The sequence below is a fragment of the Bradyrhizobium sp. ISRA430 genome (genome assembly GCF_029909975.1).
GTDB lineage: Bacteria > Pseudomonadota > Alphaproteobacteria > Rhizobiales > Xanthobacteraceae > Bradyrhizobium.
The window spans coordinates 1,170,250-1,396,185 of sequence record NZ_CP094516.1; the positions used below are offsets into that span (position 1 = coordinate 1,170,250).

At 64.3% G+C, this 225,936-nt stretch carries 212 protein-coding genes, 5 tRNA genes and 2 pseudogenes (2 of these 219 cut by a window edge); 92 read left to right on the plus strand and 127 right to left on the minus strand.

The window, feature by feature from the left end:
- On the plus strand, positions 1-332 hold the end of the coding sequence (locus MTX21_RS06080; protein ID WP_280963909.1) for a septal ring lytic transglycosylase RlpA family protein. Its footprint begins 595 nt before the window's first position; the window shows 332 of its 927 coding nt (coding positions 596-927); its start codon lies off the left edge, out of view; the stop codon is at positions 330-332.
- Here MTX21_RS06080 and MTX21_RS06085 read toward each other — a convergent pair.
- On the minus strand, positions 326-1,282 hold the full coding sequence (locus MTX21_RS06085) for an alpha/beta hydrolase (RefSeq protein ID WP_280963910.1): 957 nt from the start codon (positions 1,280-1,282) through the stop codon (positions 326-328). The genes MTX21_RS06080 and MTX21_RS06085 overlap by 7 nt on opposite strands.
- A 153-nt stretch (positions 1,283-1,435) precedes the next feature.
- Between MTX21_RS06085 and MTX21_RS06090 the strand changes: the two genes are divergently transcribed.
- From MTX21_RS06090 to MTX21_RS06130, 9 genes are all read left to right on the plus strand, one after another.
- Positions 1,436-2,698, plus strand: coding sequence for a D-alanyl-D-alanine carboxypeptidase family protein (locus tag MTX21_RS06090; protein WP_280963911.1), 1,263 nt, complete (start codon positions 1,436-1,438; stop codon positions 2,696-2,698).
- Positions 2,699-2,700: 2 nt separating this feature from the next.
- On the plus strand, positions 2,701-3,387 hold the full coding sequence (gene tmk, locus MTX21_RS06095) for a dTMP kinase (RefSeq protein WP_280963912.1): 687 nt from the start codon (positions 2,701-2,703) through the stop codon (positions 3,385-3,387).
- Positions 3,384-4,430 (plus strand): DNA polymerase III subunit delta', encoded by a 1,047-nt coding sequence (locus MTX21_RS06100; protein ID WP_280963913.1) that lies wholly within the window; start codon positions 3,384-3,386, stop codon positions 4,428-4,430. Before tmk ends, MTX21_RS06100 begins: the two co-directional genes overlap by 4 nt.
- A gap of 47 nt (positions 4,431-4,477) precedes the next feature.
- Positions 4,478-6,439 carry a methionine--tRNA ligase gene (gene metG / locus MTX21_RS06105; protein WP_280963914.1) on the plus strand — a complete coding sequence of 654 codons (1,962 nt, stop codon included), beginning with the start codon at positions 4,478-4,480 and terminating at the stop codon, positions 6,437-6,439.
- 14 nt (positions 6,440-6,453) lie between these two features.
- Positions 6,454-7,230 carry a TatD family hydrolase gene (locus MTX21_RS06110; protein ID WP_280963915.1) on the plus strand — a complete coding sequence of 259 codons (777 nt, stop codon included), beginning with the start codon at positions 6,454-6,456 and terminating at the stop codon, positions 7,228-7,230.
- A gap of 13 nt (positions 7,231-7,243) precedes the next feature.
- On the plus strand, positions 7,244-8,041 hold the full coding sequence (locus MTX21_RS06115; protein WP_280963916.1) for an MBL fold metallo-hydrolase: 798 nt from the start codon (positions 7,244-7,246) through the stop codon (positions 8,039-8,041).
- Positions 8,042-8,210: 169 nt separating this feature from the next.
- A complete protein-coding gene (locus tag MTX21_RS06120; protein ID WP_280963917.1) occupies positions 8,211-8,807 on the plus strand; it encodes a TRAP transporter small permease in 597 nt (198 codons plus the stop codon).
- Positions 8,808-8,809: 2 nt separating this feature from the next.
- The gene (locus MTX21_RS06125) at positions 8,810-10,123 is read left to right on the plus strand and encodes a TRAP transporter large permease subunit (RefSeq protein ID WP_280963918.1); all 1,314 of its coding nucleotides are present in this window, start codon (positions 8,810-8,812) and stop codon (positions 10,121-10,123) included.
- 39 nt (positions 10,124-10,162) lie between these two features.
- The gene (locus MTX21_RS06130; protein ID WP_280963919.1) at positions 10,163-11,140 is read left to right on the plus strand and encodes a TRAP transporter substrate-binding protein; all 978 of its coding nucleotides are present in this window, start codon (positions 10,163-10,165) and stop codon (positions 11,138-11,140) included.
- A gap of 94 nt (positions 11,141-11,234) precedes the next feature.
- Here the strand turns inward: MTX21_RS06130 and MTX21_RS06135 are convergent, their stop codons facing one another.
- Genes MTX21_RS06135 through MTX21_RS06145 form a run of 3 tightly spaced genes read right to left on the minus strand, consistent with a single transcriptional unit; the run spans position 11,235 to position 15,831 of the window.
- On the minus strand, positions 11,235-12,884 hold the full coding sequence (locus tag MTX21_RS06135; protein WP_280963920.1) for an acyl-CoA synthetase: 1,650 nt from the start codon (positions 12,882-12,884) through the stop codon (positions 11,235-11,237).
- Positions 12,885-12,906: 22 nt separating this feature from the next.
- Entirely contained in the window at positions 12,907-14,796 is a 1,890-nt protein-coding gene (locus MTX21_RS06140) for a TRAP transporter large permease subunit (RefSeq protein WP_280963921.1), read from the minus strand.
- Positions 14,797-14,811: 15 nt separating this feature from the next.
- Positions 14,812-15,831, minus strand: a complete 1,020-nt coding sequence (locus MTX21_RS06145; RefSeq protein WP_280963923.1) for a TRAP transporter substrate-binding protein — start codon at positions 15,829-15,831, stop codon at positions 14,812-14,814.
- Positions 15,832-16,255: 424 nt separating this feature from the next.
- Here MTX21_RS06145 and MTX21_RS06150 point away from each other — a divergent pair, with 424 nt between their 5' ends.
- Entirely contained in the window at positions 16,256-17,461 is a 1,206-nt protein-coding gene (locus MTX21_RS06150; RefSeq protein ID WP_280963925.1) for a Xaa-Pro peptidase family protein, read from the plus strand.
- A 603-nt stretch (positions 17,462-18,064) separates the two neighbouring features.
- On the opposite strand, the gene MTX21_RS06155 is transcribed toward MTX21_RS06150, so the two are convergent.
- Positions 18,065-18,739, minus strand: a complete 675-nt coding sequence (locus tag MTX21_RS06155) for an HAD family hydrolase (protein WP_280963926.1) — start codon at positions 18,737-18,739, stop codon at positions 18,065-18,067.
- A gap of 137 nt (positions 18,740-18,876) precedes the next feature.
- The gene (locus MTX21_RS06160) at positions 18,877-19,704 is read right to left on the minus strand and encodes a hypothetical protein (RefSeq protein WP_280963927.1); all 828 of its coding nucleotides are present in this window, start codon (positions 19,702-19,704) and stop codon (positions 18,877-18,879) included.
- Positions 19,705-19,887: 183 nt separating this feature from the next.
- Between MTX21_RS06160 and MTX21_RS06165 the strand changes: the two genes are divergently transcribed.
- Positions 19,888-20,538, plus strand: a complete 651-nt coding sequence (locus MTX21_RS06165; RefSeq protein WP_280963928.1) for a glutathione S-transferase family protein — start codon at positions 19,888-19,890, stop codon at positions 20,536-20,538.
- Here MTX21_RS06165 and MTX21_RS06170 read toward each other — a convergent pair.
- Together MTX21_RS06170 and MTX21_RS06175 are read right to left on the minus strand one after the other, a co-directional pair.
- Entirely contained in the window at positions 20,535-22,532 is a 1,998-nt protein-coding gene (locus tag MTX21_RS06170; protein ID WP_280963929.1) for a primary-amine oxidase, read from the minus strand. The genes MTX21_RS06165 and MTX21_RS06170 overlap by 4 nt on opposite strands.
- Before the next feature lie 15 nt (positions 22,533-22,547).
- The gene (locus tag MTX21_RS06175; protein ID WP_280963930.1) at positions 22,548-23,744 is read right to left on the minus strand and encodes a serine hydrolase; all 1,197 of its coding nucleotides are present in this window, start codon (positions 23,742-23,744) and stop codon (positions 22,548-22,550) included.
- A 180-nt stretch (positions 23,745-23,924) separates the two neighbouring features.
- Here MTX21_RS06175 and MTX21_RS06180 point away from each other — a divergent pair, with 180 nt between their 5' ends.
- Complete coding sequence (locus tag MTX21_RS06180; RefSeq protein WP_280963931.1) at positions 23,925-24,914, plus strand: helix-turn-helix domain-containing protein; 990 nt, start codon at positions 23,925-23,927, stop codon at positions 24,912-24,914.
- 6 nt (positions 24,915-24,920) lie between these two features.
- On the opposite strand, the gene MTX21_RS06185 is transcribed toward MTX21_RS06180, so the two are convergent.
- The 4 genes from MTX21_RS06185 to MTX21_RS06200 form a co-directional block, all read right to left on the minus strand.
- Positions 24,921-25,586, minus strand: coding sequence for a methionine ABC transporter permease (locus MTX21_RS06185; RefSeq protein WP_280963932.1), 666 nt, complete (start codon positions 25,584-25,586; stop codon positions 24,921-24,923).
- Positions 25,576-26,712 (minus strand): methionine ABC transporter ATP-binding protein, encoded by a 1,137-nt coding sequence (locus MTX21_RS06190; RefSeq protein ID WP_280970983.1) that lies wholly within the window; start codon positions 26,710-26,712, stop codon positions 25,576-25,578. Before MTX21_RS06190 ends, MTX21_RS06185 begins: the two co-directional genes overlap by 11 nt.
- A gap of 237 nt (positions 26,713-26,949) precedes the next feature.
- Positions 26,950-28,425, minus strand: a complete 1,476-nt coding sequence (locus tag MTX21_RS06195; RefSeq protein WP_280963933.1) for a DASS family sodium-coupled anion symporter — start codon at positions 28,423-28,425, stop codon at positions 26,950-26,952.
- Positions 28,426-28,540: 115 nt separating this feature from the next.
- On the minus strand, positions 28,541-29,347 hold the full coding sequence (locus MTX21_RS06200) for an enoyl-CoA hydratase/isomerase family protein (protein ID WP_280963934.1): 807 nt from the start codon (positions 29,345-29,347) through the stop codon (positions 28,541-28,543).
- 123 nt (positions 29,348-29,470) lie between these two features.
- On the opposite strand from MTX21_RS06200, the gene nthA reads away from it, so the two are divergent.
- From nthA to MTX21_RS06215, 3 genes are read left to right on the plus strand one after another with little or no spacing between them, the layout of a single operon-like run.
- A complete protein-coding gene (gene nthA / locus MTX21_RS06205; protein WP_280963935.1) occupies positions 29,471-30,106 on the plus strand; it encodes a nitrile hydratase subunit alpha in 636 nt (211 codons plus the stop codon).
- Positions 30,103-30,762, plus strand: a complete 660-nt coding sequence (gene nthB / locus MTX21_RS06210) for a nitrile hydratase subunit beta (protein WP_280963936.1) — start codon at positions 30,103-30,105, stop codon at positions 30,760-30,762. The genes nthA and nthB overlap by 4 nt, the downstream gene beginning before the upstream one ends.
- On the plus strand, positions 30,762-31,142 hold the full coding sequence (locus tag MTX21_RS06215) for a nitrile hydratase accessory protein (RefSeq protein WP_280963937.1): 381 nt from the start codon (positions 30,762-30,764) through the stop codon (positions 31,140-31,142). The genes nthB and MTX21_RS06215 overlap by 1 nt, the downstream gene beginning before the upstream one ends.
- Positions 31,143-31,300: 158 nt before the next feature.
- Here MTX21_RS06215 and queC read toward each other — a convergent pair whose 3' ends face one another.
- On the minus strand, positions 31,301-32,014 hold the full coding sequence (gene queC / locus MTX21_RS06220; protein WP_280963938.1) for a 7-cyano-7-deazaguanine synthase QueC: 714 nt from the start codon (positions 32,012-32,014) through the stop codon (positions 31,301-31,303).
- A gap of 126 nt (positions 32,015-32,140) precedes the next feature.
- Between queC and mazG the strand changes: the two genes are divergently transcribed.
- Positions 32,141-32,998: a nucleoside triphosphate pyrophosphohydrolase gene (gene mazG, locus MTX21_RS06225; RefSeq protein ID WP_280963939.1), complete on the plus strand. Its 858-nt coding sequence runs from the start codon at positions 32,141-32,143 to the stop codon at positions 32,996-32,998.
- A 38-nt stretch (positions 32,999-33,036) separates the two neighbouring features.
- Here the strand turns inward: mazG and hflX are convergent, their stop codons facing one another.
- The 4 genes from hflX to MTX21_RS06245 all read right to left on the minus strand — a co-directional run bounded on the left by hflX (position 33,037) and on the right by MTX21_RS06245 (position 38,673).
- Positions 33,037-34,419: a GTPase HflX gene (gene hflX, locus MTX21_RS06230; protein ID WP_280963940.1), complete on the minus strand. Its 1,383-nt coding sequence runs from the start codon at positions 34,417-34,419 to the stop codon at positions 33,037-33,039.
- An 11-nt stretch (positions 34,420-34,430) separates the two neighbouring features.
- Positions 34,431-34,679 (minus strand): RNA chaperone Hfq, encoded by a 249-nt coding sequence (gene hfq / locus MTX21_RS06235; RefSeq protein ID WP_007591126.1) that lies wholly within the window; start codon positions 34,677-34,679, stop codon positions 34,431-34,433.
- Between the two features lie 248 nt (positions 34,680-34,927).
- Positions 34,928-36,298 (minus strand): sigma-54 dependent transcriptional regulator, encoded by a 1,371-nt coding sequence (locus tag MTX21_RS06240; protein WP_280963946.1) that lies wholly within the window; start codon positions 36,296-36,298, stop codon positions 34,928-34,930.
- Positions 36,299-36,315: 17 nt separating this feature from the next.
- Positions 36,316-38,673: a PAS domain-containing sensor histidine kinase gene (locus tag MTX21_RS06245; RefSeq protein WP_280963948.1), complete on the minus strand. Its 2,358-nt coding sequence runs from the start codon at positions 38,671-38,673 to the stop codon at positions 36,316-36,318.
- A gap of 208 nt (positions 38,674-38,881) precedes the next feature.
- Here MTX21_RS06245 and MTX21_RS06250 point away from each other — a divergent pair, with 208 nt between their 5' ends.
- On the plus strand, positions 38,882-39,028 hold the full coding sequence (locus tag MTX21_RS06250; protein ID WP_280963949.1) for a hypothetical protein: 147 nt from the start codon (positions 38,882-38,884) through the stop codon (positions 39,026-39,028).
- Positions 39,029-39,191: 163 nt separating this feature from the next.
- Here the strand turns inward: MTX21_RS06250 and ntrC are convergent, their stop codons facing one another.
- From ntrC to dusB, 3 genes are read right to left on the minus strand one after another with little or no spacing between them, the layout of a single operon-like run.
- On the minus strand, positions 39,192-40,634 hold the full coding sequence (gene ntrC, locus MTX21_RS06255; RefSeq protein ID WP_280963950.1) for a nitrogen regulation protein NR(I): 1,443 nt from the start codon (positions 40,632-40,634) through the stop codon (positions 39,192-39,194).
- Positions 40,635-40,643: 9 nt separating this feature from the next.
- Positions 40,644-41,819 (minus strand): nitrogen regulation protein NR(II), encoded by a 1,176-nt coding sequence (locus MTX21_RS06260; RefSeq protein WP_280963951.1) that lies wholly within the window; start codon positions 41,817-41,819, stop codon positions 40,644-40,646.
- Positions 41,816-42,817 (minus strand): tRNA dihydrouridine synthase DusB, encoded by a 1,002-nt coding sequence (gene dusB, locus MTX21_RS06265; RefSeq protein ID WP_280970984.1) that lies wholly within the window; start codon positions 42,815-42,817, stop codon positions 41,816-41,818. Before dusB ends, MTX21_RS06260 begins: the two co-directional genes overlap by 4 nt.
- Positions 42,818-43,098: 281 nt before the next feature.
- On the opposite strand from dusB, the gene MTX21_RS06270 reads away from it, so the two are divergent.
- Positions 43,099-44,280 carry a bifunctional 2-C-methyl-D-erythritol 4-phosphate cytidylyltransferase/2-C-methyl-D-erythritol 2,4-cyclodiphosphate synthase gene (locus MTX21_RS06270; RefSeq protein WP_280963952.1) on the plus strand — a complete coding sequence of 394 codons (1,182 nt, stop codon included), beginning with the start codon at positions 43,099-43,101 and terminating at the stop codon, positions 44,278-44,280.
- Between the two features lie 3 nt (positions 44,281-44,283).
- Positions 44,284-44,886: a CinA family protein gene (locus MTX21_RS06275; RefSeq protein WP_280963953.1), complete on the plus strand. Its 603-nt coding sequence runs from the start codon at positions 44,284-44,286 to the stop codon at positions 44,884-44,886.
- 8 nt (positions 44,887-44,894) lie between these two features.
- On the opposite strand, the gene MTX21_RS06280 is transcribed toward MTX21_RS06275, so the two are convergent.
- The 4 genes from MTX21_RS06280 to lipA all read right to left on the minus strand — a co-directional run bounded on the left by MTX21_RS06280 (position 44,895) and on the right by lipA (position 47,753).
- Entirely contained in the window at positions 44,895-45,674 is a 780-nt protein-coding gene (locus MTX21_RS06280; RefSeq protein ID WP_280963955.1) for a mechanosensitive ion channel domain-containing protein, read from the minus strand.
- 170 nt (positions 45,675-45,844) lie between these two features.
- Positions 45,845-46,024 (minus strand): hypothetical protein, encoded by a 180-nt coding sequence (locus tag MTX21_RS06285; protein ID WP_280963956.1) that lies wholly within the window; start codon positions 46,022-46,024, stop codon positions 45,845-45,847.
- A gap of 295 nt (positions 46,025-46,319) precedes the next feature.
- Complete coding sequence (locus MTX21_RS06290) at positions 46,320-46,790, minus strand: type II toxin-antitoxin system RatA family toxin (RefSeq protein WP_280963957.1); 471 nt, start codon at positions 46,788-46,790, stop codon at positions 46,320-46,322.
- Between the two features lie 6 nt (positions 46,791-46,796).
- Positions 46,797-47,753 carry a lipoyl synthase gene (gene lipA / locus MTX21_RS06295; RefSeq protein WP_280963958.1) on the minus strand — a complete coding sequence of 319 codons (957 nt, stop codon included), beginning with the start codon at positions 47,751-47,753 and terminating at the stop codon, positions 46,797-46,799.
- A gap of 130 nt (positions 47,754-47,883) precedes the next feature.
- Between lipA and MTX21_RS06300 the strand changes: the two genes are divergently transcribed.
- Positions 47,884-48,498, plus strand: coding sequence for a DNA-3-methyladenine glycosylase (locus tag MTX21_RS06300; RefSeq protein ID WP_280963959.1), 615 nt, complete (start codon positions 47,884-47,886; stop codon positions 48,496-48,498).
- A gap of 50 nt (positions 48,499-48,548) precedes the next feature.
- On the opposite strand, the gene MTX21_RS06305 is transcribed toward MTX21_RS06300, so the two are convergent.
- The 6 genes from MTX21_RS06305 to MTX21_RS06330 form a co-directional block, all read right to left on the minus strand.
- A complete protein-coding gene (locus MTX21_RS06305) occupies positions 48,549-51,425 on the minus strand; it encodes a valine--tRNA ligase (RefSeq protein WP_280963960.1) in 2,877 nt (958 codons plus the stop codon).
- A gap of 130 nt (positions 51,426-51,555) precedes the next feature.
- Positions 51,556-52,317 carry a DUF2497 domain-containing protein gene (locus tag MTX21_RS06310; protein WP_280963961.1) on the minus strand — a complete coding sequence of 254 codons (762 nt, stop codon included), beginning with the start codon at positions 52,315-52,317 and terminating at the stop codon, positions 51,556-51,558.
- Positions 52,318-52,619: 302 nt separating this feature from the next.
- Entirely contained in the window at positions 52,620-54,026 is a 1,407-nt protein-coding gene (locus MTX21_RS06315) for a TolC family outer membrane protein (RefSeq protein ID WP_280963962.1), read from the minus strand.
- A 205-nt stretch (positions 54,027-54,231) separates the two neighbouring features.
- Entirely contained in the window at positions 54,232-54,894 is a 663-nt protein-coding gene (locus tag MTX21_RS06320) for a protein-L-isoaspartate O-methyltransferase (RefSeq protein WP_280963963.1), read from the minus strand.
- A gap of 146 nt (positions 54,895-55,040) precedes the next feature.
- Positions 55,041-55,220 carry a hypothetical protein gene (locus MTX21_RS06325; protein WP_280963964.1) on the minus strand — a complete coding sequence of 60 codons (180 nt, stop codon included), beginning with the start codon at positions 55,218-55,220 and terminating at the stop codon, positions 55,041-55,043.
- A gap of 215 nt (positions 55,221-55,435) precedes the next feature.
- A tRNA-Asn gene (locus tag MTX21_RS06330) sits at positions 55,436-55,510 on the minus strand.
- 714 nt (positions 55,511-56,224) lie between these two features.
- Between MTX21_RS06330 and MTX21_RS06335 the strand changes: the two genes are divergently transcribed.
- On the plus strand, positions 56,225-56,404 hold the full coding sequence (locus tag MTX21_RS06335; protein ID WP_280963966.1) for a hypothetical protein: 180 nt from the start codon (positions 56,225-56,227) through the stop codon (positions 56,402-56,404).
- A gap of 103 nt (positions 56,405-56,507) precedes the next feature.
- On the opposite strand, the gene MTX21_RS06340 is transcribed toward MTX21_RS06335, so the two are convergent.
- Positions 56,508-59,819 carry a CHAT domain-containing protein gene (locus tag MTX21_RS06340; protein WP_280963967.1) on the minus strand — a complete coding sequence of 1,104 codons (3,312 nt, stop codon included), beginning with the start codon at positions 59,817-59,819 and terminating at the stop codon, positions 56,508-56,510.
- Positions 59,820-60,208: 389 nt separating this feature from the next.
- Between MTX21_RS06340 and MTX21_RS06345 the strand changes: the two genes are divergently transcribed.
- Positions 60,209-60,282, plus strand: a tRNA-Cys gene (locus MTX21_RS06345).
- A 53-nt stretch (positions 60,283-60,335) separates the two neighbouring features.
- On the opposite strand, the gene MTX21_RS06350 is transcribed toward MTX21_RS06345, so the two are convergent.
- Genes MTX21_RS06350 through MTX21_RS06370 form a run of 5 tightly spaced genes read right to left on the minus strand, consistent with a single transcriptional unit; the run spans position 60,336 to position 70,252 of the window.
- Positions 60,336-61,076, minus strand: a complete 741-nt coding sequence (locus tag MTX21_RS06350) for a tRNA-uridine aminocarboxypropyltransferase (protein ID WP_280963968.1) — start codon at positions 61,074-61,076, stop codon at positions 60,336-60,338.
- Between the two features lie 41 nt (positions 61,077-61,117).
- Complete coding sequence (locus MTX21_RS06355; protein ID WP_280963969.1) at positions 61,118-64,225, minus strand: efflux RND transporter permease subunit; 3,108 nt, start codon at positions 64,223-64,225, stop codon at positions 61,118-61,120.
- On the minus strand, positions 64,225-67,374 hold the full coding sequence (locus MTX21_RS06360) for an efflux RND transporter permease subunit (protein ID WP_280963970.1): 3,150 nt from the start codon (positions 67,372-67,374) through the stop codon (positions 64,225-64,227). The genes MTX21_RS06355 and MTX21_RS06360 overlap by 1 nt, the downstream gene beginning before the upstream one ends.
- 36 nt (positions 67,375-67,410) lie before the next feature.
- Positions 67,411-68,811, minus strand: coding sequence for an efflux RND transporter periplasmic adaptor subunit (locus MTX21_RS06365; protein WP_280963971.1), 1,401 nt, complete (start codon positions 68,809-68,811; stop codon positions 67,411-67,413).
- Positions 68,801-70,252, minus strand: a complete 1,452-nt coding sequence (locus MTX21_RS06370) for an efflux transporter outer membrane subunit (protein ID WP_280970985.1) — start codon at positions 70,250-70,252, stop codon at positions 68,801-68,803. Before MTX21_RS06370 ends, MTX21_RS06365 begins: the two co-directional genes overlap by 11 nt.
- Before the next feature lie 894 nt (positions 70,253-71,146).
- On the opposite strand from MTX21_RS06370, the gene MTX21_RS06375 reads away from it, so the two are divergent.
- Together MTX21_RS06375 and MTX21_RS06380 are read left to right on the plus strand one after the other, a co-directional pair.
- Entirely contained in the window at positions 71,147-72,376 is a 1,230-nt protein-coding gene (locus MTX21_RS06375) for a cyclopropane-fatty-acyl-phospholipid synthase family protein (protein ID WP_280963972.1), read from the plus strand.
- Positions 72,377-72,460: 84 nt separating this feature from the next.
- The gene (locus MTX21_RS06380) at positions 72,461-73,495 is read left to right on the plus strand and encodes a cysteine synthase A (RefSeq protein WP_280963974.1); all 1,035 of its coding nucleotides are present in this window, start codon (positions 72,461-72,463) and stop codon (positions 73,493-73,495) included.
- Between the two features lie 68 nt (positions 73,496-73,563).
- On the opposite strand, the gene MTX21_RS06385 is transcribed toward MTX21_RS06380, so the two are convergent.
- Genes MTX21_RS06385 through MTX21_RS06400 form a run of 4 tightly spaced genes read right to left on the minus strand, consistent with a single transcriptional unit; the run spans position 73,564 to position 78,080 of the window.
- Positions 73,564-74,304: an amino acid ABC transporter ATP-binding protein gene (locus tag MTX21_RS06385; protein WP_280963975.1), complete on the minus strand. Its 741-nt coding sequence runs from the start codon at positions 74,302-74,304 to the stop codon at positions 73,564-73,566.
- A gap of 11 nt (positions 74,305-74,315) precedes the next feature.
- Positions 74,316-75,836, minus strand: coding sequence for an amino acid ABC transporter permease (locus MTX21_RS06390; RefSeq protein ID WP_280963976.1), 1,521 nt, complete (start codon positions 75,834-75,836; stop codon positions 74,316-74,318).
- Positions 75,833-77,038 (minus strand): ABC transporter permease subunit, encoded by a 1,206-nt coding sequence (locus MTX21_RS06395; RefSeq protein ID WP_280963977.1) that lies wholly within the window; start codon positions 77,036-77,038, stop codon positions 75,833-75,835. Before MTX21_RS06395 ends, MTX21_RS06390 begins: the two co-directional genes overlap by 4 nt.
- Before the next feature lie 25 nt (positions 77,039-77,063).
- A complete protein-coding gene (locus tag MTX21_RS06400; protein ID WP_280963978.1) occupies positions 77,064-78,080 on the minus strand; it encodes an amino acid ABC transporter substrate-binding protein in 1,017 nt (338 codons plus the stop codon).
- Positions 78,081-78,459: 379 nt separating this feature from the next.
- Here MTX21_RS06400 and metC point away from each other — a divergent pair, with 379 nt between their 5' ends.
- Both metC and MTX21_RS06410 read left to right on the plus strand, forming a co-directional pair.
- Positions 78,460-79,653 (plus strand): cystathionine beta-lyase, encoded by a 1,194-nt coding sequence (gene metC, locus MTX21_RS06405; protein ID WP_280963979.1) that lies wholly within the window; start codon positions 78,460-78,462, stop codon positions 79,651-79,653.
- A gap of 133 nt (positions 79,654-79,786) precedes the next feature.
- Complete coding sequence (locus MTX21_RS06410; RefSeq protein ID WP_280963980.1) at positions 79,787-81,475, plus strand: Na/Pi cotransporter family protein; 1,689 nt, start codon at positions 79,787-79,789, stop codon at positions 81,473-81,475.
- 14 nt (positions 81,476-81,489) lie between these two features.
- Here the strand turns inward: MTX21_RS06410 and MTX21_RS06415 are convergent, their stop codons facing one another.
- From MTX21_RS06415 to MTX21_RS06440, 6 genes are all read right to left on the minus strand, one after another.
- Complete coding sequence (locus MTX21_RS06415; protein WP_280963981.1) at positions 81,490-81,828, minus strand: lipid-A-disaccharide synthase N-terminal domain-containing protein; 339 nt, start codon at positions 81,826-81,828, stop codon at positions 81,490-81,492.
- On the minus strand, positions 81,825-82,559 hold the full coding sequence (locus MTX21_RS06420; RefSeq protein WP_280963982.1) for a glycosyltransferase family 2 protein: 735 nt from the start codon (positions 82,557-82,559) through the stop codon (positions 81,825-81,827). Before MTX21_RS06420 ends, MTX21_RS06415 begins: the two co-directional genes overlap by 4 nt.
- Positions 82,560-82,623: 64 nt before the next feature.
- Positions 82,624-83,469, minus strand: a complete 846-nt coding sequence (locus MTX21_RS06425) for a phosphatase PAP2 family protein (protein WP_280963983.1) — start codon at positions 83,467-83,469, stop codon at positions 82,624-82,626.
- 1 nt (position 83,470) lies between these two features.
- A complete protein-coding gene (locus tag MTX21_RS06430) occupies positions 83,471-85,213 on the minus strand; it encodes a glycosyltransferase family 39 protein (protein ID WP_280963984.1) in 1,743 nt (580 codons plus the stop codon).
- 50 nt (positions 85,214-85,263) lie between these two features.
- Positions 85,264-87,372 (minus strand): penicillin-binding protein 1C, encoded by a 2,109-nt coding sequence (gene pbpC / locus MTX21_RS06435; RefSeq protein WP_280963985.1) that lies wholly within the window; start codon positions 87,370-87,372, stop codon positions 85,264-85,266.
- Between the two features lie 99 nt (positions 87,373-87,471).
- Complete coding sequence (locus tag MTX21_RS06440; protein ID WP_280963986.1) at positions 87,472-92,676, minus strand: alpha-2-macroglobulin; 5,205 nt, start codon at positions 92,674-92,676, stop codon at positions 87,472-87,474.
- A 356-nt stretch (positions 92,677-93,032) separates the two neighbouring features.
- Between MTX21_RS06440 and MTX21_RS06445 the strand changes: the two genes are divergently transcribed.
- The 3 genes from MTX21_RS06445 to MTX21_RS06455 all read left to right on the plus strand — a co-directional run bounded on the left by MTX21_RS06445 (position 93,033) and on the right by MTX21_RS06455 (position 94,316).
- Positions 93,033-93,109 (plus strand) — tRNA-Arg (locus tag MTX21_RS06445).
- Positions 93,110-93,562: 453 nt separating this feature from the next.
- Positions 93,563-93,817, plus strand: coding sequence for a DUF3551 domain-containing protein (locus MTX21_RS06450; protein WP_280963987.1), 255 nt, complete (start codon positions 93,563-93,565; stop codon positions 93,815-93,817).
- 250 nt (positions 93,818-94,067) lie between these two features.
- The gene (locus tag MTX21_RS06455) at positions 94,068-94,316 is read left to right on the plus strand and encodes a DUF3551 domain-containing protein (protein WP_280963989.1); all 249 of its coding nucleotides are present in this window, start codon (positions 94,068-94,070) and stop codon (positions 94,314-94,316) included.
- Between the two features lie 371 nt (positions 94,317-94,687).
- Here the strand turns inward: MTX21_RS06455 and MTX21_RS06460 are convergent, their stop codons facing one another.
- On the minus strand, positions 94,688-94,852 hold the full coding sequence (locus MTX21_RS06460) for a hypothetical protein (protein ID WP_280963990.1): 165 nt from the start codon (positions 94,850-94,852) through the stop codon (positions 94,688-94,690).
- 354 nt (positions 94,853-95,206) lie between these two features.
- On the opposite strand from MTX21_RS06460, the gene MTX21_RS06465 reads away from it, so the two are divergent.
- The 4 genes from MTX21_RS06465 (at position 95,207) to MTX21_RS06480 (ending at position 97,352) form a co-directional block, all read left to right on the plus strand.
- Positions 95,207-95,416 carry a hypothetical protein gene (locus tag MTX21_RS06465; RefSeq protein ID WP_280963991.1) on the plus strand — a complete coding sequence of 70 codons (210 nt, stop codon included), beginning with the start codon at positions 95,207-95,209 and terminating at the stop codon, positions 95,414-95,416.
- Positions 95,417-95,458: 42 nt separating this feature from the next.
- A complete protein-coding gene (locus tag MTX21_RS06470) occupies positions 95,459-95,620 on the plus strand; it encodes a hypothetical protein (protein ID WP_280963992.1) in 162 nt (53 codons plus the stop codon).
- A gap of 10 nt (positions 95,621-95,630) precedes the next feature.
- Positions 95,631-96,527 carry a 2-dehydropantoate 2-reductase gene (locus MTX21_RS06475; RefSeq protein WP_280963993.1) on the plus strand — a complete coding sequence of 299 codons (897 nt, stop codon included), beginning with the start codon at positions 95,631-95,633 and terminating at the stop codon, positions 96,525-96,527.
- Between the two features lie 525 nt (positions 96,528-97,052).
- Positions 97,053-97,352: a hypothetical protein gene (locus tag MTX21_RS06480; protein ID WP_280963995.1), complete on the plus strand. Its 300-nt coding sequence runs from the start codon at positions 97,053-97,055 to the stop codon at positions 97,350-97,352.
- Positions 97,353-97,724: 372 nt separating this feature from the next.
- Here the strand turns inward: MTX21_RS06480 and MTX21_RS06485 are convergent, their stop codons facing one another.
- A complete protein-coding gene (locus tag MTX21_RS06485) occupies positions 97,725-99,011 on the minus strand; it encodes a hypothetical protein (RefSeq protein ID WP_280970986.1) in 1,287 nt (428 codons plus the stop codon).
- 179 nt (positions 99,012-99,190) lie between these two features.
- Between MTX21_RS06485 and MTX21_RS06490 the strand changes: the two genes are divergently transcribed.
- The 4 genes from MTX21_RS06490 (at position 99,191) to MTX21_RS06505 (ending at position 100,921) form a co-directional block, all read left to right on the plus strand.
- On the plus strand, positions 99,191-99,418 hold the full coding sequence (locus MTX21_RS06490; RefSeq protein ID WP_280963996.1) for a hypothetical protein: 228 nt from the start codon (positions 99,191-99,193) through the stop codon (positions 99,416-99,418).
- 25 nt (positions 99,419-99,443) lie between these two features.
- Positions 99,444-99,605, plus strand: coding sequence for a hypothetical protein (locus MTX21_RS06495; RefSeq protein WP_280963998.1), 162 nt, complete (start codon positions 99,444-99,446; stop codon positions 99,603-99,605).
- Between the two features lie 702 nt (positions 99,606-100,307).
- Positions 100,308-100,589, plus strand: coding sequence for a hypothetical protein (locus MTX21_RS06500; protein WP_280963999.1), 282 nt, complete (start codon positions 100,308-100,310; stop codon positions 100,587-100,589).
- Positions 100,590-100,753: 164 nt separating this feature from the next.
- Complete coding sequence (locus MTX21_RS06505) at positions 100,754-100,921, plus strand: hypothetical protein (RefSeq protein ID WP_280964000.1); 168 nt, start codon at positions 100,754-100,756, stop codon at positions 100,919-100,921.
- Positions 100,922-101,029: 108 nt separating this feature from the next.
- Here MTX21_RS06505 and MTX21_RS06510 read toward each other — a convergent pair whose 3' ends face one another.
- The 3 genes from MTX21_RS06510 to MTX21_RS06520 form a co-directional block, all read right to left on the minus strand.
- Complete coding sequence (locus MTX21_RS06510; RefSeq protein ID WP_280964001.1) at positions 101,030-101,746, minus strand: hypothetical protein; 717 nt, start codon at positions 101,744-101,746, stop codon at positions 101,030-101,032.
- A gap of 172 nt (positions 101,747-101,918) precedes the next feature.
- A complete protein-coding gene (locus MTX21_RS06515) occupies positions 101,919-102,158 on the minus strand; it encodes a hypothetical protein (RefSeq protein ID WP_280964002.1) in 240 nt (79 codons plus the stop codon).
- 63 nt (positions 102,159-102,221) lie between these two features.
- A complete protein-coding gene (locus tag MTX21_RS06520) occupies positions 102,222-102,446 on the minus strand; it encodes a hypothetical protein (protein WP_280964003.1) in 225 nt (74 codons plus the stop codon).
- 268 nt (positions 102,447-102,714) lie between these two features.
- On the opposite strand from MTX21_RS06520, the gene MTX21_RS06525 reads away from it, so the two are divergent.
- On the plus strand, positions 102,715-103,068 hold the full coding sequence (locus MTX21_RS06525) for a DUF6481 family protein (RefSeq protein WP_280964004.1): 354 nt from the start codon (positions 102,715-102,717) through the stop codon (positions 103,066-103,068).
- 113 nt (positions 103,069-103,181) lie between these two features.
- On the opposite strand, the gene MTX21_RS06530 is transcribed toward MTX21_RS06525, so the two are convergent.
- The gene (locus MTX21_RS06530; protein ID WP_280964005.1) at positions 103,182-103,409 is read right to left on the minus strand and encodes a pentapeptide MXKDX repeat protein; all 228 of its coding nucleotides are present in this window, start codon (positions 103,407-103,409) and stop codon (positions 103,182-103,184) included.
- 338 nt (positions 103,410-103,747) lie between these two features.
- Here MTX21_RS06530 and dctP point away from each other — a divergent pair, with 338 nt between their 5' ends.
- Genes dctP through MTX21_RS06545 form a run of 3 tightly spaced genes read left to right on the plus strand, consistent with a single transcriptional unit; the run spans position 103,748 to position 106,676 of the window.
- Positions 103,748-104,770 carry a TRAP transporter substrate-binding protein DctP gene (gene dctP, locus MTX21_RS06535; protein ID WP_280964006.1) on the plus strand — a complete coding sequence of 341 codons (1,023 nt, stop codon included), beginning with the start codon at positions 103,748-103,750 and terminating at the stop codon, positions 104,768-104,770.
- Positions 104,767-105,321 carry a TRAP transporter small permease gene (locus MTX21_RS06540; protein WP_280964007.1) on the plus strand — a complete coding sequence of 185 codons (555 nt, stop codon included), beginning with the start codon at positions 104,767-104,769 and terminating at the stop codon, positions 105,319-105,321. The genes dctP and MTX21_RS06540 overlap by 4 nt, the downstream gene beginning before the upstream one ends.
- A complete protein-coding gene (locus MTX21_RS06545) occupies positions 105,318-106,676 on the plus strand; it encodes a TRAP transporter large permease (protein ID WP_280964008.1) in 1,359 nt (452 codons plus the stop codon). Before MTX21_RS06540 ends, MTX21_RS06545 begins: the two co-directional genes overlap by 4 nt.
- A 92-nt stretch (positions 106,677-106,768) precedes the next feature.
- On the opposite strand, the gene MTX21_RS06550 is transcribed toward MTX21_RS06545, so the two are convergent.
- From MTX21_RS06550 to MTX21_RS06565, 4 genes are all read right to left on the minus strand, one after another.
- The gene (locus MTX21_RS06550) at positions 106,769-107,677 is read right to left on the minus strand and encodes a hydroxymethylglutaryl-CoA lyase (protein ID WP_280964009.1); all 909 of its coding nucleotides are present in this window, start codon (positions 107,675-107,677) and stop codon (positions 106,769-106,771) included.
- Positions 107,677-109,686 (minus strand): acetyl/propionyl/methylcrotonyl-CoA carboxylase subunit alpha, encoded by a 2,010-nt coding sequence (locus MTX21_RS06555; protein WP_280964010.1) that lies wholly within the window; start codon positions 109,684-109,686, stop codon positions 107,677-107,679. The genes MTX21_RS06550 and MTX21_RS06555 overlap by 1 nt, the downstream gene beginning before the upstream one ends.
- Before the next feature lie 2 nt (positions 109,687-109,688).
- On the minus strand, positions 109,689-111,293 hold the full coding sequence (locus tag MTX21_RS06560) for a carboxyl transferase domain-containing protein (protein WP_280964011.1): 1,605 nt from the start codon (positions 111,291-111,293) through the stop codon (positions 109,689-109,691).
- Positions 111,294-111,372: 79 nt separating this feature from the next.
- Positions 111,373-112,545, minus strand: coding sequence for an isovaleryl-CoA dehydrogenase (locus MTX21_RS06565; protein WP_341510378.1), 1,173 nt, complete (start codon positions 112,543-112,545; stop codon positions 111,373-111,375).
- A gap of 101 nt (positions 112,546-112,646) precedes the next feature.
- On the opposite strand from MTX21_RS06565, the gene MTX21_RS06570 reads away from it, so the two are divergent.
- Positions 112,647-113,675, plus strand: coding sequence for an AraC family transcriptional regulator (locus MTX21_RS06570; RefSeq protein WP_280964012.1), 1,029 nt, complete (start codon positions 112,647-112,649; stop codon positions 113,673-113,675).
- A 128-nt stretch (positions 113,676-113,803) separates the two neighbouring features.
- Here the strand turns inward: MTX21_RS06570 and MTX21_RS06575 are convergent, their stop codons facing one another.
- The 3 genes from MTX21_RS06575 to MTX21_RS06585 form a co-directional block, all read right to left on the minus strand.
- Entirely contained in the window at positions 113,804-114,100 is a 297-nt protein-coding gene (locus MTX21_RS06575) for a DUF3551 domain-containing protein (RefSeq protein ID WP_280964013.1), read from the minus strand.
- Positions 114,101-114,323: 223 nt separating this feature from the next.
- On the minus strand, positions 114,324-114,818 hold the full coding sequence (locus MTX21_RS06580) for an Lrp/AsnC family transcriptional regulator (protein WP_280964014.1): 495 nt from the start codon (positions 114,816-114,818) through the stop codon (positions 114,324-114,326).
- 127 nt (positions 114,819-114,945) lie between these two features.
- Complete coding sequence (locus MTX21_RS06585; protein ID WP_280964015.1) at positions 114,946-115,251, minus strand: ETC complex I subunit; 306 nt, start codon at positions 115,249-115,251, stop codon at positions 114,946-114,948.
- Positions 115,252-115,501: 250 nt separating this feature from the next.
- Between MTX21_RS06585 and MTX21_RS06590 the strand changes: the two genes are divergently transcribed.
- Positions 115,502-116,671 carry an OpgC domain-containing protein gene (locus MTX21_RS06590; RefSeq protein ID WP_280964016.1) on the plus strand — a complete coding sequence of 390 codons (1,170 nt, stop codon included), beginning with the start codon at positions 115,502-115,504 and terminating at the stop codon, positions 116,669-116,671.
- A gap of 82 nt (positions 116,672-116,753) precedes the next feature.
- On the opposite strand, the gene MTX21_RS06595 is transcribed toward MTX21_RS06590, so the two are convergent.
- Positions 116,754-116,945, minus strand: a complete 192-nt coding sequence (locus tag MTX21_RS06595; RefSeq protein ID WP_280964017.1) for a hypothetical protein — start codon at positions 116,943-116,945, stop codon at positions 116,754-116,756.
- Between the two features lie 701 nt (positions 116,946-117,646).
- Between MTX21_RS06595 and MTX21_RS06600 the strand changes: the two genes are divergently transcribed.
- On the plus strand, positions 117,647-117,919 hold the full coding sequence (locus MTX21_RS06600) for a hypothetical protein (protein WP_280964018.1): 273 nt from the start codon (positions 117,647-117,649) through the stop codon (positions 117,917-117,919).
- A 6-nt stretch (positions 117,920-117,925) separates the two neighbouring features.
- Here the strand turns inward: MTX21_RS06600 and MTX21_RS06605 are convergent.
- The 4 genes from MTX21_RS06605 to MTX21_RS06620 all read right to left on the minus strand — a co-directional run bounded on the left by MTX21_RS06605 (position 117,926) and on the right by MTX21_RS06620 (position 120,337).
- Positions 117,926-118,002 (minus strand) — tRNA-Pro (locus tag MTX21_RS06605).
- A 74-nt stretch (positions 118,003-118,076) separates the two neighbouring features.
- Positions 118,077-118,562, minus strand: a complete 486-nt coding sequence (locus MTX21_RS06610; RefSeq protein WP_280964019.1) for a DUF192 domain-containing protein — start codon at positions 118,560-118,562, stop codon at positions 118,077-118,079.
- Positions 118,563-118,713: 151 nt separating this feature from the next.
- Entirely contained in the window at positions 118,714-119,379 is a 666-nt protein-coding gene (locus MTX21_RS06615) for a cold-shock protein (protein WP_280964020.1), read from the minus strand.
- A 196-nt stretch (positions 119,380-119,575) separates the two neighbouring features.
- Positions 119,576-120,337, minus strand: coding sequence for a Sir2 family NAD-dependent protein deacetylase (locus MTX21_RS06620; protein WP_280964021.1), 762 nt, complete (start codon positions 120,335-120,337; stop codon positions 119,576-119,578).
- A 472-nt stretch (positions 120,338-120,809) separates the two neighbouring features.
- Between MTX21_RS06620 and MTX21_RS06625 the strand changes: the two genes are divergently transcribed.
- Positions 120,810-120,974, plus strand: coding sequence for a hypothetical protein (locus MTX21_RS06625; RefSeq protein WP_162832225.1), 165 nt, complete (start codon positions 120,810-120,812; stop codon positions 120,972-120,974).
- Positions 120,975-121,034: 60 nt separating this feature from the next.
- Here MTX21_RS06625 and MTX21_RS06630 read toward each other — a convergent pair whose 3' ends face one another.
- A complete protein-coding gene (locus MTX21_RS06630; protein ID WP_280964022.1) occupies positions 121,035-121,319 on the minus strand; it encodes a hypothetical protein in 285 nt (94 codons plus the stop codon).
- 282 nt (positions 121,320-121,601) lie between these two features.
- Here MTX21_RS06630 and MTX21_RS06635 point away from each other — a divergent pair, with 282 nt between their 5' ends.
- Both MTX21_RS06635 and MTX21_RS06640 read left to right on the plus strand, forming a co-directional pair.
- Complete coding sequence (locus tag MTX21_RS06635; RefSeq protein ID WP_280964023.1) at positions 121,602-121,832, plus strand: hypothetical protein; 231 nt, start codon at positions 121,602-121,604, stop codon at positions 121,830-121,832.
- A gap of 80 nt (positions 121,833-121,912) precedes the next feature.
- Positions 121,913-122,038: a hypothetical protein gene (locus MTX21_RS06640; protein WP_280964024.1), complete on the plus strand. Its 126-nt coding sequence runs from the start codon at positions 121,913-121,915 to the stop codon at positions 122,036-122,038.
- On the opposite strand, the gene MTX21_RS06645 is transcribed toward MTX21_RS06640, so the two are convergent.
- The 3 genes from MTX21_RS06645 to MTX21_RS06655 form a co-directional block, all read right to left on the minus strand.
- Positions 122,035-122,235 carry a hypothetical protein gene (locus tag MTX21_RS06645; RefSeq protein WP_280964025.1) on the minus strand — a complete coding sequence of 67 codons (201 nt, stop codon included), beginning with the start codon at positions 122,233-122,235 and terminating at the stop codon, positions 122,035-122,037. The genes MTX21_RS06640 and MTX21_RS06645 overlap by 4 nt on opposite strands.
- Positions 122,236-122,392: 157 nt before the next feature.
- Positions 122,393-122,743 carry a GrlR family regulatory protein gene (locus tag MTX21_RS06650; protein WP_280964026.1) on the minus strand — a complete coding sequence of 117 codons (351 nt, stop codon included), beginning with the start codon at positions 122,741-122,743 and terminating at the stop codon, positions 122,393-122,395.
- A gap of 1,214 nt (positions 122,744-123,957) precedes the next feature.
- Positions 123,958-124,254 (minus strand): HU family DNA-binding protein, encoded by a 297-nt coding sequence (locus MTX21_RS06655; RefSeq protein ID WP_280964027.1) that lies wholly within the window; start codon positions 124,252-124,254, stop codon positions 123,958-123,960.
- A gap of 338 nt (positions 124,255-124,592) precedes the next feature.
- Between MTX21_RS06655 and MTX21_RS06660 the strand changes: the two genes are divergently transcribed.
- The gene (locus MTX21_RS06660) at positions 124,593-124,895 is read left to right on the plus strand and encodes a hypothetical protein (RefSeq protein ID WP_280964028.1); all 303 of its coding nucleotides are present in this window, start codon (positions 124,593-124,595) and stop codon (positions 124,893-124,895) included.
- 358 nt (positions 124,896-125,253) lie between these two features.
- On the opposite strand, the gene argC (MTX21_RS06665) is transcribed toward MTX21_RS06660, so the two are convergent.
- The 3 genes and pseudogenes from argC (MTX21_RS06665) to MTX21_RS06675 all read right to left on the minus strand — a co-directional run bounded on the left by argC (MTX21_RS06665) (position 125,254) and on the right by MTX21_RS06675 (position 126,999).
- A complete protein-coding gene (gene argC / locus MTX21_RS06665) occupies positions 125,254-126,231 on the minus strand; it encodes an N-acetyl-gamma-glutamyl-phosphate reductase (protein ID WP_280964029.1) in 978 nt (325 codons plus the stop codon).
- 128 nt (positions 126,232-126,359) lie between these two features.
- Positions 126,360-126,506, minus strand: a pseudogene (locus tag MTX21_RS06670) (transposase); the annotation flags it as partial.
- 100 nt (positions 126,507-126,606) lie between these two features.
- Positions 126,607-126,999 (minus strand): hypothetical protein, encoded by a 393-nt coding sequence (locus MTX21_RS06675; RefSeq protein WP_280964030.1) that lies wholly within the window; start codon positions 126,997-126,999, stop codon positions 126,607-126,609.
- Between the two features lie 157 nt (positions 127,000-127,156).
- Here MTX21_RS06675 and MTX21_RS06680 point away from each other — a divergent pair, with 157 nt between their 5' ends.
- Together MTX21_RS06680 and MTX21_RS06685 are read left to right on the plus strand one after the other, a co-directional pair.
- On the plus strand, positions 127,157-127,609 hold the full coding sequence (locus tag MTX21_RS06680; RefSeq protein ID WP_280964031.1) for a VOC family protein: 453 nt from the start codon (positions 127,157-127,159) through the stop codon (positions 127,607-127,609).
- Positions 127,610-127,925: 316 nt separating this feature from the next.
- Complete coding sequence (locus tag MTX21_RS06685; RefSeq protein WP_280964032.1) at positions 127,926-128,573, plus strand: glutathione S-transferase; 648 nt, start codon at positions 127,926-127,928, stop codon at positions 128,571-128,573.
- A 67-nt stretch (positions 128,574-128,640) separates the two neighbouring features.
- Here MTX21_RS06685 and MTX21_RS06690 read toward each other — a convergent pair whose 3' ends face one another.
- From MTX21_RS06690 to MTX21_RS06700, 3 genes are read right to left on the minus strand one after another with little or no spacing between them, the layout of a single operon-like run.
- The gene (locus MTX21_RS06690) at positions 128,641-128,862 is read right to left on the minus strand and encodes a hypothetical protein (RefSeq protein ID WP_280971182.1); all 222 of its coding nucleotides are present in this window, start codon (positions 128,860-128,862) and stop codon (positions 128,641-128,643) included.
- 3 nt (positions 128,863-128,865) lie between these two features.
- The gene (locus tag MTX21_RS06695) at positions 128,866-129,111 is read right to left on the minus strand and encodes a porin (RefSeq protein ID WP_280970988.1); all 246 of its coding nucleotides are present in this window, start codon (positions 129,109-129,111) and stop codon (positions 128,866-128,868) included.
- Positions 129,112-129,164: 53 nt separating this feature from the next.
- Entirely contained in the window at positions 129,165-129,419 is a 255-nt protein-coding gene (locus tag MTX21_RS06700) for a PilZ domain-containing protein (RefSeq protein ID WP_280964033.1), read from the minus strand.
- A gap of 198 nt (positions 129,420-129,617) precedes the next feature.
- Here MTX21_RS06700 and MTX21_RS06705 point away from each other — a divergent pair.
- Positions 129,618-129,692: transfer RNA gene (locus MTX21_RS06705), tRNA-Glu, on the plus strand.
- 102 nt (positions 129,693-129,794) lie between these two features.
- Here the strand turns inward: MTX21_RS06705 and MTX21_RS06710 are convergent.
- The 3 genes from MTX21_RS06710 to MTX21_RS06720 form a co-directional block, all read right to left on the minus strand.
- Positions 129,795-130,142, minus strand: a complete 348-nt coding sequence (locus tag MTX21_RS06710) for a hypothetical protein (RefSeq protein ID WP_280964034.1) — start codon at positions 130,140-130,142, stop codon at positions 129,795-129,797.
- 151 nt (positions 130,143-130,293) lie between these two features.
- Complete coding sequence (locus tag MTX21_RS06715) at positions 130,294-131,481, minus strand: 6-phosphofructokinase (RefSeq protein WP_280964035.1); 1,188 nt, start codon at positions 131,479-131,481, stop codon at positions 130,294-130,296.
- Positions 131,482-131,532: 51 nt separating this feature from the next.
- The gene (locus tag MTX21_RS06720; protein WP_280964036.1) at positions 131,533-132,675 is read right to left on the minus strand and encodes a fructose-1,6-bisphosphatase; all 1,143 of its coding nucleotides are present in this window, start codon (positions 132,673-132,675) and stop codon (positions 131,533-131,535) included.
- Between the two features lie 371 nt (positions 132,676-133,046).
- Between MTX21_RS06720 and MTX21_RS06725 the strand changes: the two genes are divergently transcribed.
- The 5 genes from MTX21_RS06725 to MTX21_RS06745 all read left to right on the plus strand — a co-directional run bounded on the left by MTX21_RS06725 (position 133,047) and on the right by MTX21_RS06745 (position 137,562).
- Positions 133,047-133,673 carry a PilZ domain-containing protein gene (locus MTX21_RS06725; RefSeq protein WP_280964037.1) on the plus strand — a complete coding sequence of 209 codons (627 nt, stop codon included), beginning with the start codon at positions 133,047-133,049 and terminating at the stop codon, positions 133,671-133,673.
- 238 nt (positions 133,674-133,911) lie between these two features.
- Positions 133,912-134,154, plus strand: coding sequence for a hypothetical protein (locus MTX21_RS06730; protein WP_280964038.1), 243 nt, complete (start codon positions 133,912-133,914; stop codon positions 134,152-134,154).
- A 406-nt stretch (positions 134,155-134,560) separates the two neighbouring features.
- Complete coding sequence (locus MTX21_RS06735; protein ID WP_280964039.1) at positions 134,561-135,601, plus strand: PrsW family glutamic-type intramembrane protease; 1,041 nt, start codon at positions 134,561-134,563, stop codon at positions 135,599-135,601.
- 73 nt (positions 135,602-135,674) lie between these two features.
- Positions 135,675-136,253 (plus strand): HdeD family acid-resistance protein, encoded by a 579-nt coding sequence (locus MTX21_RS06740; RefSeq protein WP_280964040.1) that lies wholly within the window; start codon positions 135,675-135,677, stop codon positions 136,251-136,253.
- Between the two features lie 223 nt (positions 136,254-136,476).
- The gene (locus MTX21_RS06745; protein WP_280964041.1) at positions 136,477-137,562 is read left to right on the plus strand and encodes a 3-deoxy-7-phosphoheptulonate synthase; all 1,086 of its coding nucleotides are present in this window, start codon (positions 136,477-136,479) and stop codon (positions 137,560-137,562) included.
- Positions 137,563-137,619: 57 nt separating this feature from the next.
- Here the strand turns inward: MTX21_RS06745 and MTX21_RS06750 are convergent, their stop codons facing one another.
- From MTX21_RS06750 to epmA, 3 genes are read right to left on the minus strand one after another with little or no spacing between them, the layout of a single operon-like run.
- The gene (locus tag MTX21_RS06750; RefSeq protein WP_280964042.1) at positions 137,620-137,880 is read right to left on the minus strand and encodes a hypothetical protein; all 261 of its coding nucleotides are present in this window, start codon (positions 137,878-137,880) and stop codon (positions 137,620-137,622) included.
- 47 nt (positions 137,881-137,927) lie between these two features.
- On the minus strand, positions 137,928-139,022 hold the full coding sequence (locus tag MTX21_RS06755) for a lysine-2,3-aminomutase-like protein (protein ID WP_280964043.1): 1,095 nt from the start codon (positions 139,020-139,022) through the stop codon (positions 137,928-137,930).
- Positions 139,019-140,071, minus strand: a complete 1,053-nt coding sequence (gene epmA / locus MTX21_RS06760) for an EF-P lysine aminoacylase EpmA (protein ID WP_280970989.1) — start codon at positions 140,069-140,071, stop codon at positions 139,019-139,021. Before epmA ends, MTX21_RS06755 begins: the two co-directional genes overlap by 4 nt.
- Before the next feature lie 162 nt (positions 140,072-140,233).
- On the opposite strand from epmA, the gene efp reads away from it, so the two are divergent.
- Both efp and MTX21_RS06770 read left to right on the plus strand, forming a co-directional pair.
- Positions 140,234-140,800 (plus strand): elongation factor P, encoded by a 567-nt coding sequence (gene efp / locus MTX21_RS06765; RefSeq protein ID WP_280964044.1) that lies wholly within the window; start codon positions 140,234-140,236, stop codon positions 140,798-140,800.
- Between the two features lie 34 nt (positions 140,801-140,834).
- Positions 140,835-142,436, plus strand: a complete 1,602-nt coding sequence (locus MTX21_RS06770; RefSeq protein ID WP_280964045.1) for a M23 family peptidase — start codon at positions 140,835-140,837, stop codon at positions 142,434-142,436.
- 105 nt (positions 142,437-142,541) lie between these two features.
- Here MTX21_RS06770 and MTX21_RS06775 read toward each other — a convergent pair whose 3' ends face one another.
- On the minus strand, positions 142,542-143,045 hold the full coding sequence (locus MTX21_RS06775) for a cupin domain-containing protein (RefSeq protein WP_280964046.1): 504 nt from the start codon (positions 143,043-143,045) through the stop codon (positions 142,542-142,544).
- A 21-nt stretch (positions 143,046-143,066) separates the two neighbouring features.
- Positions 143,067-143,546 carry a carboxymuconolactone decarboxylase family protein gene (locus tag MTX21_RS06780; protein WP_280964047.1) on the minus strand — a complete coding sequence of 160 codons (480 nt, stop codon included), beginning with the start codon at positions 143,544-143,546 and terminating at the stop codon, positions 143,067-143,069.
- 53 nt (positions 143,547-143,599) lie between these two features.
- Between MTX21_RS06780 and MTX21_RS06785 the strand changes: the two genes are divergently transcribed.
- Positions 143,600-144,145 (plus strand): MarR family winged helix-turn-helix transcriptional regulator, encoded by a 546-nt coding sequence (locus MTX21_RS06785; protein ID WP_280964048.1) that lies wholly within the window; start codon positions 143,600-143,602, stop codon positions 144,143-144,145.
- Between the two features lie 29 nt (positions 144,146-144,174).
- Here MTX21_RS06785 and MTX21_RS06790 read toward each other — a convergent pair whose 3' ends face one another.
- A complete protein-coding gene (locus tag MTX21_RS06790; protein WP_280964049.1) occupies positions 144,175-144,426 on the minus strand; it encodes a hypothetical protein in 252 nt (83 codons plus the stop codon).
- Between the two features lie 179 nt (positions 144,427-144,605).
- Between MTX21_RS06790 and MTX21_RS06795 the strand changes: the two genes are divergently transcribed.
- The gene (locus MTX21_RS06795; protein WP_280964050.1) at positions 144,606-145,838 is read left to right on the plus strand and encodes a lytic murein transglycosylase; all 1,233 of its coding nucleotides are present in this window, start codon (positions 144,606-144,608) and stop codon (positions 145,836-145,838) included.
- Positions 145,839-145,915: 77 nt separating this feature from the next.
- Here MTX21_RS06795 and MTX21_RS06800 read toward each other — a convergent pair whose 3' ends face one another.
- From MTX21_RS06800 to recJ, 3 genes are all read right to left on the minus strand, one after another.
- Positions 145,916-146,707 carry an aldolase gene (locus tag MTX21_RS06800; RefSeq protein WP_280964051.1) on the minus strand — a complete coding sequence of 264 codons (792 nt, stop codon included), beginning with the start codon at positions 146,705-146,707 and terminating at the stop codon, positions 145,916-145,918.
- Between the two features lie 95 nt (positions 146,708-146,802).
- Complete coding sequence (locus MTX21_RS06805) at positions 146,803-147,612, minus strand: glucose 1-dehydrogenase (RefSeq protein WP_280964052.1); 810 nt, start codon at positions 147,610-147,612, stop codon at positions 146,803-146,805.
- A gap of 31 nt (positions 147,613-147,643) precedes the next feature.
- Positions 147,644-149,485: a single-stranded-DNA-specific exonuclease RecJ gene (gene recJ / locus MTX21_RS06810; protein ID WP_280964053.1), complete on the minus strand. Its 1,842-nt coding sequence runs from the start codon at positions 149,483-149,485 to the stop codon at positions 147,644-147,646.
- A 279-nt stretch (positions 149,486-149,764) separates the two neighbouring features.
- Here recJ and MTX21_RS06815 point away from each other — a divergent pair, with 279 nt between their 5' ends.
- Positions 149,765-150,850, plus strand: a complete 1,086-nt coding sequence (locus MTX21_RS06815) for a methyl-accepting chemotaxis protein (protein ID WP_280964054.1) — start codon at positions 149,765-149,767, stop codon at positions 150,848-150,850.
- A gap of 323 nt (positions 150,851-151,173) precedes the next feature.
- Here MTX21_RS06815 and MTX21_RS06820 read toward each other — a convergent pair whose 3' ends face one another.
- The 3 genes from MTX21_RS06820 to MTX21_RS06830 form a co-directional block, all read right to left on the minus strand.
- Entirely contained in the window at positions 151,174-151,584 is a 411-nt protein-coding gene (locus tag MTX21_RS06820; protein ID WP_280964055.1) for an ASCH domain-containing protein, read from the minus strand.
- A gap of 81 nt (positions 151,585-151,665) precedes the next feature.
- Complete coding sequence (locus MTX21_RS06825) at positions 151,666-152,343, minus strand: cupin domain-containing protein (RefSeq protein ID WP_280964056.1); 678 nt, start codon at positions 152,341-152,343, stop codon at positions 151,666-151,668.
- Positions 152,330-152,539: a hypothetical protein gene (locus MTX21_RS06830; protein ID WP_280964057.1), complete on the minus strand. Its 210-nt coding sequence runs from the start codon at positions 152,537-152,539 to the stop codon at positions 152,330-152,332. The genes MTX21_RS06825 and MTX21_RS06830 overlap by 14 nt, the downstream gene beginning before the upstream one ends.
- Before the next feature lie 500 nt (positions 152,540-153,039).
- Here MTX21_RS06830 and ftsH point away from each other — a divergent pair, with 500 nt between their 5' ends.
- Positions 153,040-154,881, plus strand: coding sequence for an ATP-dependent zinc metalloprotease FtsH (gene ftsH, locus MTX21_RS06835; protein ID WP_280964058.1), 1,842 nt, complete (start codon positions 153,040-153,042; stop codon positions 154,879-154,881).
- Positions 154,882-154,923: 42 nt separating this feature from the next.
- Here ftsH and MTX21_RS06840 read toward each other — a convergent pair whose 3' ends face one another.
- From MTX21_RS06840 to MTX21_RS06850, 3 genes are all read right to left on the minus strand, one after another.
- Entirely contained in the window at positions 154,924-155,319 is a 396-nt protein-coding gene (locus MTX21_RS06840) for a cupin domain-containing protein (protein WP_280970990.1), read from the minus strand.
- A 118-nt stretch (positions 155,320-155,437) separates the two neighbouring features.
- Positions 155,438-156,223: a carboxymuconolactone decarboxylase family protein gene (locus MTX21_RS06845; RefSeq protein WP_280964059.1), complete on the minus strand. Its 786-nt coding sequence runs from the start codon at positions 156,221-156,223 to the stop codon at positions 155,438-155,440.
- Positions 156,220-157,428, minus strand: a complete 1,209-nt coding sequence (locus MTX21_RS06850) for an arabinose transporter (RefSeq protein ID WP_280964060.1) — start codon at positions 157,426-157,428, stop codon at positions 156,220-156,222. The genes MTX21_RS06845 and MTX21_RS06850 overlap by 4 nt, the downstream gene beginning before the upstream one ends.
- A 201-nt stretch (positions 157,429-157,629) precedes the next feature.
- Here MTX21_RS06850 and MTX21_RS06855 point away from each other — a divergent pair, with 201 nt between their 5' ends.
- From MTX21_RS06855 to MTX21_RS06865, 3 genes are all read left to right on the plus strand, one after another.
- Positions 157,630-158,529: a LysR family transcriptional regulator gene (locus MTX21_RS06855; RefSeq protein ID WP_280964061.1), complete on the plus strand. Its 900-nt coding sequence runs from the start codon at positions 157,630-157,632 to the stop codon at positions 158,527-158,529.
- 219 nt (positions 158,530-158,748) lie between these two features.
- Positions 158,749-159,492, plus strand: coding sequence for an SDR family oxidoreductase (locus MTX21_RS06860; protein ID WP_280964062.1), 744 nt, complete (start codon positions 158,749-158,751; stop codon positions 159,490-159,492).
- A gap of 50 nt (positions 159,493-159,542) precedes the next feature.
- Positions 159,543-159,965 carry a cupin domain-containing protein gene (locus MTX21_RS06865; protein ID WP_280964063.1) on the plus strand — a complete coding sequence of 141 codons (423 nt, stop codon included), beginning with the start codon at positions 159,543-159,545 and terminating at the stop codon, positions 159,963-159,965.
- A gap of 25 nt (positions 159,966-159,990) precedes the next feature.
- On the opposite strand, the gene MTX21_RS06870 is transcribed toward MTX21_RS06865, so the two are convergent.
- The 7 genes from MTX21_RS06870 to MTX21_RS06900 all read right to left on the minus strand — a co-directional run bounded on the left by MTX21_RS06870 (position 159,991) and on the right by MTX21_RS06900 (position 167,365).
- On the minus strand, positions 159,991-161,022 hold the full coding sequence (locus MTX21_RS06870; protein ID WP_280964064.1) for a L,D-transpeptidase family protein: 1,032 nt from the start codon (positions 161,020-161,022) through the stop codon (positions 159,991-159,993).
- A gap of 141 nt (positions 161,023-161,163) precedes the next feature.
- Entirely contained in the window at positions 161,164-162,168 is a 1,005-nt protein-coding gene (locus MTX21_RS06875) for a 4-hydroxythreonine-4-phosphate dehydrogenase PdxA (protein WP_280964065.1), read from the minus strand.
- Entirely contained in the window at positions 162,165-163,703 is a 1,539-nt protein-coding gene (locus MTX21_RS06880) for a tripartite tricarboxylate transporter permease (protein WP_280964066.1), read from the minus strand. Before MTX21_RS06880 ends, MTX21_RS06875 begins: the two co-directional genes overlap by 4 nt.
- A gap of 11 nt (positions 163,704-163,714) precedes the next feature.
- Positions 163,715-164,197 carry a tripartite tricarboxylate transporter TctB family protein gene (locus MTX21_RS06885; RefSeq protein ID WP_280964067.1) on the minus strand — a complete coding sequence of 161 codons (483 nt, stop codon included), beginning with the start codon at positions 164,195-164,197 and terminating at the stop codon, positions 163,715-163,717.
- 56 nt (positions 164,198-164,253) lie between these two features.
- Entirely contained in the window at positions 164,254-165,246 is a 993-nt protein-coding gene (locus MTX21_RS06890; RefSeq protein ID WP_280964068.1) for a tripartite tricarboxylate transporter substrate-binding protein, read from the minus strand.
- 52 nt (positions 165,247-165,298) lie between these two features.
- Positions 165,299-166,558 carry a CoA transferase gene (locus MTX21_RS06895; protein WP_280964069.1) on the minus strand — a complete coding sequence of 420 codons (1,260 nt, stop codon included), beginning with the start codon at positions 166,556-166,558 and terminating at the stop codon, positions 165,299-165,301.
- A 9-nt stretch (positions 166,559-166,567) separates the two neighbouring features.
- On the minus strand, positions 166,568-167,365 hold the full coding sequence (locus tag MTX21_RS06900; RefSeq protein ID WP_280964070.1) for an enoyl-CoA hydratase/isomerase family protein: 798 nt from the start codon (positions 167,363-167,365) through the stop codon (positions 166,568-166,570).
- Between the two features lie 115 nt (positions 167,366-167,480).
- On the opposite strand from MTX21_RS06900, the gene MTX21_RS06905 reads away from it, so the two are divergent.
- Both MTX21_RS06905 and MTX21_RS06910 read left to right on the plus strand, forming a co-directional pair.
- On the plus strand, positions 167,481-168,146 hold the full coding sequence (locus MTX21_RS06905; protein WP_280964071.1) for a GntR family transcriptional regulator: 666 nt from the start codon (positions 167,481-167,483) through the stop codon (positions 168,144-168,146).
- A gap of 85 nt (positions 168,147-168,231) precedes the next feature.
- A complete protein-coding gene (locus tag MTX21_RS06910) occupies positions 168,232-168,867 on the plus strand; it encodes a glutathione S-transferase family protein (RefSeq protein ID WP_280964072.1) in 636 nt (211 codons plus the stop codon).
- A gap of 65 nt (positions 168,868-168,932) precedes the next feature.
- On the opposite strand, the gene MTX21_RS06915 is transcribed toward MTX21_RS06910, so the two are convergent.
- Positions 168,933-169,421 carry a cupin domain-containing protein gene (locus MTX21_RS06915; RefSeq protein ID WP_280964073.1) on the minus strand — a complete coding sequence of 163 codons (489 nt, stop codon included), beginning with the start codon at positions 169,419-169,421 and terminating at the stop codon, positions 168,933-168,935.
- Between the two features lie 242 nt (positions 169,422-169,663).
- Between MTX21_RS06915 and MTX21_RS06920 the strand changes: the two genes are divergently transcribed.
- Complete coding sequence (locus MTX21_RS06920) at positions 169,664-170,953, plus strand: adenylate/guanylate cyclase domain-containing protein (RefSeq protein ID WP_280964074.1); 1,290 nt, start codon at positions 169,664-169,666, stop codon at positions 170,951-170,953.
- Between the two features lie 48 nt (positions 170,954-171,001).
- Here MTX21_RS06920 and MTX21_RS06925 read toward each other — a convergent pair whose 3' ends face one another.
- From MTX21_RS06925 to MTX21_RS06945, 5 genes are all read right to left on the minus strand, one after another.
- Positions 171,002-171,721, minus strand: a complete 720-nt coding sequence (locus tag MTX21_RS06925) for a haloacid dehalogenase type II (RefSeq protein ID WP_280964075.1) — start codon at positions 171,719-171,721, stop codon at positions 171,002-171,004.
- Between the two features lie 173 nt (positions 171,722-171,894).
- On the minus strand, positions 171,895-172,896 hold the full coding sequence (glpX, locus tag MTX21_RS06930) for a class II fructose-bisphosphatase (protein ID WP_280964076.1): 1,002 nt from the start codon (positions 172,894-172,896) through the stop codon (positions 171,895-171,897).
- Between the two features lie 142 nt (positions 172,897-173,038).
- Positions 173,039-174,355, minus strand: a complete 1,317-nt coding sequence (locus MTX21_RS06935) for a homoserine dehydrogenase (protein WP_280964077.1) — start codon at positions 174,353-174,355, stop codon at positions 173,039-173,041.
- 26 nt (positions 174,356-174,381) lie between these two features.
- A complete protein-coding gene (locus MTX21_RS06940; RefSeq protein WP_280964078.1) occupies positions 174,382-175,602 on the minus strand; it encodes an LL-diaminopimelate aminotransferase in 1,221 nt (406 codons plus the stop codon).
- A 240-nt stretch (positions 175,603-175,842) separates the two neighbouring features.
- Positions 175,843-176,118: a hypothetical protein gene (locus MTX21_RS06945; protein WP_280964079.1), complete on the minus strand. Its 276-nt coding sequence runs from the start codon at positions 176,116-176,118 to the stop codon at positions 175,843-175,845.
- Between the two features lie 254 nt (positions 176,119-176,372).
- Between MTX21_RS06945 and phaC the strand changes: the two genes are divergently transcribed.
- Together phaC and MTX21_RS06955 are read left to right on the plus strand one after the other, a co-directional pair.
- Positions 176,373-178,181, plus strand: coding sequence for a class I poly(R)-hydroxyalkanoic acid synthase (gene phaC / locus MTX21_RS06950; protein ID WP_280964080.1), 1,809 nt, complete (start codon positions 176,373-176,375; stop codon positions 178,179-178,181).
- Positions 178,182-178,244: 63 nt separating this feature from the next.
- Positions 178,245-178,643, plus strand: coding sequence for an MAPEG family protein (locus MTX21_RS06955; protein WP_280964081.1), 399 nt, complete (start codon positions 178,245-178,247; stop codon positions 178,641-178,643).
- 122 nt (positions 178,644-178,765) lie between these two features.
- Here the strand turns inward: MTX21_RS06955 and argC (MTX21_RS06960) are convergent, their stop codons facing one another.
- The 3 genes from argC (MTX21_RS06960) to MTX21_RS06970 form a co-directional block, all read right to left on the minus strand.
- A complete protein-coding gene (gene argC, locus MTX21_RS06960) occupies positions 178,766-179,749 on the minus strand; it encodes an N-acetyl-gamma-glutamyl-phosphate reductase (protein WP_280964082.1) in 984 nt (327 codons plus the stop codon).
- Positions 179,746-180,426 carry an FMN-binding negative transcriptional regulator gene (locus tag MTX21_RS06965; protein WP_280964083.1) on the minus strand — a complete coding sequence of 227 codons (681 nt, stop codon included), beginning with the start codon at positions 180,424-180,426 and terminating at the stop codon, positions 179,746-179,748. The genes argC (MTX21_RS06960) and MTX21_RS06965 overlap by 4 nt, the downstream gene beginning before the upstream one ends.
- A 227-nt stretch (positions 180,427-180,653) precedes the next feature.
- Positions 180,654-181,184 (minus strand): DedA family protein, encoded by a 531-nt coding sequence (locus MTX21_RS06970; RefSeq protein ID WP_280964084.1) that lies wholly within the window; start codon positions 181,182-181,184, stop codon positions 180,654-180,656.
- 271 nt (positions 181,185-181,455) lie between these two features.
- Here MTX21_RS06970 and parE point away from each other — a divergent pair, with 271 nt between their 5' ends.
- The 4 genes from parE to MTX21_RS06990 all read left to right on the plus strand — a co-directional run bounded on the left by parE (position 181,456) and on the right by MTX21_RS06990 (position 186,040).
- Positions 181,456-183,501, plus strand: a complete 2,046-nt coding sequence (gene parE / locus MTX21_RS06975; RefSeq protein ID WP_280964085.1) for a DNA topoisomerase IV subunit B — start codon at positions 181,456-181,458, stop codon at positions 183,499-183,501.
- 431 nt (positions 183,502-183,932) lie between these two features.
- Positions 183,933-184,718: a porin family protein gene (locus MTX21_RS06980; protein WP_280964086.1), complete on the plus strand. Its 786-nt coding sequence runs from the start codon at positions 183,933-183,935 to the stop codon at positions 184,716-184,718.
- A gap of 333 nt (positions 184,719-185,051) precedes the next feature.
- Positions 185,052-185,237, plus strand: coding sequence for a hypothetical protein (locus MTX21_RS06985; RefSeq protein WP_280964087.1), 186 nt, complete (start codon positions 185,052-185,054; stop codon positions 185,235-185,237).
- 32 nt (positions 185,238-185,269) lie between these two features.
- Positions 185,270-186,040, plus strand: a complete 771-nt coding sequence (locus MTX21_RS06990) for a glucose 1-dehydrogenase (protein WP_280964088.1) — start codon at positions 185,270-185,272, stop codon at positions 186,038-186,040.
- A 76-nt stretch (positions 186,041-186,116) separates the two neighbouring features.
- Here the strand turns inward: MTX21_RS06990 and MTX21_RS06995 are convergent, their stop codons facing one another.
- The 4 genes from MTX21_RS06995 to MTX21_RS07010 all read right to left on the minus strand — a co-directional run bounded on the left by MTX21_RS06995 (position 186,117) and on the right by MTX21_RS07010 (position 190,867).
- Positions 186,117-186,893, minus strand: coding sequence for an outer membrane beta-barrel protein (locus MTX21_RS06995; RefSeq protein ID WP_280964089.1), 777 nt, complete (start codon positions 186,891-186,893; stop codon positions 186,117-186,119).
- A 442-nt stretch (positions 186,894-187,335) separates the two neighbouring features.
- Positions 187,336-188,517 (minus strand): IS91 family transposase, encoded by a 1,182-nt coding sequence (locus MTX21_RS07000; protein ID WP_280970930.1) that lies wholly within the window; start codon positions 188,515-188,517, stop codon positions 187,336-187,338.
- 6 nt (positions 188,518-188,523) lie between these two features.
- Complete coding sequence (locus MTX21_RS07005) at positions 188,524-189,384, minus strand: site-specific integrase (protein ID WP_128943944.1); 861 nt, start codon at positions 189,382-189,384, stop codon at positions 188,524-188,526.
- Between the two features lie 220 nt (positions 189,385-189,604).
- Positions 189,605-190,867 (minus strand): FAD-dependent oxidoreductase, encoded by a 1,263-nt coding sequence (locus MTX21_RS07010; RefSeq protein WP_280964090.1) that lies wholly within the window; start codon positions 190,865-190,867, stop codon positions 189,605-189,607.
- A 111-nt stretch (positions 190,868-190,978) separates the two neighbouring features.
- Between MTX21_RS07010 and MTX21_RS07015 the strand changes: the two genes are divergently transcribed.
- Positions 190,979-191,257, plus strand: a complete 279-nt coding sequence (locus tag MTX21_RS07015; RefSeq protein ID WP_280964091.1) for a hypothetical protein — start codon at positions 190,979-190,981, stop codon at positions 191,255-191,257.
- A 29-nt stretch (positions 191,258-191,286) separates the two neighbouring features.
- Here MTX21_RS07015 and MTX21_RS07020 read toward each other — a convergent pair.
- Positions 191,287-192,810: pseudogene (locus tag MTX21_RS07020) on the minus strand (caspase family protein).
- A 206-nt stretch (positions 192,811-193,016) separates the two neighbouring features.
- Between MTX21_RS07020 and MTX21_RS07025 the strand changes: the two are divergent.
- From MTX21_RS07025 to MTX21_RS07035, 3 genes are all read left to right on the plus strand, one after another.
- Positions 193,017-193,979 (plus strand): helix-turn-helix domain-containing protein, encoded by a 963-nt coding sequence (locus tag MTX21_RS07025; RefSeq protein WP_280964092.1) that lies wholly within the window; start codon positions 193,017-193,019, stop codon positions 193,977-193,979.
- Positions 193,980-194,280: 301 nt separating this feature from the next.
- Positions 194,281-195,735, plus strand: coding sequence for a DEAD/DEAH box helicase (locus MTX21_RS07030; protein ID WP_280964093.1), 1,455 nt, complete (start codon positions 194,281-194,283; stop codon positions 195,733-195,735).
- 118 nt (positions 195,736-195,853) lie between these two features.
- Entirely contained in the window at positions 195,854-196,921 is a 1,068-nt protein-coding gene (locus MTX21_RS07035) for a GGDEF domain-containing protein (protein WP_280964094.1), read from the plus strand.
- A 64-nt stretch (positions 196,922-196,985) separates the two neighbouring features.
- Here the strand turns inward: MTX21_RS07035 and MTX21_RS07040 are convergent, their stop codons facing one another.
- The 8 genes from MTX21_RS07040 to MTX21_RS07075 form a co-directional block, all read right to left on the minus strand.
- Positions 196,986-197,438 (minus strand): TfoX/Sxy family protein, encoded by a 453-nt coding sequence (locus tag MTX21_RS07040; protein WP_280964095.1) that lies wholly within the window; start codon positions 197,436-197,438, stop codon positions 196,986-196,988.
- A 180-nt stretch (positions 197,439-197,618) separates the two neighbouring features.
- Entirely contained in the window at positions 197,619-198,038 is a 420-nt protein-coding gene (locus tag MTX21_RS07045) for an iron-sulfur cluster assembly accessory protein (protein WP_280964096.1), read from the minus strand.
- 39 nt (positions 198,039-198,077) lie between these two features.
- Positions 198,078-198,449, minus strand: a complete 372-nt coding sequence (locus MTX21_RS07050) for an SUF system Fe-S cluster assembly protein (RefSeq protein ID WP_280964097.1) — start codon at positions 198,447-198,449, stop codon at positions 198,078-198,080.
- A complete protein-coding gene (locus MTX21_RS07055; protein ID WP_280964098.1) occupies positions 198,446-199,693 on the minus strand; it encodes a cysteine desulfurase in 1,248 nt (415 codons plus the stop codon). Before MTX21_RS07055 ends, MTX21_RS07050 begins: the two co-directional genes overlap by 4 nt.
- Entirely contained in the window at positions 199,690-200,994 is a 1,305-nt protein-coding gene (sufD, locus tag MTX21_RS07060) for a Fe-S cluster assembly protein SufD (protein ID WP_280964099.1), read from the minus strand. The genes MTX21_RS07055 and sufD overlap by 4 nt, the downstream gene beginning before the upstream one ends.
- A 12-nt stretch (positions 200,995-201,006) precedes the next feature.
- Positions 201,007-201,759 carry a Fe-S cluster assembly ATPase SufC gene (sufC, locus tag MTX21_RS07065; protein WP_280964100.1) on the minus strand — a complete coding sequence of 251 codons (753 nt, stop codon included), beginning with the start codon at positions 201,757-201,759 and terminating at the stop codon, positions 201,007-201,009.
- 130 nt (positions 201,760-201,889) lie between these two features.
- Positions 201,890-203,386, minus strand: a complete 1,497-nt coding sequence (gene sufB, locus MTX21_RS07070; RefSeq protein ID WP_280964101.1) for a Fe-S cluster assembly protein SufB — start codon at positions 203,384-203,386, stop codon at positions 201,890-201,892.
- Positions 203,387-203,480: 94 nt separating this feature from the next.
- The gene (locus MTX21_RS07075; protein WP_280964102.1) at positions 203,481-204,638 is read right to left on the minus strand and encodes a cysteine desulfurase family protein; all 1,158 of its coding nucleotides are present in this window, start codon (positions 204,636-204,638) and stop codon (positions 203,481-203,483) included.
- Between the two features lie 348 nt (positions 204,639-204,986).
- On the opposite strand from MTX21_RS07075, the gene MTX21_RS07080 reads away from it, so the two are divergent.
- From MTX21_RS07080 to MTX21_RS07090, 3 genes are read left to right on the plus strand one after another with little or no spacing between them, the layout of a single operon-like run.
- Positions 204,987-205,634 (plus strand): alpha/beta hydrolase, encoded by a 648-nt coding sequence (locus MTX21_RS07080; RefSeq protein ID WP_027524593.1) that lies wholly within the window; start codon positions 204,987-204,989, stop codon positions 205,632-205,634.
- Between the two features lie 8 nt (positions 205,635-205,642).
- Complete coding sequence (locus MTX21_RS07085; RefSeq protein WP_280964103.1) at positions 205,643-206,161, plus strand: DUF1697 domain-containing protein; 519 nt, start codon at positions 205,643-205,645, stop codon at positions 206,159-206,161.
- Positions 206,158-206,448, plus strand: a complete 291-nt coding sequence (locus MTX21_RS07090) for a DUF1330 domain-containing protein (RefSeq protein ID WP_280964104.1) — start codon at positions 206,158-206,160, stop codon at positions 206,446-206,448. The genes MTX21_RS07085 and MTX21_RS07090 overlap by 4 nt, the downstream gene beginning before the upstream one ends.
- Before the next feature lie 12 nt (positions 206,449-206,460).
- Here the strand turns inward: MTX21_RS07090 and MTX21_RS07095 are convergent, their stop codons facing one another.
- The 3 genes from MTX21_RS07095 to MTX21_RS07105 all read right to left on the minus strand — a co-directional run bounded on the left by MTX21_RS07095 (position 206,461) and on the right by MTX21_RS07105 (position 208,673).
- Positions 206,461-206,784: a multidrug efflux SMR transporter gene (locus MTX21_RS07095; protein WP_280964105.1), complete on the minus strand. Its 324-nt coding sequence runs from the start codon at positions 206,782-206,784 to the stop codon at positions 206,461-206,463.
- 10 nt (positions 206,785-206,794) lie between these two features.
- Complete coding sequence (locus tag MTX21_RS07100; RefSeq protein WP_280964106.1) at positions 206,795-207,472, minus strand: glutathione S-transferase family protein; 678 nt, start codon at positions 207,470-207,472, stop codon at positions 206,795-206,797.
- A 97-nt stretch (positions 207,473-207,569) separates the two neighbouring features.
- Complete coding sequence (locus tag MTX21_RS07105; protein WP_280964107.1) at positions 207,570-208,673, minus strand: anhydro-N-acetylmuramic acid kinase; 1,104 nt, start codon at positions 208,671-208,673, stop codon at positions 207,570-207,572.
- Between the two features lie 161 nt (positions 208,674-208,834).
- Between MTX21_RS07105 and tyrS the strand changes: the two genes are divergently transcribed.
- The 4 genes from tyrS to MTX21_RS07125 all read left to right on the plus strand — a co-directional run bounded on the left by tyrS (position 208,835) and on the right by MTX21_RS07125 (position 214,114).
- Positions 208,835-210,088, plus strand: coding sequence for a tyrosine--tRNA ligase (gene tyrS / locus MTX21_RS07110; RefSeq protein WP_280964108.1), 1,254 nt, complete (start codon positions 208,835-208,837; stop codon positions 210,086-210,088).
- A 56-nt stretch (positions 210,089-210,144) separates the two neighbouring features.
- Positions 210,145-211,416 carry an MFS transporter gene (locus MTX21_RS07115; protein WP_280964109.1) on the plus strand — a complete coding sequence of 424 codons (1,272 nt, stop codon included), beginning with the start codon at positions 210,145-210,147 and terminating at the stop codon, positions 211,414-211,416.
- A gap of 220 nt (positions 211,417-211,636) precedes the next feature.
- Positions 211,637-212,074: a DoxX family protein gene (locus tag MTX21_RS07120; RefSeq protein WP_280964110.1), complete on the plus strand. Its 438-nt coding sequence runs from the start codon at positions 211,637-211,639 to the stop codon at positions 212,072-212,074.
- 345 nt (positions 212,075-212,419) lie between these two features.
- Complete coding sequence (locus tag MTX21_RS07125) at positions 212,420-214,114, plus strand: methyl-accepting chemotaxis protein (protein WP_280964111.1); 1,695 nt, start codon at positions 212,420-212,422, stop codon at positions 214,112-214,114.
- Positions 214,115-214,386: 272 nt separating this feature from the next.
- Here MTX21_RS07125 and MTX21_RS07130 read toward each other — a convergent pair whose 3' ends face one another.
- Positions 214,387-218,214, minus strand: a complete 3,828-nt coding sequence (locus MTX21_RS07130; RefSeq protein ID WP_280964112.1) for a DUF3971 domain-containing protein — start codon at positions 218,212-218,214, stop codon at positions 214,387-214,389.
- A 195-nt stretch (positions 218,215-218,409) separates the two neighbouring features.
- Between MTX21_RS07130 and MTX21_RS07135 the strand changes: the two genes are divergently transcribed.
- Together MTX21_RS07135 and MTX21_RS07140 are read left to right on the plus strand one after the other, a co-directional pair.
- On the plus strand, positions 218,410-219,102 hold the full coding sequence (locus MTX21_RS07135; RefSeq protein WP_280970991.1) for a peroxiredoxin: 693 nt from the start codon (positions 218,410-218,412) through the stop codon (positions 219,100-219,102).
- A 111-nt stretch (positions 219,103-219,213) separates the two neighbouring features.
- On the plus strand, positions 219,214-220,581 hold the full coding sequence (locus MTX21_RS07140; RefSeq protein WP_280964113.1) for a peptidoglycan DD-metalloendopeptidase family protein: 1,368 nt from the start codon (positions 219,214-219,216) through the stop codon (positions 220,579-220,581).
- A gap of 45 nt (positions 220,582-220,626) precedes the next feature.
- Here MTX21_RS07140 and MTX21_RS07145 read toward each other — a convergent pair whose 3' ends face one another.
- Together MTX21_RS07145 and MTX21_RS07150 are read right to left on the minus strand one after the other, a co-directional pair.
- A complete protein-coding gene (locus MTX21_RS07145) occupies positions 220,627-221,826 on the minus strand; it encodes a DUF5666 domain-containing protein (RefSeq protein ID WP_280964114.1) in 1,200 nt (399 codons plus the stop codon).
- Positions 221,823-222,689, minus strand: a complete 867-nt coding sequence (locus tag MTX21_RS07150) for a DUF6502 family protein (RefSeq protein WP_280964115.1) — start codon at positions 222,687-222,689, stop codon at positions 221,823-221,825. The genes MTX21_RS07145 and MTX21_RS07150 overlap by 4 nt, the downstream gene beginning before the upstream one ends.
- 125 nt (positions 222,690-222,814) lie before the next feature.
- On the opposite strand from MTX21_RS07150, the gene MTX21_RS07155 reads away from it, so the two are divergent.
- The 4 genes in view from MTX21_RS07155 to MTX21_RS07170 are tightly spaced (at most 8 nt apart) and all read left to right on the plus strand, a layout consistent with a single transcriptional unit that may run on beyond the window.
- Positions 222,815-222,979, plus strand: coding sequence for a hypothetical protein (locus tag MTX21_RS07155; RefSeq protein ID WP_280964116.1), 165 nt, complete (start codon positions 222,815-222,817; stop codon positions 222,977-222,979).
- A gap of 8 nt (positions 222,980-222,987) precedes the next feature.
- Entirely contained in the window at positions 222,988-224,895 is a 1,908-nt protein-coding gene (locus MTX21_RS07160; protein ID WP_280964117.1) for a glycosyltransferase, read from the plus strand.
- Between the two features lie 3 nt (positions 224,896-224,898).
- On the plus strand, positions 224,899-225,639 hold the full coding sequence (locus MTX21_RS07165) for an ABC transporter ATP-binding protein (protein WP_280964118.1): 741 nt from the start codon (positions 224,899-224,901) through the stop codon (positions 225,637-225,639).
- A protein-coding gene (locus MTX21_RS07170) for a glycosyltransferase family 1 protein (protein WP_280964119.1) crosses the window boundary here: on the plus strand, positions 225,636-225,936 show its 5' end (the start). The gene runs 1,079 nt beyond the window's last position; only the first 301 of its 1,380 coding nucleotides appear in the window; it begins with the start codon at positions 225,636-225,638; the stop codon falls past the right edge of the window. The genes MTX21_RS07165 and MTX21_RS07170 overlap by 4 nt, the downstream gene beginning before the upstream one ends.

The following is a 225,936-nucleotide window of genomic DNA, read 5'->3' on the forward strand; positions in this document are numbered from 1 at the left end:
GCGTTCCGGCGCCGTCGCCCTCGATGGTCCGGGTCGCTTCGGCGAAACCGTTCGTACCGGAACTGCCATCATCGACCCGCGGTGCTATCCGCGGCGAGGTTCCGATGCCCGAGGGGCGCCCCTACAGCCTCGGCAACACATCGGCCGATGTCGCCTCGATCAATGCGACCTCGGAAATGTCGGCCTCGAGCCGCAGCCGTGGCCGGGCGCTCCAGAACGTCCGTCAGGTGTCGTATGACGACGACGGCCGCTACGCCACCGACAGCGGTCCTGCCATCTCTGATGGCGCGGCGGAAGCTCGCAGCATCCTGAGCGGCCGCGGCCTCTACTGAGCCGCGCTCTCCTTCAGGAATTTCACCAGCGCAGCGTTGACCTCGTCGGGCCGCTCCTGCTGGACCCAGTGGCCGGCGCCTTCGATGATCAGCTTGCGCTTGAGGTTCGGCAGCACCCGATCGAGCTCGTTGACGCGCTTGGCGCCGATCAGACCGGTGATGACGGCGTCTCTCGAGCCTGCAATGAACAGGGACGGCTGATGGATCTGCGCGTCCTGCCAGGGCGCCGTCAGCTCCCAATTGCGATCGATGTTGCGATACCAGTTCAGCCCGCCACGAAAGCCGGACTTGCGGAAGGTCTCGGTGAAATAGGCGAGGTCGGTGTCGGTCAGCCAGGTGGGCAGCGGCTCGTCGCCGCTCGCATGGCCGAGAAAGCCCTTGTCCTCCTGGACGAACATGGCAGCGGTGGGATCGGAGAGGCCGCGTCCACCGAGCACGATGCGCATGGTGCGGGCGACGTCCCGCTCGAGCTCGGCCTCGGCGACGCCGGGCGTCTGGAAATACTGCCAATAGAAGTTAGTGACGCCGCCTTGGCGCAACAGGTCGAGCGGCTTGCCGCGGCCGCGGAACGGCGGCGGTACGCTCAGACCGGCGACCGCCGTGAAGATGTCGGGGCGGAACAGCGCGGCGTGCCAGGCGACCGGCGCGCCCCAGTCGTGACCGACCACCATGGCTTTGGTCTCGCCGAGCGCCTGCACCAGGCCGACCACGTCGCCGACCGTGTCGAAGATCGAATAGGTGGAGACCTCGGACGGCGCTGCGCTCTGGCCATAGCCGCGCATGTCGGGCGCGACGACGTGAAAGCCGGCGGCCGCCAGCGCCGGGATCTGGTGACGCCAGGAGTAGGACAGTTCCGGCCAGCCATGGCACAGCACCACCAGCGGCCCCTGGCCTTGCTCACGGATGAAGAGATCGATTCCGTTGGCGGTGATGACGCGGGTGGAAGACATCGCTTTTCCGCCTTGTTTCAGGGATTTGGTCGGAAATCATGAGACGTTACGATAGGGGTGCGGAAAGAATCGTGCAATGTCCGGCTTTTGCGCCCAACCCCGTGTTGTTCGCACTGGTTCCAACTGTTAGAACGCCGCTCTCAGGGCTTCGCCATGCCATTTCGCATTTCTTTGCCTCGTCCAAACCGCCTCACGGTCGGCACGCTGGCGCGCGGCCTGGTTGCGGCGCTTCTGGTTGTGAGCGTCGGCTGGGGTGGGGGGCTCTACGCCGCCAACCAGAGCGTCCAGGGCGCCAAGAAGGCTGAAGACGTCGGCTTCGACGGCGATGCGCCCACCGCGATTCTGATCGAGGCCTCCAGCGGCAGCGTGCTGTTCGAGAAGAATGCCGACGAATTGCGTGCGCCGTCCAGCATGATGAAGCTGATGACCGCGGAGGTCGTCTTCAATGCCGTCAAGAAGGGCGACATCAAGCTGACCGACGAATACCGGATCAGCGAGAATGCCTGGCGCAGGGGCGGCGCGCCCTCGGGCGGCTCGACGATGTTTGCCGCCATCAACAGCAAGGTGTCGGTGGATGATCTCCTGCACGGCGCGATCATCCAGAGCGGCAACGATGCCTGCATTGCGCTCGCCGAAGGGATCGCGGGCAACGAGCGCATTTTCGCCGCCGATTTCATGACCAAGCGCGCGCGGGAGCTCGGCCTGACCAAATCGACCTTCGCCAACTCCAATGGCTTGCCCGATCCGGGCAACAAGATGACGGTGCGCGAGCTCGGAATCCTCGCCCGTCACATCATCCTGGACTATCCCGAATTCTACAAACTGTTCGGCGAGAAGGAGTTCACCTGGAACAAGATCCGCCAGCCCAACCGCAATCCGCTGCTCAACACGCTCGAAGGCGCCGACGGCCTGAAGACCGGCTACACCAAGGAGGGCGGCTACGGCATGGTCGGCTCGGCCGTGCAAAACGGCACGCGGCTGATCGTCGTCGTCAACGGGCTGGAAGACTCCGAGGATCGCGCCACCGAAGCCAAGAAGATGCTGGAGTGGGGTTATCGCAATTTCGAGACCCGCACGCTGATCGCGGCCGACCAGCCGGTCGGCTACGCCAGGGTTTTTGGCGGCGAAAGCCGCTCGGTGAAGCTTGTTGCCAAGACGCCTGTGAAGGTGATGGTGCACAAGAACGGCAACGACAAGCTGATCGCGCGGATCGTCTATAGCGGCCCGGTGCGCGCGCCGATCCAGGAAGGTCAGCAGGTCGGTGTGGTGCGGGTCTGGCGCAGCGGCAACATCGCAGTGGAGACGCCGGTCTACGCCGCCGAGGCGATCGGCACCGGCTCGACCATGCGCCGCGCGATCGATGGCGCCAGCGAGCTCGTGATCGGAGCGTTCCGCGCGGGCGCCGAGAAGCTCTGATCATGACCGAGATCGCGGCACAGCGCCCGTCCGGACGCGGACGCTTCATCACCTTTGAAGGCGGCGAGGGGACGGGCAAGTCGACCCAGATCAAGAGGCTCGCCGATCGCTTGAGTGCGGCCAAGCTCCGCACCGTCGTCACGCGCGAGCCGGGCGGCTCGCCGGGGGCTGAGATCATGCGCCATCTCGTGCTCTCCGGCATGGGCAAGCTGCTCGGGCCCGAGGCCGAAACGCTGCTCTTTGCCGCCGCCCGCGACGACCATGTCCGCACCGTGATCGAGCCGGCGCTCAATCAGGGCACCTGGGTGCTGTGCGACCGCTTCGCCGATTCCACGCGGGCCTATCAGGGCAGCCTTGGCAGCGTGCCGGCCGGCTTGATCAACGCGATGGAGCGGGTCACGATCGGCGACCTCAAGCCGGACCTCACCTTCATCCTCGACCTGCCGGTCGAGATCGGCCTGCAGCGCGCCGCCGCGCGCCGCGGCAGCGGGACGGCGGACCGGTTCGAAGGCGAGAACCTCAGGTTCCATCAGGGCCTGCGCGACGCCTATCGCAGGATCGCGGCGGAAGAACCCGCGCGCTGTGTGCTGATCGACGCCAATGCCGATGTCGACACGGTGGCCGGACGCATCTGGACGGCGCTGCGCGAGCGCCTTCTCCCCACGCCAGCATCGGTGGTTTCAATATGAGCCCGCGCCAGGCCGAGCGCGAAGCCGCCATTCCGCATCCGCGCGAGACCTCTCGGTTGTTCGGCCATCGCGAGGCCGAGATGGCGCTGCTTGCAGCCTATCGGAGCGGGCGCATCCCGCATGCCTGGCTGATCGGCGGCCCGCAAGGGATAGGCAAGGCGACGCTGGCCTATAGGATGGCGCGCTTCGTGCTCGCTCACAGTCAGCCGCTTGCGCCGGCCGTGCAGCGCGCCGACAGCCTTGCGATCGATCCGGACGACGCCGTGGCGCGGCAGATCGCCGCCGGCTCGCATGGCGGCCTGTTGACGCTGGAGCGCACCGCCAACGATCGCGGTGTGATGCGCACCGTGATTACCGTGGACGAGACGCGCGAAACGATCGCGTTCTTCGGCTCGACCGCGGCGGCAGAAGGCTGGCGCGTCTGCATCGTCGACACTGTCGACGAGCTCAATCCGAACGCCGCGAATGCGCTTTTGAAGATCCTCGAGGAGCCGCCACAGCAATCGCTATTCCTGCTGGTGAGCCACGCGCCTGCGCGGGTGCTGGCCACGATCCAGTCGCGCTGCCGCAAGCTGCGTCTGCGGCCGCTCGCAACCGACGAGGTGATCGGCGCTGCGGCCGCAGCCGCCGACATCGAGCCGAGCGATCCGGCGCTAGGCGAAGCGGCGGAAGCCTCCGAGGGCAGCGTCGCGCGGGCGCTGACGCTGCTCGGCGGCGATGCGCTCAAGCTTCAGCAGCGCACGGCCGCGCTGCTGGCGCGGCTGCCGCAGGTTGATCCGCGCGAATTGCATACGCTCGGCGATTCCCTCGGCACCAGCGACCGTGTCGCGCTTGCGGCCTTCATCGACGGCATCGATCGCTGGATCGCCGAGCGCCTGCATGCGGACGACGCCAGCGCCAACGAAAACCTGCCGCGCCTTGCGCGCCTTGCGGAGGTATGGGAAAAGATCGTCCGCGCCGCGCGCGACACCGAAACCTACAATCTGGAGCGAAAGCCCTTGGTTTTCTCGGTGTTCGGCTGGCTGGCGGACGCAACGCGCTAGGCGCAGGTTCGTTTCCAAATTTTGAGAAGCCGGTAAAGGAATTCGTGGTGGCAACGCGAGCTAAGAAGACCGTCAAACGCAAGAGCGGCAAGAAGGCTGCGAAGAAAGCCGCCAAGCGGCCGGCCGAGACTCTTGGGAAGGCTCGCGCGCGCAAGGCCGCCGCCAAGAAGGCGAAGAAGGCTGCTGCCAAGAAGGGCGCGAAAAAGACAGCGGGCGCAAAGGCAGCGAAGAAGGCTGCGAGGAAGCAGGTCGTCGCCAAGAAGTCCGCGAAGAAAAAGGCCGTCAAGACGCCGGCCAAGCCTTCTGTAAAAGCTCCGGCGAAGAAAGCGGTCAAGAAGGCGAGGGTGGCGTCGCCGCCCGTGGCGCCTGCTCCCGTCGCTCCGCCGAAGGTGGTGAAAGCGAAGGTGCCGCGCGCGCCGAAGGGCGTTGCCGCATCGCAAGCTGCGGCGCCCGTTGCGGCACCTGCGCGCGACAACGTCTTCTACATCACGACCGCGATCGCCTATCCCAACGGCCAACCGCACATCGGCCACGCCTATGAGGCGATCGCCACCGACGTGCTGGCGCGCTTTGCGCGGCTCGACGGCAAGGACGTGTTCTTCCTGACCGGCACCGACGAGCACGGCCTGAAGATGATCCAGACCGCGCAGAACGAGGGTCTCACCCCATCCGCGCTCGCCACTCGCAACGCCGGCCGCTTCAAGGAGATGGACGAGCGCCTGAACGTGTCGTTCGATCGCTTCATCCGCACCACCGAAGCGCAGCACCATGACTCGAGCAAGGAGATCTGGCGGCGCATGGCCGCCAATGGCGACATCTATGCCGACACCTATTCTGGCTGGTACTCGGTGCGGGATGAGGCCTATTACGCCGAGGACGAGACGCGCCTGAACGATGACGGCGTGCGCCTTGGTCCGCAAGGCACGCCGGTCGAGTGGGTGGAGGAGAAGAGCTATTTCTTCCGCCTGTCGGCCTACCAGGACAAGCTGCTGAAGCTCTACGAGGAGCATCCCGAGTTCATCGGGCCGGACGCGCGCCGCAACGAGGTGATGAGCTTCGTCAGAAGCGGCCTGCGCGATCTTTCGATCTCGCGCACCACGTTCGACTGGGGCGTGAAGGTGCCTGACGACGAAGAGCACGTGATGTACGTCTGGGTCGACGCTCTCACCAACTACATCACCGGCGTCGGCTTCCCGGACGAGAAGGATGCGAACTGGCGCTACTGGCCGGCGGATGTGCACATCATCGGCAAGGACATCATCCGCTTCCATGCAGTCTACTGGCCGGCGTTCCTGATGTCGGCCGGCCTTGCGGTGCCGAAGCGCGTCTATGCGCACGGCTTCCTGTTCAACAGGGGCGAGAAGATGTCGAAGTCGGTCGGCAACGTCGTCGATCCCTTCAACCTCGCCGACCAGTATGGCGTCGACCAGATGCGCTATTTCTTCCTGCGTGAGGTGCCGTTCGGCCAGGACGGCAACTACAATCACGAGGCCATCGTCGCGCGCATCAATGCCGATCTCGCCAACGATCTCGGCAATCTCGCGCAGCGCTCGCTGTCGATGATCGCAAAGCAGCTCGGCGGCGTGCTGCCCGAGCCCGGCGAGTTCAGCGACAACGACAAGGCGATCCTCAGCCAGGCCGACGGCATGATCGCGGCCGCGCGCGAGGCGATGGCGAGCCAACAGGTCCATCATTGGCTGAACGCCGTGTGGGCCGTGGTTGCGGAAGCCAACCGCTACTTCGCGGGCGAGGCGCCCTGGGCGCTGGCCAAGACCGATCCGGCGCGGCAGAAGACGGTGCTCTATGTGACCGCGGAAGTCGTGCGCCAGATCGCGATCCTGGCCCAGCCGGCGATGCCGACCGCCTCGGGTAAGCTGCTCGACAGCCTCGGTATCCCCCAAGCAGAGCGCAACTTCGCCATGCTCGGCGGCGCAAAGCGTATCGCGCCCGGCTCGACGCTGCCGGCCCCGACTCCGGCGTTCCCGCGCTACATCGAGCCGGCGGCCTAAGGGCAATTTTCGCAATGCTGGTCGACAGCCACTGCCATCTCGATTTTCCGGACTTTTCAGAGGATCTCGACGGGATCGTGTCGCGTGCGCGTGCGGCCGGCATCAAGCGCATGGTCACGATCTCGACGCGGGTGCGGCGGCTGAACGACCTGCTTGCGATTGCCGGGCGCTACGACGACGTCTATTGCTCGGTCGGCACCCATCCGCACAACGCGGATGAGGAGGACGGCATCTCCCCGGACGAGCTTGTCGCGCTGACGCAGCATCCCAAGGTCGTCGCGCTCGGGGAGGCAGGGCTCGACTATTTCTACGACAACGGCTCGCCGGAGGCGCAGGCGAGGGGCTTTCGCGCCCATATCGCCGCAGCGCGCGCGACCGGGCTGCCTCTCGTGATCCATACCCGCGAGGCAGACGAGGATTGCGGCCGCATCCTGGAAGAGGAGGCAGCGAAGGGATCGTTTCGTGCCGTGCTGCATTGTTACACGGGCGGGCGCGAGCTTGCGATGAAGGCGGTCTCGCTGGGGCTGTATATCGGCTTCACGGGCATCCTGACCTTCAAGAAGTCGGAAGCCTTGCGCGCGCTCGCAGCCGAACTGCCGTCCGATCGTATTGTGGTTGAAACGGACTCTCCCTATCTTGCGCCCGGCAAGTTTCGGGGCAAACGCAACGAACCGGCCTATGTGGTCGAGGTCGCAAAGGTGCTCGCCGAAACGCGCAGCGTGTCGCTTGATGAGATCTCACACCAGACCACCGAAAATTTCTTCCGCCTGTTCTCCAAGGTGAAAGCTTAAGTCCAGGAGCCGCATGACACTCACGCTGACGATCCTGGGCTGCGGCTCCTCCGCCGGCGTGCCGCGCCCGGCCCTCGGCTGGGGCGCCTGCGATCCGAACAATCCCAAGAACCGCCGGCGGCGCTGTTCCCTGCTCGTCGAGCACGTCGCCGACCATGGCGCCACGCGCATCGTGATCGACACCTCGCCCGACCTGCGTGAGCAACTCATCGACGCCAATGTCGATCACATCGACGCGGTGTTCTTGACGCACGAGCATGCCGACCAGACCCACGGCATGGACGATCTGCGTTCGGTCGTCCTTCACATGCGCAAGCGCATTCCGGTCTATTTCAACCAGTCGACCGCCAAGGACATCATGGCGCGGTTCTCCTATTGCTTCATCTCGCCGGAGGGCAGTGACTATCCGCCGATCCTGACGCGACACTCGATCGAGGCGGGCGAGAGCCAGGCGATTCTGGGGAAGGGCGGCGCGGTGACACTGCGGGCCTTCCTGGTGCAGCACGGCAAGATCCCGGCGCTCGGCTATCGCATTGGCAATGCCGCCTACACGCCCGACCTCAACGACATCCCGCGCGAGAGCTGGGAGGCGCTGGAAAATCTCGATCTGTGGATCGTCGACGGGCTGCGCTACACCGGCCATTCCAGCCACTTCAGCATCAACGACGCGCTGTCCTGGATCGCGCGATTCAAGCCGAGGCGCGCCGTCATCACCAACATGACGGCCGATGTCGACTACGAGGTGATCCGGCAGTCGCTGCCCGCGGGCGTGGTGCCAGCCTATGATGGGCTGCGGCTGGAGACGCACTGAACCTCCAGTTGAGATCGCGGCCCAAGCCGGCATATTCCTTGCTTTCGCGGGCCGCATCATGTTGGTCTAACGTCTCAAAGACAGGTGTCGGACAGGGACGATAATCAAGAAGAGCCGGCGGCGCGTGACGCCCGATCGTCGGGTTCGTTTACACTAGCGTCATCTGAGAATGGGGAACGCGTTGGCGGGACATGACGACGTAGCGGCTGCGGGATTGATCCGACGCACTCTGGATCTTCTCTATCTTTGCGCAGGCTATGCGGCCGGAATCTTCCTGGTTGCGATTTTCGCGATCATGATGGTCATGTCGGTCGGACGGCAATTTGCCCTCAACATTCCGGCCGGCGACGACTTCGCCTCGTGGTGCATGGCGGCAATGGCATTTCTCGGTCTCGCCCACACCTTCAAGCGCGGCGAGATGATACGCGTCGGTCTCGTGCTGGAGCGCTTGCACGGGCGGAAGAAACAGCTCGCTGAGATCGTCGCGCTCGGCATTGCGGCTGCCTTCGTTCTCTACTTTACCCGACACGCCGTGCAGATGACTTACGACTCCTGGCGCTTCAACGACGTGGCACAAGGCGTCGTCGCGCTTCCGCTCTGGATTCCGCAGCTTGGTTTTGCCTCAGGTCTTGCAATTCTGTCGATCGCAGTGGCCGACGAGATGATCAACGTGCTCCGTGGCAATCGGCCGAGTTACGAGAAGGGTTCTCCAGACGAGAGCCCGGAAGAGTTCGTCGAACGCATATCGCAGGGCGGCGGGGGCTGACCATGGCCAATCTCGGCATGATCGAACTGTCGTTCATTCTGCTCGGTGTCATGATCCTGCTCCTGGCGAGCGGGGTCTGGATCGCCGTCGCGCTCGGCCTCGTCGGCTTTGTGGCGATGGCACTGACCACGAGCCTGCCGCTCGGCACGGTGCTTGCGACCACGACCTGGAGTGCAAGCGCCTCCTGGACGCTTGCGGCGCTGCCGTTGTTCATCTGGATGGGAGAAATCCTCTTTCGCACCAAATTGTCGGAGGAAATGTTCCGCGGCCTGTCGCCCTGGGTTCAGTGGCTCCCGGGACGGCTGACCCATGTGAACGTGATCGGATGCGGCATCTTTGCGGCGGTGTCGGGCTCCTCGGCCGCGACCTGCGCGACCATCGGCAAGATCGCACTACCCGAACTCGACAAGCGCGGCTACGACAAGGGCCTCAGCCTCGGCTCGCTTGCAGGCTCCGGCACGCTCGGACTGCTGATTCCGCCTTCGATTCCGATGGTGGTGTACGCGGTCACGGCGAACGTCTCGGTGCTGCAGGTGTTCCTCGGCGGCTTCCTGCCGGGGGCGCTCGTCATGGGCCTCTACTCCGGCTACATCGTTCTATGGTCGCTGCTCAATCCGAAGAAGATACCGCCGCGTGATCCGCCGATGCCGTTTCGCCGGAAGCTGCAGGAATCCGCCAAGCTGGTTCCCTGTCTGATTCTGATCCTCGCAGTCTTCTTTTCGCTCGTACTCGGCTTTGCCACTGCGACCGAATGCGCCGCATGGGGCGTTGCAGGCGCGCTCCTGCTTGCGTGGTGGAGCGGTACGCTCACGCGCAAGAACTTCTTCGAGAGCGTGATGAGCGCGACGCGGCTGACCTGCATGATCATGCTGATCCTGGCGGGTGCGGCCTATACCACAGCCGCGATGGCCTATACCGGCATTCCGGCGGCACTCGCCACCTGGGTCAAGGGGCAGGAGCTGACACCCAGCATGCTCGCGCTGTATCTGAGCGTCATGTACATCATTCTCGGCTGCCTGATCGACGGCATCTCGATGATTGTGCTGACCGCCGTGATTGTGCTGCCGATGGTGAAGCAGGCCGGGCTCGACCTCGTCTGGTTCGGGGTCTACCTCATCATTCACGTCGAGATGGCGCAGATCACGCCGCCGGTCGGTTTCAACCTGTTCGTGCTCCAGAACATGAGCGGGCGCGATACCCTGACCGTTGCGCGGGCGGCGTTCCCGTTCTTCGTCCTGTTGCTTGCCGCCGTGTTCATCATCACCGAATATCCGCAGATCGTGCTGTTCTTGCCTAAGCTCGCTTTTCCCGATTGATCGCGTCGGGCTTCCAAATTGACCGTGAGGAGACGTTCGATGAAGTTTCGCTTGTTCCGCCTGGGCCTGATGGCCGGAGTGCTTTTGGCCGCTACACCCGTGCTCGCCCAGACAAAGTGGAATCTGCCTGCGGCATATCCAGCCGACAATCCGCATTCGGAGAATCTCGTCGCCTTTGCCAAGGACGTCGAAGCCGCGACCTCAGGCAAGCTGCAAATCACCGTCCATCCGGGCGCGTCGCTGTTCAAGGCGCCGGACATCAAGCGCGCCGTGGCGACCGGGCAGGCGCAGATGGGCGAAGTGCTGCTATCGATCCACGAAAACGAGGATCCGGTATTCGGCATCGACGTGGTGCCGTTCCTGGCGACCAGCTTTCCGGAGGCGATGAAGCTGTATCAGGCTTCCAAGCCAGCGATCGCAAAGAAGCTGGACGCACAAGGCCTGAAGCTGCTGTTCGCCGTGCCGTGGGCGCCGCAGGGCGTTTATGTCAACAAGCCGCTCGCGACCATCGAGGACATGAAGGGCCTGAAGTGGCGCGCCTATAATGTCGGAACCGCGCGGATCGGCGAACTGGTCGGTGCCCAGGCGGTGACGATCCAGGCCGCCGAGCTGCCGCAGGCACTCGCTACCGGCGTGGTGAATTCATTCATGTCGTCGGGCGGTACCGGCTATGATTCCAAGGCATGGGAATCGCTGAAGTACTTCTACGACGTGCAGGCCTGGATTCCGAAGGACTACACCTTCGTCAACAAGGCGGCGTTCGACGCGCTCGACAAGCCGACCCAGGAGGCAATCCTCAAGGCGGCCGCAACGGCGGAGACACGCGGCTGGAAGGCCTGGGAAGAAAAGAGCAATTGGTACATTGCTCAGCTCAAGGCCAAGGGCATGACGGTGGAACCGCCAAGCCCGGCGCTGAAGGCCGGCTTTCAGAAGATCGGCGAACAGTTGACGGCCGACTGGCTCAAGAAGGCCGGGGCCAATGGCCAGGCCCTGATTGACGCCTACAAGAAGATGTAAGGACGAGGTTAGATCCTGCTCCTCGCCGTCGCGCGCGAGCAGGATCTTGCCCCGAGCAGGATCTTGCCCATTGGCCGCATAGGCGCCGGCTGGCTCAGGTCGAGATCGCCTTGGCCGATCCGACCTCGTTGCGCAGCAGGAATTTCTGAATCTTTCCGGTCGAGGTCTTCGGGATCGGTCCGAACACGACGGCCTTCGGCGTCTTGAAGCCCGATAGGTGGGTGCGGCAGAAGGCGATGATGTCGGCTTCGCTCGCGCTCGCGCCGTCCTTCAATTCGATGAAGGCGCAGGGCACCTCGCCCCATTTCGGATCGGGCTTTGCGACCACGGCCGCGAACAGCACGGCCGGATGCTTGTAGAGGATGTCCTCGACCTCGACGGAGGAGATGTTCTCGCCGCCGGAGATGATGATGTCCTTGGAACGGTCCTTGATGATGATGTAGCCGTGCTCGTCGAGCACGCCGAGATCGCCGGTGTGAAACCAGCCGCCTTCGAAGGCTTCCGTCGTCGCTTTCTCGTTCTTGAGGTAGCCCTTCATCACGATGTTGCCGCGGAACATGACCTCGCCGATGGTCTCGCCATCGCGCGGCACCTCCTGCATGGTCTGCGGATTGATGACGGTGACAGCTTCTTCCAGCGGGTAGGACACGCCTTGCCGGCGCTTCATGCGCGCGCGTTCGGGCGCGGGAAGCTCATCCCAGCCGGGCTGCTCGGCGCAGACGGAGGCGGGGCCATAGACCTCGGTCAGGCCGTAGACATGCGTGAGCTTGATGCCGATGCTCTCGGCGCCTTCGAGCACCGCGACCGGCGGGGCGGCACCGGCGATCAGGCCGACGACGCGGCGGGCCGCGTTGCCTTTGGGCGCATCGGGCGCGTTGATCAGCGTGTTGTAGACGATCGGCGCGCCGCACATGTGCGTGACGCCGTGCTGCTTGATCAGCGCGAAGATCTTGCTCGGCTCGACCTTGCGCAGGCAGACGTTGATGCCGGCGGCCGCCGCGATGGTCCACGGGAAGCACCAGCCGTTGCAATGAAACATCGGCAACGTCCAGAGATAGACCGGATGCTGGCCGAGATTGCCCGCGAGGATGTTGCTGACGGCGTTCAGATAGGCGCCGCGATGATGGGTGACGACGCCCTTGGGATTGCCCGTGGTGCCCGAGGTGTAGCTCAGCGCGATGGCGTCCCACTCGTCCGCCGGCAGGATCGCGGTGAAGTTCGGGTCGCCCTGGGCGACGGCGGTTTCGTACTCGATCTCGCCGATGCGCTTGCCGCCCTTGAACGCGGCGTCGTCGACGTCGACCACAAGAGGCTTTGGCCCGTTCATCTGCGCGAGCGCGTCGGTGATCACGCCGGCAAATTCGGGATCGACCAGGATGATCTTGGCCCCGCCATGATCGAGCTGGAAGGCGATCGAGGGTGCATCGAGCCGGATGTTGAGGGCATTGAGCACTGCGCCGGCCATCGGCACCGCAAAGTGCAGCTCGTTCATCGCCGGCACGTTCGGCAGCATGGCCGCGACCGTGTCGCCGACGCCGATGCCCTTGCCGGCCAGCCAGGACGCAAAGCGCCGGCAGCGCTCGTAAGTCTCAGCCCAGGTGAAGCTGCGGCCTTCATAGACCGTGCTGACGTGATCGGGAAAGACGGCGGCGCTGCGCGCGAGGAAGCTCAGCGGGCTCAAGGGCACGTAGTTGGCGGGTGTCTTGTCGAGGCCGATATTGTACTGGTTCTGCCGCTCACTCATCGACACCCTCCTGTACGCCGCGTCAAAGGAATCCGATCGAGATCCAGGGGAAGATCGCGACGATGATCAATCCCACGAGCAGCGCCAGCAGGTAGCCCCAGATCGGCCGGATGCCTTCGGCCGGATCGACGCGTCCGATGGCGCAGGCAGCATAATAGCCGACGCCGAAGGGCGGCGCGAATAGCCCGATACCCATCGCCAAAATGATCACCATGGCATAGTGCACCTCATGCACGCCGACGGCGCGGGCAATGGGAAACAGCAGCGGCCCGAACAGCACGATGGCGGGAATTCCCTCCAGCACGCTGCCGAGGATGGTGAAAGCCAGGATCGAGACCGCAATGAACGAGGCCGAGCCGCCGGGCAGGCCGGTCATGGCTGAAGCCAGCGAGCGCGAGAAGCCCGATTGCGTCAGGCCCCAGGCCATGCCGGTGGCGCTGCCGATGATCAGCAGGATGGCGCCGGAGAGCGAGGCGGTCTCGACCAGCATCGGAAACAGCCGCCGCCAGTCGAAGCGGCGGTAGATCAGGAGGCCGACCAGGACGCCGTAGACGATGCCGATCGTCGAGACTTCCGTGGCGGTCGCGATGCCCTCGACCACGGCGTAACGGATCACAAAAGGCAGCGCCAATGCGGGCAGGGCGATGATGAAGGTCTTGCCGATCTCACCAGTGGTGGCGCGGCGGACGTGGCTCATGTCCTCGTGGCGGTAGCGCCACCAGACCAGCATGCAGAGCGTCAGCGCCAGCACCACGCCTGGCAAGAGGCCGCCGGTGAACAGCGCCGCGATCGACACGCCGGTGACCGAGCCGATGGTGATCAGCACGAGGCTCGGCGGGATGGTTTCGGTCTGCGCGCCCGTTGCCGCGAGCAGCGCGACGAGATCGCCGGGGCGGGCGCCACGCTCTTTCATCTCGGGGAACAGCACCGGTGCGACCGCGGCCATGTCGGCGGCCTTGGCGCCGGAGATGCCGGAGACCAGGTACATGGCGCCGACCAGCACGTAATGCAGGCCGCCGCGGACGTGGCCGAGCAGGCTTGCCAGAAACGCCACCATGGCCCGCGCCATGCCGGTCATCTCGATCAGCAACCCTAAGAACACGAACAGCGGTACCGCGAGCAGGATCAGATGGCTCATGCCCTCGTCCATCCGGCCGACGAGCACCATCACGGGCGTACGCGTGGTCAGCGCCAGATAGCCGAAGATCGCGAGGCCAAAGCCGAACGCAATGGGAACGCCGGCAAAGACGCAGAAGCCGGCAACGCCGACAAAGAAGATGACGAGGTTGAGGTTGCCGAGCGGCCGCAGATAAGGCTCGGCGAGCCAGAACAAACCGACGACGATGGCGACGGACGCCACGGCCGCCAGCACCATGCGGTAATCCGCGGCCCGCAACAGCCGCAGCAGCGCGAATGCTGCCATCAGGCAGATGCCGACCGGCAGCGCCACGGCGCGCCACATGTTCGAAATCTGCAGCGCCGGCGTGGTGATGAAGCTTTCCTCATAGGCGTAGTCGTAGGACGGCCAGACGATCATCATGAGGAACGCCAGCGCGGCAGAGACCGCCACGAGATCAAGCCAGGCTCGCATCGCAGGTCCTGCGCTTGCGACGATCGCAGTCATGCGCATGTGCTCGGAGCGGCGGAATGCGACCGCCGCGCCCAGCATCGCCAGCCACAGGAACAGGATCGAGGCGAGCTCGTCCGACCAGATCAGCGGCCGGTGCAGCCCGTAGCGCGCGACCACGCCGGCAAACAGGATGACGATCTCGGCGACGACCAGGATCGCCGCCGGGATCTCGACGAGGAGGCCCAGCGCGCGCTCCAGCGAGGCAAGCACGGAAGATCGGCGAGGGGGCTGCACAGCCACCTCGCCCGCCATTTCGGTCACCGGTGCCTCGATATGAGCCATGACGGCTCCAACGCCTTACGACAGCTTGCCGACGGCTTTTTCCAAGAGGTCCCAGGCCTGCTCACCATACTTGCCCTTCCACTCGGCATAGAAGCCGGCGGTCCGCAGCTTGTCGCGGAACGGCGCGACAGTGGGCTGGTTGAAGGTCAGGCCCTTGCCGGCGAGCTCCTGCTGGAGATTGGCGTTCAGCTTGGCGGTGTCGGCGCGCTCGTTCACGGCAGCGGCGTTGATGTGCTTGGCGACGATGGTGCGCACGTCCGCCGGCAGCTTCTCCCACGCGCGGCGGTTGGCCAGGAACCAGAAGCCGTCCCACATGTGGTTGGTCAGCGAGCAGTATTTCTGCACCTCGTAGAGCTTGGCGGTCGAGATGATCGCCAGCGGGTTCTCCTGGCCTTCGACCACCTTGGTCTGGAGCGCCGAATAGACCTCGCTGAAATTGATCGAAGCGGGCGCGGCATCGAACGCCTTGAACATCGAGGTCCACAGCGGCGACACCGGCACGCGGATCTTGAAGCCCTTGAAATCGTCCGGCCCCGTGATCGGCTTGGTCGAGGACGTGGTCTGGCGGAACCCGTTGTCCCAGATCTTGTCCATGACCTCGAGGCCGGCCTTCTTGATCTCGCCGCGGACATAGGCGCCGAGGTCGCCGTCCATGGCCTTCCAGACCGTGTCGTAGTCCGGGAACGCGAAGCCGATGCCGTTGATGGAAGCTGCCGGAACCAGGGTCGCCAGGATCAGGCCGGACAGCGTGAAGAACTCGACGCCGCCGGACCGGATCTGGCTCAGCATGTCGGTGTCGGACCCGAGCTGGTTGTTCGGGAAGATCTGGAGGTCGAACTTGCCGTTGGTCTCGCTCTTGATCGCCGCGGCCATCTCCTTGGCGCGGGCGTTCATCGGATGTGAGTCAGGCAGGTTGTTGGCGTATTTGTAGGTGAACTCGGCGCTCTGGGCGCGGGCCACATGGGGCGCACCAATGCCGCCCAGGACCGCGGTCGCGGCGGAGGCCTTGAGAAGCGTGCGTCGGGAAAAGTTCATCGGGGTTTGCTCCCAAAAAAGGTTTGTTGTTGTTCTGAGACGCAAACCTATACGGACGGAAGGCCATGAGGTCATCTGCGATCTCGCGAGGCTTCGCTTATTGCAGCCACATCGAGCCGCGGCAATATCGGCTTTCAGACGATGCTGTTGACGCATGCTGCGGCGGATTGGCGCTCAGGGTCGTGGCGAGCGAAACGGTACTGGAGCGAAGGCGGCATCGCAGGATTTCTGCCTAAATATCTGATCTAATTCGATATAAATATATTCCATAATATACCTTATGCGAATTACGGCTGAGCATGCAGATCAGGCCGGACATTTCCGCAGCTAGCCAGAACCCTGCTCCCGGCTCACACTCGTCTTCCAGCAAAGCCCAGACCCACGACGCCGGCATTCAAGCTGCGCCAGCCATGGGAGGTTCGTCATGCAGGAGAACGTTGCGCGCGCGAACGGCTCTCGCGCGATTCCATTCGATGCCGCCAAGCTCGACGGTCTCATGGAGGCCTCCGGGCTCGACGTCCTGATCGCGACCTCCAAGCACAATGTGCAGTACCTGCTCGGTGCCGAGCGCGCGATCTTCTTCGACTACATGGATGCCATGGGCGTCAGCCGCTATCTGCCGGTGCTGGTCTATCCCAAGGGCGCTCCGGAGAAGGCCGTCTATGTCGGCCATCGGCTCGAGACCCATCAGCGCGCCGTGGCGCCGCCATGGGTACCGCAGGTCCGGACCGAGTCCAACGGATCGGTCGATGCGGTGATGCGGGCCGTGGGCCTGATCCGGGACGCCGGCGTGCCGCTGGAGCGGGTCGGGGTCGAGATGGCATTCCTGCCGATGGATGCGGGCCGGGCGCTTACTGAGGCCCTGCCCGGCGCCGAGCTCAAGGACGTGCTGTTGGTGCTGGAGCGGCTGCGCGCGGTCAAGTCGGCGGACGAGTTGGCAAAACTCAAGACCGCCTCCGAGCTCGTCATTGCGTCGATGCTGGAGGTGATTGCGCAGCACGGCCCGGGCACGACCAAGCAGCAATTGTCGGACGGATTGCGCGTTGCGGAAGTCAATCGCGGCCTCACCTTCGAGTATTGCCTGCTGGCCTGCGGCAAAAGCCACAACCGGGCGCCGTCGGCGCAGCGCTGGGAGCAAGGCGACGTGCTGTCGCTGGACTCCGGCGGCAATTATCACGGCTATATCGGCGACCTCGCACGGATGGCCGTGCTGGGCGATCCCGATGCCGAACTCAGGGATTATCTGGCCGAGATTGAGGCGGTGCAGCGTGCCGCCTTCGCCGCGGTCCGGCCCGGCGCCTTGGGTGGCGACATCTACGTCGCGGCCGAGCGGCAGCTTGCCCAGATCAGCCAGCGCGGCTGCACCGATTTCCTGGCCCATGGCATGGGCCTCGTCAGCCACGAGGCCCCTCGCCTGACCGCCACCGGTCCGGTTCCCTATGACGACGTCGATGCCCGCCAGCCGCTCGAAGCCGGCATGGTGGTGTCGATCGAAACCACGATGAAGCATCCCACGCGCGGTTTCATCAAGCTCGAGGATACGGTCGCGGTGACGCCGAGCGGCTACGAGATCTTCGGCGAGGGTGGCCGCGGCTGGAATCGCGGCGGCAGCGGGCTTACCGCGAGATAGCGTTGAGCATCTCGGCAGGCCCACGCGCAAATCGTGAGTTGTGGCGCGACGGGAGACTGTTCCTTTGGCGCACGACAAACGGTGAGCGCGATCCCATCAATAACTTCGGCCCGGGCCAGACGAGCCGCGCGAACCTCGCGCACCGCGGAAGTAACGGCACCACCCGTCCGGGCTGATAGGTCCGGCAACGATCTCGCAGCTACCGGGTGGCCGGAAGTGGGCACAAACGCCGCAGTGTTGGGCTCCGTTCGGTTGATACTGATAATGCGCGACCTCTTTCGGGATGGGCCTACGTGCGCGGGCATAGGCACCCGTGACATATCCTGCCGTGCCATGAGCCCACGCCGGAGCCACTGTCGCGCCGGCGAGCGCTGCGCCGCCGAGCGAGGTTTCGAAGAAGCCGCGGCGAGAGAGGCCTTTATCGGGCTTGTTGCTGGAGGAAGAGCTTGCACCTACCGGCTTGGATTGGTCACTCATCGGTCGCCTCCTGGCGGTACCGCCTTCGAAAAATCGGATTTCCCTGCAACTCACAAACCGTGCCGGAATATTCCTAGTTCCTAAATGCCCTCCGGTTATCGTAATCGCGCCCGCTGGACGCCTGCCTTAGCGCCGGCCGCCGACTTCATCGATCCGGCGCAACATGTCCGCGGGATCGTCATAGACGCGGAAGGCGCCGGATTGCCTGAGTTCGTCCGGTCCATAGCCGCCGCTCAGCAGGCCGACGCCAAGCGCGCGGCAGCGCACCGCCGCCATCATGTCCCAGACGCTGTCGCCAACCACGACCGCCGTCTCGATCGGTGCATTCAGCCGGGCCGCTGCGGCGAGAAACAGATCGGGGTCGGGCTTCGCGTATTTGACCTGGTCGCGCGTCACCACTGGCGTGCGCTGGGGATCGACGCCGAGTGAGGCCAGGTTGACGGCCGCGGTCTCCATCCGGCCGCTGGTCGCAATCGCCCAGGGAATCTTCGCGTCCGACAACCATCGCAGCAGTTCGCGCGCGCCTGGCAGCGGCCGGATCTGGCTGGCCTGCTGCTGGTACGACGCCGCGTGCGCCCGCCGCAGCCGGTCGATGCGTTCTTCGCTTATCTCCACGCCGATTTCGCGCAGGAGCTGGTTGGTGAAGAGCCCGCCGCTCATGCCGATCTTGCGATGAATGCGCCAGACCGACAGCTCGATGCCTTCGGCTTCGAGCGCGTGTTTCCAGGCCAGCACATGTTGATAGACGCTGTCGACCAGCGTGCCGTCGAGGTCAAACAGAAAGATTGGCTCGATGCGCATGTGATGTCTCCGTCGCCAGGCGTCGCCGACCGAGGCGCCCTCGCCTCGCTGGCCCGACGCTTGGCTTACGATCAACAGAGCCGCTGGTTCCCTCCCGTTGCATCACCAGGCCGCGATATACGTCCCCTTGAAGCGCTCTAGCGCAGCGGCAATTGGTCGAGCTGACTCTGCGCCTTCTTGACGGTGGTGGCGAACCAGCTCTGGCTCGGCGCCTGCTTGGCGAAGCACGCCGTGAATGCGGTCATCGCATTGTCTTCGCGGGTCATGTCGCCGCGCGGGTCTTTCTTGTCGACGGGTCTGGCCATCATCTGCTTCCAGACCTTCTCGCAAGCCGGGATCGGCGCCGTCTTTACCGCGTCCGACGTGGCGACAAAGAAAACCTTCTCGCCCTGGATCGCGACGACGTCGATTTCGTCAGGCGGTCCTTTCAGATCGCCATTGCCGCGCACGCCCAGCACGGCGACCGCTACGCTCGCCGTCGCGGGCTTTGCGATCGGCAGCTCTGCATATTTGGCGAAAGCGGAATCCTGGATCGCAGCGTAGTAGAAGCGGTCTGACCTGAACGCGGCGCTGATCTCCTGCGGCATGCCGTCCTCGCGATGCTCGGCAAGCCAGTGCTTGAGCAGCGTGCTGGTCGTCACCACGACTTGCGTCTTGTCGCCTTCGGAGGCGAAAGCGAGCCCATCGAGATGGCCGAAGCCCGAGTCGCCCTTATAGAGCGTGTCGACGTTCGACTTTGCCTCCGTCGGCAGCCCCTTGATCGTGATCGGCCCCATCAGGCCACGCAGCACCTCTGCCAACTCCTTAAGAGCCATATCGTGCTGCTTGTAAGTCTCGTCGTTCTCCGCCGCCTTCGAGAACTTTGCGATGTAGCGATCGCGTAGGTCGAGGTATGGCTGCTCGGGAGCGGCCGCATATGCGTTGGTGGCGAACACGAGCAGGCAGAGCAAGGCAAGCGGTCTCATGGCGATTCCCGCGGGGCGAAGTGATCTCCAGTCTTTGTGCCGGCGCTCGACGGGAGGTTCATCGGCCCCTCAGCCGTCAAAAAAATCTGCAGAATGATGTCGGTCTCCGAACGCCCCGTTCGTCGTGCCAATGCCGGGCCAATGACGCCGGCTCCACAGCTTTTGGCTAAGGAGAGCCTCACGATGACCATCACCATTACCGCCTTTGAACGGTCACCCGATGGCGGCATAGGACTGGCGCGTGATACGCGCGTTCGCTGGGCGTTTGAGGAAGTGGGTCAACCCTACAAGGTCCGCCTCGTTTCGTTTCATGCGATGAAGGAACCTGCGCATCTGGCTCTTCATCCTTTCGGTCAGATTCCGACCTATGAAGAAGGCGATCTCGTGCTGTTCGAGACGGGGGCGATCGTCTTCCACATCGCCCAGCGCCATGCCGGTCTTCTGCCGGATGACGCCAATGCCCGGGCGCGCGCGATCACTTGGATGTTTGCCGCGCTCAACACGGTGGAGCCGCCGATCCTTGAGCTTGGAACCGCCAGACTGTTAGAGGGCGACAAGCCCTGGAACAAGGAGCGCCTGCCTCTGGTCGAAGGTCGCATCCGCGACCGGCTGAACCAACTTTCCCGACGCCTCGGGGATACCGATTGGCTCGATGGTGCGTTCAGCGCGGGCGACCTGATGATGGTATCGGTGCTGCTCCGCCTGAAATCGTCGGGCATTCTGGACGAATATCCGAACCTGGCCGCCTATCTTGCCCGCGGTGAAGCGCGGCCCGCCTACAAGCGGGCTTTCGACGCTCAACTGGCGGTGAACACCGGCAAGCCGCTAATCTAGCTCCTTCGGCAGCACGATCCGCCGGCGCCGTTTTGGTCGGCGGCGAGCACGCTGCGGCTGTTGCGGTCCGGCGGGATGTCGCCGGCGGCATTGGCCGCAAAGAAGCCGGTCGGCTTCAGCATGAAGCCGGCATATTCGACCGGCATGATCGGGAAATCCTCGGGCTTGCAGATATGAGTGTGGCCAAAGGAGTGCCACACCACGAGGTCGGCATTCTCGATGTTGCGGTTCTGCGCGGCGTAGCGCGGCAGGCCGTCGCCGCCGGCATGGACGTTGGGATAGTCCCCGCTGGCGTATTTCTCGGCGGGATCGAACGCCGTGACCCAGACATGCTTGGTGGCGAAGCCGCCTCGTCTGCGCACGTAACTGCCCTCCTGCGCCAGCATCAGCGGGCTCGGATTGACCACGAGCTTGTAGGCCGGCGCGCCGCCGACCGAATTGGTCTCGTTGGGATTGCTGATCTTCCAGAACCGGCCGGTCCCGCCATTGGCGACCGAGGCCGCGTCGCGCTCGCGCGACAGAATGCGCGTTGTCGTGTCAAACACGTTGCCATGCGGATTGTCATCGCCCCAGGGCCGCGGCATGAACTCATGCTCGGTGACGGTGTTACCGCCGCCATCGAGATCCATGTGCAGGCGCACGTTGAAGAAGTGCTGGTGCGTCGGCCCGCCCAGATTGTCGTCGACCATGCCGCCCCAGCGATATTTATCGCCGGGCTTGACGGCCGCAGTCTGGATGATGCCGGTGAGCTTAGTCTCGAGTTGGATGGTGCCGTCCTGGTAGAGGTACCAATAGAAGCCGTAGTCGTAATTGCCGACGGTTGCGAAGAACGAGATGACGAGCCGCCGGGAGCGGCGGACCTCGAACAGGCCGTTGCGGAATTCGTAGTGTTTCCAGGCAATTCCGTAGTCTTCTTCATGCATGCAGATGGCGTTCTGCATGACGAACGGCTCGCCCTTGCTGTCGGCCGCCGGCACGTCGAAATAATGGATGTTGCCGAGGCAGTCGCAGCCGAGCTCGAGCGCATTGGCGAGCATGCCGAGCCCGTATTCGCCGGCGTCGAACGCCGACTTCCAGAAATGGTTGGCGGTCGGGTCGGCATAAGGCACCACCATCTCGGTGACGCTGGCGCGATGGATCAGCGAACGCTTGCGCCCGCCGTCCTGGTAGGCGAGCTGATGCAACACCAGCCCCTCGCGCGGCGTGAAGCCGACGCGAAAGCTCCATTTCTGCCATTCGACCAGCCAGCCATCGACGCGGAAGCTCGCGCCCTCCGGCTGCTCGATGTGCAGCGGCTTGATGTCGGTGCGAGCGTTCTTGACTTCGTGTGCGCCGTAGTTCCGCTTCTTGCGCGGGATCGGCACGATCGGATCCGCATCGGTGAGGTCGATGACCCTGCCCCCGATCAGGTCGACGACCGCGACGACGCCCTCGATCGGGTGGGCGTAGCCGTTGTCCTGGAGGTGCTCGCGAAAATAGCTGACGGCGCGCACGATACGTGCGCCGCGCTCGAACTCCTTGTCGAAGAAGCCCGAGGAGAACGGATCGACCTGGACCAGCTCGATATCCTTGTCGCTGAGGCCGCGCCGGTGCATCGCCGCGCGCCAACCGGGATCGGCCTTGACCACGGCCTCGCATTTGAAGAACTCCTCGAGCATCAGCGGGGGCTGCCCGTAGGGGGCCTCGCGGTTCGGCACGACCTTGCGGCCGACGATCTCGCCGCGGCTGAGATCGACGATGTGCTCGATCGCCTCGCCGGTCACGATGTCCAGCGTCAGCACGAAGGCGCGGCGCGGCAGCCCTGCCCCGCCTGCCGCCAGCTCCTGCTTGGTCGGCTCTTCCAGGCGCACGGCCGGGAAGCGGCAGCTCTCGGGCGATGTGGCTGCTGCGCGCACCAGCGCGCACGCCGCGGAGATTTCCGCGGTCGTCAGCGGATCGAGCGGATGCGGTGTGGCGGCCTGCGCCGGCGATGTGGCTGTGACGGTATCGAGCATGATGATGTCCGAGAGTCAGCGCGAGGCGAGATGCGCGGTGATGGCGCGAAACGCGGCGAGCCAGCGATGATCGAGCGGAACGTCCATCGCCTTCGGCTGAGTCGCGAGCTTGACGATCACGGTATCGGAGGCCGCGTCGACATAGAGCCACTGGCCATGGATGCCGATCGCGGCGAGATCGTTGCGCGAGGGATCGATCGTGTACCATTTGCTGCGGTAGCGCGCGCCCGGGAAGATGTCGGCGAGATCGCCGTCCGCCCACGCCTTGTGATCGCCGTTCTCGTGGATGTCGTCGATCCACCAGCCCGGCACCACCTGCCGCCCCTGAACAGTGCCGCGGCAGCGGATCATCTCGCCGAACCGGATCAGGTCGCGTGGAGTGACCGAGAGCCCGCCCGCGATGCGGCCCATGCCGTGGCTATCGAGAGTCATCGAGGCATCCTCCTCCGCACCCATCGGTTGCCAGAGATATTCAGAGAGGATGCGCGGGTACGACTGGGCGCAGGCGCGCTCATAGACCCAGCCGAGCACTTCCGTGTTCGGCGAGACGTAGTGGAACACCTTGCCGTGTGGTTTGCCTGTGGCCCGCAGCGTCGTGAGATAGGCCCGTTGGTGACCGGCCTCGACACCGGGCGGCGGCACGTCCCAGCCCGAGGAGAAGCGATAGCGCGCGACGTCGCCGGCAGGGTCCTCGTAGTCCTCCTCGAACTTGATCGCGACCGCCATGTCGAGGACGTTGCGGACGGTGCAGGTGCCGTAGGCCGAATTCTCGAGCTCCGGCACATAGCGGACCACCCTCGCCTCCGGATCGACCAGGCCGCGTGCGGCGAGCACGCCGCCGAGCGTGCCGGCGATCGATTTGCTGATGGAGCAGACCAGGTGCGGCGTGGTCGTGCTCATGCCGTCGTCATACCATTCGTGGATCAGCGAGCCCCGGTGCATGACGAGCAGCGCATCGGCGAAGGTCTCGCGCAGCGTGGCCTCGATGGTGGTGGGATTGCCGTCAGGCGCCGTGAAGCCTAGCTTGGTCAGCTCACGCGGCGCGCTTGCGATCGGTGTCGGCTGCGCTGAGCGGCGGATTTCCGCTGTCGGCAGCACCTCACGGACGTGGGTGAACCCCCAACGGATGGCGGGGAAGCTGCGCCAGTTGGCACGCGTTACTTGGGCCTCGGGCGCAGCCGGGCTGCCGCGCATGATCTCGGTCGGTCGCATCTCGATCCTCCGATAGGCCGTCCCGACCTCGATGGCGGGAACGGCAGGACGAAAGTCTGCATCCGGGCGCGGCCGGGCGTTATCGAGATCCGGCAATATTTCGCTGGACACCGCCCGCGGCCGTGCCAGTCTGGCGCGGTTCTTGCTGGTCGGAGGGCCTTGCAAATTTCGAGCGTTGTCATGGGCTTGGACGCGACTCTTCCGACGCCAGGTTCGGCCGTCAGCCTGCTTCAGGCCAGCAGCACGGATGTCGATGAGCATTGCGCCACGCTCGGCCGCTGGCGGCTGAGCTATGACCAGATCAGCGCCGGCACTTTCGCAGGCAGTTTCACGCAGCTCTCGCTGCCCCGCCTCGAGGCGTTCCGCGAAATCACCAGCCAACAGGTCCGCCAGTACGGCCAACTCGGCGCTGGTAGCTTTGGCATCGGCCTGCCCTGGCACGCTACGGACGAGGTCAATTGCAATGGTGCCAGCGTCGCAGGTGCCAAGGTCATCGCCTGCATCGACGCCGAGGTCGATATGTGCACGCCGAAGGCATTTGAGCTGCGCGGCGTCGTCACCAGCGCTGGCCTGATCGAGGAGCTCGCCGCGCGTCTCGACATCGCGCTGCCACGCGCCGTCTGGCACCAGCTCTCCGTGATCGAGATGGCGGAGGCGCCGGTGGCGCGACTGCGCCGGCATCTCGCCGTGATCCACGACATCATCACGGTCGCACCAGAGTCGTTCAACGATCCGGCGGCGCAACTGGCGCTCGAGGACGCCCTCCTCGTCGAGATCATGGACATGCTGCCGACCGCACGCCCAAGCGATCCCGGACGCAGCGCCACGGCCCGCAAGCGGACCGTCGATCGCGCCCGCGAACTGATGCACGGCAGCGGCGATCGCTCGCTCTCGCTCTTGGAGGTGTGCAAGGCGGTTGGCGCGAGCCCACGCAAGCTCGGCTATTGCTTCCAGGAGGTCTTGGGCACGAGCCCGATGCACTATTGGCGTGCGATGCGCCTGAACCGCGTGCGGCGCGATCTCAAGCGCGCCGATGGCGCCAACACGTCCGTCTACGACATCGCCGTGCAGCACGGCTTCTGGCACTTCAGCCAGTTTTCGCTCGACTATAAGCGCCACTTCTCCGAGCTGCCCTCGGAGACCCTGCGGCGCGCCAGGCTTGTGGCCTAACCCGTATCAGCGATGCCGCAGCCGGCGGTTGACCCGGCGCGCGAGATAGTCGCCTGCGCTCTGGACGAGCTGCACCAGCGCGATCAGCACCACCACGACGGCCAGCATCATCTCCGGCATGAAGCGCTGGTAGCCGTAGCGAATGCCGAGATCGCCGAGCCCGCCGCCGCCGACCGCGCCGACCATGGCGGAGTAGCCGAGCAGGCTGACGACCGCGAGCGTCAGCGCCAGGAGCAGCCCCGGCAGTGCCTCGGGGATCAGCACCTTGAGCACGATCTGGAGCGGCGACGCGCCGAACGAGGACGCGGTCTCGATCAGCCCTGCATCGACCTCGCGGATTGCGGCTTCGACCAGGCGCGCGATGAACGGCGTCGAGGCGATCGTCAGCGGCACGATCGCCGCCGTCGATCCGATCGAGGTTCCGGCGACGAGCCGCGTGAACGGGATGATCGCCACGACGAGGATGATGAAGGGCGTGGAGCGCGTCGCATTGACGATGATGCCGAGCACGGCATTGATGACGGGCGCCGCGAACAGCTCGCCTTTCCGACTGGTCGCGAGGAAGACGCCAATCGGCAGGCCGAAGGCGGTGCCGAGCAACGCCGCGACCCCGACCATGAACAGGCTCTCGCCGGTGGCCTGGATGATCAGGTTGATGAGTTCAGGCGACATAGCCGAGCCGCTCCGCTGCGAATTGATATTGAGATAACCAGGCGAGCGCCCGCCCCACCGCGGCCTCGCCGCCGGGAATGCCAAGGGGAATGCCAAGCGTCAGTGAGCCGACATGCTGGCCGCCGATCTCGTCGATGCGGGCCGACAGCAGCGAGACGTCAAGGCCGAGCTCGCGCGCGAGCCGCGCGACCAGCGTATCGCCGGTCCCTGCGCCGCGCACCTGGACGCGGATGACGACCTGCCCGCCTGAAAGCGGTTCAGACACAAGCCGGCTCGCCAACGACACCGGCAGGCTGTCGCCGATCACCTCGGCCAGGAAGGACTGCGTGATCGGGTGTTGTGGATGGGTGAAGATGTCGGCGACATGGCCCTTTTCGACGATGCGGCCGCTATCCAGCACGACGACTTCGTTCGCGAGCTGACGGACGACTGACATCTCGTGCGTGATCAGCACGATGGTCACCCCGAGCTCGCGGTTGATGCTCGCGAGCAGATCGAGGATCGCACGCGTGGTCTGCGGATCGAGCGCCGAGGTTGCCTCGTCCGACAACAGCACGCTCGGCCGGGTCGCAAGCGCCCGCGCGATGCCGACCCGCTGCTTCTGGCCGCCGGACAGCTCCGAGGGATAGCGGTCGTGCTTGTCGGCGATGCCGACCAGCGCGAGCAACTCGGCCACGCGCGCCTTGATCTCTGCTTTCGGCCATCCCGCGATCTCCAGCGGCAGCGCGATGTTGGCGGCCGCCGTCCGCGATGACAGCAGGTTGAAGTGCTGGAAAATCATCCCGATCGAACGCTGCGCCAGTCGCAGCTCATGGCCGGCGAGTGCGGAGATGTCGCGGCCGTCGACGACGACGCGGCCCGTCGTCGGTTTTTCCAGCCCGTTGATCAGGCGGACCAGGCTCGACTTGCCGGCGCCCGAGCGGCCGATCACGCCGGTGATCGATCCGCGCGCGATGGCGAAATCGATGCCTTGCAGCGCATTGACGCCGGGTTTGCCGCGATAGGCCGGATAGAGCTTCGAGATGCCCTCGAAGCGGACCATCGTATCCGCCGGGACTGGGGCTTGTGATACCGCCTCACGAGGATCGATCGGCCGTCCGATGGCCAGGGATTGGTGCGCGTTCATCTTTTTCACAACGGATCGCCGGCTCGCAACGCCATGCAGGGTGCGAGGGCAAGTCGCTTCAAGCGACGGGGAAACAGCGTGGCAGACGGTTCCATCGGAAGCGCTGCACTGCAGCACACACCATCGCGCGTTCATGGCCGTCTGGCAATTTCAGATATTTTCTCCGCGGAGGAGAAATTTTCCAGATCCCTCCCCGCCGAAGAAAATTCATCCGCGGCGGGCGACCGGCGAGTCCCCTTACCGGACCATCTGCAACCAGGGCAGCACGATGAGCAGCAGCCCTGCGAAATAGATCAGCCCGAAGATCAGGCCAAAACTCCAGAACCGGCCTTTGCCGATATAGCCGCTGCCGAAATACATCGGCGCAGGTCCCGTCGCGTAGGGCGAGATCACGCCCATCAGGCCGAGCGAATACATGCAGAGCATGGCGAGCGTTCCGACCGGCAGGTCGGCGATGCCCGAGCCGACCGCGAGCACCACAGGCAGCACTGCGGCCGCGTGCGAGGTGATGCTGGAGAAGAAATAGTGGATCCAGAAGAACAGCGCGACCAGCAGGAGCATGGCGGTGGCCGGCGACAGGCCGGCAAGCGGCTTGGCGTATTCGTTGGCGAACCACTTGATGAAGCCGATCTCGTTGAGGCCCGAGGCCAGCGTCAAGAGCGAGGTGAAGTAGAAGAACACCTCCCAGGCGCTCTTCTCGGCCACGATGTCGGCAAACTCGATCACGCCGGTGACCAGCATCAGCGAGATCACGATGAACACGACGGTGGTGGCGTTGACGAAGTTCGAGCCGAGCAGTGGCACGTGGATGTCCGGGCTCGAGCCCGCGATCCACAGGAACATCGCGAGCACGATCAGGCAGAGCATGATCCATTCGTTGCGCGACATCGGGCCCATGCCTGCGAGCTCTTTCGCCGCCCATTCGGAGATTTCGGGGCTGCGCTTCACCTCAGGCCGGCACACGAGATAGCTGAGCAACGGGACGAGCAGCATCAGGACGATGCCGAGCGGCGCGAAGCCGATGAACCACTGGCCCCAGCTCACCTCGACCCCGACCGTCTTCTTGGCGATCGCGAGTGCCGCCGCATTGGGCGCAAGCGCGGTGAAGAACAGCGAGCTCGTGACAGCGGTCGCAGCAAAAGCGGTCCACATCACATAGGTGCCGATCTTGCCGGCGGTCGGTCCAGGCTCGGAGCCGTAGATGCGCGGGATGTTGCTGATGATGGGATAGACGATGCCGCCGCTGCGCGCGGTGTTGGACGGTGTCGCCGGCGCGAGCAGGAAATCCGACATCGCCACGGCATAACCGAGGCCGAGCGTATTGCGGCCGAGGCGTTGCACCAATACGAGCGCGATGCGGCGGCCGAGCGCGCTCTTGCGATAGCCGATCGAGAACACGAAGGCGCCGACGATCAGCCACACCGTGCTTTCGGCAAATCCCGCCAGCATCCAGCGCAGCGACTTGGTCGGGTCCGCATCGATATAGCCACTGATGCCAGCGACGGTCAGCCCGATCAGGCCGACCGCGCCGACCGGCATCGATTCCAGGATCAGGCCGGTGATGACCGCCGCGAATACTGCAAAATAGTGCCACTGGTTGACGTTGAGTCCCGCGGGAACCGGCCACAGATAGATCGCGAGCCACACGACGAGCGGCGCGATCAGTTTCCAGCGAAATCCTTTCGCCTCAGGCGCCTGCGAGCTGGCGTTCATGGGCCCTCCCCGTCGATTTCGTCGTATCTTGCCGGCTCGTCGGCCGGCGCGCTCTTGTCCCTATCGCGGCGTATACGAACTGTCCGCGGCCCGATCAATGGCCTGACATAGCGTTCTACCGTCCCTTGAACCGCGGCTTGCGGCGGCTCAGGAACGCTTCAACGCCCTCCTTGTGGTCCTCGGTGAGGCTCGCGAGCGCGTACTGGTCGACGTCCATGTGGCTGGCGAGATCGTCCAGCGCATGCGCGAGCCTGTTGACGGTGAGTTTGGTCATGGCGACCGAGAGCGGCGGCTGAGCGGCCACCTTGCGACCAAGGTCCATGGCGGCATCGAATGCCTTGCCGGGATCGACCACCTGCTCCACCAGGTGCCATTCGTAGGCCTCGTCCGCCGAGATGCGCTGGTCGGCCAGGATCACCGCCTGCTTGGTGCGGGCCGGGCCGATCAGATGCAGCATGCGCGGGATGCTCTGCCAGCTCATGTTCATGCCGAGCCCGATCTCAGGCACGCGTAGATGCGCATCGCGCCCCATCACGCGGAAGTCGAGCGCGACTGCGAGTGCCACGCCGCCGCCGACGCAAAAGCCCTCGATGGCCGCGATCGTGATCTGCTCCATCCCCTGCCAAGCCTGGGTCAGGCGCGGCCCGAGCTTCAAGTGCCGACGCAGCGTGCCGAGGTCCATGTCTTTGCGCGATCGGCCCTCGGCATCCTTCAGGTCGAAGCCGGCGCTGAAGCAGTTCACACTTCCCGTCAGCACCACGACGGAGGTCGCTGCATCATCCTCGAAGCTGCGCGCAGCCGCGGTGAGCTGCCGCAGCGCCTCCGGCGACAGCGCATTGATGCCATCGCCGCGGTCGAACCGCACAATCGCGATTCGCCCTTCGGGTCCGTGGCCCTTCTCGATCTTCACGAAGTCGGTCACCAGGCGCCTCCAAAGCACAATTTAGGTCGATGCTAGCGCACAAACGGCGTCACGAATACGTGGCCGGATTGCACTGCAACGAACGCTCGACAGGCAGGGAAGATTGCGCCTATCTTCCGCCCCATGAGCAGCGATCATGACCACCACCATCATCACGATCACGACCATTCGGAACTGTCCGAGACCGAGCTGCGCGTGCGCGCGCTCGAGACGATCCTGACCGAAAAGGGCTATGTCGAGCCGGCTGCTCTCGACGCCATCATCCAGGCCTATGAGACCAAGATCGGTCCGCATAACGGTGCGCGCGTCGTCGCCAAGGCCTGGACCGATCCTGCGTTCAAGAAGGCGCTGCTGGAGGATGGCAGCAAGGCGGTCGGCACGCTCGGCCATGTCAGCCGCGTCGGCGATCATCTCGTGGTGGTCGAGAACACGCCGCAGCGTCACAACATGGTCGTGTGCACGTTGTGCTCCTGCTACCCCTGGGAAATGCTGGGCTTGCCGCCCGTCTGGTACAAGGCTGCGCCCTACCGCTCCCGCGCGGTGAAGGATCCCCGCGGCGTGCTCGCCGACTTCGGCGTGACGATGCCGAAGGACGTCGAAATCAGGGTGTGGGATTCGACCGCCGAGACGCGCTTTCTGGTGCTTCCGATGCGCCCGGAAGGCACGGAGGGCTGGAGCGAGGAGCAGCTCGCCGAGCTCGTCACCCGCGATTCCATGATCGGCACCGGCTTTCCCAAGAAGCCCGGAGCTCCGTCATGAACGGCGTACACGACATGGGCGGCATGGACGGCTTCGGCAAGGTCGAGCCCGAGCCCAACGAGCCGATGTTCCACGCAGATTGGGAAGCCCGCGTGCTGGCGATGGTGCGCGCGATGGGCGCCGCCGGCGCCTTCAACATCGACACCTCGCGCTTCTATCGCGAGACGCTGCCGCCACACGTGTACCTCGCGAGCTCCTACTACAAGAAGTGGTTCCTCGGCCTCGAGGAGATGCTGATCGAGAAGGGCTATCTCACCAGGGAGGATGTCGCCGCCGGTCACGCGGTGCAGCCGGCGAAGGCGCTCAAGCACGGTAAGTTCGATCTCGACGATATCGAGCGCGTGATGGTGCGCGGCAAGTTCGCCCGCCCTGCCCCGGCGCCGGCCAAATTCAACATCGGCGACCGCGTGCGCGCGAAGAACATTCATCCGACCACGCATACGAGGCTGCCGCGCTATGTCCGCGGGCATGTCGGCGTGATTGAGCTGAACCATGGCTGTCACGTGTTCCCGGACTCTGCGGCGATGGACCTCGGCGAGAATCCGCAGTGGCTCTACACGGTTGTGTTCGAGGGCCGCGATCTCTGGGGCACCGACGGTGATCCGACCTCGAAGGTCTCGATCGACGCCTTCGAGCCCTATCTGGACCCGGCGTGATGAGCAGCACGGCTGCGGCCGCCGCGACCGCGGCGATTCCGAGCATTCCGCGCGATGACGACGGCCCGGTGTTCCGCGCGCCATGGGAAGCGCACGCCTTCGCGATGGCGCTCACCCTGCACGACCGCGGCCTGTTCACCTGGCCCGAATGGGCCGCCGCGCTCGCCGACGAGATCAAGCGGGCGCAAGCCGCGGGCGATCCCGACACCGGCGAGACCTACTATCTGCACTGGCTCGCCACGCTGGAAAAGCTCGTCGCAAGCAAGGGCGTCACTTCCGCGGAGGCCTTGCATCGTTACCGCGACGCCTGGGACCACGCCGCCGACCGCACCCCGCACGGCAAGCCGATCGAGCTGACGCCGGAGGATTTTGCGCGGTAGTTTTCTGCGCGTAGCGTGGGAGCTGTTCGCCTTAACCCGCACTGTCATTCCCCGCGCAAGCGGGGAATCCAGTACGCCGCGGCTTCTCCGTATCTGACAAGCGCCTCTGGAATACTGGATCACCCGCTTTCGCGGGTGATGACACCAAGTATTTGGCGTCAGCGTGCCGCCACGTACTCCGCCCATCCCTTCGCCCGCAGGCTGCACGCGGGGCACTCCCCGCAGCCATAGCCCCAATCGTGCTGCGCGCCGCGTTCGCCGAGATAGCAGGTGTGGGACTGCTCGCGGATGAGGTCGACGAGCGCGTCGCCGCCGAGGTCATGCGCCAGCTTCCAGGTCGCGGCCTTGTCGATCCACATCAACGGCGTATGCAGCTCAAACGTTTTCGCCATGCCGAGCGAGAGCGCGGCCTGCATGGCACGGATGGTCTCGTCGCGGCAATCGGGATAGCCGGAATAATCGGTCTCGCACATGCCACCGACTATGTGAGTGATGCCGCGACGGTAGGCCAGCGCTGCGGCAAAAGTCAGGAACACCAGGTTGCGGCCGGGCACGAAAGTGTTCGGCAGGCCATCCGCCCCCATCGCGATTTCGACGTCGCGCGTCAGTGCGGTCTCGGACATGGCCGCGAGCGTCGGAATCGACAGCGTGTGGCTCTCGCCGAGCTTGTCCGCCCACTCCGCGCGCACCGCCTTGAGGCCGTCTATAAGCCGTTCCCGGCAGGCGAGCTCGATCGCGTGGCGCTGGCCGTATTCGAACCCCAGCGTTTCCACGCGCGCAAAGCGGCTCAGCGCCCAGGCAAGGCAGGTTGTGGAATCCTGGCCGCCCGAGAACAGCACCAGCGCGGTTTCGGATGAAAATGCGTCGCTCATGGCCCGCGCTTTAGCACTGCGGGCGCGGCCCGCCAATCGGTGGAAATCGGCCCGTTCCGCCGCGTTGTGCTGGGAACGGAGGGCTGGTTTTGGCATAAGGCCTAAGAGTTAGGAGAATGGCCTGCAATGACCCCTTCCCGCGACATTTCACGCCTGATCGAGATCATGGCGGCGCTGCGCACGCCGGTGACCGGCTGCCCCTGGGACCTCGAGCAGAATTTTGCGACGATCGCCCCCTACACGATCGAGGAGGCATATGAGGTCGCCGACGCGATCACGCGAGGCGATCTCGACGATCTGCGCGAGGAGCTTGGGGATCTCCTGTTGCAGGTCGTGTACCATGCCCGGATGGCCGAGGAGCAGAATGCGTTCGCGTTCGGTGACGTCGTCGAGGCCATCACCCGCAAGATGATCCGACGCCACCCTCATGTGTTCGCCGACATGGACGGCAACCTCGCGCCCGCCCACGTCACGGAAGTCTGGGATCGCATCAAGGCCGAGGAGAAAGCCGAGCGCGCCGCGCGGCGGCCGCCGGAGGAGACCTCGCACAAGTCGCTCTTGTCGAGCGTGAAGGCCGGCCAGCCGGCGCTGACGCGCGCCATGGAGCTGCAGCGCAAGGCCTCAACCGTCGGCTTCGACTGGAACGATCCGCGCGCCGTGCTGCAAAAGATCCGCGAGGAAGCCGACGAGATCGAGGCGGCGCTGGACCGCAACGACAAGCAGGAGCTGGCAGAAGAAACCGGCGATCTCCTGTTCGCGCTGGTCAACCTCGCCCGCCATATCGACGCCGATCCGGAAAGCGCGCTACGGACCACCAACGCGAAATTCGAACGCCGCTTTGCCTATATCGAGCGCGCCCTGCAAGCGCAGGGCCGAACGCTGGAGCAGGCGTCGTTGGCGGAGATGGACGCGCTGTGGAATACGGCGAAGGGCGAGGAGAAGAAGGCTCCAGCAGTCGAGAAAAGCAAACAAGCCCGTCGCTAACTCTGATGTCGTCCTGACGAACGCCAGGACGACAGACACTATGCCGCGTGATGCGGCACGGCATCGAACCGCGACACCACGAGGTCACGCTTGGTCTCGTCCACGCGCACGGTCATGTCGAAGCGGCCGTCGTGCAGCTCTTTCGCCAGCACCTCCGAATTGCGGTGCAACCAGGAGATTCCGGCACCGTCGGCGGCGTCGATCGACAGGTCGAGCGTGGTGCGCTTGGTCGCGAGCCGCTCCTCGATCGTGACGAGCAGCGCGTCGATCCCCTCGCCTGAGGTGGCCGAGACCAGCATCGCCGGATGATCGGCCGGCCGGCGCGCGGCGATGTTGAGCAACTCCTCGCGCTGCTCCGCATCGAAGCGATCGACCTTGTTCCAGACCTCGATGATGCGGCCGGAGTCGTCGGGGTTGATGCCGAGCTGGCGCAGCACCGCATCGACGTCGCTCTGCTGCGCCTCGGCGTCCTCATGCGAGATGTCGCGGACGTGCAGGATGACGTCGGCTTCCAGCACCTCCTCCAGCGTCGCGCGGAAGGCGGCCACGAGCTGCGTCGGCAGATTTGAAATGAAACCGACGGTGTCGGACAGCATCGCCTTGCCGCCATGCGGCAAGTTGAGCGCGCGCAGGGTCGGATCGAGCGTGGCGAACAGCATGTCGGCGGCCTGCACGTCCGCGCGCGTCAGGCGGTTGAACAGCGTCGACTTGCCGGCATTGGTGTAGCCGACCAGCGCCACGACGCGATACGGCACGCGCTGGCGGCCGGCGCGGTGCAGGCGGCGCGTCGCCTGCACTTTCCTCAATTCGTTCTCGAGCCTGGAAATGCGCTCGGAGATCAGACGGCGGTCGGCCTCGATCTGGGTCTCACCGGGGCCGCCCATGAAGCCGAAGCCGCCGCGCTGGCGTTCGAGATGGGTCCAGGATCGCACCAGGCGCGAGCGCTGATAGTTCAGATGCGCGAGCTCGACCTGGAGCGCGCCTTCCTTGGTCTTGGCGCGGCGGCCGAAGATCTCGAGGATCAGCCCGGTGCGGTCGAGCACCTTGGCGTTCCACGCCTTCTCGAGATTGCGCTGCTGGATGGGCGACAGCGCACAGTCCATCACGACGAGGTCGACCTCCAGGCTCTTGATCAGCCCGGTAATCTCTTCGACCTTGCCCTTGCCGATATAGGTCGCAGGCCGGATCTGGCTGATCGGCGCGATGATGGCATCCGCAATGACGAGATCAATCGCGCGCGCAAGGCCCGCGGCTTCGTCGAGCCGGGCTTCTGCATCGCGCAGGACATGACCGTCCGATTGCGCGTCGGCTCCGCCCGCGCGCACCCGCGTGTAGGGGCCGATGACCAGCACCCGCCCCGTCGGTTTAGCCCCTGCCGACCGCGGACGGTCGGCATCCCCGTCGAAATTCCGGGGTTCCAATCAGATCACTCTCAAGCCGGCTGGTCCTCGCCGCCTTCGAACAACTGGATCGGAGCTCCCGGCATGATGGTCGAGATCGCATGCTTGTAGACAAGCTGCGAGTGACCGTCGCGCCGGAGCAGCAAACAGAAATTGTCGAACCAGGTCACGATGCCCTGGAGCTTCACTCCGTTGACCAGAAAGATCGTCAGTGGCGTCTTGGTTTTGCGAACGTGATTAAGGAAGGTGTCCTGTAGGTTTTGTGCGCGGTCTGCCGCCATTGTTTTTATCTCGCTTTGAGTTTCTTTTTATTGCGCCGGTTGCGGCCCTCTTTTGAAATTCGAGGCCTCGTCCGGTTGCCGGCCCTCATGAGATCCCCCTCGGAGGGCCAGCGGTTCGATTAGAGGACAGGTGGACTTATTAGGCAAGCCGCTTCACGCGGCACAGCCCGTCCTACTGGACCGAAAAATTACGGAAATCGATGGTTTTCCTCGGATATTGTGAACGTGTGGCCGTGAGGTCGCGGCCCTCAACCGACGCCGAGGGCCTTCAACTTCCGGTGTAGGGCCGAGCGCTCCATGCCGACGAACTCAGCCGTGCGCGAGATATTGCCGGAAAAGCGGCTGATCTGCGCAATTAGATAGTCGCGTTCGAACACTTCCCGCGCCTCGCGCAGCGGCAGGCCCATGATGTGCTCGCCATTGTTGCTGGTCGGCATCGCCGGCACCATGGAGCCGACGTCCTGCGGCAGCATGTCGGCGGTGATGATCACCTCCGGACCGCCTGCGGCGAGAATCATGACTCTCTCAACGTTGTTGCGGAGCTGGCGCACATTGCCGGGCCAGACGTGCGATTGCAGCACCGCCATAGCGTCCTGCCCGATCTGGCGCTTGGGCAGGCCGCTGCCGGCCGAGATCTGCTCCATGAAATAATCGATCAATTCCGGAATATCCTCGCGCCGCTCCGACAGCGCAGGCACGCGGATCGGCACCACCGAGAGGCGATGATAGAGGTCCTCGCGGAAATGGCCGGCCGCGATCTCCTCCTCCAGGTTGCGCGCGGTTGAGGAGATGATGCGCACGTCGACCTGCACCTTGGCGGTGCCACCGACGCGCTGGAACGACTGCTCGACCAGCACGCGCAGGATCTTGTTCTGGGTCTCGCGCGGCATGTCCGCGATCTCGTCGATGAACAGCGTGCCGCCATGGGCCTCTTCGAGCGCGCCCGATTTGCGCGGCTGCTCGCCGTTGGTCTGCTCGATGCCGAACAGCTCGTGCTCCATGCGCTCGGGCGTGATCGCCGCCGCGTTGATCACCACGAACGGACCATCGGCGCGGCCGGAGGCCGCGTGCAGCGTGCGCGCGGTGAGCTCTTTGCCGGCGCCGGCGGGGCCGACGATCAGGATGCGGCTATTAGCCTTGGCCGCACGCTCGATGGTCTGGCGGAGTTGGTTCATGCTGGGCGAGCGGCCGACGAGCTGGCTTGCGCTCGGCGCGAGTTGCTTCAGCTCCTTGACCTCGCGCTTGAGCCGGGAGTTTTCCAGCGCGCGTGTCGCCACCAGGATCAGGCGGTCTGCCTTGAACGGCTTCTCGATGAAGTCGTAGGCGCCCCGCTTGATCGCGGCCACCGCGGTCTCGATGTTGCCGTGGCCCGAGATCATGACGACCGGCAGGTCGGCATTGTCCTTCTTGACCTGCTCGAGGAGCTGCAATCCGTCCAGCTTGGAGCCCTGCAGCCAGATGTCGAGAAACACCAGATGCGGTCTGCGGTTGGCGATTTCGGCGAGCGCCGTATCGCTGTCGCGCGCGGTCCGGGTCACGAACCCCTCGTCCTCGAGAATGCCCGCAACGAGATCCCGAATATCGGCCTCATCATCGACAATCAGAATTTCACTAGCCATGGGTCGCGCCTGTGTTGTCAGTTGCCTGTTGAGGCTTCGATTTTCGTTGAGTCATTAGTCTTTTCGGCCGGCTCTTTGGTTCCGCCTGCCGGTTCTTTTGTGTCCTGGGCCGTCGCGGCTGGTGCCGTCTCCGCGACCTCGATCTTCTTGGGATGGCCGGAGATCGCAAAGCGCATCCGCATCCAGGCACCGCGCTGGCCCTCGCGGAAGTCCGCGGCGTCCTTCAATTCGATGCGCCCGCCATGGTCCTCCAGCACGCGGCCGACGATCGCAAGCCCAAGGCCGGTGCCCTTGGCGCGAGTCGTCACATAGGGCTCCAAGAGCCGCGAGCGCGCGACCTTGGGCAGGCCGATACCGTTGTCGACGACGTCGATCAGGACGTCCTCGCCTTCGCGCGATACCACGACGTCAATGCGGCCGCGGCCCAGCTCCTCGGGCGGGACCTGCTCGATCGCTTCCGTGGCGTTCTTGACGATGTTGGTGACCGCCTGCGAGATCAGTCGCCGGTCGAACTGCGCGCGTAGCGGATCCTCCCTGAACTCGGTCTCGATGTCGAGCTCGGGATGCGCCACCTTCATCAGGAACACGGCCTGCCGCACGGTGTCGGCGACGTCCTCGCCCTCCATCACCGGCTTCGGCATGCGCGCGAAACGCGAGAACTCGTCGACCATGCGGCGGATGTCGTCGACCTGGCGCACGATGGTGTCGGTGCACTGGTCGAAGATTTGCTTATCCTTGTCCTCGGTGATGGTCTTGCCGAACTTGCGCCGGATGCGCTCGGCGGAGAGCTGGATCGGCGTCAGCGGGTTCTTGATCTCGTGGGCGATGCGGCGGGCCACGTCGCCCCACGCCGAGGTCCGCTGCGCCGAGACGAGCTCGGTGATGTCGTCGAGCGTGATGATGTAGCTGTCGCGCGGCTGGCTGGTCTTCTCGGCGCTGACGCGGACCGACAAATTGCGCTCCTGCCCATCGCGCGTGATGGTGATCTGGCCCTGCACCAGGCGCTGCGTCCCTTCCCGCGCCGTCTTCATCATCTCGTCGAGCTCGGGCAGCACGTCGGAGAGCGGATGGCCGAGCGTCTCGGATTCGGCGTGCCCGATCAGCTTCTCGGCCGAGCGGTTGAGGATGCCGACGCTGCCGGACGCATCGACGCCGATGATGCCGGCACTCGCCGAGGACAGCACCGCCTCGATGAAGCGGCGGCGGCTGTCGATGAGATCGCTGGCGTTAACGAGCTCGTCGCGCTGGCTGCGCAATTCCTGCGTCATCTTGTTGAAGGTCTCGCCTAGCTGCGCGAGATCGCCTTCGGATTTGTGCACGGGCACCTGGACATGCAGGTTACCGGTCGAAACCGTATGGGCCGCGTTCATCAGCCGCCGGATCGGCGCCACCAGCGAGTTGGCGAAGTTGAACCCGATCAGCACCGACGCCATCAGGATGGTGAGCGCGATCACCGCGAACATTAGCGCGAACGCGACCTGGATGCCGAGCCGGCGCGACTCGATCTGGGCGTATTCGGCGACGCTGAGCTCGGTCTGCTTGAGCTGGTCCACCACGCGCGGGTCGAGCTGGCGGGCGACATAGAGGAAGAAGGTGTCGTTGAAGGACCTCAGCCTGATCACGGCGGCGACCAGATTCTGGTCGGGCAGGACCGCGATCTCGGGCTCGTTCTCGTTGACGTTCTTCAAGAATTCAGGATTTGGCGGCGCGAAGGCGAGCGGGATGCCGCCGGTTTCCGCCGACAGGATCGGATTGGCGTCCTTGCCCATGATCATCGCGCCCGGCAGGTTTCTGGCCGCCGCCCCCGCCGTCAGGAGCTGCAGGAAGGACTGCCGATCGCGGTCGAACAGCAGCGAGGCGCGCGAGACGTCGTTGGCCATGCCGATGATGTCGCCGCGAATGAGCTGCGCGTGCTCCTGCATGTAGGCGCGCGCGATAATCAGCGAGTTCTGAATGACCTCCTTGGTCGGTCCCGAGAACAGGCGGTCGAGGCCGCGCTCGATGGTGACGTTGGCGACGACCGCAACCAGTACCGCCGGCAGCACCGCGACGATCGAGAACAGGCCGACGATCTGGACATGCAGCCGCGCCGCGGCCCTGCCCCGCCGGCGGGCCTGGATCATCTGCCAGACCTCGCGGATGATGATGCCGACCAGCAGCAGGATGGTCCCAGCGTTGATCAGCAGGAAGGATCTGACGACCTCGGGCGTGGGTTCGATGCTGGTCAGGCCGGTCAGGACGACGAAGGTCAGGAAGGCCGACAGCAGCGCCAGGCCGACCGCAAAAGGTGCCAGCCACCGGCTCAACGACCAGCGTCTGGGCTCTTCGGGTGGGGCCGTGTCAAAGGATGCGGCCGAGGTATCTGCGCTGGTCATTCCGGCAATGGCGATGCTGAAAAACGGGTCCGCGGCGGCGGATACTGATGCATTCGTACCACAATGTTGCCGAATTGCGACAATTCCGCGGCGCCTACGCCGCTGTGGACCGGTGCATCCACAGGGCTGCGGCTCGCTCGAGGGAGCGGGTATGTCGGGCCGACGGCCATCACGCGGAACGGATTGCCGGCTTCAGGGCTTGAAGGCGATGGATCGCTTCTTCCTCGCGATGATGGTTTCAGCCGTCCTGCTGCTGATCGTGGCCACGGACCTCCTGGTCAACGGCCCCGGAATGCAGGAGCCGGCCAATGTCGCCAACATCCTGCCCGCGGCACCAGCCCGGCTTGTGAGATAGGTGCGACGTCCCGCCCCGCCACCGAGCGACCAATTCACGCGAGAACGCGGAACATTTCCGTCATAGTCCGACTTCCGTTCACCGCGGGCCACCCAGTCAGCGCGATTCGGACAGGCTCAGCTCCCGCTTTGGTAGGGAGCTGAGCTACTGTTCGTCGTTGGAACTAGCCTCCGCTGCGGTAGACCTGGATATCCAGATCCCGAATCTTCTTGCGCAGCGTGTTGCGGTTGAGGCCGAGCAGGTCCGCGGCGCGGATTTGGTTGCCGCGGGTAGCGGCCAGAGCGGCCGTGAGCAGCGGCACCTCGATTTCCTTGAGAATGCGGTGATAGAGGCCCGGCGGCGGCATGCCGTTCGGAAACCCCTGGAAGTGCGAGGACAGATAGGCCTCCACGGCCCCGCCGAGATTGTCGACGCCCTGCTGGACCGCTGTGCCCGGGCTGACCGATGGCGGCGCCAGCTCGCCATCGATGACCGAGGACGTGATCACGTCCTGAGGGTAGAGCGCCGCAAGGCGCCGGGCGAGGTTCTCGAGCTCGCGCACATTGCCCGGCCAGCGGTGCTGCTTCAGCCGCTCCAGTGCCAGCGCATCCAGCTTCTTTGGCGGCAGGCCGTCCTTCTCGGCGAGCGCGAAGAAGTGACGCACGAGATCCGGCAGATCTTCGATGCGCTCGCGCAACGGCGGCAGCCGCAGCGGCACGACATTGAGGCGGAAGAACAGGTCTTCCCGGAACAGCCCCTGCTGGATCAGGACGCGCAGATCCTTGTTGGAGGCAGCGACGATGCGCACGTCTGTCTTGATCGGGGTGCGACCGCCGACCGTGGTGTACTCGCCCTGCTGGAGCACGCGCAGAAGACGCGTTTGCGCCTCCATCGGCATGTCGCCGATCTCGTCGAGGAACAGCGTGCCGCCCTCGGCCTGCTCGAAGCGGCCGGAGGCGCGGGTGTTGGCGCCGGTGAAGGCACCGCGCTCATGGCCGAACAATTCCGATTCGATGAGGTCGCGCGGGATCGCCGCCATGTTGACGGCAACGAACGGCCCGTTGCGGCGCTTGCCGTAGTCGTGCAGCGCGCGCGCCACCAGCTCCTTGCCGGTGCCAGATTCGCCCGTGATCATCACAGTCAGATCGGTCTGCATCAGGCGCGCGAGCACGCGGTAGATTTCCTGCATCGCCGGCGAGCGGCCGACCAGCGGGATCGCCTCCATCTCGGCGTCCTCGTCGGGACTGGGCGTGCGCTCCTTCGGCTCGGCGAGCGCGCGGCCGACGATGGCGATCAGCTCTTTCAGGTCGAAAGGCTTCGGCAGGTACTCGTACGCTCCGCGCTCGGAGGCGCGGATCGCCGTCATGAAGGTGTTTTGCGCGCTCATGACGATGACCGGCAGATTCGGCCGCATCTTCTTGATCCGCGGCAACAGGTCGAAGGCGTTCTCGTCCGGCATCACCACGTCGGTGATGACGAGATCGCCCTCCCCCTGGCTGACCCACCGCCACAGCGTGGCGGCATTGCCGGTCAGCCGCACTTCATAGCCGGCGCGGGAAAGTGCCTGATTGAGAACCGTGCGGATGGCGGTGTCGTCATCAGCAACGAGAATGCTACCTGCGGGCATCGTTATTCCTCATTTTGCCCCCTGTGACGCAGGCGACGACTTCCCGGCAGAGTCGGCGTGGCTGCTTTGATCGGCGTGTTTGAGAGACGTCGAGTACATCGGCATCAGCACGCGGAAGGTGGTCTTGCGCGGCTGAGACTCGCATTCGATGATGCCCCCGTGATCACCGATGATTTTCGCGACCAGCGCGAGGCCCAGACCCGAGCCGGTCTGCTTGGTGGTCACGAAGGGATCGAACAGGTTGGGCAGAAGATCGTCCGGCACGCCTGGTCCATTGTCCTTGACGCAGAATTCAAGCGGCAGCGATACCCGGGATTTTTGACCGGGCACTGACAGGCGGACGCCGGGACGGAACGCGGTGGTGAGCTGGATCTCGGCGTCGGGGACGTCGATCAGGGCTTCGGCGGCATTCTTCACCAGGTTGAGGAACACCTGGATGAGCTGGTCCTGGTTGGCCAGAACCGGCGGCAGCGAGGGATCGTAGTCCTCGATGAAGCGGATGTTGCGGGCAAAGCCGGACTGCGCCAGTCGCTTCACGTGATCGAGTACGGAATGGATGTTGACCGGGCCACGCACCACGGGCCGTTCGTCGCCGAACACCTCCATGCGGTCCACCAGCGTCACGATTCGGTCGGCCTCGTCGCAGATCAGCCGAGTCAGCATGCGGTCCTCGGACGAGGCCTGCTGCTCGAGAAGCTGCGCCGCGCCGCGGATGCCGGAGAGCGGATTCTTGATCTCATGCGCAAGCATCGCGGCCAGCGCGATCACCGAGCGCGCGGCACTGCGATGGGTGAGCTGGCGGTCCATCTTGTCGGCGATGGTACGCTCCTGGAGCATCACCACGATATGGCCGGGCCGTTCCGTCAGCGGTGCGACATGGAGGTCGACTTGACGGTCGCCGCCCATGCGCGGCGTGCCGAGGTCGACCTTGTATTCATTGACAGGCGAATTGGAGGAGCGGACCTGATCGATCAGCGCCAGCAAGGGGCTTCCGAACGGCACCAACTCCTTCAGCGACTGCCGCTTCAGGAATTGCGTCGAGATCTCGAAGAAGGCTTCAGTTGCGATGTTGGCGGCGACGATCTTGCCGTCAGGCCCGATCGTGAGCACGGGATTGGGCAAGGCATCGAGGATGGCGTCGCTCTCGGACGAAAGCGGCCGACGATGGTCAGCGGCTGAGCTCATGCGGCAGCGCTCCATGCGAAGTCGTCGAAGGCGTCCTGCAGCGACCGCTGGACAAGGCGCGGGTCCTCCGAGGTGAGGATCGTCTGGCGCCAGGCTCTCAGCTTTTCGGCCGGCGCGCGGCTCGCTTGCGCGGCCACCTCGAGGGCCCAGCCGAGATGTTTTCGTGCATGCTTCAGGCCGATGCGCAGGCCATAGAGCGCGCAGACGCCCTCATAGAGCGTGCGGACATAGTCGAGCTGCTGCTCGAGCGACGGTGCGGCCTCGGCTTCCCCGCCGTTGAGGCGGCGGCCGATCTGGCCGGGCAGCCAGGGCTGGCCTTGCGCGCCGCGTCCGATCATCACCGCATCAGCGCCGGAGGCATCGAGCGCCGCGATCGCCTTGTCGTAAGATGTAATGTCGCCATTGACGACGAGCGGGATGGAGATCGCCTCGCGCACCGCGCGAATTGCGTCCCAGTCGGCTTCGCCCTTGTAGAATTGGGCGCGGGTGCGGCCATGCACGGTCACGAGTTCCACGCCGGCAGCCTCCGCGCGCCGCGCCAGCTCCGGCGCATTGCGGGTGCGCTCGTCCCAGCCAAGTCGCATCTTCAGCGTCACCGGCACCTTCACCGCCGCGATTGTTGCCTCGATCAGGCTGACGGCGTGGTCGAGGTCGCGCATCAAGGCCGAGCCGGACTGGCCGCCGGTGACGTGACGGGCGGGACAGCCCATGTTGATGTCGATGATGTCGGCGCCGCCGGCCTCCGCGATCCGGGCGCCCTCGGCCATCCAGCGCGCCTCGCAGCCGGCAAGCTGTACGACATGAGGGCCGATCCCGGTCGCTTCGCAGCGCAAACGCGACATCGTATGGCCATTGGCGAGATCGTCGCTGGCGGTCATTTCGGACACGACAAGGCCGGCCCCAAGCTCGGCGGCCAGCCGCCGGAACGGCGAGTCGGTCACTCCCGACATCGGCGCCAGGAAAACCGGGGTGGCGACGTCAATATCGCCTATCTTCAACGGCTTAGCGCCGAATGCTTCCGAGCCGGTCACGAAGGTCTCGTTCACAAGACAGGGGCCTCATCGCACCTGTCATGATCTATCTTGCGCACAATTCTTGTGCAGTCAAGCGTCATGCCTACAGTTTAGACAGTTCTTCCAATCTTTCAAGTGCAGTGCAGCAAAATGCGATTTCCCACAACGCAGGGAAACCTCTTTTTTTGCGGCCCTGCCGTGCTAGAGGCATGCCGGCAATCACCCCACTCCCCGACTCTTCACCAGCAATTGAGTAATCGAGCCCTATGGCGAAATCAGAGCGCACTGGAGTCGTTCTCGTCGCAGCCGGTCGCGGACTGCGCGCAGGCGCCGGCGGGCCGAAGCAATACCGCACGATCGGCGGCCAGCCCGTGATCTTTCGAGCCATGGAAGCCTTCAGCCGCCATGCGGATGTGTTCGCGGTGCAGCCGGTGGTCAATCCCGACGACAGCGCGATGTTCACGGCCGCAGTCGCAGGGCTGCGGCACGAGCCGCCGACCAATGGCGGCGCGACCAGGCAGGCTTCCGTGCTCGCCGGTCTTGAGGCACTCGCCAGACACAAGCCGGATATCGTCCTTATCCACGACGCGGCGCGGCCCTTCGTCTCGCAGGCGCTGATCTCCCGTGCAATCGACGCGGCAAGCCGCACCGGTGCGGCGATCCCGGCAATTCCCGTCACCGATACCATCAAGCTCACCGGCGAGGCCGGCGACGTCGAAGGCACGCCGGACCGTACGCGCCTGAGAATCGCCCAGACGCCTCAATCCTTTCGTTTCGACGTCATCCTCGAGGCGCATCGTCGCGCGGCAAGAGAAGGACGCAGCGATTTCACCGACGATGCGGCGATTGCCGAATGGGCGGGATTGACGGTTGCAACCTTTGAAGGCGATGTTGCCAATATGAAGCTCACCACTCCCGAAGACTTCGTGCGCGAGGAAGCGCGCCTGGCCGCCCAGCTCGGCGATATCAGGACGGGCACGGGCTATGACGTGCATGCCTTTGGCGAAGGCGACCACGTCATGATCTGCGGCGTCCGTGTGCCGCACACCAGGGGGTTTCTGGCCCATTCCGACGGCGATGTCGGCCTGCATGCGCTGGTCGACGCGATCCTCGGAGCACTGGCCGACGGCGACATCGGCTCGCACTTCCCGCCGAGCGATCCGAAGTGGAAGGGCGCCTCCTCCGACCAGTTCCTGAAATACGCCATCGACCGCGTCTCGCAGCGCGGCGGCCGCGTCGCCAATCTCGAGGTGACGCTGATCTGCGAACGGCCGAAGATCGGCCCGTTGCGCGACACCATGCGGGCGCGCATCGCCGAGATCTCGGGCGTCGACATCTCCCGCATTGCCGTGAAAGCGACGACCAGCGAGCGGCTCGGCTTCACCGGCCGCGAGGAAGGCATCGCGGCGACCGCGAGCGCCACCATCCGCCTGCCCTGGAGCATCTAGGCCATGGGCGGCAGCGACGCACGCGCCCTCTCCCGCTCGCTGCTCGATCTGTGCCGGATGCGCAAGCTGACGATCGCGACCGCGGAATCCTGTACCGGCGGCCTCGTCGCCGGCGCCCTAACCGACATCCCCGGCTCTTCCGATGTGATCGACCGCGGCTTCGTTACCTATTCCAACGACGCCAAGCGCGCGATGCTCGGCGTCGAGGCGGGCACGCTGGCGAATTTCGGCGCGGTCAGCAAGGAGACCGCGACTGCGATGGCAGTCGGTGCGCTGGAGCGCGCTGGCGTCGATCTCGCGGTCGCCATCACCGGGATTGCCGGCCCCGGCGGCGCCACGCCCGGGAAGCCGGTCGGGCTCGTGCATTTCGCTGCCGCCGCGCGGGACGGCCGGATCATTCATCGCGAGCACCGCTTCGGCGCCATCGGCCGCAGCGCCGTGCGGCTGCGCTCGGTGGTCGAGGCACTGCGTATGCTGATGGATCTCGCGCGCGGCCCGCAGGCCCAGGTCAAGCCGCGCCGCGAAGCCGTAAGCCGGCTGCGCCCGCGCGTCGCCCGCTCGCCACGGCGGCATGCGGTGAAGCGCCGGCGACCGCCGCGCGGGTAAGGCACGGCTCACGCAGCCGCCAGCAGCGTGCTCGCGTGATCGAGCACGCGCTGCTTGACGGCATCGGTATCGGACGGGTTCACCGTCGCGCTGACGGTCAACTCCACGACGGGTGCGGTGGAGTTTGCGACATCGATCACCTTGGACACATGGACTGCCGGATTGACCCGCGTGTCGATGCGCGGATCTTCGCGCAACGCCTTCAGGATCTGGCCGGCCAATGTATTGGCCGTCCCGGCCCTGACCGGGAAGGTCACCTTGATCTCGCCTGTGCCGGGATAGGCGCTGTGGTTTATGATGGCTGCGCCCCAGACCTGTCCGTTCGGCAGCAGGATCTGCGTGTTGTCTGGCGCGACCAGCTCGGTCATGAACAGCGACAGCGATCTCACCTTCCCCGCCTTGCCGGCGACCTCGACGTCATCGCCGATGCGAAAGGGACGAAACAGCAGCAGCATCACGCCGGCGGCGAGATTGGAGAGTGTGCCCTGCAAGGCGAGGCCAATGGCGAGTGATGTCGCGCCCAGCACGGCGACGAGACTCGCGGTCTGGATGCCGAAGAGCTGAAGCACGGCAATGCCGACCACCGCGAGCACGCCGTAGCGCGCGACGCTGGCCACGAACAACGTCACCAGCGGATCGACCCGGTGCGTGACGCTCAGCATCCGGGTGAGGAAGCGTTGCAATGCGCCGGACAGATACCAGCCGATCGCAAGCAGCAGGATCGCATAAAGCACGTTCAGCCCGTACAGGACGAGCGACGCCTTCAACGTGTCGAAATTGATGGTCATGGCGGCTCCATCCGGAACAATCGGTTGAGAACTCGCAACGCCCTGAAATGATCCCCCCGGCAGCCTGCCAAAGCATCGAACGAAGAGACGCCGGACATCTATTCCGCGAGAAGCAGTATCGGGCTCGGAACGCAACCGGCTCGGATTCCACGCTCCCACAGCGGCGGCGATCATTGTCCCGTCTGTTTGATCCGATGCAGGACGGGAAGCTTTTGCTCGATCGCCTTCGCAAGCACCGTGCCCGTGGTGCGGCCAAGCTCCTTGGCGATGATCGCGACCGGTTTAGTGCCTGCGAGTGTCCTGAGCTTGCTCAGATCTTCCGCACTCCAGGACTGCTTCCAACGTCCCATGTCCCTTTGGTCCTGCCCATACATTCCCCCATCCACCGATTCGTATTTTAGTTGAACAGTCCATGAAATGCAGCTTCACCGGTGTGCCGCTCGCGGCAAGGGGTGTTCCGTCAGGACGCCGCGCTTTGGCACAAACTGCACTTGTCGCCGCCCATGGCGCACAGTTTGAATGTGGGGTTGCGCGCGGGAGGCGCCTTGGAAGCCACAATGTGTGCGGGAACGCGAACGCGCGTCTGCATCAACCTCGTAACCGCCGCTGTCGTCAACAAGACGAATTGACGTGGAGTTGTCTCGGTTAGGACGGTGCGAGCTTGGGCCGACCGTAGATCGCATCGGCCCGTTTTTCGAACGCGGCGGAAAAGCGCGCGAACGCGGTATCGAACATCGAGCCCATCAGCATCGCGAGCATGCGGCTCTTGAACTGATAGGACAGGAAAAAGCCGACGTCGCAGACGCCATCACCCTTCGGCTCGAACGTCCAGCGATTTTCGAGATTGCTGAACGGCCCTCGCAGATATTCGACGAGGATTTTCAGGTTGGCGCGGTCGAGCGTCACGCGGCTGGTGAAGGATTCCTTGACCAGCTTGAACGACACCGTCATGTCGGCGACCAGCACCTCCGTCCCGTCGGGCTTGGCCATCCGCTGGCGCACCTTCAGCGCGCTGCACAGCGGCACGAATTCCGGATAGCGCTCGACATCGGCGACCAGATCAAACATCTCGGACGCACTGTGGTTGACGCGGTGCTTGCTCGACACTCGATGCATTGAACGTCAGCGGGCTGTTGCGGCCCGGGATGCCTTCAGTCTTGCAAAATCCTCGCCGGCATGATGCGACGAACGGGTGAGCGGGCTCGCCGACACCATCAAGAAGCCCTTGGTGTAGGCGACCTTTTCGTAGGACGAAAACTCGTCCGGCGGCACGTAGCGCATCACCGCGTGATGCTTCCGGGTCGGCTGCAGATACTGGCCGATGGTCAGGAAGTCGACGTCCGCGGAGCGCAGATCGTCCATCACCTGCTGCACCTCGTGACGCTCCTCGCCGAGGCCCACCATGATGCCGGATTTGGTGAAGATCGCCGGATCGATCTCCTTGACCCGCTGCAACAGCCGGATCGAATGGAAGTAGCGCGCGCCGGGCCGCACCGTGAGGTAGCGCGACGGCACGGTCTCGAGATTGTGGTTGAAGACATCGGGCTTGGCCGCCACGACAACCTCGAGCGCCCCCTCCTTGCGCAGGAAGTCGGGCGTCAGGATCTCGATCGTGGTCGACGGACAGGCGGCGCGGATGGCGCGGATGGTCTGGGCAAAATGCTCGGCGCCGCCATCGACAAGATCGTCGCGGTCGACAGAGGTGATGACGACGTGGGCGAGGCCCAGCTTGGCCACTGCCTCGGCGACGTTCTGCGGCTCGGCTCCATCCAGCGCGTTGGGCAGGCCGGTCTTGACGTTGCAGAAGGCGCAGGCGCGGGTGCAGGTATCACCCATGATCATGAAGGTCGCGTGCTTTTTGTCCCAGCACTCGCCGATGTTCGGGCAACCCGCCTCCTCGCACACCGTGTGCAGGCCATTCGCCCGCACGATGTTGCGGGTGTCGGCATAGCCGCGGGTGTTGGGCGCGCGCACGCGAATCCAGTCCGGCTTCGGCGGCGAAGCGGAATCGGGCCGGTTCACCTTTTCAGGATGGCGCGGGCGCAGCGGGTTCGAGATGGTATCGACGATAACGACCATGGGATGTCCGGTCTGTTCAGGTCCTACCTAGTCGGTATCGCATGGCATCGCAACCCGGCTCGCCCTGCTTCAGGGAACATGGCAGATATGGGGAATATCCTGCTCTGTTCTCAAGCGATTCTCACCTCGAATGGCTCCAAGAAGACTACCAAGATCGAACGCATCCACGCCCCGCCTCGGCAAGCCGCTGAAGCGTGGCTTCTTCGGCCGCAGCGTCCATGAGGTCGCTCCCGACCTGATCGGCGCGACCCTGCTGGTCGGGGGCGTCGGCGGGACAATCGTCGAGGTAGAGGCCTATCATCATACCGACCCGGCGGCGCACTCCTATCGCGGGCCAACGCCGCGGAACAGGGTGATGTTCGGCCCGCCGGGCTTTGCCTATGTCTACCGCTCCTACGGCATCCATTGGTGCGTGAATTTCGTCTGCGAGGAGGAAGGCTCGGCCAGCGCGGTCCTGATCCGCGCACTAGAGCCGACACACGGGATCGCCGCGATGCGCCGCCGCCGCCATCTCGACGACGTGCACGCGCTGTGCTCGGGCCCGGGCAAACTGACGGAAGCGCTCGGCGTCACCATCGACCACAACGCCCTGCCGCTGGACCGGCCGCCGATCGCGCTGCATGCGCGGACCGAGGACGTCGAGGTCGCGGCCGGCATTCGCATCGGCATCACCAAGGCGGTCGAACTGCCCTGGCGTTACGGCGTCAAGGGGTCGAAGTTTCTGAGCAAGCCGTTTCCGAAGTAAACCGTCATTCCGGGGCGATGCACAGTATGGACCCCGGAATGACGGAAGCCTCACGATACCTGCTTCAAACGCTCCAGCGCCTCGAGCAGTTTCGCCTTGCGCGCGATCGCTGTCTCGAGCTTTTCGCGCTCCTCCTCGACGACCTCTTCCGCCGCGTTGGCGACGAATTTCTCGTTCGCCAGCTTGGACTCGGCGCGCCTGATGTCGGCGTCCGCTTTCGCGATCTCCTTGTCGAGACGCGCGCGCTCTGCGGCGAGATCCACCACGCCCTTCAGCGGCAGGGCTGCGACTTCGCCGCGCACCAGGATCTGGACGGCGCCGTCGGGCGCACGATCGGCGAAGGAGATGTCCGACAGCCGCGCCATACGCTTGATCACGTCGGTCCAGCGCGGCGCGCGCTCTTTCGTCCCGGCGGATGCACCGGCGAGCACCAGTGCCGTCAGCGTCGCCGGCGGGATGTTCATCTCGGCGCGCACCGAGCGGATCTGCGTGACGAGGTCGATCACCCAGCCGATCTCGGCCTCGGCCGCAGGATCGGTGAAGTCAGCATGATCGAAGATCGGCATAATGAGAGCCGGCGAGATGAGCGGATCGGTCGGCCCGGCGGCCGCCGCGAGCATTGCAAGCTGCTCCGGGGTCGGTTCGGCCGGTTTCAGCGGCCACGGCGCGAGCGCCAGCAAGACCTCGCGCTTGGCGGTCACCTCCCACAGCTCCTCGGTGATGAAGGGCATGAAGGGGTGCAGCAGCTTCAGGATCTCGTCGCGCGCCCAAGCGACCATGGCGCGGGTCTCGGCCTTGGCGGGGCCATCCGGGCCAAGCAGCACGGGCTTTGCAAGCTCGACATACCAGTCGCAATAGACGTTCCAGACAAAGCGGTAGATCGCGCCGGCGGCATCGTTGAAGCGATAAGCCTCGATCGCTTCGGTCACTTCGCGCGTGGTGTGCGCGGTCTCATGCGCGATCCAGCGGTTCAGCGTTTCCTTCGCTTTCGCCGGCTCGAAGCCATCGGGCACGGTGCAGTGATTCATCTCGGCGAAACGGCAGGCGTTCCAGAGCTTCGTCGCGAAATTGCGGTAGCCCTCGACGCGGCTGGTCGCGAGCTTGATGTCGCGGCCCTGCGCTGCCATCGCGGCCAGCGTGAAGCGGAGCGCATCCGCGCCGTACTCATCGATCAGGTGCAGGGGATCGATAACGTTGCCCTTAGACTTCGACATCTTCGCGCCCCTCTCGTCGCGGACGAGAGCGTGGATGTAGACCGTCGAGAACGGCACCTCCTTCATGAAGTGCAGGCCCATCATCATCATGCGAGCGACCCAGAAGAAGATGATGTCGAAACCGGTCACCAGCGCGTTGGTCGGGTAGTAGCGCTTCACCTCAGGCGCATCTTCGGGCCAGCCGAGCGTCGAGAACGGCCACAGCGCCGAGGAGAACCAAGTGTCGAGCACGTCCTCGTCGCGGGTGATGAAGCCCTCGCGCTTGTTGCGGTCGAGCGCCATCTCGCGGCCCTGCTCGGCCGTAATCACCTCCTGCTCGACGTAATAGCCGAGTGCGTGGCTGACGGCCTCCTCCTCGGTCTCGGCGACGAAGACCTTGCCGTCTGGCCCGTACCAGGCCGGGATCTGGTGACCCCACCAGAGCTGGCGCGAGATGCACCAGGGCTGGATGTTCTCCATCCATTCGAAATAGGTCTTTTCCCAGTTCTTCGGCACAAACGTCGTTTTGCCCGAACGCACCGCCGCGATCGCGGGGCTCGCGAGCGTCTTCGCATCGACGTACCACTGGTCGGTCAGATAGGGCTCGATCACGGTGCCGGAGCGATCGCCATGCGGGACCATGTGGGTGTGCGGCTCGATGCGCTCGATGAACCCGAACGTCTCCAGCCGCTCGACGATGCGCTTGCGCGCGGCGAAGCGTTCGACCTTGTGAAACTCCTCGGCGAACTGTGATGCGCCTTCGGGCAGGTCGCGCAGATAGTCCTCGTTGCCGAGAAGATCGAGGCAGCCTTCCTTGTCGAGCACGCTGATCTGGCGCAGCCCATGGCGCCTGCCGACCTCGAAGTCGTTGAAGTCATGCGCCGGCGTCACCTTCACCGCGCCGGAGCCCTTTTCCGGATCGGAATACTCGTCGGCGACGATTTGAACCTTGCGACCGACCAGCGGCAGGATGACGTGCTTGCCGACCAGCTTCCGGTAGCGCTCGTCCTCGGGATGCACTGCGACGCCGGTATCGCCGAGCATGGTTTCAGGACGCGTGGTGGCGACGACGATGAAGCTCGAGGGATCGTCCGGGCTGAATGTCTTGCTTTCAATCGGATAGCGCAGATACCAAAGGCTGCCCTTGACCTCGACCTGCTGCACTTCGAGATCGGAGATCGCGGTGAGCAGCTTGGTGTCCCAGTTCACCAGCCGCTTGTCCTTGTAGATCAGGCCATCGCGGTGCAGCTCGACGAACACCTTGACGACGGCTTTCGACAGGCCCTCGTCCATGGTGAAGCGCTCGCGCGACCAGTCGCAGGAGGCGCCGAGCCGCTTGAGCTGATTGATGATGGTGTCGCCGCTCTCGGCCTTCCACTCCCAGACCCGCTCCAGGAATTTCTCGCGGCCCATCTCGCGGCGGCCGGGCTCCTGGCGCTCCATCAACTGCCGCTCGACCACCATCTGGGTCGCGATGCCGGCATGATCGGTCCCAGGCTGCCAGAGCACGTCACGTCCGCGCATTCGCTCGAAACGGCACAGGATGTCCTGGAGCGTGTTGTTGAGTGCGTGGCCCATGTGCAGCGATCCCGTCACGTTCGGTGGGGGGATCACGATGGTGAAGGGCGCCGCATTGCGACGGTCGGGGCGGCCGGCCTTGAACGCAAGGCTGTCCTCCCAGACGACGGACATGCGGGTTTCGATATCGGCGGGCTGGTAGTTTTTCTCGATCATGGGGCTGCTAGAAAGCCGCGCGCGGGGTTCAAGTCAACGGAAAGCTCAGCGACAAAAGAGCTTTCCGGCCCGCCAGACAGACCAGATAGGACACGAAAGCAGGGCTTTATCGGGGCCGGGCGGCTCGGTCTCACCGGCCGCCGCGCGAGACCCTCTCGATTTCCGCCTTCACGATGCGTTCAACGAGGCCCGGCAGATTGTCGTCGAGCCAGGACTTCAGCATCGGCCGCAGCATTTCCTTGACCAGATCCTCCAGCGTCCGCGCATTGCTGCTAAGCACCGTGTGAGCCAAGGAATTGAAGGCTGATTCGACTGCGGAAACCGTCGATTGCGCCAGGATCGGCTGCTGTGGCGGTAGCGGCGGGGCGTCGAAATCCACGGGTGCATATGACGGCGGCGGCGCGGACTGACTGGGTGGCACCGCTTCGGCGAACTCGAGGTCGTCGCGCGGCTCGACCTTGCGGAAGCTCGGCGGCGCAGGCGGCGTCGGCTCGACGGCCATCTCGTCGGTTAGTTCGAGCACATCGGCTTCAGGCTCGGGCTCCGGTTCCCGCACCTCGGGTGCAGGTGTCGCCTCGTCCAACCCGGCCAGGAGAGCGTCGATGTCGTCTTGGCTGTTGGATGCCGCGGGCGCAGGCGCGGGAGTTGGTGCCGGTTTGGCGGCCGGCGGCGGCGCGGCTTTTTCGACCGCGGGCTTTGCGGACGCGATCTTGGTGGGGGGAATGTCGTTCACGACCTGCGGCTTTGCCGCAGGTGCGGCGGGCGCAGCAGCTTTCTCCGGTTTGGCAGCTTCCGTCGGCGGCGGCTTGGCCTCGTCGTCGGCAATGATGCGCCGGATCGAGGCCAGAATCTCCTCCATCGAGGGTTCTGAGACCTTTGCAGGCTGCGTCATCTCCGACTCCACATCATCAACGCCCTCGCATGCGTTGTTTTACACCAAGCACGACAGGATTGGCCGGTTCCGCGAAAAGCAGTCCGACATTTTCGTCGTGACGGCCTGACTTGTCCCCAGTTCACGGCTCAACGTGCGGCGGTGCGCCCCTGCCCCCGGCACCAAAGCTTTACGCAAACGACATCGCATGCAGGGCGAATCGCTCCGCAGCTTCCTTCAAAGGCTATGTCAGGGATTTTGATGATTGCAAGCAAACCGCCGATTGGCCTCGCCCTTTTGCGAGGCCAATCTCATTGCGGCAATCAGCGTCCGTCGGGCGTGCGCACGCCGGCCCAGCTATCGCGGACCTGATGGTAGTGCACGCTGGGATCGTAGGTCGTGGTGGCGAGACCGAGCACCTGCGGCGACAGGCGGCCGACCGAGCTCAGCACGGAGTAGGACGCAACCACGCGATCATGCTGCGCGGTGACCAGCGCGACGCGGGCATTGACGAGCGCCTGCTGCGCGTTGAGCACGTCGAGCGTGGTGCGCTGTCCGGCCTTGGCTTCCTCGCGCACACCGTTCAGCGCGATCTCGGAGGCCGTGACCTGCGCTTGCGCCGAGGCGACCTGCGCCTTGCCGGCCTGCAACTGTCCCCACGACTGCACGACGTTGGCGCGGGTCTGGTCGCGGGTCGTTTCGAGATTGAGACGCTGCTGCGCCAGGTTTTCCTTGGATTGACGGATCAGCGCATATTCAGCACCGCCCTGATAGATGGGTGCGGAAACCTGCGCGACCGCCGAGGCACCGAACGAGCGGAAGATCGTCAAGGTCTGCTCGTATGACTGCGTCGCCGCGACCTGGAAATTGATCGTCGGCAGCAGCGCGCCTTCGTTGATCTTCACCTGGAGATAATTGACGTCGATGCCGTACATGGCGGCGGTGACGTTGGGGTTCTCGACCAGGCTGAGACTCACAGAGGAAGCCAGCGTTGCCGGCAGGAAGCGATCGACCGGCGAGCCTGGCGCGAGGTTTTCCGGCTCGTTGCCGATGATGCGGCGGAAGTTGGCGCGGGTCGTGACCAGGTTCGATTCGGCCTGCAGCGCCTGCGTCTTGCCGGCGGCGAGCTGGGCCTCGGATTGCGCGACGTCGGTGCGGGTCACCTCACCGACGTTGAAGCGGTCGCGCGTCTGCTTGAGCGTCTGCTCGAGCACGCGCACGTTGCTGCGCTGGACTTCCAGCGTCGCCGAATCGCGCAGGTAGTCCATGTAAGTGGTCGCGGCCGAGAGTAGAACGCTCTGCTCCATCACACGCAGCGCCTCGCGCGCGCCCGAGACCTGGCTCTCGGCGGCACGCGTCCTGTTGGCGGTCTGGTTGCCGTTGAACAGGTTCTGCGTCACCGTCACGCCGGCGCTGCGCGGCGCATTCACGCCGTGGTTTTCGGTCCTCACGAGCGTCGTCGGTGAGCCCCCGGAGGTAATATTCGTATCCGTGTATTGAACGCCGACGCTTGCGGTCAGTGCGACCTTGGGGCGATAGCCCGATAGCGCCTGCGGCACGTTTTCGTCGGTCGAGCGCACCTGGGCACGCTGTGCGTTGAGCTGCGGGTTGTTCTGATAGGCGCGAACCAGCGCAGCCTCGATCGTGTCCGCCAAGGCAGGCGTCGGCCCGGCAAGCGCCGTCAGCAGGACCGAAACCGCAGCTCCGGTGAAGAGCTTCACCCCATGCATCCCTTAAATTCCGTTTCATCTCACGCCAGGTTCGTGCCCGCGAACCTGGTTACCGTATCCGAGTGGAGTCGTTGCCCCTGGGCAACATAGGACGCGGTTAAGCGCAACGGAACTACCTCGAGGCAGTTCTCAGCCGAAACTCTTCACGTGCAGCTTCCCGGCCACACTTCTGATTCAGAACGGTATTTTAACGGGTTATCGGCGGTCAGAAGACGAAGGCGGCGGCCCGTTCCAGCCCGGGAAGGACCGGGGCGGAGGCATCGAACAGCGTCCGATGACCGAAATCGCCGTGAGAATGGGTCACGATCATGGCCCGAGGCGGCTTCGATTCGGCGGAGACCCCGACCAAGCGCCCGCCGTCCTTGAGCTGGGCAAGTAACCCTTCCGGCGTCACCTCGGTGGCACCGTTGAGGATGATCACGTCATAGGGGGCTGCCGTCGCGTCCCCCTCGGTGCAGGCCGCAGCCTCGCAGGTGACATTGGCGAGCCCGAGCTTGGCAATGATGTCCTTGGCCTTCGCAGCAAGTGCCGAATCGCATTCCGTCGCAGTGACCTGTCGTGCAAACTTCGCGATCAGCGCGGCCAGATATCCGCTCGCACAGCCGACGACGAGCACGTTGTCGCCCTCCCCAATCTGGGCGGCCTGAAGCAGCTTGCCGGTCAGTGCCGGCTTGATCAGGAACCGCTTGGCGGCCCCCTCGCTCACATCGAGATCGAGGTCGAGATAGGCCAAGGCCTGCCGGCCGGCCGGCACGAAGACCTCTCGGGGAACCGTGAGCATGGCATCGAGAATGCGGCGATCGGTGACGTCATTGGTGCGCACCTGGCCATCGACCATTTTTTGGCGCGCGGTCGAAAAACCGGACATTTGGGACCCTGAAATGCGGATGATGCCGCGGACGAAAGTTGGCGGCATCTTTGGAACAAGCTCCGCGAAAACGCAACACGGGCGTTGGCCCGGAACAGCCGCGGTGGCATCCCGGTGCCCGTCACCGCGAAACGATCCAAGCAGGTCTATTCGATTGCGACCGCGAGCCGGGCAATCAGCGCCGCAACCTCGTCGAGCCGCACCGAATCGGGCGCGTTGACGGCACGCGCTAGCCGCGCCAGGCATTCATCGTCACTGAGCTCCGGAACGTCCGCCGGCAGAATCGAGGGGGCCACACGGGTATGGTCGACCTGGGCGTCTGGCATAGGAATCAGCTCCACAAGGGTCAGGCCTCTGGAACCTCGGTTTGAATTGGGCCGATTTGGCGTCCTCGCCATGGCACGACGATGCGACGTCACACACAAGGGCTTGAAACGAGTTTACGTCGGATGCGCACCAGCGCACGCTTGCGGGCCTACTACAGCGAGATCGCGTAGCGGATCCGAAGGTAACCGTAATCCATTGAGATTGTGCGGAAAATTGGCTCCCCGGGCTGGATTCGAACCAGCGACCATCCGATTAACAGTCGGATGCTCTACCGCTGAGCTACCGAGGAAAAGGGCGAACCGGCGTTCGCGCGCGGCTGCGTATAACAAAGCCGCTTGCGCTTGCAAAGGACGAATTCGTCATCTTCCGCAAGCGCGTCGAGGAAAGCCCTGAAGGAGCCTTCAGCCCCCTCCTCCCGGCCATCGGGCGAACTACCGCCTGTTCTTATCGATCGGCAATCACCGCAGCAATGAGCGGGCATTCATAAATCTGCGGCGTTTGTCTTCCCGGCGAGTGCGCTTCAAAACGTGGACGTACAGGTCCGCGTCCTCACGGCCCACTTCGCACCAGCCTTTCCCTCGTGCCGAATCCTGACGAACCGCGCCGCAATTTCGTGCGACCGCTGAGCGATATGATTTCGATCCTTGACAAATATGCGTCAGCATTCCGTCCCTCAACAGCATATCCGCAGCATATCCACAGCCACGGTCCGGCAGATTTGTGCAGGCATCGCAAACTACTTGCTGCGCACAAACCCACAGGCCGCGCTCAGCCGCCCCGCATTGGCTGGGCGTCGCATGAAGAGCTGGGGAAATAAGCTTGCGAGGATGTGACTTCTTTCACACTTGGCCCCCGCGGCGCGATCCTAGGTTGGCATTGGGATTTTCAGGAATCGCTAACCAATCGGGTCCCGATCGCCGGATCGTTAAAATGCGAACGATCGGCTCAATCGAGAAACAAATCGGTTTTGCGACATTGCGCCATCCGCGTTCCGGAGGGTGTGATGAGCGAAGCCGAATTCAACTTGATGCTGGATGCCGTCCGGGACGCCATGGCGCCCGCGCCGGAGGAGGAATTCGTGCCCCGCTCGTGGACGTACGACGCAGCGCCCAAGGCTGCCAATGACAACGAGGGCGCCTGGCCCCTCTTGCCTTTTCCGGACGACTGGTACGCGGCCTGCTGAACGATCCGCGCCTGACCAAATGGCCCGGCGCATGACGATCAATTCTTGGCGCCCGGTACCTCCTCGCCTTCAGGCAAACTGAATCATCACGGCTCCGCCGCCATCAGGGGCGCACGGCCGTGGCGGCCGGATCGCCATAAACCGTATAGGAGAGCCACGACAACTCGCCGGCGTCTTTCGAGGCGTTGCGGGCCGCGCGGGTCGCCTCCACCAGCGTCTGGCCGCCCAGCAGGCTCTCGTAGAATTTCTTGGCAAAGATCAAAGCCGTTGAATCGCCGACCGACCATTGCGCCCCGATGAAGGCGCCGGCTCCGCGGGTCGATACCGGCTTCAGGAATGCGGCGGCAAATCCGCCGACCCCCACCATCGAATTACCGGAACGGCCGGCCTGACAGGCGTTGAGGAAAACGATCGGCTGACTGTTGGCGTCGAACGCCAATGCGGTCTTCACGATCGAGTCCGTCAATTCATCGGTCTCGTAGCGCCCATCCTGGCCAAGGCGCCCGGTCATCAGCAGGCTCGCCCGGATGACACCGCCGACCGTAGACGTTCCGTGGCCGCTGACATGCAGAATGTCGATCGGGCCCGGCCGCCGCAATTGCGCGTTCAACACCACAGAATCCGCCTCGAGCTGCACCGCGCCCGGAAACATCGTCTTCAAAACCTCCCGCTCCTGTTGCGCCTCGGGAAGCTCGTAGTCTGGCACCGGATAGTTCGGCACGACATAGCGAACGTGGTTCGGCCGGACCGACAGCCGCCGCGGCGGCCATTGCGTATCGTGCAGCCAGCGGATGAGGCCATACTCGGCAAGGAAGCCTTCGCCGTCGACGTCCTGGCGATCGGGATCTGCCAGGAACATCATTTCCCAGGGAAAGCTGGTGTCTTCCGACAGGACCTGGATCCCCGCAATGCGCTTGCGGTTCGTCCATAACGCGCGCCGCAGGCGTTCGGGGAGCAGTTCGTTGGCCATGTCCTCGCCGATCGCACGCAACCGTGTCATGAAACGCTCGCGCGAGATCGAGTCGCTGAACCAGGCCGTCTCGACATTCTTGAGCAGTTCGGTGACGTAGCTCTCCCGATTGAAGCCGTCGCGCAGCGATATCGTCTGGTTGATGTTGATGTTCGGATCGGCGCATTCGAGATCGAAGCGCAGGGAGATGCGGCCGGGAACAGGCTGGATCTCGTAGATGCGCAGGACGGCGTTGCGCTGCGCGGCAGGATTGACGGTCGCAGATGCAGTGACCGTGAGCATCTCGCTTTCGTCGTCGATGAAGATTGGGCGCAGCGTGAAGGATGTCAGGACGCGGGCGGATTGACGGATCTCGACCAGAAACTCGGCAGCTCCGAATGCCACACCGTCGACCCGGAAAACGAATGTCACCGGATTGTCGTCGGCTGGAGCTTCAGTGACGACCTCGGCGGGCACGGGATCGACCACGCGCGCATTCTTTAATCCGATGACCTCGATCGTCAGCGGTTGAGCCAACGAGACGGCCACAGGGCCGCTCTTGGCACTCGTCGCCGAGACCGCGAGATCAATGGCGGCGCGCGACACGATCACCTCCAGACGCGTTCGCTTGCCAAGCGGCGGGTTCGGCGGCATTCGCGCGGCAAAATGACATTCCGAATCCGTCCTGACCCGGCCTGTCGCCGGCTGGTTTTCGGAATCCGGCAGCAGCTTGTCGAGTTTTATCCCGCGAAGCTCGTCCGACATCAGGACGCGGCCAGTGGGCAGCGCGCCTCTTCTGAGCGGCCTTCCAACAGGCGCGGTTGGTGTGACTGGCGGCACGACCGGTGCCGCCTCGAGTACGACTGATGGTGCAGAGGCCGGAATCGGCGGGGCGAGCAATTCCGCTGGAGCTGGCAATCCCAGCCACCCCGACAGTTTATCGGCGACTTCGGGCTGAGCAAAATACGTGATGTGGTAGACCCTGTCGGTCTCGCCAAACGGAAATTCGTGCTCGCTGGCGAGGCGGGCTGAAAGTGTACCCAACGCGGTCATCGCGGCCGTGTCGACCACCAGATCGTTGGCCTGATCCTTGAACAGGCGATCGGCGATACGATCGATCAGCAGTTCCGCCGTTTCCTTGGCGATCCCCGCTCCGATCTCGAATGCCGGCTCGAAGTTGGCCGAAACCGCGAAATATGTCGTGTTGGGCGAGCCGGGATTCTGCGCTTGATTCAACTGAGTGACAACGTTCCCATCCGGGCGCATCGCCGCCAGACCGGGCACCACGTTGTCTTCGATCGCCGCATCGGCAAGCGCTTGAGCGAAACGCCCCAACAGGCTGACGCTGGTCGAAAAGGCTTTTCCGATCGCTATCCCGGTCGGTCCACCGAACGAACCGAGCATGGTCGAGCCGCGTGCGAACAGATTGGTGTAGGTGTCGAGAAGGTCCTTGACGTTTTCCGGCTCGGCCAGATGCGTCCCGCCATTGGTGCAGCCGACGAATACCGCGCGGTTGAAGACCACGCCGGGCAGCACGGCATCGGCACCACCGAGCAGCCCTTCCATCAGGCTCCTCAGCACGAGTCCGCCGCGGCTATAGGCGATCGCATCGATCTTCGAGCCTTCCGGCAGGGCGAGGCCGCCGAGGGCCGTCAGTATCTGCTGCGCATTCGTCATTGGGTCTTCGGTCAGCGTGCGATGATCGAAGCCGAGAATGAGATGGTACGCCTTCAGCGCGCCCGAAAGGAATGCGCGACCCTTCGGATGCGAGACGAGATGGCCGAAGCTGCCCCGCGTTGACGAGAACGTGCCATGGACAAACAGCAGGATCTTCTGCGCCGGTCCGGCCGTCGTCGCCTGGATCGTGAGAGGTCGCCAGGTCTCGATGTCCAGACTCGGCATGGCAACGGGCCCAGGCTGGAGCGCGCCTTCCAGGCGCGCGGCAAGCGTTGCCGCCGCCCACCGACCGACATATTTGAACACGACGACGCGGACCTGATCGAGCACCGCATCGACCAGCCAGTCGGTGAAGACGTTGCGGCGCGGCGGTGCCGCCCCAGGGGGAGCGACGGCCGGCGGCCTCACCAGGGTGAAAGAAAGTTGACGCTGAGCCCGGCGCGCGCCGGGCGGACCGGGCACCTCGTCCGGCGTGACCCAGGTAAACACGCCGTTGGCCTCGACCAGCACCACGGCGCCCTCACCCGGCGCGATATCGACCTCCACGCGCGGGATGTCCCCCGGAGTTGCTCGCATGGATCGTTGCGCGCCACGCGGCGGCACCAGGATCCCGTCGGCGGCCACGGTCAGGCCGGCATCGGCGAGACCCGACGGCAATGCGGGCGAGACACCCGGACTTGCCCGCATCCGGCGAACGGCGACGCCGGGCACATCGGGAGTTAGGACTTCCACACGAACGCTCTCGGGGTGCGTGATGGTCACGCCGGTTGCCATCGGTGTCGTTGCCATGTGGCCCCCTCCATTGGCGATCAATGAGGATTCCTACCAAGGGTTGTATCCGTCAAGCCTGTCCCGACGTTCAATTCCTGACCGTGCGCAGATGAATTTCAGTCCTTGGCGCCGTCCTGCGAATGAGCTCATCCGATGCGGCGTTCGGCCTCACGGACTGCGAGACCTTTTGTCGTTGACGGGCTTGTCGGCGTCGCGTGAAAATCGTCCCGAGCCCCCACGCACATCGGAGCTGAGCGAGGACTGCTTTGGTCAACTCGTGCCGCGAATTTCGACCGCCCGATCGTGCGCGAATGCGGCCGTGCCAGCCCGATCCGCGGGGCCCGGCAAAGTCGGACGAAGGCGGTTGCCTAAACGGTTGATCCCCTATATTGCTCCGCCCTCACAGGGGCCACGTGGCGGAGTGGTTACGCAGCGGTCTGCAAAACCGTTTACACCAGTTCAATTCTGGTCGTGGCCTCCATTCCAACTCATTGAAATATTTACAGCATTTTTCGTCCCCGACGGGATGGAGACTTAGTGCCGCTTGCCGCGTCGGAAGTCGCGCCGGCGCCCCTTTGGAACCGGCTTGGGTGCCAATTCCGGCATCGTCGCCTGGACCTCGCGATACCGCGCTAACATCCGTTCAAAACTGGCGTGCAGCGCCTCGGCGATGTCGGGACGCCGTTCCAGGCCCGCCAGCATCACGGCAGCCGCCTCGATGGTCGAGAGCCCATCGCGGCGCGGCTCGCGGCGCAGGCGCCCGTAGCGCGACGGGTGGGCCGGGTTGAGGATCACGCGCTGGCACTTCAGCATCCAGGGATTGCGCCACCACAGCGCTTTGGCCTGGCTCCAGGTGCCGTCGAGCAGCACCACGCCTTCGATCTTGCTCAGGATGGCGCGCTGGTTCTCGGCAATCTCGCCTTTGCGGGTGAGTGCCACGATGTCGCCCTCGGCCTCGAGTTCGGCCGCGCGCGCCGAGCCGAGATAGAGTACGGCCCAGCGCGCGGGATTTTCGACCGGCCGGCCCAACGCTTTGGCAAGGCTTGGCCAGGACAGGCCGACCCGCACCGTGGCGTTGGCAAAATGCCTCGCCGTCAGGCGCGCAGTGCCGAGCGCCCTGTCCTGCTCCTGCGGATGCTGGAGGATCAGCAGCGCGATGCGGCTCTTGAGCGGCATGACGCTGTCGCAGATGCACAGCGGCATCGGCTTCTGGCAGTGCGGGCATTCGGGGATCGGCGCGACTGCCGCAGCCGTCGTGTCCTGTGGGTTCGACATGGCCGCCGCTATACGCTCCGCGGGGCGCGGCAACAACCCGCCTATTCCGCCGGCGCGGCCAGCGCGCGCGGCTCGGAGCGCCGCCGCAGGCGGTCGATCAAGAGATAGATCACAGGCGTAGTGTAGAGCGTCAGGACCTGCGAGACCAACAGGCCGCCGATGATGGTGATTCCGAGCGGACGCCGGAGCTCCGTACCCGGACCAGTCGCGATCACGAGGGGGATGCCGGCGAACAGCGCCGCCATGGTCGTCATCAGGATGGGACGGAAGCGCGCCTGGCAGGCCTCGAAGATCGCCTCCGCCGAGGACAGGCCACGCTGGCGCTCGGTATCGAGCGCGAAATCGACCATCATGATGCCGTTCTTCTTGACGATGCCGATCAACAGGATGATGCCGACGAAGGCGATCACCGTCAGCGGCGTATTGGTGACCTGCAAGGCCAGGAGCGCGCCGAGGCCCGCCGAGGGCAGCGTCGAGATGATGGTCAGGGGATGGGCGAGGCTCTCATAGAGCACGCCGAGCACGATATACATCGCGACCAGCGCGCCGAGGATGAGCAGCGGCTGGCGGCCGCTGGTCCTGGCGAAATCGCCGGCATTGCCGTCAAAGCTGCCGCGGATGCCCTCGGGCATGTGCAATCCCTCGACCGCACGCTGGATGTTCTCCGTGGCGACCTGGAGCGGCACGTTCGGCAAGAGGTTGAAGGATACGGTGGTCGAGGGGAATGCCTGGGAATGATAGACCGCGAGCGCGGCAAGGCCACGCGTCGCGTGCACCACGGCCGACAGCGGCACCTGCGCGTCGCCCGCGCCGGCGACGTAAATGCGATCGAGATTGGAGGGATCGACCTGGAATTTCGGATCGATCTCCAGCACGACCATATACTGGTTGCGCTGGGTGTAGATGATCGAGATCTGCCGCTGCGAGAACGCGTTATTCAGTGCGTTGTCGATGTCCTGGACTTTGACGCCAAGCGTCGCGGCCTTCTGGCGGTCGATATTCAGCGTAAGCTGCAGGCCGCCGGGATCGCGGTCGCTGGAAATGTCGGTAATGCCTTCGACCGTCTCCATGCGCTTGGCCACGATCGGGGCCCATTTCTGCAACAGGCCGAGGTCCGTGCTGGTCAGCGTATACTGGTAATCGGAGTCGCTCTGCCGTCCACCGGCGCGCACATCCTGGGCGGCAAACATGAAGAGCCGGATGCCGGGCACGGGATACAGCGCGCGTCGCAGCCGGTCGATCACGAGCTGCGTCGAGATATAGCCGCGCTCTTCCGGCGGCTTCAGGCTGATGTACATGATGCCGCGATTCGAGGTCGCGCCGCCCGGTCCCCCGCCGCCGCTACCGACCGTCGAGCCGATCCCGGCCACCGCTGGATCCTGCATCACGATGTCGGCAAGCCGCTGCTGCAGGCCCAGCATCGACTGGAACGAGATATCGGCCGAGGCGCGTGTCGCGCCGATGACGAAGCCCGAGTCATCGGTCGGGAAATAGCCCTTGGGCACCTTGACGTAGAGCGTCACCGTGAGGCCGATGGTGGCAAAGAACACCAGCAGCGTCAGCAGCGGAAACTCCAGCACGACGCGCAAGGTGCGCGTGTAGAAGGCGACGATGCGCGACAACGATCCCTCGATCATCCGATCGAACAGCGTTGCGGTTCCCGAGGTGGTCTGCCGGACATAATGGGCGCAGATCATCGGCGTCACCGTCAGCGACACCAGCGTCGAGACCAGAATCGCGAAGGTGAGCGTCAGCGAGAATTCGCGCAACAGCCGGCCGACGATGCCGTCCATGAAGATCAGGGGCGTGAAAGCCGCGATCAGCGACAGGCTGATCGACACCACGGTGAAGCCGATCTGACGAGCCCCCTCCTGCGCTGCCTGGAACGGCCGCATGCCATGCCCGAGGTTGCGGAACATGTTCTCGATCATGACGATGGCGTCGTCGACCACGAAGCCGACTGAAATCGCGAGGGCCATCAGCGACAGATTGTCGATGGAGAAGCCGGCCAGCCACATGCCGGCACAAGTGCCGGCGAGCGCGAGCGGCACCGAGATGCCGGCTGCGATGGTCGGGGTGAGGCGACGCAGGAACACGAACACCACGACCATCACCAGGACGGCGGTCGCAAGCAGCGTCCACTGCATGTCCTGCACGCTGGCCCGGATCGTGCCGGTGCGATCGACCAGGGTGGAGATCTCGACGCCGGCCGGAATCCATTGCTTCAGCTTGGGGATCAGCGCCTTGACCCGGTCGACAGTGTCGATGACGTTGGCGTCCCCCTGCTTGGTGATCTGGATCAGCACCGCCGGCTGCTTGTTGAACCAGGCGATCGAACGCGCGTTGCGGACGGCGTCCTCGATCTCGGCGACGTCGGAGAGCCTTACGAAATTGCCGTTCGAGCTTTTGATGACGATGTCGCGAAATTCTTTGGCCGTGCGCATCTGCCGGTTGAGCGATAGCGTCTCGCTCTGGCGATCGCCGTTGAAGATGCCGACCGGGCCGAGGGGATTGGCGTTGATGATCGCGGTGCGCACGTCATCGGTGGCGATGCCGGCGTTCGACAGCGCTACCGGATTGAGCTGGATCCGCACCGCCGGCTGGTCCGCACCGCTCACCGTCACGTCGCCGACGCCCGGCACCTGTGAGATGCGCTGCGCCAGCACGGTATCGGCGACGTCGTAGATCGCGCTCGCCGAGAGCGTCTTCGAAGTCAGCGCCAGCACGAACACGGGCGCGCCTGCGGTGTTGGCTTTGCGAAAGCGCGGCAGCGTCGGCAAGTCGCTCGGCAGGTCAACGAGCGAAGCATTGATGGCGGCCTGCACGTCGCGGGCGGCCTTGTCGATGTTGCGGCCGATGTCGAACTGGAGCTGGATGCTGGTCGTGCCCAGCGAACTCGTCGAGGTGATCTGGTTGATGCCTGCGATTTCGCCCAGCCGCCGTTCCAACGGCGAGGCCACCGTCGCCGCCATCACCGAAGGATCGGCGCCGGGCCGCGTCGCGGAGACGAAGATGGCGGGGAAGTCGACATTCGGCACCGAAGCGACCGGCAGGAACTCGTAGGCGACGACACCCAGCAGAAACAGCCCGATCGACAGCAGCGTGGTCGCGACCGGGCGGCGGATGAACGGCTCCGAGATCGACGCCATCACTGCATCCCTTCGGTCGCGCCGGCGACCGGCGGACCGCCGGATTCGGCCGGCGGCAGCGCCTGCTCGAGGCGGCGGTTGATGCGGTCAAGCGCGAGGTAGATCACGGGCGTGGTGTAGAGCGTCAAGAGCTGGCTGAGCAGCAGGCCACCGATGATGGAGATGCCGAGCGGAAAGCGCAGCTCGGAGCCGGTGCCGCTTTCGATCGCGAGCGGCAGTGCGCCGAACAACGCCGCCAGCGTCGTCATCATGATCGGGCGGAAGCGCAGCAGACAGGCCTGCACGATCGCTTCGGTCGCCGACATCCCCTGCCCGCGTTCGGCCTCGAGCGCGAAGTCGATCATCATGATCGCGTTCTTCTTGACGATGCCCATCAACAGGATGATGCCGATAAGGCCGATCACCGAGAGGTCCTGGCCGCACAGCACCAGCGCCAGGATCGCGCCGACGCCGGCCGAGGGCAGCGTCGAGAGAATGGTGATCGGGTGGATGTAGCTTTCATAGAGCACGCCGAGCACGATGTAGATCGTGATCACGGCGGCGAGCAGCAGCCAGGGTTGGCCCGCCAGCGCCTTGGCGAATTCGGCGGCATCGCCCGCATAGACTCCGACGATGCTGTTGGGCATGCCGATGCGGGTCTCGATCGTCTTCACCGCCGCGACTGCGTCGCCGAGCGCCGCGCCCGGCGCGAGGTTGAAGCTCAGCGAGACCGCCGGGAATTGCGCCTGGTGCGAGATCGCAAGCGGCGCGGTGGTACGCTTCAGTGTCGCCACGGCGGACAGCGGCACTTGAGCGTTCGGCGCGCCGGCGATGATGCTCGCGGCACCCGGCAGATAGAGCTTTGAGAGGATCGAGGGGTCGCGCTGGTACATCGGCAAGGCCTCCAGCACCACGCGATACTGATTGGCCTGGCCGTAGATCGTGGAAATCTGCCGCTGCGCGAACGCATCGTTCAGCGTGTCGGTGATGCCCTGGAGGCTGACCCCGAGCTGGCCGGCGCGAGTGCGATCGACGTCGAGCTGCGCCCGCAGCCCGCCTTCCTGCGCTTCCGAGGAGACGTCCCGGAACAGTGGATCACGCCGCATCTCCGCGACCAGCTTGCGCGCCCATTCCGACACCAACGTCGCATCGGTGCCGGTCAGCGTGTACTGGTATTGCGACCGGCTGGACTGGGTCGAGATCTGCACGTCCTGCACCGGCTGGAAATAGACGGTCATGCCGGGGATTCCGGCCACCCTCTGCTTCAGCCGGGTCACGACCACGCCGACATCGTCGCGCCGCGCACCACGGGGCTTCAGCGTCATGACGAGGCGTCCGACGTTAGTGGTCGGGTTGACCGAGCCTGCGCCGATCACCGAGACGACGCCGGTGACGTCGGGGTCGGCCTTGATGGCATCGGCGGCCTCGGTCTGCCGCTTCTGCATCTCCGCGAAGGACACGTCCGCCCCCGCCTCGGTCACCGCCGTGATCGAGGCGGTATCCTGCAGCGGCAGGAAGCCCTTTGGCGCGACCACGTAGAGAACCAGGGTCGCAATCAGCGTGGCGAAGGTGACGACCAGCGTGGCACGCTGGCGCTCCAGCACCCAGAGCAGCGTCGAATGGTAGACCTCGACGGTGCGGTCGATGAAGCGGCTGATGGCTGCCAGGCCCGGCACCGCCAGCTCCTCATGGGCAGCCTTGAGCAGGCGCGAGCACATCATCGGCGTCAGCGTCAGCGAGACCACGGCCGAGGTCACGACTGCGATCGTCAGCGTCAGCGCGAATTCGCGGAACATCCGCCCGACCAGGCCCGACATGAACAGAAGCGGGATGAAGACCGCAATCAGCGATACCGTCAGCGAGATCACGGTGAAGCCGATTTCGCTGGCGCCCCTGAGCGAGGCCTCCATCGCGCTCTCGCCGTTCTCCATGTGCCGGACGATGTTCTCGATCATCACGATGGCGTCGTCGACGACGAAACCAGTACCGATGGTCAGCGCCATCAGCGACAGATTGTCGAGGCTGAAGCCGGCAAAGTACATGATGCCGAAGCTCGTGATCAGCGACAGCGGCAGTGCTACCCCCGCGATCAGCGTCGCCCGCAGCGAACGCAGGAACAACAGCACCACCAGCGTCACCAGCACGACGCTGAGGATCAGCGTGAACTGGACGTCGCGGACCGAGGCGCGAATGGTCTCGGTGCGGTCGGAGACGACCGTCAGGTTGACGCCCGCCGGAATGGCGCGCTGGACCTTCGGGATCTCGGTGCGGATCTGGCGTACGACGTCGATCACATTGGCGCCGGGCTGGCGCTGGATGTCGATGATGACGGCCGGCGTGCCCTGGTACCAGCCGCCGGTGCGGTCGTTCTCGAGGCCATCGACGATCTGCGCGACGTCGCCGATCGTGACCGGCGAGCCGTTGCGGTAGGCGATGATGATCGGTCTGTAGGCGTCGGCTGCAGCGATCTGGTCATTGGCTGCGATGATGTAGGATTGCTGCGCGCCATCGAGCGAGCCCTTCGGTCCGGATACGTTGGCATTGGCGATGGCGGTGCGCAGATCCTCCATGGCGATGCCATAGGCCGCAAGCCGCGCCAGATCGGCCTGGATGCGCACCGCAGGCTTCAAGCCGCCGAGCACCGAGACCCGCCCGACGCCGGAAATCTGGCTCAGCCGCTGCGCCAAAATCGTATCGGCGATGTCGCTCATCACCCGCAGCGAGATCGTCTCGGAGCGCAGCGCCAGGGTCATGACCGGCGCGTCCGCCGGGTTCACCTTGGCGTAGGTCGGTGGGTAAGGCAGCGTCTTCGGCAGTACGCCGGCGGCGGCGTTGATCGCGGCCTGCACGTCTTGGGTTGCGCCATCGATGTCGCGATTGAGGTCGAACTGGAGCGAGATCTGGCTGACGCCGAACGAACTCGTCGAGTTCATCGCTGACAGCGACGGGATTTGCCCGAGCTGCCGCTCCAGCGGCGCGGTGATCAGCGAGGCGATTACGTCGGGGCTGGCGCCCGGCAACTGCGTCGTCACCTGCACCGTCGGGAAGTCGACCTGCGGCAGCGCGGACACTGGCAGCGCAAAATAGCCAAGCGCGCCGCCGATCAGCAGCGCGATGCCGAGCAGCGAGGTCGCGATCGGACGGCGAATGAATGGTTCGGAGACGCCCATGGGATGCGCCTGCCGCTCAAGCGGCTGTTGTCGGGATCATGGCTGCTTCGCTCCACCTCCCGATGATTCAGCCCCCTGCGCCGGCCCGGTCTGGCCCTTCTGGTCGCCCTCGCCATTCATTCGCTTGGCGCGGCGCTCCTGCCCGTCCTTGGCCTGACCATCCTTGGTCTGGCCGCCCTTCTGCCCGTCATTGCCCTGCGGTCCGCGCGAGCGCTTGCGCGGGGCGAGATCGGCCGATGGGGTCTGGTCGTCGCGGCCCACGACCACCTTGGAGCCGTCGGACAAATTGGCAAAGCCCGTGGTGACCACCCGGTCGTTCGGCGATAAGCCGCTCGCGATCACGGCGTCATGCTCGTTCTGCTGCGTCACGGTCACGGGCTTGGCCGAGACGATATCGCCCTCGCCGATCACGTAGCTGAAGGTCCCGATCGGACCGCGCTGCACCGCCGATGTCGGCACCACCAGCGCCTGCGGCAGCGTCTCGACCTTAAGGCGGACATTGACGAACTGACCCGGCCAGAGCTGGTAATTGGCGTTGGGAAACTCGGCCTTCAGCCTGAGCGTGCCGGTGGTCTGGTCGACCTGGTTGTCGATGCCGGTCAGCTTGCCGGTATCGATCACGGTGACGCCGTCATTGCCGAACACGTCGACGGCGAGCCGGCCCTTGGCGGCAGCCGCGTTGACGCGGGTGATCTGCTGCTGCGGCAGGCTGAACCACACCGCGATCGGCTGAAGCTGCGTGATCACCACGAGGCCGGTGGTGTCGGCGGCGTGGATGATGTTGCCCTGGTCGACCTGGCGCAGGCCGGCGCGGCCCGAGATCGGCGCCACGATCTTGGTGTAGCTCAGGGTTGCCGCCGCATTGTCGATCGCGGCCTGGTCCGCCTTGACCAGTGCCTCGGTCTGCGCGACCAGCGCGCGCTGCGTGTCGGCCTGCTGCTTGGAGCCGGCGTTGGAGGCGGCGAGTTGCTCATAGCGCGTCAGATCGATGCGCTGGTTGGCGAGCTGGGCCTGGTCCTGCGCCTTCTTCGCAACCGCCTGATCGTATTGAGCCTGGTAGATCGCGGGATCGATCTCGGCGAGCACATCGCCTTTCTTGACGTCCTGGCCTTCGGTGAAGTTGACCGCGATCAGCTTGCCGTCGACCTGCGAGCGCACGGTCACGGTGTTGAGGGCGCGGATCGCGCCGACGCCATCGAGATAGACCGGCACATCCTGGATGCGCGGCGTTGCCGCCAGCACCGGCACCGGCAGATCAGGCCGCGCGTTGCGGCCATTGCCCTGCTGCGGCTGCTGATGCATCGCGGTCCAGCCGACATAGCCGAGGCCGCCGAGGATCGCGAGCGTGATCAGCGTCATGACGAAGCCGTGGCCGCGCGAGGATTTTTTCGCGATCGCCTCCTTCGTGCCTTCCTTGGCATCCGGCTTAAAGAGCATTGACCGGTTTCTCCATCCTCGGCTCCCAGCCGCCGCCGAGCGCCTGGTACAGGCTGACGATCGCCAGCAGCCGCGCGAGCTGCGCCTGCCATAACGCATCTTCCGCCTGAAATAGTGTTTGCTGGACGTTCAGCACGGCCACGATGTCGGCCGTTCCAGCGCGCAACTGTTGCTCGGCAAGATCGAAGGCGCGACGCGACGACGCGACCACCTCGCGCTGCAGTTGCAACCTGATCGTCGTCTGCCTGATCGAATAAAGCGCGTTGTCGACGTCGGCGAAGGCCTGGACGATGGTCTTGCGATAAGTCTGCAGCAATTCGTCCTGACGCGCCTTGGCGAATTCGAAATTGCCCAGAATCCTGCCGCCGTCGAAGATCGGCTGCGTGGCGCTACCGACGAGCTGGAAGAACGCCGCATGCGGCTGGAACAGCGATGTGAGTGCCGAGCTCTGATAGCCGCCATTGCCGGTGAGCTGGATGCTCGGGAAGAACTGCGCGCGGGCATTGCCGATGTTGGCGGTCGCGGAGGCAAGCTGCGCCTCCTGCCGTCGTATGTCGGGCCGCTGCGTCAGCAGCTCAGACGGCAGGCCCGGCGTCACCTTGGGAATCGCGATCCGGTTCAGCGAGCCGCCGAGAACGCGTACGCTCTCCGGCGGGCGCGACACCAGTACGGCGAGCGCATTGACGTTCTGGTCGAGCGTCTGGCGCAGCGGCGGCACCAGCGCCTTCTGATTGCCCAGCACGCTCTCCTGCTGCGCGACGTCAAGATCGGTGCCGGTGCCGGCCTTGCGGCGATCCTTGATGGCATCGAGGATGCGCTGCGCGCTCGCGATGTTGCTCTGCGCAGTCCGCAGGCGGTCCTGCGACGCCAGCACCTGGAAATAAGCGTTGGCGACGCTTGCGAGCGTCGTCAGCGCGACAACGTCCCGATCGAAACGGTTCGCATTGGCGGTTTCTTCCGCCGTCTGCAGCGCGTCGCGGTTCTGGCCCCAGAAGTCGAGCTGATAGCTCGCGCTCAGCGAGGCCGAATAGTTGACGACCTCGCGGCCGCCAATGGAAAGGCCCGACGCGCTCGAGCCGGACGTGCGTGAGTAGGTTTCCGATCCGGTGCCCGACACGCTCGGCAGCAGCGCCGCGCCGGCCTGCCGCGCCTGGGCATCGGCCTCGACGATTCGCGACACCGCGGCCGCGATGTCGAGATTGACCGTCTGCGCCTCTTCCATAAGCTGCGTCAGTTCCGTGGAGCGGAAGCCACGCCACCAATCCAGCGTCGGCGGCGCGTCGGGCTTGCCGGCATATTTATATTTTGCGGGCACATCGAGCGCGGGATCGGGCAGATCCTGCGTCAGCACGCAAGCACCCGAGCCTGCTGCAAGACACATCACCGCGAGCCAGCGCGCCGCACGCAGCGCCCGGGAAGCCGAACCAAGGGATCGCCACATGGCGACCGCCGGGACTTCCTCTGTCACATCCACCCCCTGCCGGGCAGATCAAGCCGCCGCCGCGCCATCGGAATAGCCGATTCGCGGCGGGACAGTCGGGGGCCTTTGTCTAACTCGCTCACAACGGTGATGCTTTCCTGGAACCTTAATTCCATACTACCCGGGTGCGGAACCGCGGGACAGTCCCGCAACAGCGAAACGCACACTTGTGAGGCGCGATCTCCAAACCGCAGAAATGCAAATTGTGCCCATGCCGCAAGGGTTTTTTGTATTTCCGCGACGCCGCACAGCGCCGTCAGCTTACCAAGATTTCATCTGATATTGCCGCCACAACGACACCCTGACGCCGACGTCGGTTTTGCACGCCACCGAAACCCCACAGCGTAGCCGGCCCGACATCGGGCCTGGAACGCTTTCGCACGCGCATTGCAGTCGTCGGAACAGACATGCCCGGCAATGCGGTGGCCTGGACGCCGTCACGCCGCTATGCCGTGAAGGCATATGGCCGCCCGCTGCACGCCCGGCGGCACGCCGTTCGCGATCGCGATCGGCATCACGCTACAACGAGCTCAACGATCCCCGCGATGTTCGCCCATCTGGGCGTCGAGACCGTCGAGGTGCATGCGCTTCGCCGTGCCCGCCGCTCGCGCGTTTCAAATGGCGCGACTTGCCCACTCTTGAAACCGGCTCCAACGCAAGGGCGGACGCCTGGTCCCATGATGGAATGTCGCTGGCAGCATCGCCACGAAACCATCTTGGCGGCCGACAAAACACCCGCCTATATTGTCCGCCGCTGACCGTTTGGGGGGCGCGCTTGGGTCCAGCGACAGAAGCCGGGATGGGGCGCGCCTGGCTCGCGGTCAGCCTGAACCAGTTCAGGTGATGGATCCGCCGATGCCGAACGCCATCTCGGTGACCCCCGACAATGTGGAGACGGTGCTTGCCGACCTGCCGCGCATCGTTCGCCTCGCGCTGGCTTTCGGCTCGCGCCTGAGGCGCGGCACACTCGACGTCATTCTGCCGGATGGCCGTGTGATCCGGCTCGGCGGCCTGGAGGCCGGCCCGAATGCAACTATGCGGCTGCATAATTTCGGCTTCGCTTCGCGGCTGATCAATGGCGGCGACATCGGAATCGCGGAAGCCTATCTCGCCGGTGACTGGGACACGCCGGACCTCACCCAATTCCTCCTGGTGTTCTGCGTCAACCACGACCTGATCCGGACCATGCTGCGCGACAAGCCGCTGATCCGGTTCGTCCAGGTGGTCCGGCACTGGTTCAACCGCAATACCCGCCGCCAGGCGCGGCGCAACATCCACGCCCATTACGACATCGGCAACGCATTCTATTCGGCTTGGCTCGATCCGAGCATGACCTACTCCTCGGCGTTGTTCGAGGAGAGCACGGCCGATCTTACGGCCGCGCAAACCAACAAGTACCGCAGGCTCGCCGAAGCGCTCGATCTCCGCCCTGGCCAGAAGCTGCTCGAGATCGGTTGCGGTTGGGGCGGCTTCGCCGAGTTTGCCGCGAAAACCTTTGGCGCGCGCGTGGTCGGGTTGACCATCTCGACCGAGCAGCGCGACTTTGCGCAGAAGCGAATTCACGAAGCAGGCCTGTCCGAGAAAGTCGAGATCCGTCTGCAGGATTATCGCGACGAGCGCGACCGCTACGACCGGATCGCCTCGATCGAGATGATCGAGGCCGTCGGCGAGCAGTTCTGGCCCAAATATTTCGCGCAGGTGCGTGATCGGCTGCTGCCAGGCGGCCTCGCCGGGATCCAGGCCATCACCATCCAGGACAAGTTGTTCCAGAGCTACCGGCGCGAGGTCGACTTCATCCAGCGCTACGTGTTTCCGGGCGGCATGCTGCCCTCGCCCGCCGTGCTCAAGTCGCTTGGGGACCGGTTCGGCGTTCCTGTCATCCGCGAGCGCATCTTCGGGCAAGATTATGCCAAGACACTTGCCACCTGGCGAAATAACTTCCGCTCGGCATGGCCACACCTCGCCCCGCTCGGCTTCGACGACCGGTTCCGGCGGCTATGGGAGTACTATCTCTCTTATTGCGAGGCCGGCTTCCTGTCCGGGAATATCGACGTCCGGCAGGTCATCTTCGCAAAGCAGCAATGACAGTTCGAAGCCTCGGCTTGTATGCCCGGCAACCCTCCTTTAGGGTCGACCCCGAATTGCGAAACCGACCGGTAAATGCCTGACATGACCATTCGAAATGACGTTGTCGAAGCCATCGGCAACACCCCGCTCATCAAGCTCAAGCAAGCCTCGGAATTGACCGGCTGCACCATCCTGGGCAAGGCTGAGTTCATGAATCCGGGCCAGTCGGTCAAGGACCGCGCCGGCAAATGGATGATTCTGGAGGCGGAGAAGCGCGGCGATTTGCGGCCCGGCGGTCTCGTTGTGGAAGCGACCGCCGGCAACACCGGCATCGGTCTTGCCGTCGTCGCTAGCGCCCGCGGCTATCGCACGTTGATCGTGATCCCGGAGACGCAGAGCCAGGAGAAGAAGGATTTCCTGAAGCTGTGCGGCGCCGAGTTGATCGAAGTGCCGGCGCTGCCCTATGCCAATCCCAACAACTACCAGCATGTCGGCCGCCGCCTAGCCGACGAATTGCGCAAGCAGGAGCCGAACGGCGTCCTGTTCGCCGACCAATGGAACAACCTCGACAACGCCAAGGCGCATTACGAATCCACGGGGCCGGAGATCTGGGAGCAGACCGGCGGCAAGGTCGACGGCTTCGTCTGCTCGGTCGGCAGCGGCGGCACGCTTGCCGGCGTTAGCCGCTATCTCAAGGAGAAGAACAAGAGCGTCAGGATCGCCTGCGCCGATCCGCATGGCGCCGGCATGTACGAGTATTTCAGGACCGGCGAAGCCAAGGCCACGTCGGGCGGCTCGATCACCGAGGGGATCGGCCTCAACCGCGCGACCGCGATCGTCGAGACCGCGAAGGTCGATGATTCCTATCTCATTCCCGACGCCGAAGCCGTCAGCGTGATCTACGAGCTGCTCCAGCACGAAGGCCTGTGCCTCGGCGGCTCGACCGGCATCAACATCGTCGGCGCGATGCACCTCGCCAAGCAGCTCGGACCGGGCAAGACGATCGTCACCGTGCTCTGCGATTCCGGCAGCCGCTACCAGTCAAAACTGTTCAATGCCGACTTCATGCGCGCCAAGAACTTGCCGGTGCCGGAGTGGCTGGAGAAGCGCAGCAACATCAAGCCGCCGTTCGTCTAAGTGGGCGAATGGTGAGTGGCGAATAGCGAATGGATCATCCAATTCGCTACCGGCCATTCGCTATTCGCCTAACGCAGGATCTGGCTCAAAAACAGCTTCGAGCGCGCGTGCTGCGGGTGGGCGAAGAACTCGCCGGGCGTGTTGGCCTCGATGATCTGGCCGGCATCCATGAACACCACGCGGTTGGCGACTTCCTTCGCAAAGCCCATCTCGTGAGTGACGACCAGCATGGTCATGCCCTCCTTGGCGAGGTCGACCATGGTGTCGAGCACCTCCTTGACCATTTCGGGGTCGAGCGCCGAGGTCGGCTCGTCGAACAGCATCACCTTCGGATTCATTGTCAGCGCCCGCGCGATCGCGACGCGCTGCTGTTGGCCGCCGGACATCTGCCCCGGAAACTTGTTGGCCTGGTGCGGGATCTTGACCCGCTCCAGAAATCTCATCGCGGTGGCCTCGGCGTCCTTCTTGGGAATGTTGCGGACCCAGATCGGCGCCAGCGTGCAATTGTCCAGCACGGTCAGATGCGGGAATAGATTAAAACTCTGGAACACCATGCCGACCTCGCGGCGCACCGCATCGATGTGCTTGAGGTTTGGCCCGAGTTCGATGCCGTCGACGACGATCTCGCCCTCCTGGAATTCCTCGAGCGCATTGATGCAGCGGATCAGCGTCGACTTGCCCGAGCCGGAAGGGCCGCAGATCACGATGCGCTCGCCCTTCTCGACCTCGAGGTCGATGTCGCGCAGCACGTGAAAGTCGCCGTACCACTTGTTGAGACCGGAAATCTTGACGATCTGGTTGTCTGACATGGTGAACTCGATCAGTTGCGACGGTGGGCGTTGAGACGGTGCTCGACGAAGAGCGAGTAGCGCGACATTCCAAAGCAGAACATGAAATAGATGATCCCGGTGAAGGCAAAGCCCGTGAACGCAGTGGATGGCGTGGACCATTTCGGATCCGAGAACGATGCGCGCAACGAGCCCAAAAGGTCAAACAGTGCCACGATCGAGACCAGCGAGGTATCCTTGAACAGCGAGATGAAGCTGTTGACGAGGTTCGGTATGACGTGGCGCAGCGCCTGCGGCAGCACGATCAATGAGGTTGTCTTCCACCAGGATAGCCCCAACGCCGCCGCGGCCTCCCCCTGTCCGCGTGGTATCGCGGCGAGCCCGCCACGGACGTTCTCGGCCTGATACGCGCCCGTGAACAGCGCAATGCCGATCAGCGCGCGCACGAGGCCGTCGACCGTGAAATTGCCAGGCAGGAACAGCGGCAGCATGTAGGTGGCGAAGAACAGTACGGTGATCAGCGGCACACCGCGCCAGAACTCGATGAAGGTGATCGAAAATATCCGGATCAGCGGAATGGTTGAGCGGCGGCCAAGAGCCAGCGCGATGCCAATCGGCAACGAGGTGACGATTCCGGTCACGGAGACGACCAGCGTCACCAGAAGACCGCCCCACAAATTTGTCTGCACGATTGGCAGTCCGCCGTGGTCGAGCCCCATCAGCTTGATCACCGCGGCAATGCCGATGAAGGTGGCGATGCTCGCTGCCAGGGCGCGCCAACCGGTGCGAATGCCGCCGCCCAGGAAGAAGGCGATCAGGGAGACGACCGCTGTGGTGATGGCGAAATCGACCCACACCGAGCGGCCCGTCTCCTGGATCTGATCGCGAAGCCAGGTCAGCGGGAAGATCAGCCAATAGATCGCGGTACCGACCAGCATGACGAGGTGGCCGACAGCCCAAAGGAGCGGTGCGATCGCCGAGTTCTTGCTGAGACCGAGCAGGACCTGTCCGGCGCCGATGATGCTGTCGTCGAACAATTGCAGCAGGCCGGCTGTCCAACTGAGACCGAAGCCGGTAATGCCGCCGCCATGCAGCAGGAAGAATGCGATCACCGGCAAGGCGAAGAAGAACAGGCCTGCGTTCAGCCCCTTGGCCGGCAGGCGCGGAACGAGCAGCGGCAATAGCAGGATCACCGCCAGGATGAGTGCGAGGTTGACCCGCCAACGCTCGGCCTCCGGATAGAAACCGTAGATCAGTTGCGGGAGCTTTGCCTGAATGTAGGGCCAGCAGGCTCCAACCGCAAACCCGACATTCTCGGTCAGGCAGGCCGTCCGGTCGTTGCCGGTCCAGACTGCGTCAACCATCAGGAACTTGACGGAGGGAACGATGGTGAACCAGAGCAGCAAGCCGCCCACTATCGTGAGCAGAATGTTGGTCGGCGAATTGAACAGACGGGTGCGTATCAGGCCGATGAAACCGGTGGTCTTCACCGGCGCCGGACGCTCGGCGACCAAGTCGTGACGGACGAAGGAGGACGAGGCGATATCGCTCATGCGCCCAGGCTCCGGCTGATGCGCCAACCGTAGATGCTCATGACGGCGCTGGTGATGAGCGAGATCAACAGATATACGCCCATCGTCATGGCAATGATCTCGATCGCTTGCCCGGTCTGGCTCAGCGACGTGCCGGCAAACACGGAAACCAGATCAGGATAGCCGATCGCGACCGCCAGCGAGGAATTTTTGGTGAGGTTGAGGTACTGGTTGGTCAGCGGCGGGACGATGACGCGCATCGCCTGCGGCACGACAATCAGCCGGAGCGTGTTGCCGCGGCTCAGGCCCAGCGAGGATCCCGCCTCCATCTGCCCCTTGTGGACGGACAGGATGCCGGCACGCACGATTTCGGCGATGAAGGCGGCGGTATAGGTCGACAAGGCCACCGTCAGCGCCACGAACTCCGGGATGATCCGCGAGCCGCCGGCGAAATTGAAGCCCTTGAGCTGCGGCAGCTCGAAGGTGAAGGGCAGGCCGAACACCAGCATTGAGACGAGCGGGAGCCCGAACAGGAGGCCGAGCACGTAGGGCCAGACGACGATCATCCTGCCGTACCGAAACAGCGCGCGCCGCGCATAGACCCTCAACACAAGCGAGGCAATGATGCCGAATGCGAGTGTCGTCAAAAACGGCTCGAGTCCGGATTCGCCGATCGGGCGGGGAATAACCAGCCCGCGGTTGCTGATGAAGGCGATGCCGAGGAGGGAAATGCTCTGCCGCGGATTTGGCAAGGCGGCAAGCACCGCCAGGTACCAGAACAGGATCTGGAACAGGAGCGGCAGGTTACGGATGACCTCGACATAGATCCCGCCGACGCGCGACAGCAGCCAACTGGGCGAAAGCCGGCACAGCGCAACGATAAAACCGATCACGGTGGCGAAGACAATGCCCACCACCGAGACCACGAGCGTGTTCAGAAGCCCGACCACGAACACCCGCAGGAACGTGTCCGAGCCCGTATAGGAGATCAGGGTCTGATTGACGTCGAAGCCCGCATTGTTCCTGAGGAAGCCGAATCCCGCGGCAATGTGCTGGTTTTCCAGGTTGGCACGGGCATTGGAGATGATCTCATAGCCGATCCAGCCCAGCACCGCCGCGAAGGCAAACTGGACGGCAACGCCGTTCCAGCCGGCCTTGCCGCCAAGCACGCGCCTGATCTTCAGCGCGATTTGCAGCGGCGGTTTACGGGGCTCGGTGTTCATCGCCGCAGCCGCGGATCAGGCGGGATCAGCGGATTGGCGGAGCGTACTGGAGACCGCCCTTATTCCAGAGATTGTTGAGGCCGCGATTGATGCCGAGCGGCGAGCCGGAGCCGACGTTGCGGTCGAAGACCTCGCCGTAGTTGCCGACGGCTTTCACGATCCGCACCACCCAGTCCTTGGTCAGGCCGAGCTGTTCGCCGAAATTGCCGTCGGTGCCGAGGACGCGTTTCATCTCCGGGTTTTCCATTTTTGCCTTCTCGTCGACGTTCTTCGAGGTCACGCCGAGCTCTTCGGCCGTGATCATGGCGAACAGCGTCCATTTCACGATGTCGAACCACTGGTCGTCGCCGTGGCGCACCATCGGCCCGAGCGGCTCCTTCGAAATGATTTCCGGGAGCACCATATGGTCGGCGGGATTGGCGAGTTTCAGACGATTGGCGTACAGGCCCGACTGGTCCGTGGTGAAGACGTCGCAACGGCCGGCTTCATAGGCCTTGACGGTTTCGTCGTTGGTACCAAACGCGATCACCTCGTACTTCATGTTGTTGGCCCTGAAGTAGTCGGCGAGGTTCTGTTCGGTTGTGGTGCCGGTCTGCACGCAGACCGAGGCGCTGTTGAGCTCGAGCGCGGAGTTCACCTTGAGAGACTTCTTCACCATGAAGCCCTGCCCGTCATAGTAGGTCACGCCGGTGAAATTGGCGCCGAGCGAGGTGTCGCGCGAGATGGTCCAGGTCGTGTTGCGTGACAGCACGTCGATTTCGCCGGATTGCAGTGCCGTGAAGCGATCCTTGGCGGAGGTCGGCACGTATTTGACCTTGGACGGATCGTTGAAGATGGCGGCCGCGATGGCGCGGCAGACGTCGACGTCGAGGCCGGTCCAGTTGCCCTTGTCGTCCGGCGACGAAAAACCCGGCAGGCCCTGGCTCACGCCGCAGGACAGCACACCCCGGTCCTTGACGGTCTTGAGCGTCTGTGCGTCGGCAGCCTGGGCCGTCAGGCCTGCGGCGAGAGCAAGAGTGAGAGCCAAAGTTACGCGTTTCATGGGCTAAAGCCTTTCAAAGTCTTCTCAAGGTCAGGATTATTGTCTCAGGATCGTCTCTGCCAAGGCTGTCCCTTGCAAGAGTCATGCTGTGAAGCTTTGCCGAACACCCACCCATCCTGGAGGGCCACCCCTCAATCCCCGCAGGCGCCTGCCGTTGTGGCTATGACGCATGGTCCGGTCAGGCGATGGATCGAAGGTCGCGGCAGGCCCCTCAACATGCGGCGACTGAATAGCACCTGCGCATCACAGAACGACTGGCGAGCCGGGTCAAGGGGTTGACGGGACTCTTCTGTATTCTGTTATTAACGATGCGGCCTCCCGCCGGCCCGCGGGCGCCACGCGTGCGTCTTCGCGGAAACGAACTTTTGAAAGCAGACGCATGGACTCTTCGCAGGGCGGTGCCCCCCTTCAGCAGCATGCCGAGACCCGGCTGGTGACCTCCGGCCGTGACACCAAGGCGCAGAAGGGGTTCGTCAATCCGCCGGTGGTCCACGGCTCGACCGTACTCTATCCGACCGCCGAGGACCTGCATGCCCATCGTGGCGAGTTCCAGTATGGCCGCCACGGCACCCCCACCACCCGGGCGCTCCAGGAGACGCTGATGGCGCTGGAGGGGCCGCAATGCGCCGGCGTCGGCATCGCTCCCTCGGGGCTCGCGGCGATCAGCACCACCCTGCTCGCCGTGCTGAAGGCCGGCGATCACCTGCTGGTCTGCGACAACGTCTATCGTCCCTCGCGCAATTTCTGCAACGGCCTGCTCGCCCGCTACGGCGTCGAGACCACGTATTTCGATCCGCTGATCGGCGCGGGAGTCGCCGCGCTGTTCAAGCCCAACACCCGCGCGGTGCTGGTCGAGGCGCCGGGCTCGCAATCCTTCGAGATGCCCGACATTCGTGCCATCGCCGACGCCGCCCATGCGCGCGGCGCGCTCGTCATCGACGACAACACCTGGGCGACGCCGCTCTATCACCGCTCGCTCGAGCAAGGCGTCGACATCAGCATGCAGGCCGCCACCAAATATATCGGCGGTCACTCCGACATCATGTTCGGTACGATCTCCGCCAACGCCGAGGCCTGGCCGCTTGTCGCAGAGACCATCCGACTGCTCGGCGTCTGCGCCGGCCCGGATGACGTCTTCCTCGCGCTGCGTGGCATGCGCACACTATCGGTGCGCCTCGCCCAGCACTATCGCTCAGGGCTCGAAATGGCGCGCTGGCTCGCGAGCCGGCCCGAAGTCGCGCGGGTGCTACACCCCGCGCTCGAAACCGATCCGGGACACGCGATCTGGAAGCGCGACTTCACCGGCGCCTCCGGCCTGTTCAGCATCGTACTGAAGCCCGCGCCGCAAAGAGCGGTCGACGCCATGCTCGACACCGTCAAGCTGTTCGGCATGGGCTATTCCTGGGGCGGCTTCGAGAGTCTCGTGATTCCCTTTGACTGCGACAGCTATCGTACGGCCACCAAGTGGTCGCCGGGCGGACCGACGCTGCGCTTTCACATCGGGCTCGAGAATGTCGACGACCTCAAGGCCGACCTCGATCGCGGCTTTGCTGCCCTCAGGGCGGCAATGTGAGCCTGCGGACCGGGCATCGCGCCTGCGGAACGCGCTGCCGTCGCAAGCGTTAATGCCGACGCGCCAAGAAATGTATTGATCCCTGACTGTTTGGCGCTAGCCTGACCCCTCGACTCCAATCCGGACACGGAGCATGGGAACGTTGGTTCTGCTCGATCTGATGGGCGGTGTTGCGCTGTTGCTGTGGGGCCTGCACATGGTCCACAGCGGCATTTTGCGCGCGTTCGGTCCGGACCTGCGGCGACTGCTCGGAAAGGCGCTGGGCAACCGCTTCAGTGCCTTCGCCGCTGGCCTCGGGCTCACTGCGCTGCTCCAGAGCAGCACGGCAACTGCCCTGATCACCAGCTCGTTTGCAGCCGAGGGCCTCGTCAGCCTTGCTGCGGCGCTCGCCATCATGCTCGGCGCCAATGTCGGTACGACGCTGATCGTCCAGGTCCTGTCCTTCAACATCGCTGCCGTCGCGCCGGTGCTGTTTGTGCTCGGGCTCGTTGCCTTCCGCGCCGGTCCACGCTCGCGGATCAAGGACATCGGCCGCGTCTCGATCGGTCTCGGCTTGATGCTGCTGTCACTGCACATCCTGCTCGACACGCTGGCGCCGGCCGAGAACGCACCCGGCGTCCGGGTCGTGATGTCGGCGATCACGGGCGATCCCGTGCTGTGCATCGTCATCGCCGCGCTCCTCACCTGGGCGGTGCATTCGAGCGTCGCCAGCGTGCTGCTGATCATGTCGCTGGCCTATTCCCAGTTCATCTCGCCTTACGCGGCGCTCGCCCTGGTGCTCGGCGCCAATCTCGGCAGTGCCATCAATCCCGTGTTCGAGGGCGCCAGGCGCGATGATCCCGCGAGCTATCGCCTGCCGGTCGGCAATCTCATCAATCGCGTGATCGGGATCGCCCTCGTACTGCCCTTTCTGAGCGTGATCGCCGGGCATCTGCAGGCCTGGCAGCCCGATCTCGCCAGGATGACCGCCGCCTTCCACATCGCCTTCAATGTCGGCACGGCCATCGTCTTCATCGGCCTGCTCGACACCATGTCGCGTCTGTTGAGCTGGCTGCTGCCGGACCGCGTACAGGAGGCCGACCCGGCCCGCCCGCGCTATCTCGACGAGAGCGCGCTGGAGACGCCGTCGCTCGCGCTCGCCGACGCCGCCCGCGAGACCCTTCGGATGGGCGATTTCGTCGAGATCATGCTGCGAAAAGTGATGGCCGCGATGACGACGGGCGACCGCGCGCTGGTCGACCAGGTCTCGAAGATGGACAACGCCGTCGACGGCCTCGATGAGGCCATCAAGCTCTACGTGACGAAACTGACGCGGGGCAGCCTCGACGAGAGCGAGGGCCGGCGCGCGATGGAGATCATCTCCTTCGCCATCAATCTCGAGCATATCGGCGATATCATCGACAAGAACCTGAGCGAACTCGCGACCAAGAAGATCAAGCGGCGCCTCCAGTTCTCGGCTGAGGGCGCCGAGGAGCTCGCCGCCTTCCACAAGCGGACAATGGATTCGCTACGGATCGCCTTCGGCGTGTTCATGTCGGGCGATGCCAACGAGGCGCGCAAGCTGCTTGTGGAGAAGACTGCGCTAAGGAACACCGAGCTCGCTGCAGTCGAGCGCCACCTCGACCGCCTGCGCGAGGGCCGCCCCGAGACCATCGAGACCACGTCGCTGCATCTGGACGTGCTGCGCGATCTGCGTCGCATCCACTCGCACATATGCTCGGTGGCCTATCCCGTGCTTGATGCGGCGGGAGAGCCCTATCGCAGGAACGAATCGGATCAAGCCGCCCTGCCCGCCTCCGGTGCGGCGTCGGCGCTGCGCTAATTTAGTGCCTTTGCTCAGCGATCGAGCGTCTTCGAGCCGCTGCCGCGGTTCTTCCAGATCAACATGATGTTGCGAACGTAGATGATGGTCGCGAGGGCCTGCCCGAGGATGATGACCGGCTCGCGCTTCACGATGCCGTAGACCAACGTCATCAAACCACCGCCCATCGAGCAGAACCAGAACGCCATGGGCACCACGCTGTTGCCGGCGCGCTCGCTCGCGATCCACTGCACCAGAAAACGAGCGGTGAAGAACAACTGCGCGACGAGGCCGAACGCCAGCCAGAAATCGAACTTGGCGACGAAGACGTCGTAGAGATAATTGCTCAGCGCCTGACCGTATTGGATGATCATGCCGTCACCTCAGCCACATCCGGTGTCGGCTTCTTGCGGCGGATCAACCACCACACGCCGGCGAGATCCATGATCCCGATCCACAGTCGGTCGAAGAAACCGTAGTTCGACACGCCGGAATGGCGCGGCCGGTCGATCACGTCGACATAGGCGATCTCGTAGCCTTCACGGCGCACCAGCGCCGGCAGGAAGCGGTGCAGCCCGTCGAAATAGGGCAGCATCAGGAACACTTCGCGCCGGAACGCCTTCAGCCCGCAGCCGGTATCGCGCGTGCCGTCCTTGAGGATCGCGTTGCGCACGCCGTTGGCGATGCGTGACTGCAGTTTCTTGAAGCCGGTGTCCTTGCGTCCAACCCGCTGACCGGCGGCAAGACCGACGTGTGCCCCCTTCTCGATCGCAGCGATCAGGTCAGGCAGAAAGGCCGGATTGTTCTGGCCGTCCCCATCGAGCGTCGCCACGATCGAGCCGCGCGCCGCGCGCACGCCGCTGCGCACCGCCGCCGACTGGCCCCCCGACTTGGCGTGGCGGAGCTGCCGCAGATTGTCCCGCTGCTTCATCACGGCAGAGAGGCGCTCGCCGGTTGCATCCGTCGAGCCGTCGTTGACGTAGATGATCTCATAGGCCCAGCGGCCGTCCAGCGCCGCAGTGATCTCCTCGATCAGGGGCGCAATGTTGTCGGCTTCGTTGCGCACGGGAACGACGATGGAAACCGAAGGCTGGGACGACGACAAATCGGAGCTCGTGGTTGGAATAGGGCTTCCCCGGGAACCGGCACCCCCCGGCAGGCAGCAGCTTTTATGGGGCGGATGCCCCGCGAGCAACCCTTTTAAGGCATCCCGCGCCCGCTCCCGGAAGGGGCACGATGGTGCCGTCGGCGCGAATCGCAAAGCCCAACCTGCGAGCCGCGAACCAGTAGCGGACCGCCATGGCGCCGACCACGCCGACCAGGGCGCCGGCCACGACGTCGCTCGGGTGATGCGCGAGCAGCACCAGCCGCGTCAGTAGGATGACGACTGCGTAGGTGAACATGAACACGCGTAGGCGCGGCCACAACGCGCTGACCGCAAACGCCAATGCGAACGCCGTCACCGCATGGCCCGACGGCAGGCTGGCATAAGCCCCCGTACCCTCGAACGGTATGAAGTTGAACGGATTGGCCTCGCCGCCCACAAATGGTCTTCCGCGGCCGATGAGATATTTCAGGATCTCGGCGACGAGCACTGATACGGCAACAGACAGAAACATGAACTGCAGCCGAGTGCCGAAGCCAAGCAGTAGCGCTCGGCGGGTGCCGTGAACCCCCGTCGCAACGAGCGCCACAGCCACCAGCGAAACCCCTAGCACCGAGAGCACATACTCGTCCTTGCCGAAATCGGTGAGGATACGGATGGGCCACAGGCCGGGCGTACCGCGTGCGGGCATCAACTGGATCTCGGCAGAATCGAAGGCGATCATCAGGGCGATGATCACGGCCGCTCCCGCCGCGCTGAGCCAGAGCGAATGCCGCGCCAGCCTACGTGCGGCCTCGGCCCGGCGCGAATGCGACGGCGCGCGCACAAGCTGCGCCAGCGCGCGCCAGGACACGGTCGCCAGTTGCGCCGGATAGCTCGCGCGCGGCGCGATGTCGGCCGGTGTCGACATCCTACTCGGTGCCCTCCGAGCGGAAGATCGAAATCGAGATCGCGCGCCCTTGCGAGAAATTATAGCCGTCGATCCGTGCGCCGACCTTGTAGCGCAGCCCGATCGCTTCGGCGCGCTGCACGAAGCTGCGCTCCGAGCGCTGCTCGATCAGGGCGAAGCGGCAGCTCCCTTGCCTGAGAAAATCCGCAGCGCCCGAGCCGTCGGTCAGCAGCGTCTGGGTGCCGGTCAGAAACACGAGGCTCGGCTCGTGATAGCCGGCCGAGGCGGCCTTCGGCCCGACGCAGGTGACGTTACGAAGAGCGCGCGCGATCTCGATGCTTGGGAACAGCGGCGTCAGCGATGGCAGCACGATGCCGTAGACCGCGACCGCCAGCATCAGCGCGGCGACCAGCGCGTTGAGCAGCGAGCGCTCCGCTCGGTTGTTGTCGTAGAGCCACCAGGCAAACAGGCCGAAGATCAGGGACGCCGCGATGAATGGCCAGGCCACGAAGGCGGGCTGACGGGTCAGCATGACCGCACCAACCACAACGACGATCGAGGTGGCCGCGGGGATCGCGAACCACCAGGCCGAGCCACGCATCACCCAGGACCGCGACAGCACCCGCCGCTCCAGCGCACCGACGGTGAGGATCGCGATCGCCGGATAGAGCGGCAGCACGTAATGCGGCAGCTTGGTCAGCACCGCCTCGAACACGATCCAGGATGGGATCAACCAGGCCAGCAGGAATTGCGCACCGGGCTCGCGGCGCGCGCGCCAGACCGCGGGTGCCGCCATTGCCGCGAGCGGCGCGCCCGGCCAGAAGGTGATCCAAAACAGAACTAGATAGAGCCCGGGCGGCGCGCCATGGGATTCCTGGGCGCCGAGCTTGCTCAGCATGTCGCCGCCGACGGAATCGGCAAAGAAGGCATCGCCCGCGCGCCAGAAGATCGCGATGAACCACGGCAGCACCAGCACCAGCATCCACATCAGGCCCCAGACCGGGCGCAGCCGCCACAGCCACGAGGAATCGCGGTCCTGAATCGCGAGCACGACCACGGTGAGGGCTGCGAACATCAGGATCAGCGGGCCCTTGATCAGGATGCCCACGGCCAGCGCGGTCCAGAAGATCGCGGGCCAGCTCCAGGGCGGATGCATCTCATCCTCGGCGCGCTGCCAGGACAGGTAGGCACGCGCCATCGCCCCCATCGCCGCGACCACACAGAACAGCAGCATCGCGTCGGTCTTGGCGAGCCGCGCCTCGACGCCGAGCAGGACCGAGGCGCACATCATCAGCGCCGCCAGCACCGCGGCGCGCCGCGTGACGAAGGCGAGCGCGGTCCAGTAGGTCATTAGCACAGCGCCGATCGCGCCGATCAGTGAAGGCAGCCGATAGACCCAAATGCGCAATTCGGCCTTCGGCAGCCGCAGCGCCGTGGCGGTTTCAACGGCGGCGGATTGCAGCCAGTAGATGCCGACCGGCTTCTTGTACCGGACGTCATCCTGGAAGCGGATATCGACATAGTCGCCGCTCTCGACCATCTGCTTGGTGGCCTGCGCAAAGCGCGCCTCGTCGCGGTCGATCGGCGGGATGGTGAAGAAGCCGGGCAGGAAGAGCAGCAGCGCGCACAGCACCAGGAAGCCGACGGCCCGGGCGTGGCTGGCGGTAGCGATATCGATCAGGCGCACCAGTCGACTGCCCGGATTCGCCGGGGATTTCGGCTCGCGCGGCGCTCCAAAACGGGGGCTTGGGTAGGTCTCGGCCATTGGTTCCGCTTACGCTGAAACCGCCATCGCCACAACCGCTTAAGCCGACATCATTGAATTCGAATGACAACTGTGTCCGCGGCGCCCGTGGCGTCGATGACGGTCAGGCGGGCAAAGCCCGGACCGGGCGGATCGATCAGGAGCTGGCGCCGGCCGTCGATTTCGCCGAGCGCCGTGCCATTGACCAGGATCGTCATCGGCAGGACCCCACCGGCCACCTTGACCGGCATGGCGGCCGCTTCAACCCCACCGGAGCGATCGACGTCGATCCGAGAGCCGTTCAGTGGGAACTGGATGTGGAGGGCCTGCTCACCCCCGGTCCGGACCAGCTCGCCCACCGGGCGGAACCGCTTCAGGGGCAATGGCAGTTTGGTGTTGCTGGCAACCAGGGTTCCCTTCGGCGGCTTGGGCAGCGGCGCCGGCAATTTGCCGGTCCGAGCAAATGCGTCGAACAGGATCGGCGCGGCGGCCACGCGGCCAATCAGGCCGGGAACCGGCGCCCCGTCGGGCCGGCCGACCCAGACGCCGATGGTCATGCGGCCGTCGAACCCGACTGACCAGGCGTCGCGGTAGCCGTAGGAGGTACCGGTCTTGAAGGCGATCCGGTTATGGACGGCGTTCTCCGGCGGTGGCGTGCTCAGCAGCACATTGCCGACCTGCCAAGCCGCTACCTGATCGAGCAGCCGCATCGGCTCGCGGTCGTCCTTGCCGGTCATGACCTCACGCAGCGGCTTTGTGGTGCCGAGCCGCGCGAAGCCTGTATAAAGTTGCGCCAGGTCCTGGAGCGTCACGCCGACACCGCCGAGCCCCATCGCGAGACCGGGCGCCTCCTCCTTGGGCAAGACAAGATTGCCGCCGGCCTGCCGCAGCCGCGACGCCAGCCGGCTCGATCCGACGCGATCGAGCAGCACGATCGCCGGCACGTTCAGGGACAGTTGCAGCGCCTTCCTCACCGGCACCGTGCCCTGGAACGTCATGTCGAAATTTTCCGGCGCGTAGGAGCCGAAGCGGACCGGCCGGTCGTCGATCAGGCTCTCGGGATGGACGAACCCGTCCTCGAAGGCGAGGCCGTAGATGAACGGCTTGAGCGTCGAGCCCGGCGAGCGGACGGCGCGAGTCATGTCGACCTGCCCCGCCCGGCTGTCGTCGAAGTAATCGGCGGATCCGATGCGCGCGAGCACGTCACCGCTCTCATTGTCGACGACGATGATGCCGACCGAGATGTTCGCTCCCAGCGCAATGGCGCGGTCGCGCGCCAGCGACTCCAGCACCTTCTGGAGATTGGCGTCTAACGTGAGCTTGATGACGGGCGTATCCTTCATCGTCGCAAGCGCGGTGTCGGAAGCGTGCGGCGCCAGGATCGGCATCGGCTTGCGCAGCTTCGGTATCGGGACAGCCTTGGCCTGCTTCGCATCCTCGGCGCTGACCTGATGTTCCTCGACCATGCGATCGAGCACGCGGTCGCGCGCAATGCGGGCGGCCTCGGGATGGCGATCGAGCCGCCGCGTCTCCGGCGATTGCGGCAGCGCGACCAGAAGCGCAGCCTCCGCCAGCGACAGCCTCTTCGGCTCCTTGCCGAGATAGGCGATCGAGGCGGCGCGGATGCCTTCGAGATTGCCGCCATAGGGCGCGAGCGCGAGATAGAGATCGAGGATCTGGTCCTTGGTCAGGGTCCGTTCCAGCTCGATCGCGCGCACGATCTGGTGCAGTTTTGCGTAAACCGAGCGCTGCCGTCGCGGCTCCATCAACCGCGCGAGCTGCATGGTGATGGTCGAGCCGCCCGACACGATGTGCCCGCGCGTCGCAAGCTGCGCCGCGGCGCGCCCAAGCGCGAGCGGATCGACGCCGCCATGGGCATCGAAGCGCTGGTCCTCATAGGCGAGCAACAGCTTCAGGTAAGTCGGATCGACGTTCGCCTTGGCGTCGACCGGCAGCCGCCAGCGACCGTCCGCCATAGCATAGGCGCGCAGCAGCTTTCCGTTGCGGTCGACGATGGTGGTGGAGACCGCGCGCGCCTGCTCGAGCGGCAGCGGGCCAAGGGAGTAGACCCAGGCGACGAAGCCGATGATCGCGAGGATGAAGGTGAGCGCTAGGGCTGAGAGGACACGAGCGGCATGTCCCCGCACTCCGTCATGGCCGGGCTTGACCCGGCCATCCACGTCTTGTCCCGCGGCACCAAAGCGCGTGGATGCCCGGGTCAGGCCCGGGCATGACGGCGGAGTTGGTGGACCTATCGGAGCGTCACTCATCCACGTTACTCACTTCGCCGCGCGCACCTCGACCGAGCCCGTTCCCGTGCGGCCATAGCGCGAGGGATTGTACATGTCCTCGACATAGGCCTGCGGCAGCACGTATTTGCCGGGGGAGACCGCGCGCACGATGTAGGCGACGGTGAAGACCGACTTGGAGTCCGAGGCCCGATCGACCGCCGCTGTGAAGCGGTCGTCGCGGAACTCGGTATCCTCCGGCTCCTCGCCGTCCTCGATCCAGTCCAGTGTACCGCTGTCGCCCGACGACACCAGCCTCGGATTGTCGATCTCCAGACCTGCCGGCAGATAGTCTGACACCATGATGTGCCCGTACTCCGGCTTGGCTTCGGTAATCTTCAGCACCACGGCAAAACGGTCGTTCTGCTTGACCTTGCTGATGTCAGCGGGCTTGCCGTCGAGCGTGAAGTAGTTGCGCTCGATCTTGAAGCCGTTGGAGGCGGCCGGCTCAGGCGTGACCGGCGAGCCCGACACCGAGACCACCGCCTGCACTGGTGCGTCCCCGGTGTTGCTGATCTTCAGCGGCTTGCCCTCCAGCGTCGCAGCCTTGTAGCTGCGATAGAGCGCGGTCTTGACCGGCTGGCCATCGACATCGAGCGACAGGTTCTCCTTGGCTAGCGCCCGTGCCGCCAGCACCAGCCACGCATTCTCCTGCGTCGAAGTGTACGGCGTCAGCCCGCGCGCGGTCTCGACCCGCGAGACGGCCTGCGTCAGTGTCGCCTTCGGCGCATTGCCTTCGCTTGCGAGCGAGACGAGCGCTGCGGCATCACGGAGCTGCGAGCCATAGTCGGTGCGGCCGAACTCCAGCACCGGCTTCGGCGCAAGGCTGTCGAGCGCAGCGCCATAGACGCGTTCGGCGCGGTTGCGGTCGCCGACCAGCGCAAGCGCCGCCGCAAGCTGCGACTTCGCGATCGGCGTTGCGAGGTTGCTCAGCTTGGTGTCGGCGAGGTAGCGGAGGTCGCCGATGGGCGCTGCGCCGTTACGGGCGAGCACATAGAGGCCGTAGGCGAGATCGCGGCCGCCGTCCTTCTCCGGCTCGTTGGCGTTGACGACGGAGTTGCGGATGCGGTCGAGCGCGTTCTTGAACAACACGTCCGGTACCACAAAGCCCCTCTCGCGGGCACGGGTCAGGAAGTCGGTCACATAGGCGTCGAGCCAGGCATCGTCGCCACCCGCCGACCACAGCCCAAACGAGCCGTTGGAGCCCTGGCGCGCCAGCAACCGCTCGATCGCATCGCGGATGCGCTGATCGACCTCAGTGTCCATGGCGAGATGCGCGCCGGCCGCAAGCTCGTTGACATAGAGCAGCGGCATGGCCCGGCTCGTGATCTGCTCCGAGCAGCCATAGGGATAACGATCCAGCGCCTTGAGGATGGTCGCGGCATCGAGGGCAGTCGACAGGCTCGCCGAGATCGAGACGCTACCGGTGCCCGGCACCAGGTCGGAGAACATGTCCGAAGTCAGGGTCAGGCTCTCGCCCTTCGCCAACGTGCGGATTGAGCGGCGCGCCAGCACCTGGGTCGCCGCCTTGACGTCAAGCGCGTAGTGGCGCGCGAGAGCAAGTCCGTTCGGTCCCGCGATGTCGACGTCGAGCGTCGCCTGCCCCGCGGCCGTCGCATCGAGCGCGAGCGACAGCGAGTTGCGCTGCTTGGCGGCAAGCTTGACGGTAGTCGCGGGATTGCCGGTCATCTTCACCGGGCCGCCGGCTTTCACGCTGATCTTGTAGTCGCCGGCCTGTCCCTCGACATTGTCGATCTCGAGATTGACCGTGCCATGGTCGCCGTTGAGCAGGAAGCGCGGCAGCGTTGCCGTCAGCACGACGGGATCGCGGATCACGACGTCGGTGTTGGCGCGACCCAGTTTTGTGGCGGTCCACGCCACCGCCATCACCCGCGCGGTGCCCGCGAACTCCGGAATGTCGAAGCTGACTTTCGCGCTGCCGTCAGCGCCGACTGTGACGATGCCGGAATAGAGCGCGAGGGGCTTTTGCGTCGGCGGGGAGCCCTGCAATTCGGCCGCACCCGCATCGCCGCCAGACTTGATCTGCCCGCGCGTGCCCTGCATGCCGTCGATGAGCTGGCCGTAGAGATCGCGGATTTCCGCGGTCAGGCGACGCTGGCCGAGATAGTAATCGTCCGGCGCCGGCGGCTTGTAGTTGGTAAGGTTGAGGATGCCGACGTCGACCGCCGCGATCACGATCTTGGCGTCCTCGCCAGGGTTCAGTCCGTCGAGCTTGACCGGAATCTTCAACGTCGAATTCGGCCGGATCAGCGCTGGCGGTGTCAGCTTCACGGCCAGCGTGCGGGTCTGCTTGTCAATGCCGAACCATTTCAGGCCGATCGCCCGGCCCGGCATGCGCTGCGCGGCGGCATCGAGTGGACGGCGCAGCGTCGCCACCACATAGGCGCCGGTGCCCCAATCCTTGCCGACGGGGATTTTGACCTGAGCGGTGCCTTCCTTGACATCCACGGTCTGTGTCGTGAGCAGACGGTCGCCAAGCACGTTGATGGTGAGTTTGCCGGCGGTTCGGACATTGACCGACACCGTCATGGTGTCGCCGGACGCATATTGCGGCTTGTCGGTCGAGGTTTCCAGCAGGTCTGGCGTGTCGGCGCTGCCCTCGGAATACCAGCCGACGTCGAACTGCACCGAGGTCACGGGGCCGTCCGCATCGTTCGACTTCACGTCGAGGCGGTAGCGGCCGGGCCGCGGTGCGAGCGAGATGCGCGACGGCTTGTCGGCCGCGATGGTGAGGTCGCCGTCGGCGACACGCGAAGTCGACTTGACCGGCTCGTACTCCCAGTAATTGTTCTGGCGATACCACTGATAGCGCGACTCCATCTTCAGGAGCTCGTAGCGCAGGCCGTCGCGGGGAAGCGTCTTGCCTTCGGGCGAGACGAAGACGACGTCGAACTCGGCCTTGTCGCCCTCGGCGACGCTTTTGTCGCCGAACAGCGGCTTGACGCCGATCATCGCCGCGACGGGCGCGACCGGCAGCACGAGCTTGCGCTCGACGGCGCGTCCGCCCGTCTCGGACATGCGGACGAAGATCTGTGCCTCCTGCGGACGCGTCGAGGCCGGCTGCTTGTCCAGCGTCACCGGGAACGTCGCAACGCCATTGGCATCGGCCTCGGGCAGGTTCTCCAGCGGTGTGCGCTCGTTCGAAGTGGTCTCCTCGTCGGCGACGCCGAACTGGTATCCGCCAAAGCCAGGCCGCTCGGCGGCGGGTGCGACCAGCATGTCGCCCTCGAGCTGCAGGCCCGAAGCCGGCGCGCCATAGAGGAAATGGCCATCGACCTTGAGCTCTACAGGAGCGTTAGCTTTGATCAGCTTGTCTTTGGCGGACAAATCGAATTCGATCCGGTCTGGGACATAGTCCTCGACCATGAAGGTGGTCTCACCAACCGAGGCGCCCTTGGGATCGGTGAAGGCACGCACCCGCCACGTCCCGGTCGGGACGGCCGAGTTGAGCGGCACGGAAAGCGACCGGCCGCCGGCGCCCTGGTCGGACAGCACGGCGCGGCGGAATTCGACGCCATCGGGGCGTTCGATCACCAGCGTCAGCGGGCCACCAGCGACGGCATTGCCCTGCCCGTCGCGCAGCAGCGCGGTGAGATAGACCGTCTCGTTCGAGCGGTAGACGCCACGCTCGGCATAGACGAAGGCGTCGGCGCCAGCCGGGACCGCGCGTCCAGCAACGCCACGATCGGACAGGTCGAAGGCGCTGGTCTTGAGGCTGAGGAAAGCATAGTCCGCCTTCTCGCCGCTGACCGTCAGCAAAGCCGGCGACAGGCCGCCCTCGCCGCGCGCGAGCCCCGCCTCGAACAGCACGTGGCCGCTCTCATCGGTCTTGCGCGTTGCCAGGATCTCATTGTTGCGGGCGACCAGCCGCACCTCAGCCTTCGCGACCGGGTCGGTCGAGGCCAGGGAGTTGACGAAGACGTGGATGCCGTCATTGCCGGAATAGGCCGACACGCCAAGATCGGAGACGATGAACCATTGCGTGGCAAGCTGGTACTCGTCGTCGGAGCCCGGCCCCTTGGCGGCGGCTGTCATCACATAGACGCCGGGCTGGAGTTCGCCGAGCGCCTGGTCGACCGGGAAAGCGGTGGTGACGTCCTGGTTCAGCGTCATGGCCGTCGCCAGCTCGCCGGACCAAACCTTGACGCCTCGCTCGTCGCCAAGATCCGAGAGCTGGTATTTCGACAGCGTCTTCTGGAAGTCGCTGTCGACGACGGTGTTGATCAGGTTGCGGTCGCCGATTCGGAACACGTTGATGTTGACCGCGGGCGTGTTGACGCTAACCACCGGAATGCCGCGCTGACCGGTGCGCGGTAGCACATAGGCGCGGCTGGTGAAGCGCACGAACGGCTTGCGGTCGCGCACATAGATGTTGAACTCGGCCGATTTCGGCAGCCCCTCCTTGACGGTCGACGGCAGACCAGCGCGCAAATTGATGTTGTAGCGCTCGCCGTGCTTCAGCCCGTCGACACAGAGCTGCTTGTCCTCGGCCGACAGCGCCGGCTTGTCTTGCCCCGCGAGCGCCAGGAACGGCGTGAAGTCGGTGCGCTTGGCAAGCTCCTCGGAGAATTGGAAACAGGCCCGCGGGCTCGCCGAATCCGAGTCCACGGTGTAGTCGAGCAGCCGGAAGCCGTGCTCGTCGCGCAGTTTCTCATATTGGCCGCGGACGTCGGCGACCTCACGCAGGTCGAGCGACAGTCGCAGCGCATCCAGCGCCGGTCGCCACAGCTTGCGCTCGGCGAGCGATTTGCCGAGCACCGCAAGCGCGTCGGCCTCCTCCCCGGCATTGCCGGCCCGCAGATAGGCGATGTAGGCGGCAGTGGAGGAGCGCTCCAGCAGGAACGTCTGCTCGCTGGAGCTCTTCGGGGTGATCTGGAACACGACCTTCGCAAGCCGCAGCCAGTTGCCGGCGTCCTCGGGCGTGGTCGCAGCGATCTGGCCGAGAATCAACAGGCCGCTGCGGACATCGTTGCGCCGGAACGCGGTCTCCGCGTCAGTACGCAGCGTCGCGCTGGTCTTGGCAACTGGCCCCGCTTCGCTCTTGATCTGGGCCTCCAGCTTGATCGCGGAATCGGCGAGATCGTCGCGCTTGAAAGCCTTGTCCGCGGCCTGCGCTGCGGCAAGGCCGAACGCGAGCGTTGCGCAGATTGTGACGGCGCGAACCAAACTGATCATGAGGGACTCCCGGGATCGCGGACAAGCCGCGCAAAAATGAAGTGCGCGGAAAGGTGACGGACTCAAGGCGATGGAACCAGAAGTGCAATACGTCGCATGCGCCATGGCACGGCAAGCCCAAGCCGCCAAGAACCGCCGTCAAGAGACGGCGCAGTGGAAAGATGTAGCGGCAGCGCATGTTCCGGACGCGACCCGGCGCCTATCGCCAAATCGCGCGAACCGTTCGCAACACACTCCGCCGCTCCGCTTTGTCGCTTTTGGGGTGAAAACGGTTCGGTTCAGGCTTGGCGGACATGCGGATTTTTCATATTTGCCATGATAGAAGATCGGCAGGCCTCACGAGGCCGGCACCGGACGGTCCCATAGCTCAACTGGATAGAGTAGCGGATTTCTACTCCGCGGGTTGCAGGTTCGAGTCCTGCTGGGATCGCCAATCATTTCAGGTGCTTATAAGGTTTTCCTTCGGCGCGTGTTGCGCCGCGCACGTCTGACAACCCACGCAACACGAGCTTTCTGCATTCGTTCTTTTGGAGCTTACTCCGTGGAAACAGCGGTCGCGTTGTGATCTGCGGTGGCGTGCTTGCACCCACAGGTTCGAAGTGGTCGTGGTGGAGCGGACCGAGTGGCCGTCGCAGCGTCTGGCAAGGCCGGCGGATTTCTGGCACCCGACTCGCCTCCTATTTGGTTGTGGGCCGGTGTGAACTCGGAAGTTCTGCCGCGCCAGCGCGTCGAACGGAGTGCCTGCGCACCAGATTGGGATTATCGCCGCATGCGCGACGAGGTGCCCCGAATGCACACGGTTGGGGGATTGCGGCGCCAATCCCTATTTCAGCGTTAGTGCGGAGCTGCCATCCAACCCCAGCCGCCAATTCCCAAGGAGGTTCTGATGCGCATTCTGACCTTTGTGATTTTGGCAATCGGGACGCTCTCAATAGGGCCGGCGGCGGCCCAGACGTACGATGCGGCTTATCCGGTTTGCCTACACGTGTATCACCCGGAAGCGAACTATTACGAATGCCGCTACACCTCGCTGCCCCAGTGCAACGCGACGGCATCGGGCCGCGGGGCTCAGTGCGTCATCAATCCGTATTTTGCGAACACGCGAGTGCCTGCGGGACGATACTATCGCCGCGTCTACTAAAATAGTTTCCCGGCGGGAGATGAACGTGTCTGAATGGCTACCGTTCGAGGTCCACCCGCACATGGCTGCGCTACGCCTGCGGCTTCGCGCTGACAAACAAGGGCCACGACACCCGCACCACAAGACGGCAGCGAATTCGGGAAAACGTCGGGCGTTGTGTACGCGCCCAGATTTTGAGAACTTCGCGATTGTGCCCCGTTGGCGCGTCTATCAGGCTCCCAAAAATGATCGATCTGAGATGAGGCCGGCGATGCGCAGACTGCTACTTTGGCTATTGCTGAGCGGTGCGGTGTTGTCGGTAGTCGTGCCCGCCGCAGCGCAAACCTACGATTCCAGATTTCCGGTCTGCCTGCAAAGGTGGGTCTGGGGTGGCGGCACATATTTCGAGTGCAAGTTTACATCATGGGATCAGTGCCGAGCAGCGGCATCGGGACTTCCGGCCATGTGCTTGGATAATCCATATTGGCCGCAAGGGTCGCCGCGCGGTCGCGCCTATTGATGACAGGGCAGCCTTGGTGGCGGAAGGTGACCGAGGCTTTCACGCATATTCCACTCGAAGCGGTTGGATCGAATATCGGCCGCCTGGCCTTCAGAGGACCCGCCCCCACAAACAAGTCGATCCTCTAGGCGATCATCCACGGCATTTTGGGCTGGCTGTACGTGATCTACTGCGCACCGTTTCGATCGTAGCCTTCGCCGATGTGCAATCTCTAACAGCATCACGATCAACAAAGCAGCGATCATCAACCTATTTCGCGCGATCAGCCGCTACGTTGGCAACCTGTCGCCGCTTCCCGCAGCGCTCACATAATGCTTCAACCAACCGCGCCGCGGACGAGGTGATTTGGCCTTACTGCCGCGAACCATGGTCTAGTGCAGCGTGCCTCTGTGCGGTGGAGTGATGTCGGATTGTTCATAGAAGTATTGCAACTCGGCCTCGAGCCGCTCGTTGAGCCGGAGGAGCGCCTGTAAGGCCCCGTGAACGTCGCCCCGGTGTTCTTCGATCAATCTGTCTATCAGCTCGTTAATCGGCATCGTTGACTCCCACGGCGTTTTGGTTCCATCAACCGCGCCTCTTGGGTTCAACTTGCCTTTAATCCACAGCTTGTTCCCTTGCCTGGGGTGCAAGCCATGAGGCGTTCACCGCGACGCGATGCGGAAATTTGTTGGTGTGTACGTGTGACATCCGAACAACATACAAGCAGAAGAACGCGCCAGATTGGATGAACACCGGGAATCTTCCCCGCTATTCACAGGATGCGGACCGAAAGATAGGTGTTATTGTCAAAGCGACAGTGCTGCGATGAAGCGGCTAAAAAAGCCCAGCGTGAATTTTTCAACTGCCCTTTTGCACCGAAACGACAACGTTAAATTGGCTCGGGGTGGCACATGTTTGACGTTTATTTAAACGAAAGACGGGACTTGCTCGTCGTTAGTAAGGGACTTCCTATACCCCCACACAAGTCGGGGCGATGGCGCAAATCCAAGAAGAAGGTTCGCAAAGTTAGTGACGAGATCAAGTCGGCGGTTCAAAGGCAAGGCTACTACATGCGGAAGCTGAGCGACGCAAAGGGGGTCCTCACGTCTACTGATCGCTGAGCGAACGCGGTGCTGGTGTCAGTCCACCCGAAGGCTAGGCCGATGATCCTGACTTTCGACAAGGAGCGTGACGTGTTGTTGCACGCGCCGTGGGACGAAGCGAAAGTCTTGCTGCGCCCCTGCCCGACGACGATCCAAGGATCGTCGCGCGACGCGCCGACAAAGAAAGCAAAGCTGCCGCCTGACAGACTACTCAGCCATTAAGGGAGATGCCGTGCAAATCGCGATCGTCGGAGCTGGAGCAGTGGGCTGCTACTATGGTGGCCTACTGGCGAGGGCTGCGCATGATGTGATGTTCATCGGCAGGCAAACGCACGTCGATGCGATCAACGCGCATGGCCTCCTCCTGGAAACACAGAACTTCAAGGACTACTTGCCTGCCAGTGCGGCTACAGATGCAAGCTCCCTCGCCTCGCCAGACCTGGTGCTATTTTGCGTCAAGTCAGCCGATACGGAAGAAGCAGGTCGGTCTTTGGCCGGACGCTTAGGTCCGGAAACGTCTATCATCAGCCTCCAGAACGGCGTCGACAATCCGCAGCGTCTTCGCGCCGTCACTGGTCATCCTGTTATTCCTGCCGTGGTTTATGTCGGCAGCGAAATGGCCGGCCCCGGCCACGTCAGGCATCATGGCGGTGGCGCCCTCGTAATCGGCTCATCCCCAAAAAGCGAAGCGTTGGCCCAAACGCTGCGCGCGGCCGACATCCAGACGACCGTGAACGACGACATCGAGAAGGTCCTTTGGAGCAAATTGGTCACGAACTGCGCCTATAACGCGCTCTCTGCCGTGGCGGGCATCTCCTACGGACCGATGCTGGACGTCGAAGGCACGAGGGATGTTGTGGCCAGCGCGGTGCAGGAAGCCATCACCGTCGCCCGTGCTTGCGGCGTCCTCGTGCAGGAAGACCTGCTTGACCAGATATTGAAAATTCCGGCGGCCATGCCGAACCAGAAGTCGTCCACCGCGCAGGATCTCGCGCGTGGCAAACCAAGCGAGATCGACTTTCTCAACGGGCACGTCGTGCGCAAGGGTGCCGAATTGGGCATTCCAACACCGACTAATCGTGCCCTTCAGGTGATGGTGAAGCTGGCTGAGATGAAGCACAAACAGTGATGCGATGTGTGACGCTGGCCTCGACTTGGGTCGCTAAGATCCTGCACATGGCCCAATTCAAGTTGTTCTGGACGTTCCCTCAACAAGAGGAAGCCGAGCCCGCAATAGGATATAAGGCCGTCCAGCCAAGTGGCGCTATTGACGCCAAAGCGGAAGATTTCTGATCGGTGGAGGTCGTCCAGGGGTCACATCCGGAATAACTCGCGGTGAGCACAACGTGTCTGCCTTACACCGATGCGCTGACACAGCAGCGGGCTCTCAAGGAGGACTGCGTCCGGCCAAAAAGGCTGAATCATTGCGTGCTGGCATTTGTGGCATTTTAATCAGCATCAATTTTGGGATTGGCAGCCCGCTCTTCCTGCCCGTCGTTTTCACCTCAATGCCTTCTCACAAGGCGGCGGCTGAGGTGATTGGTGGCCGGGGAGATTGGTGGGATGCACCCAAGGACTTTGAACCCCAAAGCTCCTTCGCGCGACAGAACCTATGCCAGGGGGGCAAGCGGACATTCCTGAGTGAGTAGTTGTCATGCGTTTGAAGACACTCACGTCGCATTTCCTTACCTGCATCGTGAGCCTCGCCGGTCTAATTGGGGCGCAGCAGGCATTTTCCTACCAGGCAGATATTAGCGCGAAAGCTGCCATAGTTGTCGATCAGGTTGCCAATCGAGCAGTCAAAGGTGACAGGCTGCCTGCTATGCGAGCGCTGCCTAACCGTCAAAATGGATTGCTCGCGCCAAAATCGCGTTTCGACGCGAATTGCAAGCCGCCGATTGATGTCGTGGGACGTTGTTTCGCCGACGCGAGATTGAACCAGAGCATAGCCTGAGCAGAGCAGCATTCCTCTCCGTCTACTCGGGGTCGATGGCATCTCCGATTTCAACGCGCTGCACTCGCGGCGACGTTGGCCCCGATCTATTTCCGGGCCGCCTGCCGGATGGACCTTGAGGGTCCGGGTTCCGAGCATCGCGATCGGCCGGACTATGGTGGAGCACTGGATCAAGGTGGCGGCGCGAACAGCACAGTTCACGCGCGGTGTTAGACGTGGTCGGTTGCTGACCTCTGGGGCGCCTGTTTGTCCATTTCGGCCAAGGACCCGCTGCACAAGGCTCGTGCTGGGATCGCCAGCCTCGCTATTGGTTGAAATCACTGTCGAAAAGCCGCCCGCTGCCTTCCTTCTGCCGGGTCGCGAAGGCTTCGCTCATCCCTCGACAAGCTCCAACTGATGCGTTGCCCACCACCTTGCAATCGCCGCGGTCAGATCATCCCACAGCGCGGTCGGTAGATCGGGGATGGCAACCCGAACGCTGTACTGACCGTTCGCCGAGTTATGAAACCACTCGGTCGCGGCGAAATCGAAACCGAAGCTGCCGGCGTGGCGAATTGGAAATCCCTTCCGGCTGAGATCGTCGCTCATGTCTTCGGCGGCTCGCCGCGCGGCTGCCTCATCGAGGAAGCGGGTCGTGCCGAGCGTCACATAGAGGCCGTGGGTGAAGTTGAGCTCGGCCGGCCACGCCGCGAGCTCGGAGGCAAAACATCGCGCGGTGCGACGGCCGTTGCGCAGGATGGCTGCAACACGTTTTTTCGCCAGCCTCTGATAGTCAGTTGTGCCGACATAGGGCGGGAAATGCGCTGGCAGGGCCGCGCCGCCAAGGAGCCGAATTGCGTTGCGGGTTTCCGCCGGCAGTTGTTCACGTCTTTTACCTCGTGCCCGAACGGCGCTCTCGTCCCAACGGACGAAGACCGCCGAGCCGAGGCGGCCATACTCGGCCCCAAGCGAATCCAGCTTGGTGTGGCTGCGCACCATGACCACTGGAATGTCCCACCTCCGCGCCCATCGCAGGACGCGCCGGATGCGGCCAGACCTGCTGGCAAAGCACGTCGTGTCGAAAACCAGGAGATCCAGCGTCGGGCTCGCGCAGCGCAGGATGGCCTCGAACGCGCTCGCATCAATGCATGAGTCAAGCAGGAGGACGCGGGGCGAGCATGACGACCCAAGCGCCCCATCGAGCGGATGCTCCACCGTGATCAGCCGGAAATGCCGGGCGTAGCTCTGGACGAATTCCAGGGTCTCGCCGTACGAGCCGGGCAGCGTGAGCATGTCCGCCTTGCCGAGGATTTCTGCGGACGCAAGAAGTAGCGCCGAGATCGCAGCCATGCCGGACGAGGTGTAGATCGTCTCCGAAGCGCCGAGATCCTCGGGATCATAGAATGGTGGGCCGCGCACCTCGAGATCCGCGCGCTGATAGTCGTATCTGAATGCGAATGGGCCGCTGGCAGGGCAACTCGTGTGCGACCACGCCGTCTCTGTCGCCTTCCAGTCATGCAGCGCGTGCTCGGCCCTCAGCGCCGCGGTGATCTGGAATTTGGACGTGATCACCTCCTCGACGGATCGAGGACAGGCGAAACGCAGCGGGCGTCTCAGACACTCATCGAGCAGCCTGAGTTCCTGATGCTTCCGTTGCAGATAGGCTCGGACGGTCTCCATGCGGATCTTGGCAGATGCGGTGGGAGACCAACGTTCGGTGATCGCCTTGGGTCCACCTGCGGCGATGGCCCGGGTTGCCATAGCATGTATCATGCAACGTGACCGTGCATGGAAATGTTCCGCCCGCACAGGAACAAACTCCACGGCAGGAAGGTAGTCCTGCGTAAGGGGAGTCCGCCATGAACAGGGTTATTGCAGTCGCCGCCCTCACTTTCATCTGCGGCCCGGCCTTCGCCCAGAACACAGGCCCTGCTCCGCAAACCGGCATGGAGCGGCCGGAGAATATGAACGGGGCCACGGAAAAGGGTTCGATGGACACGACCGGCATGAACGTGAACAGGGCCAATCAATCCGAGATGAAGGACACCTCCAAAGCCGCCCCCAAGAGGGACGAGAAGAGAAAGTAGACAGTTGGACCCAGATGTGGCGCCGATGAAGCCGACCAAGTCGCTCAAACAGCAGGCGCGTGTTGCGGAGAAGGCCGCTCAGCAGGTGGCGGATGCGTTTGTGGCCAACCAGATGAAGGCGCTGGCCTCCGCCTTCCGCGCCCAGGCCAAAGTCATGAAGAAGAACAAGAGGAAGAAGTCTTCGTAATTTCAGTACTTTGCTGATGGTTGCAAGGATATCGTACCGCTACTTATGCGATAGATCATTCTCTTTACGATTTCCGAGGAACGAACCTGCGAGCAGCGCGTTGCACACCGGAAATTGTGTAGTGCCGACTTGCCAGCCCCGGTCGGCTTTGAAGGACCCCGTGCTCGCCTCTCGAGCATGGGGTTTTTCTCATAGACGTTTCTGCAATCGCCTCCCCACCATCGCGCGTATCGGCAGCCGGCCGCCGACCGAATCTCGCCGCACGCGACTAGTCCGCCTGCTCGTCGCGACGCTCGCGCGCGAGTTGTTGCCAGGCCAGGGCAAGCTGAATCAACCTTTGCCGGTCGTCGCCTTCAGATGCCGCGGCCCGCTTCATTGCCGCCTCGGCCTCGCGCTGTGGATCGTACTTGGTACACATGAAGCCAAATCTACCCGGTCGATCTGAACAAGCGCATGGCAATTTCGTCCGTATGATTGCGGAGAGGATTTCACGGGCTGCGGTTGCCATCGGCCAATGATTCGCGTCGGACGAAACAGGTGAGGCTTTTCGGGTGCGATATGCCGTGCGAAAAGACCGGCGCAACCATCGTCGCGCCGGCTTTCGTGTTTTCGTTATCGCCTGAATGACGAGTTCAGCGGCCCGTCGACGGGTTCGGAGGCGGTGCGGGCTGCGACGGGTTCGGGCTTCCCGGCAGCAACGTGTTGCCCGATGGATTGATCGTCGTGTTCATCCCACCGGTCGCGCCGGTCGCTCCGCCCGTGCCGGTGCCTGTGGTGCTGGTGCCTGTGGTGCTGCCGGGCGAACCGGAGGACACGCCGCCGCTCGATGTGCCCACGCCGCCGGTTGAAGGCCCCGACGATGTGCCGCCTCCGGCGGAGCCGCCTGCGGTTTGCGCGAGAGCGGCTGTCGACGAGATTGCCAGGGCCAGGCTTAACGTGATCGCGGCCAGTTTCATGAAGTCACTCCTTCTGATCGCTTCGTGACTGGGAGTAAGCTCCAAGGCTTGCGATGGTTCTGAATACCTAGCGCACAAAGAGGTGAAGCGCGTTTGTGAATCGCGTCACAGCCTGCGCCGAGACGCCTCCGCTAAACAGCGCCACGACGCTCCGCGGAGCGCGACACAACAACATGGATGGCCGTTCACGTCATGACACCAGACGCCGAAACAGCAGCAGAGGCTGACGCAGCAGCCTCGCCACGGGGACCCGACCTGTTCGGTGTCGCCTGTCTCGCAACGATCGCCATCGTAATGACCGCCAGGATCGGCGGGCTGATCTGGCTTGCAGTGACGCTCCTGAACCGGCTCGCGTCCTAAGGTGCGGCGAGTCCAGGCCGAGGCAACATCATCGGCCACCAACGTCCGCAAAAACAAATGAGGCGGGCACCGGCCCGCCTCATTCGGATCAAACGTTCAGTCAGAGGGTCAGTAGCACGCCCGGGGATCGGCGAGCACATACTGGCCGTTGGGGTAGCGGTAGTAACAGTTGCCCTCGGCCAGATAGTAGCCAGGCCGCGAGGCGGCCGTCGCACCGGCGATCGCGCCGGTCGCGCCGCCAAGAACGGCGCCAGCGGCCGCGCCGGTTGCGTTGCCCGAGAGCAGGCCGCCGAGCACGCCGCCAACGATGGCACCGCCAAGGGCGCTCGCGCCGGGATCCGCCGGTGGCGGTGGAGGCGGCGGGGGTGCATAAGCGACCGGAGGCGGCGGCGGCGCATAGGCCACCGGCACGTCATCGACATACTCCTCGGAGATGTAGGCGGGCGGGCCATCCATGCGCTGCGGATAGTAATACCAGACGCCGCCGACATCCCACCACCAGCCCGAGCGGCCGTTGTGGACCTCATGGCGCCAGCGTCCGCCTTCCCAGGCGAGATTACCACGATACCTGTGTCCGCCCCAATCGCGGGCCGGCGCGGCGCCACGGGCCACGTACCATCCCGGCGGCGGACCACCCGCCCCGTGCTGAGGCGCGGGCCGGGCCGCCTGCTGCGGCGGCGGGCCTTTGCGGGTGTTCTGCGGAGCGTTCTGGGCCGGCGGTGCGCCGGCGCCCGGCCCCGGCTCCTGTGCCTGCACCGAAAACGCGAGCAGCGACATGGCCGAAACCAAGGGAACGATGATCTTCATGCGGCTGGACGCACTCATTGGTGCCTGACCCCCTACTTCTCGACGGCCCTGATCCCTGCGCGATAGACGATTCTCACGCGACAAGGGTGATGCCGGCCGACATAACTGACCTGCCTGAACGGCGAAGTCTCGTTACAAATGATTAGGATCACGGCAATTTTTCGTCCGGATCGGGCTGTTGGAACCGGCCTCAGCGGGCGGGTTCGATCACATTGCAATTGGTGCGGCCCGACATCAGGCAGTCCTGCATCTTGCTGGCGGCCGTGAGGTCGCGGGCAAGCCACAGGCCGACGCCGAGGATCACCGCAGCAATGATCAGGCCTGCGAGCGCCGCGCGGCGGCTGTCACCGGACTGGGGATTGGGCGGAGGGTTGGACCGGGCCTTGCCAGCTTGCGGCTTGGGTTTCTCGCCTGGTTCGGGCTTGGGCATGGCTACCTTGTCGCGCGGGTGGACGGCGCTTTATCACCTCTGCGACGTCGCGTCACATCTCGATCAGCCCCTGGTCGGCCTGACGGCATCCTTGCGCGAGGTTTCGACGGCCGGGGCCACCCGCGGTGCGCAGGTGGTGAGCACAAACGCAGTCTGGGTGCACTCCCAATTGCCACCCAGAACGGCACTTTCGATCGGTTGCGGACGGGTGAGCAGCAGCGCCGCTCCCGCGAGCGCGGCCGCGGCAAAGGTGATTGCGATCGCCTTCAGGCTCGGCCGGAAAGTCATGCCCGTGCTCCGTCTCGTTGCGGGACGGGACGCTAGGCGCCCGCCTCCGTGCTCCCATATGAGGGACATCACAATTCGGCAGTTTTTCCAGGCTACGAACGATCGGCTAGTCCAGCGATTTTTCGTCTACCTGATCGGCTGCGATTATGGGTGGCTTCGCGACGCGCGTGGTTGTACACGCATGTCCGTCGCCCGGCGCGCTTCGTGCGGCCGGCGTACCCACAGGCACTGATGTAGGATTGAAAGCGAGGAAGACAAGGCTCGTTAGATGAGTGGATTCAGAGAACCCGGCTTCGCAGACCGGCAAAAGGCGGCACAGGAAGCCCGCAAAAATCTTTTGAACAAATTCAAGTCTCAGCCGGGGCCCGACGATCCCGCGGTCGTGGCGCGACGCGCCGAGCGCGAGGCGATTGCCGCGAAGCGCGCTGAGGCAAAGGCGGCGCGCGAGGCGGAAAAGCTCGAGCAGAAGCGCCGTGAGGAAGAGGCCGCGGCCGCGGAAGCCGCACGGATTGCCCGCGAGGCCGAGGAGGCGGCAGCCAAGCTGGCCGCGCTCGAAGCCGAGCAGAAGGCCAAGCGCGACGCGCGCTATGCCGCCCGCAAAGCCAAGGGCAAGCGGAAGTAGATCATTCCGGGGCGATGCGAAGCATCGGACACCAATTCGTCATTGCGAATTGTGGAATCTCGAGACTCCGGGGTCGCGCTATCGCGCGCCCCGGAATGAAGATGAAGACTCGATCAATTCTTCTTCATCATGCCCTCGCCTTTCTTCATGCCGTCTTTCGACATCGTGTCCTTCTTCATCCCGTCGTCCTTGGACATGGTGTCCTTTTTCATCCCGTCCTTGGACATCGTCTCCTTCTTCATCGAGTCCTTCTTCATGTCATCCATGGCGAAGGCGGGCGCGAAGGCCAGGCTGAGCGAGAGAGCGGCGGCGCCGAGCGCGATCGGGGTGCGAATGGTCATGGTTCAACTTCCCTTCGAGATGGTGTTTGCCAGCGACGGATGCCGCTAATCCTGCTCGACGGATTGCGGACCGGGTTTGTTACGCGCACCGCACGTATTTTTCCGGATAACTCCGGTGGCCGGGATTTCATGCCTTCGACACAATTTCGCCGGGTGGCCCGTGCTAGTGCCGCGGACCGCCGAGGGCGAGTGTGCAGCGCACCAACGCTGCGACTTGCCGCCGCATTCGGTCTCGAACTATCAGACTAGAGAATATCGGGTGAAAGACCGGCTAGGATGGGCTGCCGGTCTCATGACCTACCCAATTCAAGCAAAGAACCGTCCAAGGGGATCGATCCATGTTCACGCGCCGCCACCTGCTCGCGACCGCCGTCGCGGCACCCGCCATTCTCCGCTTCGGCATAGGCACCGCGCATGCCGCGACCACGCTGAAGATCTCGCACCAGTTCCCGGGTGGCACGATCGATAAAGGCGATTTCCGTGACCGGCTCTGCCGCATGTTCGCGGCCGAAGTGGCCAAGCGCAGCAATGGCGACATTGCCGCCGAAATCTATCCGAACTCGTCGCTGATCAAGACCAACGCGCAGTTCTCCGCGATGCGCAAGGGCGCGCTCGACATCAGCCTCTATCCGATGCCGTATGCCGGCGGCGAACTGCCGGAGACCAATATCGGCCTGATGCCGGGTCTTGTGACCACCTACGACCAGGGCCTGCGCTGGAAGAAGGAGCCGGTCGGCAAGGCGCTCACCGACTTCCTCGCCGACAAGGGCATCATCCTGCTCACCTGGGTCTGGCAGGCCGGCGGCGTCGCCAGCCGCTCCAAGCCGATCGTTGCGCCCGAGGACGCCAAGGGAATGAAGGTCCGCGGCGGCTCGCGCGAGATGGACATGGTGCTCCAGACCGCCGGCGCCTCGGTGCTGTCGGTGCCCTCGAACGAGATCTACGCGGCGATGCAGACCGGCGCGTGCGACGCCGGCATCACCTCCTCGACCAGCCTGATCTCGTTCCGGCTCGAAGAGGTGGCGAAATCGCTGACGTCCGGCGCGGGCGCCTCCTACTGGTTCATGCTCGAGCCGCTGATGATGTCGAAAGCGATCTTCGACAAGCTGCCGAAGAACCATCAGGATATCCTGCTCGCCGTCGGCACCGAGCTCGAGGCCTTCGGTCGCAAGGGCGCGCAGGACGACGACGTCGAGGTCGCCAAGGTCTATGAGAAGGCCGGCGCCAAGGTCAGCGCGCTCGATGCCGCGACCGTCGGCAAGTGGCGCGACATCGCCCGCGATACCGCCTGGAAGGATTACGGCGCCAAGACCGCGACCGCGGCGAAACTGCTCAAGCTCGCCTCCGACGTCGCAGCATGATCCACGGTCCGCTACCGGATCGTGACGAACCGACGAGCGCTGCCGCCGGCAATAGCCCGGCGGCCGCGCTCGATCGCGCTCTCGCCATCCTCAACAACGTCATCGTCGTGTTCGCGGCAGTCGCGCTGGTCGCAGCCTGCGCGATCCTCAGCTACAGCGTCCTGAGCCGGGCCTTGTTCAAGGCCGCCAACTATTGGCAGGACGAGGCCGCAGTGTTCCTGCTGGTCGGCGCGACCTTCATGACGGCTGCCTATGTGCAGCAGAACCGGGGCCATATCGGCATCGAGGCCTTTGTCGGCCTGCTTTCGCCGCTGGCGAACAGGATCAGGCTCTGGCTCGTCGATGCAGCGACGTTCCTGTTCTGCGCCTTTTTCACCTGGAAATCCTGGACACTGGCGCACGAAGCCTATGTCGACGGCCAGGTCTCGAATTCTATGTGGTCGCCGCCGCTCGCCATTCCCTACGCGCTGATGGCGCTCGGCATGAGCCTGCTCTGCGTACAGATCATCGTGCAGCTTGCGCTGCCCTTCACCGGAGCCAGGCGGCCATGAGCGTTTTCGGTATCGGCGTTGCTTACGGCGTTGCGACGCTGCTGGTGATGTTCTCGGGCATGCCGATCGCGTTCGCGCTCGGCGCGGTCGCGGTCGTGTTCATGGGCATCTACATGCCCGCCGCCTCCCTCGATACGGTGACGCAGAACGTCTACGAGGAAATGGCCTCGATCACGCTTTTGTCGATCCCGCTCTTCATCCTGAAGGGCGCTGCGATCGGCAAGTCGCGCGCCGGCCAGGATCTCTACTCGGCGCTGCACGCCTGGCTGCATCGCGTGCCCGGCGGACTCGGCGTCGCCAACGTGTTCGCCTGCGCGCTGTTCGCGGCGATGGCGGGCTCCTCGCCCGCGACCTGCTCGGCGATCGGCTCGGCCGGCATCCCCGAGATGCGCAAGCGCGGCTATTCCGGCGGCTTTGCCGCCGGCATCATCGCCGCCGGCGGCACGCTCGGCATTCTGCTGCCGCCCTCGATCACGATGATCCTGTTCGCGGTGGCGGCGGAAAAGTCGTTGGGCCGCCTCTTCCTCGCCGGCATCGGACCGGGTTTGTTGCTGGTCAGCCTGTTCGGTGCCTATGCCGTGATCCGCTTCCGCAGGGAATATGCGGCGGCCGAAGCGATCTACAAGAACGGCGGGCCCGAGGCCGCGATCCTGACCCGCGACGAATATACGCTCGCCGAGCGCTTCAGCGTGTTGCCGCGCGTGATTCCCTTCGTGCTGCTGCTCACCGGCGTCATGATCGCGCTCTATGGCGGCTACGCCACGCCGTCGGAAACCGCCGGCCTCGGCGGTCTCTTGGCGCTGGCCCTGATTGCGGCCATTTACGGCGTATGGCGGCCGAGCGATCTCGGTCCCATCATGCGGTCGACGATCAGGGAATCGACGATGCTGATGATGATCATCGGCATGTCCCTGCTCTATTCCTACGTGATGAGCTATCTGCACATCTCGCAGTCAGCCGCCGAATCGATTGTCGCGATGCACCTGCCGCGCTGGGGCCTGCTGTTCGCCATTCTCGCCATGGTGATCGTGCTCGGCTTCTTCCTGCCGCCGGTCTCGATCATCCTGATGACGGCGCCGATCATCCTGCCGCCGTTGCGTGCTGCCAATTTCGACATCATCTGGTTCGGCGTGGTCATGACCATCGTGATGGAGATGGGGTTGATCCACCCGCCAGTCGGCCTCAACATCTTCGTCATCCGCAACGTCGCTCCCGACATCTCCCTGAGCGAGGTGATCTGGGGCACGCTGCCGTTCGTGCTGTTGATGATGGCGGCCGTGCTGCTGCTCTGCTTCGTGCCGGAGATATCGACCTGGCTGCCGGATCTGGTGATGGGGCCGGACGGGAGCAGGTGATGCTATTGTAGGGTGGGTTAGCGCAGCGTAACCCACCTCTTCTCGCGAATGTGTGAGAAAAGTGGTGGGTTACGCTGCGCTAACCCACCCTACTAAGTCGCGCGGCGCTTCTTTGCGTTCAGCGCATTGGCCACGCGGCTCGCCGCCGGCCGCCCGAGCAGCCGGCTGATCTCGTTGGTTGCCGCCAGCAGCTTCTCCATGTCGATGCCGGTGCTGATCCCCATGCCCTCGAGCATGTAGACGACGTCTTCGGTCGCGACATTGCCCGTCGCGCCCGGCGCGTAAGGACAGCCGCCGAGACCGCCGGCCGCGGAATCGATGACGCTGACGCCCTCCTCCATTCCTGCATAGAGATTGGCGAGCGCCTGGCCATAGGTGTCGTGGAAATGCATCGCGAGATTGGCGACGGGAATGTTGGCACTGACCGCACGCAGCATCTCCTTCGCCTTGGTCGGCGTGCCGACGCCGATGGTATCGCCGAGCGAAATCTCGTAGCAGCCGAGGTCCCACAGTGTCTTCGCGAGATCGGCAACCGCCTTCGGCTTGATCTCGCCGTCGAACGGGCAGCCCAGCACACAGGAGATATAGCCACGCACCTTGACGCCGTCGGCCTTGGCGTGCGCGAGAACAGGCTTGAACCGCTCGATGGATTCGGCAACCGAGCAGTTGATGTTGGCGCGTGAAAAACCTTCGGAGGCTGCCGCGAACACGGAGACCACTCTGGCGCCGGCGCCCCGCGCGGCCTCATAGCCTTTCTCGTTTGGCACCAGCACGTGGAATTCGGCTCCCTTCACGTGGCTCACGCCGCGCAGCACGGCATCGGAGCTTGCCATCTGCGGGATCGCCTTGGGCGAGACAAAGGCGCCGACCTCGACAGTATCCAGGCCGGCCGCGACCAGCGCCTCGACAAAGGCGATGCGGGCCTCGACGCTGATCGGCGTCTTCTCGTTCTGGAGGCCGTCGCGCGGCCCCATTTCAATGATGCGAACCTGATCGCTCATCATTCTTGCTCGCTCGACGGCTCGACCACGGCCAGCTCGACGCCTTCCTGCACGATGTCGCCGACCTTGCACTTGATCGCCTTCAAGACGCCGGCGAACGGCGCGCGCAGCGTCTGCTCCATCTTCATCACTTCCAGCGTCAGGATCGGCGCGCCCTTCTCGAGCTTGGCGCCCTCTTCAGCGAGCACGGCGACGACGGTGCCCGGCAACGGCGCCGCGATCTTGTCCTCGCCGACATGCTCCTCGCTCTCGCCGCCGAACGGATCAACCCAGTGCAGGTCGAAGCGGCCGTTGCGGGTGCGCAAATACACCTCGTGACCGTCGATCACGGCCGCGACCTGCGACTTGACGCCGTCGAGCGTGAGATCGAATCCGCCCTCGTTCGGCGTGATGGCAAAGGCGAGTTCGCGCTCGCCGATGACGAGCGTCGACGGACCGCTGCCATAGTTGAGCGCGATCTTCTGCTCGGGTCCATGCCCGACGCGGAAGGAAAAGCTGCGCTGGCGCCTGCCCACCGGCATCCAGCCAAAAGTGTGCCAGGGCGAACTCGCATCCGCCTGCGCGGCCTGGCGTTCATCGTTCACGATCGCGGCCACGGCGGCGCAGAGCTCGAACTCGCCGGGCGCGGTTGCGGCCGGCGTCAGGATCGCCAGCTCGCGCTCGATGAAGCCGGTGTCGATCGCGTTCGCCCGCACCTTCGGATGCGTCATCAGGGCGGACAGGAATGGGATGTTGGTGACGATGCCGCGGACGTCGCAGTCTTCGAGCCCGCGGTTCAGCCGCTCGATCGCGACATCCCGCGTCGGGGCCCACGCGATCATCTTGGCCAGCATCGCGTCGTAGTAAGGCGAGACGGCGTCGCCCTCGCGATAGCCGGCATCGATGCGCAAGCCGCCGGTTTCTGCCGGGAGCCGCCAGGTCGAGATCCTGCCGACCGACGGCATAAAATTCTTGGTCGGGTTTTCGGCGTAGACGCGCGCCTCGATGGCGTGGCCATTGAGCCGAATCTCGTCCTGCTTGAGCGGCAGTTCCTCCCCAAAGGCAACGCGCAATTGCCACTCGACGAGGTCGATCCCGGTGATCAACTCGGTCACGGGATGCTCGACCTGAAGGCGGGTGTTCATCTCGATGAAGAATACGTCCTTGCCGTCGGAGACGAACTCGATGGTGCCGGCCCCGACATAGTTCACCGCGCCCGCCGCCTTGCGTGCGGCGGCGCAGACGCTATCGCGCTGGGTGGCGTTGAGCGTCGGTGACGGCGCCTCCTCGATCACCTTCTGATGCCGGCGCTGCAGCGTGCATTCGCGCTCGAACAGCGACAGGAGATTGCCGTGGCTGTCGCCGATCACCTGCACCTCGATGTGCCGGGGATTGTCGACATATCTCTCGATCAGCATGGTGTCGTCGCCGAACGCGGCTTTCGCTTCGCGCTTGGCGCTGACGATCGCAGGACCCAGTTCAGCCGCCGAGCGCACGATGCGCATGCCGCGTCCGCCGCCGCCGGCCGAGGCCTTGACCAAAACGGGGAAGCCGATCCTCTCGGCCGCCTTCGCCAGCGTTGCATCGTCCTGGGCCTCGCCGTGATAGCCCGGCACCAGCGGCACGCCGGCCTTCTCCATCAGGGCCTTGGAGCCGGACTTGGAGCCCATCGCCGTCATCATTCCGGCGGTCGGGCCGACGAAGACCAATCCGGCATCCAGGCAGGCCCGCGCGAACTCGGCATTTTCCGACAGGAAGCCGTAGCCGGGGTGCACGGCCTCGGCGCCGGTCTTCCGCGCGGCTTCGATCAGGCGCTCGACGTTGAGATAGCTGTCGCGTGCTCGTGCGGGGCCCAGCAGCACGGCTTCGTCGGCGAGTGCGACATGCATCGCGTCGCGGTCGGCCTCGGAGTAGACGGCGACGGTGCGCAGGCCCATGGCGCGGGCAGTGCGGATGACGCGGCAGGCGATCTCGCCGCGATTGGCGATCAGGAGCGTGCGAAAGCGCCGGTAGAGGTTTGAGCGGTCCATCGTCACATCCTGAACAGGCCGAATTTCGTCGGTTCGATCGGCGCATTCGACGCCGCCGAGAGGCCGAGGCCGAGCACGAGCCGGGTGTCGGCAGGGTCGATCACGCCATCGTCCCACAGCCGCGCCGTCGCATAGTAAGGATGGCCCTGGCTCTCATATTGCGCGCGGATCGGGCTGCGGAATTTCTCTTCCTCCTCCTTCGACCAGCTATCGCCCTTGGCCTCGATGTTGTCGCGTCGGACCTGGCTGAGCACCATGGACGCCTGCTCGCCGCCCATCACGGAGATACGGGCATTCGGCCACATCCAAAGGAAGCGAGGGCCGTAGGCGCGGCCGCACATGCCGTAATTGCCGGCGCCGTAGGAGCCGCCGATCACGACGGTGAATTTCGGCACCGAGGCGGTCGCTACCGCCGTCACGAGTTTCGCGCCATCGCGCGCGATGCCACCCGCCTCGTACTTCTTGCCGACCATGAAGCCCGTGATGTTCTGCAGGAACACGAGGGGAATGCCGCGCTGGCAGCACAGTTCGATGAAATGCGCGCCCTTGAGCGAGCTCTCGCTGAACAGGATGCCGTTGTTGGCGATGATGCCGACCGGAAAACCCCAGATGTGGGCGAAGCCGCAGACCAGCGTCGTGCCGTAGAGCTTCTTGAACTCGTCGAACTCGGAGCCGTCGACGACACGGGCGATGATGTCGCGCACGTCAAAGGGCTTGCGGCCGTCGACGGGTACGACGCCGTAAATCTCTTCCGCCGCAAACAGCGGATCGCGCGGCGGGTGCATGTTGAGGTTCGGCCGCGCCGACGGCTTCAGCGTTCCGACGATACGCCGGGCAATGCCGATCGCATGGGCATCGTTCTGCGCGTAATGGTCGGTGACGCCGGACTGGCGCGAATGCACGTCGGCGCCGCCGAGCTCCTCCGCGCTCACCACCTCGCCGGTGGCAGCCTTCACCAGCGGCGGGCCGCCGAGGAAGATCGTCCCCTGGTTGCGCACGATGATGCTCTCGTCCGACATCGCCGGCACGTAGGCGCCGCCGGCGGTGCAGGAGCCCATCACAATCGCGATCTGCGGGATGCCTTGCGACGACATCTGGGCCTGGTTGTAGAAGATGCGGCCGAAGTGCCGTTCGTCCGGAAAGATCTCGTCCTGGAGCGGCAGGAAGGCGCCGCCGGAATCCACCATGTAGACGCAAGGCAGATTGTTCTGCCGCGCGATGTCCTGCGCGCGCAGATGTTTCTTCACCGTCATCGGGTAGTAGGTGCCGCCCTTGATGGTGGCATCGTTGGCGACGATCACGCATTCGCGGCCCGAGATACGCCCCACGCCAGTCACGATGCTCGCCGAATGCACGTCGCCGCCATAGAGGCCGTAGGCGGCGAGCGGCGACAGCTCCAGGAACGAGGTGCCGGGATCGACCAAAAGGTCGACGCGCTGGCGCGCCAGCATCTTGCCGCGCGCAGTGTGGCGGTTGCGCGAAGCCTCGCCGCCGCCGCCGGCTACCTGGCCCAGCTTTTCGCGCAAGTCGGCGACGAGCGCGCGCATGGCATCGGCGTTGCGAGCGAAATCTGAGGACGATGGATCGATGCTGGAATGGAGCGGCATGTGGTCCCGGGGCTGCTGAATGTGGTGAGACGCCGCGACAGGTTGGACCCGTTTCGCGGCAATTCCAATCGCGTGGAGGCTACGTCGTCTCCGCCATCAGCTCGCGGCCGATCAGCATGCGACGAACCTCCGAGGTGCCGGCGCCGATCTCGTAGAGCTTGGCATCGCGCCAAAGACGTCCCGTGGGAAACTCGCTGGTGTAACCGACGCCGCCGAGCGCCTGGATCGCCTCGCCCGCCATCCACGTGGCCTTCTCCGCGGAATAGAGGATCGCGGCGGCGGCGTCCTTGCGTAAGCTGCGCGCATGGTTGGCACGGTCGCAGGCGCGCCCCACGGCGTAGACATAGGCGCGCGTGGCCTGCCAGGTCGAATACATGTCGGCGAGCTTGCCCTGCATGAGCTGGAAATCGCCGATCGGCTGGCCGAACTGCTTGCGCTCGTGCATGTAAGGCACGACCACGTCCATGCAGGCCGCCATGATGCCGAGCGGGCCGCCGGACAGCACCGCGCGTTCGTAGTCGAGGCCCGACATCAGGACCTTGACGCCCTCGCCCACGCCCCCGAGCACGTTTTCTTCCGGCACTTCGCACTCGTCGAAGAACAGCGGATAGGTGTTGGAGCCGCGCATGCCGAGCTTGTCGAGATGCTGGCCGTGGGTGAAGCCCTTGAAGCCCTTCTCGATCAGAAACGCGGTCATCCCGCGCGGCCCGGCCTCAGGATCGGTCTTGGCGTAGACGACGAGCACGTCGGCATCGCCGCCATTGGTGATCCACATCTTCGAGCCGTTGAGCACGTAACGGTCGCCGCGCTTGTCGGCGCGCAGCTTCATGGAGACGACGTCGGAGCCAGCGCCGGGCTCGGACATCGCAAGCGCGCCGACATAGTCGCCGGAGATCAGCTTCGGCAGATAGCGCTGCCGCTGCACCTCGTTGCCATTGCGGCGGATCTGATTGACGCAGAGGTTGGAATGGGCGCCGTAGGACAGCCCCACCGCGGCCGAGCCGCGTGAAACCTCCTCCATGGCGACGATATGGGCGAGATAGCCCATGTTGGAGCCGCCATACTGCTCGGGCGCCGTCATGCCGAGCAGGCCGAGGTCGCCGAGGCGCTTCCAGAGGTCCGCCGGGAACAGATTTGCCTTCTCTATCTCGGCGGCGCGCGGCGCGACCTCCGCCTCCACGAAAGCGCGCACGGTATCGCGCAGCATGGTGATCTCTTCGCCCAGATCGAAATCGATGCTCGGGATATTCAAGGCGATTCCTCCGTTCTTATCAGGCCCGAACCTACCCCCGCGCGGGCGCCACAGCGGTCTAAAAGGTTGCATTTTCCGCCAAGTTTGGCGAGGATTTTTCCATGACCTTTCAAGCCGCGACCGCGACGCCCCGCCGCGCCATGACGCCAGCCGCCTTCGTCCGCGGCGTGGTCGCCGCCTACGATCGCTACGGACGCGACCCGGCCGAGGCCCTCGGCAAGGGCCAGGTAACGGCAGACCTTGTCAAATCGACGGATGGAAGGGTGACAGCCGCCCAGTTCGAGGCGCTGGCGGGCCACGCCATGCGCGAGCTGGACGACGAAGCACTCGGCTGGTTCTCGCGCCGCCTGCCCTGGGGCACCTATGGCATGCTGTGCCGCGCCTCGATCACCGCGCCTAATCTCGAAGTCGCGCTCAAGCGCTGGTGCCGGCATCACCGCCTCCTGACCGAGGACGTGCTATTCGAGCTCGCGATCGCCGATGAAACCGCAGTCATTGCCGTTCGCGAGCTGCGCGACCTCGGCGCCTGCCGCGAGTTCTGCCTCGTCACCCTGCTGCGCTACGTGCTCGGCTTTTCCTGCTGGGCCGTCGATTCGGCGATCGCGCTCCGCGAAGCGGAATTTCCTTATCCCGAGCCGCCCCACGTCTCGGTCTATCCGACGATCTTCTGCAAGAACGTCCGCTTCCGCGAGGACTGCGCCGGCATCGTCTTCGACAAGCACTATCTCTCGCTGCCGCTCACCCGCAGCGCCACCGACCTCGACACCATGCTGAAGGGCGCGCTGCGCCTGACCGTGCTGCCCTATCGGCGCGACCGACTGCTGGTGGAGCGTGTCCGCCGCGTGCTGCGTGGCGCGCGCGGCCGCGTCCTGGGCGCCGAAGACGTCGCGAGCGAACTTGCGCTCTCCACCCGCACCATGCATCGCCGCCTGCGCGAGGAAGCGACCTCGCTGCGCGACTTGAAGGAGGAAGCCAAGCTCGAGCTCGCCAAGCAGGAGCTGATGCGTGGCCGCGTGCCGATCAAGCGGATCGCCGAGCTCGCCGGCTTCCGCAACGAAAAGAGCTTTTCCCGCGCCTTTCGCACCTGGACCGGCGCTTCACCGCGCGAGTTTCGCGGCAGATATCGTTAGGTCGCGCGCATGCGAAGGCCGAACAGCGTTCGCTTTCAACCGTTGCAGGCGTCATACTTTTGCGGCCTCCGAGAACAAGCTCGGAGACCGCTATGGCTGGAAACTGATCTCAATCCGATACGATTGCGTTAGTTCGAGTTGGTTTGTGCGCCCGGCCGAAGCTTGGTGCGCGACTGCGACTGCTTCGGCTGAAAGGCGAGAGAGTCGTTCGTGCTCTTCGCGCCGCTCTGTGAACACGATCCGCCGATGCCGGCGGCTGCAGACCGGCAGGCCTCCATCGTCGGATAGCCGCAGCCGTGAGCGGCTTGGGCGCCGTTGGTGATGCAGTAATCGTCTGCACGAGCGGCCGGTGCCGTCATCACGAGAAACGCGGACGCAAACAGCGTCGCAGCAGAGGCGACGAACGTCTTCGAGGTCGAGGTCATCTGTCTTTTCCTGATTCAGGGTCCCACAAAAGCGTCCTCGGCGTGCGGCGCGCGCCGAGCTTCACACCGCGCATGTGGGGAGCGGGCCAGGGCCGACAATCACGGATCACCGCATTGCAGTAATTCCCAAATCACATGTCACAGTTAGGTGATCTACTAAGCTTTTCGGTCAAGCCATTGGAATGTTGGAATGAAATTGCCAACTACCTCGCCGGTAAAGCTGCTAGCCTGTCGAGGTGACTTCCGCGATCTCCTGCACGGGCAATGGCACGTCCTTCGCCACTCCCAGCACCGGAAAGCTGCGGACGTTCTTCACGTTCGGCATCGCCGCGAAATGCAGGAGCTGCTGGCGCATGCTCTCGACGCTCGGCGCCACGCATTTCAGCAGATAGTCAGTATCGCCGGAAATCCGCCAGCACTGCTGGACGCGCGGGATCGCGGCGATCGAGCTTTCGAAGGCCTCCAGCACCGGCTGGGCCTGGCTGCCGAGCTGTATGGCGACGAACGACACCACCTCAAAGCCCAGCAGCCGCTCATCGATGACGGCGCGGACCGCCCGGATGACACCGCGGCTGAACAGGGCCTTCAGCCGCCGCAGGCAATTGGGCGCGGAGACGCCGACGCGAAGCGCGAGCTCGTTGTTGCGCACGCGGCCGTCCTGCTGCAGCTCGGATAAGATCTTCAGATCGACGCCGTCGAGCTGGTGACGCCCCGCCATACCCACCTCGTCAGGATTCCGTCATGCCTCGGATCAACGAAGCACGGCGCGGAATCGCTGCCAAGGGCTCGACGAGGGGATTCGGGCGGCGGGACCGCCGGTGTGGATCCGGCTCAGCGGGTCCGGCTCAGTGCGTCCAAGGCTCGCCGCGGCGGAAGGAGAAATTGTCGGCATAGGCAGCCGGCCGGCGCTGGGGCTCCTTGGGCTCGATCACCTGGTAGGCGATGCCCTTGCGCTCGCAATAGGCGACCGCCTCCTCTTTGGTGAGGAAGCGCAGCGTGATCTGCTGCTTCATGTCCGCCGACGATGTCCAGCCCATCAGCGGCTCGACCGCCCGCGGCAGCTCCGGCTCGTAGTCGAGCTGCCATTCCCGGGTCATGGACTTGCCCGATTGCATCGCGTTTTTGGCGGGCTTAAAAATGCGTGCGGTCATTGGTCGGCCGGGCCCCTTGCGACTTTGGTCGATTTTGATGCGTCACGGTAGCAGTTGGTGGAAACCGCGGGGATAGTATAGAGACACCATTCGGGAACTGATTGGTGATTCCGCCCCTGGGTAACCTGGCCGAGGGTATAGTCATTATGCTGCGCCGTGACAATTGCGTACCCGCCTCCGTCCGGATCCCGCCCGGCGGCACTGTTCCGCCGATGCCTGCGTGTCCGTCCTCTTCGAAAGCTCCCCTCGCATGGCCTTCCTGAACATCAGTGCAACGCTCCCGGAAAAGGGACGCGACCTGCGGCTCGACCTGTTTCGCGGGGTCGCGAACTGGGCGATCTTCCTCGACCACATCCCCGACAACGTGGTGAACTGGATCACGACGCGCAATTACGGCTTCAGCGACGCCGCCGACCTGTTCGTCTTCATCTCCGGATACACCGCCTCCTTCGTCTATGCGCGGATGATGCTGGAACGCGGCTTCATCGTCGGCGCCACCCGTCTGACCAAGCGGGTCTGGCAGCTCTATGTCGCCCACATCATTCTGTTCGTGATCTACATCGCCTCGATCAGCTACCTGGCGCTGCGCTTTGGCGATTCAGAGATGATCAACGAGTTCAACGTGGCAGGCCTCGTCGACAACGCCACCGAGACCTTGCGGCAGGGCCTGTTCCTGCGCTTCAAGCCGCTCAATCTCGACGTGCTGCCGCTCTACATCGTGCTGATGGGCCTGTTTCCCCCGGTGCTCTGGTTCATGCTGCGCAAGCCCGACCTGACGATGGCGGCGTCCATCGCGCTGTGGCTGGCTGCGCGTCATTTCGGCTGGAATCTGAACGCCTATCCGGCCGGCCAGTGGTACTTCAACCCCTATTGCTGGCAGGTGCTGTTCGTGTTCGGCGCCTGGTGCGCGATGGGCGGCGCGCGGCGCTCGATGACCTTGATCAATTCGCAGATCACGCTCTGGCTCTGCCTCGCCTACCTCCTGTTCGCGCTGATCATGACCATGGCCGGCCGCTTCCCGAGCTTGGGCGCCATGTTGCCGGAATGGCTGTTCTCGGCGTTCAACCCGAACGACAAGACCAATCTCGCGCCCTATCGCTTCATCCATTTCGCCGTGATCGTGATCCTGGTGATCCGCTTCGTGCCGAAGGATTGGCCGGGCCTGGAATGGAAGGTGTTCGATCCCTTGATCGTGTGCGGCCAGCAGTCGCTTGCCGTGTTCTGCGTCGGCGTATTCCTGTCATTCGTCGGCCACTTCGAGCTGTCGATGAGCTCGGGCTCGGTGTTCGCGCAGATCTTCGTCAGCATCGCCGGCATCGCGATCATGACGACCGTCGCCTACTACATTTCCTGGTCTAAACGGCAGGACAAGCCGCTGAAGCCGCCCTCACCCAAGCCGACGCCGGCAAAGGCCGGCTGAGCCGGCGCAAGCACGGCGTCCGGCCGAACCAGCCCGGACGCGCCGGTTCGATCACGTGCGAGCACCCGAACGGGGTTGGCGTTCAGGCCGCTTCGTCGTTGTACTCGGTGAACTTCTTGTAGATCCAGTCGCGACCGTCATGCCGGCGCCAGACCTTGCCGAACACAAGCTGTCCGTTGATCGAGCGCCGCGGCACGATCACCGTCCAGAGGTGCCAGATCTCGGTCCAGCCGGATCGGGGACGGAGATTTCCGGGGTTTGAATCGAAAGCCATGTCGAACCGAAAAGCCTTGGCGGACAACTCGCACGAAACGAACCGCCGCGACGAATGCGATCTCGAGTGAAGCGGGTTGGCGCCCATCGTCGCGAGCCGTGACCGATGTGATAGCGCTTGCGAAAGTCGCCGCAACAACGGCCCGTCCTTAACCTAACCGGTCAACCTTACTCATCCCGAATAGCCAGGTTTCGGCCGTTGAAACGCCGGCGTCTCCCTCCTAAAATACCAGCCTGATTTGAGACGAGACGCGCCGTTTTGAGAGCGCGTGACATTTGACCGAGAATTGCTGAAGCAACGTATTGCCCGGATTGATCACCATGAATTTGCAGTGTGCATGTTTGCATCTGGCGATCGTACAGCCGCCGCCCGCCCCGGTCGTCGAACGGGGTGCCGATCAACTGCCGAAAGCCGCCAACGACAATCGTCGGGCCTGGCCGTTGATCCCGTTTCCTACTGGTTGGTACGCCTCGAGCTGACCCGCGCTGCGCTGAACAGCGCGACGCCGCACAAGCGGAGTATCCTCGCTCGGCGGCGTCCGTTAGGCATTGGGCGCTGAAATCCCCAACACCAATATGTCGCCGGCGACGTTCAAAGGTTCGACGATGCTGCGCGAATTCTGTACCGCCAAGTCTGCACCAATACCTTGAAAAACCGCGTAGAAGTCGCGCTGTGCGGAGAACAAACGCCAAGGTTTAAGCATGCATGCGAGCGTGCATTTCGGCGCCTGCGATCGAGCGCTGGTTAGGCGTGTCGACGACGTTGCCGAGGAAGACGTTGTGGCGGTCGACTGCGACGTCGCAGCCGCCGTGCTGAACGAATCAATCGCGCTGATCGACATCGCCGAAGCGATAGTTCAGGCGCACCCCAAATATCCGAGAGGAACAGATTACGTGCGATCAAACGGCCCGCGCCAGCGCCCTGGGCGCCACGCGCTGACCTTCCGGATCGCTGTTTGCCGGATCATTGCTTGAAATTGCTGGTCGGGGCAGCTGGATTCGAACCAACGACCTGCAGTACCCAAAACTGCCGCGCTACCAGGCTGCGCTATACCCCGCATATCCAGCGAGCCCCGTCGATACACGCTTCCCGGGGCGCCAGCAAGGCTGGCATTGGCCCCGCCAAACGGCTCTATTTGCTGCCGAACAGCGGGTGGGCGACGCGGTCGCCGGGTCGGATGCCGTACTTCTGTGCCGTGCCCGCCGGCACCTCCAGAACACCCCTCGCAAGCCCTTGAGACGAGATGATTTTCGTCGAGAGCGGCTCGGTATTTTCTGCAATCCGCAGGATGCGGCCGTCGGCGCGGATGAAAATCATGTCGAGCGAGATGTAGGTGTTCTTCATCCACATCGACACTTCCTGCTCGGGGTTGAAGTCGAACAGCATGCCTTTGCCGTCGGCGAGCTCCTTGCGGTACATCAGGCCGGTCTGCTTTTCCTCCTCGGTGGTCGCCATCTCCACCGAGAACACCTGGACGCCGTTCCTAGTGACGATCTCGAGCGGCTGGAAGCTGGCGGCGCGGACGGGCGCGTTCGCGATCGCAAAACCGGTGACAAGAAGAACGGCGGCAAGCCAGCCCCGGGCACGGGACCAGACAGCCTTTCGATCAAAACTCATGGGACGGCACTCATAGCCTGGCGGCGTGGGAACTGGCTCATCCTTACGCGGCGATCATGACAAAAGCCAGATCGCGCGGTCCGCTCCGGCCGCGCGCCTCTGCTCACGATTGCGGGACTTGGCGGCCCACGCCAGTGGGAAATCCAGTCGTCTAGTGGGAAGACAATCCTGGCGACCCCGTCTCCGGATGGATCTCCGCCGCCATCATGCCCTTGGAGCCCGGCCCATAGCGGACCAGGACATACTGGCCGGGCCGCAATTCGGTCATACCGAAGCGGCGCAGCGTCTCCATGTGCACGAAGATATCGGGGGTTCCCTCCCCACAGGTCAGGAAGCCGAAACCGCGTAGCCGGTTGAACCACTTGACCTGGGCGCGCTCCAGTCCGCTGGTCGGCGTGACCGTCACGTGGGTGCGTGGCGGCAGCATCTGCGCCGGATGGATCGCGGTCGACTCGTCCATCGAGACCACCCGGAACGCCTGATAGCCCTTGACGCGCTGGATGCACTCGACGACGACGCGTGCGCCTTCGTAAGCCGTCTGGAAACCGTCGCGCCTCAGCACCGTCACATGCAGCAGCACGTCCGGCCAACCGTTGTCCGGAACGATGAAGCCGTAGCCCTTTGAAGCGTCGAACCACTTGATGACGCCGGTGACCTCGACGAGGTTGGCACCGGCTTCGCCAAGTCCGGTGAAGGGATTGAGCGCTGCATCCCGGCCGCCACCACCGAGCTCGCCTGGCGCAAGCCGGCCCGACGATGCGCCTCCCGGCGCAGGAACTCCGACCTTCTTGGACTCAAATCCGTCCGACGACCCCATAACCCCGGACCCCACACTGCCATGCCACCCGCCTCAGCGGCGGTGTCGAATCACGCGTCTATCGAGAACCTTCCCAGCAAGACGCGACGCGAATCTTTCGAATCGAAGATAACACTCCCGGTTGAGAGGCATAGACAAAAAAGAGATTCGCCGGGACCTATGAACAGCTTGCACACGCGCGAATCAAAATGTCGGCTCAATTGCCGACAAACGGCCCGAGCGATTCGCCGATGTCGTGGTGGATCACGAGGTCGGCGATATCGTCCTGATCAGTCGGCTCACGATTGATGATCACTAAACGCGCGCCGCAATTCTTCGCCATCATCGGAAAGCCCGCGGCCGGCCACACCACAAGCGAGGAACCGATCGCGATGAAAAGGTCGCAGGCTTGCGACAGCTCGGTTGCACGCTGCATTGCATCCTCCGGCATCGCCTGGCCGAACGAGACAGTCGCGGTCTTCACCGGCTCGTCGCATACGGTGCAGTCGGGCGCGGCGCCATCCGCCTCGAAGCGGCGCTTCACCCAGTCGAGCTGATAGATCTGCCCGCATCCAATACAACACGCGTAAGTCGTGTTGCCATGAAGTTCAATCACATGGTCGGTGGCGAAGCCCGAGACCTGGTGCAGATTGTCGATGTTCTGGGTGATAACAGAGGGAACCTTGCCGGCACGGTAGAGCGAGGCGAGTGCCCTGTGGCCGCGTCCGGGCTTCGCCGCGGCAAAGGTCGCCTCCATGGCGAAGCGGCGGCGCCAGGATTCGTCGCGGGCGTCCTGGCTGGCGACGAATTCATCGAACGGGATCGGGCGGTTGCGGGTCCACAAGCCGCCAGGCGAGCGGAAGTCGGGGATCCCGCATTCGGTCGAAATGCCCGCACCGGTGAACGGGACGATGGTCTTGGCCGCGGCGATCATCTCGCCGAGCTGTTCAACGCCGCTGCGAAGATCCGATGCGATCATGGAGAAGCCATCCGTATTCTCGGCATCGCTCTATAGCACGCCGGACCGGGTGCTGCCGCGGTCCAACGGAATGCGTGCGCTGCTTTCTGCGCCGCCTTGCCGTGGGCGAGCTGCTCGAGATCGGCCTCGGGCTCTGCCTGCCGTGCCGCTACCTTTTCCACGAGTCTTTGTTCGCGCGCTCGCGCAGCTCGCTTTTCGATGCTCGGTGAGTCCACATCGATCTTCGCGATCGCAGTCCCCCGATTTATTTTTTTGGCGAGCTGCAAGGCGTGCAAGCGACAAGGCTGTTGACGCTCCTATCTATCGTGAAGCGAACAGCGGTCGACAAATTTCTCCGCCCTTTGCTTATCACAATCCTGCAATGCCTCCTCCCCATTGACGCCAAAATCGGGAGCGCAGATGCATATGTAAATGCGACTCAGCGTGATGCGGCGGCACTGCTTGAGTTCAGTAGTGAACAGAGGGGATGGTCATGACCGAAGACGAAGAACGCAAAGCACGCGAGCGCGATGAAATTGCCGCACGTGTCGCGGCCTTCCGTGCCACGCAGGAAAAATTCAAACGCGAGCGCGAGGAATATTTCGTGTCCACACTGGAGAATGCCCGCAAGGTGGAACGTCCCTCGCTCTGGCCATAAAACGCTACGCTGAAACCATCGTACGTGAAAAAGCCCGGAGCGCTGCTCCGGGCTTTTCGCTTACCAGTGATGGCGATAGTAGTGGTGTCGGTAGTAGACCGGTCCGCCGTAATAGGCGTACGGGCCCGGTTCGTAGTAGTAGCCAGGGCCGCCATAATAGCCGTAGGCGGGGCCGTAGCCGTAATACGGATGAGACGCCGCGATGGCGCCCGCCGTGATGGCGCCGGCGGCCAGACCGAATGCCAGGCCCGGTCCAATGTGACGCGCCTGCGCAGGTGCCGGCGCCGTAACCGCGGCCACGCCCACCGCTGCAACGGTGGCCAAAACTGCGAGTGTCTTCTTCATGATGCATCTCCTCCTTCGCACCTCGCGAGGTAACGCGGACGACCTTCCGATGGTTGCGCAAAGCGGGAACCGCGGCCCGTGCAAAGAATGCCGGAACGAAGGGAACAGCATCGTGCCTCGTGCGTTAGTGCCATGAGTGCGAGCCTCCGCTATCCGGTGGAGGCGAGAGCACGAAGACCCCGTCAGCATCCGCAGTGGTGTTGGCGGGGTTTTTGGTTTCACGGAGGGAGATGGCAGCAGAGGCGGCCTGCTGCCAACGGGGCGGATGATGGAGGAGGAAACATGCCGATATCCGCTCTGCTGGCACGCATCCGCAAATTGATTCCGAACACGAAGGACCAACACTACGACGAGATTGTCCGCAACTTCGGTGTCGGTGCCCTGCGGCCGCCGCCAACTCCGATGAGCGACCGCGAGCTCGCGCGCGCCATCGCCGAGTTCCTGAAGGACTCACCCTCCTCGGAGACGGTGGCAAACCTCCGCCGCCGGCTTGACCCCACGTCGGGAGTCTGAATGTTGCCTGTGTGGCCGTTCCGGAACAAGGAGCTCGGTCATGGCGTTGGAACTGTGCTCCACGTAAAATGAGGCGCAGCATGCCGGCGTGGCTCGAAATCCTGCTGAACCTGGCCGGCTACGCCGGGTTCGTGGTGCTCGCCACGCGCGGCGTGTCGTGCCAGCGCTCGTCCGGCGACGATCACATCTACAGCGATAAGCGCTAGTTCGTGTGTAGAGCTTGGCCCGCCGTGCGCACCAGCCGGTCGGCCTTGACGAGGACATGGGTGTCCTCCACTTGCGGGCGCAGCGAGAAGCTGATCACCACGAAGGCGAGGCAGAACAGCGAGCCGACGACGGCGACGCGCCGATAGGTATGCCTGTCACCCTGGTAAAAGGACGGTTCTGAAAATAATGGCGTCATGTCAAAGGTGTCTTGGCGAAGCTGTTTCTTGCTTGTCTTTGCCGATACACCTATCCCAACCCTCCGCAACTGCAACGCGATTGGGGTTTTAACCTAACCGAATAGCGTTATCGCGGTCGGTGCAAGCTTTCGTTAGGACTTGGCGCGATCGCGCAGATCAGATGTCGGCAAGCCGCTTGAGCGTCGCACGGAAGCTCAGGCTGCGACGGCCCTCGACCAGCACGGTGCCGAACACCTCGGCTCCGTCGTCGCTGAATGTGCCCGAAAAGCCACTCGTCGCCTCCTCGCCGCCGAACAGCGGCCGGATGAAGGGATCGGAAAACGGCGAATGCTGGTTGGTGACGAGCTCACCCTTCCAGGTGCCGTTGCCGACCGTATACGATCCACGCGACCAGAAATACGGCCCGCCGCCGAGCAGCACGCCATCGCGCAAGACCAATATCCCGCTGTCGCGCCCCTTCACGCCGTCGAGCATATGGATGTGGATCGAGTAGAGCCCGTTCTTCATGGATGCGCCCGCCGCTGAGAGCGACGATATCGCCGGACGGGGCGAACGTCGAGACGGTGACGCACGAAGTTTCTGGCAGCTCTGCGGACCGTTTTGTTCCAGCTTCGACGCCATTTCGTTCTCAAGGAACGAATCGGAATCGAAGAAATCGGCGCGGATGAGTTCCTAACAATTGGTTCGCGCGCATGTGAATGAGATCCCCGATGCGTCGATGCTGGTGTTTGCTCCGTCATTGCGAGCGCAGCGAAGCAATCCAGGAATCTTTCCGCGGCGACAATCTGGATTGCGTCGCTGCGCTCGCAATGACGAGATTCGGGTACGACGTTCCACGATTTCACTGTCATCGCCCGCCTTGTGCGCAATTGCGCACTGGGGCGGGTGATCCAGTATTCCAGAGGCGGAGCGAGTATACGGAGAAGCCGCGGCGTACTGGATGCCCCGGTCAAGCCGGGGCATGACAGCGATGTATGGGAAGGCGAAATGCCAACAACACCGAAAGACGCCCCTACCCGCCTCGGCCTCATTCGCGCGACGATGCCGACGTGTCATGACAAAGCACTCTGCACCGATATCGGCAGTCACAGCTTGTTCTGCATCCGACTCCATTTCGTTCTCAAAGAACGAATCGGAATCGAAGAAATCAGCGCGGATGAACTCTTAACAATTGGTTGGAGCGCGCGTGAATGAGATGCCCGATGCGTCGATGCTGGTGTTGCTCCGTCATTGCGAGCGCAGCGAAGCAATCCAGGAATCTTTCCGCGGCGACAATCTGGATTGCGTCGCTGCGCTCGCAATGACGAGATTCGGGTACGGCGTTCCACGATTTCACTGTCATCGCCCGCCTTGTGCGCAATTGCGCACTGGGGCGGGCGATCCAGTATTCCAGAGGCGGAGCGAGGATACGGAGAAGCCGCGGCGTACTGGATGCCCCGGTCAAGCCGGGGCATGACAGAAGCGATTCCTAACGATCAATAAAGGCGCACCGGCGCAACCTCTTTTGCCGCAGGAATTTCGAAACGACCGCGAGGACATTAGCGATCTCCCGACCGGGTCGGCATCAATAGACGAGTTGCTTTTTGGATTTTCAACCTTAAGTTGGAGATACGCTGGCGGCCAGGCGCTGAAATCCCATTGCCGTCAGCAAGAGAGCCCCGTGCGAAGGCGCGAGGTTCTTCTTTTGGGCTGCCTAAACAGTCAAAGCCCTCGCCCCACCTTCAAACGGCGTCCTTGACCACCTTCAGCGGTGACGCCTTGACCGACTTGCTCGCGGGCTTGGCCGCAAACTGCATCGGCTCCTTCGTGAAGGGATTCACGCCCATCCGGGCTTCGGTCGCGGGCTTGTTCACCACCGACATCTTCACAAAGCCGGGAATGACGAACTCGCCGGACTCGTTGAGCTCCTTGTACCCGACGGTCGCCATGTACTCGATGACCGATTTCACATCGTTCTTCGAAAGCTGCGTGCCTTCTGCAATTGCGTCGATCAATTGAGTCTTCGTCATCTTCGCCATGTCTGAATTCCTTTTGTGCGAGCGAGCAAATCCGGGACGCGGCTGAACCACGCAATGCGCTGCCATTCATGCCAACGGTCATGAAGTCACCGGGCTTAGAACCCATCGAGGGCCAAAACACAAGGCGCGCCCAGGGCGGATTCCACGCCTTTATCCCCAGCCGGCAGTATCCGTCAGGTCGAGGCATCCGCACGACCGAAGGGTGTGCCGGCTCAACATCGCTCCCGTCTAACGAGTCACCTCATAGTGAAACTTGTGTCTCAGCCTGCGTTGTTGAGACTTCAGTAACCCAACGCCTCCAAGCTCCCATCAGTATCGTTGCGTTGGAGTAGCCCACAGTGCTGGATTTTGACGAGCTGCGTGAACTCGCGGCTGACGTTCGCATTTTTGTCGATCTCGCCGAAGACAAGGCTGAAGCGCTAAGAGCCGTCATCGCCGCTTATGACGTGGTGTTGGCGATCTTCCCTTGCAAAGAGGGTATGGGCCTTCATGTCATCAAAGGCAGAGAAATCCTGAACATGATTGCAAAATCACGGACCCATGCGATCTACAGCCACACGGCCATCGCGGTTCCCGACCTGGAGCATGCAGAAGTGCTCAAGCACCTGACGGCCCCCGTCGAGCGACGGATTGCAGCGTAGTTGCAGGCGGCGGCCTTGTCGGGGATTACGGAGACGATGCATCAAATTCGTCCGCCATTGCCATCAGCTCCGCGGCGTCGCGTAAATTGGGTGCACTGTCACCGTAACTCGAGGTCGGTCAGGGCCATGATGCCGTCGTCACCGGCGCCGTAGACCCAGACAACGCCGTCCTCGACGTTCATTTCGGCTATGTCCCGCAACCAGTCTTCATCTTCGCCGAGTCCTCGCAATCTTGAGCAGGCCGGCCTGGCTCAAGCCAACCAGCCTCCTCCAAACCCGGGACGGTTCAGTCCGTGAAATGGGGTCAATTTCAACCTCGGACAAGCAAACGACGGACAACACGGACTCGCAAAAGATCTCACGGCCAAACAGGTACGCCGTCCAGCCCCGCAGTTTCTGGCAGGCCGCAGATCAGGTTCGCATTCTGCACCGCCTGACCGGCCGCTCCCTTGCCGAGATTGTCGACCACGCCCATCGCGATCACCAAGTTGCGCTCTGGATCGGCCGCATAGCTGACGAACGCGAGGTTCGAACCGGTTGCCCATTTGGTCTGCGGCGGCTTGTCGGTCACGCGGACGAATGCCCGCCCGGCGTAGAAGCGCCGGGCCGCGTCCAAGCACTGGCCCGTGGTGGCGCGGCCGCGGCAGTACATGGTGACGAGAACGCCGCGGGTCATCGGCACCAAGTGTGGCGTGAACACCAGCCCGGCCGCGCTGCCGCCACTCAGCCGCTCGATCGTCTTGGCAATCTCGGGCATGTGGACGTGCTTGAGCAGACCGTAAGGCAGCAAGTTCTCGTTGCTCTCGGCATAGCCGAACTTGCTGTCAGCACCGCCCCGGCCGGCACCGGAGATGCCGGTCTTAGCGTCGATCACGATGTTGCCAGGCTCGATCAGCTTGTTGACCAGCAGCAGCGCCAGCGCGTTCAGCGTCGCCGCGGGGAAGCAGCCCGGGTTGGCAACGCGCGTCTGACCCTCGATTTGGGCTGGCCAGACGTCGGCCAAGCCGTACGCCCAACCCTCGACGTAGCGGTGGTCGCCGCCGATATCGACGATCTTCACGTCCTTGGGGACGCGCGCCAGCGCCTCGGCCGAGGCGCCCGTGGGCAGCGACGCGAACAGCACGTCGAGCTTCGGCAGGGTCACAGGGTCCCACTTCTCGATCACCAGCTCGGCCAGCTTGGCCGGCACACCAGGGAAGCGGTCCACCAACCGGCTGCCGGCGCTGCCCTCGCCCGCGGCGTAGATCAGCTCGAAAGACGGGTGGCTCGCGACCAGGCGCATCGCCTCGCCGCCGCCGAAACCGCTGATCCCGACAATGCCGACGCGAATGCTCATGGTGGTGTCCTACTGCTGGAGTGAGCGAACAAGTTTAGCGAACACGCGCTGCCGGCGCGGCGGCTCAGTCCGCAACCGGGCGTTCCATGAACAACAGCCAATTGCGTAGGTCGTCGGGCATGTCAAGCGACCCGGTCGCGATTCTTGCTGAACGTGCCGGCATCCCCGACCGGCGCATCCATCGCCACGCCGACAAACCAGCGGAACAGCGGGTTGTAATCCAGTTGCTCCATCAGTTGCCGTTCGGAGTTACGGTGACAGTGCATTAAATTCATTCGTCCTCGCCACCCTCTTGGTTCTGCGGCTTCGGACCACGCTTAGCGAGCAACACCAATTGAGTGCACTGTCACCGTAATTTTAGGGGCTTCGTCGCTGTTATTTCGTGAACCAGTCCATCAGGGCATTAAGAGCAGCGAGGCTCACAAAGAAGGCCCCTCCCCACAACAAGTAGAAGAAGCCCTTAAACAGGAATGCAAACACCGACTCTTTTGATGCGATGACATCCGCCAGCCTACCGACGAGCCAGAAGGTTAGCGCATACGGCACTCCGACCTTCAGCAATTTAAGTAGATTGACGAGGTGATCGCCGAAACACCACGCTACCGACCACCATAGTGAGATCCAGATCAAGGCGAACGTAGATGCGACTGCAACACCGTAATAGAGACCCGCAACGGGTCTGTCGGAGTCTTCGTAAGCGATCTTGCCAACGCAACCCGCGCCAAACATCGCCACCAACCATACAAGAGCATGAAAAAATGCAATCATATCCCCCGTTCGCTCACTCAATTTAGCTACAAGACCTAATGTGCCGTCCGGCCATCTAAGGCACTTCCATCATCCCAATCTGGCCCCTGCCCCTTGTCGCATTTTGCTGCTATTTGATGCTACCGTCGGTCCGAACAAAAACAAGGGAGCAACAACCATGCGTTACCTCCACACCATGCTGCGCGTACGCAATCTCGATGTCGCGCTGAAGTTTTATCAGGATGCGCTGGGGCTGAAAGAGGTGCGGCGGATCGAGAACGACAAGGGGCGCTTCACGCTGGTGTTTCTGTGCTCGGCGGACGATCTCGAAGGGCTGAAGAAGCAGCCCTCGACGCGGGGCGCACCGCTGGTCGAGCTCACCTACAACTGGGACGAGGAGAAATACGGCGAGGACCGCTTCTTCGGCCACCTCGCCTATGAGGTCGACGACATCTACGCGACCTGCGAGAAGCTGATGAAGGCCGGCGTCACCATCAACCGGCCGCCGCGCGACGGCAACATGGCCTTCGTCCGCTCACCCGACCTGCACTCGATCGAGCTGCTCCAGAAGGGCGAGCCGAAGCCGCCGCAGGAGCCCTGGCTGTCGATGCCGAATACCGGCCATTGGTAAGGACTCCCGCGCCGCTGGCGCGCGGGAACCTGCCCTCTGGCCTCGCGTTCTCCCTTCAACGAGGAGACTGAAGGAGGACGTAATGGCGAGAGGGCTGTTGCTGTGGGTGCTGGGCGTGCCTATTCCCGTGATCATTCTGTTGTGGCTGTTGTTCAGCCACTGATCGCGCTGACAGCGCCGTGCATGAAAGCTCCGCCCCTGGCGGAGTTCTTTGCATGAGGCCTTTTTTGCATGAGGCCCTCGGCACAATCGCCGTCGCTCGACAAGCCAAATTCCGCTATCACCCGCGCAAACCCGGATCTGCGGGAGGAGCAACATGGCTGACAATCAACGGCCGAAACTGACGATCTGGGGCCGCGCCAACTCGGTCAATGTGCAGAAGGTGCTGTGGTGCCTGAGCGAGCTCGGCCTTCCCTATGAACGCATCGATGCCGGCATGCAGTATGGTCGCACCCGCGAGGCCGACTATCTCGCGATGAACCCCAATGCGCGCATCCCGACGCTGGTCGAGGGCGACTTCGTGCTGTGGGAATCCAATTCCATCATGCGTTACCTCTGCCTCGCGCACGGCCGCGGCACGCCGATCTATCCGGAGGCGCCGAAGAGCCGCGCCGCCGTCGACCGCTGGCTCGACTGGACCCTGTCGACCGTGCAGCCGGCCGACCGTCCGGTATTTTGGGGAATCGTGCGCACGGCGCCCGCGGAGCGCGACATGATCCAGGTCCAGAAGGACGCCGATGCGGCCGCCGAGGTCTGGGCGATCGCCGACCGCCAGCTCGCCACGCGCCGCTTCCTGGAGGGCGATCAGTTCACCCTCGGCGATCTCGCGGTCGGCGCCTATGCCCGGCGCTGGCTCGGCGTCGAGGGCATCAGCCGCCCCGCGCAGCCGCACCTGACACGCTGGCTCGCCGAGCTCGGCCGCCGCCCCGGATTCGCCCAATACGTCGCGCCCCCGATGTCGTGAGCCGCTGGCGCGGGCTAACAGGCGATAAACTCGTGATGAATCACGATTCCGCGTCAAGCCTCGGGCATCACGGCCGAAGTGGTCGGCTACTTTGCATGGGGTTGTTTTCGAGATTTTTGTTCTGGAGCCAGCCGCGTTCGACCAGCACGATGCAGACGATCAGCGCGAGCGTGACGGCGGCGGTGGCAAGCTTCTGGGTCCAGCTCAGGCCGCGTCCGACCCAAAGCAGCAGCGCGCAATAGATCAGCACGGGAACGACGATGTCGAGCCGCAACAGATCCGGCGCCATCTCTCAGCGCCGGATCGTCGTGTCGACGCTGATCGCGCCGCCGATCTTCACGCAGGTCCCGGTGCCATCGACCATGACAAAACCCCGGCCATAAGACGCGCAGGAATTCGGCTTCGCCGCCCCTGCCGCGCCTTTCAGCGGCAACGCCTTGCCGGCTTGCGGCCGCTCGGCGGCGGGAAGGCGCAAGGTCTCGGCCGCAGCCGCGGACGCCGCGCCAACTCCCATGAGGATGATGAGGAGTGCTCGCATCAGCGCGTTGTAGCCCGGACGCACACCCGACGCCATCGGGCATCGTGCCCGCGTCAAACGAACCTGAGGCCGGCCGATTTGCCGCGGCGCCAGATCACCTGGCAGCTCCGCCCGGTGCGGGCGTCGCGCGCGAATGCCATGCGGATGATACCGGGGAGCTGGCTCGCATCCTCGTCGAGCGTGATCTTCGCGCCCGTGCTCGAGATGTCCTGGACCAGGCAATGCCGCGCGGCGAACCCGCCGTCGAGCGTGATCCAGGCATGCTGCGACAGCAATTTACGATCTGCACGCTTCTTGGGCGGTGGCATAGATAAATTCTCCCGTTCCAGCGCTATCTCAGGGAACCCTAAGAAACGGTTGAAATCGGGCCCGAATAACCCCGGGGTTGGCGCTGTCCACCGACCGCGGGAGACCGTCCCCGAATGGCTTGCCCGCGGGCGGAAAGGCCACTATACGTTCGCCCGCCGCAAGCCGCCGGGCACGACTCGCGCGGGCGGCGGGCGTTTGCTCCCTTCGTCTATCGGTCAGGACGCCACCCTTTCACGGTGGAGAGAGCGGTTCGATTCCGCTAGGGAGCGCCACAATTCCCAAAAGCGCTTTGATCGCGTTGCCGGGCCGAACAAAGAAAGCCCCGCCGGTTCAAACGCCCGGCGGGGCTTTCGTTCGACGTGCGATCCTCGACTTCACGTTGTCTTGGTGAACATCGTCAGGACACCGTCGGCGATGTTGATAGCAACGACCTGTGCCGAATTCAGGCCCTTGGCCTTGAGCACGGACACCGCCTGCGGTGTCGCGTCAATCGACTTCCGAAGCGACTGTATGTCTTCCTCGCTGGTGTGCGCGACGAGGTCATCGACCTTCGAGCGCACCGACGGTTGCAGTTCCTTGACGTCGACGACCTGTATGCTCCGTATCACCGTATCCGACCGAGCAGGCGCCTCCGATTGCGGTGGCGTTCCCTGAGCCAGCACGGAAGCCGGTATCCCGAAGGAGGCGGCTGCGATAAGGACGGTTGCCGCAAGCATGCGCATGATTGTTCCTTTCCAGATGGACGAACGACCAATTCTCCTACCGCCCAAATTTGGTTGGGGTCTGAATCTTCCATGACCATTCAGCGGAGCCAATGCGGCCACAATGCGCGCAAGACGCGTCACGCGATGCGTCGCAGAGTCGCGCGGTCGTTCAAGACGCGCGGTTGAGGAAGATCGGCAGCCCCCGCTTGCTGGAATAGAGAGGACGGTAGCGCTCCGTGTTGTATGTGCTGGCAACGTCCAGTCTGCGCGGCCCGAGCCTGGCGTCAGGAATGGGCACAAGGTCGTAGCGTCCCTCGACCAGCGCTGACATGAGGCCGGTCTTGCCTTCCAGGATGGCATCATAGGCCATGTTGCCGAAAGTCAGAGCGACGAGCTTGTCGATGAAGTCAGGGTCGCCCGATCGCAGGTCGTAGGTGAGATCAGAGACGATGGTCTCCTCGCCAGCGCGCCGCTTGATCTCGTCGGCAAGTGCTTCGGCCACGCTCGTCCTCTTGCGGTGACCGTAGGCGTCAGGCTCGCCGTATTCCTGCACCTTGTAGCCCTCCCATTCGGCGCCTTCGCTCAGCACGATCAGCGCGTAGTTGCTTGGGTTGGCGCGCTTCTCCTCGAGCAGCAATCGGATCAGCTTGTCGAGATTGACTTTGTACTCCGGTATCACGCATCGGATCGAGGTCGCGTATGCAGTATAGAGCGCCGTAAATCCGGCATCGCGGCCAAAGATGCGGAAAATGCCAACTCGCTCATGCGAGCCGATGGTGGTGCGCTGCCGCTGGATGGCATCGCTGGCGCGGGTAATCGCGGTCGAGAAGCCGATGCAATACTCGGTGTTGCGGACGTCGTTGTCCATCGTCTTCGGGATGGCGATGATCTTGACACCGAGTCCGTTGAGCTTATCCGCATAACTAAGTGTGTCGTCGCCGCCAATGGCGATGAGGTGTTCTATGCCGAGCCCCGACAGGTTCGCCAGCACCTGGCCGGTGACGTCCCAGGTCTTGGTTGCGACGCTGCCCTTGGTACTCTCCGAGACCGGAAGGTCTTGGCCAGCCAGATGATCGGGCAGCTTTTTCATTTTGGAGGGATTGGTGCGGCTCGAGTGCAGCACGGTACCGCCGCGTCGATCGATGACGCGCGTGTTTTCGCGGTTGAGCGGGATGAGGTAGTGGGATTTGCTGGCGGGGTCGTCGAGGTTCAGGTGCGTGAGGGCCTCCCAGCCGCGGCGGAGACCGACGACCTCGATGTCGTCCTCGCTGCCGCGATAGGTCACGGTCTTGATGATTGCGTTGAGGCCGGGGACGTCGCCGCCGCCGGTGAGAATGCCAATGCGTTTTCTCGCCACGCCCACCTCCCAATGTTGGCATGTCGCTATAGCGCCTGCGTCACACGTTCTCTATTCGGCCGCTTCCGGCTTGCGCTCCTCGCGCAGCCGGAAACGCTTCACGAGTGCGGATACGGTGTCGCGGAAGCCGCCATACTCCAATTCAGAATAGGGCAGCATCGCAGCACCGGACCAGCCCTGGCTGCGCATCTCGATTGCCTTGCTTTGCGCGCGCCGGCGCACCTCGTCCCACGCCGGATTGTCGAAGAAATCTGTGTAGGACTCGGAAAAGCGGCCTTCCTTGTCGATCGAAAAACCGGCGCAGGAAGCGATCGGCAGGCAATACATGCCGGTCACCGGTGTATTGAGCGGGACGGGCATCAGCGGCATCACGTGCGAGCCGCGCGCATCGCCGCCGACGAAGTGTGCCTTGGCGAAGGGAGAGACGATTTCCTCGGGCGCGGGGAAGATTCCCTGATTCCTGATGATCGCGACCGGATCATCCTTGCCGGTGTACTTGCCTGCGATCGCGTGAAGACGCTGCGCGGACACGGCGGCGGCGGCCTCGCCATGTGTCCGAGAAACGATGCGATCAATGCCAAAGCGCTCGTTGTCGCGGAGCAGCGCGGCAATGTGGTAGTTATCCGCGGGCGCGTCGAGTTCGATCACGCTGTCACCGGCCGTGTTGTCCATATCGATGATATGGAAACGGAATCCCTTGATCATCGGGGGCAGCATCAGCCCCGCGCAATACATGGGATCGGCGAAGGCGAGGTAGAGCGGCAGGTTGTAGGCGCCGGGGCCGCACTTGTCGGCGGCGAACACCATGAAGGACTCCGCCGGTCTCGGACCTGAGAGGTGGTCGAAGCTGAGTTCGGCGACGCCCGGGCCGGCACCGCGAATGTTCCCGGAAGGTGCGTCTGCGAGAAGATCCTGGCCGGCGCCGTAGAGGCCGGAGGTCTTCGCCACTGAAGTGGCGGCGAGAAACGCCTTCCAGGCGAATTGATGGATCTCGGAGCTCCCCTCGCCCCGCGTGTGCGTCATGATGATCGCGATGTCGTCGCCGGTGTGGCAGACAAAACCGTCGATCAAAAGACCATTGCAGATCGCCTTCGCGACCTCGCCTTCGACAGCCGCCATCATGCGTGAAGACGGTTTTGTATGCCCGCCAATGGAGCCAACGTCAGCCTTAATGACAGAAATGGTGAGTCTCATGAGCGTTTCTCCCCGCACAAGCTCAGCGCCTCGGCCTCGGCGCTCGCTGCGCCGGGGCGACGGCGCTGCTCATTCGCGGAAACGAACGTCTCAAGTGGCGATTAGGTTCCAGCCGGCGGCTTAATTGCCGCACTGAGTGGACGCGCGGCAGGACCGGCGTGAGGCAATCATCCCCTGCTCGGCAATTGGACGCCGGACGATATCCGCCGCGTCAACGGCGTCCCCGACCTCCGCCGCGACAGTTGGTCTCCTCACAATCGCGCGCGAGTTTACCTGAAATTTACCCCCGCTCGCGAGCGCCGGTATCATTTGCTTAGAATTTGCCTGCTACCGTGGAAATACGGAAGGCAATTCCAACATCATTGGTCCTCATGTCTGTCGCAGAGTTCCTCAGGCAGCGCGCAGTGGAAGTCACCGTGGGCGGCAGCTACTCGCTGCACCGCTGGTATGACTGCGAAGGCAAGCTGCGAACGTTCGCCTGCCGCACCAAGCGCGTGTCGCCGTTCCGGATGATCGTGGACGTGCCGGTCGTCGGCAAGGTCGGCGAGCGCGTGACGTCCTACTTCGAGGACTTCGGCGAATTCGAATGCACGATCAGCGGGACGCTGAAATCGGGCTTCCTAATGGAGCTCGAGATGACGCGGGCGCGCCGCGCCTGGATGTCCGAAAAGCTGACCTGGCTCGAGAAGAAGCAGAGGGACGCCAGCATCGCCGAACACCGGCGCGACGCGCGGTTCGTTCCGCAGGTCGCACACACGTTCTTGACGATCGCCGACGGCAGCACCCACCCCTGCTTCATCATCGACGTCTCCACCGCCGGTGTTGCGGTGTCGTCCGAATACGATCCGCCGGTCGGAACGCCGCTTGCGGTCGGTGCCTGCGTCGGACGCGTCATCCGAAAATTCCACGACGGCTTTGCGGTGAAATTCGCCGAGAAGCAACAACGGGACGACCTCGTCCGCCTGATCGTCCGCTCGGCTGCGTTGCAGTCGGCCTGAGGCGGCCGGCGGACAAAAGTCGCCGCCGGCCTGTTTGGGGGAGCCGGCGGCGCCGCATTATCACGGCGCAGGGCAGCGCGCGCTGCGCTACCTCGATGGCACACCGATCCGTCCACAGCATCCGCCGGCTTAACCTCCACGCCACCCGCCATGCCGCGGCCGCAATGGGAGGTCAGCCTGTCAAGGACCGCGCCTCGCGCCCGGCCTTCATTTGCAGATTTTGCGATCGGGGGACCGAATGGCTGTCAATAAAATCACTTGGGACAGGGTTGGCCGGGTTACCGAGCCCGGACGTTACATGTACACGTTTGGCTGGCTCACGATCACTGCCGACGATATTGCGATCTGGAAGCAATATCCGGACGCGGCGTTCGCGCTGCTGGTACAGCATCCTGTGCCGGGCCAGGCGATCGGCGACGAATTCCATCTCGGCGCCTTCGATATTGCGCCCGACACAAAGCCGTCGCTCGCCACGCATTGAGGGCCGGCTAGCCGATCGATGCGCCCACGGTTCGAACCGCGGGGGCAAACATTTCGCGTGAGAAGCGGCCGCCGGGATGCGGGAACGCATGGCCCGGGGGTCTGGACTCGCGCGCGAGATACGTGCATCGTAAATCGAAGAACTCTTCATATTCCTTTGATCTAATTCAGCAATCGCGACCTGATGCGGGATGCGCGGTGCTGCCCCTGACTCCGAACAGGTACCGCCATGCGATTGATTGCACTCATACTTCCGTGCCGGACGGCGTCGCAGACAATTCACAACTGACGGCGGCGATGAAGGGAAGCTGTCGCGGTTGTTAATCCAGGCGACAGCACGCGCATGACACAGGGTCGCATCCGGTGAAAGTGGATAAGGCGGTCAAGGGAACCTATTTTCGACGCCAATGTACCTGATTGAAGCATTACCCACCGTCATCGGAACTGCCGCCATCGCACCGGCGCTGCTGATGCTGTGGCTTGTCATTGCCGCCGAAGAGCGTCCCGGCCCGCCGGCTCAGGTCTGGACCGCTTTCGTGCTCGGCGCGGCCAGCATTTCGCTTCTGGGCCTCGCCCGTGCGCCCTTCGCCAAGATGGTCGCCGCTCCCGACAACCCCTGGACGGCGCTGGCCATGCATTCGATCTTCGGCGTCGCGCTGCCCGAAGAGGCCGTGAAGGTGATCGCCATCGTGCTGGTCTCCTCGACCAAGCGGCGGACCTTCGCCAATCCCATGGATACCGTGGTCTATGGCGCGGCGGTCGGCCTCGGCTTCGCGGCCTATGAGAACCTCGCCTACCTCGTGCAGCACGCCGAGATGTGGCGATCACTGGCGGCGCTGCGCAGCGTGCTGACCGTGCCCTTCCACGGCGCGCTCGGCATCATCGCCGGCGCATATCTGACCATTGCACGCGCAGGCACGGCACTCGGCGCGAACCGCCATCATCGCGACTGGGCCCGTCTCTCCAGCCGCCTCCTGATGTTGGCCGGGCCGCTCGCCCTGCATTCGGCCTTCGATTTCCCGCTGCTCACGCTGCAGCAAATGCCGGAGCTCGATCCGACACTGAGAATGTGGCTCGGTGCGGCGAGCCTCGTGATCGGATTCAGCTCGATCGCTTTTGCCATCCGCCTGGTGCGGCGCGTCGCGCGCCACCATGCGCCGCGTACCGACATCGCGCGCGAGCGGCTGAGCCAGTTGCGGCGCATGTGGGCATTGCTGCTGGCCGGCGGCGGCGTCGGGTTTCTCGGCCTTGCCTTCGTACTGACCTCGATCCGTCACTGGCTCGTCAATCCCGAGCGCAATCTGACTCTGGCCCTGATCCCGATCGGCCTGACCTCGATCCTGCTCGGCATTGCGCTTCTGGTTGTCACAACCGCAATCTACATTCTCGGCCGCAACCGCATCCGCACCAGCGCGGAAGGCTTTTCATCGGCACCGGGCGGCGGGTGAGCTCCGGGATGGCAACACCGGTGCGGCCATACTAGACTGGGGCCGCACCTGGTGCTGCGACCTGGAGCTTTCGATGACATCGCCTGACGATTTCGCACGATTGCAGTCCGCCATGAGCCAGACGGTGAAGGCACATTGGAAGGCCTTCCTGTTCGAAGGGATCCTGCTTGCCGTTCTCGGCGTTGCCGCACTGATCCTGCCGCCGCTCGCCAGCCTTGCGATCACGATCTTCCTCGGCTGGATGTTCCTGATCAGCGGCATCGGCGGGCTGATCGTGACTTACTGGGCGCGCAACATGCCGGGCTTCTGGTGGTCGCTGATCTCTGCCGCGCTGGCGGTGCTCGCCGGCATGATCCTGCTGGCGCGGCCGATGCAGGCCGTGCTGACGCTGACCATCGTGCTCGGCGCCTATTTTCTCGCCGAGGGCGTTGCCACCATCATGTACGCGCTGGAGCACCGCCGCGAGCTGAACAGCCGTTGGTCGTGGCTCCTGATCTCGGGCCTCCTCGACATCGCGATCTCGTTCATGGTGATCGCGGGGCTGCCAAGCTCGGCCGAATGGGCCATCGGCATCCTGGTCGGCATCAACCTGTTGTTCGGCGGCGCCACCCTGATCGGTGTGGCGCTGGCGGCACGCAAGAGCAACACTTAGGGCCCTGCGTCGATTGGGGGGTGACAACCCCGAACGCCTGCGCTAAAGAGCCTGCCATGATCACCGTCGCCACCAGCTATTTTTGGTACTTTAGCTACGACAGCTCGCTGGCGGCGGGAGGATCGCGCTCAATCTGACACATTGCAGCAAGACATCCGAACAGCCGCCAGACCTGGCGGCTTTTTTGTTGGCCGGCAGGTTCTTCAAAGACAGGAGCCCCGCCGTGCTGAGTACGACCGACGACCTTCGTATCTGCGAACTGAAAGAGCTGAGTACGCCTGATGAGGTGATGCGGGAGGTCCCGCGGACCCTCACCGCGACCCGCGTGGTCATGGCGGCGCGCAACGCGATCCATGCCATCCTGAACGGCCAGGACGACCGCCTTCTGGTCGTCGTCGGCCCCTGCTCGGTGCACGATCCCAAGGCTGCGATCGACTATGCGGAGCGCCTCGCAAAACTGCGCGAAGACCTCGCCGACCAGCTTGAGATCGTGATGCGCGTCTATTTCGAGAAGCCGCGCACCACCGTCGGCTGGAAGGGCCTGATCAACGACCCTGGCCTCGACGGCAGCTTCGACATCAACAGGGGCCTGCGGCTCGCACGCAACGTGTTGTCCGCGGTGAACAACCTCGGCCTGCCGGCGGGCACCGAATTCCTCGACATGACGACGCCGCAATATATCGCCGACCTGGTGTCCTGGGCCGCGATCGGCGCGCGTACGACCGAGAGCCAGATCCATCGCGAGCTGGCCTCGGGACTGTCCTGCCCGGTCGGGTTCAAGAATGGCACCGACGGCAATGTCCGCATCGCGGCGGACGCAGTGAAGTCGGCCTCGCATCCGCACCACTTCATGGCGGTGACCAAGCGCGGCCGCTCGGCGATCGCCTCGACCGCGGGCAACGAGGACTGCCACATCATCCTGCGTGGCGGCAGCAAGCCGAATTACGACGCGGCGAGCGTTGCAGCCGCCTGCAACGAGCTGGCAAAGTCCGGCGTTGCGTCACGGGTGATGGTGGATGCGAGCCACGCCAATTCGAGCAAGAAGCCGGAGAACCAGCCGTTGGTCATGGCCGACATCGCCGGCCAGATCTCAGGCGGCGAGAGCCGCATCATGGGCGTGATGATCGAGAGCAATCTCGTTGCCGGCCGCCAGGACGTCGTCGCTGGCCAGCCGCTCACCTACGGCCAGAGCATCACCGACGGCTGCATCGACTGGGCGACCACGGCAACCGTCCTTGAGCAGCTTGCCGACGCGGTCGAGATCCGGCGCAACAACCAGCGCGCTGGCATGCACGAGCGTTCCGCCTGATCGGGTGTCATGCGGGCGGGGCGATGCTGTCGCGCCCTGCCCGCAAACCTGTCTGCATCAGCAGCCGCGGCAGATGCTCTTGATCTTCTTGTCGAGCAACGCGTCTTCCTTGTTCACCGGATTGTTCGGGTCGCTCAGATTCTTCTCGCTCGGCACGTCGGCCGCGCGCGGCTGGCGATGACCGACCGGGGCGGGCAGCACGCCTGAACCCGCCGATGTTCCCGACGTGCCCGTGCTCGTGCCCTTGCTCCCGGTTTGCGCAAAGCCTGCGCTGCCGAACACCACCAGGAGCGACATTGCCACGACGATCTTTCTCATTCTGCTCCTCCAATCCTCAAACCGGCGTCGCCTGCCATCTCGACCGCTCAGGTCTCGGGCGGATAGAGATGAACGTCGCCGCAATAGTCCAGGATACGATAGCGCGTTTCCGACGCCGCATCACGCACATCCGGTGCGGTATTTTGCTCCGCCAACACATAATTCGGGCCGACCGGCGATTTGCCGGCACCGCCGGGAATATCGATGACATAGTCCGGCTGACACAATCCTGATACCCGACCGCGCAACTGCCGCATCAGCTCCTGTCCCTGCGCCAGCGTGGTGCGCAGATGCGCAGTCCCCGGCGCGAGATCGCCGTGATGCAGGTAGTAGGGCTTGATCCGGCATTCGACGAAAGCTCGCATCAAATCCGACAGAGCGGCGACGTTGTCATTGACGCCGCGCAAAAGCACGGACTGGCTCACCATGGGAATGCCGGCGTCGACGAGCCGGGCACAGGCACTACGTGCCGCTTCAGTCAGCTCGCGCGCATGGTTGGCGTGCACCGCGACCCAGGTGGTTGCACCCTCGGCCTTGAGCGCTGCGACCATCTCATCGCTGATGCGCGCCGGATCCGCCACGGGAACGCGGGTGTGAAGGCGGATGATCTTGACGTGATCGATGCTGGCGAGATCGGTCATGATCTCGCTCATCCGACGCGGCGACAGCATCAAGGGATCACCGCCGGTGAGGATTACCTCCCAGATCTCGCTGTGCGCGCGGACGTAATCGATCGCCGCGCGGTAAGCATCGTCCGAGAGCGCGTTCTCCTTGCCGGGACCGACCATCTCGCGACGGAAGCAGAAGCGGCAATAGACCGCGCAGACGTGAACCAGCTTGAACAGGACGCGGTCGGGATAGCGATGCACGATGCCGGCTACCGGCGAATGCGGATGATCGCCGATCGGGTCCGCGCGCTCGCTTGGTTGCACATCGAGTTCCGCGGCGCTCGGGACGAACTGCCGCGCGATGGGATCTTCGGGATCCGACGTGTCGATCAACTGGACCAGCGCCGGCGTGATCGCAACCGCATAGCGCGCGGCGACGCGCTCGAGCGCCGGCAGTGCCGTGGCGGGCGCAAGCCCCTCCTCCACGAGATCCGCCGGTTCCCGCAATGTCCGTGCAAGATTGGTTTTCGTCATGTCTCACCCGCAGGCGGCGTCCACACCACCTGATCAATCCGCAATGCGCCGGTCGCCAGCATCACCAGCCGGTCGAAGCCGAGCGCAACGCCGCTCGCCTCCGGCATTTGCGCGACCGCGGCCAGAAAGTCCTCGTCGAGCGGATAGGCCTCGCCGTAGCGGCGTTGCTTCTCGGCCATCGCCTCCATGAAGCGCCCGCGCTGCTCATCGGCGTCGGTCAATTCGCCAAACCCGTTGGCGAGCTCGACGCCGCAGGCATAGACCTCGAAACGCTCGGCCACACGTGGATCGTCGGCCTTCACGCGCGCCAGCGCCGCCTCTGGAGATGGGTATTCGAACAGAATGGTCAAACGACCCTGCCCCAGATGGGGTTCGACATGCTCGACCAGGACCTTGCTGAAGATGTCCGACCAGGTGTCATCCTCGCTGACGCGGACCTTGCCCGCCGCCGCCTGCGCGAGCGCGGCGCGGTTACCCTCGCCGCCCGAAATGGTCGCAAGCAGGTCGATTCCGGCGAAGCGCACGAACGCGCCGGCGATCGTCAGGAGTTCGGGCTCGGCAAAGGGATCGGCGATCCGGCCGCGGAAGGAGAACTGCCCGATCCCCGTCGCCTGCGCCGCCCGAGCGATGATGACGACGCAATCGGCCATAGTGGCGTCGTACGGTGCACCCGCCCGGTACCATTCCAGCATGGTGAATTCGGGCAGATGCAGGTCGCCGCGCTCGCGATCTCGGAACACCCGTGCGAATTCGAAAATCCGGGGTTCGCCGGCCGCGAGCAGCTTCTTGCAGGCGAATTCCGGGGACGTCCGCAGATAGCGCGTGGCCCGGCCGCCGTCGGGCCGCATGATCTCCGTCCGCGGAGCGTGCAGATGGGTCTCATTCCCCGGGGAGACCTGGAGGACGGAGGTTTCGACCTCGACGAAGCCTTGCTCGGCGAAAAAGCCCCGTAGAGCCCCGGTAATGGCCCCCCGTGCCTGAAGGAACGGCCGGCGATCGATGTGCCGGCCGGGCGACCAGAACGGTGAACTCGGCTTGTCCCCAGCCATTAACCGACCGCTCCCGCCGCGAGCAAAATGCTGGCATCCAACGGCAAAATCAGTATGTTGCGGCCCGAAACGGGCGCCGCGGTCCGATTTGAGACCCCGAGTCCCCCCGAGATTTGACCACGTCCTGGCCGGTGCCGGGCCAAGCAAGCAGGAAATATAGCTTTGAGAGTCATCGCCAGTTCTATTCGCAAGGGCAACGTGATCGAGCAAGACGGCAAGCTCTATGTCGTCGTGAGCGCCGAGAACATCCATCCCGGCAAGGGCACCCCGGTCAGCCAGATCGAAATGCGCCGAATCTCGGACGGGGTAAAGATCTCCGAACGGTACAAAACCACCGACCAGGTCGAAAAGGCCACGATCGAAGAGCGCAACTACACCTTCCTGTATGAAGATGCCGACGGCTACCACTTCATGAACCCGGACACCTACGATCAGGTCCAGGTCTCCAAGGACGTCGTCGGCGACGCGGCCGCGTACCTTCAGGAGAGCATGACGGTCAAGCTGTCCATGCACGACGCCAACCCGGTGTCGATCGCCCTGCCGCAGCGCGTGACGCTGGAAGTGGTCGAAACCGAGCCGGTGACCAAGGGCCAGACTGCCTCCTCCTCCTACAAGCCTGCGGTGCTCTCCAATGGCGTGCGGACCACCGTCCCACCGCACATCACGGTCGGTACCCGCATCGTGGTGATGACAGAAGACGGCTCCTACTCCGAGCGCGCCAAGGACTGATCGTAGCGGAACAGGTGCCGCCGGGGGCGAGACAGTGGTTGGGAATTCAGTCCGCTTCGTCTCGCAGCTTCTGGCGTCGCTTTCGCTTCTGATCGCAAGCCCCCTCGCTGCGGATGAGTTCCGTAGCCCATCGCTGTCGGCCCTGCGCGTCGATTGGCGCGCAGCGCTCGACCAACTCCGCACCGAGATCAAGAGCCACCCCCAGATCGCGGGCGACTTCATCTTCGCGCCGCGTCGCTCGGTGCCACGATACGATCCCCGCGCCATGCCGGCGCTAGTGCAGCTCAACGCGATCTCAGGACAATTCTTCACCGGGATCGCGCGCAGCTCCGTCCCCGTGCTACTGCCTTTCGACGCTGCCGCCTACCTTGAGGCGCTGCGCAACGGCGCCGCGCCGAGCCTGGCGCTTGCACGCTACCAAGCCGATTTCAGTCCCGTCGACATGTTCGACGCCGGTCCCGCCGGCTACAGCGCGAGCTTTTCGTTCGAACCCGGCGCCGGCGACGGCATGCCGACCCGGGTATTCGCAAGGCCGGTTGAGGTGCAGATCACCGGCTCCGCGCTCGTCTACGACGTTGCCGATCCCACCGGTGGTAAGGGCGAGCAGGTCAAGCCGCTCGCGGCGCTCTATCCGGATTTGCGCAAGTTCATCCGGGAAGGCTATGTGCGCTACGCCTTCACGCGTTTCGGCGCTGCCTACGTGGTGTCGATCCAGTGCCTCGACAGCGTCGCCAAGCCGCGGCGGCTCGCTTGCAAGGAGGCCTATCCGGTCGCCGAACGGTTTCTGAAGGCGCTACATGTCGCCGGCGGTCAGCGCATCCGGCCGCTGATGGACGTCGCCTCGGATGTCATCGACCGTCCCGCAGAGCGCTCAACGGACTTCAGTTACCGGCCAAGCGGCGACATCGTCCCGAACACCGGTTACCGCAAGCAGGGCGGCCATCGCGACGTGATCGCCTATGCGCAGATCCGATTCCCGCTCGAAAAGGCACCGGCCTTCGTGCGCTCGCAATCGCATGTCAGGCGCGACAAGTCGGACGGTTCAACCGCTTACCCGTGGCGTGACAATTTCTGCGAGTCACGCAGCTTCGAGGTCTGGCAATGCAACGGCGGCCATGGCCATCAGGGCGAGGATATTCGCGCAGCCGGTTGCCCGCCTGCCGGCGAGGGCCGCGAGCGCTGCGATCCGAAGCAGCGGGCGGTGGTCGCGGTACGCGATGCCGTGGTGGTCCGCGGCTCCAAGGACCAAGCCGCAACGCTCGAGGTCAACAGCCGCACAGAGCACATTCGCTTCCGCTACATGCACATGAATCCGCAGACAATGAATGCCGACGGCCTGCTCAACGGCCGCATTGTCACCGAGGGCGAGAAGATCGGCGTCGTCTCGAACTATCTCGATCATCCCGCCGGCACGTCCATGCACCTGCATTTCGACGTCCAGGTGTTCACCCGCGACGGCTGGATCTGGGTCAGTCCTTACGTGACACTGGTCTCGTCCTACGAACGCCTGATCCGCGCCCGCGGCCGCGAGATCGGCCCGGAGATCGCAGGCGCCGCACAACCGGTCGCGCATGCGCTGCCGGACGAGGTGATCAAGCCGGACGTGCGAGAGGGTTCAGGCGGCGAGGAGAATTGAGGGCAGCTCGCATAGGGTTGGCTCTCGCCACGCATTCAGGGTCGTCCCGGCCAAGTGCGCAATTGCGTATGGGGCCGGACGGCGTTGGGGAGGCAGCGCGCAGCGCTACTCCAAATACGTCGTGAGCTGCGCGCCCTCGTCGGCCACAAACACTGCGATCAATTCCGCAGGCTCGGTATTGCTGGCGTTCGCCGAGACCAGATGCGTCGAACCGGGCGGCTCGAAGAAGGATTGGCCGACGCCAAACGTCTCGACCGGACTGCCACCGAGTTGGGAGCGGATCTCGCCCTTGGTGACGTAGGCGGTGACGGATCCCGCGTGACGATGCGGCCGCGAAAACCCGCCGGGGCCGTAGAAGACGCGCACGATAGTGACACGCTTGCCCGGCACGTTCGGCAGCGCATAGGAAGCGATCGGCTCGACCTTGTCGAGCGGCGAGCTCTTGGCGGCCGTGGCACACAGCGGCGCCAATGCTCCGGACACGGCGTCCATCGGCAGCGGCAGCGCCTTGCCGATGGCGAGCGCACAGGCGAGGCCGGCGACGACGGCAAGCGACATCGATCGCGACGGCATTTGCCGCGGAGTCGCGGTCATCATCATTGTTGTCATGGTGACCCCCTCTCCTCGCGATCAGGACGCCGCGGCATTCGCCGCGACCGGCCGCTTTGCCGGCGTCCAGCGATACGCCGCGCCAAACCGGTTCCAGACGTTGATCGAGGCGACCGCCGAAGTCAGATACATCAGCTCGGTCTCGGAGAATTCGCGGCTCGCCTCCGCATACACCTCATCGCTGACGCCATCGGGCAGGAAGGTCAGCGCTTCAGCCCAGGCGAGCGCTGCGCGTTCGCGTGCGGAGAAGATCGGAGCCTCGCGCCAGACCGCGACCAGATTGAGCTTGTCCATGGGCACACCGATGCGCTCCGACAAGAGGATGTGATGCTGCAGGCAAAAGGCGCAGCCGTTGATCTGCGAAGCACGCAGCTTGACGAGTTCGAGGAGCTGCTTGTCGAGGCCGGCCTTGGCTGCGAGCTGGCCGAGCGCGAGCACCAGATCATAGGCGTCGGGCGCAAGGCGCTTGAAATCCTCATATTCGCTGCGGGCGTGTGGCATTTTCGTTCACCTCGTCGTATATAAGCGTCCTTACATCTTATAAGAGCTCTTCTATGCACCGCAAGACGGCTGACGTCACAAGATCGCAACCGGGCCGAAAGGCGACCGCGCGGCGAGACACTCACCGGCCTATCGCCGATGTCCGTGTGCCTGCGCCTGGCGAAGGCAAGCGCGGGGAACAAGGCTATCTCGGCTATCTGCTGCGGCAGGCCCATGCCGCGGTTCGGCTGAAGATGGAACGAACGCTCGCCGATCTCGGCGTGACGTCGCCCCAATTCGCGGTGCTGACCATGCTCAACGCCTATCCCGGCCTGTCGGGCGCCGACGTCGCCCGCCTCACCTTCCTGACGCCGCAGACCGTCGGCGTGATCATTCGCAATCTCGAACGCGACGGCGCGATCGAAATGACGCCCCACCCCGTCCATGGCCGCATCCAGCAGTGGACACTGACGACGCGCGGCGCGACCCTGCTCAAGGCGTGCCGCGAGCGCGTCATCGCGCTGGAGAAGCGCCTCGCCGCAGGCCTGGATTCGAAGGCGGAAACCACGATCCGGCGCTGGCTGTCCAACATTGCAGCCGAATTACAGGAAGAAGATTAGGCGATGAGGACGGCGCCCGCCGCAGGGCCCTATCCGTCCTTCAATGCATTCTTAACCGCGCCGGCGGGCCAGGACTCTCCCGCGGCGATCACCCGCACGCGACTTTGGTCGGCGGAATTCACCAACACATGCGAACTGACCCGATCGTCGATGCGCTCGATGCGCAACTCCGTTTCGGGCTTCCAGCTTAATGTCAGATCGAGATCACCGGGGAAGATCTGCCACCGGGATCCGTCATCGAGTTCAACGACGTGACTCTCTGAATGCGCTCGTATTTTCATCACCCTCCAATTCGCACTGCGTACCGCGCGTGCCTGGGGAATGCAGCAGTGCGACACTTTGTTCCGGGGAACAGGCGCGTTTGGACCTGCCTGTGCTGTGGTGAGCCTGCGCAGGAACTCACCCGCGCGGCCCCCGGGAACCGCCTCACAGCGGCTCCGTTTCCCGCTAGAATGGTCGCATGAAGCAAGCTGATTCCTCGGCCAATCTCACCCGCCGCGCTCTTCTGCAATCCGCAGCAGGCGCAGGCGCCCTGCTCGCCTCACCTGCACGCGTTCTTGCCGCCGCGCCGCCCGGCTTCGACGAGTGGCGCGAGGGCTTCCGCGCGCGCGCGATGGCGAAGGGCATTTCGGCCGCAACGTGGCAGCGCGCGATGGCGCGGGTCGAACCCGACATGAGCGTGTTCAAGCAGATCCGCAACCAGCCCGAATTCAACGAGCAGGTCTGGCAGTACATCAACCGCCGCGTCTCCGACTGGCGCATCATTAACGGCAAGATCGCACTGAAGAACAACGAGGCGCTGTTCGCGCGCATCGAGCGCGATTTCGGCGTCGAGCGCGGCACGCTGCTGGCACTGTGGGGCGTCGAGTCTGCGTATGGCGACCCGCTGGTGCAGCAGAACCACATGAGGCCGGTATTCCCTTCGCTCGCGGCGTTGGCCTGGAACGAGCCGCGGCGAAAGGCTTATTGGGAGACCGAGCTGATCAACGCGCTGCGCATCGTCGACAAAGGCTGGAGCACGCCGGAGGAGATGCGCGGCTCCTGGGCCGGCGCGATGGGGCATTCGCAATGGATGCCCGAGGTCTGGCTCAATGTCGGTATCGACTATGACGGCGACGGCAAGGTGTCGCCGTTCGGCAAGCCCGACGATGCGCTGGGATCGACGGCGAAATATCTCGTCAATCGCGGCAAGTGGCATCGTGGCGAGCATTGGGGCTATGAGGTGCGCGCACCCGGCAATATGAGCGGCAGCCGCACCTACGCGGCCTGGGCGTCAGCCGGCGCCACCCGTGCCGATGGCCAACCGTTCCCGCAGCCGAACGCCTCGGCCCAGATGTGGACACCGGTCGCGGGCGGACCGACGTTCCTGCTGGGACCGAATTTCTACTCAGTGAAGAGCTACAATCCCTCGATGAACTATGCGCTGGCGATCTGCCATCTCGGCGACCGCTGCCTCGGCGCGCCGCCCTTCATCCAGCCTTTCCCCGGCTCCGAGCGCGCACTGACACTCGCCGAAGTGCAGGAAATGCAGACGCGGCTCACCAAGGCCGGCTTCGACACCGGCGGCACCGACGGTCGCGTCGGCAACGACACCATGAAGGCGATCAAGGATTTTCAGCAGAAGGCAGGACTTGCGCCGGCGGATGGCTATGGCGGGCTGAAGGTGCTGGCCAAGCTGCGCCAGGGGTCGTAGAGCTCACTCCCTTCGTCATTCCACATAGCGCAAGTGCGCAATGTGGAATGACGATGTGGGGAATGTAGCGCTTCGGTCTAATGCCGGTACTGCGGCTCTTCCGCATCGAGCTGGCGGCGGATCGCGGCAAGGTGCAACCGCGCGGACTCGGAATCGCCCTCGCGCATCTGCTTGTAGGTCGCAGCCGCAACCGCGGGATCGACGGGCAGCACCTTTCGTCCGGTCGACATCGCCAGCACCTGCACCTCGGCGGCGCGTTCGAGATAGTAGAGGTCGTCCCAGGCCTCTGCGATGGTCGGCGCCAGCACCATCACGCCGTGATGCTTCATGAAGACGATGTCGGCATCGCCGACGGCAGAGGCGATGCGCGCGCCCTCGCGGTTGTCGAGTGCGAGACCGTTGTAGTCGCGGTCCACCGCCGTGCGGCCGTAGAATTTCAGCGCGGTCTGCCCGGCCCAGATCAAGGGATCGCCCTCGGTCATCGACAACGCCGTGGCGTAAGGCATATGCGTGTGGAAGGCCACCTTGGCGCGCGGCAGGCGCTTGTGGATCTCGGCATGGATGTAGAACGCGGTCGCCTCCGGCACGCCCTCGCCGTCGAGCACGTTGCCATGGAAATCGCAGATCAGAAGCTTTGACGCCGTCAGCTCGCGGAAGGCGTAGCCGTAGGGGTTGACGAGGAAGAGGTCGTCATGTCCCGGCACCACCGCGGAGAAATGGTTGCAGATGCCCTCCTCAAAGCCGTTGCGCGCCGCCATCCGGAAACAGGCGGCAAGATCCTCGCGCGCGGTGCGGATCGCGTCGGTGGCGAGATCCGGCCGGTTCGAGCGATGGGGCGCGGGTGAGGAGGCGTGAAGGCTGTGCGCCATGGCGAGGCAAACCTCTTTCGGTCGGAGACATCGGCGTTCTATAGGGCTGGCGCCTGTGCGTCAGCCCCCGCGACCGCCACCCTGCCCTGCATCGATCAGGGCCGCCGCGGCGCGTTGCCGGCGTTCATGCCGCCGTCGATCACCAGCTCGCTGCCGGTGACGTAGCGCGAGGCGTCCGAGGCGAGATACAGCACGCCGCTCGCGATCTCCGCGGCCTGGCCGGCGCGACCCAGCGGCGTTGCAACCCTGGCGCGCTCCTCGGGATCGATCGGCGCGTTGCCCTGGTTGCCGGTGGCGCCGGTCGGGATTTTGCCCCAGATCGGCGTGTCGATGATGCCGGGATGGACCGAGTTCACGCGAATGCCGTCACCGGCCGCCGCACACTCCATCGCGATCGATTTGGCGAACAACCGCACGCCGCCCTTGGTGGCGGAATAGGCCGACAGCCCCGGCGCGCCGCGCAGGCCCGCAAGCGAAGACATCATGATGATCGAGCCGCCGCCGGTCTTGCGCATCAGGGGCAGGCAATGCTTGACCGACAGGAACACGCCGTCGAGGTTGATCGCATTCTGCTTGCGCCAGTCACCGAGCGTCATGTCGACGATCGAGGGCACGGCAATGCCGATGCCAGCATTGGAGACGAGAATATCGAGACGGCCATAGCGCTTCGCGATGTCGGCGACGACCTCCGCCCAGCGCTCCTCGCTGGTGACGTCCTGCTCCAAAAAGATCGCCCTGCCGCCAGCCTTGGCGATACGGCTTGCGAGGTCCGGTCCCCTGAGCTCGTCGATGTCGGTGATGACGACGGTTGCGCCCTCGCGCGCGAACAGCTCGGCGATCGCTTCACCGATGCCGGAGGCGCCGCCCGTCACCAATGCGACCTTGCCCTCAACCTGCCCTGCCATGTTCACTCCCGTTTTTTGTTGTTTGCGGAGGTCATCTAATCACGGACGGGCCCTGGTCCGGTAGCGCGACATCGATGACGCGAAACTGCACGCGCTCGGCGCCCTGGTAGCGGTCGACCGACAGCGAGCCCGCGACATGCAATTGCTGGCCGCGGTTGGCCACGAGCGCATTGCCGAGCTTCTGGCCGACAGAGCGGAACGCGATGCCGTTGACGATCGCGCCGTCACCGGATTTGAATCGCAGGCGCAAATGCGCCTGGCCGACCTCGTCGGCATAGACGAGCTGGTGCGCCGGCAGCGCCAGCACGGCTTCCGGATTGCCGCTGCCGAAGGGACCGGCGCGGTTAAGCGTGGTCGCAAGCTCCGGCGTCACCGCGCGCGCGGAGACCGCACCGTCGATATAGAGCTCGTTGACGTGGCGCGCTTCCGCAACGTCGTGCGCCAGCGCGTTCTCGAGATAGGCGCGGAATTCGGCGAGCTTCTCTTTTCGTAGCGTCACGCCCGCGGCCATCGCGTGACCGCCGCCCTTGAGCAGGATGCCGTCGGCGACAGCCTGCCGCACCGCCTTGCCGAGATCAACGCCGGCGATCGAGCGCCCCGAGCCGGTGCCGATGCCGCCGGGCTCGAGCGCAATCGCAAAGGCCGGTCGCGAGAATTTTTCTTTCAGGCGGGAGGCGACGAGACCGACCACACCGGGATGCCAGCCTTCGGAGGCCGTGACGACGACGCCGAGCTTGTCCTCGAACCCGATCGAAGCCAGCGCCTCGGCTTCGGCCTGGGCTTCGGCGGCCTGCTCGATGAGGCGGCGCTCGCTGTTGAGGCGGTCGAGTTCGGCCGCGATCCGCGCGGCCTCGACGCTGTCACCTTCGAGCAGGAGCCGCACACCGAGATCGGCGCGGCCGATGCGGCCGCCGGCATTGATGCGCGGCCCCAGCATGAAGCCGAGATGCCAGGCCTCCGGCGGGCCGTTGAGCCGCGCCACATCCATCAGCGCGGTATGGCCGACATGATCGCGCCGCCGCATCGCAATCAGCCCCTTGGCGACGAAGGCGCGATTCAGCCCGATCAGCGGCGCGACGTCGGCGACCGTGCCGAGCGCGACGTGATGCAGCATGCCGAGCAGATCCGGCTCGGGCATCTCCGCGCTCCAGAAGCCGCGCTGGCGCAGCTCGCGATTGACCGCGACCAACGTCACCAGCACGAGCCCGACGGCTGCGAGGTGGCCGAGCCCGGAGAGATCATCGGGGCGGTTCGGATTGACCAGCGCGTCGACTTCGGGAAGATCGAGGCCGCATTGATGGTGATCGATCACGACCACGGACAGGCCGAGCCGCTTGGCCTCGGCCAGTGGTTCGATGCTGGTGGTGCCGCAGTCGACGGTGACCAGCAGCGTGGCGCCCTTCGCGGCCAGCGCACGAACAGCCTCGACGTTCGGGCCGTACCCCTCGAAGATGCGGTCGGGAATGTGGATCAGTGGATCGAGCCCGCAATGACGCAGGTGCCAGGCCAGCAGCGCCGCCGAGGTTGCGCCATCGACATCGTAGTCGCCGAAGATCGCGACCTTCTCAGCCTTAGCGGCTGCATCGGCGATGCGCTTGGCGGCGGCTTCCATCTCCGTCACGGTGAAGGGATCGGGCAGCAGCTTGCGGATGGTCGGGTCGAGGAAGTCGGTGACGGCGTCGATGTCGACGCCGCGCCCGGCCAGCACCCGCGCAAGCAGCTCCGGAAGCTGGTGGCGCTGCACGATGGCGAGCGCCCTCGCCGCGCCGCGGGCGTCCAGCCGGTCCAGCCAGAGCTTGTCGGTGAGCGAGCGCGCGACGCCAAGAAACGCCTGGGGCATTTCGACGGGCAAGGCGGTGGCGGGCGGCGTCATGATTCGAATGTGTTCGAGCGGTCTGGTAGGAACAGCGGCGCGAGCGGCCGCCTTGGATCAGAGGATTCGCCGGGAATCTTCGGCAATTTGCAATCTCGACGCCTCAGAAAGCGGTGGATTGCCGAATTCCTGAGCGACCTGACTATCATTTGAGCAGCCGCGCCGACAGCAAATTAAGTGGGCGTTAGGCGGAATCTTCGAGAAAGACTCGCATTCGATCTGTAATTTGTTGTTCCGCGTTCGTTGCAGGTCAGACCTCATTGCCAAGGGAAATCCCCGATGTCTGCTGCGCTGAGTCTGAAGGCCAAGCCGATTGCGAACGGAACTACCGAACTCAACGACGATGATTCCGACATCTCCGCGCTGATCAATCGCCTGACCGCCGAGGTCAACCAGATCGCGGTCGACAAGACCAAGTCGATCCAGCAGATCACCAACCAAATGAAGATGCTGGCGCTGAACGCGCTGATCGAGAGCTCCCGTGCCGGCGCGCAAGGCGCGGGCTTCGCCGTGGTGGCGCAGGAGGTGCGCGGCGTCGGCCAGCAGGTCGAGACCATCGCGCGCGAACTCGAGACCCAGCTCACCAAACGCACCGGTGATCTCGTCGCCTCGATCGAGCGGATGAGCCAACGCTCGCGCGGCGAGCGCATGGTCGATCTGTCGCTCAACGCCATCGAGCTGATCGACCGCAACCTCTATGAGCGCACCTGCGACGTGCGCTGGTGGGCGACCGATTCCGCCGTGGTCGATTGCGCGGCCTCGCCGGGCACGGCTGCGGTCACCCACGCCTCGCAGCGCCTGGGCGTGATCCTTGGTGCCTACACCGTCTATCTCGACCTCTGGCTCTGCGACCTCGAAGGCAACGTCATCGCCAACGGCCGCGCCGACCGCTTTCGCGTGGTCGGCCAGAACGTCGCCGGCACGAAGTGGTTTCGCGAGGCGCGCTCCTTGCGCTCCGGCGACGACTATGTCGCAGGCGACGTCGAGATCCAGCCGTTGCTCGGCAATGCGCAGGTCGCAACCTACTGCGCCAGCGTGCGTGCCGGCGGCCAGGCCAATGGTGCGCCGATCGGCGTGCTCGCCATCCATTTCGACTGGGAGCCGCAGGCCCGTGCCATCGTCCAGGGCGTGCGCGTCGGCGACGGCGACAAGGCGCGCGTGCTGCTGGTCGACTCGCATTTGCGCGTGATCGCGGCCTCCGACGGCCAGGGCATCTTGAGCGAGCGCCTCGCGCTGTCGCTCAACGGACAGCGCTCCGGCTTCTATTACGACCGCTCGGGTGCGCTGGTCGCCTTCCATGCGACGCCCGGCTACGAGACCTATCGGGGGCTCGGTTGGTACGGGGTAATCGTCTGCGGGGCGTGAGGTCTAAGCCGGACCGAAAATCGGACCGGTCCGGGGAGTCCCAACCAAAAATCTGAAAAACAACCCCATGCAAAGTAGCGCGGGGCTGCTTTGCACGACGCTTTGTGCTCAGCCCAACCGTTTGACACGTCGGGCAAAACAGCGGCAACCTGCAATGATTGCGTAGTCCGCCAGCTTGGCCGTTGGCTCATGCCCGATGGCGGCGGATGGGATCAGACGATTGGACAGCCCAACCGTCAACGCACTTGCTCGCCGCAGCTACATGACCTGAGGATCATGGCCCCGCGCTGCACAGCGCAGAGCGTGCGCCGACCACGCAAACATCAGCTCTGCGGGAGTTCGCCAAAGACCTCGACCAGGCGAAAGCGCTCGCACATGAGCATCATGTCCTCGCTGAATCGTCCGAGCCGGCCGAAATAGGTCCGATGCGCGCTACGCCAATAGGCCAAGCTCCGGTCGCCTTCTCCCTCATCAAACGCAAAGTCGGCATCAACCTCATCGAAGCGCCGATACGTCACCTCGCTGGTTTCGATGACACAGCGCGGCACTCCACGTCCGTCGAGCACGACCCAGCGCTCGCTGGGCGTGGAGGTGTTCGGCTCGTCCTCTGTGCTGCAAGTCGCGGTCTTGATGCCCTTGATGACAAGGTCAAGTAGTTCATCTGCAAGCGCGGGACTGTCGCCGAAGGCGAACGATCGCAGGTGTTGATAGCGCTCAGGGACCGGCTCGCTCATGGTTTGCCAAGCTTCCAGATCATCTCACACAGCGACGCAATGGTCGCATCGCTTTAGGTCGAGCCGATCTCTCGGTCGACGTCACGGTATTCGGCAGACGTCCGGATGCAACAACGGCGCGTCCTTGACCCAGACCTTGGCGCCCTCAGGCCCGGAGACGGCACGCAGCGCTTCGCCAGCCGGCAGGCGGATCCAGCCTTGCGACGTCAGCATCTGATCGCCGATCGACAGGCTGCCCGCGACAACGAGCGCTTCGAGCCCGCGTGGATTTTCGATCATGATCGTCCTGCCGGGCGTCCAGCTCTCGATGCGCACATTCTCGAAGCCATCGTCGAACAATTCGATCGCGCTCGCCGCTCCCGATGTCGACGCTATTGGACGACCTTGCGCCGGCCGCCGCACTATCTGCTCGCGATCGCCGTCCCGGAATTGCCAAAGCCGGACGAAGATCGTGCAACCGTCCTTGGATGCGGGAACGTGCGAGGTTCCCGGAGGGTTGCGGAAGTAGCTGCCCGCCGGATAGTCGCCATGTTCGTCCTGGAAGACGCCGTCGAGAACCACGATCTCCTCGCCGCCGCCGTGAGTATGACGGGGGAACGCGCTACGCGGCGCATACCGCACGATCGACGTGGCGCGCGCCACCTCGTCGCCGATGCGGAACAGCATGCGGCGCTCGACACCCGGGGCTGGGCTTGGTTTCCACGGGAGCTGTGCGGCATGCACGATAACCGGAACCGTCAGATCGTCATTGATGCGCATTGCCTTTCTCCGTCATGGTCAACACCATTCTGAACTTGGCTTGGCCGGACCTCATCCGCGCGACTGCCGCCGCGGCTCTCTCCAATGGCATGGTCTCGATGCACGGAGGTACACCCGCGAGCACGCTGAAATCCAGCGTCTTCTCGTTTTCGAAGGGCGTGCCGGTCATCGCCACCAAGATGTTGCGCTCGCCCACGACGAGATGTCCCGCAGATACGGACAGTGTGTCCCTCCCTGCGTGCAACAGCACCAATCGTCCCTACGGCGCGAGAACACCCCTGAGGGCTGCGACTGCCGCGCAGGGCATCGACATCGGGGTACGTTATGGCGCCGGGGTATGGCCGGGGCTGACGGATCAGAAGCTCATGGTGCAGGAGATAACTCCGGTCTGCGCACCGACGCTCTTACGGGCGATTGCGCGCACCAGCCGACCTGGCCGGCCAAATGCTCGTTCATGATGTGTCGGTGGATGCACGCGCTGGCTTCGCGACATGGAGCACCTGGCTCAAGCAGGCGAAGCGCCGGATGTCGCGACGAAACGGGGGTTGCGGTCAACAATTCGGCCGCTGTGCTGCAAGCCGTTCCATGGCGCGATCGTTGAAACCAAGACCGCGCGCTTTGGTTCTTCCCTTACGGTCCGGCCCGTGCGACGCCTCGCCTCGGACCGTGCGTTTCAGCGTCATCTCGAGCTCTCGTATGACCAAGACGACCCGCTTCAACATCCTCTATGCCATCGCCGCAATTTTCGTGGTCTTGTTCATCCAGTATTTCGTTGCGACGGCGAGCCGGATCGCCGTAATCCCCTACAGCGAATACCAGCAGCTTCTGCGCCAGGATAAGGTCGAAAGCGTCGCTATCTCGGATCGCACATTGCAGGGCACGCTGAAGGAGCCCCTGCCCGGCGGACAGAAGCAGTTCGTGACGACACGTGTCGATCAGGACATCGCCCAGGACCTTGACAAGCACAACGTCCGCTTCACCGGCCAGATCGAGAGCACCCTGTTCCGCGATCTTCTGTCCTGGGCTATGCCAGCGCTGCTGTTCTTCGGCTTGTGGTGGTACATCGGCCGCCGCGTTGCCGAAGGCGGCGGGCTTGGCGGCGGACTAATGCAGATCGGCAAGAGCAAGGCCAAGATCTACGTCGAATCCAATACCGGGGTCACTTTTGCCGACGTTGCCGGCGTCGATGAAGCGAAAGATGAACTCCGCGAGGTCGTCGATTTCCTGAAAGCCCCCACCGATTATGGCCGGCTTGGCGGGCGCATGCCGAAGGGCGTCCTGCTGGTCGGGCCACCGGGCACGGGCAAGACCCTGCTCGCGAAGGCGGTTGCGGGCGAAGCGAAAGTGCCGTTCTTCTCGATCTCGGGTTCCGAGTTCGTGGAAATGTTCGTCGGGGTCGGTGCGGCGCGCGTCCGCGACCTGTTCCAGCAGGCACACGAAAAGGCGCCCGCGATTATCTTCATCGACGAGCTTGATGCGCTTGGCCGCGCCCGCGGTCTCGGCCCGTTCGCCGGCGGCCACGACGAGAAGGAGCAGACGCTCAACCAGCTATTGGCCGAGCTCGACGGTTTCGATTCACGCTCGGGCCTTGTGATCCTGGCCGCGACCAACCGGCCCGAAATCCTCGATCCCGCCCTGCTCCGCGCCGGCCGCTTTGATCGCCAGGTGCTGGTCGATCGTCCCGACAAGAGGGGCCGTGTCGACATCCTCAAGGTGCACATGGCGAAGGTGCGAGTGGAGCACGACGTCGATCCGGAGACGGTGGCCGCCCTGACGCCGGGGTTCACCGGCGCCGACCTCGCCAATCTGGTCAACGAGGCGGCGCTGCTCGCGACGCGTCGTCGGGCAGCGGCCGTCGGCATCAGCGACTTCAACAATGCGGTCGAGCGCATGGTCGCAGGACTCGAGAAGCGCAATCGCTTGCTCAATCCCAGAGAACGCGAGATCGTCGCCTATCACGAGATGGGTCACGCGCTGCTCGCACTGTCGTTGCCGGGCGTCGATCCCGTGCACAAGATCTCGATCATTCCGCGCGGCGTCGGTGCGCTTGGCTATACTATTCAGCGCCCCATCGAGGACCGCTTCCTGATGACAAAGGAAGAGTTGGAGAACAAGATGGCGGTTCTGCTCGGCGGCCGCGCCGCAGAGTTGATCGTGTTCGGGCATCTCTCCACCGGAGCGGCCGACGATCTGCGTCGCGTCACCGATATCGCCCGCAGCATGGTGACACGCTACGGCATGTCGGAGAAGCTTGGCGGCATCGCTTACGAGCGCGATCCCGGCAATTTCCTGGCAAGCACAGATCGACCCTACCCGGTTCGGGAGCGGGATTACGCGGAGGAGACGGCCGCGGCCGTCGACCGCGAGGTGAGAGCCATCGTGGACCATGTCTTCCAGCGCACCCAGGCCGTCTTGACCAAGCAGCGGTCGATCCTCGACCGTGCGGCGAACAAGCTGCTCGAGAAAGAAACGCTGGAGCAAAGCGATATCGACGCGCTCGTCCGGGAGATGCCCAGGGAAGGCCTGCGGGCAGTCTAGAGGTCTTCCGCAGGCCCGGTCGCGCACGACCGCGCTGATCCATCACTTCCGATACTGCTCGTCGCCGACCTTCTCCATCCAGTCGACGTTCTTGCCGCCGAGCGATTCCTGGATGGCGATGTGCATCATTGCCGTGGTCGGCGAGGCGCCGTGCCAGTGCTTCAATCCCGGCGGAAACCATACGACGTCGCCCGGCCGGACCTCCTCGATTGGACCGCCCTCGCGCTGCACCCAGCCAAGGCCCGCCGTGATGATCAGCGTCTGCCCGAGCGGATGCGTATGCCAGGCCGTGCGGGCGCCCGGTTCGAACGTAACTTGACCGGCGCCCACGCGGGCAGGATCCGGGGCCTGGAACAGCGGGTCGATGCGGACCGTGCCAGTGAACCAATCGTCCGGGCCCTTCTGGGACGGCCGCGATCCGTTTCGCTTGATGTCGATGTCCATGTGAAACTCCTTCTGCGCGTCACGCGAGACCCTCGCCCGACAAACTCCGACCGTTGCGGCAGCGCTGCCGCATATGAGCACGCCCCTGCGTGTGATCATCGCAACACGCCGTTCAGCGCGGACGCTTCTCGATGACGTCCTTGACGACCGCGGCCGCGGAGAACGCATTGGGCCAGCCGGCATAGAAGGCAAGATGGCCGAGCACCTCGCCGGCCTCCTCCCTGGTCAATCCGTTGTCCATCGCCCGGTTCAGATGGTAGGTGATCTGCGCGACCTGGCCGGTCGCGATGAGAGCGCTCACTGTGACCAAACTGCGATCGCGCGGAGCAAGAGCAGGCCTCAGCCAGAGATCCCGGAACAGCACGTCGGTCGTGTACTGGACGAGGCTCGGTGTGATCTGCCCGAACTGCTCTCCGACACGGCTCGCCCGCTGCTTCTCCGCCGCTTCATCCAGCGGAAGCTGCGGTCCCGATGCCGGCGGGAGCTGATCGGCCCCGATGTTGCGGCTCTTGAAGACGTCCCTGGCCGCCGGGATCGCATCCATCGCGTTGGCCCAACCGGTATAGAACGCGAGATGCGTGATGATCTCCGAGATCTCCGCCGGCTTCACGCCATTGTCGAGTGCGACAGCGAGATAGTACGGCAGCTCGACGGTCTGATTGCGCGCGATAAGCGCAGCGACCGTGACGATGCTGCGGTCTCGAGGCGAGAGGCCAGGTCGTTTCCAGAGATCGCCCTGAACAATTTTCTGCGCGTAGTTCTCGAGCCCGGGCGCGACCGCGCCGATATCTTCCGACTTCGACATGCGATTTGCTCCTTCGATGGGTGGCTGGTCCGCGGCGGCCGCGCCGCCGGCGATCAGGCAGAACGAAATCAAGGCCGCTGCAAGCAGTCTCATTGCGGCAATACCTCCACAGTTTCGGGATACGCCATCAGCCACCAAGCGACGAGCGCGGCGCAGAGCACGGTCAGGGCGCTGGCGAGAAACACGACATTCAGCCTTGCACCGGTCGCAAGCAGTCCAAGCGCGGGACTCGCCAGACCCTGGGCGAAGTCGAGAAAGGCGGTGTAGGCTCCCATGGCCAGACCGCGGCTTTGTGCCGGCACGCGGCGCACCGCTTCGACGCCGAAGCCCGGATAGACCAACGAGAAACCGAAGCCGGTGAGCGCGGCGCCCGCCAACGCCATCTCGGGCCGGACGGCCAGCCAGATCAGCGCCTGGCCGATGGCTTCGATCACCGCGCAGACCAGCGCGACCTTCGCACCGCCGACCGCGTCGGCCACGTGACTGAAGAATACACGCGCCAGGATAAAGGCGACCGCATACGCTGTGTAGGCGAGCCATCCGTCGGCCCATCCGCGGTGCGCGAACAGCAGCGCGACGAATGTGGTCACCGCCCCGAAGCCTACGCTGCCGAGCGCCGAGCCGAGGCCGGGCACCCATACCGCGCCGATCACCTTGGCGAACGAGAGGCGCGCGTGCTGCACCGGAGCGACCGACGGAAGCCACACAACGACCAGCAGCGTAAGCAGCGGAGCAGCCACGGTCGCGGCCGCAATCGCCGCAAAGCCGTAAGCGGCGTAGAGCGCGGCGCCGGCCGGCGCGCCAATCGCAAAGGCCGCGAACATTGCCGATCCCACCCAGGCGATGACCTTGCCCGTGCTGCCGGTATCGGCGAGCGCCAATCCCCAGCTCACCGCTGCCGTGATGATGAAGCTCTCCGCCCCGCCGAGCAAACCGCGCCCCAGCAGGAGGATAGCGGCCGATACCAGCGGGGCCGCAGTGAAGCCGAGCGAGAGCAGGTACAGGAGCCCGGAGACCGAGGCCGCCAGCAGACCAGCGACCACACCGTGCTTCGCCCCCCGGCTGTCCGAGAAGTGGCCCGCCCAGGGTCGCGAGACCAGCGACGCTGCAAACTGACTGCCCGCGACAAGGCCGACCATGAACGTGCCCAGCCCCAATCCGTCGTGCACGTGGAGCGGAAGGACCGGCATCGCGACGCCGATGACGAGAAAGGCGACGAAGACCACTGCCATGATCGGCAGCAAATTCGCTGACGTGCGGGGGCCCGCGGCCGGCTCCTGCAAGGCTGTTACCGACATGCGAGTTCAAAACCCATGTCGGATCGGCCGATAGGCTGCGTCGAACCCGCTGCTTGCTGCCGTCTCGTGGTTGATCGCTTTGGTCATCGGTCTTGGCCCTTCAATGAGACGGCATTGCCGTTGGCTGACCCGAACCTAGGACTTCCGCTCGCGCGCGATTAGGTGATAGATTTCGCATGTAGTCATTAGCATGGCTTATCAATGCATCGGGACGACGCGAGCGACCTCCTCGCCTTTCTCGCGGTTGCGAGGGAACGCAGCTTTACGCGCGCCGCCGCGAAGCTCGGCATGACGCAGTCCGCCTTGAGCCAGATCATCAGACATCTGGAGGAGCGGCTCGGCGTGAGGCTGCTGAACCGGACGACGCGCAGCGTCACACCCACTCAGGCCGGAGAACGCCTGTTCCTGAGCATCGGACCCAAGTTCAACGAAATGGACCTGGAACTTGCCGCGCTCAGCGAGCTCCGCGAGAAGCCGGCCGGGACCGTTCGCCTCACGGCGACGGAGCATGCCGCCGCGGAGATTCTGCTGCCTGCGCTTGGCAAGATCCTGCCGAAATATCCCGACATTCACGTCGAGGTGATCATCGACTATGGGCTCACCAACATCGTTGCCCAGCAAGTCGACGCAGGCATTCGTCCCGGCGAACTCGTTGCCAAGGATATGATAGCCGTGCGGGTCAGCCCCGACCTACGAATGGCCGTGGTGGGCTCGCCTTCCTACTTCGCCGAGCGCAAGCGGCCCAAGACTCCTCAAGACCTGACGAGCCACAACTGCCTCAACCTTCGCCTGCCGACGCATGGCGGCAGCCTCTACGCGTGGGAGTTCGAAAAGAACGGGCGCGAGCTCAACGTGCGCGTCGAAGGGCAGCTCGTATTCAACAGTGCAGGCCTCCTCCTGGAAGGCGCGCTCAAGGGCTTCGGCCTCGCCTATCTCACGGAGAGCCATGTGCAATCTCACCTCGCGCAAGGCCGCTTGGTGCGGGTTCTCTCGGACTGGTGTCCGCCATTCTCGGGATATCATCTCTACTATCCCAGCCGGCGCCAGGTTTCGCCGGCCTTCTCGCTGCTGGTCGACGCTCTTCGATATCATGGGAAATAACAGGGACCGGTGGCATGCTCGACGTTCGCACGAACATCCAGGCAACATGGATCGTTGCTGCATCGCAACGGACCGTCTGGAGCATTTTCCGGCAAGGAACGCCCGTTCCAGGCAAGAGCTTGCCCCAATGCGGCTCTAGACTGCGCTTCGCTTCAGGAGAGCGTGAGCATCAGTTGGTTCTGATCATCTCACGCCCGCAAAATGCTGAGGAGATATGCCATGAAGATTGTCGTGATCGGTGGGACCGGGTTGATCGGATCCAAGCTCGTGGCGAAGCTCAATCAGCAGGGCCACGAGGCCGTGGCGGCCTCGCCAAGATCGGGCGTAAATGCCGTGACCGGCGAAGGCCTCGCTGAGGCGCTGGCCGGCGCAGATGTTGTCGTCGACGTGGCCAACGCGCCGTCCTGGGAGCCTGCCGCCGTACTAGAATTCTTCGAGCTGTCGAGCCAAAATCTCGGCGCGGCCGAGGCCGCAGCCGCCGTTGGACATCACGTGGCGCTGTCGATCGTGGGGACCGATCGGTCGCCCGACATCGCCTATTTTCGTGCCAAGCTCGCCCAGGAGACCATCGTCAAGGCATCTCCGGTGCCCTACTCGATCGTCCGTGCCACCCAGTTCTTTGAGTTCCTCGGCGCCATCGCCGAATCGGGCGCGGTTGGCCGCAATATCGTCGTTCCATCGGCGCTGTTTCAGCCGATCGCGGCCGACGACGTGGTTGATTGCCTCGCAGACATAGCAACGGGCCGGCCGCTGAATGGCACGATCGATATCGCAGGACCCGAGAAGGCTCCCTTCAATGAATTCGTCGCGCGTCGCCTGAAAGCGGCCGGCGACGGCCGCCTGGTGGTTGGAGAGCCCAGCGCCCAGTACTACGGCGCACCCGTTGACGACACGTCGCTGATCCCGCTCGGCGAGGCGCGTCTCGGCAAAACGCCGCTCGCCACATGGCTCGCGCGGGTCTGAGGGTCCGCGCTCCCGGGATTCACGGCAGACAAGGCAATGAAGGGTGTCACATGCGCGGATTGCTGATCGTAATGGCGGTTTGTACCGCCTCTTTCCTGACGGCACGGGCAGCCGAGACGCAGCCAGCAGCGCCGTCGGCCAAGATAACGGTGGTGTTTGACCAGGCGCTGCCGAATGTCCCGGGCAAGAGCATGAAGGGCGTGCTGGTCGAGTATGGTCCCGGCGGCTCCTCGCCGGCCCACATCCACGCGCGCTCTGCATTCATCTATGCCACCGTCTTGGAAGGAGCGATCCGCAGTCAGGTCAATGACGAGCCCGCCAAGGTCTTTCGCAAGGGCGAGAACTTCTTCGAGAAGCCTGGCGACCGCCATGCCATCAGCGCCAATGCCAGCGATACCGAGCCGGCGAAGCTGCTTGCCGTGTTCGTGGTCGATACGAACGACAAGGAGCTAACGACGCCCCTGTCGAAGTAGCGCCGGATCCGCATGCGGCAGCCCATCATCCAAGCCCCTCGACGAATGCAACCGGCGTACCTTTCGCGACACTGCCCGCGACACGTTCGGCGTCCCAATTGGTAAGCCGCACGCAACCGTGAGATTCCGCCTTGGAAATCTTGCCAGGCGACGGCGTCCCGTGAATGCCGTAGCCTTCGGCGGACAGGTTGATCCAGACCGTGCCGACCGGATTGTTCGGACCGGGCTTGATGATGAAGGGCCTGCGGGAACGGACGTCCTTGAAATGATAAGCGGGATTGTAGCGATAGCGCGGATTGCGGCTGATCTCCGTGACCTTCAGGGTGCCCGAGGGCGACGGCTTCTCTTCGCTTCCCACGGTCGCCGGATAGAATCCGATCAGCGCATTCGACTTGTCGAACAGCTTCACCGTCTGCCGGTTCTTGTCGATCTCGACCCTATCGGCCTTGGCAGGCGCACCGCTTCCGCTGGCGGTGTCCACCACGACGATGCTGTCGCCGGCGCGATCGAAGCGGCGCCCGGGGTTGAACGCCGACAATAGCTGCTCGCTCATGTGAAACTTCTCGGCCAATGCTTCGCGCGGACTTGTGAAGGCGAGCTTCGGGATGTTCTTCATGTCCTCCATCTTCGAGGGAAGCTTGCGCAGGAACGGGCCCGCGACATCGTGCTCGGTGATGGTGTAGGTCGCCGTCACCGGCCGGTCGTCCGCCGCTAGCGCCTTCCAGACGTCCTCCGTCAAAGCGTCCGAGCTCGGCAACTGCTGCGCTTCCGCATAGGCCCGCAGCGCCTTCTTCGCGTTCTCTCCGAACCTGCCGTCGATCTCACCGGGCGAGAAGTGCGCCCGATCCAAGAGAACCTGCAGCCGCACCCCCGCCGGGGTCGGCTTCTCGTTCGACAGGGTCTTCTTCGATGGCTGGGCGGAATTGATGGCGTCCGCGGTCATCTCGGCGGCGAGCGCAGGCGTGGTCGTCAGGGCGAAGATCAGAAGGATACAGATCTGCCGGGCGCGGTAGACGGACCAATTCGTCGCCGTTCGTAAGAGGCCGTCGTCGACCATGTTCGAGCTCCGAGGTGGAGACGTTCATCGGGATGGCAACTCGCCTCGACGGCGGAAGTTTCCAGTTCTTCCCGAAAGGCGCAAAACCTCGGCGCGCGGCGGGCGCAGCTATCGCGCATGCGCCCGCTCCATTCCTGCCAATCAGGCCACGCGACGCGCGGCCATCTCCGCTGCGAGCAGCACTGCGGCGCGGCTCGCGCCGATCGAGGCGGTCCCCTGCCCTGCAATGTCATAGGCGGTGCCGTGCGCCGGCGTGCAGATCGGAAACGGAAAGCCGCCGAGCAGGGTCACGCCGCGATCGAAGCCCATTAGCTTCATCGCGATCTGGCCCTGGTCATGATACATCGTCAGCACCGCATCGAAGGCGCCGTTTTTCGCGCGCAGAAACACGGTGTCGGCGGGAAACGGCCCCTCGGCGGCGATACCCTCGCGCTGGCCGGCCGCGACCGCCGGCGCAATGATGTCGATCTCCTCGCGGCCGAAATTGCCGCCGTCGCCGGCGTGCGGATTGAGCCCCGCGACCGCGATGCGCGGCTGCGCAAAGCCCGCATTGCGCATACAGAAATCGGTCAGCTTGAGCGCGCGGTGGATGCGTTCGCTGGACAGCCGCGCGGCAACGTCCTTGAGCGGGATGTGCGAGGTGACCCGCGCATTCCAGAGCTGACCGAGCACGTTGAATTCGCTTGCCGCAGTCTTGAGCCCGGCGACTTCCGCGGAGAATGCGATCTCGTCGTCATAGTCGGCGCGGGCAAGCCGCATCGCCTGCTTGTTGAAAGGGGTGAAGCAAACGGCGTCGACGCGCCCGTCCCGACCGAGCTCGAGCGCATGGCGATAGTTGGCGAGCGCAAAGCGGCCGCCGGCAAGGCTCGCCGTTCCCCGCTCGATCTCGGCCGGATCAAGATGGCCGAGATCAACGAACAGCGCCTCGCCCTCGGCCGCGCGAAAATCGTCTCGCTGCCTCACCGTCTTCAACTCGGGCTTCACACCCGCAACGCGCGCTCCCTCGTCGAAGATGCGGCGGTCACCGATCACGACAAGCCGACTGCGGGCACGGATGTCGTCCTGCGCCACCAGTTTCGCCGTCAGCTCCGGGCTGATGCCGGCGGGGTCTCCCATTGCCAATGCAATGAGCGGCTTTGCTGTCATATGATCACCTTCTCCTGGCTTGTCGTCTCGGCAGCGGGGGATGCGGGCTTGCGCCAGAGACGTGTAAGCTGCAACGCGAGCGGAAGCAGCAACAGGGCGATGCCGGCCACGATCAGGCACGTCACCAGCCGGTTTGCAAAGAAGATCCCGAGCGATCCCTTGGACATCAGCATCGACTGCCGGAACGCATCCTCAGCCTTGTCGCCGATGACGATCGCGAGCACGAGCGGCGCCAGCGGATAGAACAGCTTCTTGAAGAGATAGCCGACGATCCCGAAGCCGAGCATCATGACAACATCGAGATAGGAGTTCGACACAGAATAGGCGCCGACGACGCAGATGATCACAATCAGGGGCGCGATGACCACGAAGGGAATTCGCATCAGGGCGGCGAAGATCGGAACGGTCAACAGCACCAGCGCGACGGCGACGATGTTGCCGACATACATCGAGGCGATCAGGCCCCAGACGAAGTCTTTCTGGTCGACGAACAGCATCGGCCCGGGATTGAGGCCCCAGATCATCAGTCCGCCCATCATCACGGCCGCGGTGGCCGAGCCGGGAATGCCGAGCGAGAGCATCGGCAGTAGTGCGCTGGTGCCCGCGGCATGATCGGCCGTCTCAGGCGAGATGATGCCTTCGATCTCGCCGGTGCCGAAATGCCGGCCGCGGCGCGAGAAGCGGCGGGCGATGCCGTAGCTCATGAAGGATGCCGCGGTCGGGCCGCCCGGCGTGATCCCCATCCAGCAGCCGATGGCAGCGCTCCGCAGCAGCGCAACGCCATGCCGCGGCAGGCGGGCGACCGCGCGAAACACCTCGCCCCAGTCGATCTTCGATGAGACCGCGCGGGCATGAACCTCCTCCTCGACCGCGACCAGGAGCTCGCCGATGCCGAACAGGCCCATCACGGCAACGACGAAATTCACGCCCTTGACCAGCTCGTCGATGCCCATGGTGAGGCGCACGCTGCCGGACACGGTGTCGATGCCAATCGCGGCGATCGCAAAGCCGATGGCGAGCGCCACCACGGTCTTGATCGGCGCCGCGCCGCCCATGCCGACGAAGCTTGCGAAGGCGAGGAAATACACCGCGAAATATTCCGGCGGTCCAAAGGCGAGCGCGACCTGTGCCACCCAGGATGCGAGGAAGGTGATCAGGATGACGCCGATCAGCGCGCCGAACGCGGCCGAGCCGAAGGCGGTGGCGAGCGCCGTGGTCGGCCGGCCGTCGCGCGCCATCGGATAGCCGTCGAAGGTGGTTGCGACCGACGACGGCTCCCCGGGGATGTTGAACAGGATCGAGGTCACCGAGCCGCCAAACAGCGCGCCCCAATACATGCTGGAAAGCAGGATGATCGCCGACACCGGCTGCATGCCGAAGGTCAGCGGCAGGAGCAGCGACACCCCATTCGGCGCGCCCAGTCCCGGCAGCACGCCGACGAGAATGCCGAGCAGCACGCCGACCGCCATCAGGACCAGATGCGGAGCGGTGATCGCGATCGTGAAGCCGTGCAGGAGTTCCTGGAGATTGTCCATCGCCCTCTCCGTCAGAACCCGAACACGGCGGCGAGCGCGCCGTGCGGCAGCGTTACCTGGAACATGCGCTCGAACACCACGTAGAGCGCGAGGGCCGTCGCCGCCGCCATGACCAGCGCGCGCGGCACGGATTGGTGCCCGGGGATCGCCAGCACCGCGAAGACATACAGCGCCGAGGCGAGATACATCCCGAGCAATGGGATCGCGGCAACGAAAATCGCAGCCGGCACGAACAGCCCGGCCAGCCGGCGCAACTCGATCGGCGTGATGGCGACGGGAACGCTTGCGAGCCTCGCAGCCGGCAGGGCGCCCCGCACCAGGTTGTAGAGGCTCCCGAGCACGATGATGACGCCGGTCAGGAATGGGAACGTGCCGGCGTCGACGCCCGCGCTCGACCAGCCGATGCCGTTGTCGAGGCTGGAGACGACGACGGCCACACCGAAACTGCCAGTGAGCATGGCGGTCGCAAGTTCAAGAGCGCGGCGCGTTATCATCAAGGGCTCCTGGTGACGAGAGACAACAGGACATCATGGCGCGGGGCTTTCCCGCCTCACTTGACGAGCCAGCCCTGCTCGCCCGCAACCTGCTTGACGTGCTCGAGGTCCTCCTTGATGAACTTGTCGAACTCGGCACCGGTCAGGAACGTGTCGACCTGAGAGGTCTTCTCGATATAGTCCTTCCATTCCGGCGTGGCCTGCACCTTCTTCATGAGGTCGATGTAGAACGCGGCCTGGTCCGGCGTGACCTTGCCGGGCAGCCATACCGTGCGTGGCTGCTCATATTGATTGATGTCGAGGCCCTGCTCGACGCAGGTCGGAACGTCGTTCCAGCCTTCGGTCGCGGTCACCTTGGGGCCCTGCGGCAGCCGCTTCGGGCTGAAGGCGCAGAGCGGACGCTGCGTGCCGCCGCGCCACTGCCCGAGGCTCTCGCTGGGATTGTTGACGTGGGAGTCGATGTGGCCGCCGGCGAGCTGCACTGCGGCTTCCGCGCCGCTCTTGAAGGGGATGTAGGTCAGTTTGACGTGACCGGTCTTCTCGATCATGCGGGTCAGCACCTCGTCGGTGTCCTTCGATTGCGCTCCGCCCATCTTGAATTCGCTCGAGGCCGCCGCCTTCAGATAATCACCCGCGGTCTTGTAGGGCGCGTCCTGCTTGACCCAGAGCAGGAACTCGTCCTGCGCCATCGCCGCGATCGGGGTCAGATCGGTGTAGTTGAAGGCGACCTTGGAGACGAGCGGCTGCTGCCACGCATTCGATGTGCCGAAGATCACCTTGTAGGGATCGCCCGCAGACGCCTTGCCGTAGACATAGCCTTCCGCACCGCTGCCGCCGCCCTTGTTGACGACGACGATCGGTTGATCCGTCAATTTGTACTTGGCGATGATGTTCTGCACCGCGCGGGCAAGATTATCCGTACCCCCGCCCGGCCCTGCCGTGGCCACGAACTCGATCGGCTTTTGCGGTTGCCAGGCGCTGAGCGCCGGCATCGTGCCGGCGAGCACGGTCGCAGCTACAGAAAGCAAAAGCGTTGACGTCCGACCCATGATTTCCTCCAGCTCATTTTTGTCCGTTGTTCTTGTTGTTATCGACGTCCGGTCAGGCGACGCGTTCCTCGCGTTCGCTCGACACTGATACGATTGCGCCTTCTTTTTCGAGCGCTTCGATTTGCTTTTGGTCAAACCCGTGCTCTGCAAGCACCTCGCGGGTGTGCTCGCCATAGACAGGCGCGCCGGAAAGGACCTTGCCCGGCGTCTCCGAAAACTTGACCGGAAGGCCGATCGTCTTCACGGGGCCGAGCGTCGAGTGCTCGACCTCGACGACCATCTCGCGCGCCAGCGTCTGCGGATCGCTCAGGGCTTCCAGCATGTTGTGCACCGGACCGCACGGCACGCCCTTCTCGTCCAGCACCGCGAGCCAATGCGACCGCGGCTTGGTACGGAAGCGCTCGCTCAGAACCGCTTCGAGCTGTTTCAGATTCGCCATGCGATCGGCCCCGGTGACGAAGCGCGGATCGGAGGCTAGCTCGGGTGCGCCGAGTGCTTCCAGCATCAACAGCCAATGCTTCTTGTTGGCGCCGCCGACCACGAGCCAGCCGTCCGAGGCCTCAAAAGCCTGATATGGCGCGTTGAGCGGATGCGCCGAGCCCATCGCGCGCGGCGCAGTGCCCGCGGCCAGCGCGATCGTCGACTGCCAATAGGTCTGCACCAGGGCCGCCTCATAAAGCGACGTCTCGACCCACTGCCCTTCGCCCGTCTTGAGACGATGGGTATACGCGGCGAGGATGCCCATGCTTGCGAGCAGGCCCGCTGTGATGTCGGACAGCGGCGGGCCGCATTTCACGGGCGGACCATCGGGGCGTTCGCCGGTGAAGCTCATGATGCCGCTCATGGCCTGTGCGACCAGGTCGAACCCCCTCCGGTGCTTGTAGGGCCCGGTGCGGCCAAAGCCCGACAACGAGCAGTAGATCAGCGCCGGGAATTGCTTGTGCAGCACCTCGTAACCGAAGCCGAGGCGCTCCATGGCGCCCGGCGCAAAATTTTCGACCAGCACGTCCGCGCTCGCGATCAGCCGCCGCAGCACCTCCTTGCCGCCCTCGGTCTTCAGATCCAGCACGATGCCGCGCTTGTTGCGGTTCATCATCAGAAAGGACGCCGCCTCATCGCCGATCTTCGGCGGCACCGAATGGCGGGTGTCGTCGCCGTTTGGCCATTTCTCGATCTTGATGACGTCGGCGCCCATGTCGGCGAGCATCAAGGTACAGGTCGGCCCCGCCATGACATGGGTGAGATCGATGACCTTGAGTCCGGCCAGCGGTCCCGAACGGTGAGAGGTGGATTGCGATGGATCGCTTTGCATCGGCCTGTCCTATTGACCGCGCCACTGCGGCGCGCGCTTGTTGAGGAAAGCATCGAGCCCTTCGCGAAAATCCTGGCTCGTGTAGCACATCAGGATGAGGTCTTCCCCCTCATCCCGCGTCAGCCGCTTCTGCAGGCGGGCGACCGCCTGCTTGGTCGCATTCAGCGTCAGCGGCGCGTGGCCGGCGAGCAGGCGAGCGACCTCATCGGCACGCCTGTCGAGCGCTGCGAGATCGTCGACGACCTCGCCGAGAAGTCCGACGCTTGCGGCCTCCGCGGCATCGACAAGACGTGCAGTGAAGATCAGATCCTTGACGCGCGCGGCACCGATGAGTGCGGTGAGACGGCTGACATTGGACATCGACAGGCAGTTGCCGAGCGTCCGGGCGATGGGAAATCCGATCCGCGCGCTTTTCGTGCCGATGCGCAGGTCACAGGCCGCGGCAATGCCCGCCCCTCCGCCGGTGCAGAACCCGTTTATCGCCGCGATGGTCGGCACGCGGCACTGCTCGAGCGTGGTGAGCACCCGATCGATCCGGTTCTCGTAATCGATCGCGTCCTGCGGCGTCTTGAATTCGCGGAACTGGTTGATGTCGGTGCCCGAGGCGAAGGCCTTATCGCCCGCACCGCGCAGCACCAGCACCTTGATCGAATGATCGCTGTTGGCCTCTTCGCAGATCGCGGCGAGCCGCTCGTACATGGCGAAGGTGAAGGCATTGCGGGCCTGCGGGCGGTTGAAAGTGATCCGTCCGATGCCGTCCTGGCGCTCAAAAACGAGGTCTTTCGCCTCCGCGACCGGCTGATCCATTTCCTCATGTCCTTTGTTTTTTGTAGTTTTGAATGCAAAATGTGATATTTTCAAGCTATAAATCTCAAATTCAGGACATTAAATTCAGTTTTGCATGCAAAATGGAGCCGGTGCCATGCTTCACGAAGAGGTCGTCGGCCGCATCCGCGCCATCCTGCTCGACGGCGAAATCCCGCCGGGCGCACGGATTCCCGAACGCGAGCTGTGCGAACGGTTAGAGATCTCGCGCACGCCGCTGCGCGAGGCGCTCAAGGTGCTCGCTGCCGAAGGGCTCGTGCAGTTGCTGCCCCATCGCGGCTCGCGCGCGGCGAAGCTGACCGACAACGACATGCGCGACCTGTTCGAGGTCTGCCAAGGTCTCGAGGCACTTGCCGGCGAGCTCGCCTGCGAACGCATCACGGACGCCGAGATCGACGAGATCGCTGCCGCGCACGCCGACATGGTGCAGCATTATCGCGAGGGCGACCTGATCCAGTACTACCGCGGCAACCGCGCCATTCACGAGGCCATCGTCACCGCGGCCGGAAATCCCGTGCTCGTAGGGCTCTATGCATCGGTGACCGCGCGCATTCGCCGCGCGCGCTACGTCACGCCGATGACGCCGCAGCGCTGGGCGCGCGCAGTCCAGGAGCACGAGGCGATCCTGAACGCTCTGCAGCGGCGCGACGGCGTCGGCCTGTCGCACATCCTGCGTGCGCATCTCCGTCACAAGCGCGAAGAAGTTTTGCAAGCGGGCTTTGCCGAAACGGAAGGAAGCGAGCCCACGCTGCGGATCGCGTGAGGGACGAGCGCACAGCAGCACCGGCCGGCTTGTAAACGCCCACGGATCGGGCGACCCTGATCGCGGCAGGACAGGACCGCGGTACATGGCGATCGAGCTGCATGGCTATCAATACAGCGTCTATTCCTGGATCGCCCGATTGGCGCTCCATGAAAAGGGCGTGGAGTACACCTGGGTAGAGGTAAATCCTTTCGCGGAGAATATCCCCGCGAGCTACCTTGCGACACATCCCTTCAAGCGCGTGCCCGCACTGGTTCACTCAGAGTTCGTGGTTTACGAAACCGGCGCCATCACGCGCTATGTGGATGAAGCATTCGAAGGCCCCCGGCTTCAGCCGGCGGAGCCGAGAGAACGAGCGCGTTGCAATCAGATCATGTCGATTGCGGACAGCTACGCCTACTGGCCCCTGGTGCGGCAAGTCTTCTCTCACGGGGTGTTCAGGCCGCTCATGAGACTTGAGGCGAACGAGAGCGAATTTCGAAGAGGCCTTGCGGCAGCGCCGCGGGTGCTCGCGGCGCTGGAGACAGCCGCCAGCAACGCGCAATACCTCTGCGGCGATCAACTGTCGCTGGCTGACATCCATCTGGCGCCGATGATTGGCTACTTTGTGCTGGCTGACGAAGGAAAAGCGCTTCTCGAAAAGCACCCCAGGCTCAATGACTGGTGGTCAGAGCTCTCCAAGCGGTCCGCGTTCGTGGCCACAATGCCGCGATTGCCGTAAGCCTGCTGCGAGAGCTGTTCTCAGCCGATGGCGCGGTCGCATGAGTTCGATCCAACCAAAACGGCTCAGCCGGCCGACGGGTGGATAACGACGCCGTGCTGCCCGGCAATCGTCGCAATGGTCTGGATAGCCGGCCGATCTCCACTCCGCCTTCCCTCTTCGTGCAAGGCCGCGAACATGTGATCGAGGCCGGCGCCCGGCATCGCAAACACGAGCACGCGCGCCGTATCGATGCCGACATTGCGATAGCCGTGGCGCCGATGGCGCGGCGCAAAGAGAAATGCGCCCGGGCCAAGGCGCAACGGATCGCTCGCGCCTTCGACCTCAACGAGGATTTCGCCACTCAACACATAGAATGCTTCGTCCTCGCGGGTATGCGTGTGCGCCGGCGCGCCGCGGCCCGGCGGCACGATCGATTCCCAGATCGAGAATTGTTGGCCGGTGTCGCTCGCCATCGCCTTGTAGCTGTGCGTCACGCCGAGCACGTCCAGCGTGGGTCCGGTCCCCGCCGCCCGGGAGAGCGCGGTCAATGGCGAGGTTGTATCGCTGGTCATGACGGTTCCCTCCAGGATCGATTTGCGATGCGTTGTCGTTCAGCGAACCCGCCTGATGTCACGACGTTCCTCGCCGAACGTACGTGACGCACCTCCAGAGGTTGCGCGTGGTGGAACCCGTTTTGCATCCTGGCGCGCCACTTGTGGCGCCTCCACCCTTTCCCACATGAACGGCATGGTCGCACCGCTCGACTATCGGAACGCGGGAGACCTGTCTCGGGTTCTCCGGCACGGAGACCAGCATGCCGTTACCGGCACCCACAAACGAAACCCAACGGCTGGCTGCCCTGCACGCTCTCGACATCGTCGATAGCGCGCCCGAGTCCGCCTACGACGAAATCACCGAGCTCGCGGCGCAAATCTGCGGCTGCCCTGTCTCCTACATCAGTTTCATCGACGACGAGCGACGCTGGCTCAAGGCGAGATATGGCCTGCCGGCAGAAGTAACCAACGCACCGCGCGAAAATGCTGTCTGCACGACGACGATCTGCGGTGCCGAGCTGCTCGTCGTTCCCGACCTGAGCCGGGATCCGCGTTTTGAGAACAGTCCGATGGCCGCGCTGACGCCGCCCTGCCGCTTTTATTGCGGCATGCCGCTGATCACCGACGAAGGCTATGCGCTCGGAACGCTCTGCGTGATGGACTTCGAGCCGCGACAGCTTTCTTTCGCGCAGACAGAAGCCTTGCGCATGCTGTCGCACCAGGTGCTGGCGCAACTGGAGCTGCGCCGGAAGCTGATAGAGTACGGCCACACGATCAAGGAAATGGAGCAGGCGCGAGCAGAGGCCGCGCTGGAGCGCGCGCGTGCCGAAGAGCTGCTGCGCAACGTCTTGCCGGCACCGATTGCCGACGAGCTGAAGCGTAGCGGCATGGTTCAGCCCAGATACACCCGGTCGGCAACCATTCTGTTCGCGGACATCCAGGGCTTTACGCTGCTAGCCGAACGGACCGAGCCGGCGAGGCTCATCAATCTCCTCGACGGTTATTTCTCGGCTCTGGACGAAATCGGCGCGCGACACGGTCTGGAGAAGGTCAAGACCATGGGCGATGCCTACATGGCGGTCGCCGGCGTGCTTGCACCCGACCGACGACACGCGATCGACGTTTGCCTGGCCGCGCTCGAGATGCGGGCCCGGCTCGATCACCTCAAGACGCAAGGCGAGGCAACCGGAGATCACGGCCTGCAATTGCGCATCGGCATCCATACCGGACCAGTCATTTCCGGTGTCGTCGGCAACCGCAGGATGAGCTTCGATATATGGGGCGATGCGGTCAACACCGCATGGTTCATGGAAGCGTTTGGAATAGCCGGGCGGATCAACGTCTCGGAAACCGTGGCCGGACATATCCATGGGCTGTTCGACCTGGAGCCGCGCGGCCCGATCGAAGCCAAGCACCATCGCGCGCACCAGATGTTCTTTCTCAATGGCTTGAAAAAGGAGTACTCGCGCAATGGCGACGGCCATTTGCCGAATGACCACTTTCTTGCCGAGTACAGCCGTATCGGGGGGTCTCGATTGGCTCCGGGTTGATGAGAGCGCGCGTACGCGTCAGTAGACTCGCAAATTGCGAGCCCGCGCTTAACAGCCCAGCAGATCGGCAACGCCGCCAAAATCCTTCGCGACGATGTCCCAGTTGCCGGTGGCGTCGAAATCCACCTTCTGCAGCGGGCCGTATTCGGTCGGACGCGCGACGAAGGCGGTCTTGAGGCCGTTCTTCTGTGCGGCCAGGAGATCGCCGTTGTGAGCGGCGACCATCATCACCTCTTCCGGCTTGAGACCAAGCAGGCGCGCGGCGCCGAGATAGGTCTCGGGATCGGGCTTGTAGTGCTCGAACAACTCGGCCGACATCACGAGGTCCCAGGGAAGACCGGCGAATTTCGCCATGTTGGTCAGCAGCGCGACGTTGCCGTTCGACAGCGGCGAGATCACGAATTTTGATTTCAGCCGCCTCAAGCCGGAGACGCTGTCCGGCCACGGATGCAGGCGGTGCCAGCCTTTGGTCAGATGATCGAGATCCGCTTCGGTGAGGCCTTTGATCGAGAACTTCTCGACCAGCTTCTCCAGCGAGCGGCGATGCAGATCATCGAGGATGACATAGCCGCGCTCGGGGTGCTTGCGCACGTCGTCCATCGAGGCGACGTACATGCCGCGCCAACCGTCGACCAGCGCGGTCCAGTCAGCGATGATGCCGCGTTGCTTACCCCACCACATGAAGTCGGTGATCAGGCTGGTGCGCCAGTCGACGACCGTGCCGAACACATCGAACACGAGGGCTTTGACGGCAGACAGATCGGACATGTGCGCTTCCTCGACGCTCGTCATTCCACATTGCGCAATGGGGATGCGCCGTTAGGCGCAGGCCCGGAATCCATAACCCCGGTTGGTGGTTATGGATTCTCTGATGCACAATTGCGCATCATAGCTCGACGCTGCGCGTCGCCCCGGAATGACGGCAGTCGTTATTGCCTTGCTCAATCCAAATGGAACTTCGCCAGCTCGCGGTGCTCGGCCTTGATGTAGCGCACCGTGCCGGTCACCGAGCGCATCACCACCGTCTCGGTCTCGATCACGCCGTCCTTGCGGAACTTGACGCCCGACAGCAGCGAGCCCGTGGTGACGCCGGTGGCGGCGAACAGGCAGTCGCCCTTGGCCATGTCCTCGATGCCGTAGATCATCTTGGGATCGTTGACGCCCATCTTGGCGGCGCGCTCGCGCTTCTCGTCGGAATCGAGGATGAGGCGGCACTGCATCTGGCCGCCGATGCAGCGCAGCGCCACGGCGGCGAGCACGCCTTCCGGCGCACCGCCGGTGCCGAGATACATGTCGACGCCGGTGTTGTCGGGGTCGGCGCAGTGGATCACGCCCGCGACGTCGCCGTCAGTGATGAGACGCACTGCCGCGCCCGTCGAGCGCACGCTCGTGATGATGTCGGCATGGCGCGGACGGTCGAGCACGAGGACGGTGATCGCCTCGGGCGCGACACCCTTGGCCTTGGCGAGACGGCGCACGTTATCGGCGGGCGAGGCATCGAGATCGACGACGCCCTTGGGATAACCGGGACCGACCGCGAGCTTCTGCATGTAAACGTCGGGCGCGTGCAGCAGCGTGCCGCCGTCGGCCATCGCCATGGTCGCGATCGCGCCCGGCATGTTCTTGGCGCACAGCGTGGTGCCTTCGAGCGGGTCGACGGCGATATCGACCTGGGGACCGGCGTTCATGCCGACCTTCTCGCCGATGAAGAGCATCGGCGCCTCGTCGCGCTCGCCCTCGCCGATGACGATGGTGCCCTCGATCGGCAGCTTGTTGAGCTCGCGCCGCATTGCGTCGACGGCGGCCTGGTCGGCCGCCTTCTCCTGACCATGTCCGCGCAGCCGCGCCGCCGACACCGCCGCCCGCTCGGTCACGCGCACGATCTCCAGCGTGAGAATGCGCTCAAGCAACGCATGCGGCGGGACTGAAATATGGGTCGACATCGGCTTACTCCTTCAAACAGTTCGGGACAGAAGTCACTGTCCGCATCAACTCGCAACGCCCACGGTTCGTTCGCCCGAACCACTCTCTTTGTTTGAGCATGATCTTTCCGCAAAACCGCTGCACACTGTTGCGGATCATGCTCTAGTTCTTCTCGATACGGATGACCTGCGGCCGTCCGCTGATCACCTTGTCGCGCTGCACGGCGGTGAGCGCGCGGCGCACCGCGTCCTCGTGGGTCGCGTAGGTGATCAGGATGACGGGCACGGGCACAGCCTTGCCGCCGGCCGGCGCAGCGCCGCCATTAGGATGACGCTGCACGATCGATTCGATCGAAATCTTCTGCTCGGCCAGACGCGTGGCGATCGCCGCCGCGGTGCCCGGGAAATCGCGCGCCAAGAGCCGAATGTAATAGCCGCCCTCGTGCCGCTCCATCGGCGCCTTCTTGGTGTCGCGCAAGTGAGAGACGGGGCGGCCGAACGGATTGGCGCGGATGCCGCGCGCGACATCGGCGATATCGGCGACAACGGCGGATGCGGTCGCAGCCCCGCCTGCACCGGGGCCGACCAGCGTGATCGGCGGAATGCCTTCGCCGTCGATCGTGACCGCATTGGTGACTCCCATCACCTGCGCGATCGAGGACGATTTCGGCACCATGGTCGGATGCACGCGCTGCTCGATGCCCTTTGCGGTACGAACTGCAACGCCGAGCAGCTTGACGCGGTAGCCGAGATCCGCGGCCGCACGAAGATCTTCCGGCGCGATGGAGGAGATACCTTCGACATACACCGCGCTTTGAGCAACTTTCGTGCCGAAGGCGAGGCTCGCGAGGATAGCGAGCTTCTGGGCGGTGTCATGACCATCGACGTCGAAGGACGGATCGGCCTCGGCATAGCCGAGCCGCTGCGCATCCTTCAGGCATTCGGCAAAGGACAGGCCTTCCTGCTCCATCCGCGTCAGGATGTAATTGCAGGTGCCGTTGAGGATGCCGTAGACGCGGTCGATGCCGGTTCCGGCGAGCCCTTCGCGTAACGTTTTGATGACGGGGATGGCGGCGCCGACCGCTGCCTCGAAATTCAGCGCACCGCCGTGCTTTTCGGCGGCCTTGGCGAGCTTGATGCCGTGCTTGGCGAGCAGCGCCTTGTTGGCGGTGACGACGGACTTGCCGGCATTCAGCGCAGCTTCGACTGCCGAGAGCGCCGGATCGCCCGCCCCGCCCATCAACTCGACGAAGCAATCGACCTCGGGATGGGTCGCAAGCGCGGTCGGATCCTTCGCCCATTCGACGCCGTTAAGATCGACGGAGCGCTTCTTCGCCTTCGAGCGTGCGGTGACGGCGACCACGCGAATGCCACGGCCGCTGCGGCCCGCGAGCATGCGGGCCTGGGTTTCAATCAGGCGGACAACCTCGGCGCCCACAGTGCCGAGCCCCGCAATACCCACTTTCAGGGGTGCGACCATGACGCGAAAGAACCTGCCGGAGAGAACTAACGCCGATTGGCGAGCGGAACGACGTTGTGCAACGTTTCGATACCGCTTTCAAGGAAGCGGCGCACGCCGCGCGCGGCCTGCCTGATCCGTTGCTCGTTTTCCACCATGGCGATGCGGACATATCCTTCGCCATGCTCGCCAAAGCCTACGCCGGGCGACACCGCGACGCCGGATTTCTCCACCATCAGGGTTGCGAACTCCATGCTGCCGATGCTGCGGAAAGCCTCCGGCAGCGGGACCCATGCGAACATCGAGGCATCCGGCGGCGGGATGTCCCAGCCGGCGCGGCCGAACGATTCCACCAGCGCATCGCGGCGCTTGCGATAGGTGTCGCGCATCTCCTTGATGCAATCGTCGGGGCCGTTGAGCGCCGCGGTGGCCGCGACCTGGACAGGCGTGAACGCACCGTAGTCGAGGTAGGATTTGACGCGCGCAAGCGCTGCGATCACCCGCTCATTGCCGACCGCAAAGCCCATGCGCCAGCCGGCCATCGAATAGGTCTTCGACATCGAGGTGAACTCGACGGTGACATCCATCGCGCCCGGCACCTGGAGCACCGAGGGCGGCGGGCTGTTCTCGTCGAAATAGACCTCGGCATAGGCGAGATCGGACAGGATCAGGATCTCGTGCTTCTTCGCGAAGGCGACGAGATCCTTGTAGAAGTCGAGGCTCGCGACATAGGCGGTCGGATTCGAGGGATAGCAGACCACGAGCGCGAGCGGCTTCGGGATCGAATGCACGATCGCCCGCTCGACCGCTTCGAAAAACTGCGGCGTCGGCTCCGACGGCACCGAACGGATCACCCCGCCCGCCATCAAAAAGCCGAAGGCGTGAATCGGATAGCTCGGGTTGGGACAGAGGATGACGTCGCCGGGCGCGGTGATCGCCTGCGCCACGTTGGCAAAGCCCTCTTTCGAGCCGAGCGTGGCCACCACCTGGGTGTCCGGATTGAGCTTCACCCCGAAGCGGCGGGCATAATAGGCGGCCTGGGCCTTGCGCAGCCCGGGGATGCCGCGCGAGGCCGAGTAACGGTCTGTGCGCGGCTTGCCAAGCGTCTCCTTCAGCTTCTCCAGCACATGCGGCGGGGCCGGCAGGTCCGGATTGCCCATGCCGAGGTCGATGATATCGGCGCCGGCATTCCGTGCGGCCGCCTTGGCCCGGTTGACCTGTTCGAACACGTAAGGCGGCAGGCGGCGGATGCGGTAAAATTCTTCCATGGCTCTCTGGGCTCCGGGCAACCGGTCGGGACAGAATCGAACGGCCTCGACGGGCCATCGAAGAGGGTTCCAGATCTTGCGCGAAAATCACTCCAAATCAGGTACTTAGAGTGGATTTCGGCAACAAGGGCTGAACTCCTTCACCCCAACTTTCGGCTGAATTGACGTCTTTTAGCACGGACCGGCGGGTGCGCCAGCGATTACGTTGCACCGCCTCGCTTCGCGTTCTTGCTTCGCGTCTTACTTGGCGTCCTTGGCGGCCACGGCCTGGCGGTCGCGCGCGGCGGCGAGCTCCGCCTCGATCTTGGCGCGCTGGTCCGGCGGTATGATCGCTTGATCACGATCCGGCGGCAGGTCGTGCACGGGCAGATACGTGCCGGGCTCCTTGGGATGCGCCTGGGCATCCGCAGGCATCAGATCGGCGATCTGACTGGAGCAGCCGGCAAGCGCCAGCGCCGCGATCAGCAACGCCCCGCACGCAAGCCGCGTCTTTTGCAGGTCCCTCAACGCCAACACTTGGGAAATCCCCTATTCGTCCCAACGCCCGGCTGTCGCAGCTTAACCCGACAACCTGCCCAAGCTCAAACCATTGCCGCCCTAAATGGTGCAAGCGAGCAAAACATCCAAGATCCACCAACCCACCAGGTGCGGCTTCATTGTGACGGAACCAAGAAACTTTGTCGCACTGCAACACATCTTCGAGAGTGTTTAACGCCAATCGTGCGAGCTTCGCGGTGACGAATACGGAATGAATCGTTACTGTCTTGGCCATGAGTACCGTTACGCCCGACACGCCCACGTCCGAGAAGAAATTCGATGCGGAAGCCTTCGCGATGAATGTCGCGCGGGCGCTCGAAAGCAGCGGCAAGGCGCTTGCCGCTTACATCAAGCCGCGCGAAAGCGGCGAGGTGCAGGATCGCCCGCCGACCGAGCTCACGGAAGTCGTCAAGACGTTCACGTCGGTCGCCGAATACTGGCTGTCGGACAGCTCGCGTTCCTCCGAACTGCAGACCAAGCTTGCCAAGGATTACCTAGATCTCTGGGGCGCGGCGGTGCGGCGCATGGCCGGCGAAGAGGTCGCACCCGCGATCGCGCCTGCTCCGCGCGACAAGCGCTTTGCCGATCCGGAATGGAAGTCGAACCAGTTCTTCGATTTCGTGATGCAGCTCTATCTGCTCACGACCAAATGGGCGCAGGAACTGGTGCGCGACGCCGAGGGGCTCGATCCACACACCCGCCGCAAGGCCGAGTTCTACGTCCAGCAGGTCACCAACGCGCTGTCGCCGTCGAACTTCGTGCTGACCAATCCGGAAGTGCTGCGCGAGACGGTCGCAAGCAGCGGCGAAAATCTCGCGCGCGGCCTGAAGATGCTGGCCGAGGACATCGCGGCCGGCAAGGGCATGCTCAAGATCCGCCAGTCCGATCCGGACAACCTCGTCGTCGGCGTCAACATGGCGACGACGCCGGGCAAGGTGATCTACCAGAACGAGATGATGCAGCTCATCCAGTATACGCCGACGACGGAAAAGGTGCTGCGCACGCCGCTCCTGATCGTGCCGCCCTGGATCAACAAGTTCTACATCCTCGATCTCAAGCCGGAGAAATCCTACATCAAATGGTGCGTCGATCAGGGCATTACGGTGTTCGTGATCTCCTGGGTCAATCCCGACAAGCGGCTCGGCAACAAGAGCTGGGAAGACTACATGAAGGAAGGCCCGCTCACGGCGATGGACGTGATCGAGAAGGCCACGGGCGAGATGAAGGTGCACACCGCCGGCTATTGCGTCGGCGGCACGATGCTCGCCACCACGCTGGCCTGGCTCGCCGAGAAACGCCGCCAGCGCGTGAGCTCTGCAACGTTCTTCGCGGCGCAGGTCGACTTCACCCATGCCGGGGATCTCCTCGTCTTCGTCGACGAGGAGCAGATCTCGGCGCTCGAGCAGGACATGCGGGCCGCCGGCGTGCTCGAAGGCTCCAAGATGGCGATGGCCTTCAACATGCTACGCTCCAACGACCTGATCTGGTCCTATGTCGTCAGCAACTATCTGAAGGGCCAGCAGCCGAGTGCGTTCGACCTCTTGCACTGGAATTCCGACGCCACCCGCATGACGGCGGCGAACCATTCCTACTACCTGCGCAACTGCTATCTGGAGAACCGGCTCTCCGCGGGCACGATGGTGCTCGACAACACCCTGCTCGATCTCTCCAAGGTCAAGGTGCCCGTCTACAACCTCGCCACCTGCGAGGACCACATCGCGCCGGCCGAGTCGGTGCTCTATGGTTCGCAGTTCTTCGGCGGCCCGGTGAAATACGTGCTGTCCGGCTCGGGTCACATTGCCGGCGTCGTCAATCCGCCCGCCTCGAACAAGTACCAGTACTGGACCAACGACAACATCAAGGACGTCGGCGTCGCCCAGTGGATGAAGGACGCGGTCGAGCACAAGGGCTCGTGGTGGCCGGACTGGCGCGAATGGCTGGGCGGGCTCGATCCGGAGGAGGTCCCGGCGCGCGCGGTCGGCAGCGACGCCATGCCGCCGATCGAGGATGCGCCCGGCAGCTATGTCCGCGTTCGCGCGTAGCGGAATCTCTCGCGCTTTTGTATAAGCTCTCTTCTCGGCACAGCGAGTAGAGGGGACCGGGTTATGACGCGCGAATTGTTCTGGCTGACCTTGACGGTGATCCTGACCGGCATCCTCTGGATCCCCTACATCATCAACCGCTGCCAGGTTCGCGGCCTCTCCGGCACCCTGGCCAATCCCTCGCGCGGCGACAAGCCGCATGCGGAATGGGCGAACCGGCTGATGTTCGCGCATGACAACGCGGTCGAGAACCTCGTGATCTTCGCGCCGCTGGTGCTGATCCTGAACGCGATCGACTATTCCACCAAGTGGACCGTGCTCGCCTGCGCCGTCTATTTCTGGGCCCGCGTTGCGCATCTGATCGTCTATACGCTCGGCCTGCCGGTGTTCCGCACCCTCGCCTTCACAGTCGGCTTCCTCGCGCAGGCCGTGCTGGCGCTGGCGATCTTCCAGGTGCTTTGACGCGCTCTCCCTCGTCATTGCGAGGAGCGAAGCGACGAAGCAATCCAGACCGTTTCCGCGGGGATATTCTGGATTGCTTCGCTTCGCTCGCAATGACGGAGAACGAAGGAGCGCGCCCTCGGCTACTCCTCCGCCAAGCCCAGCATCAGCCGCATGTTCTGCACTGCGGCACCTGAGGCGCCCTTGCCGAGATTGTCGAGGCGCGCGACCAGCACCGCCTGGTGATACTTGTCGCTGGCGAAGACGTAGAGCTCGAGCATGTTGGTCTCGTTCAGCGCCTCCGGCTCGAGCCGGCCGCTCCTGGTCGCTTCGTTCTGAAGCGGCATCACCGAGATGTATTTCGAGCCGGCGTAGCGTTTTGCCAGCGCGGCCTGGAGGTCCGCTCCATCAGGCTTGCCCGGCAGCGTGTCGAGCTGCAGCGGCACCGAAACCAGCATGCCCTGCCGGTAATTGCCGACCGAGGGGATGAAGATCGGCCGCCGCGTCAGGTTCGAGTAGAGCTGCATCTCCGGTAGATGCTTGTGCTCGAAGCCGAGGCCATAAAGCTCGAACGAGGGCGCGCTGCCATCCTCGAAGCTCGCGATCATCGACTTGCCGCCGCCGGAGTAGCCGCTCACCGCATTGACGGTGACGGGATAGTCGGCCGGCAGCAAGCCGGCATCGACGATCGGCCGCAAAAGCGCGATCGCGCCGGTCGGATAGCAGCCGGGATTGGAGACCTTCTTCGCGGCCTTGATCTTGCCGGTCTGGTCAGCCGTCAGCTCGGGAAAGCCGTAGGCCCAGTCGGGCGCGACCCGGTACGCCGTGGACGCGTCCAGAACTTTCGGCGCCGAGGCGCCCATGCTGTCGACCAGCGCGACCGTCTCCTTGGCGGCGTCATCGGGCAGGCAGAGGATGACGAGGTCCACCTCCTCCATCAGCGCCTTCTTGGCCGCGGGATCCTTGCGCTTGTCGTCGGGAATCGTCTTCACCGCGACGTCGCTCTGGAGCTTGAGGCGCTCGTTGATGCCGAGCCCGGTCGTGCCGGAGCCGCCGTCGACGAAGACGGTGGCGGGCTTGTTCGCCGCGCCGGTGGTCGGTGCTTGCTTGGTGTCGGCGAGGCTCATGGCACGGTCCTTTCGAGCTTGTTCGTATCGTCTGCAAAAACTTGATCAGTGAAGATTTGCGGCCGGGTCTGCCGCATCAAGTGTGAAATCTGCTTTGCGCCGGCATCGCCTTCGCCAAGCGCATTTGCGATCGCCGCGAAATCGGCGTCCGACTTGTGCTGGTTGAGCTTGAAGCTGCCCTCGACCTCTTCAACCGTCATGACCAGACCAATGATCGCCTTCTTCATCGTCTCGAGCCGTCCGGCAGCCATCTTCGCCGACGTCCACGGCTTCTTCCGCAACAGCCAGCTCTCGAACTTGTCGCTGAGCGTGTCGATCTGCACCGCCAGCTCAGCGTCCGACAACAGCCGCGCCGGGCCGGTCAGATGAACCGACTGGTAGAGCCAAGTCGGCACCTGATCCGGCGAGACATACCAGTCCGGCGATACATAGGCATCGGGACCGCTCACCGCGAGCAGCCAGGACGTCACACCGTCCGCCAGCTTTACCAGCGGATTGTGACGGGCAACGTGAAAGGCCGCGTGCGGCGTGACGTCATCGGCGTAAGTCAGGTAAAACGGCAGCGCAGACGCGATCGGCTTGCGGCCGTCAAAGGCGCACATCGTGCCAAAGCCGCGCTCCTCCGCGAATTTGAGGCTCGCGGCGCGGTCCTGCTTGAAAAAGGGTGGCGTGTACATCGTGGTCTCCTGCTGGGCCTCCTTTTTGGGGCCGCCGGATCAGATCGCGCTGACAGGAGAGAGAATGCCGCGGACCGGATCCAGCGGCAAAGACGATGATCTCAAACGCGATCGACCGCCCAAACCGCTAGGTTGCGGCGGCGGCGACGGGCGAACAGGATGGTCGCGGCGTTGATCATGGCGCGCGGCTATAAGGCCGGCCGCGGTTCCCGTCAAGGTTCAAGCCGTCAGATGAAGCGCCAGATCCATTCCATGATCTTCGCGATCACGTCGCCGAACAGCAGCAGCGCCGCCGCCCAGACCAGCGCGGAGACGAAGTTGGCGACCTGGAAGCTCCAATACGGCATCTCGAAAATGCCGGCGGCGAGCGGCACGGAAGCCCGCAAGGGGCCGAAGAAACGGCCGATGAAGATGCTGGGCACGCCCCAGCGGCGCACGAAGGCCTCGCCCTTGGGGAGGAGCTCCGGATAGCGCGACAAGGGCCAGATCTGGGCGACCTGGCCCTTGTAGCGATAGCCGAACCAGTAGGAGACCCAGTCGCCGAGGGCGGCACCGAGTCCGCCGGCAATCCAGACCGGATAGAAGCTGATGCCGCTCACGCCGATCAGCGCGCCGATCGCGACCAGAGCGCCCCAGGCCGGAACCAGGAGCGAGATGAAAGCCAGCGATTCCCCGAAGGCCAGCAGGAACACGATTGGGGCGGCCCAGGCCTGGTGCGCGCGCACGAAATCGGCCAGTGCGTGCGCAAACTGCTCCATTCCAGATAGCCTTCCCGCCCCGTCGTGGTCCTGTCAGATAGAAAAGACTGGTAAGCCAAGGGCTTGCGTGACATCAAGTCACAAAGCCCGGCCGAAAGCGGACGGCGGTGTCAAATTGCCGGGAATTGGTCGGCCTGCGGCGTAAAATCGCCGGGATTGGCTCGCAACCACACCGCCCGGCCCGCCCTGCGGTCACCTTTTCGGGCCAGCCGTGGCATAGTCACGCCAACCGATTCGCCGCCTGCGCGGCCCTCAAAACGTATCAAGATATATGTCCAAGCAGTTGAAACAAAAAGCAAAAGACGATTTGTTCGGTGGCGGCGAAACAAAAAAGCCCGCGCCGGCGAAAACCGCCTCGCGGGCAAGCGGCGGCGAGGCCGAATACACCGCCGCGGACATCGAGGTGCTGGAGGGCCTGGAACCGGTCCGGCGCCGGCCCGGCATGTATATCGGCGGCACCGATGAAAAGGCACTGCATCATCTCTTCGCCGAGGTCATCGACAACTCTATGGACGAGGCGCTGGCGGGACACGCGACCTTCATCGAAGTGGATCTCAGCGCGGATGGCTTCCTGACGGTCACCGACAACGGCCGCGGCATCCCGATCGATCCGCATCCGAAATTCCCCAAGAAGTCGGCGCTCGAAGTCATCATGTGCACGCTGCACTCGGGCGGCAAGTTCGACTCCAAGGTCTATGAGACCTCCGGCGGTCTGCACGGCGTCGGCATCTCCGTGGTGAACGCCCTTTCTTCGCGTCTTGAAGTCGAAGTCGCGCGCAGCCAGAAGCTCTATCGCATGACGTTCGAGCGCGGCCACCCGAAGGGCAAGCTCGAAGATCTCGGTAAGGTCAACAACCGCCGCGGCACACGCGTGCGCTTCAAGCCGGACACCGACATCTTCGGTGCCAAGGCCACGTTCAAGCCGCAGCGCCTGTTCAAGATGACCCGCTCGAAGGCCTATCTGTTCGGTGGCGTCGAGATCCGCTGGAATTGCGCGCCCGAGCTGCTCAAGGGCGTCGAGGACGTGCCGGCGGAAGCCACGTTCCACTTCCCCGGCGGCCTGAAGGATTACCTCGGCGCCGCGATCCATGCTGACACGCTGGTGCATCCAGACATCTTCTCCGGCAAGTCGGGGCGCAACGGCGCGCACGGCGCCTGCGAATGGGCCGTGGCCTGGACTGCCGATGCCGACGGCTTCCTGTCGTCCTACACCAACACCGTGCCGACGCCCGACGGCGGTACGCATGAATCGGGCCTGCGCAGCGCACTATTGCGCGGGCTGAAGGATCACGCCGAGCGCGTCGGCCAGGGCAAGCGCGCGGCCTCCGTCACCTCCGAGGACGTGATGGTCGGTGCGGCCGTGATGCTCTCCGTCTTCGTGCGCGAGCCTGAATTCCAGGGCCAGACCAAGGATCGTCTGGCGACGGCCGAGGCGCAGCGCATCGTCGAACAGGCGATGAAGGATCCGTTCGACCACTGGCTCTCGGGCAATCCGAACCAGGCCAACAAGCTCCTCGACTTCGTGATCGATCGCGCCGAGGAGCGCCTGCGCCGCCGCCAGGAGAAAGAGACCGCGCGCAAGACCGCAGGCAAGAAGCTTCGCCTGCCCGGCAAGCTCGCCGACTGCACCGACGCCGGCACCGAGGGCTCCGAGCTCTTCATCGTCGAGGGCGACTCGGCCGGCGGCAGCGCCAAGCAGGCGCGCGACCGCAAGACCCAGGCCGTGCTGCCGCTGCGCGGCAAGATCCTCAACGTCGCCTCCGCCGGCAAGGACAAGCTGACGGCGAACGCCCAGCTCTCCGATCTCGTGCAGGCGATCGGCTGCGGCCAGCTTGCGCATTACCGCGAAGAGGATCTGCGCTATCAACGCATCATCATCATGACCGACGCCGACGTCGACGGCGCCCACATCGCCTCGCTGCTCATCACCTTCTTCTACCGGCAGATGCCGCGGCTGATCGATGAAGGTCACCTCTTCCTGGCCGTGCCACCGCTTTACAAGCTGACGCATGGCTCCAAATCGGTCTATGCCCGCGACGATGCGCACAAGGAGGCGCTGCTCAAGAGCGCGTTCAACGCCAATGCCAAGGTCGAGGTGAACCGCTTCAAAGGCCTCGGCGAGATGATGCCGGCGCAGCTCAAGGAAACCACCATGGATCCGGCCAAGCGGACCCTGCTGAAAGTGGTGTTGCTGGCCGACGACCGCGACACCACCGCGGATTCGGTGGAGCGCCTGATGGGCACCAAGGCGGAGGCACGCTTCGCCTTCATCTCCGACAAGGCCGAGTTCGCCAGTGAGGAGCTCCTCGACGTCTGAGGCAGCTCGTTGACGCGACATGCAAAAGCCCCGGCGTCGGCCGGGGCTTTTTGTTTTGCACTCAGAAGGCCGAAGGCAGGCTCGAATCGAGCGGCGGAGCATCCGCGCGATCTGCGACTCAGTCGTGGTCCCGCTGGTTCCATGTCGCGGCCCCCTCCGCCTGCATTTCGGATGAGGCCGAACCGGCGAACGACAGATGCCCGGCAGTCGATTCCGAAACATCTCACAATGCATTGGAAATATTTGATATTTTCCGGAGAGCGCGATCACGCGCGGCGCAAGTCACCGGTGCCATGAGGCGGCGTTTTCCAGCGACTGTGCCTGCGCCGCAACAGTATTTCGGCCGGAAACGTCTATAGTCCGGGCATCAAATCGCTCGGACTTCAGTGCGCTCGCGCCTGCCAAAGCAGACCAAGGTTGGGGATTTTAACATGAAGAAGATTTTGCTCGCTCTGACCGCGGTTGCGGCGATGACCGGTTCGGCCTCGGCGGCCGACTTGGCGGCCCGTCCCTACACGAAGGCTCCGCCGCCCGCGCCGGTCGCCAACTGGACCGGCTTCTACATCTTCGGTGGTGCCGGTGGCGGCCTCTGGGACGCGGACACGTATTCCCGCGTCGCCGCAACGGGCACCGCGCTGAGCCTTCATCAGACCCAGGGCGGAGATGGCTGGTTCGGTACGGTCGGCATTGGCTATGACTGGCAGTTCAATCCGAGCTGGGTGTTCGGTGTTTTCGCTGACGGACAGTTTGGCAGCCTGCGCGGCAACGTCCAGGATCCCTTCACGGGCGTGACCGGCAAGATCAAGATGGAAGATGCGTGGGCCGCGGGCGTCCGCGTCGGCTACTTGGTCGCCCCGAACGTTCTCTCGTACGTCAACGGCGGCTATAGCGGCTCGCACTGGTCTGGATCCACGCTTCTCGACAGCTTCACCGGCGTTCCGGTCGGCTTCCACACCAACTCCTTCAATCGCAACGGCTGGTTCGTTGGTGGCGGTGTCGAAAACAATCTGAACATCTTCGGCATTACCGCGCCGGGCTGGTTCATGAAGACCGAGTATCGCGCCGCCTATTACGATCGGAAGAACATCGACGCGCTGTCGGACGTCGGCAACGTGGCGGCTCCAACCAACCTTGGTTTCAAGCCGCTTGTCCAGACGGTCTCGACCTCTCTTGTGTACCGCTTCAACTGGACGGGTCCGGTCGTCGCGAAGTACTGATCCGGCGTAAATCGCCAGACGTCAAAGCCCCGGCATCGTCCGGGGCTTTTTCGTTGTTGGACATGCTCTGCACTGAGCCGGCACGAATCGCGTTTCACGTGGGAGACTCAACGCCGGCGCTCGCCTCGAGCGAGCTCCAGGCCGGCGCGAGCTGCGCCTTGATCGCTAGCCAATCAGCATCTGCGATCGCCTCCCCGCCGCATTGCGACCCCGGCCATTGTATCCGCACCGAAGCTACGGCTAGTCTGCTGCCAAGCTTTCGTGACGGCGGCCGAACGAGGCGACTTCGTTGGTGCCGCAGCGCGACAGAAGCGGACCGATGGGGAGGACACGATGCGCAGATTTCTGCTGGTCGCAGGCCTGTTTGCTCTCGCCGTCGGCCTGCTCTGGATCGGACAAGGCACCGGCAGCATCGCCTGGCCCCGGTCGAGCTTCATGATCAACCAGCTACAATGGGCCGGCTATGGCACAGCCATGGCGGGCCTCGGGCTGGTCCTGATCTGGCAGAGCAACCAATAGAAGAAACCACGGCAAGAAAAGGTACTGAAAGCATGACATCCAGTCGGTTCGATCTTCGCGGCAAGGTCGCGGTCGTCACGGGAGGCAATGGCGGTATCGGGCTCGGCATGGCCCGCGGCCTGGCCGACGCCGGGGCCGACATTGCCGTCGTCGGACGCAACGAGGCGAAGTCGAAGGCGGCGGTCGAGGACCTCAAACAGCGCGGCGTCAAGGCCATCGGTGTCGCGACCGACGTGACCGACAAGGCCGCGATCGAAGCCATGGTTGCGCGCGTCGTGAAGGACCTCGGTCGCATCGACATTCTCGTCAACAACGCCGGCATGAGCATCCGCAAGCCGCCGCACGAGCTCGAGCTCGACGAATGGAGCAAGGTGATCGACACCAACCTCACCAGCGCCTTCGTTTGCTCGAAGGCGGCCTACCCCGCGCTGAAGGCGTCCGGCGGCGGCAAGGTGATCAATATCGGGTCGATGATGTCGATCTTCGGCGCGAGCTTCGCCCCGGCCTATGCCGCGAGCAAGGGCGGCATCGTGCAGTTCACGCGCGCCTGCGCCAATGCCTGGGCACCAGACAACATCCAGGTCAACGCCATCCTGCCCGGCTGGATCGACACCGATCTCACGCGCGGCGCGCGTCAGCAGGTGTCGGGACTTCATGAGCGGGTGCTGGCGCGTACGCCTGCAGGACGGTGGGGCGACATCGACGACTTTGCCGGCATCGCCGTGTTTCTGGCCTCACCCGCTTCGGACTTCGTGACGGGCACAGCCATCCCCGTCGACGGTGGCTTCTCCGTGATGGCCTGAAGCGCGCTCGGCTCGCTCAACAAAAAAGCCCCGGGCACCGCCCGGGGCTTTCGTTTGCCTGACGCGTTGCGACAGCTCAGTAGCGCCCGATGACCGGCGCGTCGAACTTGTAGCTTGCGCGCACCACCGCCCACTGAATGTCGCGCGGCTTGGCATCGAACGTGTAGTTACCCGCGGTGCCGCCGAGCTGATAGGTCTGGCTGCCGAAGGCCGCGTAGTTGTACTCGAGGCCGACGATCCAGTTGCGGGTGATGCCGTATTCCCAGCCGGCGCCGACGGTCCAGCCATTGGCCCAGTGGGTCTGACCGCCCGAGCCCGTCGCTACGCCGGCGGTGTCGACGACCGACAGACGGTTGTTCACGCCGGCATAGCCGCCCTTGATGTAGAAGAGATTGTTCTGCACGGCGAAGCCCGCGCGACCGACGACGGTCGCCAGCACGTTTGTTCGCCAGCTAAACTGATCGTCAAAGGCTCCCGGACCGAACACCGTGTTGATGACGCGGCCGGAGTTGTTGAGCCCGGAGATGGTGCCTTCCATGCCGAACACGTAGTTGTTGGCCTGCCAGTTGTAGCCGATCTGTGCGCCGCCCATGATGCCCGAACCGCGCTGACGAAAGCCTTCGCCCGGCGAGAGATCGGCGAAGGGCGCACCGTTGCCGTTGTTGATGAACTGCTCGTTGGTCCACGCGCCGCCGATGTGACCGCCGACATAGAAGCCGGTCCAGGTGAAGAGCGGCTCGATATAGGCCGGCGCCTTGGTGTAAGGCCGCGCGGCGAGATCCGCAGCGGAAGCAGCGCCGGTCGACACGAGTGCGGTCGTGCAGGCAAAAGCGGCAATCAATTTGGAACGCATGGTACGTACACCCCTTGTCTCTGATGGGCGCACGCTCACAGACAGTTCTTACTAAAATTGGAATCAACCGATCGGACGTGTCGGGAATCTTGAGGGTTCTGTGAGGTCGCGTGGCAGGCGCGAGCCGCGCGCTCTGTCGTGCGTGCGACCTCATAGAAGCCGGATTGAACGAAGCTGCGGAGTTGTGGGCGCTATGGGAATAGTGCAGCGGGTGCGGCTGCTGGGAAGGCGCTCCTGTGGTCGCCGCGCGTCGGCGAGACATTCATCGGATGTGAGCAGCCCGTTTGATAGGGCCAAGGGCGCGATCCAGCGAGCGACTTGCTGCGCTGGGATGCGTTGCCGAACGATTGGCGTGGTGTTCGGTGACGAGCGCGGCCGCGGCGACTTCGGACGTTGCCACCGCGAAGGTGATCACAGAGGAGGTGGATGGTGCAGGCGCTGGTCATGACGTATCACAACGAAACGGATGGTCGCGGGCGCAGGCTCGCGGGACGACATCGACGCGCCGCATGGTGCCGCCACAATGCGGGCAGACGGGGATCTTCCATTTGGTGAGGGGATCGTCGCCGGCTTCTTGATCAGTCGGAGGGTTGCGGACAGTAAGGAGTTGACGGCAGAAGGCGATTTTATCGCTGCGTCCGCCATTGGCGAGGAAACCATAGTGGCGGATGCGGTGGAAGCCGTCCGGCAGGGTGTGCAGGAGAAAGCGACGAATGAACTCATCGGCATTAAGCGTCATCACTTTGGCTTTGCGATTCTGCCGATAGTCCTTCCAGGAAAAGCTGACCTTGCCGTCGGCAAGCGAGATCAGCCGGCTGTTGGCGATGGCGACGCGATGCGTATAGCGGCCGAGATAAGCCAGCACCTGTTCGGGGCCGCCGAATGGCGGCTTGGCATAGACGACCCAGTCGGTCCGTCGGAGTTGAGCGAGGCGTTGGGTGAACGCGGCGGGATCCGCCAGATGCGCGAGATCGCCAAAGAAACCCAACTGGCCAGCCGCGAAGGCAGCTTGCAGCTCTTGCAGAAACAGGCGGCGGAACAACCGGGAGAGGACGCGTACTGGCAGGAAGAAGCCGGGCCGGCAAGCGACCCAGCGTGTGCCGTCGAGCGAGGGTCCACCGCCGGGCACGACGCAGTGGAGATGCGGATGGTGTTGCAGGGTCTGGCCCCAGGTGTGGAGGACGGCGGTCACGCCGAGCTGAGCGCCGAGATGCTTGGGGTCGGCCGCGATGGTGGCGAGCGTCTCGGCCGCGCAGCGGAACAGGATGGCGTAGACGACGGCCTTGTTCTGGAAGGCGATCTCTCCGGCGGGGGCCGGCAGGGTGAAGACGACGTGGAAATACGGTACGGGAAGGAGTTCGGCTTGCCGTTCGGCGAGCCATTGCGCGCGCGCCGCGCCCTGGCACTTCGGGCAATGCCGATTGCGACAGGAGTTGTAGGCAATGCGTGTGGCGCCGCAGTCATCGCACTGCTCGACGTGGCCGCCGAGCACAGCCGTCCGGCATGCCGTGATCGCGCCCATGACGCGCCGCTCGACGCGGCCCAGATGCTCGGCACGGGCTTGCCGAAACGCTTCGCCGTGGCGGCGGAAGATATCCGCCACTTCCAGAACCGGAGCCATCAGGTCCGCTCAGCCGGGCGGCACGACCTCCAGGCGGAGCCGGTCAAGCGGACTTGGCGTATTGCTGATGGTCTTGGTGGCGACTTGGGTATAGCGCGCCGTGCTGGCCAGACTGGCATGACCGAGCAGCACCTGGATGATGCGCACGTCGGCCCCGTTCTCCAGGAGATGGGTCGCGAATGTGTGCCGCAGCGTATGCACTGTCACCGACTTGCTCAAGCCGGCCGCAGCGCAGGCTGAACGGCAGGCGGCGTGCAGCACGTTGGGGACGAGCGGACGCTCGTCGTCTCGGCCGGGAAACAGCCATCGCTTTGGCCGAGTGAGCCGCCAATACGTCCGCAGAATCCTCAAAAGCTGCGGCGAGAGCATAACGTAACGGTCCTTGCCGCCCTTGCCGTGCTCGACCCGGATCAACATCCGTTGGCTATCAATGTCGACAACCTTCAAGAGGACCACTTCCGATACGCGCAAGCCTGCGGCATAGACGGTGGTCAGCGCGGTACGGCTCTTGAGGCTTGGGATTGCTTCCAGGAAGCGCACGACCTCGTCGGCGCTCAGCACGACCGGCAGTTTGCGCGGTTTACGCGCATAGGCGATGCGCTCCGGAACGGTGTCATGACCAAGGGTCACACCGTAGAAGAACCGCAGTGCGCAAACGATCTGGTTCAGCGCCGGCCAGGACATCCCCGTCGCAACCAGATGAACCTGGAAGGCACGGATATCCTCCAGGTCGAGGCGGTCAGGAGAACGACCGAAATATCGGCTCAACTTCGCTACGGCGTTGAGGTAGGATTGCTGCGTCGCCGGTGACAGATTGCGGACCGTCATGTCCTCGATCATGCGGCGGCGAAGTGGGCTGATCTCAGCCATCGGAAAACCTCCTGTCTAAAGGGTTGGGCTTCGAAAACCCGCAATCCTCTCAGACAGGAGGCAATCCTTGCTACGCCTCCCTACATGCCGCGCCAGCGGCTTCGTTCAATCACATTTGAACGCTTCGAATCCGGATGCGCTGTTGCAGCGGCGCAACGCGCAGCACTTGAATTAATGCGCTGTTATCCCTACCGAATTCTTGCCAACGCCAAACTTGCGATCACGACGTTGGCGCAGCTTTCGAGGCGACGTGCTCCGGCCGTATGCCGAGCGCGATCAGGCGCGCCGGAATGCCCTGGAGCCAGGGCACCGCGGTGATCAGGCGGATGATCAGCGGCACCTTCAGCGGCTGATTGCCAGGCTTCAAGGCACCGCTGATGATGTGGTTCTGCACGACCACCTGCATCGCCTGCGTCATCTTCACCGGAAATTCGCGCCGCGCGCGCACGGCATCGAGCTCGTCCTCGGACGGACAACCCCGACTGATCTTGTCGGCAAGCAGATTGGCGGTTGCGACCGCATCCTGCACGGCGAGATTGACGCCGACGCCGCCGACCGGCGACATCGCGTGCGCGGCATCGCCGATGCAGAGCAGGCCCGGCCGCGTCCAGCGCTTCAGCCGATTGATCGCGACGGTGAGCAGCTTGACGTCGTCAAAGCTCTTCACGTCTCCAATGCCGGATCGGAGGACCGGCGCCATCCGCACGACGTCGTCGAGCAGCGCCTGCAATCCCCTCGCCTTCACGGCTTCATACTGTCCCTTGGCGATGACGAAGGCGCATTGCCAGTAGTCGCCACGGTCGAAGGTGACCATCATCTTGCCGGGCTCGATGCGCGCGAACAGGTTCTCGGTCTCATCCGGCTTGCGGCCGACGCGGAACCACAGCACGTCCATGGGCGCGCCGATCTCGTCGACGCTGAGGCCCGCGCGCTCGCGAACAATCGAATGCCGGCCGTCACAGGCGATGGTGAGATCGGCCTCAATGTCGAGCGGCCCCTCCGGCGTTGTCGCGCGCACGCCGGCGATCGCCTTGCCGCGGCGGATCAGGTCGACGGCTTCCGTGCTCATCAGCACCTTCAGCGAGGCAAAGCGCTTGCCGGCCTCACGCAGGAAGTTCAGAAAATCCCACTGCGGCATGAAGGCGATGAAAGGGTATTTGGTACGGAGCCGGCTGAGATCGGCAATCCGCACATGCGTACCGCCGAACAGGCCATCCATCGTCTGCAGGCGTTGGTGCGGGAGCTTCAGGAAGCCGTCGATCAGGCCGAGCTCGTCCATGACCTGGAGCGTCGAGGGATGCACGGTATCGCCGCGGAAGTCGCGGAAGAAATCTGCATGCTTTTCCAGCACCACCACGTCGATGCCGGCGCGGCCCAGGAGATAGCCGAGCACCATGCCGGCCGGCCCACCGCCGACGATGCAGCAGCGGACCTTGAGGGAGCGACGTTCGGACGGCTGTGATGGTGACGTGCCTGGCTCCACGATCCGCTCTCCCCTTAGGCCTTTATTGCACTGCAACAAACCGCAATTTGGTTTGCTGCCAGCGCGAATGACCAGTAGCTTTGTAAAAGGTTTCTATTTCAGGAAATTGCGTTGCGCACGGTACTGACACTGGTCGGCATCTGGATTCTGATCAACGTGCTTTTCGTCGTGATCATGATCCCGTCGCGCAAACTGCAGAAGCCGGGTCCGGGCGGAACGCTTGCCCCGGTGCGGATCGACCAGAATGGTCATCCGGTCGAGGAGCAGGACAAGGTCTTGCTCCGGCACGTCATTATCTCGATCGCCCTCGGCGCGTTCTTTTCGCTCGCGCCGCCCTTGGCCGAGGCGGTTGACTCGATCAAGCGCTTCTTCGGGAAGCATCGCCAATAGCGGCCTGCTCGAAGAGAATCCACACCAGATCAATTGTTGCTGCGGTTCGCCGTGCGGAAGCTCTTGATCTCCGAGACGCTGCCGTCGCGATAGGTGAGCTCGACCGAGATGAACTGCGTCGCCGGCGCGAGCTTCATGTAGAGCGGCATGCCCGCGGTGATCGCGCTGGGATCGCGCATGTCGCAGGCCGGCATCTTCAGCACCTGATTGGGCACAGCGGTGTCGATGCCGATGCGAACCTCGCGGATGGCGCAGCGATACGACACGAGGTGGGTGTAGTAGACGAGCAGCCCGTTGAATTCGCGGAATGACAGCCAGCTCGTTGCGGTCATGTCGAGGATCTTGCGCTGGTCGCGGATCAGCGCGGCCTCGGGATCGAACTTGATCGGGAACGGCCCCTGCATGTCTCCGGAAGCATCGACATAGCGCACCTCGATCGTGCCGGCCTGCGCGTCCGGCGGCAATTCGATCGACGGGTTTGGCATCCGCTTGCGCGTGCGCGGATCGAGCGTGTCGATGAAGCCGGTCTCGCGGAAATCGCCGCCGCCGGCCATCCGCCAGGAAATTCCCAGCGTCGGGTCGGCGAAGGAGAACACCACGCTCCAGCCGCCATTGTGGCGTGAGAAGCTCGCGATCGGCGCGTTGGTGGATTCCTCCTTCGGCACGCGCGGCACGGACACCGGCGGCAGCGCCGCCACCTTCTGCGGCGGCGTATCGGCCGGCCGGGTAGCGGCCGTGGCATCCTTCGCGAGGCCGCTGAGAAAGACATCGTCGACCATCTGGTCGAAATAAACCGGCACCTGCTTGTGCTTGACGGTTTCGGCCATCTCGCTGACGAGACGGCGGGTGCGCTGCGCCACCTGGACGAGATTTTCGCCCGGCTGCAACAGTTCCCTGGCGAAGGTGCGCGTGAACACCGAGTTGGGATTGGCGTCTTCGTTCGACAGGCGATCAAGCGCAGTCTGGCGGGGGCCCGCCGAGAACACGGAGAAGACGCCTTCGGGCAGTTGCGTCATCGGCGCGAGCCCGCCGCCGCCGGCGACGGCGCGCGTGCCCGCACGCTCGAACGGATTGTTGCGGCAGGCGTCGAACACGAGGATCGAGGTCCGCGCCTTCTTGTTCTGGAGGCGCTCGACGATGCGGTCGGCCAGGATCGACGCGTCGCGTACCAGCTCTTCCTGGCCTTCGGTCGCCGCCGGCACATCGGTCGGTAACAGATAGTTCTGGCCTGCGATCTCGAAGCCGTGGCCGGCTTAGAAGAAGAACGCGGTGTCGCCGGGCTCGATCGTCCTGTCGAAAGCGAGCAGCGTCTCGGAAAATTGCTGCCGGTTCTGGTTCTCCGCCACCATCACCGCGAAGCCGAGCTGCTTCAGCGTGTCGCCCATCGTGCGGGCGTCGTTGACGGCCTTGAGCAACTTCGGAACGTTCTTGTAGTCGTTGTTGCCGATGACGAGCGCGACGCGCTTTTCGGCATGGGCGCCCCCTGCGAGGCCGCTCAGCAGGCTCACCGCAAGGCCAAGCGCCGCCAGGACCTTGAAAAACCGACGTGCCATCGAAAATTCCCCATTGCGGAGGGCTCGTTGACCCGGCTCGTTCGAACCGGCCCTTTTTGCCACGGCCGCTGCTGATGTCGTAGTCGGCCGAGCGGCGGCGCCGGTTCAACCGGATGTGTCCTCCGCCGCGGGCATGCCACCTATGGCAGATTCCGGCGGAATCTGCTTTTTTCTTTCTGCAATTCCGTTTGAGACCGGGGACTGCCGTGTATCGCTGGTGTACCGATGAAGTCGAGCCGCACGATCGCTTCGACTACTGGCGCGAGGTCCGCGCCAAGGGGCTGTTCGGCGTCACGGCGGAGCTCGAGCGTGAACGGCGCGCCGACTTCTTCGGCGAGTTCTCGCTGCGCCAGCTCGGCGGCGCCGGCTTCGTCGAGCTGAAGGCCTCGCGCTACACCGTCGAGCGCAGCAAGGCGGACATCGCCTACGCGCCCGGCGACAGCGTCTGCGTCTACCAGCAACTCGGCGGCGGTGGCTGGTTCGGCGGCATGCGCGGCAGCGATTTCGCGATTCCCAATGGCAGCTTCGCCACCAGCCATACCGATCTGCCCTACCGCACCGTGCCGCTCGGGGCTGCCGGATTTCACCTGCGGATCCTGAAGATCCCTGTCAGCGGCATTCCCACGCAGGACAAGCGCATGCGCGAGCTAGCGCCCAAGACCTTCAACGATCCCGCCCTGGCGCCCCTCTTGAACTCCTGCTTTGCCGATCTCGGCCAGAGCGCCGCGGACGATGGGTCGGCCGAGACCACCGCGCTCGTCCAGGCACTGGCCCACCTCGCGCTGATCGAGCGCGGCATCATCGGGCCCGGGAGCCGGCGTGGGCAATCCGCGCTGCGGACCGCCCGCCTGTCGCTGGCGCGCCGCCTGATCGCACGGCACCTCAGGAATCCCGATCTGACGCCGGCCATGGTGGCGGACCTGCTCGGTGTCTCCGTGCGCCATCTTCACATGCTGTTCGAGATGGGCGAGCGCAGCTTCTCGCAGACGGTGACGGAGGAGCGGCTGAAGCAGAGCCAGCGCCTACTGCGAGAAGCGCCGGATCGGCTGATTGCCGATATCGCCACGGCCTGCGGCTTCGAGAGCCTTGCGACCTACTACCGGGTCTTCAATGCCGCCTACGGCATGGCCCCCGGCGATTTCCGGGCCCAGGCCGCCGAGGGGAGCTGATGGCCGGCTGCGAGGTTCCCGCCGAACCTGCGAACAGAGCCGGAAAAGGCGCCCCGCGCCCGCTATTTGGGCAAAAACCTCAGGGTTTTTAGGGCCTTCTCCCACCCGCTCCATTGACTTTGGCCGATTCCCCCCTATGTTCCGGGTCGACGCGGCTCAGATCGAAGAGCGATTCCTGAGCCTTGCGCTTTGTTCGCGGTAAGTCAGCACCCCCAGCTTCTTTGAGAGCGCGCCGTTTCGGGGTGGAACGCGACAGCCTTTTTACCCTCGATTCCGAACGGCGGTTTCGACTAGAGGCTCAATGTCCTTTTCAAATCTCGGACTATCCGAAAAAGTCCTCGCCGCAGTGGCGGCCACTGGTTACACCAACCCCACCCCCATTCAGGAACAGGCGATCCCCCACGTCCTCGCACGCAAGGACGTCCTCGGCATCGCCCAGACCGGCACCGGCAAGACCGCGGCCTTCGTGCTGCCGATGCTCACCATCCTCGAAAAGGGTCGCGCCCGGGCGCGCATGCCGCGCACGCTGATCCTGGAGCCGACCCGCGAGCTCGCGGCACAGGTCAAGGAGAACTTCGACCGGTACGGCGCCGGCCAAAAGCTCAACGTCGCCCTCCTGATCGGCGGCGTCTCCTTCGGCGACCAGGACGCCAAGCTGATGCGCGGCGTCGACGTCCTGATCGCAACGCCGGGCCGGCTGCTCGACCATACCGAGCGCGGCGGCCTCCTGCTCACCGGCGTCGAGCTGCTCGTCATCGACGAAGCCGACCGCATGCTGGACATGGGCTTCATTCCCGACATCGAGCGCATCTGCAAGCTCGTTCCCTTCACGCGGCAGACCCTGTTCTTCACCGCGACCATGCCGCCGGAAATCCGGCGCATCACCGAGGCCTTCCTGCACAATCCGCAGAAGGTCGAAGTTTCCCGGCCCGCCACCACGGCCGTGACCGTCACGCAGTCGCAGATCCCGGCCGGCCGCGAGCCGCACGAGAAGCGCGAGCTGCTCCGCCGCCTGCTCCGCGAAGCCAAAGACCTCAAGAACGCAATCATCTTCTGCAATCGCAAGCGCGAGGTCGCGATCGTTCACAAGTCACTTCAAAAGCACGGCTTCAGTGCCGGTGCGCTGCACGGTGACATGGACCAGCCGGCCCGCATGGCGGCACTGGATCAATTCCGCAAGGGCGAGCTGCCGCTCTTGGTTGCCTCCGACGTCGCCGCCCGCGGCCTCGACATTCCCGAGGTCAGCCACGTCTTCAATTTCGACGTTCCCCACCACCCCGACGATTACGTTCACCGCATCGGCCGCACCGGCCGCGCAGGCCGCACCGGCACCGCGATCTCGATCGTGACGCCGCTCGACCAGAAGTCGATGGCCGCGATCGAGAAGCTGATCGGCCAGAACATTCCCCGCGCCGAAGGCGATTACGAAGTGCACGCGGAAACGACTGAAGCGACCGAGCGCACGCGCGAAAAGCGCGGCCGCGAGCGTTCGCGCGGCGGACGCGGCAAGCCTCAGCGCGGCCACGACCGTGAGCGCAGCCACGAGCCGCGTGGCGATTCAAGGCAAGCCTCCGAAGCAAAGCATGCGCATGAGCCGCGCCACCGCGCGCGCCAGCAGGCCAATGCATCGCACGTGCCGTCGATCGGTCGTCCCGAGCCGCGCCGGCCGCAACGTGAGATCGACACCGAGCCCGGCGATCATTCCCATCTTCCGGCGTTTCTGCTGCGACCGGTGCGCTCTCCCGCCGGCGCCTAAAGCGCGATGCGCTTGCGAACGGCCGTTTACCGGCCGTTCACGATCATCCGTTAGCCTACGAACATAATTTAAGCATTGCTGCGGTCGGCGGCGCACCGACCGTTGTGGGGTATGTTCCGTGGTCAAGGTGCTCGACGAACACGAACGCACGATGGCGTTCGCCGAGGTGGCGCTCGGTCAGATCCGATCGCTCAAGCAAACCGCAATTCCCCGCAATTATGAAATCTGGTACGTCTACGCCACCGGCTACAACGCGCCGCTCAACAAGATCATCAACGAGACCCTGGCGCGCAACGGCAAGCTGACCGAAGCCGATCTCGAGCAGATCTACGAGACCTATCTCTCCCACATCAAGACCACCGATCGTATCGACAAGGTCGGCGCGCGCGTCATCGGCGAGATCGACGACGTCGTGAAGATCCTGGGCGAAGCCCTCGGGATGACCAGTTCCTACGAAGCCAGCCTGTCGGGCGCGACGGAAAAGCTGTCGTCGGCCAAGAGCCGCGAGCAGATCAAGTCGATCGTCGAGACGCTGGTACGCTCGACCCGCGAGATGCGCGAGACCAACAAGGTTCTGGAAGACCGCCTGACGCTGTCGAAGAACGAGATCAGCAATCTCCAGCAGAGCCTCGAGGCGATTCGCGCCGAGAGCCTGACCGATCCGCTCACGGGGCTGGGAAATCGCAAATATTTCGATCGCATGATCGGCATGGCTGTGCAGAGCGCGCTCGCTAGCGGCGAGCCGCTGTCGCTCCTGCTGTTCGACATCGATCATTTCAAGTCATTCAACGATTCCTACGGCCATCTCACCGGCGACCAGGTGCTGCGCCTGGTCGGCCTGTCCCTGAAGCAGACCATCAAGGGCCAGGACATCACCGCGCGCTACGGCGGCGAGGAGTTCGCGGTGGTACTGCCCAACACCGCGTTGCGCCAGGCCCTCACCGTCGCCGATCACATCCGCCGTGCCGTGATGGCAAAGGAATTGAAGAAGAAATCCACTGGCGAGATCCTCGGCCGCGTCACCATCTCCGTCGGCGTCTCCATGCTGAAGCAAGGCGACGACACCGACTCCCTGATCGAGCGCGCCGACGCCTGCCTCTACGCCGCCAAACGCAACGGCCGCAACCGGGTGATCTGCGAGGCGGATCCGGAATACGTCGCGGAATCGCGCGGCCAGGTGGCGTGAGCCCTACTCACCGGCCGTCATTCCGGGGCGCGCCTCTTGCCGCGCCCCGGAATGACGGAGGCGATTACGCCTTCCTCTTAGTGCGCTTGCGCACCGCAGCCTTGTTGGCTTGCTTTCTCGCCGCAACCTTCTTGCCCGGCTTCTTCGCCGGCGCTTTCGCAACCGTGGCAACCCTCTTCTTCGTCTTCGGCTTCTTCTTCACCTTCGCACGCTGCGCAGCGGCGAGCGCTCCTCTTGCCCATTGCGCCAACTCTTCGGAATCGTCGAACAGACGTGCGGGCAGTTGCCAGTAGGAGTTCACCGTCACGGTCTTGGCGCGCGTCTGGTACTGAAACGGCTTTGAGCCCTCGGCCTCATAGTCCGGGATGGTCTGCTCGTCGGCGCGGAAAAACAGGCCGGCGCGCAGTGACAACGCGAAGTTGGTGCCGTCGGCGGAAATGCCGTAGCCGGAGAACATCTTGCGGATCGTGACCGGGCCGAAATCGGCGAACAGGTCGATCAGGAATTCGCGGTCCATGGCCAAGCTTCCTCCCCATCGTCGTCCTGGCGAAAGCCAGGACCCATCACCACGGAAGGTAGTTTAGCGATGACTGTTCGTCGTACCAGTCGCCTGACACCGCCCACCGCAGCGAGATCACGCGGTGGGTTCTGGCCTTCGCCAGGACGACAGCGGTTTGATTTGCTAGAGGCGAACTACCTACCCCTCAACCTTCGCCGGCCGCAGTTCGACCGACTCGCCGCAGCCGCAGGCGGAGACCTGGTTGGGGTTGTTGAAGACGAACTGGGCCTGCATCTTGTCGGCCTTGTAGTCCATCTCGGTTCCGAGCAGGAACAGCACGGCCTTGGGATCGACCAGGATCTTGACGCCCTTGTCCTCGACGACCTCGTCGGTCGGGCGGATCTCATGGGCGTATTCGACCGTATAGGACTGACCGGCGCAGCCACCGTTCTTCACGCCGACGCGCAGGCCCACGATCTCGGAATCCGCGCGCTGGGCCAGCTCGGTGATACGCTGCGCGGCAGCATCCGTCAGCCGCATCACCTGCGGGCGAGGCCGCCGCGGCTTGGGGCTGGAAGCTGGTGTCGAGGCCGACGGTGCTTGGGTCATGTCAGTCATGTGGTCCGTTGTGGAGCAAATTCAATGCTAGGGGCGGGCTCACCACATGTTAAGCACGAGGCGCGCCTCGTCGCTCATGCGTTCGGGTGACCAGGCCGGCTCCCAGACGACCTTGACGTCGACCACGCCGACGCCGGGAACGCTGGCAACTGCGTTCTCCACCATGGTCGGCAGCTCGCCGGCGGCCGGGCAATTCGGCGTCGTCAGCGTCATCAACACGTCGACGGAGCGGTCGTCCTTGATCTCGACCTTGTAGATCAGGCCGAGCTCGTAGATGTCGGCCGGGATTTCCGGGTCGAACACAGTCTTGAGGCCAGCGATGATCTCGCGCGTCAGCCGCTCGGTCTCCTCCGGCGGCAGCGCCGAATGGGTTTCCATCGGATTAGCTTTGACTTCGGCCATGTCACTCATGCGAACAAATCCCGTGCCTTCAGCAGCGCCCGTGCCAGATGGTCGACTTCGTCACGCGTATTATACATGCCGAACGAGGCGCGGCAGGTGGCGGTGACGTTGAACCGCTCTAAAAGCGGCATCACGCAATGGGTGCCGGCGCGCACCGCGATGCCCTGGCGGTCGATCACGGTGGCGACGTCGTGGGCGTGCGCGCCCTTGAGCTCGAAAGAGATCACCGGGCCCTTGCCGCGGGCGGTGCCGATCAACCGCAGCGAGTTGATCTCGCGCAACCGCTCCTGGGCGTAGGTGACGAGGTCGCGCTCGTGCGCAGCGATGCGCTCCTTGCCGATCGAATTGACGTAGTCGATGGCAGCGCCAAGGCCGATTGCTTCGACGATGGGCGGGGTGCCTGCTTCGAACTTGTGCGGCGGGTCGCCGTAGGTGACCCAGTCCTTGGCAACCTCGCGGATCATCTCGCCGCCGCCGTTGAAGGGCCGCATCGCGACAAGGTGCTCGTGCTTGGCATAGAGCGCGCCGACGCCGGTCGGGCCATAGACCTTGTGGCCGGTGAAAGCGTAGAAATCGCAGTCGAGATCCTGCACGTCGACGGGCAGGTGCACCGCGCCTTGCGCGCCGTCGACCAGCACCCGGATGCCGCGGTCGTGGGCCAGCCGCACAACCTCCTTGATCGGGACGAACGTCCCGAGCGCGTTCGACATCTGAGTGATCGCGACCAGCTTGGTCTTCGGCGTCAGCAGCTTCTCGAACTCGTCGATCAGGAAATTGCCTTCATCATCGACCGGCGCCCATTTGATCACCGCACCGTGGCGCTCCCGCAGGAAATGCCAGGGCACGATGTTGGAATGGTGCTCCATGATCGAGAGGACGATCTCATCGCCCTGCTTGATGTTCGGCTCCCCCCAGGACGACGCCACGAGGTTGATCGCCTCGGTGACGTTGCGGGTGAAGATGATCTCCTCGGTACGCCGGGCGTTGACGAATTGCGCGACTTTCGCCCGCGCGCCCTCGTAGGCTTCGGTGGCGGCATTGGCGAGGTAGTGCAGGCCGCGATGCACGTTGGCGTATTCGGATATATAGGCCTGCGTCATGCGGTCGAGCACGGACTGCGGCTTCTGCGCCGAGGCCGCGTTGTCAAGATAGACCAGCGGCTTGCCGTAGATCTGCATGGCGAGCGCCGGAAAGTCCTTGCGCACGCGCGCAACATCATAGGCGCCGTTTAGGACCGCCGGATGCGTGCTCATGACCGTCGCTCCAGCCAGCGCTCGGCAATGCCGATCACGTGCTCGCGCAGGTCATCGTCGGCGATCTGCTCGATCGCCTCGCCCACGAAAGCCTGGATCAGCAGCGCCTGGGCCTGCTTCTCCGGCAGGCCGCGCGCCTTCAGATAGAACAGCAGGCTGTCGTCGAGCGCGCCGGCGGTGGCGCCGTGGCCGCAGGAGACGTCGTCGGCGAAAATCTCGAGCTCAGGCTTGTTGTCAGCTTCCGCCTCGTCCGAGAGCAAGAGCGCGCGGGTCATCATCTTGCCGTCGGTCTTTTGCGCGTCGGGACGGACGATGATGCGGCCTTGGAATACCGAATGGCCGCGGTCGTCGATAACCGCGCGGAAGGTCTCGCGGCTCATGCAGTTCGGCACGGCATGGTCCACGACCATCGTCACATCGCCATGCTCGGTCTTCTTCAACAGGTTCACCCCGTTGAGCGAAAGCTCGCTGCCCTCGCCGGCGAAGGTGATGAAGCCCTGGAGGCGGCTGACCGCGCCGCCGCTGGTCATGTTGAAGTAGTTGAGCTTCACATTGGCGCCGACGGTGACGAATTGCGAGGTAACGTTCACCGCATCCGGCGCATCGTCCATGAGGCGGATATAGGCGACGTCAGCGTCGTCGCCGATCGAGACGAGCACGGCGTCGTGGACCTGGTAAGCGCCGGCACCGGCAGCGACGAAGCTCTCGATGATGGTCGCGCGGGCTCCCTTCCCGATCCGAACCTGCGAACGGGTGAAGCTAGACGCAGAAGGCGCGGTCGCAACGTGAATGATCTGGACAGGCGCGGACGGCTGGGTGCCGTCGGCGATCGACAGCACGACACCATCGGTCGCCATCGCCGCGTTCAGCGAGATCATCGCATCGGTGGATGCGGTCGTCAGGAGATCGGCGGTCTTGTCCAGCGTCTCGCGCAGGGTCGTCACGCTCATACCGGAAGGCAGCGCCTTGACGTCCGACAGATCGGCCGCGAACACGCCATCGACCAGCACCAGCTTGCGGGCACCGGCAAACGCATGCGCCTTCGCGGCCGCCGCGGCGCGCGACAGCGCGGCCGCATCGGGGCTGCCAGCAAGCGGTGGCACCTCGCCGACCAGCGCGCGCAGATCGGTGTATTTCCATTCTTCGAGCCGGCGGTGCGGCAGGCCGAGACGCTCATAGGTCTCGAACGCCTCGCGGCGCACTGCAACGACCGCCGGCGAACCCGGCAGCCGGCCTTCGGCGCTGGCGAAGAGATCGCTCACCGCGCGGCCGCTTCCGGTCTTTGCCACAGCAACGTTCATCGCAAACAATCCTTACGCGGCGTCCTCGAACTGGGTGTAGCCGGACTCCTCCAGCTCCAGCGCCAGTTGCTTGTCGCCGCTCTTCACGACGCGGCCCTTCGACATCACGTGCACGAAGTCAGGCACGATGTAATTCAGGAGACGCTGATAGTGGGTGATGACGACCATCGCGCGCTTGGGCGTGCGCAGCGCGTTGACGCCATCGGCGGCGATGCGCAGCGCGTCGATGTCGAGCCCCGAGTCCATCTCATCGAGGATGCAAAGCGCAGGCTCGAATAGCGCCATCTGCAGCACCTCGTTGCGCTTCTTCTCGCCGCCGGAGAAGCCGACATTGACGCCGCGCTTGAGCATGTCCTGCGGGATGTTCAGCGACTTCGAGACTTCGCGAACCTTCTTCAGGAAGTCCGGGGTCGAATATTCGCTCTCGCCGCGCGCCTTGCGCTGCGCGTTCAGCGCGGTGCGCAGAAAGGTCATGGTGGCGACGCCGGGGATCTCGACCGGATACTGGAACGCCAGGAATACGCCCTTGGCGGCGCGCTCCTCGGGGTCCATCTCCAGGAGGTCCTCGCCCCTGAACAGGATCTGGCCGTCGGTGACCTCATAGCCGGGCTTGCCGGCGATGACGTGGGAGAGCGTCGACTTGCCGGAGCCGTTCGGCCCCATGATCGCGTGGATCTCGCCCTCGTTCACGGTCAGCGTCAGCCCGTGGAGGATCTCACGATCCTCGACGCGAACCTTCAGGTCTTTCACTTCAAGCAAAGGCATTGTCTTGTTCCACCTATCCCTTCGTCCTGAGGAGCGCCGCAGGCGCGTCTCGAAGGACGTGGCCAACAATCTTTCCGATTTCCATCCTTCGAGACGGCCGCTTCGCAGCCTCCTCAGGATGAGGTCCGACTTAACCGACCGACCCTTCAAGCGAGATCGAGATCAGCTTCTGCGCTTCCACCGCGAACTCCATCGGGAGCTGCTGAAGCACGTCCTTGACGAAGCCGTTGACGACGAGGCCGACCGCTTCCTCCTGGGAAAGGCCGCGCTGGATGCAATAGAACAGCACGTCCTCGGAGATCTTTGAGGTCGTCGCTTCGTGCTCGAACGTCGCCGACGAGTTCTTCGCCTCGATGTACGGCACGGTATGCGCGCCGCATTTGTCGCCGATCAACAAGGAATCGCAGGCGGTGAAGTTGCGCGCGCCTGTCGCCTTCCGGTGCGCGGTGACGAGACCGCGATAGGTGTTCTGCGACTTGCCGGCGGCGATGCCCTTGGAGATGATCCGGCTCGACGTGTTCTTGCCGAGGTGGATCATCTTGGTGCCGGAGTCCACCTGCTGGAAGCCGTTCGAGATCGCGATCGAATAGAACTCACCGCGGGAGCTATCGCCGCGGAGAATGCAGCTCGGATACTTCCAGGTGATGGCGGAGCCGGTCTCGACCTGGGTCCAGGAAATCTTGGAATGGGCGCCGCGGCAGTCGCCACGCTTGGTGACGAAATTGTAGATGCCGCCCTTGCCTTCCGAGTTGCCGGGATACCAGTTTTGCACCGTCGAATATTTGATCTCGGCATCATCGAGCGCGACGAGCTCGACCACGGCGGCGTGAAGCTGGTTCTCGTCGCGCTGCGGCGCGGTGCAGCCTTCGAGATAGGAGACGTAGGAGCCCTTGTCAGCGATAATCAGCGTGCGTTCGAACTGGCCGGTGTTGCGCTCGTTGATGCGGAAATAGGTCGACAGCTCCATCGGGCAGCGCACGCCCGGCGGCACGTAGACGAACGAGCCGTCGGAGAACACCGCCGAGTTCAGCGTCGCATAGAAATTGTCCGAGGTCGGCACCACGGAGCCGAGATATTTCTGCACCAGCTCGGGATGCTCGCGGATCGCCTCCGAGATCGGCATGAAGATCACGCCGGCCTTCTTCAGCTCGGCCTTGAAGGTGGTCGCAACCGAGACGGAGTCGAAGACCGCGTCGACCGCGATCTTGCGCTGCGCCGGATCTTGCTCGCCGATTTTGGGCTCGATGCCTTCGAGCATCGCGACTTCCCGTAGGGGAATGCCGAGCTTCTCGTAGGTCTTGAGAATCTCCGGATCGATCTCGTCGAGCGAGGACACCGCCTTCTTCGGCTTCGGCGCCGCGTAATAGTAGATGTCCTGGAAGTCGATCTTGGGATATTCGACGCGCGCCCAGGTCGGCTCGGTCATGGTCAGCCAGCGGCGATAGGCCTCGAGCCGCCACTGGAGCATCCAGGCGGGTTCGTTCTTTTTTTGTGAGATAAACTTTACGGTCTCTTCCGATAGCCCCTTGGGGGCCTTCTCGGAGTCGATCAGGGTCTCAAACCCATAACGATACTGGTCGACGTCGATGCGCTTCACGCGCTCGACCGTCTCTTGTACGGCTGGCATTCCATCCTCCGCTCGCGGTTTCAAGGACCGCGGTGGATCAAACTCGGACGACTATTACGATGTTTCCTAGCCGAAAGCACGTGCTTAGAACGATTCAAGCCGTGTTTCGTGCCTGCTCTCTAAGTAGGGTATTACCCAGCTTTCGCCAAGCCTCCAAGGCCCGATTGATGTCTTCGGGCTGCGTGGACCAGCCCAGACTGACGCGCACCGCTCCCTGGGCAATGGCAGGGCCAAATCCCATCGCCGGAAGCACATGGGACGGCTGTACCTTTCCCGACGAACAGGCCGAGCCCGAGGACACCGCGATGCCTTCGAGGTCGAAGCCGATCACGGCCGTCTCGGCCTTCAGGCCTGGCGCGCTGAACAGGACGGTATTGGGCAACCGCTGGACATCGTCCGAAAAGATGGTCGCGCCAGCGATGGAGCGGAGCCCATTTTCCAAGCGATCTCTGAGGCTTGCCATGCGCTCCGCATCCTCAGAGAGCGTCTGAACGGCCGTCTTTACCGCCGCGCCGAAGCCGGCAATGCCAGCCACATTCTCGGTTCCCGCCCGGCGACCAAGCTCCTGCCCGCCCCCGCGCAGCACGGGCTCCAGCCCCGAGACTCCTTCGGCCACGACCAGCGCGCCGACGCCCTTGGGACCGCCGATCTTGTGCGCAGAAAAGGTCGCAAGGTCGGCACCTACCGCCTTGATATCGAATGGAATCTTTCCGAGCGCCTGGATCGCATCGACATGCAGCAGGCCGCCCGCGTCGTGCACCACCTTTGCCGCCTTCCCGATCGGTTCAAGCGCGCCGGTCTCGTTGTTGGCCGCCATGATGGAAACCAGCGCCGGCGCGCCGGCGCCAAGCAAGGCGTTGAGGTGTTCGAGATCGACCACCCCCGACGGCGTGACCCGAATCTGACCAATCCTGTCGCTCGGGAACCGTCCCCCGGCCAGCACCGAGGCATGCTCGACCGCCGAAACCAGCAACCGCTCCACCGTCCCGCCGGCCGGGGCCGATAAGCCGGGCGACAGCGCCAGCACATTGGCTTCGGTTCCGGACGAGGTGAAGACCACGTTGCGCGGCAGCGCGCCCACGGCGGACGCCAGCGCCCCACGCGCTTTCTCAATCAACCGTCGTGCTTCGCGCCCTTCCGCATGCACCGAGGACGGATTGCCGATCAGGTCCCAGGCGGCCAGCATCGCCATCCGTGCTTCCGCGCGGAGCGGGGTGGTGGCATTCCAGTCGAGATAAACACGATTCCGCATGAAGTACTATACTACCTGAATTCGCGAGACGTGGTCTTGCGCGTTGGATCGCCCGACGTGGGCCGCAGCCGTGCGTTTGGCAACCTCGATTCCAAAACCGCGGCCTCGCGATGACGCCACGATGACACGCTAACATCTTGAACGGATTAGGCGATGTTCAAGATGCTTGCTTTTTGACCCACAGCCTATGTTAGAACGCGGGCCTTAAGTCACCGCGCGCACTCGCGCATCACCGCAAGGCGCCTTCACCCTCATTCGTGCTTTCGTCGGCTTCGCTGTCGATGAGGCCACTACAAGCGGTTGATTGCCAAGGATCATCTCTCAAGGGAATCAATCAAGAGATCATCGATGCCTGAAGTCATTTTCGCCGGCCCTGCGGGCCGTCTCGAGGGCCGCTATCACCCGGCCAAGCAGAAGAACGCGCCGATCGCGATGATCCTGCATCCCCATCCGCAGTTTCACGGCACGATGAACCATCAGATCGTGTACCAGTGCTACTACGCCTTCGCACATCGCGGCTTCTCCGTGCTCCGCTTCAACTTCCGCGGCGTCGGCCGCAGCCAGGGCTCGTTCGATCATGGCACCGGCGAATTATCGGATGCCGCCGCCGCGCTCGACTGGGCGCAGACCATCAATCCCGAAGCGCGTGCCTGCTGGGTCGCCGGCTTCTCCTTCGGCGCCTGGATCGGCATGCAGCTCCTGATGCGCCGCCCGGAGGTCGAAGGCTTCATCTCGATCGCACCGCCCGCCAACCTCTACGACTTCTCCTTCCTTGCGCCCTGCCCGTCCTCAGGGTTGATCGTGCACGGCGAGAAGGACGCGGTGGTGCCGCCCAAGGACGTCAACACGCTGGTCGAGAAGCTGAAGACGCAGAAGGGCATCGTGATCGACCAGCAGGTCATCCCCGGCGCCAACCACTTCTTCGACGGCAAGCTCGAGCCGCTGATGGAGACCATCACTGCCTATCTCGACATGCGGCTCGCCAACGTGCGCTGAGGCTTCAAATGGGCTCGTTCGTCGCCTTGCTGCGTGCCGTGAATGTCGGCGGCACTGGCAAGCTGCCGATGAGCGAGCTCAAGGCGATGTGCGAGGAGCTCGGCTTCGCCGCCGTGCGCACCTACATCGCCAGCGGCAATGTGGTGTTCACGTCCCGCAAGTCGGAAGCCGCGATCAAGACCGCGCTCGAAAAGTGCCTGCACGCCTACGCCGGCGCGCCGGTCGGCGTGCTGGTGCGCAGCGCCGCCGAGATGGCCCAGGTTGCGGCCGACAATCCATTCCCGACGGCTGCTCCCAACCGCACGGTCGCGATCTTCCTCGACAAGGCCCCGCCGGCCGACGCGCTTGCCGGCATCCGCGGCCAGAACAACGAGGAGGTCCGCCTCGGCCGCCGCGAGATCTACGTGCACTATGGCGAAGGCATGGGGACGTCGAAGCTCGTCATCCCCGCGGCCAAGGCCGGCACCGCGCGCAACATGAACACGATCGTCACGCTCGCAAAGATGGCCGCGGAGCTCCAGCAATGAAGGCCTATCTGGTGCTCGACCTGTCGGTGAACGACTTTGCCGGCTTCAAGACATACATCGCTGAAATTCCGGCCTTCATCGCCAAGCATTTTGGACGCTACATCGTTCGCGGGGTGCAGCCGACCGCGATTGAGGGCGACTGGGCGCCGGAGCGCCTCGTCATCATCGAATTTCCTGCGCGCGAGAACGCAGAAGCATTCCTCGGCGACCCCGAGATTCAGGAGCTGTTCAAGCTGCGCCACGCGACGACGACGAGCAAGCTGCTGCTTGCCGACGGATGCACCTGATCGGTGATCGTCTTACGCCAGCTTGAGCGCCGCTATTCCCATCAGCACCAGCGCGATGCCCGCGATCTTCAATGCGCTCAGCGTCTCGCCGAACAGCACGACGCCCATCAGGAAGGTGCCGGCCGCACCGATGCCGGTCCACACCGAATAGGCGACGCCGACTTCGAGCACCTTCAAGGCCCGTCCGAGCAGGAAGACGAAGGCGGCGAGCAGCACCAGCGAGGCGACGCTCCAGCCAAGCCGCGTGTAACCTTCGGCGTATTTCATCGAGATCGCCCAGCCGACATCGAGCGCGCCTGCGATCACGAGCATGAGCCAGGCCAACGACGGTGACATCGGCATCCCGTTAGGCCGCGAGCTTGAGCAGATGCGCGTCGTGGCGCACCAGGAAGGCACGCAGCAATTGCGGATAGTCCGCACCGACCGCCGTGCGCACGCTCGGACGATTGGCAAGCTCCGCCCGCCACGCCCGCACTTTCGGCACATCCCTGAAGATGCCGAGTTCGGCGAGCCCATCGAACACGTCGAAATAGCGGAAGATCGGGGCAAACACCGCGTCGACGAGGTTGAACCGATCACCGGCGAAGAAGGGGCCGGCACCAAGTGCCGCCTCGACACGGGAGAATTTGCCGGCGATGGCCTGGCGCTTGCTGTCGAAGGTCGCGGGGTCTGTCGTGGTCTCCAGCCCCCAGAGATCGCCCAGGATCGCCGAACCGAACTCCATCCAGGCGCGGTGCTCGGCCCGCTTCAGCGCGTCGGCCGGGTGCAGCCTGACGCCGCCTTGCGTCTCCTCGATGTACTCGCAGATCACGTTGCTCTCGAACAGCGCGATCTCGCCCTTGTCGGTCGCGACCACCAGCACCGGCACCTTGCCGAGCGGCGAGATCTTCAGGAACCAATCCGGCTTGTTGGCGAGGTCGATGTCGATCCGCTCGAACGGCACGCCCTTCTCGGAGAGCGCGATCACCGCGCGCTGCACATAGGGACAAAGCTTGTGGCTGATCAGTTTGAGGGCTGCGGTCATGGTCCTGATCCCGGCGGTTTGATGCAACTGCATTCAATATAGATGCATTTGCATCCAACCGTCAAGATCGATGCTTCTGCATCGACCGCGTGGGACCTCAAGGACGAGCGATCACCCCGCCCGTCATCGGCATCGGTACGCCCGTGGTCGCGGGATAAGAGAGCGGGAGGCCCTTCAGGCCGCGGGCGGCGAGGAAGCCAAACGCCTGCGCCTCGATGGCGTCGGAGGCCCAGCCGAGCGTCTCGGCGGCCTCGACGGTCGCCGATCCCACCCGCTCCCGCAGCATGCGCAGCATGGTCAGGTTGCGGGCGCCGCCGCCACAGATGATCCAGCTCCGCGGCCGCCTCGGCAGCAGCGGGATGATGCGAGCGATTGCCGCCGCGGTGAAGGCGGTGAGCGTCGCGGCGCCATCGGCGGGCGCCATGTCGCCCAGCTTGAGCGCGGCAAAATCATTGCGGTCGAGCGATTTCGGCGGCGGCAGCGCGAAGAACGGCAGCTCCAGCGCCCGCGCGATCCAGGTCTCATCAGCCTTGCCGAGCGCGGCGAACTTGCCGTCCGCATCGAACGCCTGGTTCATGATGCGGTACATGAAATCGTCGAGCAGCGCGTTGCCGGGCCCGGTGTCGCATGCGATCAGCGTGTCGTTGCCGTCGATATAGGTGATGTTGGAGACACCGCCGATATTGACGACACAGATCGGCCCCTCGCGCTCCAGCGACTGTGCCAGCGCCCGATGGTAGACCGGCACGAAGGGCGCGCCCTGCCCGCCCGCCTCGACGTCGGCGGCGCGGAAATCATGCATCACGGGGACATGGATGGCTTTGGCCAGCGCCGGCGCGTCGCCGATCTGCACCGTCATGCGGCGCTCGGGCCGGTGCAGCACGGTTTGGCCGTGGAAGCCGATGATGTCGATGTCCTCCGGCCTCATCCGGTTCTGGGCGATGAACGCGGCCACGGCTTCCGCATGGGCCAGCGTCACGGCGCGCTCGGCCTCGGCCAGCACCCCGGGCCGGGCATCACGCTGCGGCAGGTTCACGGCCTCGGTGAGCGCCCGGCGCAGCAGGCTGCGCTCGGCCGGACCGTAGGGCCGGTAGCCGGACGGCCCGAATGCCTTTATCTGCTTTCCATCGGTTTCGATCAGCGCGACGTCCACCCCGTCAAGCGAGGTCCCGCTCATCAGACCGAGTGCGGTCAACATCATCTCAAGTAAGCCTCGACGTCTTCCTACCCCGACGCCTGGCTTGTATCAAACAAGCACATCTTATAATGCCACAGCGCGCTTTGCTGCGGCAGTCCCGCTGGCCTGGGTTCCGCAACTAGCCCCAGTTACCGTAAAATAAGAATGATCAGAGCCGCTGACAGATGAGTGCATTTAAATCGGATTTCCTCAATACCCTGCAGGAACGTGGATTCATCCACCAGTGCTCCGATTTCGAGGGGCTGGACGCGCTTGCCGCGAAGGGCGAGGCAATCGCCTATGTCGGTTACGACTGTACCGCGCCCTCGCTGCACATCGGCAACTACCTGACCATGATGATGCTGCACTGGCTGCAGCAGTCCGGCAACAAGCCGATCACACTGATGGGCGGCGGCACCACCATGGTCGGCGACCCCTCCGGCAAGGACGAGACGCGCGCGATCCGCACCGTCGCCGAGATCGAGGCCAACAAGGCCTCGATCCGCGGCGTGTTTGCCAAGGTGCTGCGCTATGGCGACGGCAAGAGCGACGCCGTGATGCTCGACAACGCCGAGTGGCTCACCAAGCTCAACTGGATCGAGATGCTGCGCGACGTCGGCCGGCACTTCTCGGTCAACCGCATGCTGACCATGGACTCCGTGCGCCTGCGCCTCGAGCGCGAGCACGAGATGAGCTTCATCGAGTTCAACTACATGGTCTGCCAGGCCTACGACTTCGTCGAGCTCGCCAAGCGCACCGGCTGCTGCCTGCAGATGGGCGGCTCGGATCAGTGGGGCAACATCATCATGGGCGTCGATCTCGGCCGCCGCATGGGGACGCACCAGCTCTTCGCGCTGACGACGCCGCTGCTCACCACGGCGTCGGGCGCCAAGATGGGCAAGACCGCGCAAGGCGCGGTCTGGCTCAACGCCGACCAGTTCTCGCCTTACGATTTCTGGCAGTACTGGCGTAACACCGAGGACGCCGACGTCGGCAAGTTCCTGAAACTGTTCACGACGATGCCGATGAGCGAGATCAGGAAGCTCGAGGCGCTCGCGGGCTCGGAGATCAACGAAGCCAAGAAGGTGCTCGCCACCGAAGCGACCGCGCTGTTGCACGGCCGCGAGGCCGCCCTCGAGGCCGCCGAGACCGCGCGCCGCACCTTTGAGGAAGGCGCGCTGGCCGAAACCCTGCCTTCCGTGGAAATTCCGCGCGGCGAACTGGACTCCGGCCTCGGCGTGCTCAATGCCTTCGTCAAGGCGGGCCTCGTCACCTCCAACGGTGAAGCCCGGCGCCAGATCAAGGGCGGCGGCTTGCGCGTCAACGACGAGCCCGTCACCGACGAGAAGATGACACTCTCGCCGGCCAATCTGACGCCGGAAGGCGTGATCAAGCTGTCGTTCGGCAAGAAGAAGCACGTCCTCGTCAGGCCTGCATAGGCGTATGTGCTTTTGATGCTTGTCAGGGCGCGCCGAAGCGCGCTCCCTGATCGGCAATGGACCAGAACACGCCCAAGAAAGCGTCGAAGGAAACTGCGAGGGAACAAGTCGCAGCAACGCAGCAAGGCGCCGTGCGCACTGCGCTCGTCGTGCTGGCGTTGTGCTTCACGTTGGCCGTGCTCGGCCGCGGCCTCAGCGAAAGCTTCACCGTCTTCCTGAAGCCGATCTCGCAGGACTTTGGCTGGGATCGCGCCCAGGTCGTCTCAATCTATTCGCTGACCTGGCTGATCAGCGGACTGACCGCGCCGCTGGTCGGGCGGCTGTTCGATCACTCGGGGCCGCGCATCGTCTACTCGCTTGGACTTCTCCTGCTCGGCTCCGCATTCCTGATCGCGGGCCACGCGCAGCATCTCTGGCAATTCCAGGTCAGTATCGGCATCTGCGTCGGCATCGGCGTCGCCTTCATCGGCAACGTTCCGAACTCGATCCTGCTCGGCCGCTGGTTCGGACCGCGGCTGCCAACCGCGATGGCGGTGGTCTATTCGGCGATGGGCGGCGGCGTGCTGGCGCTGCTGCCGGCCTCGCAGCTCCTGATCGACCATCTCGGCTGGCGCGAGACCTATCAGATATTCGGCCTTGCCGCGCTCGGCCTCTTGGTGCCGCTGACGCTGCTGCCGTGGCGCCTGTTCGCAGGGGGCTCGCCGCATGTCGTCAAGAAGACGGATCCGCATTTCATCGACAACGGCTGGACCCTTCTGAGCGCGATGCGACACCACGCCTTCTGGGCGCTGTTCTCGACCTTCTTCTTCACCGCCGTCGGCATGTATGCGATCGCGGCGCAGATCGTCGCCTATCTGATCGATGCCGGCTTTCCGCCGTTGCAGGCGGCAACTGCGTGGGGATTTTCCGGCGTCGTGCTGGTGTTCGGCATGCTCGGCGTCTCCGCACTCGACGGCCTGATCGGACGCCGGCCGTCCGTGCTGTTGAGCTACGCGATCTCGATCCTCGGCATCTTCCTGCTCTGGCTGTTGCCGTATTATCCGAACATCATCCTGCTCACCGGCTTCGTCGTCTGCTTCGGCAGCATGATGGGTTCGCGCGGACCGCTGATCACCGCGACCGCGATGAAGATCTTTCGCGGTGAGCGCGTCGGCACAATCTACGGCACGATTTCGATCGGCAGCGGACTAGGCTCTGCGTTCGGCTCCTGGAGCGGCGGCCTGATCCATGACGCGACCCACGGCTACAACGCCCTGCTCGTCTTCGCACTTGCGAGCGTCGTGCTCGGCATGATTCCATTCTTGGTTGTGCCCGCCTTGCGGCGGTAGGTCTCCCCAAGGTAACCTGCAATCATGCACGTCACCGGGAAATTACGGGCTGATGTGGCGCCGATACACGCAAAAAATGCGGATCGTGCAGGGCTCAAGTCCTCGTCTGCGGTGTTTTGTCTTACATGACGAAAATGTCAGCGCGATTTTAAAACGTGCTGCTTGCAGGGTGGAACCGAATGCGATTCAAGTCGCTGTCTTGGATGGAAGGGCGCAAACCATGAACTTTACTTTTCTCTCTCGCTATCAGCCGGTTCTCTTGAGCCTGTTTCGCTTCATCACCGGTCTCTTGCTGTTCCAGTACGGCGTCGCGAAACTTTTCAAGTTTCCCGTGCTTCCCTATTTCGCCGACATCCCGCCGCTGATCTATGCGGCCGGTACGCTCGAGCTTGTGCTCGGCGCGGCGCTCATGCTCGGCCTATTCACCCGGCTCACGGCCTTCATCCTCTCGGGTGAAATGGCCTTCGCCTACTTCATGGGCCACATGTTCAAGAGCGGCTCGCCGGTGTTCCTGCCGCTGCTCAACGGCGGCACCGCGGCGATCCTGTTCTGCTTCGCCTGCCTCTACCTCTCCGCTGCCGGCGGCGGCCTGATCAGCGTCGATGCGTTGATGGGCAAGGAGAGCGGCGAGCCGGGCGGCGCCTACGCGCGGCGCTAAACTGTTCGAAGCAAGACGGCACCGGCAGATCTGCCGGTGCCGGTTCAACGTGCCCCCAGCACGTTCCAGATGACGGCCAGTGCTGCGACCAGCAGCACGGACAGGATGATGCGGTGAACGAATCGCTTCATTGCGGGTCGGGCCGGGCTAAGACAACCAAAGTCTAAGATCGATTTTCGCGAGCTCGCGAGCCGGCGCACGCCGGCGGCGGCAATTCGCCCGCACGCTAGCGCGTCCGCCTGCGAAAGCTGCCCGCACGGCGGTGCGTCGCATGCGTCCATTCATGATTGGTAAGAACTTCATGCTACCGATGCGCGCAATAACAACCATTCGCTAGGGGCCGTGATGAAGCTGCTGAGTCATTTGAGAATCCGCACCAAGCTTGCCAGCATGGTCTGTCTCGCAGCGCTCACAGTGACCGCCATCATCGCGGTATCCGCCTTCCTCAGCAAGAGCCGCATGATGGAAGACCGCGCGCAGCAGATGCGCACCGCGGTCGATCTCCTCTACAGCCTCGCCCAATCGCTCCAGGACGACGTCACCGCCGGCAAGCTCTCGCCGGGAGACGCCAAAGCCCAGTTCCATCTGCGCGGCCGGCGCATGAGCTTCAACGGCGGCCAAGGTTATCCGGTCGTCTACAATTCCGATTCGTCCCTCCTCGTGAACGGCGCCAACCAGCAGCTCGAGGGCAAGATCACCGGCGCCACCGATTCCAACGGCGTGGTCATCGCCGACGCGATCATCAATGTCGCCAGTCAAAATCCTCTAGGCGGCGTGACGTCGTATCTGTATCCCCGCCCCGGCCAGACCGAGCCTGTCCGCAAGACCGTATTCGCACGCAAATTCGCGCCCTGGAACGTGACGATGAGTTACGGCCTTTATGTCGACGACATCGACGCCGACGTGCGCGCATTGACGCTGGAGCTCGCAGCAGTCGGCATCGGCCTGATGCTGCTGATGGCGACATTGTCCTGGCTGATCGCCCGCGACGTGCTCAGCGCACTCGACCGCCAGAAAAACCGCATGCAGGAGATCGCCGACGGCGCCCTCGACAAGCCGGTCGCGGAGACCGATCGCGGCGACGAGATCGGTCGCATGGCCGAGACGCTCGAAGTGCTCAGGCAGACCGCGCTGACGGCGCGCGCGCTCGAGGCCGAACAGGTCGCCACCAAGGCCCGCAGCGAGCAGGAGAAGCGCGAGGCGCTGATCGCGCTCGCCGACCGCTTCGATGCCTCGGTCGGCCAGCTTGTCGGCTTGATGGCCTCGGGCTCCGGCGAACTGGAGACCACGGCCAAGTCGATGTCCTCGACCGCCGAAGGCACCAACCGCCGGGCCGCCGTGGTCGGCACCGCCGCCACCGAAGCCAGCCAGCGCGTGCAGACCGTGGCCGCCGCCGCCGAGGAGCTCTCCTCCTCGATCACCGAGATCAGCCGCCAGGTCGCGCAATCCGCCGAGGTCACCGGCCGCGCGGTGGAGAGCGCCCGCCGTACCGACACCATCGTGCGCGCGCTGTCCGACGGTGCCCAGCAGATCGAGCACGTCGCCGAGCTGATCTCGAGCATCGCCGCCCAGACCAACCTGCTCGCGCTCAACGCCACCATCGAGGCCGCGCGCGCGGGCGAAGCCGGCCGCGGCTTTGCCGTCGTAGCCTCCGAGGTGAAGTCGCTCGCCAGCCAGACCGCGGAAGCTACCCGCGAGATCGGCGACAAGATCGCGCAGATCCAGGGCGCGACCAAGGAGGCCGTGGACGCCATCGGCGGGATCACCGCGACCATCGAGGAGGTCAGCCGGATCGCAACCTCGATCGGGGCCGCGATCGAGGAGCAAGGTGCGGCGACCGCCGAGATCGCCCGCAGCGTGTCGCAGACCGCGGAAGCGACCAGGGAAGTCACCACCAATATCGGCGGCGTCAGCACAGCGGCGAACGAGACCGGCAACGCCGCCGGCATGGTGCTCGCGGCCGCATCGAACCTCTCCAAGCAGGCCGAGCAGCTCTCCGGCGAAGTCGGCACCTTCCTGGCGGGCGTGCGCGCGGCGTAGGCCGCGCAAATCAGCTCATAAGGCCGTGAACATGCTCGGCTTCATGGTTCGAGACGCGCCGTAAGGCGGCGCTCCTCACCATGAGGATCTAAGATTTCGCCGGAGAACAAAACCTCATCCTGAGGAGCCCGCCCAAAGCGGGCGTCTCGAAGGATGGCCGCAGGGAATCCGCGTACCAAGAGCTTTTTCAAATGCGATTGCCTTCCCCGCAACCGGGAGATGTGGCAACGATCACGCCTGATCGCATCCATGAAATGAAAGCGGACTTTGCACTAGCGCCGCGCGAGGGTGCAGCCGTTCGATAGCTGGCGCGTCGATGATCCGGTCGGGCTGTCACCCCTCGGCTGCTGCGTCGGCAGTTCGTCGATCGGCGAGTTCTGCTTGCCGGTGTTGAACTCAAAGATCTTGCGGAACAGGCCCGGCGCCATCGCCGAGATCGGATTGACACGCATCACCGGCGCGGCGGGGGTGCCGACGACCTCGTAGGTGACGCCGATCAGGCCCTCGTTGTTGCCACCGCCGAGGAAGATGCCGAACAAAGGTATCTGCCCGAAGATGTTGTTGACGCCGTACATCGGCACGAAGGTGCCGCTCATGCACACCTGATTGCCGGGATAATCGATCGAGCCTTCGATCGTGGCACCGATCATCGGCCCCTTGACCACGCCGTCACGGATCGTCAGCGCGCCGTTCTGCCGCGTGAACTCTGCGCGCAGCGCACTGAAGGAGACGCCGTTCCCAGTCCCATTTGGCGCACCCGCGGCAACGCGCTCGAGCTGCGCCTCGCCCTTGACCGTGAAGTCGCGCACGTTGATGAGCCCCTCGCGCGACGTATTCGGCTCGGACGTCGGCGGCTCCATCGCCACCACCATCTGCCCGCCAACAGCCTTGGTGTAGGTGTCGGTGAAGCGCAGCAGCGCGCCGGCATCGTTGGTCTGGAGATAAATGACCTCGCGGCTGCCCTGGGCGCGGCCGCCACGCAGGTCGGCCGCCACCGGCGTGTTACTGCCGATCTTGCCGCTCAGGGTGAGGGCTTTGATGGCGCCACTGCGTTTCGACATCTTGGCATCGACGCTGCGCATCGCCTCGCCGTTGAAACCGGCGACCGCGCCAAGCTTCACGTCGATGTCGAAGTCGATGTTCTTCAGCTTGCTCTTCGCATCGTCCTTGGAATTGCCTGAGATCGCGGACTTCAGGAAACCGCGGGCATCGAACACGTCGCCGCGCATGCTGCCGCGAATCACACCGTCGGGACCGCGCTCAACCTTCAACGACGCCTTGTCGCCGTCGGAGGGCGCGTAGGTCGGGAAGTTCGCGTTCATGAGGTCGCCGTTCTGGTCGACCTCCAGCGAGCCCTTGATCGAGGTGCCGCCGCCTTCGATGACGATGTCCTCGAGGCGCGTCGATTGCGCGGTCGGCACGACCTTGAAGGTGGCCTTGCCCGACTTGCCCGGCAGCTTGACCCAGCCGGGCAGGATGTTGTCGAGCTTGACCGAGGTCAGGTCGGCCTCGACGGCCAGCTTGGTCGTCTGGTCCGGGCCGCTTGCGATCTTGCCCGAGAGCTTGATCGGCAGCGAGCCGCTGACGGCGGGACTGAGATCGAAGCCCATCCGCGCCCGGCTCGCGTCATCAAGTGTGGCCTGCAGGCGGACGTCGGCGTCGCCCTCAGCCGGCTTGCGATAGTCGACCGAGGCCGCCTGCCCGTTGATCTTGACGTCACCCTTGACCTGATAGCCCTGGTTGTTGGCGACGATCTTGAGGTTGTTGGCCTCTAGCTTCTGGTTCATCACCAACTTGTCGGCGGCAAAGCCGTTGAGATCGGCAGTCACGGCGTAGGTGGTGTCGTCCTTGGTCAGTTCGCCCTTGACCGGCATGCCGAGCATGATGTTCGCCGAGAACGTCCCCTTGCTGGTGTTGGGATCGACGAAGGTCGCCGACAGATCGCTCAGGCGGTCATTGGCGAGAATTTCCGCCGCTGCCGGCACCGGTCCGTCGACGCGGAACCTGCTCCGCGAGGGGGACGGCTTCGGCGCCATGTCCGGCACCTCGAAGGTGAAATCGGAGATCGTGATCTTGCGGCCCGCGGGCGTGTCCGCGACGCCCTGTCCGATCGTCACAGTTGCGGTGCGCCCTGTTACGTGCGCTCTCAGGTCGGCATCGTGCACCACCGGCATGCCGTCAACGGGACGAACCGCAACGCCATTCGCCACGATGTTGACCGACAGGCCATCATCGGGAATCGGCGGCCCCTTGCGCGGAAGGTTGCGTGTCGGCGAATTGATGCCGATCTCGATGCGCTGGAGCGTGCCGCGTTCGATCCGCTCGATCACCCATTCGCGCAGTTCCGGAACGATCAGCGTCGGCCACATCCGCTTCAGGGCGGAGGCCGACATCGGCGTCCCCGCAAAGCCGAGCATCAGCCGCGGCTCGCCCGAATAGTCGATGCTGCCGGTGCCGGCGACGCCGATCTCGCCGTTGGAAACATCGGCTTGCGTCAGCAGCACGCGTTTGTGGTCGCTGTCGAAGCGGAAGCCGATGGCAATGCGGTTGAACACCAGCGGCGGCTCGTTATCGATCCCGCCCAGCAGGATCGAGCCGCCGCTGAAGCCGAGCTGCCAGTCGTTGGTGCTGCCGTTGGGCGGCTCGAGATGCGCCAGGAGCGTGATGCGGTTGGCGCCCGAGAGTATCTTGAACGGTGCGACCAGCACCCGCCGCCCGGCGTCCCACTCGACGTTGATCTCGGCCGAGTCGATCGCCATCGGATAATCGGGCGTATCGGTGTCGATGACGTTGCCGGCGCCGACAGCGATCTTGCCGCGGAAGTAGGTCGGAACGCCGTCGCGGCCGAGCTCGCCCTTGAGCTCGCCAGTCAGCGGCAGGTCTGCATTGTACGTCAGGTCCTTCAGCCGCAGCGCCAGCAGGATGTTGGAGGTCGAGACCTTGTCGGCGCGAATGTCGACCGAGCGCACGCCGTTCTCGGATGGTCCGATCGTGGCGCGCAACATCCACGGACGTGCACCCTCCTCGCCGAGGCTGAGCGCCACCCCGCCGTGGCTCGGCCGGCGCAGGCTGAGGGTGATGTTCTCAAACGTCCATTTGCTGCCGCGCTGCTGGTCGTCGACGATCAGGTTGCCGTTCTTCAGACCGATCTCGTTGAGGTTCTGACCATCCAGACCAGTCATGCTCAGGCTGTCGAGCCAGTCGAGACCGGCGAGAATTCCATTCTGGGCACTGCTCGTGGCCGCCGCGGCGGGCGCGCTGGGGCTGGACGAGGTACCGGGCGCCACCGACGCGGGCGGCGACGCAGCTTCCGTACGCGGGAAGGTCGGCGGCAGGCCCGCTTCCGTCTTCGACGCGACGCCGGTTGCCAGAGGTTTTGCGGTGTCGCCGGCCGACACCGTGACGGCCCCGTCAGGCGCGATGCGGATCGCCAGCTCGGCATCGACGAGGTTGAGGCTTTCGGCACGCAGCCGGCCCATCAACAGCGCCGTGCCCGACAGCTTCACCTCCGCCTTCGGCGCGCTGGCGACGATGGCCTGGTCGCGGTCGCGGACGATGATGTCGCGGATGCGCACGGCGATGCGGACACGACCGGCCCGCTCGATCTGCGTGCCGCCGACCTCCACAGTGTTGCCATTGCCGATATTGTCTTCGATAGCCGCCGCGAGCCAAGGCGTTGCGATATCGAGATTGATGGGGCCGGCACCGAGCCGCCACCACAGCGCGCCGAAACAGCCGACGACGATGACGACGAGGGCGCCGACGACGATGGCCAGCCGCTTCAACCAGCGATCGGCGGCCAGCCACCGCCGGAACGACCCCAACCCATCACCGACGCGGTGGAAGCCCGAATTGGAACGCGACAACAGCCGACGGGCACGATTGCCCGCCGCCTCCTCCTGATCCGGATCCCAGTCGGCCTCGTCCCATTCCAGCGGCTCTTGTACGCCGCCGCGCCGATCGTAATCCCGATAATGATCCTGGGGCGACGTATTCCTTGCCATTGCCTCTCGATACAGGCGCCCATCATAGGATTGAGCGCCGCCGGGGCCGCACCCGTCGACGGGGATCGAAGTCCCCTTCGCCGGGATTGCCGCCATTCCTCGAATGTTCCTGCTGTTCGTCATTTCGCCCCGGGAGCGCGTTCAACGAGCAGTGGGGTGGTGCCTGGAATTCCTTGTAACCATATTCCCGCGCCGTCAGACTTACCCAGCCGAGGGCGCGAATCCGCCGCATCTGACGAGAGCTGCAATACCCCTTTGGTTGACCCGTCGAAAGCGTCGAAAGGAAGGCGTATGTCCAAGAAATCCCGAAAGAAATCGTCCAAAACGGCCTCCGGCGGTCCGACGGCTAAGAAGAAGACCGCGAAATTGCGGGCATCGGCACAAACAAAGTCCGCGAAAACGCAGCGGACGCCAGCAAGCAAATCAAGCAAAGCACCAGCAAAAGCAGCATCGCATAAGGCCGCATCGAAACGGTTAAGATCTTCTGAATCCCTAGCCCAGCCTGCGACCGCAGCCAAACCCGTTTTGGCCGAGGGTCAGAAGGCGCCTGCCTTCCGCCTGCCCCGCGACGGCGGCGGCGTAGCCACGCTATCGGACTATGCCGGCCGCAAGCTCGTCCTGTTCTTCTATCCCCGAGCCGACACGCCCGGCTGCACCCGCGAGGCCATCGACTTCACGCGCCTTGCGGACGCGTTCGCGCAAGCCGGCACGGTCGTGCTCGGCATCTCCGCCGATCCGGTCAAGGCCCAGGAGAAGTTCCGCGACAAGCACAAGCTCGGCGTTCCCCTGATCTCGGATGAGACCCACGAGATGCTGGAGGCGTATGGCGCCTGGGGCGAAAAATCCATGTACGGCAAAACCTTCCTGGGGATTCTTCGTACGACCGTGCTGATCGGCGCCGACGGTCGGGTGGCCAAGATCTGGCGCAATGTCCGCGTCGATGGCCATGCGGACGACGTACTCGCGACGGCAAGAAGTCTTTAACCAGGCCCTCGAATTCGAGTGTTCCCGTTTCCGGAAAATTAACCATGAACAGCCCAGATTGCTGCGGCAATTAGGCCGCAAGGAACCGTTCCGACCGGCGCGGGAGTGCCGATGTCGAAAAGTTCTGCCCAATACTCGCAGTACCCCCAACATCATCCCCACGATCACGGACGATCCTTCCATCGTCGCCCCGCCGCCGCAGCGGCGGCAGCCGCGATTCCCCTCCCCGCAGCCGATGACGCCTACACCCTCGTCCACGCCGGCAAGCAGGTGCGCTTCGGGCCGGTGGTGTTCTGGATCGTGGTCGGCACCGTCGTGCTGCTCGGGCTCTGGTCGGCGGCGACCGCCACCTATTTCGCTTTCCGTGACGACGTCCTGACCCGGCTGATCGCCCGTCAGGCCGAGATGCAATACGCCTATGAGGACCGGATCGCCGAGCTGCGAGCCAAGGTGGACCGCACCACCAGCCGGCAGTTGCTCGACCAGGAGCAGTTCGACCAGAAGCTCGACCAGATCATGAAGCGCCAGACGGCGCTGGAGTCCCGGGCGACGGCGCTCGGCGCCATGCCCGACGTGACCGGATCGATTCCCCGCTCCGCTCCTCAACGCGGCGATTCGAACCAGGGCGTGGTGCAGGGCACGCCAAAACCTTCGCCGATCAGCGATACCGTCATCTTCGTGGCACCGCCGGATCGCGAAGCGCGGCTCGAGTCGCGCGCGCCGACCGTCGTGGCCGCGCCGGTCAATCAGTTCGCCAGGAACCAGGGTTTCGACAATGTCCTGGTCCGGCTCCAGACCTCGCTAGATCAGGTGGAACGCCGCCAGATGGCGGCGCTCAGCGCCGTCGAGGACGGTATGGAATCACGTGTGCGGCGGATGCGCGGCGTCGTCAGCGATCTCGGCCTGAACCTCGCCAGTCTCGAGGCCGCCGTTCCACGCACGGCGATGGGTGGACCTTTTGTACCCGTCAAGCTGACCGCGAATGCCGGGCCGTTCGAGAAGCAACTCTATCGCATCAACGTCACCCGCACCGAGATGGACCGGCTCAATCGTACGCTGGCGCTCGTGCCCTATCGCAAGCCCGTCATCGGCGAGGTCGAATTCACCTCCGGCTTCGGCGTACGCAGCGACCCCTTTCTCGGCCGGCCGGCAATGCACACCGGGCTCGACTTCCGCGCCGCCAGCGGCGATCCCGTTCGCGTCACCGCTAACGGCAAGGTGGTCTCCGCCGGCTGGTCCGGCGGCTACGGCCGCATGGTCGAGGTCGATCACGGCAACGGGCTTTCGACCCGCTACGGCCATCTCTCCGAGATCAACGTGAAGGTCGGCGAGATCGTGAAGATCGGCCAGGTCGTCGGTCTTGTCGGATCGACGGGACGTTCGACTGGCCCGCATCTGCATTACGAAACCCGCATCGACGGAGAGGCGGTCGATCCGCAAAAATTCCTGCGCGCCGGTGTCCGCCTGAGCGCGGGCTGAGCCAAAAGCCTGACGCGTCAACGCGCGCGGCTGTCGCGCCCGACGCTAGCGCCGGCCGCCCCCCATCCCTCCGCCGGGTCCGCCGAAGCCGCCACCACCCATTCCACCGCCAGGCCCCATTGGCCCGCCGGGCGGTCCCATGCCGCCAGGTCCTGACGGAGCGCCGGGGCCCGAAGGCACCGGGCCCGGGCCGGGTCCGGGCGCAGAACCGGTCCCGGGGGCACCAGGCGCAGGCTGGCCGCCGGCCGGCGGCCTGCCGCTTCCGGGATTCAGGATCGAGCTGCCCGGGGCGCGGCCCGGCGCGCCGGGGTTTCGTCCAGGTGACGGCATCGGCGATCCCGGGAATTGGCCGACCGCTTGCGCGGAATCGATCTGCAGGCCGCGCGAGCGATCGAATGCGCCGCTGACCACCATGCGGGCTTCGCCCGCCGCCGGCCCGAAGCGCGATCCGTCGTGGGCCACGAGCCCGGAGCCAAACTGCAGGTTCGAGCCCACCCGCTGCACATAGGCCTCGATCGACAGCCGGTTCGCGCCGACGAGATCGGAGAAGTCGTCGATGCGGGTGCGCGCCGCCTGCATCACCCCCCGGCTCGTGCTGCCTTCGATCTGCACGCGTTGGCCGACGAGCAAGGGATCCACGCCGCTCAGCTTCAACCCGCCGATGTGCAAGCCGTCCGGGCCACGCTCGACCAGACCAGTGACCCGCGCGGATGCACCGCGCCGTTGCTCGACGAGGCTTGCGACGATCACGCCGTCGGTGCGGCGCAGGCCGTGCACGGCAACCTCGGTGCCTGCGCGGCGCCAGCTCTCCTTGCCGCTCGACAGCACCTTCTGGCCCAGCACGGTCAGCTCGTTGCCCTTCACCGCTTCGATCGGGCCGGAGACTTCGCTCGCAATGGTGATGCTGCGGGTGGCAAGCGTGCCGTCGGCCTGCCGCATCGCGACGACGCGCGCGAGCTGGCCGATGCGCAAGGCCCTGGCGCTGGCCGCCTCGCCGTCGATGCGGACGGGCACGTCGCTCGCATAGGTGATGCGCTCGCCGTTGACGTAGATGCTGCCGAAGCGCTGGATCACACCGACGATGCCGGTGCCGCCGATGCCATGATCGTCGCCGCGCGAGATTCCGGTGCCGCCGATGCCCTGGTCGGTGCCGCGCTTGACCTGCGCGCGGGCAATGGCCGTTCCGGCGAGCCAAAAGCCCGTCAGCAGCAGACGGCGTGAGACGAGCGGCGTCCGGCGGCTCATGACGAACTGCCTTCGTGCCCGTCGCTATCGTCGTCGGCATCTTCGGAATAAATGTAGATGCCGAAATTCCAGCGGGCGTCGCCGCCCTTGTCCTTGGCAAGCGCGCGGTTCGCCTCGCGGTTGGCGGTCTTCAGCGCGTCCATGGCAAGCTCGCGCGAGCGCGCCTCGAGGCGCCTCGCAAGCTTCGGCGAGATATTGTTGTAGTGCACGGCGCGCTCGAGGAAACGCGGCGCTGGCCCCGACACGTTCTGGGCGGCGGCCGCGATATGGTCATGCAAATTGCGACCGAGATAGTGCCATTTGCTGTCGTCCTCGCCGGATGGGACGAAGGCCGCCTCCACCAGCTCGATCTCGTCGTCGCCGTTGATGGTGACGAGCTTGCGGTCGAGCCATTCGTCGAGCACCGCGCGCGGTCGCACGTCCTTGGTGACGGAGGCGACGAGCTGCTCGAATGACGGCGCCTCGCCCTCGGCGGTGCGCGGCAGTGCCAGCGGCTCCCCCTTCGCATCGGTGAATTCGGGCGCGGCGAGCCACCGCGCGATCACCGCGCTCGTCAGCGAGACCGCCGCCGGCGCCTCGTGCACCGGCGCGCCGGCGCCGCGCAGCCGTGCCACCTCCTTGCGGTGGATTCCCGTGAGCAGGCTGACGCGACTGTCGGTCTGCTCCTTTCCTTCCAGCGCGAAATCGTGCTCGGCGACGTTGATGAAGAGCTCGCGCAGGAGCTGCGCCAGGGCCGGGAACGTCATGCCGCTGCGGATGCACAGCCGCACCAATGGCCGCAGCAGCCGCGCCAGCGGCGCGTGCAGCTTGGCGGCGGCGTTCGGCTGCGGCGCCGCTGCCTTGGTCCCGGGCTTGGCATTCATGTCTGAATTGTAGCGATGCAATCCGTGGGACACAATCCCACTTTTTCCTACTAGCCGATTGACGTGGTAAATTTTCCCACATATACGAGACGCCACTGAGGGCGCGACTTGAAGGGACTTTGACCATGGCCGACCGCTTGGCCCGCATTTCCAGCTCACCGCGTGCCGTTCCGCTTCTCCAGCACGGTCATCGCGATCGGGTCGAGCCGCCGCTGCTGGCGCTCGTGCGGGTCGTGATTTTCATGTCGTTGGTGGCCGCGCCGTTCGTCGCAGCGCTTCTCGCAGGTTGATCGCCATCATGAACCCCACCAGCGAAACCGCGCGCCGCCCGTCGGTGCTGCACATCTTCAAGATTTACTATCCCGACCTGTTCGGCGGCACGCTCACGGTGATCCGCGACATCTGCGCCAGCCTGAAGGACCGCTTCGACTCCGCCGTGCTGGTCTGCTCGCAATCGGCCAAGCGCCACGAGGTCGTTGGCGACGTCGAGGTCGAGCGCGTGCGCTCGTTCGGCAATTTGCTGTCGCTGCCGGCCGCCCCGGCCTACCCCTGGCGGCTGTGGCGCCGCATCGCAGACCATGACCTGCTCGCGCTTCACGCGCCCTTCCCGCTCGCCGACCTCGTCTTCGCCCTCGGCTTCGGCCGCAAGCGGCCGCTGGTCGTGCACTGGCACGCCGACATCGTCACCCATGCCGGCCTGCGCTGGTTCGTCCAGCCCCTGATGCGGCGGACGCTACGGCACGCCAAAGCCATCATCGTGTCCGACCGCGTGCTGGTCGAGAACACGCCGCTGCTCCGTGAATTCGAAGACAAATGCCATGTCGTGCCGTTCGGCATCGACACCACGACCTACGACTGGCCGAAGATCGAGCCGCACCACGTCAACGATCGCGGCCGCCTCGTACTCGCCTGCGGCCGCCTCGTTCCCTACAAGGGGTTCGACGTCCTAATCCGCGCCGCCGTCAACCGAACGTTCGAGGTCTGGATCATCGGCGAAGGCGTCGAGCGGCCGCGGCTCGAGCAACTGATCCGGGAGCTTGGCGTCGGCGACCGTGTCCGCCTGCTCGGCTCGGTGAATGACTGCGAGCGCATCAAGCTGATGTGCATGTCCGACGTCTTCGTGATGCCGTCGGTGACCAATGCCGAGACCTTCGGCCTCGCCCAATTGGAGGCCATGGCCGCCGGCCGCCCCGTCGTCAACACGGCGCTGGATACCGCAGTGCCCCACGTCGCACGTCATGGCAGGGAGGCGATCACGGTGCCGCCCGGCGATGCCGAGAAGCTCGGTGACGCCATCGACACGCTGATCCGCGATCCCGAGCGCCGCCGCCGCATGGGCCTGTCGGCGCGGACGCGGGCCGTGACCCGGTATTCCGCCACGTCCTTCAAGGAGGGCATGGAAGCCGTCTATCGCGACGCGATCGGCGCGCCGTGCAATCAGGCGGCGCCTGCGGCGGGGTGGCTGGATTCGGTCCGGATCGCGGCGGCGCTGGCCTGGTCCGACATGCGCCACCGCTATGTGCGCTCGCTGTTCGGTCCGTTCTGGATGTCGCTGCAGATGGCAATCGTGGTCGGGGTGCTGGGTTCGGTCATCGGCCAGATGTCCAATGCCGGCGTGCTGGCACGGCTGCCCATGCTCGCGTTGTCGATGACGGCATGGACCTTCCTCAACGGCGTCGTGCTCGACGCGACTACGGCCCTGCAGGGCTCGGCAAGCCTGATCCGCGATCGCGCGCTGCCGCCGGTGATCTTCCTGCTGCAATGCACGTTCCGCCAGGCGCTGTTCGCACTGCATAACGCCTGCGTCCCGCTCATCCTTTGGCTCGTCCTGACCCCGCGCAACGTCTCCGGCGCGCTCGAAGCGGTGCCCGGTTTGCTCCTGTTCATTGTCTGCACGTTTGCGCTCAGTCTCGTCCTCGGCGCGATGGCGACGCGCTATCGCGACCTCAAGCCGATTATCGAATCGACGCTGATGCTGGCCTTCCTGTCCTCGCCGGTGATCTGGTCGTCCGACATGATCAGTCACCGCTCGACGGTGATGCGGCTCAATCCGCTGACGCATCTGTTCGCGGTCTGGCGCGAGCCGCTCGTGGGCGGTCACGTCGATACGACCAGCATCGTCTATGTCCTGGTCGCGCTGGCGCTGCTGAGCCTTGCGAGCGCACTGACGCTGGTTCAACTGCGCAAAGCCGCTTTCTGGATCTGATGCATGGTCTCGATCAGCCTGCGCAACGTCTGTCTCGACTATCCGCTCTACGGCGCCTACGACTACTCGCTGAAGCGGCGGCTGCTCGGCCGCCTCATCCGCGAGCCGGGCGAGATGCGGATCATCCGCGCCGTCGACAACGTCTCGATCGAGGCGGAAGCGGGCAGCCGCATCGGCCTCGCCGGCCCCAACGGCTCCGGCAAGTCGACGCTGCTGCGCCTCATCGCTGGCGTCTATCCGCCGAGCAGCGGCAGCGTCGCGATCAAGGGCAACGTCGTCCCCCTGCTTGGCCTCAACGCCGGCGTCAACCTGGATTTCGTGGCGGAGGACAACATCGCTCTCTTGCTCCGGATCAGCGGACGCAAGCCGAGCCGCGCGGTGATCGACGAGATCTGGGCGTTCACCGAGCTTGAGGAGCGCATGCAACGCCTGCCCCTGCGCATGTTCTCCTCGGGCATGCTGATGCGCGTCCTGTTCGCGACCGCCACTGCCTTTCCGGCCGACATCCTCCTGCTCGACGAGTGGCTGAGCGTGGTCGACGAACATTTCGCCGAAAAGGCGCAGAGGCGACTCCTCAACCTGGTCTCGCAGGCCGCCATCGTGATCATCGCCTCGCACGACCAGCCGCTGCTGCAGCGCACGTGCACCAGAATCATCAATCTCGATCATGGCCGTATTGCCTCGACCGTCGCCGTCGAGCCGACGTCCGGGTCCAATTTTGAGCTCCGCGAGAAGCGCGCATGAAGCAGAATATCCTTGTCGTCTCCGAAGCGCTCGGCGAGCCGAACCACAAGCGCGGCATCTTTCACTTCACGCGCGAGCTGATGCGCTCGCTCGCGGCCGAGGGCCACGAGCTCACGCTGCTCGTTGAAACCACGCGGCGCTACCGCAAGCTGCGCCGGCGCGAGCAGCGCACACGGCTGTTTCCGGCGCGGTCGCACAATATCGAGCTGCTCGCCCTCTATCGCTTCCTCGACGAGGTCAACATGAGCGAGCCGGTCGCGCGGGGCGGCCTGCGGCGCACGCTCGACTGGCTCAGGC

Bases quoted from the DNA above. Each gene is read 5' to 3' on its own strand.
- MTX21_RS06085 (WP_280963910.1), bottom strand. From the start codon at position 1,282: ATGTCTTCCACCCGCGTCATCACCGCCAACGGAATCGATCTCTTCATC.
- MTX21_RS06090 (WP_280963911.1), top strand. From the start codon at position 1,436: ATGCCATTTCGCATTTCTTTGCCTCGTCCAAACCGCCTCACGGTCGGC.
- tmk (WP_280963912.1), top strand. From the start codon at position 2,701: ATGACCGAGATCGCGGCACAGCGCCCGTCCGGACGCGGACGCTTCATC.
- MTX21_RS06100 (WP_280963913.1), top strand. From the start codon at position 3,384: ATGAGCCCGCGCCAGGCCGAGCGCGAAGCCGCCATTCCGCATCCGCGC.
- MTX21_RS06110 (WP_280963915.1), top strand. From the start codon at position 6,454: ATGCTGGTCGACAGCCACTGCCATCTCGATTTTCCGGACTTTTCAGAG.
- MTX21_RS06115 (WP_280963916.1), top strand. From the start codon at position 7,244: ATGACACTCACGCTGACGATCCTGGGCTGCGGCTCCTCCGCCGGCGTG.
- MTX21_RS06120 (WP_280963917.1), top strand. From the start codon at position 8,211: ATGGGGAACGCGTTGGCGGGACATGACGACGTAGCGGCTGCGGGATTG.
- MTX21_RS06125 (WP_280963918.1), top strand. From the start codon at position 8,810: ATGGCCAATCTCGGCATGATCGAACTGTCGTTCATTCTGCTCGGTGTC.
- MTX21_RS06130 (WP_280963919.1), top strand. From the start codon at position 10,163: ATGAAGTTTCGCTTGTTCCGCCTGGGCCTGATGGCCGGAGTGCTTTTG.
- MTX21_RS06135 (WP_280963920.1), bottom strand. From the start codon at position 12,884: ATGAGTGAGCGGCAGAACCAGTACAATATCGGCCTCGACAAGACACCC.
- MTX21_RS06140 (WP_280963921.1), bottom strand. From the start codon at position 14,796: ATGGCTCATATCGAGGCACCGGTGACCGAAATGGCGGGCGAGGTGGCT.
- MTX21_RS06145 (WP_280963923.1), bottom strand. From the start codon at position 15,831: ATGAACTTTTCCCGACGCACGCTTCTCAAGGCCTCCGCCGCGACCGCG.
- MTX21_RS06150 (WP_280963925.1), top strand. From the start codon at position 16,256: ATGCAGGAGAACGTTGCGCGCGCGAACGGCTCTCGCGCGATTCCATTC.
- MTX21_RS06155 (WP_280963926.1), bottom strand. From the start codon at position 18,739: ATGCGCATCGAGCCAATCTTTCTGTTTGACCTCGACGGCACGCTGGTC.
- MTX21_RS06160 (WP_280963927.1), bottom strand. From the start codon at position 19,704: ATGAGACCGCTTGCCTTGCTCTGCCTGCTCGTGTTCGCCACCAACGCA.
- MTX21_RS06165 (WP_280963928.1), top strand. From the start codon at position 19,888: ATGACCATCACCATTACCGCCTTTGAACGGTCACCCGATGGCGGCATA.
- MTX21_RS06170 (WP_280963929.1), bottom strand. From the start codon at position 22,532: ATGCTCGATACCGTCACAGCCACATCGCCGGCGCAGGCCGCCACACCG.
- MTX21_RS06175 (WP_280963930.1), bottom strand. From the start codon at position 23,744: ATGCGACCGACCGAGATCATGCGCGGCAGCCCGGCTGCGCCCGAGGCC.
- MTX21_RS06180 (WP_280963931.1), top strand. From the start codon at position 23,925: ATGGGCTTGGACGCGACTCTTCCGACGCCAGGTTCGGCCGTCAGCCTG.
- MTX21_RS06185 (WP_280963932.1), bottom strand. From the start codon at position 25,586: ATGTCGCCTGAACTCATCAACCTGATCATCCAGGCCACCGGCGAGAGC.
- MTX21_RS06190 (WP_280970983.1), bottom strand. From the start codon at position 26,712: ATGAACGCGCACCAATCCCTGGCCATCGGACGGCCGATCGATCCTCGT.
- MTX21_RS06195 (WP_280963933.1), bottom strand. From the start codon at position 28,425: ATGAACGCCAGCTCGCAGGCGCCTGAGGCGAAAGGATTTCGCTGGAAA.
- nthA (WP_280963935.1), top strand. From the start codon at position 29,471: ATGAGCAGCGATCATGACCACCACCATCATCACGATCACGACCATTCG.
- nthB (WP_280963936.1), top strand. From the start codon at position 30,103: ATGAACGGCGTACACGACATGGGCGGCATGGACGGCTTCGGCAAGGTC.
- MTX21_RS06215 (WP_280963937.1), top strand. From the start codon at position 30,762: ATGAGCAGCACGGCTGCGGCCGCCGCGACCGCGGCGATTCCGAGCATT.
- queC (WP_280963938.1), bottom strand. From the start codon at position 32,014: ATGAGCGACGCATTTTCATCCGAAACCGCGCTGGTGCTGTTCTCGGGC.
- mazG (WP_280963939.1), top strand. From the start codon at position 32,141: ATGACCCCTTCCCGCGACATTTCACGCCTGATCGAGATCATGGCGGCG.
- hfq (WP_007591126.1), bottom strand. From the start codon at position 34,679: ATGGCGGCAGACCGCGCACAAAACCTACAGGACACCTTCCTTAATCAC.
- MTX21_RS06240 (WP_280963946.1), bottom strand. From the start codon at position 36,298: ATGGCTAGTGAAATTCTGATTGTCGATGATGAGGCCGATATTCGGGAT.
- MTX21_RS06245 (WP_280963948.1), bottom strand. From the start codon at position 38,673: ATGACCAGCGCAGATACCTCGGCCGCATCCTTTGACACGGCCCCACCC.
- MTX21_RS06250 (WP_280963949.1), top strand. From the start codon at position 38,882: ATGGATCGCTTCTTCCTCGCGATGATGGTTTCAGCCGTCCTGCTGCTG.
- ntrC (WP_280963950.1), bottom strand. From the start codon at position 40,634: ATGCCCGCAGGTAGCATTCTCGTTGCTGATGACGACACCGCCATCCGC.
- MTX21_RS06260 (WP_280963951.1), bottom strand. From the start codon at position 41,819: ATGAGCTCAGCCGCTGACCATCGTCGGCCGCTTTCGTCCGAGAGCGAC.
- MTX21_RS06270 (WP_280963952.1), top strand. From the start codon at position 43,099: ATGGCGAAATCAGAGCGCACTGGAGTCGTTCTCGTCGCAGCCGGTCGC.
- MTX21_RS06275 (WP_280963953.1), top strand. From the start codon at position 44,284: ATGGGCGGCAGCGACGCACGCGCCCTCTCCCGCTCGCTGCTCGATCTG.
- MTX21_RS06280 (WP_280963955.1), bottom strand. From the start codon at position 45,674: ATGACCATCAATTTCGACACGTTGAAGGCGTCGCTCGTCCTGTACGGG.
- MTX21_RS06285 (WP_280963956.1), bottom strand. From the start codon at position 46,024: ATGGGACGTTGGAAGCAGTCCTGGAGTGCGGAAGATCTGAGCAAGCTC.
- MTX21_RS06290 (WP_280963957.1), bottom strand. From the start codon at position 46,790: ATGCATCGAGTGTCGAGCAAGCACCGCGTCAACCACAGTGCGTCCGAG.
- lipA (WP_280963958.1), bottom strand. From the start codon at position 47,753: ATGGTCGTTATCGTCGATACCATCTCGAACCCGCTGCGCCCGCGCCAT.
- MTX21_RS06300 (WP_280963959.1), top strand. From the start codon at position 47,884: ATGGCTCCAAGAAGACTACCAAGATCGAACGCATCCACGCCCCGCCTC.
- MTX21_RS06305 (WP_280963960.1), bottom strand. From the start codon at position 51,425: ATGATCGAGAAAAACTACCAGCCCGCCGATATCGAAACCCGCATGTCC.
- MTX21_RS06310 (WP_280963961.1), bottom strand. From the start codon at position 52,317: ATGACGCAGCCTGCAAAGGTCTCAGAACCCTCGATGGAGGAGATTCTG.
- MTX21_RS06315 (WP_280963962.1), bottom strand. From the start codon at position 54,026: ATGCATGGGGTGAAGCTCTTCACCGGAGCTGCGGTTTCGGTCCTGCTG.
- MTX21_RS06320 (WP_280963963.1), bottom strand. From the start codon at position 54,894: ATGTCCGGTTTTTCGACCGCGCGCCAAAAAATGGTCGATGGCCAGGTG.
- MTX21_RS06325 (WP_280963964.1), bottom strand. From the start codon at position 55,220: ATGCCAGACGCCCAGGTCGACCATACCCGTGTGGCCCCCTCGATTCTG.
- MTX21_RS06335 (WP_280963966.1), top strand. From the start codon at position 56,225: ATGAGCGAAGCCGAATTCAACTTGATGCTGGATGCCGTCCGGGACGCC.
- MTX21_RS06340 (WP_280963967.1), bottom strand. From the start codon at position 59,819: ATGGCAACGACACCGATGGCAACCGGCGTGACCATCACGCACCCCGAG.
- MTX21_RS06350 (WP_280963968.1), bottom strand. From the start codon at position 61,076: ATGTCGAACCCACAGGACACGACGGCTGCGGCAGTCGCGCCGATCCCC.
- MTX21_RS06355 (WP_280963969.1), bottom strand. From the start codon at position 64,225: ATGGCGTCGATCTCGGAGCCGTTCATCCGCCGCCCGGTCGCGACCACG.
- MTX21_RS06360 (WP_280963970.1), bottom strand. From the start codon at position 67,374: ATGGGCGTCTCCGAACCATTCATTCGCCGTCCGATCGCGACCTCGCTG.
- MTX21_RS06365 (WP_280963971.1), bottom strand. From the start codon at position 68,811: ATGCTCTTTAAGCCGGATGCCAAGGAAGGCACGAAGGAGGCGATCGCG.
- MTX21_RS06370 (WP_280970985.1), bottom strand. From the start codon at position 70,252: ATGTGGCGATCCCTTGGTTCGGCTTCCCGGGCGCTGCGTGCGGCGCGC.
- MTX21_RS06375 (WP_280963972.1), top strand. From the start codon at position 71,147: ATGCCGAACGCCATCTCGGTGACCCCCGACAATGTGGAGACGGTGCTT.
- MTX21_RS06380 (WP_280963974.1), top strand. From the start codon at position 72,461: ATGACCATTCGAAATGACGTTGTCGAAGCCATCGGCAACACCCCGCTC.
- MTX21_RS06385 (WP_280963975.1), bottom strand. From the start codon at position 74,304: ATGTCAGACAACCAGATCGTCAAGATTTCCGGTCTCAACAAGTGGTAC.
- MTX21_RS06390 (WP_280963976.1), bottom strand. From the start codon at position 75,836: ATGAGCGATATCGCCTCGTCCTCCTTCGTCCGTCACGACTTGGTCGCC.
- MTX21_RS06395 (WP_280963977.1), bottom strand. From the start codon at position 77,038: ATGAACACCGAGCCCCGTAAACCGCCGCTGCAAATCGCGCTGAAGATC.
- MTX21_RS06400 (WP_280963978.1), bottom strand. From the start codon at position 78,080: ATGAAACGCGTAACTTTGGCTCTCACTCTTGCTCTCGCCGCAGGCCTG.
- metC (WP_280963979.1), top strand. From the start codon at position 78,460: ATGGACTCTTCGCAGGGCGGTGCCCCCCTTCAGCAGCATGCCGAGACC.
- MTX21_RS06410 (WP_280963980.1), top strand. From the start codon at position 79,787: ATGGGAACGTTGGTTCTGCTCGATCTGATGGGCGGTGTTGCGCTGTTG.
- MTX21_RS06415 (WP_280963981.1), bottom strand. From the start codon at position 81,828: ATGATCATCCAATACGGTCAGGCGCTGAGCAATTATCTCTACGACGTC.
- MTX21_RS06425 (WP_280963983.1), bottom strand. From the start codon at position 83,469: ATGTCGACACCGGCCGACATCGCGCCGCGCGCGAGCTATCCGGCGCAA.
- MTX21_RS06430 (WP_280963984.1), bottom strand. From the start codon at position 85,213: ATGGCCGAGACCTACCCAAGCCCCCGTTTTGGAGCGCCGCGCGAGCCG.
- MTX21_RS06440 (WP_280963986.1), bottom strand. From the start codon at position 92,676: ATGATCAGTTTGGTTCGCGCCGTCACAATCTGCGCAACGCTCGCGTTC.
- MTX21_RS06450 (WP_280963987.1), top strand. From the start codon at position 93,563: ATGCGCATTCTGACCTTTGTGATTTTGGCAATCGGGACGCTCTCAATA.
- MTX21_RS06455 (WP_280963989.1), top strand. From the start codon at position 94,068: ATGCGCAGACTGCTACTTTGGCTATTGCTGAGCGGTGCGGTGTTGTCG.
- MTX21_RS06460 (WP_280963990.1), bottom strand. From the start codon at position 94,852: ATGCCGATTAACGAGCTGATAGACAGATTGATCGAAGAACACCGGGGC.
- MTX21_RS06465 (WP_280963991.1), top strand. From the start codon at position 95,207: ATGTTTGACGTTTATTTAAACGAAAGACGGGACTTGCTCGTCGTTAGT.
- MTX21_RS06470 (WP_280963992.1), top strand. From the start codon at position 95,459: ATGATCCTGACTTTCGACAAGGAGCGTGACGTGTTGTTGCACGCGCCG.
- MTX21_RS06480 (WP_280963995.1), top strand. From the start codon at position 97,053: ATGCGTTTGAAGACACTCACGTCGCATTTCCTTACCTGCATCGTGAGC.
- MTX21_RS06485 (WP_280970986.1), bottom strand. From the start codon at position 99,011: ATGGAGACCGTCCGAGCCTATCTGCAACGGAAGCATCAGGAACTCAGG.
- MTX21_RS06490 (WP_280963996.1), top strand. From the start codon at position 99,191: ATGAACAGGGTTATTGCAGTCGCCGCCCTCACTTTCATCTGCGGCCCG.
- MTX21_RS06495 (WP_280963998.1), top strand. From the start codon at position 99,444: ATGAAGCCGACCAAGTCGCTCAAACAGCAGGCGCGTGTTGCGGAGAAG.
- MTX21_RS06505 (WP_280964000.1), top strand. From the start codon at position 100,754: ATGACACCAGACGCCGAAACAGCAGCAGAGGCTGACGCAGCAGCCTCG.
- MTX21_RS06510 (WP_280964001.1), bottom strand. From the start codon at position 101,746: ATGAGTGCGTCCAGCCGCATGAAGATCATCGTTCCCTTGGTTTCGGCC.
- MTX21_RS06515 (WP_280964002.1), bottom strand. From the start codon at position 102,158: ATGCCCAAGCCCGAACCAGGCGAGAAACCCAAGCCGCAAGCTGGCAAG.
- MTX21_RS06520 (WP_280964003.1), bottom strand. From the start codon at position 102,446: ATGACTTTCCGGCCGAGCCTGAAGGCGATCGCAATCACCTTTGCCGCG.
- MTX21_RS06525 (WP_280964004.1), top strand. From the start codon at position 102,715: ATGAGTGGATTCAGAGAACCCGGCTTCGCAGACCGGCAAAAGGCGGCA.
- MTX21_RS06530 (WP_280964005.1), bottom strand. From the start codon at position 103,409: ATGACCATTCGCACCCCGATCGCGCTCGGCGCCGCCGCTCTCTCGCTC.
- dctP (WP_280964006.1), top strand. From the start codon at position 103,748: ATGTTCACGCGCCGCCACCTGCTCGCGACCGCCGTCGCGGCACCCGCC.
- MTX21_RS06540 (WP_280964007.1), top strand. From the start codon at position 104,767: ATGATCCACGGTCCGCTACCGGATCGTGACGAACCGACGAGCGCTGCC.
- MTX21_RS06545 (WP_280964008.1), top strand. From the start codon at position 105,318: ATGAGCGTTTTCGGTATCGGCGTTGCTTACGGCGTTGCGACGCTGCTG.
- MTX21_RS06550 (WP_280964009.1), bottom strand. From the start codon at position 107,677: ATGAGCGATCAGGTTCGCATCATTGAAATGGGGCCGCGCGACGGCCTC.
- MTX21_RS06555 (WP_280964010.1), bottom strand. From the start codon at position 109,686: ATGGACCGCTCAAACCTCTACCGGCGCTTTCGCACGCTCCTGATCGCC.
- MTX21_RS06560 (WP_280964011.1), bottom strand. From the start codon at position 111,293: ATGCCGCTCCATTCCAGCATCGATCCATCGTCCTCAGATTTCGCTCGC.
- MTX21_RS06570 (WP_280964012.1), top strand. From the start codon at position 112,647: ATGACCTTTCAAGCCGCGACCGCGACGCCCCGCCGCGCCATGACGCCA.
- MTX21_RS06575 (WP_280964013.1), bottom strand. From the start codon at position 114,100: ATGACCTCGACCTCGAAGACGTTCGTCGCCTCTGCTGCGACGCTGTTT.
- MTX21_RS06580 (WP_280964014.1), bottom strand. From the start codon at position 114,818: ATGGCGGGGCGTCACCAGCTCGACGGCGTCGATCTGAAGATCTTATCC.
- MTX21_RS06585 (WP_280964015.1), bottom strand. From the start codon at position 115,251: ATGACCGCACGCATTTTTAAGCCCGCCAAAAACGCGATGCAATCGGGC.
- MTX21_RS06590 (WP_280964016.1), top strand. From the start codon at position 115,502: ATGGCCTTCCTGAACATCAGTGCAACGCTCCCGGAAAAGGGACGCGAC.
- MTX21_RS06595 (WP_280964017.1), bottom strand. From the start codon at position 116,945: ATGGCTTTCGATTCAAACCCCGGAAATCTCCGTCCCCGATCCGGCTGG.
- MTX21_RS06600 (WP_280964018.1), top strand. From the start codon at position 117,647: ATGCATGCGAGCGTGCATTTCGGCGCCTGCGATCGAGCGCTGGTTAGG.
- MTX21_RS06610 (WP_280964019.1), bottom strand. From the start codon at position 118,562: ATGAGTTTTGATCGAAAGGCTGTCTGGTCCCGTGCCCGGGGCTGGCTT.
- MTX21_RS06615 (WP_280964020.1), bottom strand. From the start codon at position 119,379: ATGGGGTCGTCGGACGGATTTGAGTCCAAGAAGGTCGGAGTTCCTGCG.
- MTX21_RS06620 (WP_280964021.1), bottom strand. From the start codon at position 120,337: ATGATCGCATCGGATCTTCGCAGCGGCGTTGAACAGCTCGGCGAGATG.
- MTX21_RS06625 (WP_162832225.1), top strand. From the start codon at position 120,810: ATGACCGAAGACGAAGAACGCAAAGCACGCGAGCGCGATGAAATTGCC.
- MTX21_RS06630 (WP_280964022.1), bottom strand. From the start codon at position 121,319: ATGAAGAAGACACTCGCAGTTTTGGCCACCGTTGCAGCGGTGGGCGTG.
- MTX21_RS06635 (WP_280964023.1), top strand. From the start codon at position 121,602: ATGCCGATATCCGCTCTGCTGGCACGCATCCGCAAATTGATTCCGAAC.
- MTX21_RS06640 (WP_280964024.1), top strand. From the start codon at position 121,913: ATGCCGGCGTGGCTCGAAATCCTGCTGAACCTGGCCGGCTACGCCGGG.
- MTX21_RS06645 (WP_280964025.1), bottom strand. From the start codon at position 122,235: ATGACGCCATTATTTTCAGAACCGTCCTTTTACCAGGGTGACAGGCAT.
- MTX21_RS06650 (WP_280964026.1), bottom strand. From the start codon at position 122,743: ATGAAGAACGGGCTCTACTCGATCCACATCCATATGCTCGACGGCGTG.
- MTX21_RS06655 (WP_280964027.1), bottom strand. From the start codon at position 124,254: ATGGCGAAGATGACGAAGACTCAATTGATCGACGCAATTGCAGAAGGC.
- argC (WP_280964029.1), bottom strand. From the start codon at position 126,231: ATGAGCATTCGCGTCGGCATTGTCGGGATCAGCGGTTTCGGCGGCGGC.
- MTX21_RS06675 (WP_280964030.1), bottom strand. From the start codon at position 126,999: ATGATTGCATTTTTTCATGCTCTTGTATGGTTGGTGGCGATGTTTGGC.
- MTX21_RS06680 (WP_280964031.1), top strand. From the start codon at position 127,157: ATGCGTTACCTCCACACCATGCTGCGCGTACGCAATCTCGATGTCGCG.
- MTX21_RS06685 (WP_280964032.1), top strand. From the start codon at position 127,926: ATGGCTGACAATCAACGGCCGAAACTGACGATCTGGGGCCGCGCCAAC.
- MTX21_RS06690 (WP_280971182.1), bottom strand. From the start codon at position 128,862: ATGGCGCCGGATCTGTTGCGGCTCGACATCGTCGTTCCCGTGCTGATC.
- MTX21_RS06695 (WP_280970988.1), bottom strand. From the start codon at position 129,111: ATGCGAGCACTCCTCATCATCCTCATGGGAGTTGGCGCGGCGTCCGCG.
- MTX21_RS06700 (WP_280964033.1), bottom strand. From the start codon at position 129,419: ATGCCACCGCCCAAGAAGCGTGCAGATCGTAAATTGCTGTCGCAGCAT.
- MTX21_RS06710 (WP_280964034.1), bottom strand. From the start codon at position 130,142: ATGCGCATGCTTGCGGCAACCGTCCTTATCGCAGCCGCCTCCTTCGGG.
- MTX21_RS06720 (WP_280964036.1), bottom strand. From the start codon at position 132,675: ATGAGACTCACCATTTCTGTCATTAAGGCTGACGTTGGCTCCATTGGC.
- MTX21_RS06725 (WP_280964037.1), top strand. From the start codon at position 133,047: ATGTCTGTCGCAGAGTTCCTCAGGCAGCGCGCAGTGGAAGTCACCGTG.
- MTX21_RS06730 (WP_280964038.1), top strand. From the start codon at position 133,912: ATGGCTGTCAATAAAATCACTTGGGACAGGGTTGGCCGGGTTACCGAG.
- MTX21_RS06735 (WP_280964039.1), top strand. From the start codon at position 134,561: ATGTACCTGATTGAAGCATTACCCACCGTCATCGGAACTGCCGCCATC.
- MTX21_RS06740 (WP_280964040.1), top strand. From the start codon at position 135,675: ATGACATCGCCTGACGATTTCGCACGATTGCAGTCCGCCATGAGCCAG.
- MTX21_RS06750 (WP_280964042.1), bottom strand. From the start codon at position 137,880: ATGAGAAAGATCGTCGTGGCAATGTCGCTCCTGGTGGTGTTCGGCAGC.
- MTX21_RS06755 (WP_280964043.1), bottom strand. From the start codon at position 139,022: ATGACGAAAACCAATCTTGCACGGACATTGCGGGAACCGGCGGATCTC.
- epmA (WP_280970989.1), bottom strand. From the start codon at position 140,071: ATGGCTGGGGACAAGCCGAGTTCACCGTTCTGGTCGCCCGGCCGGCAC.
- MTX21_RS06775 (WP_280964046.1), bottom strand. From the start codon at position 143,045: ATGACAACAATGATGATGACCGCGACTCCGCGGCAAATGCCGTCGCGA.
- MTX21_RS06780 (WP_280964047.1), bottom strand. From the start codon at position 143,546: ATGCCACACGCCCGCAGCGAATATGAGGATTTCAAGCGCCTTGCGCCC.
- MTX21_RS06785 (WP_280964048.1), top strand. From the start codon at position 143,600: ATGCACCGCAAGACGGCTGACGTCACAAGATCGCAACCGGGCCGAAAG.
- MTX21_RS06790 (WP_280964049.1), bottom strand. From the start codon at position 144,426: ATGAAAATACGAGCGCATTCAGAGAGTCACGTCGTTGAACTCGATGAC.
- MTX21_RS06795 (WP_280964050.1), top strand. From the start codon at position 144,606: ATGAAGCAAGCTGATTCCTCGGCCAATCTCACCCGCCGCGCTCTTCTG.
- MTX21_RS06800 (WP_280964051.1), bottom strand. From the start codon at position 146,707: ATGGCGCACAGCCTTCACGCCTCCTCACCCGCGCCCCATCGCTCGAAC.
- MTX21_RS06805 (WP_280964052.1), bottom strand. From the start codon at position 147,612: ATGGCAGGGCAGGTTGAGGGCAAGGTCGCATTGGTGACGGGCGGCGCC.
- recJ (WP_280964053.1), bottom strand. From the start codon at position 149,485: ATGACGCCGCCCGCCACCGCCTTGCCCGTCGAAATGCCCCAGGCGTTT.
- MTX21_RS06815 (WP_280964054.1), top strand. From the start codon at position 149,765: ATGTCTGCTGCGCTGAGTCTGAAGGCCAAGCCGATTGCGAACGGAACT.
- MTX21_RS06820 (WP_280964055.1), bottom strand. From the start codon at position 151,584: ATGAGCGAGCCGGTCCCTGAGCGCTATCAACACCTGCGATCGTTCGCC.
- MTX21_RS06825 (WP_280964056.1), bottom strand. From the start codon at position 152,343: ATGCGCATCAATGACGATCTGACGGTTCCGGTTATCGTGCATGCCGCA.
- ftsH (WP_280964058.1), top strand. From the start codon at position 153,040: ATGACCAAGACGACCCGCTTCAACATCCTCTATGCCATCGCCGCAATT.
- MTX21_RS06845 (WP_280964059.1), bottom strand. From the start codon at position 156,223: ATGAGACTGCTTGCAGCGGCCTTGATTTCGTTCTGCCTGATCGCCGGC.
- MTX21_RS06850 (WP_280964060.1), bottom strand. From the start codon at position 157,428: ATGTCGGTAACAGCCTTGCAGGAGCCGGCCGCGGGCCCCCGCACGTCA.
- MTX21_RS06855 (WP_280964061.1), top strand. From the start codon at position 157,630: ATGCATCGGGACGACGCGAGCGACCTCCTCGCCTTTCTCGCGGTTGCG.
- MTX21_RS06860 (WP_280964062.1), top strand. From the start codon at position 158,749: ATGAAGATTGTCGTGATCGGTGGGACCGGGTTGATCGGATCCAAGCTC.
- MTX21_RS06865 (WP_280964063.1), top strand. From the start codon at position 159,543: ATGCGCGGATTGCTGATCGTAATGGCGGTTTGTACCGCCTCTTTCCTG.
- MTX21_RS06870 (WP_280964064.1), bottom strand. From the start codon at position 161,022: ATGGTCGACGACGGCCTCTTACGAACGGCGACGAATTGGTCCGTCTAC.
- MTX21_RS06875 (WP_280964065.1), bottom strand. From the start codon at position 162,168: ATGACAGCAAAGCCGCTCATTGCATTGGCAATGGGAGACCCCGCCGGC.
- MTX21_RS06880 (WP_280964066.1), bottom strand. From the start codon at position 163,703: ATGGACAATCTCCAGGAACTCCTGCACGGCTTCACGATCGCGATCACC.
- MTX21_RS06885 (WP_280964067.1), bottom strand. From the start codon at position 164,197: ATGATAACGCGCCGCGCTCTTGAACTTGCGACCGCCATGCTCACTGGC.
- MTX21_RS06890 (WP_280964068.1), bottom strand. From the start codon at position 165,246: ATGGGTCGGACGTCAACGCTTTTGCTTTCTGTAGCTGCGACCGTGCTC.
- MTX21_RS06895 (WP_280964069.1), bottom strand. From the start codon at position 166,558: ATGCAAAGCGATCCATCGCAATCCACCTCTCACCGTTCGGGACCGCTG.
- MTX21_RS06900 (WP_280964070.1), bottom strand. From the start codon at position 167,365: ATGGATCAGCCGGTCGCGGAGGCGAAAGACCTCGTTTTTGAGCGCCAG.
- MTX21_RS06905 (WP_280964071.1), top strand. From the start codon at position 167,481: ATGCTTCACGAAGAGGTCGTCGGCCGCATCCGCGCCATCCTGCTCGAC.
- MTX21_RS06910 (WP_280964072.1), top strand. From the start codon at position 168,232: ATGGCGATCGAGCTGCATGGCTATCAATACAGCGTCTATTCCTGGATC.
- MTX21_RS06915 (WP_280964073.1), bottom strand. From the start codon at position 169,421: ATGACCAGCGATACAACCTCGCCATTGACCGCGCTCTCCCGGGCGGCG.
- MTX21_RS06920 (WP_280964074.1), top strand. From the start codon at position 169,664: ATGCCGTTACCGGCACCCACAAACGAAACCCAACGGCTGGCTGCCCTG.
- MTX21_RS06925 (WP_280964075.1), bottom strand. From the start codon at position 171,721: ATGTCCGATCTGTCTGCCGTCAAAGCCCTCGTGTTCGATGTGTTCGGC.
- glpX (WP_280964076.1), bottom strand. From the start codon at position 172,896: ATGTCGACCCATATTTCAGTCCCGCCGCATGCGTTGCTTGAGCGCATT.
- MTX21_RS06935 (WP_280964077.1), bottom strand. From the start codon at position 174,355: ATGGTCGCACCCCTGAAAGTGGGTATTGCGGGGCTCGGCACTGTGGGC.
- MTX21_RS06940 (WP_280964078.1), bottom strand. From the start codon at position 175,602: ATGGAAGAATTTTACCGCATCCGCCGCCTGCCGCCTTACGTGTTCGAA.
- phaC (WP_280964080.1), top strand. From the start codon at position 176,373: ATGAGTACCGTTACGCCCGACACGCCCACGTCCGAGAAGAAATTCGAT.
- MTX21_RS06955 (WP_280964081.1), top strand. From the start codon at position 178,245: ATGACGCGCGAATTGTTCTGGCTGACCTTGACGGTGATCCTGACCGGC.
- argC (WP_280964082.1), bottom strand. From the start codon at position 179,749: ATGAGCCTCGCCGACACCAAGCAAGCACCGACCACCGGCGCGGCGAAC.
- MTX21_RS06965 (WP_280964083.1), bottom strand. From the start codon at position 180,426: ATGTACACGCCACCCTTTTTCAAGCAGGACCGCGCCGCGAGCCTCAAA.
- MTX21_RS06970 (WP_280964084.1), bottom strand. From the start codon at position 181,184: ATGGAGCAGTTTGCGCACGCACTGGCCGATTTCGTGCGCGCGCACCAG.
- parE (WP_280964085.1), top strand. From the start codon at position 181,456: ATGTCCAAGCAGTTGAAACAAAAAGCAAAAGACGATTTGTTCGGTGGC.
- MTX21_RS06980 (WP_280964086.1), top strand. From the start codon at position 183,933: ATGAAGAAGATTTTGCTCGCTCTGACCGCGGTTGCGGCGATGACCGGT.
- MTX21_RS06985 (WP_280964087.1), top strand. From the start codon at position 185,052: ATGCGCAGATTTCTGCTGGTCGCAGGCCTGTTTGCTCTCGCCGTCGGC.
- MTX21_RS06990 (WP_280964088.1), top strand. From the start codon at position 185,270: ATGACATCCAGTCGGTTCGATCTTCGCGGCAAGGTCGCGGTCGTCACG.
- MTX21_RS06995 (WP_280964089.1), bottom strand. From the start codon at position 186,893: ATGCGTTCCAAATTGATTGCCGCTTTTGCCTGCACGACCGCACTCGTG.
- MTX21_RS07005 (WP_128943944.1), bottom strand. From the start codon at position 189,384: ATGGCTGAGATCAGCCCACTTCGCCGCCGCATGATCGAGGACATGACG.
- MTX21_RS07030 (WP_280964093.1), top strand. From the start codon at position 194,281: ATGTCCTTTTCAAATCTCGGACTATCCGAAAAAGTCCTCGCCGCAGTG.
- MTX21_RS07040 (WP_280964095.1), bottom strand. From the start codon at position 197,438: ATGGACCGCGAATTCCTGATCGACCTGTTCGCCGATTTCGGCCCGGTC.
- MTX21_RS07045 (WP_280964096.1), bottom strand. From the start codon at position 198,038: ATGACTGACATGACCCAAGCACCGTCGGCCTCGACACCAGCTTCCAGC.
- MTX21_RS07050 (WP_280964097.1), bottom strand. From the start codon at position 198,449: ATGAGTGACATGGCCGAAGTCAAAGCTAATCCGATGGAAACCCATTCG.
- MTX21_RS07055 (WP_280964098.1), bottom strand. From the start codon at position 199,693: ATGAGCACGCATCCGGCGGTCCTAAACGGCGCCTATGATGTTGCGCGC.
- sufD (WP_280964099.1), bottom strand. From the start codon at position 200,994: ATGAACGTTGCTGTGGCAAAGACCGGAAGCGGCCGCGCGGTGAGCGAT.
- sufC (WP_280964100.1), bottom strand. From the start codon at position 201,759: ATGCCTTTGCTTGAAGTGAAAGACCTGAAGGTTCGCGTCGAGGATCGT.
- sufB (WP_280964101.1), bottom strand. From the start codon at position 203,386: ATGCCAGCCGTACAAGAGACGGTCGAGCGCGTGAAGCGCATCGACGTC.
- MTX21_RS07075 (WP_280964102.1), bottom strand. From the start codon at position 204,638: ATGCGGAATCGTGTTTATCTCGACTGGAATGCCACCACCCCGCTCCGC.
- MTX21_RS07080 (WP_027524593.1), top strand. From the start codon at position 204,987: ATGCCTGAAGTCATTTTCGCCGGCCCTGCGGGCCGTCTCGAGGGCCGC.
- MTX21_RS07085 (WP_280964103.1), top strand. From the start codon at position 205,643: ATGGGCTCGTTCGTCGCCTTGCTGCGTGCCGTGAATGTCGGCGGCACT.
- MTX21_RS07090 (WP_280964104.1), top strand. From the start codon at position 206,158: ATGAAGGCCTATCTGGTGCTCGACCTGTCGGTGAACGACTTTGCCGGC.
- MTX21_RS07095 (WP_280964105.1), bottom strand. From the start codon at position 206,784: ATGTCACCGTCGTTGGCCTGGCTCATGCTCGTGATCGCAGGCGCGCTC.
- MTX21_RS07100 (WP_280964106.1), bottom strand. From the start codon at position 207,472: ATGACCGCAGCCCTCAAACTGATCAGCCACAAGCTTTGTCCCTATGTG.
- MTX21_RS07105 (WP_280964107.1), bottom strand. From the start codon at position 208,673: ATGATGTTGACCGCACTCGGTCTGATGAGCGGGACCTCGCTTGACGGG.
- tyrS (WP_280964108.1), top strand. From the start codon at position 208,835: ATGAGTGCATTTAAATCGGATTTCCTCAATACCCTGCAGGAACGTGGA.
- MTX21_RS07115 (WP_280964109.1), top strand. From the start codon at position 210,145: ATGGACCAGAACACGCCCAAGAAAGCGTCGAAGGAAACTGCGAGGGAA.
- MTX21_RS07120 (WP_280964110.1), top strand. From the start codon at position 211,637: ATGAACTTTACTTTTCTCTCTCGCTATCAGCCGGTTCTCTTGAGCCTG.
- MTX21_RS07125 (WP_280964111.1), top strand. From the start codon at position 212,420: ATGAAGCTGCTGAGTCATTTGAGAATCCGCACCAAGCTTGCCAGCATG.
- MTX21_RS07130 (WP_280964112.1), bottom strand. From the start codon at position 218,214: ATGGCGGCAATCCCGGCGAAGGGGACTTCGATCCCCGTCGACGGGTGC.
- MTX21_RS07135 (WP_280970991.1), top strand. From the start codon at position 218,410: ATGTCCAAGAAATCCCGAAAGAAATCGTCCAAAACGGCCTCCGGCGGT.
- MTX21_RS07140 (WP_280964113.1), top strand. From the start codon at position 219,214: ATGTCGAAAAGTTCTGCCCAATACTCGCAGTACCCCCAACATCATCCC.
- MTX21_RS07145 (WP_280964114.1), bottom strand. From the start codon at position 221,826: ATGAGCCGCCGGACGCCGCTCGTCTCACGCCGTCTGCTGCTGACGGGC.
- MTX21_RS07150 (WP_280964115.1), bottom strand. From the start codon at position 222,689: ATGAATGCCAAGCCCGGGACCAAGGCAGCGGCGCCGCAGCCGAACGCC.
- MTX21_RS07155 (WP_280964116.1), top strand. From the start codon at position 222,815: ATGGCCGACCGCTTGGCCCGCATTTCCAGCTCACCGCGTGCCGTTCCG.
- MTX21_RS07160 (WP_280964117.1), top strand. From the start codon at position 222,988: ATGAACCCCACCAGCGAAACCGCGCGCCGCCCGTCGGTGCTGCACATC.
- MTX21_RS07165 (WP_280964118.1), top strand. From the start codon at position 224,899: ATGGTCTCGATCAGCCTGCGCAACGTCTGTCTCGACTATCCGCTCTAC.